Origin of the sequence: Streptomyces sp. NBC_00028 (assembly GCF_045041065.1) — a bacterium.
Classification (GTDB): Bacteria; Actinomycetota; Actinomycetes; order Streptomycetales; family Streptomycetaceae; genus Streptomyces.
Map to the genome: position 1 here is coordinate 7,606,764 of NZ_CP108293.1, position 228,673 is coordinate 7,835,436.

210 protein-coding genes, 3 rRNA genes, 2 pseudogenes and 1 riboswitch (2 of these 216 only partly in view) are annotated in these 228,673 nt (G+C 70.9%); of the genes and pseudogenes, 121 read left to right on the forward strand and 94 right to left on the reverse strand.

Annotated features, from left to right (window positions below; all coding sequences use genetic code 11):
- The 8 genes from OG885_RS34270 to OG885_RS34305 all read left to right on the forward strand — a co-directional run.
- Positions 1-876: the 3' portion of a polysaccharide lyase family 1 protein gene (locus OG885_RS34270; RefSeq protein ID WP_405738101.1), read on the forward strand. It extends 450 nt beyond the left edge of the window; only the last 876 of its 1,326 coding nucleotides appear in the window; its start codon lies beyond the left edge, outside the window; it ends in the stop codon at positions 874-876.
- A gap of 160 nt (positions 877-1,036) precedes the next feature.
- A complete protein-coding gene (locus OG885_RS34275) occupies positions 1,037-2,164 on the forward strand; it encodes a pectinesterase family protein (protein ID WP_405738102.1) in 1,128 nt (375 codons plus the stop codon).
- A 1-nt stretch (position 2,165) separates the two neighbouring features.
- Complete coding sequence (locus OG885_RS34280) at positions 2,166-3,194, forward strand: pectinesterase family protein (protein WP_405738103.1); 1,029 nt, start codon at positions 2,166-2,168, stop codon at positions 3,192-3,194.
- The gene (locus tag OG885_RS34285) at positions 3,187-4,431 is read left to right on the forward strand and encodes a polysaccharide lyase family 1 protein (RefSeq protein WP_405738104.1); all 1,245 of its coding nucleotides are present in this window, start codon (positions 3,187-3,189) and stop codon (positions 4,429-4,431) included. The genes OG885_RS34280 and OG885_RS34285 overlap by 8 nt, the downstream gene beginning before the upstream one ends.
- Positions 4,418-5,467, forward strand: coding sequence for a dienelactone hydrolase family protein (locus OG885_RS34290; RefSeq protein WP_405738105.1), 1,050 nt, complete (start codon positions 4,418-4,420; stop codon positions 5,465-5,467). Before OG885_RS34285 ends, OG885_RS34290 begins: the two co-directional genes overlap by 14 nt.
- Before the next feature lie 71 nt (positions 5,468-5,538).
- The gene (locus tag OG885_RS34295; protein WP_405738106.1) at positions 5,539-6,651 is read left to right on the forward strand and encodes a right-handed parallel beta-helix repeat-containing protein; all 1,113 of its coding nucleotides are present in this window, start codon (positions 5,539-5,541) and stop codon (positions 6,649-6,651) included.
- A gap of 108 nt (positions 6,652-6,759) precedes the next feature.
- Positions 6,760-7,557 (forward strand): HAD family acid phosphatase, encoded by a 798-nt coding sequence (locus OG885_RS34300; protein WP_405738107.1) that lies wholly within the window; start codon positions 6,760-6,762, stop codon positions 7,555-7,557.
- 129 nt (positions 7,558-7,686) lie between these two features.
- Positions 7,687-8,841 carry a right-handed parallel beta-helix repeat-containing protein gene (locus tag OG885_RS34305; protein WP_405738108.1) on the forward strand — a complete coding sequence of 385 codons (1,155 nt, stop codon included), beginning with the start codon at positions 7,687-7,689 and terminating at the stop codon, positions 8,839-8,841.
- Between the two features lie 97 nt (positions 8,842-8,938).
- Here OG885_RS34305 and OG885_RS34310 read toward each other — a convergent pair whose 3' ends face one another.
- The 4 genes from OG885_RS34310 to OG885_RS34325 all read right to left on the reverse strand — a co-directional run bounded on the left by OG885_RS34310 (position 8,939) and on the right by OG885_RS34325 (position 13,013).
- Positions 8,939-10,621: a rhamnogalacturonan lyase B N-terminal domain-containing protein gene (locus OG885_RS34310; RefSeq protein WP_405738110.1), complete on the reverse strand. Its 1,683-nt coding sequence runs from the start codon at positions 10,619-10,621 to the stop codon at positions 8,939-8,941.
- A gap of 31 nt (positions 10,622-10,652) precedes the next feature.
- A complete protein-coding gene (locus tag OG885_RS34315; protein ID WP_405738111.1) occupies positions 10,653-11,483 on the reverse strand; it encodes a pectate lyase in 831 nt (276 codons plus the stop codon).
- Between the two features lie 106 nt (positions 11,484-11,589).
- Complete coding sequence (locus OG885_RS34320; RefSeq protein ID WP_405738113.1) at positions 11,590-12,450, reverse strand: hypothetical protein; 861 nt, start codon at positions 12,448-12,450, stop codon at positions 11,590-11,592.
- Positions 12,447-13,013, reverse strand: coding sequence for a SigE family RNA polymerase sigma factor (locus OG885_RS34325; protein ID WP_405743003.1), 567 nt, complete (start codon positions 13,011-13,013; stop codon positions 12,447-12,449). The genes OG885_RS34320 and OG885_RS34325 overlap by 4 nt, the downstream gene beginning before the upstream one ends.
- Positions 13,014-13,297: 284 nt before the next feature.
- Here OG885_RS34325 and OG885_RS34330 point away from each other — a divergent pair, with 284 nt between their 5' ends.
- Complete coding sequence (locus OG885_RS34330) at positions 13,298-14,695, forward strand: NCS2 family permease (protein ID WP_405738115.1); 1,398 nt, start codon at positions 13,298-13,300, stop codon at positions 14,693-14,695.
- 67 nt (positions 14,696-14,762) lie between these two features.
- Here the strand turns inward: OG885_RS34330 and OG885_RS34335 are convergent, their stop codons facing one another.
- From OG885_RS34335 to OG885_RS34345, 3 genes are all read right to left on the reverse strand, one after another.
- Positions 14,763-16,211, reverse strand: coding sequence for a peptidoglycan D,D-transpeptidase FtsI family protein (locus tag OG885_RS34335; RefSeq protein ID WP_405738117.1), 1,449 nt, complete (start codon positions 16,209-16,211; stop codon positions 14,763-14,765).
- Positions 16,212-16,306: 95 nt separating this feature from the next.
- Positions 16,307-16,777, reverse strand: coding sequence for a GNAT family N-acetyltransferase (locus OG885_RS34340; protein ID WP_405738119.1), 471 nt, complete (start codon positions 16,775-16,777; stop codon positions 16,307-16,309).
- Between the two features lie 21 nt (positions 16,778-16,798).
- On the reverse strand, positions 16,799-17,572 hold the full coding sequence (locus OG885_RS34345; protein ID WP_030956770.1) for an IclR family transcriptional regulator: 774 nt from the start codon (positions 17,570-17,572) through the stop codon (positions 16,799-16,801).
- Positions 17,573-17,705: 133 nt separating this feature from the next.
- Here OG885_RS34345 and OG885_RS34350 point away from each other — a divergent pair, with 133 nt between their 5' ends.
- Together OG885_RS34350 and OG885_RS34355 are read left to right on the forward strand one after the other, a co-directional pair.
- The gene (locus OG885_RS34350) at positions 17,706-19,235 is read left to right on the forward strand and encodes an aldehyde dehydrogenase (NADP(+)) (protein ID WP_405738121.1); all 1,530 of its coding nucleotides are present in this window, start codon (positions 17,706-17,708) and stop codon (positions 19,233-19,235) included.
- Between the two features lie 105 nt (positions 19,236-19,340).
- Positions 19,341-19,949 carry a DUF1349 domain-containing protein gene (locus OG885_RS34355; protein ID WP_405738123.1) on the forward strand — a complete coding sequence of 203 codons (609 nt, stop codon included), beginning with the start codon at positions 19,341-19,343 and terminating at the stop codon, positions 19,947-19,949.
- On the opposite strand, the gene OG885_RS34360 is transcribed toward OG885_RS34355, so the two are convergent.
- Positions 19,915-21,288, reverse strand: a complete 1,374-nt coding sequence (locus OG885_RS34360) for an MFS transporter (protein ID WP_405738125.1) — start codon at positions 21,286-21,288, stop codon at positions 19,915-19,917. The genes OG885_RS34355 and OG885_RS34360 overlap by 35 nt on opposite strands.
- A 70-nt stretch (positions 21,289-21,358) precedes the next feature.
- Here OG885_RS34360 and OG885_RS34365 point away from each other — a divergent pair, with 70 nt between their 5' ends.
- The 3 genes from OG885_RS34365 to OG885_RS34375 all read left to right on the forward strand — a co-directional run bounded on the left by OG885_RS34365 (position 21,359) and on the right by OG885_RS34375 (position 24,391).
- The gene (locus OG885_RS34365) at positions 21,359-22,336 is read left to right on the forward strand and encodes a GlxA family transcriptional regulator (protein ID WP_405738127.1); all 978 of its coding nucleotides are present in this window, start codon (positions 21,359-21,361) and stop codon (positions 22,334-22,336) included.
- Positions 22,337-22,509: 173 nt separating this feature from the next.
- On the forward strand, positions 22,510-23,235 hold the full coding sequence (locus OG885_RS34370) for a DsbA family oxidoreductase (RefSeq protein ID WP_329340623.1): 726 nt from the start codon (positions 22,510-22,512) through the stop codon (positions 23,233-23,235).
- 97 nt (positions 23,236-23,332) lie between these two features.
- On the forward strand, positions 23,333-24,391 hold the full coding sequence (locus OG885_RS34375; protein ID WP_405738130.1) for an aminotransferase class V-fold PLP-dependent enzyme: 1,059 nt from the start codon (positions 23,333-23,335) through the stop codon (positions 24,389-24,391).
- A 43-nt stretch (positions 24,392-24,434) separates the two neighbouring features.
- On the opposite strand, the gene OG885_RS34380 is transcribed toward OG885_RS34375, so the two are convergent.
- Positions 24,435-24,926 carry a MarR family winged helix-turn-helix transcriptional regulator gene (locus tag OG885_RS34380; RefSeq protein WP_405738132.1) on the reverse strand — a complete coding sequence of 164 codons (492 nt, stop codon included), beginning with the start codon at positions 24,924-24,926 and terminating at the stop codon, positions 24,435-24,437.
- 204 nt (positions 24,927-25,130) lie between these two features.
- Here OG885_RS34380 and OG885_RS34385 point away from each other — a divergent pair, with 204 nt between their 5' ends.
- Positions 25,131-26,204, forward strand: a complete 1,074-nt coding sequence (locus OG885_RS34385; RefSeq protein WP_405738134.1) for an alkene reductase — start codon at positions 25,131-25,133, stop codon at positions 26,202-26,204.
- Here OG885_RS34385 and thpD read toward each other — a convergent pair.
- The 6 genes from thpD to OG885_RS34415 all read right to left on the reverse strand — a co-directional run bounded on the left by thpD (position 26,188) and on the right by OG885_RS34415 (position 31,506).
- Positions 26,188-27,075, reverse strand: coding sequence for an ectoine hydroxylase (gene thpD / locus OG885_RS34390; protein WP_405738136.1), 888 nt, complete (start codon positions 27,073-27,075; stop codon positions 26,188-26,190). The two genes, OG885_RS34385 and thpD, sit on opposite strands and share 17 nt — an antisense overlap.
- A 5-nt stretch (positions 27,076-27,080) precedes the next feature.
- Positions 27,081-27,479, reverse strand: coding sequence for an ectoine synthase (locus OG885_RS34395; protein WP_059197275.1), 399 nt, complete (start codon positions 27,477-27,479; stop codon positions 27,081-27,083).
- 71 nt (positions 27,480-27,550) lie between these two features.
- On the reverse strand, positions 27,551-28,822 hold the full coding sequence (ectB, locus tag OG885_RS34400; RefSeq protein WP_399958792.1) for a diaminobutyrate--2-oxoglutarate transaminase: 1,272 nt from the start codon (positions 28,820-28,822) through the stop codon (positions 27,551-27,553).
- Between the two features lie 118 nt (positions 28,823-28,940).
- Positions 28,941-29,471, reverse strand: coding sequence for a diaminobutyrate acetyltransferase (ectA, locus tag OG885_RS34405; RefSeq protein WP_405738139.1), 531 nt, complete (start codon positions 29,469-29,471; stop codon positions 28,941-28,943).
- Between the two features lie 306 nt (positions 29,472-29,777).
- The gene (locus OG885_RS34410) at positions 29,778-30,308 is read right to left on the reverse strand and encodes a DinB family protein (RefSeq protein ID WP_405738141.1); all 531 of its coding nucleotides are present in this window, start codon (positions 30,306-30,308) and stop codon (positions 29,778-29,780) included.
- A gap of 97 nt (positions 30,309-30,405) precedes the next feature.
- Positions 30,406-31,506, reverse strand: coding sequence for a pyridoxal-phosphate-dependent aminotransferase family protein (locus OG885_RS34415; protein WP_405743005.1), 1,101 nt, complete (start codon positions 31,504-31,506; stop codon positions 30,406-30,408).
- Between the two features lie 175 nt (positions 31,507-31,681).
- Between OG885_RS34415 and OG885_RS34420 the strand changes: the two genes are divergently transcribed.
- The 6 genes from OG885_RS34420 (at position 31,682) to OG885_RS34445 (ending at position 37,778) form a co-directional block, all read left to right on the forward strand.
- Positions 31,682-32,545 carry a transporter substrate-binding domain-containing protein gene (locus OG885_RS34420; RefSeq protein WP_405738143.1) on the forward strand — a complete coding sequence of 288 codons (864 nt, stop codon included), beginning with the start codon at positions 31,682-31,684 and terminating at the stop codon, positions 32,543-32,545.
- A gap of 4 nt (positions 32,546-32,549) precedes the next feature.
- Positions 32,550-33,383 carry an amino acid ABC transporter permease gene (locus tag OG885_RS34425; protein WP_329340635.1) on the forward strand — a complete coding sequence of 278 codons (834 nt, stop codon included), beginning with the start codon at positions 32,550-32,552 and terminating at the stop codon, positions 33,381-33,383.
- Positions 33,380-34,177 carry an amino acid ABC transporter ATP-binding protein gene (locus tag OG885_RS34430; protein WP_405738145.1) on the forward strand — a complete coding sequence of 266 codons (798 nt, stop codon included), beginning with the start codon at positions 33,380-33,382 and terminating at the stop codon, positions 34,175-34,177. Before OG885_RS34425 ends, OG885_RS34430 begins: the two co-directional genes overlap by 4 nt.
- A 104-nt stretch (positions 34,178-34,281) precedes the next feature.
- On the forward strand, positions 34,282-35,373 hold the full coding sequence (locus tag OG885_RS34435) for an amidohydrolase family protein (RefSeq protein WP_405738148.1): 1,092 nt from the start codon (positions 34,282-34,284) through the stop codon (positions 35,371-35,373).
- Positions 35,374-35,627: 254 nt separating this feature from the next.
- Positions 35,628-36,536: an SCO1860 family LAETG-anchored protein gene (locus OG885_RS34440; protein ID WP_405738151.1), complete on the forward strand. Its 909-nt coding sequence runs from the start codon at positions 35,628-35,630 to the stop codon at positions 36,534-36,536.
- Positions 36,537-36,701: 165 nt separating this feature from the next.
- Positions 36,702-37,778, forward strand: coding sequence for a LacI family DNA-binding transcriptional regulator (locus OG885_RS34445; protein ID WP_405738154.1), 1,077 nt, complete (start codon positions 36,702-36,704; stop codon positions 37,776-37,778).
- A 32-nt stretch (positions 37,779-37,810) separates the two neighbouring features.
- Here OG885_RS34445 and cobC read toward each other — a convergent pair whose 3' ends face one another.
- The 6 genes from cobC to cobM are packed head-to-tail and all read right to left on the reverse strand — an operon-like array spanning position 37,811 to position 44,140.
- The gene (gene cobC, locus OG885_RS34450; RefSeq protein ID WP_405738157.1) at positions 37,811-38,887 is read right to left on the reverse strand and encodes an Rv2231c family pyridoxal phosphate-dependent protein CobC; all 1,077 of its coding nucleotides are present in this window, start codon (positions 38,885-38,887) and stop codon (positions 37,811-37,813) included.
- Positions 38,877-39,809: a sirohydrochlorin chelatase gene (locus OG885_RS34455; RefSeq protein ID WP_405738160.1), complete on the reverse strand. Its 933-nt coding sequence runs from the start codon at positions 39,807-39,809 to the stop codon at positions 38,877-38,879. Before OG885_RS34455 ends, cobC begins: the two co-directional genes overlap by 11 nt.
- Complete coding sequence (locus OG885_RS34460) at positions 39,806-40,393, reverse strand: precorrin-8X methylmutase (protein ID WP_405738162.1); 588 nt, start codon at positions 40,391-40,393, stop codon at positions 39,806-39,808. The genes OG885_RS34455 and OG885_RS34460 overlap by 4 nt, the downstream gene beginning before the upstream one ends.
- On the reverse strand, positions 40,390-42,093 hold the full coding sequence (gene cobJ, locus OG885_RS34465) for a precorrin-3B C(17)-methyltransferase (RefSeq protein ID WP_405738165.1): 1,704 nt from the start codon (positions 42,091-42,093) through the stop codon (positions 40,390-40,392). Before cobJ ends, OG885_RS34460 begins: the two co-directional genes overlap by 4 nt.
- Positions 42,090-43,325, reverse strand: coding sequence for a precorrin-6y C5,15-methyltransferase (decarboxylating) subunit CbiE (gene cbiE / locus OG885_RS34470; protein WP_405738168.1), 1,236 nt, complete (start codon positions 43,323-43,325; stop codon positions 42,090-42,092). The genes cobJ and cbiE overlap by 4 nt, the downstream gene beginning before the upstream one ends.
- Positions 43,322-44,140, reverse strand: coding sequence for a precorrin-4 C(11)-methyltransferase (gene cobM, locus OG885_RS34475; protein WP_405738171.1), 819 nt, complete (start codon positions 44,138-44,140; stop codon positions 43,322-43,324). The genes cbiE and cobM overlap by 4 nt, the downstream gene beginning before the upstream one ends.
- 98 nt (positions 44,141-44,238) lie before the next feature.
- Between cobM and OG885_RS34480 the strand changes: the two genes are divergently transcribed.
- Complete coding sequence (locus OG885_RS34480) at positions 44,239-44,967, forward strand: ZIP family metal transporter (RefSeq protein ID WP_399958760.1); 729 nt, start codon at positions 44,239-44,241, stop codon at positions 44,965-44,967.
- Positions 44,968-44,984: 17 nt separating this feature from the next.
- Here OG885_RS34480 and cobI read toward each other — a convergent pair whose 3' ends face one another.
- The 10 genes from cobI to OG885_RS34530 all read right to left on the reverse strand — a co-directional run bounded on the left by cobI (position 44,985) and on the right by OG885_RS34530 (position 58,593).
- Positions 44,985-45,731, reverse strand: coding sequence for a precorrin-2 C(20)-methyltransferase (gene cobI / locus OG885_RS34485; protein ID WP_405738174.1), 747 nt, complete (start codon positions 45,729-45,731; stop codon positions 44,985-44,987).
- On the reverse strand, positions 45,716-47,101 hold the full coding sequence (locus OG885_RS34490) for a cobyrinate a,c-diamide synthase (RefSeq protein WP_405738177.1): 1,386 nt from the start codon (positions 47,099-47,101) through the stop codon (positions 45,716-45,718). Before OG885_RS34490 ends, cobI begins: the two co-directional genes overlap by 16 nt.
- A complete protein-coding gene (gene cobO, locus OG885_RS34495; protein WP_399958754.1) occupies positions 47,101-47,700 on the reverse strand; it encodes a cob(I)yrinic acid a,c-diamide adenosyltransferase in 600 nt (199 codons plus the stop codon). The genes OG885_RS34490 and cobO overlap by 1 nt, the downstream gene beginning before the upstream one ends.
- Positions 47,700-49,691, reverse strand: coding sequence for a putative cobaltochelatase (locus tag OG885_RS34500; protein ID WP_405738182.1), 1,992 nt, complete (start codon positions 49,689-49,691; stop codon positions 47,700-47,702). Before OG885_RS34500 ends, cobO begins: the two co-directional genes overlap by 1 nt.
- On the reverse strand, positions 49,688-53,344 hold the full coding sequence (gene cobN, locus OG885_RS34505) for a cobaltochelatase subunit CobN (RefSeq protein ID WP_405738185.1): 3,657 nt from the start codon (positions 53,342-53,344) through the stop codon (positions 49,688-49,690). Before cobN ends, OG885_RS34500 begins: the two co-directional genes overlap by 4 nt.
- Positions 53,341-54,849 (reverse strand): cobyric acid synthase, encoded by a 1,509-nt coding sequence (locus OG885_RS34510; RefSeq protein WP_405738188.1) that lies wholly within the window; start codon positions 54,847-54,849, stop codon positions 53,341-53,343. The genes cobN and OG885_RS34510 overlap by 4 nt, the downstream gene beginning before the upstream one ends.
- The gene (locus tag OG885_RS34515; RefSeq protein WP_405738191.1) at positions 54,846-55,793 is read right to left on the reverse strand and encodes a cobalamin biosynthesis protein; all 948 of its coding nucleotides are present in this window, start codon (positions 55,791-55,793) and stop codon (positions 54,846-54,848) included. The genes OG885_RS34510 and OG885_RS34515 overlap by 4 nt, the downstream gene beginning before the upstream one ends.
- 100 nt (positions 55,794-55,893) lie before the next feature.
- Positions 55,894-56,035, reverse strand: a riboswitch (cobalamin riboswitch).
- A gap of 157 nt (positions 56,036-56,192) precedes the next feature.
- Complete coding sequence (locus tag OG885_RS34520) at positions 56,193-56,414, reverse strand: hypothetical protein (RefSeq protein WP_405738194.1); 222 nt, start codon at positions 56,412-56,414, stop codon at positions 56,193-56,195.
- 22 nt (positions 56,415-56,436) lie between these two features.
- The gene (locus tag OG885_RS34525; protein ID WP_405738197.1) at positions 56,437-57,690 is read right to left on the reverse strand and encodes an anion permease; all 1,254 of its coding nucleotides are present in this window, start codon (positions 57,688-57,690) and stop codon (positions 56,437-56,439) included.
- A 153-nt stretch (positions 57,691-57,843) separates the two neighbouring features.
- Positions 57,844-58,593 carry a lysozyme gene (locus tag OG885_RS34530; RefSeq protein WP_405738200.1) on the reverse strand — a complete coding sequence of 250 codons (750 nt, stop codon included), beginning with the start codon at positions 58,591-58,593 and terminating at the stop codon, positions 57,844-57,846.
- Positions 58,594-58,792: 199 nt separating this feature from the next.
- On the opposite strand from OG885_RS34530, the gene OG885_RS34535 reads away from it, so the two are divergent.
- The 3 genes from OG885_RS34535 (at position 58,793) to OG885_RS34545 (ending at position 62,317) form a co-directional block, all read left to right on the forward strand.
- Positions 58,793-59,524: a class II aldolase/adducin family protein gene (locus OG885_RS34535; RefSeq protein ID WP_405738203.1), complete on the forward strand. Its 732-nt coding sequence runs from the start codon at positions 58,793-58,795 to the stop codon at positions 59,522-59,524.
- Between the two features lie 94 nt (positions 59,525-59,618).
- Positions 59,619-60,746, forward strand: a complete 1,128-nt coding sequence (locus OG885_RS34540; RefSeq protein ID WP_405738206.1) for an alpha/beta hydrolase — start codon at positions 59,619-59,621, stop codon at positions 60,744-60,746.
- Between the two features lie 158 nt (positions 60,747-60,904).
- The gene (locus tag OG885_RS34545; RefSeq protein WP_405738209.1) at positions 60,905-62,317 is read left to right on the forward strand and encodes a hypothetical protein; all 1,413 of its coding nucleotides are present in this window, start codon (positions 60,905-60,907) and stop codon (positions 62,315-62,317) included.
- A gap of 13 nt (positions 62,318-62,330) precedes the next feature.
- Here the strand turns inward: OG885_RS34545 and OG885_RS34550 are convergent, their stop codons facing one another.
- Both OG885_RS34550 and OG885_RS34555 read right to left on the reverse strand, forming a co-directional pair.
- Entirely contained in the window at positions 62,331-62,744 is a 414-nt protein-coding gene (locus OG885_RS34550; RefSeq protein WP_405738212.1) for a VOC family protein, read from the reverse strand.
- 117 nt (positions 62,745-62,861) lie between these two features.
- Positions 62,862-63,755: a neutral zinc metallopeptidase gene (locus OG885_RS34555; protein ID WP_405738215.1), complete on the reverse strand. Its 894-nt coding sequence runs from the start codon at positions 63,753-63,755 to the stop codon at positions 62,862-62,864.
- Between the two features lie 189 nt (positions 63,756-63,944).
- Here OG885_RS34555 and OG885_RS34560 point away from each other — a divergent pair, with 189 nt between their 5' ends.
- From OG885_RS34560 to OG885_RS34570, 3 genes are all read left to right on the forward strand, one after another.
- Positions 63,945-65,543, forward strand: coding sequence for an ABC-F family ATP-binding cassette domain-containing protein (locus OG885_RS34560; RefSeq protein ID WP_405738218.1), 1,599 nt, complete (start codon positions 63,945-63,947; stop codon positions 65,541-65,543).
- A 335-nt stretch (positions 65,544-65,878) separates the two neighbouring features.
- A complete protein-coding gene (locus OG885_RS34565; protein WP_004002281.1) occupies positions 65,879-66,100 on the forward strand; it encodes a helix-turn-helix domain-containing protein in 222 nt (73 codons plus the stop codon).
- A 128-nt stretch (positions 66,101-66,228) separates the two neighbouring features.
- The gene (locus tag OG885_RS34570; protein ID WP_405738221.1) at positions 66,229-67,023 is read left to right on the forward strand and encodes an enoyl-CoA hydratase/isomerase family protein; all 795 of its coding nucleotides are present in this window, start codon (positions 66,229-66,231) and stop codon (positions 67,021-67,023) included.
- Positions 67,024-67,222: 199 nt separating this feature from the next.
- Here OG885_RS34570 and OG885_RS34575 read toward each other — a convergent pair whose 3' ends face one another.
- Entirely contained in the window at positions 67,223-67,924 is a 702-nt protein-coding gene (locus tag OG885_RS34575) for a nucleopolyhedrovirus P10 family protein (RefSeq protein ID WP_405738224.1), read from the reverse strand.
- Between the two features lie 87 nt (positions 67,925-68,011).
- Between OG885_RS34575 and OG885_RS34580 the strand changes: the two genes are divergently transcribed.
- From OG885_RS34580 to amaP, 5 genes are read left to right on the forward strand one after another with little or no spacing between them, the layout of a single operon-like run.
- The gene (locus tag OG885_RS34580) at positions 68,012-68,476 is read left to right on the forward strand and encodes an Asp23/Gls24 family envelope stress response protein (RefSeq protein ID WP_405738227.1); all 465 of its coding nucleotides are present in this window, start codon (positions 68,012-68,014) and stop codon (positions 68,474-68,476) included.
- A gap of 31 nt (positions 68,477-68,507) precedes the next feature.
- Positions 68,508-68,699, forward strand: a complete 192-nt coding sequence (locus OG885_RS34585) for a hypothetical protein (RefSeq protein ID WP_405738230.1) — start codon at positions 68,508-68,510, stop codon at positions 68,697-68,699.
- A gap of 5 nt (positions 68,700-68,704) precedes the next feature.
- Positions 68,705-69,088 (forward strand): hypothetical protein, encoded by a 384-nt coding sequence (locus tag OG885_RS34590; RefSeq protein ID WP_405738233.1) that lies wholly within the window; start codon positions 68,705-68,707, stop codon positions 69,086-69,088.
- Positions 69,085-69,732: a DUF6286 domain-containing protein gene (locus OG885_RS34595; protein ID WP_405738236.1), complete on the forward strand. Its 648-nt coding sequence runs from the start codon at positions 69,085-69,087 to the stop codon at positions 69,730-69,732. Before OG885_RS34590 ends, OG885_RS34595 begins: the two co-directional genes overlap by 4 nt.
- 5 nt (positions 69,733-69,737) lie before the next feature.
- Positions 69,738-70,316, forward strand: coding sequence for an alkaline shock response membrane anchor protein AmaP (gene amaP, locus OG885_RS34600; RefSeq protein ID WP_405738239.1), 579 nt, complete (start codon positions 69,738-69,740; stop codon positions 70,314-70,316).
- 7 nt (positions 70,317-70,323) lie between these two features.
- Here the strand turns inward: amaP and OG885_RS34605 are convergent, their stop codons facing one another.
- The 7 genes from OG885_RS34605 to OG885_RS34635 all read right to left on the reverse strand — a co-directional run bounded on the left by OG885_RS34605 (position 70,324) and on the right by OG885_RS34635 (position 78,652).
- On the reverse strand, positions 70,324-71,079 hold the full coding sequence (locus OG885_RS34605; RefSeq protein WP_405738242.1) for an SDR family oxidoreductase: 756 nt from the start codon (positions 71,077-71,079) through the stop codon (positions 70,324-70,326).
- Between the two features lie 5 nt (positions 71,080-71,084).
- Entirely contained in the window at positions 71,085-72,872 is a 1,788-nt protein-coding gene (locus OG885_RS34610) for a glycoside hydrolase family 15 protein (RefSeq protein ID WP_405738245.1), read from the reverse strand.
- Between the two features lie 74 nt (positions 72,873-72,946).
- Positions 72,947-73,750 carry an SURF1 family protein gene (locus tag OG885_RS34615; protein ID WP_405738248.1) on the reverse strand — a complete coding sequence of 268 codons (804 nt, stop codon included), beginning with the start codon at positions 73,748-73,750 and terminating at the stop codon, positions 72,947-72,949.
- 69 nt (positions 73,751-73,819) lie between these two features.
- Positions 73,820-74,053 (reverse strand): hypothetical protein, encoded by a 234-nt coding sequence (locus OG885_RS34620; protein WP_079083468.1) that lies wholly within the window; start codon positions 74,051-74,053, stop codon positions 73,820-73,822.
- A gap of 102 nt (positions 74,054-74,155) precedes the next feature.
- The gene (locus OG885_RS34625; protein WP_405738251.1) at positions 74,156-75,166 is read right to left on the reverse strand and encodes a DEDDh family exonuclease; all 1,011 of its coding nucleotides are present in this window, start codon (positions 75,164-75,166) and stop codon (positions 74,156-74,158) included.
- 105 nt (positions 75,167-75,271) lie between these two features.
- Positions 75,272-77,881, reverse strand: coding sequence for an MXAN_6230/SCO0854 family RING domain-containing protein (locus OG885_RS34630; protein WP_405738254.1), 2,610 nt, complete (start codon positions 77,879-77,881; stop codon positions 75,272-75,274).
- A 156-nt stretch (positions 77,882-78,037) separates the two neighbouring features.
- A complete protein-coding gene (locus OG885_RS34635) occupies positions 78,038-78,652 on the reverse strand; it encodes a TetR/AcrR family transcriptional regulator (protein WP_405738257.1) in 615 nt (204 codons plus the stop codon).
- A 105-nt stretch (positions 78,653-78,757) separates the two neighbouring features.
- Here OG885_RS34635 and OG885_RS34640 point away from each other — a divergent pair, with 105 nt between their 5' ends.
- The 8 genes from OG885_RS34640 (at position 78,758) to OG885_RS34675 (ending at position 86,487) form a co-directional block, all read left to right on the forward strand.
- On the forward strand, positions 78,758-79,555 hold the full coding sequence (locus tag OG885_RS34640) for an acetoacetate decarboxylase family protein (protein ID WP_405738260.1): 798 nt from the start codon (positions 78,758-78,760) through the stop codon (positions 79,553-79,555).
- Positions 79,555-80,439: an SDR family NAD(P)-dependent oxidoreductase gene (locus OG885_RS34645; RefSeq protein ID WP_405738263.1), complete on the forward strand. Its 885-nt coding sequence runs from the start codon at positions 79,555-79,557 to the stop codon at positions 80,437-80,439. Before OG885_RS34640 ends, OG885_RS34645 begins: the two co-directional genes overlap by 1 nt.
- 14 nt (positions 80,440-80,453) lie before the next feature.
- Complete coding sequence (locus tag OG885_RS34650) at positions 80,454-81,737, forward strand: amidohydrolase family protein (protein WP_405738266.1); 1,284 nt, start codon at positions 80,454-80,456, stop codon at positions 81,735-81,737.
- Complete coding sequence (locus OG885_RS34655) at positions 81,734-82,960, forward strand: amidohydrolase family protein (RefSeq protein ID WP_405738268.1); 1,227 nt, start codon at positions 81,734-81,736, stop codon at positions 82,958-82,960. The genes OG885_RS34650 and OG885_RS34655 overlap by 4 nt, the downstream gene beginning before the upstream one ends.
- Positions 82,961-83,048: 88 nt before the next feature.
- A complete protein-coding gene (locus OG885_RS34660; protein ID WP_405738271.1) occupies positions 83,049-83,759 on the forward strand; it encodes a VIT family protein in 711 nt (236 codons plus the stop codon).
- A 113-nt stretch (positions 83,760-83,872) separates the two neighbouring features.
- Complete coding sequence (locus tag OG885_RS34665; RefSeq protein WP_399958681.1) at positions 83,873-84,739, forward strand: sterol desaturase family protein; 867 nt, start codon at positions 83,873-83,875, stop codon at positions 84,737-84,739.
- A complete protein-coding gene (locus tag OG885_RS34670; RefSeq protein ID WP_405738275.1) occupies positions 84,688-85,407 on the forward strand; it encodes a lysoplasmalogenase in 720 nt (239 codons plus the stop codon). The genes OG885_RS34665 and OG885_RS34670 overlap by 52 nt, the downstream gene beginning before the upstream one ends.
- Positions 85,408-85,443: 36 nt before the next feature.
- Entirely contained in the window at positions 85,444-86,487 is a 1,044-nt protein-coding gene (locus OG885_RS34675) for a zinc-dependent alcohol dehydrogenase family protein (protein WP_405738278.1), read from the forward strand.
- 17 nt (positions 86,488-86,504) lie between these two features.
- Here the strand turns inward: OG885_RS34675 and OG885_RS34680 are convergent, their stop codons facing one another.
- From OG885_RS34680 to OG885_RS34700, 5 genes are all read right to left on the reverse strand, one after another.
- Positions 86,505-87,515 carry a CopD family protein gene (locus OG885_RS34680; protein WP_405738281.1) on the reverse strand — a complete coding sequence of 337 codons (1,011 nt, stop codon included), beginning with the start codon at positions 87,513-87,515 and terminating at the stop codon, positions 86,505-86,507.
- A gap of 100 nt (positions 87,516-87,615) precedes the next feature.
- Positions 87,616-88,920, reverse strand: coding sequence for a CoA transferase (locus OG885_RS34685; protein ID WP_405738283.1), 1,305 nt, complete (start codon positions 88,918-88,920; stop codon positions 87,616-87,618).
- Complete coding sequence (locus OG885_RS34690) at positions 88,902-89,420, reverse strand: hypothetical protein (protein WP_405738286.1); 519 nt, start codon at positions 89,418-89,420, stop codon at positions 88,902-88,904. The genes OG885_RS34685 and OG885_RS34690 overlap by 19 nt, the downstream gene beginning before the upstream one ends.
- Before the next feature lie 75 nt (positions 89,421-89,495).
- Positions 89,496-91,007, reverse strand: a complete 1,512-nt coding sequence (locus OG885_RS34695) for a S8 family peptidase (RefSeq protein WP_405738289.1) — start codon at positions 91,005-91,007, stop codon at positions 89,496-89,498.
- Positions 91,008-91,105: 98 nt separating this feature from the next.
- Positions 91,106-92,635 (reverse strand): S8 family peptidase, encoded by a 1,530-nt coding sequence (locus tag OG885_RS34700; protein ID WP_405738293.1) that lies wholly within the window; start codon positions 92,633-92,635, stop codon positions 91,106-91,108.
- 327 nt (positions 92,636-92,962) lie between these two features.
- Between OG885_RS34700 and OG885_RS34705 the strand changes: the two genes are divergently transcribed.
- The 3 genes from OG885_RS34705 to moaA all read left to right on the forward strand — a co-directional run bounded on the left by OG885_RS34705 (position 92,963) and on the right by moaA (position 96,270).
- Positions 92,963-93,319, forward strand: a complete 357-nt coding sequence (locus tag OG885_RS34705) for a DUF485 domain-containing protein (protein WP_399958665.1) — start codon at positions 92,963-92,965, stop codon at positions 93,317-93,319.
- Positions 93,316-94,941, forward strand: a complete 1,626-nt coding sequence (locus OG885_RS34710; RefSeq protein ID WP_405738296.1) for a cation acetate symporter — start codon at positions 93,316-93,318, stop codon at positions 94,939-94,941. The genes OG885_RS34705 and OG885_RS34710 overlap by 4 nt, the downstream gene beginning before the upstream one ends.
- Before the next feature lie 339 nt (positions 94,942-95,280).
- Positions 95,281-96,270, forward strand: a complete 990-nt coding sequence (gene moaA, locus OG885_RS34715; protein WP_405738299.1) for a GTP 3',8-cyclase MoaA — start codon at positions 95,281-95,283, stop codon at positions 96,268-96,270.
- A gap of 22 nt (positions 96,271-96,292) precedes the next feature.
- On the opposite strand, the gene OG885_RS34720 is transcribed toward moaA, so the two are convergent.
- Together OG885_RS34720 and OG885_RS34725 are read right to left on the reverse strand one after the other, a co-directional pair.
- Complete coding sequence (locus OG885_RS34720) at positions 96,293-96,514, reverse strand: hypothetical protein (protein ID WP_329340726.1); 222 nt, start codon at positions 96,512-96,514, stop codon at positions 96,293-96,295.
- Positions 96,515-96,759: 245 nt separating this feature from the next.
- Positions 96,760-97,158 carry a DUF3099 domain-containing protein gene (locus tag OG885_RS34725; protein WP_405738302.1) on the reverse strand — a complete coding sequence of 133 codons (399 nt, stop codon included), beginning with the start codon at positions 97,156-97,158 and terminating at the stop codon, positions 96,760-96,762.
- Positions 97,159-97,370: 212 nt separating this feature from the next.
- Between OG885_RS34725 and OG885_RS34730 the strand changes: the two genes are divergently transcribed.
- A complete protein-coding gene (locus OG885_RS34730; protein WP_329340729.1) occupies positions 97,371-97,649 on the forward strand; it encodes a GlsB/YeaQ/YmgE family stress response membrane protein in 279 nt (92 codons plus the stop codon).
- An 86-nt stretch (positions 97,650-97,735) separates the two neighbouring features.
- On the opposite strand, the gene tyrS is transcribed toward OG885_RS34730, so the two are convergent.
- From tyrS to OG885_RS34745, 3 genes are read right to left on the reverse strand one after another with little or no spacing between them, the layout of a single operon-like run.
- Complete coding sequence (gene tyrS / locus OG885_RS34735; protein WP_405738305.1) at positions 97,736-99,004, reverse strand: tyrosine--tRNA ligase; 1,269 nt, start codon at positions 99,002-99,004, stop codon at positions 97,736-97,738.
- A gap of 56 nt (positions 99,005-99,060) precedes the next feature.
- Positions 99,061-100,455: a metallopeptidase TldD-related protein gene (locus tag OG885_RS34740; protein ID WP_405738308.1), complete on the reverse strand. Its 1,395-nt coding sequence runs from the start codon at positions 100,453-100,455 to the stop codon at positions 99,061-99,063.
- Positions 100,452-101,975: a TldD/PmbA family protein gene (locus OG885_RS34745; RefSeq protein ID WP_405738311.1), complete on the reverse strand. Its 1,524-nt coding sequence runs from the start codon at positions 101,973-101,975 to the stop codon at positions 100,452-100,454. Before OG885_RS34745 ends, OG885_RS34740 begins: the two co-directional genes overlap by 4 nt.
- Before the next feature lie 241 nt (positions 101,976-102,216).
- Between OG885_RS34745 and fabG the strand changes: the two genes are divergently transcribed.
- The 3 genes from fabG (at position 102,217) to OG885_RS34760 (ending at position 104,186) form a co-directional block, all read left to right on the forward strand.
- Complete coding sequence (fabG, locus tag OG885_RS34750) at positions 102,217-102,921, forward strand: 3-oxoacyl-[acyl-carrier-protein] reductase (protein WP_399958652.1); 705 nt, start codon at positions 102,217-102,219, stop codon at positions 102,919-102,921.
- A 5-nt stretch (positions 102,922-102,926) separates the two neighbouring features.
- A complete protein-coding gene (gene fabI / locus OG885_RS34755; protein WP_405738315.1) occupies positions 102,927-103,703 on the forward strand; it encodes an enoyl-ACP reductase FabI in 777 nt (258 codons plus the stop codon).
- A gap of 147 nt (positions 103,704-103,850) precedes the next feature.
- Positions 103,851-104,186 (forward strand): hypothetical protein, encoded by a 336-nt coding sequence (locus OG885_RS34760; protein WP_405738318.1) that lies wholly within the window; start codon positions 103,851-103,853, stop codon positions 104,184-104,186.
- A 3-nt stretch (positions 104,187-104,189) separates the two neighbouring features.
- Here OG885_RS34760 and OG885_RS34765 read toward each other — a convergent pair whose 3' ends face one another.
- The gene (locus tag OG885_RS34765; protein WP_405738321.1) at positions 104,190-104,879 is read right to left on the reverse strand and encodes a FadR/GntR family transcriptional regulator; all 690 of its coding nucleotides are present in this window, start codon (positions 104,877-104,879) and stop codon (positions 104,190-104,192) included.
- Positions 104,880-104,949: 70 nt separating this feature from the next.
- On the opposite strand from OG885_RS34765, the gene OG885_RS34770 reads away from it, so the two are divergent.
- The 4 genes from OG885_RS34770 (at position 104,950) to OG885_RS34785 (ending at position 107,492) form a co-directional block, all read left to right on the forward strand.
- Entirely contained in the window at positions 104,950-106,299 is a 1,350-nt protein-coding gene (locus OG885_RS34770) for a CynX/NimT family MFS transporter (RefSeq protein ID WP_405738324.1), read from the forward strand.
- A gap of 48 nt (positions 106,300-106,347) precedes the next feature.
- Positions 106,348-106,464 (forward strand): SGM_5486 family transporter-associated protein, encoded by a 117-nt coding sequence (locus OG885_RS34775; protein ID WP_097262240.1) that lies wholly within the window; start codon positions 106,348-106,350, stop codon positions 106,462-106,464.
- Between the two features lie 180 nt (positions 106,465-106,644).
- A complete protein-coding gene (locus OG885_RS34780) occupies positions 106,645-106,851 on the forward strand; it encodes a hypothetical protein (protein WP_399958642.1) in 207 nt (68 codons plus the stop codon).
- Between the two features lie 122 nt (positions 106,852-106,973).
- The gene (locus OG885_RS34785) at positions 106,974-107,492 is read left to right on the forward strand and encodes a SixA phosphatase family protein (RefSeq protein WP_405738327.1); all 519 of its coding nucleotides are present in this window, start codon (positions 106,974-106,976) and stop codon (positions 107,490-107,492) included.
- A 90-nt stretch (positions 107,493-107,582) separates the two neighbouring features.
- On the opposite strand, the gene serB is transcribed toward OG885_RS34785, so the two are convergent.
- Together serB and OG885_RS34795 are read right to left on the reverse strand one after the other, a co-directional pair.
- Entirely contained in the window at positions 107,583-108,794 is a 1,212-nt protein-coding gene (gene serB / locus OG885_RS34790) for a phosphoserine phosphatase SerB (protein ID WP_405738330.1), read from the reverse strand.
- A gap of 1,678 nt (positions 108,795-110,472) precedes the next feature.
- Positions 110,473-112,032: pseudogene (locus OG885_RS34795) on the reverse strand (streptophobe family protein); the annotation flags it as partial.
- Between the two features lie 237 nt (positions 112,033-112,269).
- On the opposite strand from OG885_RS34795, the gene OG885_RS34800 reads away from it, so the two are divergent.
- On the forward strand, positions 112,270-114,792 hold the full coding sequence (locus OG885_RS34800) for an FHA domain-containing protein (RefSeq protein ID WP_405743007.1): 2,523 nt from the start codon (positions 112,270-112,272) through the stop codon (positions 114,790-114,792).
- Between the two features lie 108 nt (positions 114,793-114,900).
- Here OG885_RS34800 and OG885_RS34805 read toward each other — a convergent pair whose 3' ends face one another.
- The 3 genes from OG885_RS34805 to OG885_RS34815 form a co-directional block, all read right to left on the reverse strand.
- Positions 114,901-115,653: a transglycosylase SLT domain-containing protein gene (locus OG885_RS34805; protein ID WP_405738333.1), complete on the reverse strand. Its 753-nt coding sequence runs from the start codon at positions 115,651-115,653 to the stop codon at positions 114,901-114,903.
- Between the two features lie 278 nt (positions 115,654-115,931).
- Positions 115,932-117,026: an S-adenosylmethionine:tRNA ribosyltransferase-isomerase gene (locus OG885_RS34810; protein ID WP_405738335.1), complete on the reverse strand. Its 1,095-nt coding sequence runs from the start codon at positions 117,024-117,026 to the stop codon at positions 115,932-115,934.
- A complete protein-coding gene (locus tag OG885_RS34815; protein ID WP_405738337.1) occupies positions 117,023-117,721 on the reverse strand; it encodes an SDR family NAD(P)-dependent oxidoreductase in 699 nt (232 codons plus the stop codon). Before OG885_RS34815 ends, OG885_RS34810 begins: the two co-directional genes overlap by 4 nt.
- A gap of 210 nt (positions 117,722-117,931) precedes the next feature.
- On the opposite strand from OG885_RS34815, the gene OG885_RS34820 reads away from it, so the two are divergent.
- From OG885_RS34820 to OG885_RS34835, 4 genes are all read left to right on the forward strand, one after another.
- Positions 117,932-119,110, forward strand: coding sequence for a GAF domain-containing sensor histidine kinase (locus OG885_RS34820; RefSeq protein ID WP_405738340.1), 1,179 nt, complete (start codon positions 117,932-117,934; stop codon positions 119,108-119,110).
- Positions 119,103-119,744: a response regulator gene (locus tag OG885_RS34825; protein ID WP_399958630.1), complete on the forward strand. Its 642-nt coding sequence runs from the start codon at positions 119,103-119,105 to the stop codon at positions 119,742-119,744. The genes OG885_RS34820 and OG885_RS34825 overlap by 8 nt, the downstream gene beginning before the upstream one ends.
- A 158-nt stretch (positions 119,745-119,902) precedes the next feature.
- Positions 119,903-120,145: a chaplin ChpE gene (chpE, locus tag OG885_RS34830; protein WP_059197195.1), complete on the forward strand. Its 243-nt coding sequence runs from the start codon at positions 119,903-119,905 to the stop codon at positions 120,143-120,145.
- Between the two features lie 187 nt (positions 120,146-120,332).
- Positions 120,333-120,572 carry a chaplin family protein gene (locus OG885_RS34835; RefSeq protein WP_399958628.1) on the forward strand — a complete coding sequence of 80 codons (240 nt, stop codon included), beginning with the start codon at positions 120,333-120,335 and terminating at the stop codon, positions 120,570-120,572.
- 189 nt (positions 120,573-120,761) lie between these two features.
- On the opposite strand, the gene OG885_RS34840 is transcribed toward OG885_RS34835, so the two are convergent.
- Positions 120,762-121,550, reverse strand: coding sequence for a hypothetical protein (locus OG885_RS34840; RefSeq protein WP_405738345.1), 789 nt, complete (start codon positions 121,548-121,550; stop codon positions 120,762-120,764).
- Positions 121,551-121,692: 142 nt separating this feature from the next.
- On the opposite strand from OG885_RS34840, the gene OG885_RS34845 reads away from it, so the two are divergent.
- The 3 genes from OG885_RS34845 (at position 121,693) to OG885_RS34855 (ending at position 124,057) form a co-directional block, all read left to right on the forward strand.
- Entirely contained in the window at positions 121,693-122,490 is a 798-nt protein-coding gene (locus tag OG885_RS34845; RefSeq protein ID WP_399958623.1) for an ABC transporter ATP-binding protein, read from the forward strand.
- A 49-nt stretch (positions 122,491-122,539) separates the two neighbouring features.
- The gene (locus OG885_RS34850; protein WP_405738348.1) at positions 122,540-122,974 is read left to right on the forward strand and encodes an NfeD family protein; all 435 of its coding nucleotides are present in this window, start codon (positions 122,540-122,542) and stop codon (positions 122,972-122,974) included.
- A 132-nt stretch (positions 122,975-123,106) separates the two neighbouring features.
- On the forward strand, positions 123,107-124,057 hold the full coding sequence (locus OG885_RS34855; RefSeq protein WP_405738351.1) for an SPFH domain-containing protein: 951 nt from the start codon (positions 123,107-123,109) through the stop codon (positions 124,055-124,057).
- Between the two features lie 94 nt (positions 124,058-124,151).
- Here the strand turns inward: OG885_RS34855 and OG885_RS34860 are convergent, their stop codons facing one another.
- The 3 genes from OG885_RS34860 to OG885_RS34870 all read right to left on the reverse strand — a co-directional run bounded on the left by OG885_RS34860 (position 124,152) and on the right by OG885_RS34870 (position 126,182).
- A complete protein-coding gene (locus OG885_RS34860) occupies positions 124,152-124,658 on the reverse strand; it encodes an HNH endonuclease (RefSeq protein WP_405738354.1) in 507 nt (168 codons plus the stop codon).
- A gap of 157 nt (positions 124,659-124,815) precedes the next feature.
- The gene (locus OG885_RS34865) at positions 124,816-125,355 is read right to left on the reverse strand and encodes a YbhB/YbcL family Raf kinase inhibitor-like protein (protein WP_405738357.1); all 540 of its coding nucleotides are present in this window, start codon (positions 125,353-125,355) and stop codon (positions 124,816-124,818) included.
- A 44-nt stretch (positions 125,356-125,399) separates the two neighbouring features.
- Positions 125,400-126,182 carry a sporulation protein gene (locus OG885_RS34870; protein ID WP_399958610.1) on the reverse strand — a complete coding sequence of 261 codons (783 nt, stop codon included), beginning with the start codon at positions 126,180-126,182 and terminating at the stop codon, positions 125,400-125,402.
- Between the two features lie 165 nt (positions 126,183-126,347).
- Here OG885_RS34870 and OG885_RS34875 point away from each other — a divergent pair, with 165 nt between their 5' ends.
- From OG885_RS34875 to OG885_RS34900, 6 genes are all read left to right on the forward strand, one after another.
- Positions 126,348-126,989, forward strand: a complete 642-nt coding sequence (locus tag OG885_RS34875) for a DNA-3-methyladenine glycosylase (protein ID WP_405738361.1) — start codon at positions 126,348-126,350, stop codon at positions 126,987-126,989.
- A gap of 532 nt (positions 126,990-127,521) precedes the next feature.
- Positions 127,522-129,047, forward strand: a 16S ribosomal RNA gene (locus tag OG885_RS34880).
- Positions 129,048-129,358: 311 nt separating this feature from the next.
- Positions 129,359-132,478 (forward strand): 23S ribosomal RNA (locus OG885_RS34885).
- Positions 132,479-132,591: 113 nt separating this feature from the next.
- Positions 132,592-132,708 (forward strand): 5S ribosomal RNA (rrf, locus tag OG885_RS34890).
- Together the 16S, 23S and 5S rRNA genes form the textbook arrangement of a ribosomal RNA operon.
- A 67-nt stretch (positions 132,709-132,775) precedes the next feature.
- Positions 132,776-134,146 (forward strand): hypothetical protein, encoded by a 1,371-nt coding sequence (locus tag OG885_RS34895; RefSeq protein WP_405743204.1) that lies wholly within the window; start codon positions 132,776-132,778, stop codon positions 134,144-134,146.
- Positions 134,083-134,874 (forward strand): tetratricopeptide repeat protein, encoded by a 792-nt coding sequence (locus OG885_RS34900; protein WP_405743009.1) that lies wholly within the window; start codon positions 134,083-134,085, stop codon positions 134,872-134,874. Before OG885_RS34895 ends, OG885_RS34900 begins: the two co-directional genes overlap by 64 nt.
- A gap of 66 nt (positions 134,875-134,940) precedes the next feature.
- On the opposite strand, the gene OG885_RS34905 is transcribed toward OG885_RS34900, so the two are convergent.
- Positions 134,941-136,233, reverse strand: a complete 1,293-nt coding sequence (locus tag OG885_RS34905) for a DUF1015 domain-containing protein (RefSeq protein ID WP_405738364.1) — start codon at positions 136,231-136,233, stop codon at positions 134,941-134,943.
- A gap of 72 nt (positions 136,234-136,305) precedes the next feature.
- Between OG885_RS34905 and OG885_RS34910 the strand changes: the two genes are divergently transcribed.
- The 4 genes from OG885_RS34910 (at position 136,306) to OG885_RS34925 (ending at position 140,383) form a co-directional block, all read left to right on the forward strand.
- The gene (locus tag OG885_RS34910; RefSeq protein ID WP_405738366.1) at positions 136,306-137,334 is read left to right on the forward strand and encodes an HAD hydrolase-like protein; all 1,029 of its coding nucleotides are present in this window, start codon (positions 136,306-136,308) and stop codon (positions 137,332-137,334) included.
- A gap of 69 nt (positions 137,335-137,403) precedes the next feature.
- Positions 137,404-138,447: a FecCD family ABC transporter permease gene (locus tag OG885_RS34915; protein WP_405738369.1), complete on the forward strand. Its 1,044-nt coding sequence runs from the start codon at positions 137,404-137,406 to the stop codon at positions 138,445-138,447.
- Entirely contained in the window at positions 138,444-139,508 is a 1,065-nt protein-coding gene (locus OG885_RS34920) for a FecCD family ABC transporter permease (RefSeq protein ID WP_405738371.1), read from the forward strand. Before OG885_RS34915 ends, OG885_RS34920 begins: the two co-directional genes overlap by 4 nt.
- Positions 139,505-140,383, forward strand: a complete 879-nt coding sequence (locus tag OG885_RS34925) for an ABC transporter ATP-binding protein (RefSeq protein WP_405738374.1) — start codon at positions 139,505-139,507, stop codon at positions 140,381-140,383. The genes OG885_RS34920 and OG885_RS34925 overlap by 4 nt, the downstream gene beginning before the upstream one ends.
- On the opposite strand, the gene OG885_RS34930 is transcribed toward OG885_RS34925, so the two are convergent.
- Complete coding sequence (locus OG885_RS34930) at positions 140,367-140,714, reverse strand: SCP2 sterol-binding domain-containing protein (RefSeq protein WP_399957364.1); 348 nt, start codon at positions 140,712-140,714, stop codon at positions 140,367-140,369. The two genes, OG885_RS34925 and OG885_RS34930, sit on opposite strands and share 17 nt — an antisense overlap.
- Positions 140,715-140,756: 42 nt before the next feature.
- Between OG885_RS34930 and OG885_RS34935 the strand changes: the two genes are divergently transcribed.
- From OG885_RS34935 to OG885_RS34955, 5 genes are all read left to right on the forward strand, one after another.
- Entirely contained in the window at positions 140,757-141,026 is a 270-nt protein-coding gene (locus OG885_RS34935; protein WP_405738378.1) for a hypothetical protein, read from the forward strand.
- A gap of 7 nt (positions 141,027-141,033) precedes the next feature.
- Positions 141,034-141,849, forward strand: coding sequence for a TlyA family RNA methyltransferase (locus tag OG885_RS34940; RefSeq protein ID WP_405738381.1), 816 nt, complete (start codon positions 141,034-141,036; stop codon positions 141,847-141,849).
- The gene (locus OG885_RS34945) at positions 141,846-142,751 is read left to right on the forward strand and encodes an NAD kinase (RefSeq protein ID WP_079312609.1); all 906 of its coding nucleotides are present in this window, start codon (positions 141,846-141,848) and stop codon (positions 142,749-142,751) included. Before OG885_RS34940 ends, OG885_RS34945 begins: the two co-directional genes overlap by 4 nt.
- Positions 142,752-142,904: 153 nt before the next feature.
- On the forward strand, positions 142,905-144,626 hold the full coding sequence (gene recN, locus OG885_RS34950; protein ID WP_405743011.1) for a DNA repair protein RecN: 1,722 nt from the start codon (positions 142,905-142,907) through the stop codon (positions 144,624-144,626).
- 261 nt (positions 144,627-144,887) lie between these two features.
- Positions 144,888-146,024 (forward strand): glycosyltransferase family 4 protein, encoded by a 1,137-nt coding sequence (locus OG885_RS34955; RefSeq protein WP_405738384.1) that lies wholly within the window; start codon positions 144,888-144,890, stop codon positions 146,022-146,024.
- Between the two features lie 220 nt (positions 146,025-146,244).
- Here the strand turns inward: OG885_RS34955 and OG885_RS34960 are convergent, their stop codons facing one another.
- The 5 genes from OG885_RS34960 to OG885_RS34980 form a co-directional block, all read right to left on the reverse strand.
- Positions 146,245-147,876, reverse strand: coding sequence for a PucR family transcriptional regulator (locus tag OG885_RS34960; protein ID WP_405738387.1), 1,632 nt, complete (start codon positions 147,874-147,876; stop codon positions 146,245-146,247).
- A 46-nt stretch (positions 147,877-147,922) separates the two neighbouring features.
- On the reverse strand, positions 147,923-149,305 hold the full coding sequence (locus tag OG885_RS34965) for an FAD-binding protein (protein ID WP_405738390.1): 1,383 nt from the start codon (positions 149,303-149,305) through the stop codon (positions 147,923-147,925).
- Between the two features lie 101 nt (positions 149,306-149,406).
- Positions 149,407-150,552, reverse strand: a complete 1,146-nt coding sequence (locus tag OG885_RS34970; RefSeq protein ID WP_405738393.1) for an ArgE/DapE family deacylase — start codon at positions 150,550-150,552, stop codon at positions 149,407-149,409.
- Positions 150,553-150,633: 81 nt separating this feature from the next.
- Positions 150,634-151,245, reverse strand: coding sequence for a LysE family translocator (locus tag OG885_RS34975; RefSeq protein WP_405738396.1), 612 nt, complete (start codon positions 151,243-151,245; stop codon positions 150,634-150,636).
- Positions 151,239-152,300: a pyridoxal-phosphate dependent enzyme gene (locus OG885_RS34980; RefSeq protein WP_405738398.1), complete on the reverse strand. Its 1,062-nt coding sequence runs from the start codon at positions 152,298-152,300 to the stop codon at positions 151,239-151,241. Before OG885_RS34980 ends, OG885_RS34975 begins: the two co-directional genes overlap by 7 nt.
- A gap of 95 nt (positions 152,301-152,395) precedes the next feature.
- On the opposite strand from OG885_RS34980, the gene OG885_RS34985 reads away from it, so the two are divergent.
- Positions 152,396-153,274, forward strand: a complete 879-nt coding sequence (locus tag OG885_RS34985) for a LysR family transcriptional regulator (protein WP_405738401.1) — start codon at positions 152,396-152,398, stop codon at positions 153,272-153,274.
- Positions 153,275-153,280: 6 nt separating this feature from the next.
- Here OG885_RS34985 and OG885_RS34990 read toward each other — a convergent pair whose 3' ends face one another.
- Positions 153,281-155,083, reverse strand: a complete 1,803-nt coding sequence (locus OG885_RS34990; RefSeq protein ID WP_399958551.1) for a glycoside hydrolase family 15 protein — start codon at positions 155,081-155,083, stop codon at positions 153,281-153,283.
- A gap of 510 nt (positions 155,084-155,593) precedes the next feature.
- On the opposite strand from OG885_RS34990, the gene OG885_RS34995 reads away from it, so the two are divergent.
- The 11 genes from OG885_RS34995 (at position 155,594) to OG885_RS35045 (ending at position 167,240) form a co-directional block, all read left to right on the forward strand.
- Positions 155,594-157,282 carry a CTP synthase gene (locus OG885_RS34995; RefSeq protein ID WP_405738404.1) on the forward strand — a complete coding sequence of 563 codons (1,689 nt, stop codon included), beginning with the start codon at positions 155,594-155,596 and terminating at the stop codon, positions 157,280-157,282.
- Positions 157,283-157,368: 86 nt separating this feature from the next.
- A complete protein-coding gene (locus tag OG885_RS35000) occupies positions 157,369-157,995 on the forward strand; it encodes an NUDIX domain-containing protein (RefSeq protein WP_405738407.1) in 627 nt (208 codons plus the stop codon).
- Between the two features lie 149 nt (positions 157,996-158,144).
- A complete protein-coding gene (locus tag OG885_RS35005; protein ID WP_405738410.1) occupies positions 158,145-160,208 on the forward strand; it encodes a tetratricopeptide repeat protein in 2,064 nt (687 codons plus the stop codon).
- Between the two features lie 144 nt (positions 160,209-160,352).
- Entirely contained in the window at positions 160,353-161,468 is a 1,116-nt protein-coding gene (ald, locus tag OG885_RS35010) for an alanine dehydrogenase (RefSeq protein WP_405743014.1), read from the forward strand.
- Between the two features lie 412 nt (positions 161,469-161,880).
- Complete coding sequence (locus OG885_RS35015) at positions 161,881-163,017, forward strand: ParA family protein (protein ID WP_405738413.1); 1,137 nt, start codon at positions 161,881-161,883, stop codon at positions 163,015-163,017.
- The gene (locus OG885_RS35020) at positions 163,002-163,568 is read left to right on the forward strand and encodes a hypothetical protein (protein ID WP_405738416.1); all 567 of its coding nucleotides are present in this window, start codon (positions 163,002-163,004) and stop codon (positions 163,566-163,568) included. The genes OG885_RS35015 and OG885_RS35020 overlap by 16 nt, the downstream gene beginning before the upstream one ends.
- A gap of 18 nt (positions 163,569-163,586) precedes the next feature.
- Positions 163,587-164,549, forward strand: coding sequence for a segregation and condensation protein A (locus OG885_RS35025; protein WP_405738419.1), 963 nt, complete (start codon positions 163,587-163,589; stop codon positions 164,547-164,549).
- Positions 164,546-165,196 (forward strand): SMC-Scp complex subunit ScpB, encoded by a 651-nt coding sequence (gene scpB, locus OG885_RS35030; RefSeq protein WP_405738422.1) that lies wholly within the window; start codon positions 164,546-164,548, stop codon positions 165,194-165,196. The genes OG885_RS35025 and scpB overlap by 4 nt, the downstream gene beginning before the upstream one ends.
- 11 nt (positions 165,197-165,207) lie before the next feature.
- A complete protein-coding gene (locus OG885_RS35035) occupies positions 165,208-166,338 on the forward strand; it encodes a pseudouridine synthase (protein WP_405738425.1) in 1,131 nt (376 codons plus the stop codon).
- A gap of 108 nt (positions 166,339-166,446) precedes the next feature.
- Positions 166,447-166,698, forward strand: a complete 252-nt coding sequence (locus OG885_RS35040; protein ID WP_405738428.1) for a hypothetical protein — start codon at positions 166,447-166,449, stop codon at positions 166,696-166,698.
- Positions 166,695-167,240, forward strand: coding sequence for a TIGR03086 family metal-binding protein (locus OG885_RS35045; protein WP_405738431.1), 546 nt, complete (start codon positions 166,695-166,697; stop codon positions 167,238-167,240). Before OG885_RS35040 ends, OG885_RS35045 begins: the two co-directional genes overlap by 4 nt.
- A gap of 14 nt (positions 167,241-167,254) precedes the next feature.
- Here the strand turns inward: OG885_RS35045 and OG885_RS35050 are convergent, their stop codons facing one another.
- Positions 167,255-168,148 carry a DUF72 domain-containing protein gene (locus tag OG885_RS35050; RefSeq protein ID WP_405738434.1) on the reverse strand — a complete coding sequence of 298 codons (894 nt, stop codon included), beginning with the start codon at positions 168,146-168,148 and terminating at the stop codon, positions 167,255-167,257.
- A 102-nt stretch (positions 168,149-168,250) separates the two neighbouring features.
- On the opposite strand from OG885_RS35050, the gene OG885_RS35055 reads away from it, so the two are divergent.
- Positions 168,251-168,970 (forward strand): NUDIX hydrolase, encoded by a 720-nt coding sequence (locus OG885_RS35055; protein WP_405738436.1) that lies wholly within the window; start codon positions 168,251-168,253, stop codon positions 168,968-168,970.
- Positions 168,967-169,986, forward strand: coding sequence for an ADP-ribosylglycohydrolase family protein (locus OG885_RS35060; protein ID WP_405738439.1), 1,020 nt, complete (start codon positions 168,967-168,969; stop codon positions 169,984-169,986). The genes OG885_RS35055 and OG885_RS35060 overlap by 4 nt, the downstream gene beginning before the upstream one ends.
- Before the next feature lie 35 nt (positions 169,987-170,021).
- Here OG885_RS35060 and OG885_RS35065 read toward each other — a convergent pair whose 3' ends face one another.
- The 3 genes from OG885_RS35065 to OG885_RS35075 are packed head-to-tail and all read right to left on the reverse strand — an operon-like array spanning position 170,022 to position 171,702.
- The gene (locus tag OG885_RS35065) at positions 170,022-170,435 is read right to left on the reverse strand and encodes a Rieske (2Fe-2S) protein (RefSeq protein ID WP_399957424.1); all 414 of its coding nucleotides are present in this window, start codon (positions 170,433-170,435) and stop codon (positions 170,022-170,024) included.
- Positions 170,432-171,019: a DUF6529 family protein gene (locus tag OG885_RS35070; RefSeq protein ID WP_405738443.1), complete on the reverse strand. Its 588-nt coding sequence runs from the start codon at positions 171,017-171,019 to the stop codon at positions 170,432-170,434. The genes OG885_RS35065 and OG885_RS35070 overlap by 4 nt, the downstream gene beginning before the upstream one ends.
- Before the next feature lie 26 nt (positions 171,020-171,045).
- Positions 171,046-171,702: a hypothetical protein gene (locus OG885_RS35075; protein WP_405738446.1), complete on the reverse strand. Its 657-nt coding sequence runs from the start codon at positions 171,700-171,702 to the stop codon at positions 171,046-171,048.
- A gap of 152 nt (positions 171,703-171,854) precedes the next feature.
- Between OG885_RS35075 and OG885_RS35080 the strand changes: the two genes are divergently transcribed.
- The 6 genes from OG885_RS35080 to der all read left to right on the forward strand — a co-directional run bounded on the left by OG885_RS35080 (position 171,855) and on the right by der (position 176,806).
- On the forward strand, positions 171,855-172,259 hold the full coding sequence (locus OG885_RS35080) for a YidB family protein (RefSeq protein WP_405738449.1): 405 nt from the start codon (positions 171,855-171,857) through the stop codon (positions 172,257-172,259).
- A gap of 100 nt (positions 172,260-172,359) precedes the next feature.
- On the forward strand, positions 172,360-172,728 hold the full coding sequence (aroH, locus tag OG885_RS35085; RefSeq protein WP_329340830.1) for a chorismate mutase: 369 nt from the start codon (positions 172,360-172,362) through the stop codon (positions 172,726-172,728).
- Positions 172,725-173,810 carry a prephenate dehydrogenase gene (locus OG885_RS35090; protein ID WP_329340832.1) on the forward strand — a complete coding sequence of 362 codons (1,086 nt, stop codon included), beginning with the start codon at positions 172,725-172,727 and terminating at the stop codon, positions 173,808-173,810. Before aroH ends, OG885_RS35090 begins: the two co-directional genes overlap by 4 nt.
- A gap of 110 nt (positions 173,811-173,920) precedes the next feature.
- The gene (gene cmk, locus OG885_RS35095) at positions 173,921-174,607 is read left to right on the forward strand and encodes a (d)CMP kinase (RefSeq protein WP_399957441.1); all 687 of its coding nucleotides are present in this window, start codon (positions 173,921-173,923) and stop codon (positions 174,605-174,607) included.
- Positions 174,565-175,248, forward strand: coding sequence for a lysophospholipid acyltransferase family protein (locus OG885_RS35100; protein WP_405738454.1), 684 nt, complete (start codon positions 174,565-174,567; stop codon positions 175,246-175,248). The genes cmk and OG885_RS35100 overlap by 43 nt, the downstream gene beginning before the upstream one ends.
- Before the next feature lie 79 nt (positions 175,249-175,327).
- Positions 175,328-176,806: a ribosome biogenesis GTPase Der gene (gene der / locus OG885_RS35105; protein ID WP_405738457.1), complete on the forward strand. Its 1,479-nt coding sequence runs from the start codon at positions 175,328-175,330 to the stop codon at positions 176,804-176,806.
- A 56-nt stretch (positions 176,807-176,862) separates the two neighbouring features.
- Here der and OG885_RS35110 read toward each other — a convergent pair whose 3' ends face one another.
- Positions 176,863-177,258 carry a hypothetical protein gene (locus OG885_RS35110; RefSeq protein ID WP_399957449.1) on the reverse strand — a complete coding sequence of 132 codons (396 nt, stop codon included), beginning with the start codon at positions 177,256-177,258 and terminating at the stop codon, positions 176,863-176,865.
- Positions 177,259-177,323: 65 nt separating this feature from the next.
- Positions 177,324-178,106 (reverse strand): hypothetical protein, encoded by a 783-nt coding sequence (locus OG885_RS35115; protein ID WP_399957452.1) that lies wholly within the window; start codon positions 178,104-178,106, stop codon positions 177,324-177,326.
- 308 nt (positions 178,107-178,414) lie between these two features.
- Here OG885_RS35115 and OG885_RS35120 point away from each other — a divergent pair, with 308 nt between their 5' ends.
- Positions 178,415-179,053: a transglycosylase family protein gene (locus tag OG885_RS35120; RefSeq protein ID WP_405738460.1), complete on the forward strand. Its 639-nt coding sequence runs from the start codon at positions 178,415-178,417 to the stop codon at positions 179,051-179,053.
- On the opposite strand, the gene OG885_RS35125 is transcribed toward OG885_RS35120, so the two are convergent.
- The 3 genes from OG885_RS35125 to OG885_RS35135 are packed head-to-tail and all read right to left on the reverse strand — an operon-like array spanning position 178,944 to position 182,917.
- The gene (locus OG885_RS35125) at positions 178,944-179,678 is read right to left on the reverse strand and encodes an ABC transporter ATP-binding protein (protein WP_405738463.1); all 735 of its coding nucleotides are present in this window, start codon (positions 179,676-179,678) and stop codon (positions 178,944-178,946) included. The genes OG885_RS35120 and OG885_RS35125 overlap by 110 nt on opposite strands.
- On the reverse strand, positions 179,675-182,437 hold the full coding sequence (locus OG885_RS35130; protein ID WP_405738466.1) for an ABC transporter permease subunit: 2,763 nt from the start codon (positions 182,435-182,437) through the stop codon (positions 179,675-179,677). The genes OG885_RS35125 and OG885_RS35130 overlap by 4 nt, the downstream gene beginning before the upstream one ends.
- Before the next feature lie 12 nt (positions 182,438-182,449).
- On the reverse strand, positions 182,450-182,917 hold the full coding sequence (locus OG885_RS35135) for a hypothetical protein (protein ID WP_405738469.1): 468 nt from the start codon (positions 182,915-182,917) through the stop codon (positions 182,450-182,452).
- A gap of 123 nt (positions 182,918-183,040) precedes the next feature.
- Between OG885_RS35135 and OG885_RS35140 the strand changes: the two genes are divergently transcribed.
- The 4 genes from OG885_RS35140 (at position 183,041) to OG885_RS35155 (ending at position 186,394) form a co-directional block, all read left to right on the forward strand.
- On the forward strand, positions 183,041-183,592 hold the full coding sequence (locus tag OG885_RS35140; RefSeq protein ID WP_405738472.1) for a hypothetical protein: 552 nt from the start codon (positions 183,041-183,043) through the stop codon (positions 183,590-183,592).
- Positions 183,561-184,859, forward strand: a complete 1,299-nt coding sequence (locus OG885_RS35145; RefSeq protein WP_405738475.1) for an ABC transporter substrate-binding protein — start codon at positions 183,561-183,563, stop codon at positions 184,857-184,859. The genes OG885_RS35140 and OG885_RS35145 overlap by 32 nt, the downstream gene beginning before the upstream one ends.
- A 79-nt stretch (positions 184,860-184,938) precedes the next feature.
- Positions 184,939-185,295 carry a hypothetical protein gene (locus OG885_RS35150; protein ID WP_405738478.1) on the forward strand — a complete coding sequence of 119 codons (357 nt, stop codon included), beginning with the start codon at positions 184,939-184,941 and terminating at the stop codon, positions 185,293-185,295.
- Positions 185,296-185,353: 58 nt separating this feature from the next.
- Positions 185,354-186,394, forward strand: coding sequence for a helix-turn-helix transcriptional regulator (locus OG885_RS35155; RefSeq protein WP_405738481.1), 1,041 nt, complete (start codon positions 185,354-185,356; stop codon positions 186,392-186,394).
- A gap of 43 nt (positions 186,395-186,437) precedes the next feature.
- On the opposite strand, the pseudogene ctaD reads toward OG885_RS35155, so the two are convergent.
- A pseudogene (ctaD, locus tag OG885_RS35160) lies at positions 186,438-188,009 on the reverse strand (cytochrome c oxidase subunit I); the annotation flags it as partial.
- Positions 188,010-188,371: 362 nt separating this feature from the next.
- Here ctaD and OG885_RS35165 point away from each other — a divergent pair.
- Positions 188,372-188,587, forward strand: coding sequence for an I78 family peptidase inhibitor (locus OG885_RS35165; RefSeq protein ID WP_307032708.1), 216 nt, complete (start codon positions 188,372-188,374; stop codon positions 188,585-188,587).
- Between the two features lie 87 nt (positions 188,588-188,674).
- Here OG885_RS35165 and OG885_RS35170 read toward each other — a convergent pair whose 3' ends face one another.
- Both OG885_RS35170 and OG885_RS35175 read right to left on the reverse strand, forming a co-directional pair.
- Positions 188,675-189,670: a phosphatase PAP2 family protein gene (locus tag OG885_RS35170; protein ID WP_399957475.1), complete on the reverse strand. Its 996-nt coding sequence runs from the start codon at positions 189,668-189,670 to the stop codon at positions 188,675-188,677.
- Positions 189,671-189,908: 238 nt separating this feature from the next.
- Positions 189,909-191,126, reverse strand: a complete 1,218-nt coding sequence (locus OG885_RS35175) for a mannosyltransferase family protein (protein ID WP_405738484.1) — start codon at positions 191,124-191,126, stop codon at positions 189,909-189,911.
- A 260-nt stretch (positions 191,127-191,386) separates the two neighbouring features.
- Between OG885_RS35175 and OG885_RS35180 the strand changes: the two genes are divergently transcribed.
- On the forward strand, positions 191,387-192,988 hold the full coding sequence (locus OG885_RS35180; RefSeq protein ID WP_405738487.1) for an MFS transporter: 1,602 nt from the start codon (positions 191,387-191,389) through the stop codon (positions 192,986-192,988).
- 143 nt (positions 192,989-193,131) lie between these two features.
- Positions 193,132-194,322, forward strand: a complete 1,191-nt coding sequence (locus tag OG885_RS35185) for an acyl-CoA dehydrogenase family protein (RefSeq protein ID WP_405738489.1) — start codon at positions 193,132-193,134, stop codon at positions 194,320-194,322.
- Positions 194,323-194,358: 36 nt separating this feature from the next.
- Here the strand turns inward: OG885_RS35185 and OG885_RS35190 are convergent, their stop codons facing one another.
- Positions 194,359-194,799: a cell division protein SepF gene (locus tag OG885_RS35190; RefSeq protein WP_289918448.1), complete on the reverse strand. Its 441-nt coding sequence runs from the start codon at positions 194,797-194,799 to the stop codon at positions 194,359-194,361.
- 300 nt (positions 194,800-195,099) lie between these two features.
- On the opposite strand from OG885_RS35190, the gene OG885_RS35195 reads away from it, so the two are divergent.
- Entirely contained in the window at positions 195,100-196,275 is a 1,176-nt protein-coding gene (locus OG885_RS35195) for a DUF5685 family protein (RefSeq protein ID WP_405738493.1), read from the forward strand.
- A 4-nt stretch (positions 196,276-196,279) separates the two neighbouring features.
- Here OG885_RS35195 and OG885_RS35200 read toward each other — a convergent pair whose 3' ends face one another.
- On the reverse strand, positions 196,280-197,224 hold the full coding sequence (locus tag OG885_RS35200) for an ABC transporter substrate-binding protein (protein WP_405738496.1): 945 nt from the start codon (positions 197,222-197,224) through the stop codon (positions 196,280-196,282).
- 379 nt (positions 197,225-197,603) lie between these two features.
- Between OG885_RS35200 and OG885_RS35205 the strand changes: the two genes are divergently transcribed.
- From OG885_RS35205 to OG885_RS35245, 9 genes are all read left to right on the forward strand, one after another.
- Positions 197,604-198,461 carry an amino acid ABC transporter permease gene (locus OG885_RS35205; RefSeq protein ID WP_405738499.1) on the forward strand — a complete coding sequence of 286 codons (858 nt, stop codon included), beginning with the start codon at positions 197,604-197,606 and terminating at the stop codon, positions 198,459-198,461.
- Positions 198,458-200,233 carry an FAD/NAD(P)-binding protein gene (locus OG885_RS35210; protein WP_405738502.1) on the forward strand — a complete coding sequence of 592 codons (1,776 nt, stop codon included), beginning with the start codon at positions 198,458-198,460 and terminating at the stop codon, positions 200,231-200,233. The genes OG885_RS35205 and OG885_RS35210 overlap by 4 nt, the downstream gene beginning before the upstream one ends.
- 70 nt (positions 200,234-200,303) lie before the next feature.
- Positions 200,304-201,065, forward strand: a complete 762-nt coding sequence (locus tag OG885_RS35215) for an amino acid ABC transporter ATP-binding protein (RefSeq protein ID WP_405738504.1) — start codon at positions 200,304-200,306, stop codon at positions 201,063-201,065.
- Positions 201,065-202,120 (forward strand): LLM class flavin-dependent oxidoreductase, encoded by a 1,056-nt coding sequence (locus OG885_RS35220; protein ID WP_405738507.1) that lies wholly within the window; start codon positions 201,065-201,067, stop codon positions 202,118-202,120. The genes OG885_RS35215 and OG885_RS35220 overlap by 1 nt, the downstream gene beginning before the upstream one ends.
- Positions 202,117-203,409 carry an NtaA/DmoA family FMN-dependent monooxygenase gene (locus tag OG885_RS35225; protein WP_405738510.1) on the forward strand — a complete coding sequence of 431 codons (1,293 nt, stop codon included), beginning with the start codon at positions 202,117-202,119 and terminating at the stop codon, positions 203,407-203,409. Before OG885_RS35220 ends, OG885_RS35225 begins: the two co-directional genes overlap by 4 nt.
- A 5-nt stretch (positions 203,410-203,414) precedes the next feature.
- Entirely contained in the window at positions 203,415-204,182 is a 768-nt protein-coding gene (locus OG885_RS35230) for a DUF1684 domain-containing protein (RefSeq protein WP_405738513.1), read from the forward strand.
- A gap of 210 nt (positions 204,183-204,392) precedes the next feature.
- Positions 204,393-205,295 carry a S1 family peptidase gene (locus tag OG885_RS35235; RefSeq protein WP_399957509.1) on the forward strand — a complete coding sequence of 301 codons (903 nt, stop codon included), beginning with the start codon at positions 204,393-204,395 and terminating at the stop codon, positions 205,293-205,295.
- A 154-nt stretch (positions 205,296-205,449) separates the two neighbouring features.
- Entirely contained in the window at positions 205,450-206,307 is an 858-nt protein-coding gene (locus tag OG885_RS35240) for a slipin family protein (RefSeq protein ID WP_405743016.1), read from the forward strand.
- Between the two features lie 233 nt (positions 206,308-206,540).
- Positions 206,541-207,623: a S1 family peptidase gene (locus OG885_RS35245; protein ID WP_405738516.1), complete on the forward strand. Its 1,083-nt coding sequence runs from the start codon at positions 206,541-206,543 to the stop codon at positions 207,621-207,623.
- 115 nt (positions 207,624-207,738) lie between these two features.
- Here the strand turns inward: OG885_RS35245 and OG885_RS35250 are convergent, their stop codons facing one another.
- Positions 207,739-208,788, reverse strand: coding sequence for a DUF3533 domain-containing protein (locus OG885_RS35250; RefSeq protein WP_405738519.1), 1,050 nt, complete (start codon positions 208,786-208,788; stop codon positions 207,739-207,741).
- A 133-nt stretch (positions 208,789-208,921) separates the two neighbouring features.
- Between OG885_RS35250 and OG885_RS35255 the strand changes: the two genes are divergently transcribed.
- Entirely contained in the window at positions 208,922-212,344 is a 3,423-nt protein-coding gene (locus OG885_RS35255; protein WP_405738522.1) for a DNA polymerase III subunit alpha, read from the forward strand.
- On the forward strand, positions 212,341-213,309 hold the full coding sequence (locus tag OG885_RS35260; protein WP_405738525.1) for a DNA polymerase thumb domain-containing protein: 969 nt from the start codon (positions 212,341-212,343) through the stop codon (positions 213,307-213,309). Before OG885_RS35255 ends, OG885_RS35260 begins: the two co-directional genes overlap by 4 nt.
- A gap of 18 nt (positions 213,310-213,327) precedes the next feature.
- On the opposite strand, the gene OG885_RS35265 is transcribed toward OG885_RS35260, so the two are convergent.
- Positions 213,328-213,702 (reverse strand): cupin domain-containing protein, encoded by a 375-nt coding sequence (locus OG885_RS35265; protein WP_399957522.1) that lies wholly within the window; start codon positions 213,700-213,702, stop codon positions 213,328-213,330.
- A 112-nt stretch (positions 213,703-213,814) separates the two neighbouring features.
- Here OG885_RS35265 and OG885_RS35270 point away from each other — a divergent pair, with 112 nt between their 5' ends.
- Together OG885_RS35270 and OG885_RS35275 are read left to right on the forward strand one after the other, a co-directional pair.
- Entirely contained in the window at positions 213,815-214,258 is a 444-nt protein-coding gene (locus OG885_RS35270) for a MarR family winged helix-turn-helix transcriptional regulator (protein WP_399957524.1), read from the forward strand.
- Positions 214,259-214,430: 172 nt separating this feature from the next.
- Positions 214,431-215,291, forward strand: coding sequence for an esterase/lipase family protein (locus tag OG885_RS35275; RefSeq protein ID WP_405738530.1), 861 nt, complete (start codon positions 214,431-214,433; stop codon positions 215,289-215,291).
- Positions 215,292-215,343: 52 nt separating this feature from the next.
- Here the strand turns inward: OG885_RS35275 and OG885_RS35280 are convergent, their stop codons facing one another.
- Complete coding sequence (locus tag OG885_RS35280) at positions 215,344-216,345, reverse strand: lytic polysaccharide monooxygenase (RefSeq protein ID WP_405738532.1); 1,002 nt, start codon at positions 216,343-216,345, stop codon at positions 215,344-215,346.
- Positions 216,346-216,485: 140 nt separating this feature from the next.
- Here OG885_RS35280 and OG885_RS35285 point away from each other — a divergent pair, with 140 nt between their 5' ends.
- Positions 216,486-216,947, forward strand: coding sequence for a GNAT family N-acetyltransferase (locus OG885_RS35285; protein WP_405738535.1), 462 nt, complete (start codon positions 216,486-216,488; stop codon positions 216,945-216,947).
- Positions 216,948-216,955: 8 nt separating this feature from the next.
- Here the strand turns inward: OG885_RS35285 and OG885_RS35290 are convergent, their stop codons facing one another.
- Positions 216,956-217,090, reverse strand: coding sequence for a hypothetical protein (locus tag OG885_RS35290; protein ID WP_020139373.1), 135 nt, complete (start codon positions 217,088-217,090; stop codon positions 216,956-216,958).
- Between the two features lie 173 nt (positions 217,091-217,263).
- Between OG885_RS35290 and OG885_RS35295 the strand changes: the two genes are divergently transcribed.
- Positions 217,264-217,887, forward strand: a complete 624-nt coding sequence (locus OG885_RS35295) for a class I SAM-dependent methyltransferase (RefSeq protein ID WP_405738538.1) — start codon at positions 217,264-217,266, stop codon at positions 217,885-217,887.
- Between the two features lie 22 nt (positions 217,888-217,909).
- On the opposite strand, the gene OG885_RS35300 is transcribed toward OG885_RS35295, so the two are convergent.
- Entirely contained in the window at positions 217,910-218,413 is a 504-nt protein-coding gene (locus OG885_RS35300; protein ID WP_405738541.1) for a DUF402 domain-containing protein, read from the reverse strand.
- Complete coding sequence (locus OG885_RS35305) at positions 218,394-219,323, reverse strand: GNAT family N-acetyltransferase (protein WP_405738544.1); 930 nt, start codon at positions 219,321-219,323, stop codon at positions 218,394-218,396. The genes OG885_RS35300 and OG885_RS35305 overlap by 20 nt, the downstream gene beginning before the upstream one ends.
- Positions 219,324-219,418: 95 nt before the next feature.
- Here OG885_RS35305 and OG885_RS35310 point away from each other — a divergent pair, with 95 nt between their 5' ends.
- Positions 219,419-219,790: a GntR family transcriptional regulator gene (locus OG885_RS35310; protein ID WP_405738547.1), complete on the forward strand. Its 372-nt coding sequence runs from the start codon at positions 219,419-219,421 to the stop codon at positions 219,788-219,790.
- Between the two features lie 80 nt (positions 219,791-219,870).
- On the opposite strand, the gene OG885_RS35315 is transcribed toward OG885_RS35310, so the two are convergent.
- Both OG885_RS35315 and OG885_RS35320 read right to left on the reverse strand, forming a co-directional pair.
- Positions 219,871-220,593: a DUF72 domain-containing protein gene (locus OG885_RS35315; RefSeq protein ID WP_405738550.1), complete on the reverse strand. Its 723-nt coding sequence runs from the start codon at positions 220,591-220,593 to the stop codon at positions 219,871-219,873.
- A 16-nt stretch (positions 220,594-220,609) separates the two neighbouring features.
- Entirely contained in the window at positions 220,610-221,704 is a 1,095-nt protein-coding gene (locus OG885_RS35320) for a DUF5925 domain-containing protein (RefSeq protein WP_405738553.1), read from the reverse strand.
- Positions 221,705-221,862: 158 nt separating this feature from the next.
- Here OG885_RS35320 and OG885_RS35325 point away from each other — a divergent pair, with 158 nt between their 5' ends.
- A complete protein-coding gene (locus OG885_RS35325) occupies positions 221,863-223,284 on the forward strand; it encodes a GH39 family glycosyl hydrolase (RefSeq protein ID WP_405738556.1) in 1,422 nt (473 codons plus the stop codon).
- A gap of 30 nt (positions 223,285-223,314) precedes the next feature.
- Here the strand turns inward: OG885_RS35325 and OG885_RS35330 are convergent, their stop codons facing one another.
- The 3 genes in view from OG885_RS35330 to OG885_RS35340 are tightly spaced (each overlapping or abutting the next) and all read right to left on the reverse strand, a layout consistent with a single transcriptional unit that may run on beyond the window.
- The gene (locus OG885_RS35330; protein ID WP_405738559.1) at positions 223,315-227,148 is read right to left on the reverse strand and encodes a lipopolysaccharide biosynthesis protein; all 3,834 of its coding nucleotides are present in this window, start codon (positions 227,146-227,148) and stop codon (positions 223,315-223,317) included.
- A complete protein-coding gene (locus tag OG885_RS35335; protein WP_405738562.1) occupies positions 227,141-227,932 on the reverse strand; it encodes a polysaccharide deacetylase family protein in 792 nt (263 codons plus the stop codon). Before OG885_RS35335 ends, OG885_RS35330 begins: the two co-directional genes overlap by 8 nt.
- A protein-coding gene (locus OG885_RS35340; RefSeq protein ID WP_405738565.1) for a glycosyltransferase crosses the window boundary here: on the reverse strand, positions 227,929-228,673 show its 3' portion. The gene runs 242 nt beyond the window's last position; 745 of the gene's 987 nt are visible here — the last part of the coding sequence; its start codon lies off the right edge, out of view; it ends in the stop codon at positions 227,929-227,931. Before OG885_RS35340 ends, OG885_RS35335 begins: the two co-directional genes overlap by 4 nt.

The window sequence follows — 228,673 nt, forward strand, 5'->3', positions numbered from 1 at the left end:
GCCAACCAGAACAAGGTCATCAAGGCCGCCGTCCCCGCCAACACCACCATCGTCGGCATCGGCAAGCACGCCGGCTTCAAGGGCGCCAGCCTCCAGATCACCGGCGTCGACAACGTCATCGTCCGCAACCTGACCTTCGAGAGCCCGATCGACTGCTTCCCGCAGTGGGACCCGACCGACGGCGACAAGGGCAACTGGAACTCCGAGTACGACACCGCCGTCGTCTACGGCTCCACCCATGTGTGGATCGACCACAACACCTTCACCGACGGCTCCCACCCCGACAGCGCCGCGCCCACCTATTTCGGCATGCTCTACCAGCAGCACGACGGTGAGCTGGACATCGTCAAGGGCGCCGACTACGTCACCGCCTCCTGGAACGTCTTCGCCGACCACGACAAGACGATCCTCATCGGCAACAGCGACAACGCCGCCACCACGGCGATCGACCGGGGCCACCTGAAGGTGACGTTCCACCACAATCTGTTCTCGAACCTGGTCGAGCGCGCGCCGCGCGTCCGCTTCGGGCAGGTCGACTCGTACAACAACCACTTCGTGGCGAGCGACGACTACGCCTACAGCTTCGGCATCGGCAAGGAGTCCCAGCTCGTCGCCGAGCACAACGCGTTCACGCTGCCGGAGGGGGTCAGCGCGGCCAAGGTGCTCAAGCGATGGAACGTCTCGCCGCTGACCGCCGCCGACAACACCGTGAACGGCGCGGTCACCGACCTGATCGCCGTCCACAACGCGCAGATCCCGGCCGAGACCCTGGAGTCCGGCGCCGGCTGGACGCCCACCCTGCGCACCAAGGTCGACCCGGTCAAGGCGGTCCCGGCGATCGTCGACCACCGCGCCGGCGCCGGCAACGCCTGCTGAACGCCCGCCCGGCGCACGGGTGTCGGCAACACCTGCTGACGCCCGCCGCCTGAACGGCCGGGGCGGACCGCATCGTGCTCACATCCCGAGTGCGTCCGCCCCGGCACCCCCCACGCGAGGAACCCCCCCCTGCTGAGCCGCACTTCCAAGGAGCACCCGCATGTCCTCGCCCCACGTTCAACTCCCCCTGTCCAGAAGGGGTTTCCTGCTGGCGAGCACCGGCGCGGCCGCCGCCCTCGCCGTCGCTCCCACCCCCGCCCTCGCGGGCCCCCGGCCCTTCGGCCGCTTCGGCTCCCCGGCCAGGCGCCTGACCCCGAACACGCTCTACGTCGACACCCAGGGCCGTGGCGACCACACCACCGTCCAGGCCGCCGTCAACGCCACCACCGGCAGCGGCTGGACCCTGGTCATCGCACCGGGCACCTACCGGGAGACCGTCAGCCTCGACGCCACGCGAACCGAGGCCACCTGGATCGGCGCCTCGGAGGACCCGCGGGACGTCGTCATCGTCTACGACAACGCGGCCGGCACCCCGAAGCCCGACGGCTCGGGAACGTACGGCACCACCGGCTCGGCCACCACCACCCTGCGCGCCGACGGCTTCACCGCCCGCTGGATCACCTTCGCCAACGACTGGCTGCGCGCCGACCACCCTGGCATCAGCGGCACCCAGGCCGTCGCCCTCAAGGTCATGGGCGACCGCTCCGCCTTCCACCACTGCCGCTTCCTCGGCCACCAGGACACCCTGTACGCCGACTCCCTCGCCCTGACCGTCTTCGCCCGCCAGTACTTCTCCCACTGCTACGCCGAGGGCGACGTCGACTTCGTCTTCGGCCGGGCCACGGCGGTCTACGAGCACTGCCACTTCCGCACCCTGGACCGCACCGACCTGACCGCGGCCCCGTACGGCTTCGTCTTCGCGCCCTCCACGGCCGGCGCCAACCCCCTCGGCTACCTGGTCTCCCGCGGCCGGATCAGCAGCGAGGCCCCCGACACCGCGTACAAGCTGGCCCGCCCCTGGGTGCCGAGCTCCGACACCACCGCCCGGCCGAGTCTCGTCGTGCGGAACACATGGATGGGCGCCGGCATCGACGCGGTCGCGCCCTACACCAACATGTCCAACTCCTACCCGTGGCAGAACCAGCGCTTCGCCGAGTACCGCAACCTCGGCCCCGGCGCCGAGATCACCGTCCCCGAGAACCGGCCCCAACTCAGCGACGAACAGGCCGAGTCGGCGACCCGTGAGGCATACCTCGGTGACTGGCGGCCGTGGAAGGAGGAGTGCTGACATGCGCCGACGCACCTTGCTGGCGGGAATGACGGCGGGCCTTCTGGCCGTCGGCCCCACCGACGCCTTCGCGGGCGTCGGCCGCCGAGTGCTGCACGTCCGCCCCGGCGACTCCGTCCAGGCCGCCGTGGACGCGGTGGACGGACCCGGCTGGACGATCGTCGTGCACCCGGGGACGTACCGCGAGGTCGTCAACGTGCCCGCCGACAAGGCCGAGTTGACGATCCGCGGCGCCTCCTGCGACCCACGCGACGCCGTCATCGTCTTCGACCACGCCAACGGGACGCCAAAGCCGGACGGTTCGGGCACGTACGGCACGGCCGGCTCGGCCACCTTCACCTCCGCCGCCCCGGGCCTTGTGGTCCGCGACCTCACCCTCGCCAACGACTGGCTGCGCGCCGACCACCCCGAGATCACCGGCACCCAGGCGGTGGCGGCGTACACCTACGGCGACCGCACCCACTTCGAGAACGTCCGGCTCCTCGCCCACCAGGACACCCTCTTCGTCGAGACGACGGCGCTGACCTCCTTCGACCGGCAGTACTTCCATCACTGCCACATCGAAGGGGACGTCGACTTCGTCTTCGGCCGGGCCACCGCCGTCTTCGAGGACTGCCACTTCCACACCCTGCAACGGGACGTCGCCTTCACCCCCAAGGGCATGGTCTTCGCCCCCTCCACCGCCCGCGCCAACCCCCACGGCATCCTCGCGCTCCGCTCCCGCATCACCTCCGGGGCCGAGGACGCGGCCTACAAGCTGGCCCGGCCCTGGGTCCCCTCGTACGAGACGACCGCCTGGCCGTCCCTCGTCGTCCGGGACACCCGCATCGGGCCCGGCATCGACCCCGTCACCCCCTACACCAACATGCGCGAGCAGTACCCCTGGCAGACCATGCGCTTCGGGGAGTACAGGAACTCAGGCCCGGGCGCGGTGATCACGGTCCCGGAGAACCGGCCGCAACTGACCGACGAAGAGGCCGTGTTGCACACCAAGGCCGCCTACCTCGGCGACTGGCGTCCCCGTGCGTAGGCTGTCGGCCGCCCTCCTCGCCGGGGCGTGCCTGCTGCTCGGCGCGCCTCAGGCCCACGCCACCGATGCCGACCGCACCCCCGTGGGCTGGGGCGCCGGCACCACCGGCGGGGCGGGCGGCACCACCTGGACCGTGCACACCCGCGCCGAGCTGAAGGACGCCCTCGCGGCCACCGGCCCGAAGGTGATCCGGGTCGTCGGCACGATCAACGGCCATGAGACGGACGACGGTTCGCTGCTCGGCGAGCAGGACTACGCCCCCGGCTACGACCTCGCCAAGTACATGTCCTGCTTCGGCGAGGACGGCTCCACCTGGTCCGACACCCGCCACGACTACTGCAAGCAGCAACGGCAGTTGCGGCAGACCGGCTCCAACAAGGAGAAGGCACAGATCCAGCTGACCGTCCCGAGCGACACCACGCTCGTCGGCGTCGGCGAGAACGCCCGACTTCTGGGCGTGTTCCTCACCGTCAACACCGGCACGAACATCGTCGTCCGGAACCTCAGACTCGAAGCACCCGTCGACCACTTCACCAGCTGGTCGCCGGACGACGGCGCCCAGGGCAACTGGAACGCCCGCTTCGACGCGATGACCGTCATCACCGGCAAGAACATCTGGGTCGACCACTGCACCTTCACCGACGGTCGCTTCCCGGACCGCGAGGCCCCGGTCGGCTTCCACGGCGAGCACGTCCAACGGCACGACGGACTGCTCGACATCGAGGACGGCTCCGATTACATCACCGTCTCCGACAGCCGCTTCGAGGACCACGACAAGGCGCTCCTCATCGGCTCCGGCGACAGCCGCGGCGACCGCGACCGAGGGCACCTCAAGATCACCTTCGCCCGGAACCTGTTCAGCGACATCGTGCAGCGCGGACCGCGCGTCCGCTTCGGACAGGTGCACGTCCTCAACAACGTGTACGTGTCCCGGAACCGGACCCCGCTCTACGCCCTCGGCGCCGGCGTGGAGTCCGCGATCTACTCCGAGCGCAACGTCTTCCGGTACGACGCGACCCTCGCCGCCTACGGAGGCACGCACTTCCACGACACGGGTTCGTGGGTCGACGGCCGCCCGGCCGGGCTCGACGAGGTCGCCGCGGGCCTCGGGCTCACGGACGACGTCGGCTGGGATCCGGCGGACGCTTACGCGTACCGAGCCCTCAAGTCGGCCGCCGCCGTGGAGCGTTACGTCCTCACCCACGCCGGCGCCGGGAGGCCCCATGGCCACGCCTGACAGCCTCTACGAGGACCTGAAGAAGGACCTCGACTTCCCCCTGGCCTGGGGGACTTCACCGATCCACGACTTCCGGGAGTGGCGGCGGACGGCCCGCGCGATGGTCGAGGAGCACCTCGTCGTGGAGCGGCAGGACGAGACGCCGTACGCACCCGAGTACAGCGACCGTGCCCAAACCGACGCCTACACTCAGGAGTTGGTCACCCTCTCCCTCACCCGCCACGAACGGGTCCGCGGCGCCCTGCTCACCCCGCACGGTCCCGGGCCCTTCCCGGCGGTGCTCCTCTTCCACGACCACGGGGCCAGGTTCGACATCGGCAAGGAGAAGCTCGTCCGGCCCTGGTACGACGACACCCGGCTCGCCGCCGCGCAGACCTGGGCGGACAAGTACTTCAGCGGACGCTTCGTGGGCGACGAACTGGCCCGGCGCGGCCACACGGTCCTCTGCCTCGACGCGCCGGGCTGGGGCGACCGCGGCCCGATCACCTACGACCAACAGCAGGCCCTGGCCAGCAACTTCTACCACCTCGGCTCCTCCCTCGCCGGGCTCATGGCCCGCGAGGACGCCCGTGCCGCCGGCTTTCTGGCGGGCCTGAACCGGGGGCGCGGGGTCGCGGCCCTCGGCTTCTCCATGGGCGCCTTCCGCGCCTGGCAGACCGCCGCGCTCACCGACGCCGTCTCCGCGACGGCCGCCGTCTGCTGGATGACCGGCCTGAAGGAAATGATGGTGCCCGGCAACAACACGCTGCGCGGGCAGTCGTCGTACTACATGCTCCACCCCGGGCTCGCCCGGCACCTGGACATCCCCGACGTGGCGAGCATCGGCGCCCCCAAGCCGATGTACTTCCTCGACGGCGAGCAGGATCCACTGTTCCCCGCCGAGGGCGTCCGGACCGCCTACGCCAAGCTGCGCGCCGTCTGGACCTCCCGTCACGCCGGGGAGCGGCTCCGTACCGAGACCTGGCCGGGGCTCGGCCATGTCTTCACGGAGCCGATGCAGGACGAGGTCTTCCACTGGCTCGACTCCGTCCTGTGAACCAGCGGGAGAACCCCTCCCGCCAGAGAGAGAACCCTTCCCCCACCGCACGACGAAAGGACCCGCACTCCATGTCTCGTCGTACCGCTCTCCTCGCGACGGCCGCCCTCGCCCTCGGCTCCGGCATCGCCGTCCTCCCCACCCAGGCCCAGGCGGCCACCGTGGTCGTCAGCAACTCGACCGACCTGTCCAACGCCATCAAGAACGCCACCGCCGGCACCGTCATCCAGGTCCGCGGCGGCACCTACTACCCGACGGCGACCCTCCAGTCCACCGCCAACGGCACCTCCTCCTCGCCGGTCCAGCTCACCGCGTACGGCAGCGAGACCGTGAAGATCGACGGCTCCTCCCTCCCCGACGGGGACTGGATCTTCAAGCTGACCGCGGACTACTGGAACGTCTCCAACATCACCTTCCAGAACTCCCCGGACAGCGCGGTGGTCTGCCAGTCCTGCACCGGGACCAACTGGAACAACATCAAGACCATCAACGGCGGCGACTCCGGGTTCACGCTCACCGGCGACGGGACCGTGAACAACACCGTCAAGAACATCGACTCCTACGGCAACTACGACGCCGCGGGCCACGGGGAGAACGCCGACGGCGTCGCCGTGAAGTTCGGCTCCGGCACCGGCAACCTGATCACCGGCGCCCGTCTCTACAACAACAGCGACGACGGCATCGACTTCTGGTCCTTCTCCTCGCCCGTCACCATCGAGCACACCTGGTCCTTCGGCAACGGCGTCAACCGCTGGTCCGACTCGGCGTTCGCGGGTGACGGCAACGGCTACAAGCTGGGCGGCGACGGCGAGGTCGTGGCCCACGTCGTCAACAACTCGGCCGCCTGGGGCAACGCCGGCAACGGCTTCACCGAGAACTCCAACACCGGCGCGATCGTCATCAACCGCACCACTGCCTACGCCAACAGCAAGTGGGGCTACTACTTCGCCACCAGCTCCGCGAAGCTGGGCAAGAACCTCGCCGTGAGCAACGGCGGCGGCTCGGTCAGCAAGGGCTCGTCGGTCACCTCGGCCGGCAACAACTGGGACTCCGGGATCTCGACCCCGTCCTTCGTCTCCACGGACGCGTCGAGCACGTACAACGCCCGTAGTTCGAGCGGCACCCTGCCCGCGACGACGTTCCTGACGACGGGCTCGTCGACCATCGGCGCCACGATGAACTGACCACTTGTCGACACACCGGGGCGCTTGACCCGTTTTTTGCCTGTGCAGGAGGTATCGATCAGGCAACGGGTCTCGCGCCCTCCCGGGTGACGCGCGTAGAACTCTGTCATGCATAAGCCACTGCGTATCGCGGCCATCGCCGCCGCGTGTGCCGTCGCCGGCGCCGGCCTCTACGGTGTCGGCGCGGCCACCGCCGGTCAGTCGACGGCGAACAGCACCCACGAGCCCTACAACATCGGGCTCCTGGTCAAGGACATCGACACCTACTACGGCACCACGCTCGACGCGGGCGGTGTCTACCAGGCGTCCCTGGACAGCCCGTACGCCAAGGACCTCGCGGCCATCGACAAGGCCGCCCGGAAGTACATCGACCAGGCGGCCCGCAAGGCCCACCACAAGGGCGAGAAGCCCGCGGTCGTCTTCGACATCGACGACACGCTGCTGCTCAGCCTCGACTACGAGAGGCGCTACAACTACACGTACAACTCGACCACTTGGGCCGACTACGTGAACAAGGCCGACCGGCCGGGTGTCTTCGGCAGCGCCGAGCTGGTCCAGTACGCCGAGTCCAAGGGCGTCGAGGTCTTCTACAACTCCGGTCTGTCCGAGGCGCAGCGCACCGCCGCCGTCGACAACCTGAAGAAGGTCGGCGCCGATGTGAACCTCGACGCCGACCACATGTTCCTCAAGGACAAGGCGAACCCGCCGGCCTACCTGAGCGCCTGCGCCACGCCGGGCACCTGGACCTGCACGACCGTGCAGTACAAGGGCGGCACGCGCCGGCACATCGAGGACGACCTCGGGTACGAGATCATCGCCAACTTCGGCGACCAGTACTCGGACCTGGACGGCGGCTACGCCGACCGCACCTACAAGCTGCCGAACCCGACGTACTTCGTCAGCTAGCAGCCGGTTGAGCGCCGCGGTGATGAACCGGTGAGCGAAAGTTTCGCTTGTTTTCGCCGCGGCGCGGCAACCTCCTGGGGCACGGTGACGACTGCTGGGCGTACGAACCCCCTAGGAAAGGAACGCCCCGTGCGTCAGAGCACCGGACGCCACCGCAGGACCCGCACCCTCTCGATCGCCGCGGCCGTCGCCGTCGCCGCGGGAGCGGGCGGCGTGTACCTCGGGCTGTCGAACGGGGGCGCCGAGGCCGCCTCGACGACGGTCACCGTCTCCAGCACCGCACAGCTGGAGTCGGCGGTGAAGAGCGCGACCGCGGGGACCGTCATCCAGGTCCGCGCCGGTACGTACTACCCGACGGCCACTCTGAAGTCGACGGCGAACGGCACCAGTTCGGCGCGGATCACGCTCCAGGCGTACGGCGGCGAGAAGGTGAAGATCGACGGTTCCAAGCTGCCCGCCGGGTCCTGGCTGGCCGGGATCTACGGCGACTACTGGACCGTCGCCGACCTCACCTTCCAGAAGTCCCCGGCCCAGGGCTTCGTCGCCACCTCGTCCGTGGGCGGCGTCTTCAAGAACCTCGTCACCGCCAACAACGGCGACTCCGGGTTCACCCTGCGCGGCGACGGCACGACGAACAACCTCGTGCAGAACCTGGACAGTTACGGCAACTACGACCCGGCGGGCCACGGCCAGAACGCGGACGGCATCGCGATCAAGTTCGGCTCGGGGACGGGCAACAAGGTCACCGGCGCCCGTCTCTACAACAACTCGGATGACGGGCTCGACCTCTGGCAGTTCTCCTCACCCGTCACCATCGAGCACTCGTGGGCCTTCGGCAACGGCAAGAACCGCTGGAACGACTCGGCCTTCGAGGGCAACGGCAACGGGTACAAGCTGGGCGGCGGGGGCGTCACGGTCGCGCATGTCGTCAACAACAACGCGGCCTGGGACAACACGCTGAACGGGTTCACCGAGAACTCCAACCCCGGCGCGATCGTCCTGAACCGCAACACCGCGTACGCCAACGCGGAGGCGGGCTTCTACTTCGCCACCGGCAAGGCGCGCTTGGCCCGCAACCTCGCGGTGGGCAACAAGGGCGGTCTGTCGAAGCTGAGCTCGTCCACCGTCTCCGCCGCGAACAACTGGGACAGCGGTGTCTCGACGCCCTCCTTCAGGACGACGGACGCGACAACCGTGTACAGCGCACGTAAGTCGGACGGCTCGCTTCCGGCCACCACCTTCCTCACCACCGGCTCCACCACCATCGGTTCGACGATGAACTGAACGCGCAGAGAAAAGAATCGCCCCGCCTGTCGTCACAGGCGGGGCGTTTCCTTGCCGGCCGAGGGGGGCTCTGCCGGCGCTGCTGACCGAGGGGGGCTCAGGTCAGCAGGTCTATGCAGTCGAACGACGTACCGGCGCTGAGAAACGCCGTGCCGCCCGACCCGCTCACTATGGTGAGCTTCAGGACGTTGTACTGATGCGGATCCGTTTTCCACGCACTGGATGGGACGTTGTAAGCGAACGAATGGTTGTTCCCCCGGTACGAACCCGTGGTGAGAGAGCGCGTCGAGGGCTGAGCGGGAGCCGTGGGGATGGCCGAGACCCAGTCGTTGACGGCGATGCGCGGACGGCCGTTGGAGAAGGCGTCCGTCACTCCCACCCGCAGTGTGTGCGCGGCCGCCGCCTGTGCCTTGGTCAGCTTGAAGTAGACCAGCACGCCGTCGTTGACGTCCTTCCACAGGTACGCCGGGAAGGACGCCGCCTCGCCGCCGGAGCCGATCGTGACATTGCCGGTCCACTTCGCCGCGCGGGCGTCGGACGGATGCGCGTACGTCATCAGCTTGGCGTTCTTGAACTCGCCGGGTGTGCCGTCCCAGTCGCCGAGCCGCCAGATCGCCTTCGCGGTGGACGGGTCGCCGGTGATGGTCAGGCTGTGCAGGGACGTCGTACCGCCCGCCGTGACCTTCACCGTCGCGGTGTGCACGGCGAGTTCGCCCTTGTAGACGGTCAAGGTGTAGGTCCCCGGCAGCATCCCCTTGCAGGAGAACGCGCCCGTGCCGGACGCCGCCTTCGCCCAGTACTGGGCATCCGCGTTGGCGAAGCCCACCGTGTACGGGTATGTGGCGTCCATGTTCTTCAGGCCGACGCCCGCCACCTTGCCGCGGCCGGACGCGCCGACCCAGCCGGTGATGCCGAGGCCGTCCACCCAGGAGGTGTCCAGCTTCCCGGCGGACAGAACCGGCGAGGGCGTGCCGCCGTCCGTGAAGGCCAGCACGAACGGGCCCTGGAGACCAAAGCGTTCGGGCTCCGTCTGCGCCTGGTTGTAGTGCAGGATCTCGTAGAGCCCGGCGCCCTTGTCGTTGGAGTGGCGCAGCAGCGAGCGGTAGAAGGGGCCGCCCGAGGCCTTCTCGTGGTCGGAGCGGACGATCCAGAGACCGACCGAGCCGGTGGTGAAGCCGATGTGGTCGTAGTCGATGACGCGCTTGCCCGAGTAGTGCTTGGAGTGGGTCGTGCCGTCCGCGCGCTTCCAGACGTCACCCGCCTCGATGACCTGGTCGGAGGCCTCGATCCAGCTGTCCGAACCCTCGTTGGGGAAGATCCCCGGCTTGAGGCGGACGAGATAGCGGGTCGCCGTGAAGGAGGCGTCCTTCTTGTCCGTCCACAGATAGACGTTGTTCTGGCCGCTGCGGGCCGCGTACCACTGGGTGATCGCCCCGTGCACGACCTTCACGAGGATCGTCGCGCCGGACTGCCTGATCGTGACCGTGGACGCGCCGAGGCCGGACTCGACATGCGAGTGCTTGCCGCCGTAGCCCTCGTACTCCCTGCCCCGGTAGACGAGGGACGTGAGGTCACCCGTCGACCTGGACACCTTGAAGACCAGCGAGGCCCCGGTGTCGACGACGTAGTTCGTGCCGTCGTCCCGGTAGCCGAAGGTCGCGGCGGACGCGGACGACAGGAGTCCGCTGCCGCCCGCGACGGCGGCGCCGGTGGCGGCGACGCCGATCGCGGAGGCCCCGAGCACCCGGCGGCGCGTGAGGGGTTTCCTGTGGGTGCTCAAGGGGCCGGCTCCGTCATGCTTGAAGGTTCACTCACTCGTACGAAAGGTCAGAGGAGGTGAACTTGCAGTTGGTTCCGTCCGGACCCGAACCGATTTCCGTCGGTTCCGCGCCCGTGTTGTTGCCCTTGAAGCGGGTGCACGTCTTGATCTTCTTGCTGCTGTCGCCGTGGATCCGGATCTTGCGCAGCGCGGCCGTGTCGCCGTAGTTGGAGTTGATGCCGACGATCGACTTGCCGGGCGCCGTGACGTCCACGTCGTTGATGATGATCGTGCGCTTGTACTGCGTCTTGCAGTTGCCGCAGGAGCGCACCAGCTTGCCGAAGTTCTCCACCTGGAACTTGGAGACGACCAGCTTTCCGGCGCCGTTGAACTGAAGGACCTTGTCGGAGGCGTTCTTCGCGCCGCCGCCGTAGACCGTGTACACGGCCGAGGAGGACTTGCCCTTGAAGCTCGCCGCGTCCTCGCCGACGTCCAGCCACCACACGTTCTGCAGGGTGCAACTGCCCAGGCAGTGCACGCCGTCCGCGGCCGGGGTGCCGATGATGACGTTCTTCAGGGTGGCGCCGTCCGCCAGCTCGAAGATCGGGCCCTGGTCCTCGTCCTGGCTGTCGCTGCCCAGGTCGCCGGAGCCGTAGTACTTCACGTACTTGCCGTCCAGGGTCCCGGACACCTCGATCGTGGAGGACACGGCCTTGCTGCCGGTGGCCGTCGGCCAGGAGGAGGCGGCGCCGGCGGTGGACAGCATCGTCGTCGTGACGATCGCCGCACCGGTGAGGGTGAGGGCGGACGCCCCGGCGATCACCGCCCGCCGCTTGGTCATCCGGCGGCGGTGGCGGACGCGCTGTTCGGCTCGTGCAGTCATGCCCATTCCTTGCGTGGGAGAGGATCCTTGCGTCTCCTGGTCGCCACGGGTGGGGAAAGGGTTGCCGCGCCCGCAAAACTTCTTCACGAACCTCGGGAGGGGGCGGCTACGAGTCGCCCTCGTCGGACGCGTCGTCGTCGCTGTGGGACGCGAAGTCGCCCTTCACGGCGAGCTGTTCGCCGCCCGCCGTCCCGGTCGCCGTGTAGCTGTCGTCGGCCGCGTCCCGACCACCGCGCTCATGGTCGTACTGCCCCGCGAACACCCACTCGCCCTTGGCGACCTTGCGGCCCTCCTTGAGCGTCCAGGTGTAGAAGAGGAAGCCGTCCTTCTCCTCGGTGGTGAGGGTGAAGTCGTCCTCCGGCAGCGAGCGCCAGGCGCCCGCCGAGGTCACCCCGCCGGTCTGTGCGATCTTCAACTGCACGGTGAGCGCGGTCAGTTCCTCGGACGTCTTCAGCGTGATGTTGCTCTGCGCCCAGAAGTCGTTGCTGTGCGGGTCCACCGAACCGTCCGACCACAGCGGGCCGTCCTCCTCGCCGGAGGCGGTGACCGGCGGCTGCGCGGTGGCGGTCGCGGAGGGCGCCTTCGAGGTGGGGGTGGTGCGCGGCTTCTCGGTCTTCGGCGTCTCGTCCGGCTCCGGTGCCGAGGGATGGATCGGCGCCCGGCTGGTCGCGTCCGGCGACGGCTCGGGTGTCGCCGTGGTGGCGACGGTCTGCTGCGGGGAGTCGTCCTTCACGGCCGACGCGACCGCGTAACCGCCGATACCGAGCACACACGCGACCGCCGCTGTGGCGGACACCACCCGCACCCAGCCGAACACCGGCGGCCGGGTGGCCCGGTGGTCGGGGCGGCCCTGCTCGGCCATGCCGCGCTCGATCCGCGCCAGGATGCGCGCCCGGTCGGGCTCGTGCTGCCCGGCCGCCTCGTGCAACTGGGCGCGCAGCTCGTCGTGCACGTCCTGCTGCCTCATCGGTTCCGTCCTACGGTCTCGCCGCCGCGCGCCATCGCCACGTGCACCTTCTGGGGAACGCCCTGGGAGCCGAGCAAACGCTGGAGCTCGGCCATCCCCTTGGACGTCTGGGACTTAACCGTACCCACGGAAACACCGAGGGCGAGAGCGGTGTCCTTTTCCGACAGGTCGAACGCGTGCCGGAGCACCACACACGCCCGTTTGCGGAACGGCAGCCGACGCAGCGCGCCCTGGACGTCCACGACCCCCGCTATGTCCGGGTTCTCTATCTTCTCCTCGCGCTGCGACCAGAACAGCGCGATCCGCCGGCGCTCCCGCACCGCGCTGCGGATGCGCGTCCGGGCCAGATTGGCGACGACACCACGGGCGTACGCCACGGGATGGTCGGCGGCGCGCACCCGGTCCCAGCGGTGCCACAGTGCGAGCAGCGCGTCCGCCGCGAGGTCGTCGGCGGCGTCCGGCTCACCCGTCAACAGGTGTGCGAGGCGCGACAGTTCGGCATAGTGGCGCTCGAAGAAGGCATGGAACTCCACGGAGGCGGCGTCGTCGACGACAGTGCCCACGGACGTCCTCTCTGTGCGTGTCATGTGAATGACATGTGATCATCCGGCGGCGGCCCGGATGAGATCGGGAAGCGTAGCAGTGATCGAACGCTCAGCTCGTACGGGGCTTCGAACGCAGTCTGACGGGTCGACGCCGATTCCGTAACACGTTGAAAACCTGAAACGGGTTCAACACGGGAACAATCCAGCCAGCATCCGCGCACCGATCATTCAGGCAACAAGGAGCACAGCCATGTCCGAGACGAAGAGACCGGCCGACCGCCCCACCACAGGCGGCGAACGGTGTGGACCGGTACTTCAGGATCTCCGAACGAGGGTCCACCTTCGGCCGGGAGATACGCGGCGGATTCGCCACGTTCTTCACGATGGCCTACATCCTTGTCCTGAACCCCATCATCCTGGGCAGTGCGAAGGACAAGTTCGGCCACCAGCTCGACGCCGTCCAACTCACCACCGCCACCGCCCTGGTGGCCGCGGTGATGACGATCATCATGGGCGTCGGCGGCAATCTGCCCCTCGCCCTCGCCGCCGGCCTCGGCCTCAACGCGGTCGTCGCCTTCCAGATCGCCCCGCTGATGAGCTGGGACGACGCGATGGGCCTGGTCGTCCTGGAGGGCCTGCTCATCTGCGTGTTGGTGGTGACCGGTCTGCGAGAGGCGGTGATGCACGCGATCCCGCAGCCGCTCAAGCAGGCGATCAGCGTCGGCATCGGTCTCTTCATCGCGTTCATCGGCTTCGTCGACGCCGGTTTCGTCAGCCGTATCCCGGACGCCGCGAACACCACGGTCCCGGTGCAGTTGGGCGGTACCGGCTCACTCGCCGGATGGCCGATTCTCGTCTTCTGTCTCGGTGTCCTGCTGACCATCGGACTCCTCGCCCGCAAGGTGAAGGGCGCGATCCTCATCAGCATCGTGGCGATGACGATCCTCGCGATGATCATCAACTCGGCCGCCGACGTGAAGAGTTGGGGGCTCACCAGCCCCGCCTGGCCCGACAAGCTGGTCGACACCCCCGACTTCGGGCTGCTGGGTCACTTCAGCCTGTTCGGCGCGTTCGACGCGGCGGGCGTCGGCATCATCACCGTCGTCCTGCTGATCTTCACCCTCGTGCTGTCCGACTTCTTCGACACCATGGGCACGGTCGTCGGCATCAGCGCGGAGGCGGGGCTGCTGGACGAGGAGGGCAAGGTGCCCAACCTGGGCCGCGTGCTCCTCATCGACGGGGCGGCGGCGGTCGCGGGCGGTGCGGCGTCCTCCTCCTCCGCGACCTCCTACATCGAGTCGGCGGCGGGCGTCGGCGAAGGCTCACGTACGGGCTTCTCGAACCTGGTCACTGGTGGCCTGTTCGGCCTTGCCCTCTTCCTGACGCCGCTGCTGACGATCGTGCCGCTCCAGGCGGCGGCGCCGGCGCTGGTGGCGGTCGGGTTCCTGATGATGACGCAGGTCAAGAACATCGACTGGGACAAGTACGACATCGCGATCCCGGCGTTCCTGACGATCGCGGTGATGCCGTTCACGTACTCGATCACCAACGGTATCGGCGCCGGGTTCCTGGCGTATGTGGTCATCAAGGTGGTGCTGGGGAAGGCGAAGGAGATCCACTGGCTGCTGTGGGGGGTTTCGGCGCTGTTCCTGATCTACTTCGCCATTGAGCCTATTGAGCAGGTTCTCGGCGCCAAGTGACGGGCGCTGCGCGACCAGTGCGGGTTCGTCGTGGCTGGTCGCGCAGTTCCCCGCGCCCCTGGCGGTGCTACTGCACCGCGGCTTTCATCATCGCCCTGGCCACCGGGGCCGCCAGGCCGTTGCCGCTGACCTCTGACCTGGCCGCATTGGACTGCTCCACCAGCACCGCCACCGCGACCTCCTTGTCCCCGTTCTTGGCGTACGACGTGAACCAGGCGTACGGCGTCTCGCTGTTGTTCTCGCCGTGCTGGGCCGTGCCCGTCTTGCCGCCCACCGTCACACCGTCGATCTGCGCGTTCGTACCCGTGCCGTCCTCGACGACCGTCTGCATCGCCGACTGGAGCTGCTCGGCGGTGTCGGAGCTGACGACCTGGGTCGTGCTCGCCTCGTCGTCGTAGTCCTTGAGGGTGTCACCGCCGCTGTTGGTGATCGTGGACACCATGTGCGGGCTGACCATCTCGCCGCCGTTGGCGATGGCCGCGGAGACCATGGCCATCTGGAGCGGGGTCGCGGTGACGTCGAACTGGCCGATGCCGGTGAGGGCCGTGGACGAGTCGTTCATGTCCGAGGGGTACACGCTGGTGTAGGCGCGGACCGGAACGTCCTGCTCCTTGTCGTTGAAGCCGAACTTCTCGGCCATCGCCCGCAGCTTGTCCTGGCCGAGGTTGTACGCCATCTTCGCGAAGACGTTGTTGCAGGAGTACCGCAGCGCGGTGCGGATCGAGGCGTTCTCGCACGGGGCGGACTTGTTCTCGTTCTCCAGCGGGGTCACCGTGCCCGGCAGGGTGTACGGGTCCGGGCTGTCGGTCCTCTCGTCCACCGACGAGTACAGACCGTCCTCCAGTGCCGCCGCGGCGACGACCAGCTTGAACGTCGAACCCGGCGCCACCGGCTGCCGCAGCGCGCGGTTGGTCAGCGGTTTGTCGGAATCCTTGTTGAGCTTCTTCCAGGCCGACCCGGCGGTGTTGGCGTCGGTCAGCGAGGACGGGTCGTACGACGGGGTGGACACGACCGCGAGGATCTTGCCGGTCTTCGGGTCGATCGCGACCGCCGCGCCCTTCTTGTCGCCGAGCGCGTCATAGGCGGCCTTCTGCACGTCCGGGTCGATCGTGGTGACCACGTTGCCCGGCTCGGCCCGCTGGTTGGTGACCGTGTCCATGACGCCCTTGAGCCGGCTGTCCGAGCCGTTGAGGAGGTCCTGGTAGATGCCTTCCAGCTGGGTCGGCGCATACGCCTGCGAGGCATAGCCCGTCACCGCCGCGTACAGCTCGCCGTCCTTGTACGTGCGCTTGTACTCGAGGTCGCTCCCTGTCGTCTTCGCGGAACCGGTGATCGACTCACCGGCCACGATGATGTTCCCCAGCGGAGACGAGTACGTCTCGATCACGTTCCGCCGGTTGTCGCTGTCGTCCGCCAGCGCCTGGCCCTCGTAGTACTGCACCCAGGTCGCCCGCACCAGCAGAGCGAACACCAGCAGCAGCGCGAAGACCGACGCGCGCCTGATCGTCTTGTTCATCCCGCACTGGTAGACGAGCGGCCCGGAGTGAATCGTTCCCTTGCGTCCGTTTTTCTCATCGGACGTTCATGTGCGACGGTGCGGCCACGGCGGTGTCAGGCGTCCAGCCTCAGCACGACCTCGTCGATCTCCTCGCCGCGGGCATGGGCGTAGCCCCGGTCATGGGCCGACAGCCGGAACCCGCACTTCTCCAGCACCCGCCGGGAACCGGCGTTGTCCGCCGCCGCGCGGGCGTAGAGCGGGCGCTCGGTGATCTCGGCGAGCAGCGCCCCGAGGGCCGCCGTGGCGATCCCGCGCCCCCAGTAGGCGCGGTCGACCCAGTAGGTGACCTCTCGCTCGCCCGGCTCCCCGTACACCGCCGCGCTGCCCACCACGTCGCCGTCGACCAGGATCGTCCGGTTGTCGGCGTCGGAGGCGAGCACCCGTTTCCAGTGCTCGTCGAACGCGGCACGGTCGGCCGGGTCCTTGGGGACGAAGGCGGCCATGTGCAGGGACTCGGGATCGTTCATCTGCCGGAAGAAGACCGGCAGATCACTGTCGTGGACCTCTCGGAGCGCGATCTGCATGCCCCAAAGCTTAGGGGCGCCTCAGAGCCTACGGGTGGCCAGTGTCAGCCGGTCCCGCGCGTCGAACAACGCGTCCTTCACCATCTGCTCGTGGGCGGGCGTCAGCCGCGCCACCGGCACCGAGCAGCTGATCGCGTCCCGCGCGGGCGTCCGGTAGGGGATCGCCACGCCGAAGCAGCGCAGCCCCAGCGTGTTCTCCTCGCGGTCCACGGCGAAGCCCTGCTCCCGCACCTGGTGGAGCTCCTCGATGAGCTTCTCCCGGTCGGTGATCGTGTTCTCGGTCAGCGCCGGGAGCGTCTCCGGGAGCATCTTGCGGACCTGTTCGTCCGAGTACGTGCTCAGCAGCGCCTTGCCCAACGACGTCGAGTGCGCCGGGAGCCGGCGGCCGACCCGGGTGAAGGGCCGCAGATAGTGCTGGGACTGGCGCGTCGCCAGATAGACGACGTTCGTACCGTCGAGCCGCGCCAGGTGGATGGTCTCGGTCGTGTCGTCCGACAGCCGGTCCAGCGTGGGCCGCGCCGCGGCCACCACCTCGTCGCCGTCGATGTAGGAGGTGCCGACCAGCAGGGCCCGCACCCCGATGCCGTACCGCGTGCCCGTGGCGTCGGTCTCCACCCAGCCGAGCTCGACCAGGGTGCGCAGCAGCATGTAGAGGCTGGACTTCGGATATCCGACGGCCTCCTGGACCGCCGCGAGGGAGTGCATACCGGGGCGCCCGGCGAAGTATTCGAGCAGTTCAACCGTCCGTACGGCGGACTTGACCTGCGCGCCGCCCCCCGTCTCGCCAGCCGACATCGCCCTTGACCCCTTCGTTCGACGGGAAATAGTCTCCAACAGCATATTCACCATCAGAGACAGCGTTCAGTATATCGAACGACCCTGGTGGGTGACCCAGTACTGCGGCATTACATGTGTGGAGGGACCCGCGGTGGCAGCAGCACCAGTCTGGAGTGTCGACCCCCGAACCGGGAAGCAGCGTGAACAGGTTGCGGTGGAGGCCACAGCCCAGGAGGTCGACGCCGCCGTCCGTGCCGCGCACGACGCCCGGGCCTCCCTGGCCGACCGCACCGTCCGCGCCGCGTTCCTGCGCACCGCGGCCGACAAGCTGGAGGCGGCCAAGGACCAGCTCGTCGAGGCCGCCGACGCGGAGACCGCGCTCGGCCCGGTCCGCCTCACCGGCGAACTCGCCCGCACCTGCTACCAGCTGCGGGCCTTCGCGGGCATCGTCGACGAGGGCGCCTTCCTCGACGTCGTGATCAACCACCCCGACGACACCGCCACCCCGCCGATCCCGGACCTGCGCCGTTACAAGGTGCCGCTCGGCGTCGTCGCCGTCTACTCGGCCTCCAACTTCCCCTTCGCCTTCTCGGTCGCCGGCGGCGACACCGCGAGCGCGCTGGGCGCCGGCTGCCCTGTCGTCGTCAAGGCCCACCCCGACCACCCCGGCCTGTCCGAGCTGGTCGCGGCCGTGCTGCGATCCGCCGCCGCCGAGCACGGCATCCCGGCGGGCGTCGTCGGCCTCGTCCACGGCTTCGAGGCGGGCGTCGAGCTCGTCAAGCACCCCCTGGTCGCGGCGGCCGGTTTCACCGGCTCCATCCGCGGTGGCCGCGCGCTGTTCGACGCGGCGGCGGCCCGCCCGGTCCCGATCCCCTTCCACGGCGAGCTGGGCTCCCTGAACCCCGTCGTCATCACCGAGGCCGCCGCCGCCGAGCGCGCGGAGGCCATCGGCACCGGCCTCGCCGGTTCGATGACGCTGGGGGTCGGCCAGTTCTGCGTCAAGCCGGGCCTCGTCCTGGTGCCGGCCGGCGCCGCGGGCGACGGCCTGGTCAAGTCCCTCACGGACGCCGTCAGCGACACCGCCTCCGGTGTCCTGCTCGACCACCGGATGCGGGACAACTTCATCGCGGGCGTCGCCGAGCGCGTCGAGCTGCCCGACGTCGAGTCCCCGGTGACACCGGGCGCGGGCGGCGAGCACACGGTCAGCGCGGGCTTCCTCACGGTCGCCGCGGAGAAGCTGGCGCAGGAGGGCGCGTACGACCTGCTCCTTGAGGAGTGCTTCGGTCCGGTGACCGTCGTCGCCCGTTACGAGGACGACGCGCAGGCCCACGCGGTGCTGTCACGGCTGCCGGGCAACCTCACGGCGACGGTTCATCTGTCGGCCGAGGAGGCCGCCGGTGAGGGGCGGGGCGCGGAGATCCTCGCGGAGCTGACGCCGCTGGCCGGGCGTGTGCTGGTCAATGGCTGGCCGACGGGTGTCGCCGTGGCGGCGGCCCAGCATCACGGTGGGCCCTACCCGGCCACGACGTCGACGTCCACCTCGGTGGGCGGCACGGCTATCGAGCGGTGGATGCGGCCCGTCGCGTATCAGGGGGCGCCGGAGGCGTTGCTGCCGAAGGAACTTCGGGACGACAATCCGCTGGGGCTTCCTCGTAGGTTCAACGGGCGCTTGGAGCGGTAGTCGCCGTAGGGGTGCGGGTGCGTTGCGGGGTGCCGGTACGTTGTGGCTGGTCGCGCAGTTCCCCGCGCCCCTAGGTGTCTCCACTCGCCCTGAGAGAATTTGGTCATGGACATCGAACTTCCCGAACTGCCCTTCTCCCTCCGTACTTACGGGCCCGACGGGCACTGGTCGTACGAAGACGGTGTGCTCAGCGGGTGGGCCGGGCCCCGGCAGGATCGGTTCGTGCCTCCCACCGCCGAAGGGCTCGACCCCGCCTCCGACGCGCCCCGTCTTCTCGGGGCGCCCGAAGGGGACTTCCAGCTGATAGCGCGGGTCACCGTCGGTTTCGCCGGGGCCTTCGACGCGGGAGTGCTGTACGTCCATGTCGGGGACCGGGCCTGGGCCAAGCTGTGCCTGGAGTACTCCCCGGACGTGCCCACCGTCTGCACGGTGGTCACCCGGGGACACTCGGACGACGCCAACTCCTTCACTGTGGAGGGCAGTTCGGTCTGGCTCAGAGTGAGCCGCACCGGGCGGGCGTTCGCCTTCCACGCGTCCCGCGACGGCAAGCACTGGACCTTCGTCCGGCTCTTCACCCTGGGCGGGGAGAAGGAGACCGGCGCCGCCCTGGTCGGCTTCATGACGCAGTCGCCGATGGGGGAGGGGTGCGTGGTGACGTACGACCACCTGGAGTTCCGCCCTAACTGGATGCAGGACCTGCGAGACGGAAGCTGACCAGCCAGGTCACCGCGAACAGGGCCGCGCTGATGGCCAGGCTCAGCCGCATCCCGGCGACGAAGCCCCCGGCCACCAGCGCCCCGAACACCGCGATGCCCAGCCCTCCGGCGACCTGCCGGGCCGCGTTGAGGACGCCCGCCGCGAGGCCCGCCCGCTCGGCCGGCACCGCCTCCATCATCAGGGTGGTGAGCGGCGGCACCGTCAGCGCGCAGCCGAGGGCGAGCGGCACGAGCAGCGCCGCCACCAGGGCCGGGGGTGTGGTCTCGTCGACGTACAGGAGCAGCAGCAGCCCGACGAGCGCGAGGCCCTGGCCGACCAGCATGGGCAGCCGTGCCCCGTACCGGCCGGCCAGCTTGCCCGACAGCAGGTTCGTCGCGCCGATCAGCGCGGACATCGGCAGGAACATCAGCCCGGCGTAGAGCGCGGAACGCCCCTGGACCTGCTGGAAGAAGAGCGAGAAGACGAAGACGGAACCGTAGAACGCCACGCTGCACGCCGCCCCCACCGCGACCGCCACGGAGACGGTGAGATTGCGGAACAGGCCGAACGGGACGACGGGATGGGGATGTCGCAGCTCGATCCGGGCGAAGGCCACCGCCGCCGCGATCGCAACTCCCCAGGCCACCCACCCCATTGACCCGCCCTCGATCACGGCGAACGTCAGCGAGGCCAGCGTCACCGCCGCCGCCACCTGACCCGGCAGATCCAGCGGCGCCGGACGACGCGGTGAGCGCGGGGCGCGCACCAGCAGCGCCAACGCCACCGCTCCCAGCGGCAGGTTGACGAAGAAGATGCCTCGCCAGTCCCAGGCGGCCGTCAACGCGCCGCCGGCGACCGGGCCCAGGGCCACCGCGACGGACCCGCCCGCGGCCCAGACGGCCACCGCACGGGCGCGCCGGGCGGGATCGTCGTACGCCTGCCGCACGAGAGCCAGCGACGCGGGCAGGACGACGGCCGCGGCCACCCCCTGGACCACCCGCGCGCCGATCAGCGCGGGGAGGGTGGGGGCGAGACCGCAGGCCGCCGAGGCGAGGGTGAAGACGGTGATGCCGATGCCGTACGCCCGGCTGGCCCCGGCCCGGTCGGCGAAGGCGCCGGTGGAGAGCATCAGCGCGGCGAACGCGAGGGTGTAGGCGTCCACCACCCATTGCAGACCGGACATGCCGCCACCGAGCACGGAACCGATCGAGGGGAGAGCCACGTTGACCACGGACGCGTCGAGGGTGATCAGCGCGAAGCCGAGCAGGGCGGCGGCGAGGGTGAGGGCGGGAGAGGGTTTCAACTCAGCCGAATCTTTGGTCAGTTGATGATCCATGAGCGTCTCGTCCGTTGGCATGTCCTCATGCTGCGGATCTTCGGGGAAGTACAGTAGTGGCCTGAATGCCATGCACCCGGAGGTTCTGGCCATGTCGCGGCAACGGGGACCGCACCGCATCGCCGTCGTCGCGCCGTCGCCGGTCTCGATGTTCAACCTTGCCATTCCGGAGCTGCTGTTCGCGAAGGTGGAGATCGACGGGACACCCGGCTACGAGGTGACCGTCTGCACCCCGGACCCCGGCCCGGTAGCCACCATGGGCGGGCTCGAACTGCAGGTGAGCCGGGGCCTCGAAGCCGTCCGCGCCGCCGACACGGTGCTGCTCGCCGGCACGGGGGAGCGTTACGCGCCGGACCCCCGCACGGTCGCCGCCGTACGCGAGGCGGCCGACGCCGGCAAACGGGTCACCTCCATCTGCAGCGGCGCCTTCGTGCTGGCCGAGGCGGGACTGCTGGACGGCCGCAGCGCGACGACGTACTGGCAGCTGGCGGACGAACTGAGGGACCGCTATCCGGCGCTCGACCTCAAGGGCGACGTCCTGTACGTCGAGGACGGCCAGATCCTCACCTCCTCCGGCTACGCGGCCGGCATCGACATGTGTCTGCACATGATCCGCACGGACTACGGGGCGGCCACCGCCAACGAGGTCGCCCGCCTGGCCCTGGTGGCCCCGGTCAGGCCGGGCGGTCAGACCCAGTTCACCCACACACCGCTGCCGCCCGAGCGGGGCACGGCCTGCGCCGACACCCGGGGCTGGGCCATGCGCAACCTCGACAAGCCCCTCACCCTCACCGACCTCGCCCGCCACGCCGGCGTCAGCGTCCGCACCCTGACCCGCCGCTTCCACGCGGAGAGCGGTGTCAGCCCGCTCCAGTGGCTGCTCCACCAGCGCGTGGAGCGAGCCAAGGAACTCCTGGAGACCACCGCCCTCCCCATGGACCAGGTGGCCAGATCCGCCGGCCTCGGCACAGCGGACTCCCTCCGCACCCACCTGGTCCGCCGCACCGGCCTCACCCCGACGGCCTACCGGACCCAGTTCAGCCGCGTCGGAGCGCGAAACGCCGCCTGACCGAGTGCCGCGCGCGGTACGCCGGGCGACTGCGGGCGCGTCGTGGCCGGTCGCGCAGTTCCCGGCGCCCCTGAGGGCGTCACCCGCAGCCGCGTTCGAACGTGCGGGGAATGAACCCAGCTGCTTGAACGTTCACTCACCATCCCCGTCGACCTGGAGAGAGAGCCGAGAACATGCGCGTCGAGATCTGGAGCGATATCGCCTGCCCCTGGTGCTACGTGGGCAAGGCCCGCTTCGAGAAGGCGCTGGAGGCCTTCCCGCACCGTGACGGCGTCGAGGTGGTGCACCGTTCCTTCGAGCTGGACCCCGGCCGCGCCAAGGGCGACGTCCAGCCCGTGATCAAGATGCTCACCAAGAAGTACGGCATGAGCGAGGCCCAGGCCCAGGCCGGCGAGGAGAACCTCGGCGCCCAGGCCGCCGCCGAGGGCCTCGCGTACCGCACCCGTGACCGCGACCACGGCAACACCTTCGACATGCACCGTCTGCTCCACCTCGCCAAGGAACAGGGCAGGCAGAACGAGCTGATCCAGGCCTTCTACCAGGCGAACTTCGCCGAGGAGCGCTCCGTCTTCAGCGAGGGCGACGAGCGCCTCGTGGAGCTGGCCGTCGCCGCCGGCCTCGACGCCGACGACGTCCGCAAGGTCCTCGCCGACCCCACCGCCTACGCCGACGACGTCCGCGCCGACGAGCGCGAGGCCGCCGAGCTCGGCGCGAACGGCGTGCCCTTCTTCGTGCTGGACCGCAAGTACGGCGTCTCCGGCGCCCAGCCCGCCGAGGTCTTCGCGCAGGCTCTGACCCAGGCCTGGGGCGAACGCTCCCCGCTCCAGCTCATCGACCAGAGCGGCCAGGGCGACGCGGAGGCCTGCGGCCCCGACGGCTGCGCGGTACCGCAGCGGTAGAGAACCCCAGCTCGGGGCCCATCTATAAGCATCACTTAGCGAAACCACGTAAAAATCGGCAATGGACGGGGAGTTCCCGGAAGCCCACAGTGGTTCCATGGACACCTTCGAGAGCCTCGTCCGTGCCGAGTTCGCCCCGAAGAACACCTACCTCAACACCGCGAGCACCGGCCTGCTCCCGGCCCGCGCCGTGGCCGCGATGCGCACCGCCGTGGAGTCGTCCGCCGCCGGTGACCCGACCGACATGTTCGGGGACGTCGAGGCGAGCCGCGCCGCCTACGCCCGCCTCGTCGGCGTGCCCGACAGCCGGGTCGCGGCCGGTGCCTCGGTCGCCGTCTACAGCGGCCTGATCGCCGCGTCCCTCCCCGCGGGCGCCGAAGTCCTCACGGCCGAGGGCGACTTCAGCTCCCTGGTGAACCCCTTCCACGTCCGCGCCGACCTCAAGGTCCGCAGCGTCCCGCTGGAGCGGATCGCCGAGTCCGTCCGCCCCGGCACCGCCCTGGTCGCGGTGAGCGCCGCCCAGTCCGCCGACGGACGGATCGCCGACCTCCCGGCGATCCGTGAGGCCGCGCGGACGCACGGGGCGCGCACCTACGTCGACGCCTCCCAGGCCGCCGGCTGGCTGGCCCTGGACGCGAACGCGTACGACTACTCCGCCTGCGTCGGTTTCAAGTGGCTCGTCTGCCCGCGGGGTGTGGCGTTCCTGGTCGTCCCGGAGGACCTCGGCGGGCTCCCCCCGCTGTTCGCCGGCTGGGTGGCGGGGCAGCGCCCCTGGGACGCGTGTTACGGCCCGATCGACGAACTCGCCCACTCCGCACGGCGGTTCGACGAGAGCCCGGCCCTCTTCTCCTACGCGGCGGCCCGCCACTCCCTCGAACTCCTGGCGGAACTCGGCGTGGACGCCATCAGGGTCCATGACCTCGCCCTCGCCGACCGCTTCCGCACCGGCCTGGCCGCGCTCGGCCACACCCCCGTGCCGTCCCCGGGCGCCCCGACCGTCTCGGTGCCCGGACTCGGCCACCGCCAGGGTGAGTTGAGCGCGGCCGGGATCGAGGTCTCCGACCGCGCGGGCAACCTGCGGGCCGCCTTCCATCTCTACAACACGACCGAGGACGTCGACCGCCTGCTGGACGCCCTGTCCACGCTGCCCTCCTGAACGGGCGGGGCAGCTCTCCTGGCGGTAGGCGCCGCCGGCCCGGTCAGTCCTCGGTGCCCTTGCCGCAGAGGTTGTTCTCGACCTTCACCAGCAGGTCGAGGAGCTGGCCGCGCTCGGCCGGTGTGAGGCCGGTGAGGGTGTTCTCCTCCAGGACGCCCCAGGCCTTCTCGACCTCGGTGAGCAGAGGGGCGCTGGCGTCGGTGGCCTCGACGAGGACCGCACGGCGGTCCGCCGGGTCGGGCAGGCGCCGGACGTGGCCCGCCTGCTCCAGGCGCTGGAGCATCTTCGTGACCGTGGACGGGTCGAGGTCGAGAAGTCTGATCAGCTCCGACTGCCGGGCCGGCCCGCGCTCCCACAGGTGCATCATCACCAGCTCCTGACCGGCGTGCAGCCCCAGCCCGCGCAGCAGCTTCCCCGCGGCCTTGCGGTGCAGCCGCGCGGCGCGTGAGAGCGCGTGGCTGACCGGCCCGCCGTGGGCCGCCGAGGGCAGCTCGGTACACGCGGGGCGGGTCTCCGCCTCCTTGGTGGCCTCCATGGGGCTCCCCGTTCTCGCCGTTCTCGCAGGTTCCTGCCTGGAAGGATACGCGCCCGCGGAATTTGCTTGGCCGACCAAGGAATGGGCTAGGGTGACTCCCGGTTGAATTACTTGGCCGACCACATAAACCGGCACGCAAACCGGCACACAAACCGGCCGCGCGCATCACCTGCCCGTATCGCGCCCGTCGTCTCAGGAGCCCCCATGACCACCGCCTTCGACCCCGTCGACCTCGCCGGCACCCCGCTCGCCAACCGCATCGCGATGGCGCCGATGACCCGTAGCCGGGCCGGCGTCGGCGGCCTGCCGACCGAGCTCACCGCCGAGTACTACGCCCAGCGCGCCTCCGCCGGGCTGATCGTCACCGAGGGCATCCAGCCCTCCCTCGTCGGCCAGGGCTACCCCGACACCCCGGGCCTGCACAGCGCCGAGCAGGTCGCCGCCTGGCGTACGGTGACCGATGCCGTACACGCCGCCGGCGGCCGGATCTTCGCCCAGCTCATGCACACCGGCCGGATCGGCCACCCGGTGCTGCTGCCCGACGGACTGACCCCGGTCGGCGCCTCGCCGGTGGCCGCCGACGGACAGGTCTTCACCCACGAGGGCCCGAAGGAGTACGTCGTCCCGCGCGAGCTGACCGGGGACGAGATCCGCGCCACCGTCGACGACTTCGTCACCGCCGCCCGCAACGCGATCGAGGCCGGCTTCGACGGCGTCGAACTGCACGGCGCCAACGGCTACTTGATCCACCAGTTCCTGGCACCCGGCTCCAACCACCGCACCGACCAATGGGGCGGCTCCGTCGAGAACCGCATCCGCCTCGCCGTCGAGATCGCCCGGGCCGTCACCGCCGCGATCGGCGCCGACCGCACCGGCCTGCGGCTGTCGCCCGGCAACCCCCTCAACGACATCCACGAGCCCGACCCGGAGCCGACGTACACCGCGCTCGTCGCCGCGTTGGAGCCGCTGGACCTGGCGTATCTGCACATCATGGAGGTCGGTGAGATCCGCGACCTGACCCTCGCCCTGCGCAAGCTGTTCGGCGGCGTCCTCGTCCTCAGCCCCGCCTCCGAGGGCCCGACGGGGCCGGACGCCCTCACCCTGGTCGAGGAGGGCGTGGCCGACCTCGTCGCCTACGGCCAGCTGTTCCTCGCCAACCCTGACCTGCCGTCGCGCCTGCGCACGGGCGGACCCTTCAACGCCCCCGACCGTACGACGTTCTACGGCGGGGGCGCGAAGGGCTACACGGACTACCCGGTACTCAGCGGACGGGAGTGAAGTCCCGCGCCCCAATGAACTCCGGGCGCCTGACGGGGGCCGCGAATGGCTCCACGGCCGCGTTTTCCACGCTGTTGAACACGATGAAGACGTTGCTGCGCGGGAACGGCGTGATGTTGTCGCCGGACCCGTGCATGCAGTTGCAGTCGAACCAGGTCGCCGAACCGGCCTTGCCGGTGAACAGCTTGATGCCGTACTCCCCGGCCATCGCCGTCAGCGCTTCGTCCGACGGCGTGCCCGCGTCCTGCATCTGCAGCGACTTCTTGTAGTTGTCCGTCGGCGTGGCCCCCGCGCACCCGAGGAAGGTCCGGTGCGAGCCGGGCATGATCATGAGCCCGCCGTTGGTGTCGTGGTTCTCGGTCAGCGCGATCGAGACGGACACCGTCCGCATGTTCGGCAGCCCGTCCTCGGCGTGCCAGGTCTCGAAGTCCGAGTGCCAGTAGAAGCCGCTGGCCCCGAAGCCCGGCTTGACGTTGATCCGGGACTGGTGGACGTACACGTCCGAGCCGAGGATCTGCCGGGCCCGCCCGACGACCCGCTCGTCCCGCACCAGCGCCGCGAACACCTCGCTGATCCGGTGCACCTCGAAGACCGAGCGGATCTCCTTGGTCTTCGGCTCGACGATGGAGCGCTCGTCCGCGCGGATCGCCGGGTCGGTGACGAGCCGCTCCAACTCCCGGTGGTAGACGGCCACTTCATCTGCGGAGATGAGTTCGTCGAGGGCGAGGAAGCCGTCCCGCTCGTACGACTGGAGGTCGAGGGAGGAGATCGGGCCGGGGGTGTCCGGGGAACCCCAGACGACGGGGTCCTGGCGCGGGACGGTGACCTCGGCGGCGCCTCGGCTCGGGTACAGATCGGTGATGGTGGTCATCGGGCTCAGCCCTCCTCGGTCAGCAACGGATAGACACCGTTCTCGTCGTGGTCCTCCCGTCCGGTCACGGGCGGGTTGAACACACAGATGCAGCGGAAGTCCTCCTTGATCCGCATCGTGTGCCGCTCGTGCCCGTCGAGGAGGTACATGGTCCCGGGCGTGATCGTGTACGTCCGCCCGGTCTCGTCGTCGGTCAGCTCTGCCTCACCCTCGACGCAGACGACCGCCTCGATGTGGTTCGCGTACCACATCGACGTCTCCGTACCCGCGTACAGGATCGTCTCGTGCAGCGAGAAGCCGACCCTCTCCTTGGCGAGGACGATGCGTTTGCTCTCCCAGGTCCCCGACGCGGACCTCACGTGCCGGTCGGTGCCTTCGATGTCCTTGAACGAACGGACGATCACGGTGCTGCGATGCCTCCTAGATTGGCGTTTCTTCTTCGGTCCGACGGTCCGACGGTCCGACGGTCTCCCCGTCAGACGGTCTCCCGTACGGCGCGGGCGAGGACGCTGAGTCCCTCGTCCAGCTCGTCGGGGCTGATCGTGAGCGCGGGAAGCAGTTTCACGACCTCGCTCTCGGGGCCCGACGTCTCGATGAGCAGCCCGAGTTCGAAGGCCCGCCGGGCGATCCGCCCGGCCCGGCCCTTCTCGTGGAACTCCAGGCCCCACACCAGCCCGCGCCCGCGGTACTCCTTCACATCGGCGAGGTTCTCCTCCGTGATCGCGATGAGCCCCTGCTCGATCTGCTCGCCGCGCGCACGGGTCTGCTTCTCCATCGCCGAGCCGTCGGCCCAGTACATCTCCAGGGCCGCGGTCGCGGTGACGAAGGCCGGGTTGTTGCCGCGGAAGGTGCCGTTGTGCTCGCCCGGTTCCCAGACGTCCAGCTCGGGCTTGAACAGGCACAGTGACATCGGCAGGCCGTACCCGCTGATGGACTTGGAGACGGTGACGATGTCGGGCGTGATGCCGGCCTCCTCGAAGGAGAAGAAGGCACCGGTGCGTCCGCATCCCATCTGGATGTCGTCGACGATGAGCAGCATGTCCTGCCGCTCGCACAACTCCTTGAGGGCGCGCAGCCATTCGGGCCGGGCGACGTTGATGCCGCCCTCGCCCTGCACGGTCTCCACGATCACGGCGGCGGGCTTGTTGAGCCCGGAGCCCTGGTCCTCCAGGAGCCGCTCGAACCACAGGAAGTCGGGGACGGTCCCGTCGAAGTAGTTGTCGAACGGCATGGGCGTGCCGTGCACCAGCGGTACGCCGGCCCCGGCCCGCTTGAAGGCGTTGCCGGTGACGGCGAGGGAGCCGAGCGACATGCCGTGGAAGGCGTTGGTGAACGACACGATCGCCTCGCGCCCCTTCACCTTCCGGGCCAGCTTGAGCGCGGACTCGACGGCGTTGGTGCCGGTCGGGCCCGGGAACATGACCTTGTACGGCAGATCGCGCGGGCGCAGCACCAGGTCCTGGAAGGTCTGCAGGAACGCGCGCTTGGCGGTGGTCGACATGTCGAGCCCGTGCGTGACGCCGTCCCGCTCCAGGTAGTCGATCAACGCCCGTTTCAGGACCGGGTTGTTGTGCCCGTAGTTCAGCGAACCGGCCCCGGCGAAGAAGTCCAGGTACTCGTGGCCGTCCTCGTCGTACATACGGCTGCCGTGCGCGCGGTCGAAGACGGTGGGCCAGCCGCGGCAGTAGCTGCGCACCTCGGACTCGAGGGTCTCGAAGACGCTGAGGTCGGGCTGGGTGATGGTCACGACGAATCGCTCCTCGTTAGGCGTGGGGGGAGTACGGGGGAGGGAGTACGGGGGTCGTCGACGGCCGGTCGGGGAGAGAGGGGACCGGCGCGGTCGGGGGTGAGGGGAACCGGCGCGGTCAGGGGGAGAGGGGACCGATGCGGTACAGGACTTCGGGGTCGTGCGGGCCGTCGGGGAACAGGCGCGTCGGGAAGAGCACCTCGCGCTCCAGGGAGGCGTCGTGCCGCTCCGCGAAGGCGCCGAACAGCCGCTCCGAGGCGGTGTTGCCGGGGGTGATGGTGGTCTCGACGCTCGTCACGCCGTACTCGCCACCGACCCGAGCGACGAGCCCGTCCAGCAACGCGGCGGCGATGCCGCGCCCGCGGTAGGCGTCGTCCACGGCCACCTGCCAGACGAGCAGGGTGCGCGGGCGGTCGGGTCGCACATAACCGGTGACGAACCCGACCGGTTCCCCGCGCCCGTCCCGGGCGACGGCCGAGGTGGCGGCGAAGTCGCGACACCACAGCAGATAACTGTAGGACGAGTTCAGGTCGAGGGCCTTCGAGTCCCTCGCTATCCGCCACAATGCGGCACCGTCCGTCACGGACGGGCGGTCGATTTTCAGGTCGTTCTGCGGGTGGGCTTGCAGGTCTGCTGGTGAGGCAGTCATGCGGATTGAATTTACCGAGGGAAATTAAAAAATGCATGGCCGGGTGGGGTTACATGATGGACCCTGTTGTGTTATCGCGCGGGCGCGGGCGGCTGCGCGAGAAGTGCGAGGTATGGTCCTTTATGTCCGGCACAAAAGGAGCAAAAGGGCCGTGATGTGTAACGCGTCACACCCATGTAACCCCCACGAGATCTTCCCGAATCACCCCGCTCGGCGTTCGCGAAATCTTTGCGTTTAGGCCGGAGAAAAGCGGGCAGAAGAAAACGGGAAGCTGTGCTGATAAAGAATTCCAGAATTACCGGAGAATTAGGCGCCGGTAACTCCGTCGATTCCCTCCCGCAAGAGGTCCGCATGTCCGTTGTGTCGGGCGTATTCCTCGATCATGTGGATCAGCACCCACCGCAGACTGACGTCCGTCCCGGTGAAAGGAGCGTCCACCATCCGCCCGGTGTCGTCGAGGGACCAGCCGACGTACAGCCCCCGCCCGCGCTCGACCTCGCGGCGCCAGATGGCGAGCGCGTCCTGGAGCGTGCGCGCGGGATCGAGGACGTATCCGCTTGGGTCACCGTCGAACACGGGCGGCAGGTCCAGGCCGCCGATCACCCGCTGGAACCAGTTCCGCTCGACCTCGGCGAGGTGCTGCACCAGGCCGAGCAGGGTGAGGGCGGAGGGCTCGACGGAGGCGGCCCGTGCCTGCGCGTCGTCGAGCCCCGCGCACTTGAGCGCGAGCGTGGCCCGGTGGAACTCCAACCAGCTCTCCAGCATGGGGAGTTCGGGACCGGTCAGAAGCGGGACCGGGCGACCGTCGGGGAGGGTGTGGGGCGTGTCGGTGGTCATGCGGGGAGCATGGCACGCACGTCTGACATCCAGGCCCGCCCGGAGTTCGCGGGCGAGCCCTTCGCAGGTGAGCCCTTCGCGGGGCCGGGTCGCCCCTCTACCGCCACTCACCCTCCACCGCCCGCAACGCCCCCTCCACGTCCACGTCCAGCCCCCGCTCCGCCAGCGCGGCACCCAGCGCCGCCAGACTCGCCCGCACCGCTCCCGGCGTCGCGTCCACCCCGTAGTGGTTGACCCGGATCATCTCCTTGGCCAGCGCACCCCCACCCGCGACCAGCGGCAACGCCGGATCCGAGGCCAGCGCCCGAGCCACCAGCTCGGATGCCACCACCCCGGCGGGCGCCCGCAGCGTCGTCGCGACCGGCGCCGCGTCCCGGGCCTCGTACACGTACGGCTCAAGCCCTCCGCCGAGCGCCACGGCACCCGCCCGAGTCGCCGCGGCGGCCGAGGCGTGCCGAGCCATCACCGCGTCGAGGCCGACCTCCTCGATCCGCTCGACGCATGCCTCGAGGGCCAGCATCTCCAGCTGCGCCGGGGCGTGGAGCAGCGCACGCCGGCCACCGTCGACCCACCGCTCCTTCCAGTCGAGCAGCGAGAGGTACGAGCGGCGCGGCGCCCGCGGGTTCGCCGCCATCCGCGCCCACGCCCGCTCGCTCACCGACACCGCCGACACACCGGCCGGCCCGCCCATCGCCTTCTGCGCCCCGATCACGCACAGGTCGACCCCCCAGGCGTCCGGCAGCACCGGCTCCGCGCCGATCGACGCCACCGCGTCCAGGTAGAACAGCGCGCCGTGTTCCCGTACGACCTCGCCGATCTCCGCGACCGGGTTGGTGTTCCCGGTCGCCGCCTCCGCGTGCACCAGCGACACGAAGTCGATCGACGGGTGGGCCGCGAAGGCCTCCCGGATCTGCTCCGCCGTGACGGCGCTGTGGAAGGGCACGGCGAGGTCGATGACCGTCGCCCCGCAGTCCCGCAGCCAGTCCCCGAAGGTCTGCCCGTAAGGGCCGGTGATGACGTTCAGCGCGACGGTCCCCGGCCCCGCCGTCCCCCGGATGGCCCCCTCCAGTGGCAGCAGTGCCTCGCCCTGCATGATCACGACGTCCTGCTCGGTGCTCAGCAGCCGTGCCACACGGTCCTCGATCGACGCGAAGTGCGCGGCGCTCAGCGGGGCCAGGTCAAGGAACGGGTGCGTCACGACGGTGCTCTCTTCGCTCACTGGGGTAGACGTGATCGAGGGTAACCGCCCCACGGCCAGCGCCGCCGACCGGTGCTTCTCAGGCTGAACGGCCTCGCGACCATCGCTTTGGTTTGAGAGGCTCAAACGTTTCCTTATAATCGGAACCCACAGTTCCCCCACAGGAGGCTCCCCCGTGAAGACGATCCTCGGGCGCCGGACCCGCACCCTGGCCGCCACCACCGCGACGGCCGGGCTGCTGCTCGTGGCCGGCTGCTCCTCGGACGACGACGGCGGCAGCGGCACCAAGACCGCCGCCGGTGGCGTCGAGCTCGTCAAGGCGGGCCAGCTCACCACCTGCACCCATCTGCCCTACCCGCCCTTCCAGTCGGAGATCGACGGCAAGGTGCAGGGCTTCGACGTCTCGCTGATCGACCTGGTCGCCAAGAACCTCGGCGTGAAGCAGGAGATCCTCGACACCCCCTTCGAGAACTTCAAGACGGGCGCCTTCCTCAACTCCGGCGAGTGCGACGTCGCCGCGGCCGGCATGACCATCACCGAGGAGCGCAAGAAGAACGTCGACTTCTCCGACCCCTACTTCGACGCCACCCAGGCCCTGCTCGTCGACAAGGACAGCGGGATCACCTCCCTCGCCGACGCCAAGGCCAAGAAGGTCAAGCTCGGCGCCCAGGCGCAGACCACCGGCGAGGACTACGCCAAGAGCCAGGGCTTCGACCCGGTCTCCTTCGAGTCCTCCGACGCCGTCCTCAACGGTCTGCGCTCCGGCCAGGTCAAGGCCGTCGTCATCGACTACCCGGTCGTCCAGGGCTGGTTGAAGGACAAGGCCAACTCCGACGCGTTCTCGGTGGCCGAACAGATCAACACCGGTGAGCAGTACGGCTTCACGGTGAAGAAGGGCAACACCAAGCTCCTCGCCGCCATCAACAAGGCCCTCGCCGACGCCAAGGCCGACGGCACCTACAAGAAGCTGTACGAGAAGTGGATCGGCCCGTACGACGCCTCCGCGGCCTCCGCCTCTCCGTCCGCGTCGGCATCCTGACCCCATGGCCGATACCGACGTACAACTCCAGCCGAAGAAGAAGGGCCTGACCCGGCGTCAGAAGCGCGGTCTGTCGCGCGGCGCGCAGTACGTCCTGTTCGTCGGCGCCGTGATCGCCTTCGCGGTGTCGGCGGACTGGGGCCGGCTCAAGAACCAGTTCGCCCAGTGGGACATCGCGAAGGAGATGTTCCCGGACGTCATCACGCTGGCGCTCAAGAACACCGTGCTCTACACGCTGTCCGGCTTCGCCTTCGGACTCGTGCTCGGCATGGTCATCGCGCTGATGCGGCTGTCGTCGGTGGGACCGTACCGCTGGTTCGCCGGCGTCTACATCGAGATCTTCCGCGGGCTGCCCGCGCTGCTCATCTTCATCTTCATCGGCGTGGCCGTGCCGCTCGCCTTCCCGGGGACCGAGATCCCCGGCGGCACCTACGGCAAGGTCGCCCTCGCGCTCGGTCTGGTCGCCGCGGCCTACATGGCGGAGACGATCCGCGCCGGCATCCAGGCGGTGCCCAAGGGACAGATGGAGGCGGCCCGTTCGCTGGGCTTCTCACCGGCCCGCGCGATGGTCTCGATCGTCATCCCGCAGGCGTTCCGCATCATCCTGCCGCCGCTCACCAACGAACTCGTCCTGCTCTTCAAGGACTCCTCGCTGGTGCTGTTCCTCGGCGTCACCCTGGAGGAGCGCGAACTGTCCAAGTACGGCCGCGATCTGGCCAGCCAGACCGCCAACTCCACGCCGATCCTCGTCGCCGGCCTCTGCTATCTGCTGGTGACGATCCCGCTCGGCTTCGTCGTCCGCCGTATGGAGGCCAAGGCCCAGGAGGCGGTCAAGTGACCACCACTGCAGAGATCCAGGTCCAGGGCCTGCACAAGTCGTTCGGCGACAACGAGGTCCTCAAGGGCATCGACCTGGAGATCGGACGCGGCGAGGTCGTCTGTGTGATCGGCCCCTCCGGCTCCGGCAAGTCCACGCTGCTGCGCTGTGTGAACCTCCTCGAAGAACCCAGCAAGGGCCGGGTCTTCGTCGGCGGCACCGAACTCACCGACCCGGACGTCGACATCGACGCCGTACGCCGCCGGATCGGCATGGTCTTCCAGCAGTTCAACCTCTTCCCGCACCTCACCGTGACCGAGAACCTCACGCTCCCGCAGCGCCGGGTCCTCAGGCGGGGCAAGGCGGAGGCGGCGAAGGTGGCCGCCGAGAACCTGGAACGGGTCGGCCTGTCCGAGAAGGCCGGCGCCTACCCGGCCTCCCTCTCCGGCGGCCAGCAGCAGCGCGTCGCCATTGCCCGCTCGCTGTCCATGGGCCCCGAGGTGATGCTCTTCGACGAGCCGACCTCCGCACTCGACCCCGAACTCGTCGGCGACGTCCTCGCGGTGATGCGGATGCTCGCCACCGAGGGCATGACGATGATGGTCGTCACCCACGAGATGACCTTCGCCCGCGAGGTCGCCGACCGGGTCGTCTTCATGGACGGCGGAGTGATCGTCGAGGACGGCACCCCCGCCCAGGTCATCGGCAACCCCGCCCACGAACGCACCCGCCACTTCCTCTCCCGCCTCCTGGACCCGGCGATGGCCGACGTGGAGGAGGAGACGTCCGACCAGGTGGGCGACGAGAGCGAGTAGGAGCGAAGGGGGCGTGGGCCCGCCAGGGCCCCGCTGTCGGGGCCTTCGAGGGGGTGCCGCCCTGGGGGCCGTGACCCGCTGACGCTCCTACTAAGGTGCGAAGCATGAGCGAGCGCGCGGTGTTGCACGTCAAGGGGCGGATCCTGGTCGGGCCCGAGGAGGTCCGGGAAGAACTGTGGGTCGTCGGTGGACGGATCTCCTACGACCGTCCCGTCGGCGCCCGTGACATCCGTACCGTCGCCGGCTGGGCCCTGCCGGGACTGGTCGACGCGCACTGCCATGTCGGCCTCGGACCGCACGGGCCGGTCACGGAGGACGTCGCCGAGAAGCAGGCGCTGGCCGACCGGGAGGCCGGCACGCTTCTCGTCCGCGACGCCGGTTCGCCCTCCGACACCCGCTGGATCGACGACCGCGAAGACCTGCCGAAGATCATCCGGGCCGGACGGCACATCGCCCGCCCCCGCCGCTACATCCGCGGTTACGCCCACGAGATCGAGCCGGCCGACCTGGCCGCGTACGTCGCCCAGGAGGCCCGGCGCGGCGACGGCTGGGTCAAGCTGGTCGGCGACTGGATCGACCGAGAGGTCGGCGACCTGGCACCGCTGTGGCCGAGGGACGCGCTGGAGTCGGCCATCGCCGAGGCCCACCGCCTCGGCGCCCGCGTCACCGCCCACTGCTTCTCCGCGGACTCCCTCCCGGACCTGGTCGGCGCGGGCATCGACTGCGTGGAGCACGCCACCGGGCTGACCGAGGAGCTGATCCCGCTCTTCGCCGAGCACGGCGTGGCCATCGTCCCGACCCTGGTCAACATCGCGACCTTCCCGCAGCTCGCGGCGGGCGGCGAGAGCAAGTTCCCGCAGTGGTCGGCCCACATCAGGCGGCTGCACGAGCGGCGCTACGACACCGTGCGCTCCGCCTACGACGCGGGCATCCCGGTGTACGTCGGCACCGACGCCGGCGGCACCCTGCCGCACGGCCTGGTCGCGGCCGAGGTCGCGGAACTGGTCACCGCGGGCATCCCGCCGGTCGAGGCCCTCGCGGCGACGACCTGGAAGGCCCGCGCCTGGCTCGGCCGCCCCGGCCTTGAGGAGGGCGCCGCGGCCGACCTCGTGGTGTACGCGTCCGATCCGCGCGCCGACGTACGGGTGCTGGCGGACCCCCAGCGGGTCGTCCTCAACGGACGGGTCGCCGCCTAGCCCACGTTGACACAGCGTGACCATCCATCGACCTGGCTCGTTCTGCACTCCCGCGCACGCGCCGTCCCGTCAACGGGCGCGCTCGTACAGAAGGGGGTGCGGGGGTGACTTCGAGGAACACTCGTGCCGCCAGATTCGAAAAAGTTCACGGAAGCACCACGTTGGGGTGAAGTCCCGTCGGACTGCTGACTGTTCACTCTCAGTGCGTAATTCTTGCCGGGTCCCGAGCAAGTCTCCTCTGAGGGGTCCCCACCTTGAACGGCAAGAACTTCCGTATGCCCGCACGCCGTCTCGCGACCGTCGCGACGGCCACCGCCCTGGCCGCAGGTCCCGCGGTCCTGGCCGGCGCGGGCTCCGCACACGCCACCGGCGACGAAGGCCGCGCGAGCGCCGTCGTGCTGCGCACCGGGCTCGACGTGTCCCTGCTCAACAAGACCGTGAACGTCCCGCTCGCGGTCTCCCTGAACGAAGTACAGGCACCACGGAGCGCCGAGAAGACCGCGCTGACCGCCGAGTTGAACGGCGTGAACAACGGCCAGCCCTTCAGCGTGCTGAACGCCGAGGTGGCGTCGGCGAAGGCGAACGTCACCGCGACCAAGGCCGAGGCCTCGACCGACCTGGCCCATGCCAAGCTCCACGTCCCGGGCCTGCCCCTGCTCTCCGTCATCGAGCTCGGCGCGGTCAAGTCCGAGGCGGTCTGCGAGGCCGGGAAGGCACCGGTCGCCACGTCCAACGTGCTGGGCGATGTCACCGTCCTCGGCAAGAAGGTCACGCTGACCGCCGGCGGCCCGACCGAGGTGAAGGTCCCGGGAGTCGGAGAGGTCCGCCTCGACCTGTCCAAGCGCGAGACCACCTCCCGCACGGCCGCCGCCACCGCCCTCGAACTCACCGTGTCCGTCAACCCGTTGAAGCTCAACGTGGCCGACGTCGAGGGCACCTTGACCCTGGCGAAGGCCACCTGCGAGTCCCCGGCAGCACCGGCGGCCTCCGCGGCGCCTTCCGAGACCCCGGCCGGTGACGTCAAGCCCCAAGGCGCCCCCGCCGAGGCCGGGCTGGCGGAGACCGGCGGCAACTCCGTGACTCCGTACCTCGCGGGCGGAGCGATCGCCCTGCTCGTCGCGGGCGGAGGAGCGGTCGCCGTGGCCCGACGCGGCAGGAACTGACCTCGCGCTGACCCACCACCCGCCCGATTCGACGCCCACGGCGGCACTCTCAGGGCCCCTGCACGAGCGGCGGGCCCCGAGGGGGCGACAGAATGGCCGAGGAGTTCGCCAAGGGCTGTGCGGCCGACGCGTCACGGGCCGCCGGTGGGACAGGAGACGCGGGGGATGGGCAACGACATGACAGGCAAGGGGCGGGTCACCATCCGCGAGGTCGCCGAGCGGGCGGGCGTGTCCACGGCGACCGCGTCGCGCGCACTGACCGGCAACCACCCCGTCCCGCCCACAACCCGGGCCCGCGTCCTGCGCGCCGCCCGCGACCTCGACTACGTCGCCAACGCGCACGCGCGCGCCCTGGTGGGCGGCGGCCGCAAGATGGCCGCGGTCGTCGTCCGCCAGGTCACCAGCCCCTTCTACGCCCAGGTCGCCGAGGGCGTCGAGGCCGAGGCCGCCGACCGGGGCTGGCTGTGCGTCGTCGGCGCGACCGGCGGGGACCCGCAGCGTGAGATGGAGTTCGTGCAGCTCATGCGGGAGGAGGGGGCCCGGCTGGTGATCCTGGTCGGCGGGGTCGTCGAGGACGACGCGTACCGCTCGCGTGTGGCGCACTACGCGCAGGCCCTGGACTCGACCGGCGCGCGGCTCGTGCTGTGCGGGCGGCCCGCCCCCGATCCCGGGATCCCGGCGCTGGTGGTCGAGTTCGACAACGAGGCCGGGGCGCGCGCTATCACCGGGCATCTGCTGTCGGCGGGCCATCGGCGGATCGTATTCCTGGGAGGCCTGCCGGGGAACACGGCCCTGGACGCCCGGGTCGCCGGGTACCGGGCCGCCCTCGCGGATCACCGGGTGCCGGCCGCCGACGCCCGGGTGGTCGACTGCGGCCTCGGGCGGGCGGCCGGGCTCCGGGCCATGGCCCGACTCCTCAAGGAGACCCGGGAGTTCACGGCCGTGGTCGCCGGGGACGACATGGTCGCCGCGGGCGCCCTGCGCGCCATCGCCGACGCGGGGCTGCGGGTGCCCGAGGACGTCTCCGTCGTCGGCTACAACGACATCCCGCTGGCCGAGGACTTCAACCCGCCGCTCACGACCGTGCGTACGCCCGCCGAGGAGCTGGGGCGGGCGGCGGTACGGATCGCGCTGCGGGACCCCGACGAGGCCGCGGGCAGCCACCACCTGCTGGGCACGCACATCGTCGTGCGCCGCAGCGTCGCCCCACCTCCGGCCGACGCGGGACACGCCCCCGTATGACCGCGCCCCTGGCTCCCGGTACTCGCCGCCGGTCAGTGCTCTGACAGGACCATCGCCTGGTCCAGCGCCTGGAGGAACGAGTTGACCGTCGTCCGGTCCCGCACCGCGAGCCGCAGCCACTCCTCGTCCAGGCCCGGGAACGTGTCCCCGCGCCGCACCGCGAAACCGAGGTCGCGCAGATGCCGGCGTACGGCGGCGGCCCGGGGCAGGCGGACGAGGACGAAGGGGCCCTCGGCCGGTTCGACGAGCGCCAGCCCGTCCGGGGCGAACTCCCGCAGGCCGGCCACGAGATGGGCCCGGTCGGCGGCGATGCGATGGGCCGCGTGCGCCGCCTCGGCCAGCGCCTGCGGTGCCACGCAGGCCCGCGCCGCCGCGAGCGCCGGGGTGGACACCGGCCACAGCGGCTGGGCCCGCTCCAGCTCCTCGACGGTCTCCGGGGCGGCCAGGACGTAACCGATGCGCAGTCCGGCCAGACCCCAGGTCTTGGTCAGGCTGCGCAGGACGACGAGCCCGGGGACGTCCGTCCGGCCCGCCAGCGCCTCCCGCTCGCCCGGCACCGCGTCCATGAACGCCTCGTCCACGACCAAGGTCCGCCCGGGGCGGGCGAGTCGCGCGATCGTGTCCGCCGGGTGCAGGACCGACGTCGGGTTCGTCGGGTTGCCGATCACCACCAGGTCCGCGTCCTCGGGGACCGCCGCCGGGTCGAGCCGGAAGCCGTCCTCCTCGCGCAGCAGCAGCCGGTCGACGGTGTGCCCCGCGTCCCGCAGCGCCGCCTCCGGCTCCGTGAACTGCGGGTGCACCACCAGGGGGTGGCGGGTCTCCAGGGCGCGGGCGAGCAGCACGAACGCCTCGGCCGCGCCGGCGGTGAGCAGCACCCGCTCCGCGGGCAGCCCGTGCCGGGCCGCGACCGCCGCCCGCGCCTCCCGGCCGTCCGGATAGGCGGCGAGGCCGGTCAACGACTCCGCGATCCGCTCCCGCAGCCACCTCGGGGGCGTGTCCGCGCGGACGTTCACGGCGAGGTCGGTCAGCCGCGCCCCGTCGTCACGGACCTCCGCGTCACCGTGGTGCCGCAGATCATGGCTGCCGGTGCCGTGTCTGTCAGTGCGCATGGGAGGGGGAGCCGTGGTGGTGGTGTCCGTGGCCGTGGTGATGGTGGCCGTCGTCGTCGGGGTGGAAGTGCGGCTGCTGCGGCAGGCCCACCTTGTCCTCGAAACCGGGCAGCGCGATGCGGTACACGCACGAGTCGCAGTTCATCCGCAGATCACCCTTGATCGCCTCCTCGTACCGCTCCATCACCAGGTCGAGCAGCTCCGGCTCCGGCCCGATGACATCGGCGGAGCGCACCTCGATCTCCGGGTGCGCGGCCGCCCAGCCCTCGGTCTGCTGCCGGACGCGGTCCGGGAGAATACCGGTGAACAGGAAATAGGGCAGCACGACGATCCGCCGTGCGCCCAGTCTCACGCACCGGTCGAGGCCGCTCGGCACGTCCGGCGCCGCCAGCGACACGAACGCCGTCTCGACCCCCGCGTATCCGCGCCCCTCCCACAGCAGCCGCGCCGCCTTGTGGACCTCGGCGTTGGCGTCCGGGTCGGTGGAGCCGCGCCCGACGAGCAGCACGGTGACGTCGGCGAGGTCGCCGGGCGCGCGCCCCTCGGTGCCGAGCGCCTCCTCCAGTCGCCGCTCCAGGACGTTCAGCAGCGACGGGTGCGGACCCAGCGGACGGCCGTAGGTGTACGAGATCCCCGGGTGCCGTTCCTTCTCGCGGGCCAGCGCCGCCGGGATGTCGCCCTTGGCGTGACCGGCGGAGACCAGCATCAGCGGCACGGCGGCGAACCGTCGTACGCCCTTCTCCACCAGCTCGGTGACGGCCTCGCCCAGCGGCGGCGGGGACAGTTCGATGAAGCCTCCCGCGACGGTCAGTTCGGGGTGGCGACGCCCCAACTCCCGCACGAAGTCACGGAACGCCTCGGCCCCGGCCTCGTCCCGGGTGCCGTGGCCGGCGATGAGCAGAGCGGGCTGGGGGGTGGTCACGATTTCTCCTCGGTGGAAACGGGGTGGTACAGCAGGGCGTTGAGCGCGGCCGAGGCGACGGCCGACCCGCCCTTCTCGGACACGTTGCTCACGGCGGGCAGCCCGCTCTCGCGCAACGCGGCCTTGGACTCGACCGCGCCGACGAAGCCGACGGGCAGACCGATGACGAGCGCCGGGGCGGCGTCCAGGGTGAGCAACTCCTCCAGCGCGGTCGGCGCGTTGCCGATCACCCAGAGGGCGCCGGGACCGACCTGCTCGTAGGCGAGCCGGATCGCGTGCGCTGAGCGGGTCAGCCCCGGCCCGGCCACGGCGTCGCGGAGCCGGCAGACCGTCTCGCGCCGGGTGATGCCGGCCGCGACCATCTCCACGTCCACGACGACCGGCGCCCCGCCGTGCAGGGCGGCATGAGCCTTCTCCAGCTCGCCCTCGTCCAGGACCAGGTCGTCGGCGTACTCCAGGTCGGCGGCCGAGTGGATGACCCGCTCGACCACCGCACGGGTCAGCGGCGGGAAGTGCGAGGTGTCCAGGCGGGCCCGCAGCCGCCGGTAGGACTCCTCCTCGATGGGGTGGATCACGCGATTCACTTGGCGTCCTCCAGAGAGCTGCCCTGCCAGCGGTAGCCGCGCGGTGTCACCATGCGCCCCGCGATGTCACGGGTCGCCGTGTTGCCGACGGTCACGACCGTCATCATGTCGACCGTCGCCGGGTCCAGGGACCCCAGTGTCGTGAGCCGACTGGACTCGTCCGGCCGCGACGCGTTCCGTACGACACCGACCGGCGTCGTCGGCTCCCGGTGCTCGGCGAGGATCGCCAGCGCCTTGGGCAGCTGCCAGTCGCGGCCCCGGGAACGCGGGTTGTAGAAGGTGACCACGATGTCCGCCTCGGCCGCCGCGCGCACGCGTCGCTCGATGACCTCCCAGGGAGTGTGCAGGTCGGAGAGGCTGATGGACACGTGGTCGTGGCCGAGGGGCGCGCCGAGCATCGCGGCGGCGGCAAGAGCGGCGGTCACACCGGGGACGCCGATCACCTCGATGTCGTCGGACGCCCCGGCCAACGCGGGGGAGGCCATGGCGTACACGCCCGCGTCCCCGCTGCCGATCAACGCGACGGCCTGCCCCTTCCGGGCCTCCGCCACAGCGGTCCGTGCCCGCTCCTCCTCGGCCCCGAGCCCCGACTCCAGGATCACGGTGCCGGGCCGCAGCAGGTCACGGATCTGGTCGACGTACTGGTCGAGGCCGACGAGCACGGAGGCACGCCGCAACTCCGCCTTGGCGCGGGGTGTGAGCAGGTCCCGTGCGCCCGGGCCGAGCCCGACCACCGCGAGCCGGCCGCGCGCGGGACGCCGTACGACGGCGCAGGTCGCCATCGCGGGCAGACCGTCCGCACGCGTGGACTTCCGCTTGGGTACGAGGAGTTCGCCACCGTTCGCCAGCGCGGCGGCCTCGGCGACGGACGGGGTGCCGACGGCGGCGAGGGGCGCGTCGGAGGGGTTGGGGACCTCGACGGCCTTGAGTTCCTCGGCGGAGTAGGTGACCAGGGGGACGTTGAGCTCACGAGCCGCCCCGACGATGCCCGGCTCCCCGGACTTGGCGTCGACGGTGGCGAGTTCGGCGACACAGAGACGGGACAGCCCCGCGTCGCGCAGGGCACTCTCGATCAACTCCAGCACCTCCTCGGCAGGCGCACCCTTCGAGGCGCCGACTCCGACGACGAGGGACGGCGGCCGCAGGACGACCTCGCGCTCGGCGGCGGCCACGAGCCGGTCGGTGACGCGGACGGCGTAGGCACCGTCCTCGGTGACCTTCAGCGCGGGCAGCGGCCACGCCAACTCCGCCTTCAGGGCGACCGGTTCACCGTCGAGGAGCGCCCGCGACACGGCGGCCACATCGCCCTCGACGGGGAGGCCGAGCGTGTCGAGGCCCGGCAGGCCCACCGCGTCCGTCGCCGTCGTGATCACGGGCTCCGAGCCCAGCAACTCCCCGACCTCGCGGGCGAGTTCATTGGCGCCGCCGCCGTGCCCGCCGACCAGCGACACGGCGAACCGGCCGCCCTCGTCGACACACACCACACCCGGGTCGGACGTCTTGTCGCCGAGCATCGGCGCGACCAGCCGCACCACGGCACCCGTGGCGAGGAAGCACACCAGCTGCTCGCACTCCGCGAACGCGGCCCGTACGGCGTCGCCGACGGGACCCTCGTACACGCGCGTCCGCTCCGGCCACGCCGCGGCCAGCCGGTCGCGCGCAGCCGCGCCCGCCGCGGTGGCGGAAATGAGGCCGATCACAGGGCAACTCCCTCATGAGAACCGGGGGTTCGAAACCCCCACAACAGAAAAACAGGGTTGGTGGCCGCGAGCCGGGTCACGTCTCCCGGCAGCGGTGCCAGCCGCGACGACTGCAACAGCACCCCGTCGCAGGAGAGCCCGGCGCCGGTGAGCGCCTCGCGCACGGCCGGCACCCGGTCGAGCGCCGCCATCGCCACGACGACCGTCCGCCGGGCGCGCCGCGCGCACGCGGTGACGATCGCGGGCAGCTCACGTCCGCCGCCGCCGATGAACACGGCGTCGGGGTCGTCGAGATCGGACAGCACCGTCGGCGCGGCCCCGTGCACGGCCCGTACGTCGACCCCGTGGGCCGCCGCGTTGGCGCGGACCCGCTCGACGCCGTCCCGGGTCTTCTCGACGGCGGTGACGGCCGCGCCGAACCGCGCGCACTCCACGGCGACGGAACCGGAGCCCGCGCCGATGTCCCAGACCTGGTCACCGAGCCGGGGACCGAGCCGGGCCAGCGCGAGCGCCCGTACCTCGAACTTGGTGATCATCGAGTCGCGGTGGGTGAACTCGTCCTCGTCCAGCGCCCATCGGGCGGGCCCGGCACCCGGCTCGGCGACCGTCCGGGCGGCGGCGCCCAGCACCCGCGTCCCGTCCAGGCACAGCACCACGCTCACCGACGCCCCCCAGTCACGGGCGGCGGCCTCGGCGGGTGTCACCCGCTCGACGCGCTCCTCGGCGGAGCCCAGCGCGGAGGCGACGACCAGGACCCGGGCGTCGGCCCGCAGCGCGGCCCCCAGCTCGGCGGGCCCGGCCCCCGGCCCGGTCAGCACGGCGACCTTGGGCCGCGCCCGGCACACGTTGACGGCCGTCCGCAGCTCCCGCCCGTGCGCGCTGACGACGACCGCGTCGTCCCACGTCAGCCCGAGCCGCGCGAAGGCGGCGGCGACGGACGAGACCCCGGGCCGTACGTCCAACCGCTCGGACCCGAACCGCTCGGCCAGCGCCCGCACGATCCCGAAGAACCCGGGATCACCGGAGGCGAGGACGACGACCCGCTGCTGCTTGTCCAGATGCCGCTCGATGATGTCGAGGGCGGGCGCGAGCGCCCCGAGGACGACCTGCTCGGCATCCTCGGGCACCGGCGCGGACGTCAGATGACGCCGGCCGCCCACCACCAGCCGGGCCCCGGCCAGCACGTCGGCGGGAACCGGCGCCCCCGTCCCCGTACCGAAGACCGTGATCACGTACTCGCACCCCGCGCGCGCAGGGCCCGGCGGGCCTCCGGGTCGGCCTTGCGGTAGCCGTGGAAGTGGCCGGGGTGGTACAGGTGCGAGCGGGTGCCCTCGGCGTCGAGCGCGGGCCCGACCAGGAAGAGCGTGTGCTTCCAGAGCTTGTGCTCCTTGACCGTCTCCTCCAGCGTCTCGATCGTGCACCGCACGACGAGCTCCTCGGGCCAGGTCGCCTGGTAGGCGACGACGACCGGGGTGGACGTCGGATAGCCGCCCTCCAGCAGCTCCCGCACCAGCTGCCCGCTCCGCGCGGCCGACAGGAAGATCGCCATGGTGGTGCCGTGCTTGGCGAACTCCCGCACCTCCTCGCCCGGCGGCATCGGCGTCTTGCCGCCACCGAGCCGGGTGAGCACCACGGACTGCGCGACCTCGGGGATGGTCAGCTCGCGCTGCGCGAGCGCGGCGACCGCGGAGAAGGCGGAGACTCCGGGCACCACCTCGGTGGCGATACCGATCTCGGCACACCGGTCGAGCTGCTCCTGCGTACCGCCCCAGAGGGCCGGGTCGCCGGAGTGGATCCGCGCGACCCGCAGCCCTTCGGCGACGGCCCGCTCGTAGACGGCGACGACGTCCTCCAGCGACATCGTCGCCGAGTCGAGGATCTCCGCGCCCTCACGGGCGTGCTCCAGGACCTCGGCCTGGACCAGGCTGGCCGCCCAGATCACGACGTCGGCCTCGGCGATGGCACGCGCGGCACGGAACGTCAGCAGGTCGGCGGCGCCGGGTCCGGCACCGACGAAGGTCACCTTGCCGGTGGGGGCGTCAGCCATGGGTTCGGGTCCTCTCGTACGAAGAATCACTGGGGGAGCGGGTGGTGTTGGTGGTGCCGGATGTGCGCGAACGGGCCTTCATCGGATACGAAGGGGCCATGGCGGTGTTCGTCGCGCTCGGCGCGTTCCTGATGACACTGGCCGGCGGCTGGACGGCACAGCGGGTGACCGACCGCCGTCACCTGGTCCTTGGCCTGGCCGGCGGTCTGATGCTGGGCGTGGTCGGCCTGGATCTGCTGCCGGAGGCGCTGGAGGCGGCGGGCACCGAGGTCTTCGGCGTACCGGCCGCGCTGCTGCTGTTCGTGGCCGGCTTTCTGCTGGCCCATCTGGTGGAACGGCTCCTGGCCGCCCGCCAGGCCGCGCACGGCGGGGAGGAGCACGGCGGCCGGGTCCCCGAGGTGGGCCTGACGGCCGCCGCGGCGATGGTCGGCCACAGCGCCATGGACGGCGTGGCGATCGGCGCGGCCTTCCAGGTGGGCGGCGGCATGGGCACGGCCGTGGCCCTCGCGGTGATCGCCCATGACTTCGCGGACGGCTTCAACACGTACACGATCACGAGCCTGTACGGGAACGCCCGCCGCCGGGCGCTGGCGATGCTGGCGGCGGACGCGGCGGCACCGGTCGTGGGCGCCGCGTCGACCCTCTTCTTCACCATCCCGGAGAAGCTGCTCGGCGCGTATCTCGGCTTCTTCGGCGGCGCGCTCCTGTATCTGGCGGCGGCCGAGATCCTCCCCGAGGCCCACCACGAACACCCCGCCCGCTCGACCCTGCTGTGCACGGTCGCGGGGGTGGCGTTCATCTGGCTGGTGGTGGGCATCGCCGACTGACGCCCCGAGGGGCGAGGTCACAGCTTGCCGCCCCGCCCGCCGTCACGCCGGGCGGGCGCGATGAGCGTGGAGAGATAGGGAAGCGGGGCGCCGTCCAGGTCGGCGGCGGGCCGCACGGACTCCTCCGGCAGCCCGAGCGCCGACCCCCATACGGCGTCGTCGATCCGCCCGGTCTCCCGCAGCGCCTCGGCGACCTCCTCGGCCTGCCGCCCGAACTTGTACGCCACGACCGTCCCCGGCCCGGCCAGGGCGTCCTTGAGCGCCTGGGCACCGGCGGTGACGGGCACGAGCGTGAGCGGCTCGGTGCCCTCGGTCAGGACCGCCCCGGAACGGGCGGCGAGATCCTGCATGGCGGTGATACCGGGCACGGTCTCCACGACGGTCCCCGGCACGGTCTCGGCGATGGTCTGCGCGAGATAGGTGAAGGTGGAGTAGACGTTCGGATCACCGATGGTGGCGAAGGCGACGGTGCCGTGCTCACCGAGCAACCGGGCAACCCGCTCCCCGGCGGCGTCCCACGCGGCCTCCCGCCGCCCCCGGTCGGTCCGCTCGTTCAGCGCGAACACCACCCGGACGACCTTCTCCTCGGGCACGTAGTGCAGCACGGTGGCCTCGGCCCGCCCGCGCTCACCCGTGTCCATGACGGGCACCACGACCACGTCGGCGGCACGCAACGCGTTGACGCCCTTGACGGTCACCAGCTCCGGATCACCGGGACCGACCCCGACTCCGATCAACCTGTTGCTGCTCATGACGTCCGGCACCTCTCCACGAACCGACGGGCCACACCGGGCTCGGACGCCCAGTGCGTGTGCAGATAACTCGCGTGCACACCTTGTTGTACGAAACCTTCGAGGCGCCGCGCAGGGGCGCGCACCCCCCACGCGGGAGCCGTCCCCGCGCCGGGCTCCACGACGGTCCGATGAAACTCGTGCCCCCGCATCCGCGTCCCGGCGACGGCCAGCGAACTGTCCTCGACGGCCACCGCGTCCCGATACCCGAGCGTGAGGCGCTCGCTCATCCGCGCGGAGGCGTCGAGCACCCCGCACATGGGAAGCCCGTCGAGCTCACGACAGAGGTAGAGCAGCCCGGCACACTCGGCGGCGACGGGAGCGCCGCCGAGGGCGAGCTCGCTGACGGCCTTGCGCAGCGGCTCGTTGGCGGACAGCTCACTGGCATACACCTCGGGGAACCCACCCCCGATGACCAACCCGCGGGTGCCGGGGGGCAGTTCCTCGTCGCGCAGGGGATCGAAGGTGACGACGTCGGCTCCGGCGGCGGCCAGCAACTCCGCATGCTCGGCATAGGAGAAGGTGAACGCGGGCCCACCGGCAACGGCGACGACGGCCGTGCCTCGCTTCTCAGCCGACCGAGTCGGGTGGTGGGTGGGCGAGGCGGGGGTCCAGGGGGCGGAGCCCCCTGGTACGGCACCAGCAGCGCGCGCAAGCGCCTCCAACGCGGCCAGATCGCACCCGTCAGCAACCTGCGCCCCCATAGCCGCCACAGCCTCAAGCGCCGCCCCCCGCCGCTCGGCGACCGGCACCAACCCCAGATGCCGAGAAGGTGTATCCACCTGCGCCACCCGCCGCAGCACCCCGAGCACCGGCACCCCGGCCGAGTCCAACGCCTCCCGCAGCAGCTCCTCATGCCGGTCGGACGCGACCTTGTTGAGGATCACGCCCCCGACCCGCACCTCCGGATCCCACGAGGCGAACCCGTGCACCAGCGCCGCCACCGACCGCGACTGCGACGACGCGTCGACAACAAGGACCACCGGCGCCCGCAACAGCTTCGCGACATGCGCGGTGGACGCCAGTTCACCTTCCCCCGCGGCCCCGTCGTACATCCCCATCACACCCTCGACGACGGCGATGTCACATCCCCGTGCCCCGTGCGCGAACAACGGCCCGATCAACTCCGGCCCGCACAGGTACGCGTCGAGGTTCCGCCCCACCCGCCCGGTGGCGAGCGAGTGATACCCGGGGTCGATGTAGTCCGGCCCGACCTTGTGCGGAGACACGGCGAGCCCCCGCGCGGCGAACGCGGCCATCAACCCCGTGGCGACGGTGGTCTTCCCGCTGCCCGACGAGGGCGCGGCGATGACCAGCCGGGGGACGGAGACGGAGGAGGACATCACCACTCGATACCCCGCTGCCCCTTCTGCCCGGCGTCCATCGGATGCTTGACCTTGGACATGTCGGTCACGAGATCGGCGAAGTCGACCAGCTTCTCGGGGGCGTTGCGCCCGGTGATGACGACGTGCTGGGTCCCCGGCCGGTCCCGCAGCACGGCGATGACCTCATCGGTGTCGATCCACCCCCAGTGCAGGGGATAGGCGAACTCGTCGAGCACGTACAGCTGGTACGTCTCGGCGGCGAGGTCCCGCTTGACCTGCTCCCAGCCCTCGCGGGCCTTCTCCTCGTTGTCCATCTGGGCGTCCCGCTGCACCCAGGACCAGCCCTCGCCCATCTTGTGCCAGTCGACGGACCCGCCCTCGCCGGACGCCCCGAGCACCCGCAGCGCGTTCTCCTCGCCGACCTTCCACTTCGCCGACTTGACGAACTGGAACACCCCGATGGGCCACCCCTGGTTCCAGGCCCGCAGGGCAAGCCCGAAGGCAGCGGTCGACTTGCCCTTACCCACCCCCGTATGCACGACCACCAAAGGCCGATTACGACGCTGACGAGTGGTCAGCCCGTCGTCCGGCACCACACTCGGCTGTCCCTGAGGCATTAAGCGGCCCTCCTCTGTACGTCCTTGACCAGCCCGGCGATGGAGTCCGCCCGCAACTCGTCGAGCGTCACCGCCGTACCCCCCAACTCACCGGCGAGCTGCCCGGCGAGCCCCAGCCGCACCGGCCCGGACTCGCAGTCGACGACGACGGAGGCGACCCCGTCGGCGGCGAACAGCCGGGCCGCCCGCTGAGACAGCGCGACCGGCTCGGGCCCACCCGTGGCCCGCCCGTCCGTCACCACGACGACCAGCGCCCGACGCGCGGGATCCCGCAACCGCTCGACCCGCAGCACCTCGTGCGCCTTCAGCAGCCCGGCGGCGAGCGGCGTACGGCCACCCGTGGGCAGCGACTCCAGCCGAGCGGCCGCGGCATCGACGGACGACGTGGGCGGCAACGCCACCTCACCCGCCGTCCCCCGGAACGTCACCAGGCCCACCTTGTCCCGCCGCTGATACGCGTCGAGCAGCAGCGACAGCACGGCACCCTTCACGGCACCCATCCGCTGCCGAGCGGCCATGGACCCGGAGGCGTCCACCACGAAAAGCACCAGGTTGCCCTCGCGCCCCTCCCGCGTCGCCTGCCGCAGATCGTCCCGGCGCAGCACAAGCCCGGGACCGGACCGCCCCCGCGCCCGCTGATGCGGGGCGGCGGCCTGCACGGTCGCGGCGAGATGCAGCTTGGTCAGCGCACCCCGAGGGCGGCGCGCCCCCGTGGTCCGCCCGTGCTCGGTCCGCGCCCGCGAACGCCGCCCGGCGGCACCGTCCCCGAGCCCCGGCACGCTGAGCACCTTGGTACGGAACGGCTCGGAGGCCCGTACGGGGGACTGCTCGCCGCCACCGGCACCGCCGGCCTGCGGCTCCCCGTCCTCCCCGGCCTCGGGCCGCGCCCCGTCCCCGGAGCCACCCTGGGACCCGTCGTCCGGCGTCGGCTGCCCGCCGCCCCCGCCGGGCCCGTCCGGATCGGGATCCTCGTCACCGTCTCCGCTGAACTCCTCCAGCGTCTGGTCGAGCTTGTCCTCGTCAAGTCCCGGCGCGTCAAAGGGATTACGCCGACGCCGGTGCGGCAGCGCGAGCAGCGCGGCCTGCCGTACGTCCTCCGCGAGCACCTCGGTCCGCCCGGCCCACGCGGCCAGCGCGGTGGCCGTCCGCGCCATGACGATGTCGGCTCGCATGCCGTCCACCTCGAAGGCGGCACAGGTCGCCGCGATCTGCCGCAGCGCCCCGTCCCCGAGCCGCACCGACGGCAGCAACTCCCGTGCCGCCACGACACGTTGCCGCACGGCGGCCTCCTCGTCGGCCCACCGGGCCGCGAAACCCGCCGGATCGTCGTCGTACGCCAGCCGCCGCCGGACCACCTCCACCCGCTGGTCGGGCTCGCGCGAGGCGGCCACCTCGACGGTCAGCCCGAACCGGTCGAGCAACTGCGGCCGCAGCTCACCCTCTTCGGGGTTCATGGTCCCGACGAGCAGGAACTTCGAGGCGTGCCGCACGGACACGCCCTCGCGTTCCACGTACGAGGCGCCCATGGCGGCCGCGTCGAGGAGCAGGTCGACCAAGTGGTCGTGCAGCAGGTTCACTTCGTCGACGTAGAGGATCCCGCGATGCGCGTCGGCGAGCAGCCCCGGCTCGAAGGCCTTCACGCCCTCCGCGAGCGCCCGCTCGATGTCGAGCGCACCGACCAGCCGGTCCTCGGAGGCGCCGACGGGGAGCTCGACCATGCGGGAGGGGCGCGAGATGCCCGGTCCTGGCTCGTGCGGGCCGTCCGGGCAGGCCGGACCGGGCTGCGCGGGGTCGCAGGAGAAACGGCAGCCGGATACGACCGGCACCGCCGGCAGCAGCGCCGAAAGGGCCCGCACCGCCGTGGACTTGGCCGTGCCCTTCTCACCGCGCACCAGCACACCGCCGACCGCCGGTGACACGGCGTTCAGCAGCAGCGCGAGCCGCAGATCGTCCTGGCCGACGACGGCCGTGAAGGGGAAGGGGGTGGTCACTGGTCGTCGCCCTCCAGGTCGCCTTCGAGCTCAAGGTAGGTGGCGCGCAGCCGCTCCAGCGTCTCCGCGTCCGGCTCCGCCCAGAGGCCGCGGTCCGCCGCCTCCAGAAGCCGTTCGGTGATGCCGCGCAGCGCCCACGGGTTGGACTGCTTCATGAAGTCCCGGTTCTCCGGGTCGAAGACGTACTCCGCGCTGAGCTTCTCGTACATCCAGTCGTCGACCACGCCCGCCGTGGCGTCGTAGCCGAAGAGGTAGTCGACGGTCGCCGCCATCTCGAAGGCACCCTTGTAGCCGTGCCGGCGCATGGCCGCCATCCAGCGGGGGTTGACGACACGCGCCCGGAACACGCGGTGCGTCTCCTCGCCCAGCGTGCGGGTCCTCACCTGGTCGGGGGTCGCCGAATCGCCTACGTACGCCTCGGGGTTGGCGCCCGTCAGATGGCGGACCATGGCGACCATGCCACCGTGGTACTGGAAGTAGTCGTCCGCGTCCACGAGGTCGTGCTCACGGGTGTCGACGTTCTTCGCGGCCACGTTGATGCGCCGGAACGCCATCTCCATGTCCCCGCGCGCCGCCCGCCCGTCCAGCCCGCGCCCGTAGGCGTAGCCGCCCCACACCGCGTACACCTCGGCGAGGTCGGCGTCGGAGCGCCAGTTGCGGGCGTCGATCAGCGGCAGCAGACCGGCGCCGTACGCGCCCGGCTTGGAGCCGAAGATACGGGCCGTCGCGCGCCGCCGGTCCCCGTGCTCGGCGGTGTCCTCGTCGGCGTGGGCCTTCACGAAGTTGCGCTCGGCGGGCTCGTCCAGCTCGGCCACCTTGCGCACCGCGTCGTCGATCAGACCGACGACGTGCGGGAACGCGTCCCGGAAGAACCCGGAGATGCGGACGGTGACGTCGATGCGCGGACGGCCCAGCTCCGCCAGGCCGATGATGTCGAAACCGGTGACCCGGCGCGAGGCCTCGTCCCACACCGGGCGGCAGCCCAGCAGCGCCAGGATCTCGGCGATGTCGTCGCCCTGGGTGCGCATCGCGGACGTACCCCACACCGTCAGGCCGACGGACTTCGGGTACTCGCCGGTGTCGGCCAGGTACCGCTGGACCAGCGAGTCGGCGAGCGACTGCCCGACCTCCCAACTCAGCCTGGACGGAATGGCCTTGGGGTCGACCGAGTAGAAGTTCCGGCCGGTCGGCAGGACGTTGACCAGCCCGCGCGTCGGCGAACCGGACGGGCCGGCCGGGACGTAACCACCGTCGAGCGCCTTGAGGATGTGGTCGATCTCGTCGGTGGTGCGGGCGAGCCGCGGCACCACCTCGGTGCAGGCGAACTCCAACACGGCGACGCCGTCCGGGAGTTCGACCCCCAGCACACCCCGCAGCACGGCCGGGACCACCGCCACGTCCCAGTCGCGCGCCTCCATGCCCTCCGCGACCCGCCGGCACAGCTGCTCCAGCAGGTCGATCGCGTCGGCGGCGCTGCGGGCCGGGCCCTCGACCAGTTCCGTCAGCTCGACCGGCACCTTCACCGGGGCGCCGGGCTCGGCGAGCAATTCCTTCTCCACCAGCCCGAAATGGGCCGCGAAGCAGGCCCTGAGGCCCGGCAACGCGTTGGCCTGGCCGCCCCACACCTGTGAGGCGCGCAGCACGGCGAGCACGAGGTTGACCCGCGCTTCGTCGACCGGCCCGCCACCGAGGATGTGCAGCCCGTCGCGGATCTGCACGTCCTTGATCTCGCACAGATAGCCGTCGATGTGCATGACGAACTCGTCGAAGTCGTCGTCGTCCGGCTGGTCCTCGACATGCAGGTCGTGGTGGAGCTCGGCCGCCTTGACCAGCGTCCAGATCTGCGCCCGCACGGCCGGCGCCTTCGTCGGGTCCAGGTCGGAGACGAGCGCGTACTCGTCGAGGAGCTGCTCCAGCTTGGCGAGGTCGCCGTAGGTGTCGGCCCGCGCCATCGGCGGTACGAGGTGGTCGACGACGGTGGCGTGTCCGCGCCGCTTGGCCTGGGTGCCCTCGCCGGGGTCGTTGACGATGAAGGGGTAGATCAGCGGGAGTTCACCGAGCACGGCGTCCGGCGCGCACCCGCCGCTGAGCCCGAGTCCCTTGCCGGGCAGCCACTCCATCGTGCCGTGCTTGCCCATGTGGACGATCGCGTCGGCGCCGAAGCTGTTCTCCAGCCAGCGGTACGCGGCCATGTAGTGGTGCGACGGCGGCATGTCGGGGTCGTGGTAGATCGCGATCGGGTTCTCCCCGAAGCCGCGCGGCGGCTGGATCATCACGACGACGTTCCCGAACTGGAGGGAGGCGAGCACGATGTCGTCCCCGTCGACGTAGAGGCTGCCCGGCGGCTCGCCCCACGCCTCCAGCATGCCGTCCCGCAACTCCGGGTCCAGCTTGTCGAACCAGGCCCGGTAATCGGCCAGCGGCACCCGCGCGGGCGCGGCGGCCAGCTGCTCCTCGGTGAGCCACTCGACGTCGTGGCCACCGGCGTTGATCAGCCGGTGGATCAACTCGTCGCCGCCGGACGGGTATTCGGTGAGCGAGTACCCGGCCGCCTTGAGCGCGTCCAGCACCCGCACCGCCGAGGCGGGCGTGTCGAGACCGACCGCGTTGCCGACCCGCGAGTGCTTGGTCGGGTACGCGGTGAAGACGAGCGCGAGCTTCTTCTCCGCGTTCGGCTTGTACCCCAACCGGGCGTGCCGTACGGCGATCCCGGCGACGCGCGCGGCCCGCTCGGGGTCGGCGACATAGACGGGGACGTCGTCCGGGCCCTGCTCCTTGAAGGAGAACGGGACGGTGACGAGCCGCCCGTCGAACTCGGGGATCGCGACCTGCATCGCCGCGTCCATGGGGGAGAGCGCGGCGTCGGACGCCTCCCACGCCGCCCTGGACGACGTGAGGCAAAGTCCTTGCAGCACCGGCACATCGAGGTCGGCCAGCGCCCCGATGTCCCAGGCCTCCTCGTCGCCGCCCGCCGACGCCTGCGAGGCGTGCGCGCCACCGGCGGCGAGGACGGTGGCGACGAGCGCGTCCGTCCTGCCGAGGATCTCGTACAGCCCGGCGTCGGCACCGCGCAGCGAACCGCAGTACACGGGAAGGGCGTTGGCGCCGCGCGCCTCGACGGCATCGCACAGGGTGTCGACGAAGCCGGTGTTGCCGCTGAGCTCATGGGCCCGGTAGAAGAGCACACCGACGGTCGGCCGGCCCTCGATGAAGGCACGGTCGCCATGGACGCCGTACTCCGGCATCTTCTGCGGTTCCAGGAACCCCTCACCGGTCAGCAGCACGGTGTCGGACAGGAACCGGGCCAGCTCGGTGAGGTTGGCGGGGCCACCCTCGACGAGGTACTTCAGCGCCTCCGCGACCACACCGGCCGGCACGGACGACTCGGCCATCAACTCGGCGTCGGGCACGGCCTCACCGCCAAGGAGCACGGTCGGCACACCGGACGCCCTAAGCGCGGCCAGCCCGTCCTCCCAGGCACGCTTGCCACCGAGCAGCCGTACGACGGCGACGTCGGAGCCCTGGATCAGCCCCGGCAGCTCCGCGGCCACGTCCACGCGGGTCGGGTTGCCTATCCGGTAGTCGGCACCGGAGGCGGCCCGGGCCGCCAACAGGTCCGTGTCGGCGGTCGACAACAACAACACAGTGCTCATGCGGGCGCTCCCGGTGGAATGAAAGGCAGTCCTTGCGGCGCGCCCGACTCGATGAGCCGCCAGAGCGCGTCCGTGTCCGCGTGCTGTTCGATCAGGTCGCCGAGCCGGTCGAGCTGCTCCTCGCGCAGCGCGGCGAACGAGGTGTCGGGCGCCGGCACGAACCGGCGGCCCGCGGCGGCCGCCACCTCGCGCAGGAACGCCCGCCGGAAGCCGTCCGACTCCAGCGAGCCGTGCCAGTGGGTGCCCCAGGTCTGACCGACCCGGCAGCCGTCCAGGAAGGGTTCTCCCGAGGTCACGGAGGCGACCCCGTGATGGATCTCGTATCCCGTGACCCGTTCCCCGAGTGCCTCCCCCTCCGGCCGGGTAAGGATCTTCTCGTGGGCGAACCGAACCCTTAGGGGCAGCACCCCGAGCCCTTCGACCTGCCCCTGCCGGCTCTCGACCTCGTCCTCGATGTGCTCGCCGAGAACCTGGAAGCCGCCGCAGATCCCGAGGATCGGACGCCCTTCCGCGGCCCGTGCGACGAGGGCGCCGGCCAGCCCGCGCTCATGCAGCCACTCCAGTGCCCGCACCGTCCCGCGCGTCCCCGGGACGATGACGAGATCGGCGTCGGCGAGCTCCTCCGGCCGGTCCACGAACCGCACGACGACACCCGGTTCGGCGGCGAGCGCGTCCACGTCCGTGAAGTTGGACATCAGGGGGACCGCGCAGACGGCGACCCGCAGCACGTCCTCCCCGACGGGCGGGGCGGTGTTCGACTCCCGGACGGTCCCTCTGAGGGAAACCCGCAGACCGTCTTCCTCATCGATACCGAGGCCGTGCCGGAAGGGCAGGACGCCGTACGTATGCCGCCCGGTGAGCCCGTGGAGCATGTCGAGCCCCGGCTCGAGAAGCGACACATCCCCCCGGAACTTGTTGACGAGGAACCCGGCGACGAGCGCCTGATCCTCGGGGGACAGCAGGGCGACGGTCCCGAAGAAGGAGGCGAACACGCCCCCGCGGTCGATGTCCCCGACCACCAGCACCGGAAGACCGGCATTGCGGGCGATCCCCATGTTGACGATGTCGGTCCGCCGCAGATTGATCTCCGCCGGACTGCCGGCCCCCTCACAGATCACCGCGTCATACGTGCCCCGCAGTTCGGCGAGACAGTCGAGCACGGTCCCGAGCAGCTTCTGCTGCCGCCCCCCGTGATAGCCGCGCGCGCTCATCTCGCCGACGGGCTTCCCCATCAGCACGACCTGGCTACTCTGCTCGCCACCGGGCTTGAGCAGCACGGGATTCATCAGCGCGGTCGGCTCGACCCGACAGGCCTGGGCCTGCATGGCCTGAGCCCGCCCGATCTCCGCACCCTCCCGCGTCACGAACGAATTGAGGGACATGTTCTGCGCCTTGAAGGGCGCGACCTTGACCCCCTGCCGCACCAGCCACCGGCAGATCCCGGCGGTGACGACACTCTTGCCGGCGTCGGAGGTGGTCCCGGCGACGAGCAGCCCCCCGCTCATGACGTACGTCCCTTCTTCGTGGCCAGGGCCCGCGCGGCGACACCGACGCCGAGCGCGAGCACCCCGACCCGCCGCGAAAGCCGTACGGCGCGCTCGATGTCCCGCGTGGCGACGGCCCGCCCGGACTGATTGAGGACGGGCCGGTGCTCGATCCGCCCCGCGTACGACAAGGTCCCCCCGAGCCGCACCCCGAGGGCTCCCGCGAACGAGGCCTCGACGGGCCCGGCGTTGGGGCTCGGATGCTTGGCGGCGTCGGCACGCCACACTCGTACGGCCCCCCGGGGATCACTTCCGGCGACGGCGGCGAGTACAGCGGTGAGGCGCGCCCCCGGCCATCCGGCGAGGTCGTCGAGCCTGGCGGATGCCCATCCGTAGCGCCGGTACCGCTCGGACTTGTGCCCGACCATGGCGTCGAGGGTGTTGACGGCCCGGAACCCGAGCAGACCGGGCACTCCGCCGAACGCCCCCCAGACCAGGGCGCCGACCACGGCGTCGGAGGTGTTCTCGGCGACGGACTCGACGACGGCCCGGGCGATCCCGTCGGCGTCGAGGGCCTGCGGATCCCGCCCGCACAGGTGCGGCAGCCGGGCGCGAGCCCCCTCGACGTCCCCCGCCTCCAGAGCCCGCCCGATGACCCGGGCCTCGCGTGCGAGCGACGTTCCGCCCACCACGGCCCAGGTGGCGGCTCCGGTCAGCGCGACGGACGCGCTGCGGGAGGGACGTACGACTCTCCGGGCGAGGGCGCCCAGTCCCACGGCGCCCCCGACGCACACGGCGGTGTGCAGCGCGCCCCACCCACGATGGTCCCGCCACAGAGCCTTCTCCACGGCACCGGCGGCCCGCCCGAACACGGCGACCGGATGCCCCCGGTGTGGATCACCGAGCAGCAGATCTGCGACGAGTCCGGCGGCGGCGCCGTACGCGAAGACGCGATCGGCACGCATGCGCTCAGCCGGCCGTGGGGTCGGGCAGCGACCTGGTGGCGTACCTCAAACGGCAGGCGAGCATGGCGATATGTCCTCACTCAGGGTGTCCACGCCCTGGTTCGACGAGACCGACGGTGGGAGTTCCTGGCTCCCGGGGCTACCTACCCCGGTGACAGTGGCGGGACCGCGCCGGATTCACACCGGTCTTCCTCCCTGGCCGCCGTACTTGGCTCCGGCAGTCCACCACGGGCCCGGAAGGGCCGTCAACTCGCTGTTGACCTGCGGGAGCGGAGTGTGCAGAACCCCACATCGGCGGGCCCGCGGACGGGGTTCGCGAGGCCCGGAACGCGAGAGCGCCCTGTCCGGAATCCCCCCTTCAGGGGCCCGGAACAGGGCGCGGAATCGTCGTGGTGAGGCTCAGGCGACGATCAGATAGATGCCGTAGCCCACCGCCGCCGCACAGGCGGCGAAGCAGGCGTACGCGCCGGTCACGGCGAGGGACGCCGAGCCGCCCGCGGCCGAGGCCCGCTCCTGGCGGGAGAGACCCATGATGCCGAGGGTGAAGAGGGCCACGAGGGCCACGGTGACGACGAGGCTGACGCCGAAGACGGAGCCCAGTGCTTGCCAGTCGATCTTCATGTTGCTTGGTTTCCTTCGTCGCTCAGACCGCGGCGGCCGGCGGGGCCGCCGGTTCCGTGGAGGCCGTGGCCGCTGCCGGTGCGGGGATCGTGGCGGTCAGGACGTCCGCGACGGTGCCCGCCGGAGGCGGGGTGACCGCGGCGATCGCCGTCGTGACCACGCCGGCCGGCTCGTCGGCGGTGTCGTTGACGTTCGACGCGTCCACGACCTCGCGGCGCGAGATCTTCCAGATGGCCGCGCTGGAGGCGATCAGGAAGACCAGGACGACGCCCGTGCCCCAGTCGCCGAGGTCGGTCACCGACTCCGCCAGCGCGCCCACCAGGGCGGCCGCCGGGAGCGTGAGGCCCCAGGCCACGAACATCCGCGTCGCCGTCGACCAGCGGACGACGCCGCCCTTGCGGCCGATGCCCGCGCCCATCACCGAACCGGAGACGGAGTGCGTGGTGGAGAGGGAGAAACCGAGGTGCGAGGAGGCCAGGATGACCGTCGCCGCGCTGGTCTGGGCGGCGAAGCCCTGCTGCGGCTGGAGGTCGGTCAGACCCTTGCCCATCGTGCGGATGATGCGCCAGCCGCCGAGGTAGGTACCGAGCGCGATGGCCAGGCCCGCGGAGAGGATGACCCAGGTGGGCGGGTCGGAGTCGGGCGCGACGGCGCCGCCGGCGACGAGGGCGAGGGTGATGATGCCCATCGTCTTCTGCGCGTCGTTCGTGCCGTGGGCGAGGGAGACCAGGCCGGCCGAGGCGATCTGGCCGGTGCGGAAGCCCTTGGCGGCGGCCTTGCCGTCCGCCTTCTTGCCGAGGGAGTAGGAGAGGCGGGTGGCCAGCATGGCGGCGAGGCCCGCGACGATGGGCGCCGCGATCGCCGGGATCAGGACCTTGGTGACCAGGACGTCACCGTGGACCGCGCCCATGCCCGCCGAAGCGATGGTGGCGCCGATCAGACCGCCCATGAGGGCGTGCGAGGAGCTGGAGGGGAGTCCGACCAGCCAGGTCAGCAGGTTCCAGAGGATCGCGCCGACCAGTGCGGCGAAGATGACCTCGGGACGGATGCCGCTCTCGTCGACGAGACCCTTGGAGATCGTGTTGGCGACCTCCACGGAGAGAAAGGCGCCCACAAGGTTGAGCACGGCGGACATGGCCACCGCGACCTTGGGCTTGAGCGCACCGGTCGAGATGGTCGTGGCCATCGCGTTGGCGGTGTCGTGAAAACCGTTCGTGAAATCGAACGCAAGTGCGGTTACCACCACAATCGCGAGGATCAGCGAGAAGTTTTCCATTTACCCAGGCAATCGTTCGAGCGTCATTGGCACGTTGAACGTAGGTAACCAGGGTGAACGGAAGATGAACTGAGGCGGGCCACACGGTGTCTGGAACCGAGGGTTTTCCCTCCGATGCCGACGGGACCCCCGTGCGGCCCGTGCGCCGCACGGTCACGAGCCCCGGGCGAACTTCCTCAGCTGGGCCGCCGAGCCGTTGAAGAGATTCTGATCACCCGGCAGAGCGCCGCTGTTGTCGTACTGCCAGATCGTCCAGTAGGACCATCCGTTGGGCAGCGAACCGGCGTCCGCCGCGTCGTAGCGGGCCACCCACAGCGCGTGGTTCCGGGCGAAGGCGCCGCTGCCCCCGGTGCACACGTTCCACCAGTGGGCGGTCGTGTAGATCACCGGACGCCGCCCGGTGAGCCGCTTGACCTCGTTGCTGAAGGACTTGATCCAGCTGACCATCGCGGCCTTCTTCAGGCCGTAGCACCGGTGCTTGCCGTCGTACGGGTTGTATTCGATGTCGAGCGCCGGCGGCAGCGTCCAGCCGTCCGCGCTCCAGCCTCCGCCGTTGTTCACGAAGTACCGCGCCTGCGCCTTGCCCGACGACTGGTCCGGCAGCGCGAAATGGTAGGCCCCGCGGATCAGGCCCGCCTCGCGCGAGCCGGTGTACTGCTGGCCGAAGTACGGGTTGCGGTACGTCCCGCCCTCGGTCGCCTTGACGTAGACGAACCGGGCGCCGTCGTTCTTCGCGCCCGGCCAGTCGACGTTCTTCTGATGGGACGAGACGTCGTGCCCCTTGGGCTTGCCCGCCGCCGCAGCCGGGAACTCGGCCAGCGCGGTCCCCGACAGGGCGAGCGCGGCCACGGAGGCCGCCAGCAGGCGGGCGCGGTGACGGGACGGTTTGCGATCACGAGCCATATTTCCCCCCGGAATGGCGACGTGCACGACAAATCAGGCAGTGAGGCTACTGGAAGATCCCGCAACGTTCGGTGATGTCTGGCCAAGCTGGGCAAGAGGGTGATGTATCCGTATATGCGCACTTCCGGACGCCGTGCCTCCGCCCTTAAAGTGCCCCGGCCAGGCGGTGCGCCGAAGCCACGACTGGCAGGATCGCGGCATGGCTGAGCAGCGGCAGGAGCAGCGGGACGGGCGGGACGTCCGGGAGGACGCGCGGACGGCGGGCACACCGCGGGGGCGTGATGTGCGCGAGGAGGAGGTCCTCGCCTGGGAGCGTCTCGTCGACGCCGCCCGTCGCACCGTCGCCGACGGGCTCGTCGTCGGCACCTCGGGCAACGTCTCCGTCCGCGTCGGCGACACGGTGCTGGTCACGCCGTCGGGAGTGCCGTACGACCGGCTGACCCCGGACGACATCACCGGCGTCGACCTCGACGGCCGGCAGGTCCTCGGCAGCCTGGTCCCGACCAGCGAACTGCCCATGCATCTCGCCGTCTACCGCTCGACCGACGCCCGCGCCGTCGTCCACACCCACGCCGTCCACGCGACAGCCGTCTCGATGCTCGTACCGGAGCTTCCCGCGGTCCACTACATGTCCGGCGCCCTCGGCGGCGCCGTCCGGGTTGCCCCGTATGCGACCTACGGCACCGAGGAGTTGGCCGAGAACATGCTCCGCGCCCTCGCCGACCGCACCGCCTGCCTCCTCCGCAACCACGGCACGATCACCTACGGCGACACCCTCGACCAGGCCTACGACCGGACCGCCCAACTGGAGTGGATGTGCCGCCTGTGGCTGACGGCATCCTCGGTCCCGGGCCTCACCCCGGCCCTCCTGTCGAAGGAACAGGTGGCCGAGGCGGGGGAGAAGCTGCGGGGGTACGGGCAGCGGGGGTGACATTGGTGCCGCCCTCCTCCTCTCCGGACGCCCCGCGTCACCCTCATTCGCCCTTCCACTGGCCTCCACCCCTGTCCACCCGGACACTGGACGGGTGCGTACTGTCAAAGCGACGGCCGCCGCCGTCACCGTGGCCCTGGCCGCCGGAGCCGCGAGCGTCGCCGCCGGGCGGCTCGCCAGCGACGCCGCTCTGAAGGCACCCCCGGGCCGGCCGCTGGCCGGCGAACCCCGGCTCACCGTGCATGCCACGGCGGCCGGACAGATCGCCCTGACCCGGGACCTGGCCGCCCTGCGGCCCGGCACCTACGGCCTCGCCGGCGACGGCAGCCACGCGGTCGTCGGCCCCGTCCTCGGCACCGCGTCCCACTCCGCCGACACCGTCGTACGCCGCCTCGAACGCGTCACACACGGCACCCTGGAACCCGGCGACAAGGTCTGGCTCACCCCCAACCTCCACGTCGGCGACCCCCGCTCCGCCCTCGGCCTCGACCACACCGACGTCCAGATCCCCGGCGAACTCGGCACCCTGCCCGCGTGGTTCGTGCCCGGCGTCCGGGACACCTGGGTCATCACCGTCCACGGTCTCGGCGCCACCCGCGAACTCTCCATGAACGTCATGGAGTTCCTCGCCGGCCGGCGCTTCCCCGTGCTCGCCCTCGGCTACCGCGGCGACCTCGGCGCGCCCCGGCAGCCCGACGGCCTCAACCACCTCGGCGAGACCGAGTGGCGCGACCTGGACGCCGCGATCCGCCACGCCGTACGCCACGGCGCCCGCAACGTCGTCCTGCACGGCTGGTCCACCGGCGCCACCATGGCCCTGCGCGCCGCCGCCCACTCCGGGGTCCGCGAGCGGATCAAGGGTCTGATCCTGGACTCCCCGGTGCTCAGCTGGGAGACCACCCTGCGCGCCCTCGCCTCGGCCCGCCGCACCCCCGGCGCCCTGCTGCCCCTCGCCGTCCGCGCCGCACAGGGCCGCACCGGTCTGCACGGCGACAACCTCGCCGAAGCCGTCGACCCCGAGCTGCTCAAGGTGCCCACCCTGATCCTGCACGGCCCCGACGACACCGTCGCGCCCTGGACCCTCTCCCGCCGCCTCGCCGCCGCCCGCCCCCACCTCGTCGCCCTCCACACCGTCCCGCACGCTCCCCACGGAGCCATGTGGAACGCCGACCCCGAGGGCTACGAAGAGGCGCTCCGCCGCTTTCTGACCCCCCTGATGTAACGGCGCCGGCCGACGGCGGCGAGGGTTCCGTTTAAGGCCGTACCACTGGCCTGATCCAGGCGCCCGACCCCCTGCCGCGACCCGTGCGTTGGCCATCCCCGTAGCCCGCCGTTACATTCCGTTTGGGTTTTCGGACCGTCAACCGGAAGACTGCACCCGTGACGTCCCGTATCCCGCGCGACTCCAGGCTTCGACTCGTCCGCACGCGACCCCTGGCCGCCGCCCCCCGAGCGATGAACCAGCGGCGCTCGCGCCGCCCCGCACCCCGCCCCCCGGAGGGCACCCCGGCACAGGCCGAGTTGGCCAGAATGGCTCGCTCCGGCCTCGCCGGCGCGGCCCGCGTCGCCCACTGGGCCGACGCCGCCCTCGGCCCCGGCAGTGACGGCGGGCAGCACGACGGCAAGGCCACCCTCTCCGACGCCAGCGCCGAACGGGCCGCCGCCCACCTCGGCCTGACCGCCGCTCAGGTCCGCGCCGACTGGGACACCGCCCGCCTCGCCGGCCTCGTCGAGGTGCACGGCGACAGCGCCCGCCCCGGCTGGCGGCTGCGCGCCTGGGACCGCGACGACAGCGCCGTGCTCCGCGGCTGGGTCGCCCTCTTCGACGCCTGGTCGCTGGCCCACCCCGAACCGGCGGACCACGAACCCGCCGCCGTCGCCGAGGTCGTCTCGGCCATGCCCCAGGTGCTCTCCTTCCTCCAGCTCTCCGCCGGCCCCGTGCCCGTGGAACAGCTCCTGGACCTCCTGGAGCAGCGCGTCACCGAACTGCGCACCGAACGCTGCGAGATCCCCTACGGTCCCCAGCCCGACCCGGCCGGCCAGGCCCAGGCACAGGCGCGGACCGAGGACGCCCCCCTCGAACCCCTCCTCGACTGGGCCCTGTACGCGCTCGCCTCCGTCGGCGCCCTCACCTACGGCGACGGCCAGGCCACGCTGACCCCGCTCGGCAGCTGGGCGGTGTGGGTCAAGCTGGAGCAGATCTGCGTCGCCGCGCAGAGCCCCGCCGGCAACATCGAGGTCGTCGCCGAGGAGATGCTCCGCGGCTGCTCCCAGCTGCGCCCCAACGCCGCCCGCGCCGAGTACCGGGCCTGGCTCGCCGCCCGCCCCGTCGGCAGCGCCGTCACCGAACTCATCGACGCCGCCCGCGGCGAGGACGCCCTGCTGCGCGGCCTCGCCTTCGAGGCGCTCCGGGTCGTCGGCGCCCCTGCCGAGCCCGACGTCCGCGCCGTCGCCGACGAGCCGACGCTGCGGCCGTACGCACTGCTCTGGCTCGCCGAGCACGACGGCCACGACCCGGAGGACGCCCACGAGGTCCTCACCCGGGAGGAGGCCACCTGGCTGTGGGTCGACACCGCGGCCGCCGTCGCCGACCACGGCGAGGCCCCGCTGCTGGTGCGGCACCTGGAGTCCGCGGTGCAGCCGACGGTCCCCATGCTCCTCGACGAGGTGCGTGCCGTCGGCCACCCCCGCACCGTGCAGGTCCTGGTCGCCCTCGCCGCCGCGCATCCCGACCCCGCCCTGGCCAAGGCGGTCCGCAGGGCGGCCTTCCAGGTGCACACGGGCCGCAGCTAGGAGGGGAGGGCGGCTAGCCGCCCATCTCCGGCGTGTACGTCCCGAAGCTCCAGACGTTGCCCTCGACGTCCCGGGCCATGTAGTCCCGCGCTCCGTAGTCCTGGTCCGTCGGGGGCATCAGGATCTCCGCGCCCTGCTCCACGGCGTGCCGGTGGTGTGCGTCCACGTCGTCCACGGCGACGTACACCCCGGTGGTGCCCGCGTCCTTCATCGCCGCGTCGAAGACGCCGCCGCGGCCCTTGGAGCCGACCATCACCGCGCCGTTGCCCTGCACCAGCTCGGCATGCAGCACCGAGCCGTCCTCACCCTCGTACACCGACAGCTCGCTGAAACCGAACGCCTCCGTCAGCTGCCGGATCGCCGCCTTGGCGTCCGTGTACAGCAGCGTCGGGTAGATGCTGGGCCGCCCACCGCTCGTGCCTGCCATGCCGATCACTCCCTCGTGATCCGGAACCACCCGGAAATCGATGATCTCGACGTGCGGCCCAGTCTTCCAGCGACCACTGACAATCACCCCTGACCAGCGAAAACCCCGGCACACCGGTCAGCTGAAGGTGTTGCACCTCGCCATGTCGCCGCTCTCGTACCCCGTCCGGAACCACTGCTGGCGCTGCTGCGCCGACCCGTGCGTCCACGACTCGGGCGTCACCCGTCCCTGGAACCGCTCCTGGATCCGGTCGTCGCCGACGGCCGCCGCCGCGTCCAGACCGTCGGTGATGTCGGCCGTGGTGAGGCTCGTGATGAGGGGGCGCCCGGTCGACTCGTCGTTCGTCGTGGTCGCGTGGTGCGCCCACACCCCGGCGTAGCAGTCCGCCTGGAGCTCGACCCTGACCGCGTTGCTGTCGGCGCCCGTGCGTCCGTCCTGGGACCGGCTCAGCGTGCCCATCAGGTCCTGCACATGGTGCCCGTACTCGTGCGCGACGACGTAGGCCTGCGCGAAGGCGCCGCCGCTCGCGCCGAACTTCGACCGCAGCTCGTCGAAGAAGCCGAGGTCCAGATAGACCTTGCGGTCGCCGGGGCAGTAGAACGGCCCGACCGCGGAGGTCGCCGACCCGCACGCGGTGCCGACCCGCTGACTGAAGAAGACGGTGGGGGAGCGGGTGTAGGAGCCGCTGCGCCGCGCGAACTCCTGGTCCCAGTAGTCCTGCACGCTGTTGACCACCGCCACCATGCGGCAGTCGTCCCGGGTGTTGGCGTCCTGCCCGGTACGGCAGCTCTGCTGCACCTGCGCGAGGCCGGACGCCGTCGCCGCGGGCTGGTCGGCGCCGCTGTCGGAGAGGCCCAGATGGTCGGGGCCGACGCCGAAAAAGAGCCCCAGCAACAGGGCGATCAGTCCGGCGATGCCGCCGCCGACGGTCGCCCTGCCCCCGGGGACGCGGCTGCCGCGCACGTCCTGGACCTCGGAGGTGTCCAACTTGGCGTCGTCGTCGAACTGCATGCCGTCATCGTGATCCACGGTTCCGGCACCCGCACCCGGAGCAGGCCTCGGCTCTCGAACACCCGCACCCAGAAAAAGTGCTTGCACGCCCCCGTTAGACTTGGCCCATGGCCATTCTCCTCGCGCATTAGACGGCGGGAACGTCCTCAGCCGCCCACAACCGTCAAACACACGCCCTGGAGTCTGTCCGTGATCTCCGCCACCGGTATCGAGCTGCGCGCCGGCGCCCGAGTCCTCATCGAGTCCGCCACCTTCCGTGTCGCCAAGGGCGACCGCATCGGCCTGGTCGGCCGCAACGGCGCCGGGAAGACCACCCTCACCAAGTGCCTGGCCGGTGAGGGCACCCCCGCCGGCGGCCAGATCACCCGCTCCGGTGAGGTCGGCTATCTCCCGCAGGACCCCCGCACCGGCGACCTCGACGTGCTCGCCCGCGACCGGATCCTCTCCGCGCGCGGCCTCGACGTACTGATCCGCAAGATGCGCGAGAACGAACAGCGGATCGCCAACGGCAGCGGCGCCACCCGCGAGAAGGCCCTCAGGCAGTACGAGCGCCAGGAGACCGAGTTCCTCACCAAGGGCGGGTACGCGGCCGAGGCCGAGGCCGCCACCATCGCCGCCGCGCTGAACCTGCCCGACCGGGTGCTCGGCCAGCCGCTGCACACCCTCTCCGGTGGTCAGCGCCGCCGTATCGAGCTGGCCCGGATCCTGTTCTCGGACGCGGACACCCTGCTCCTCGACGAGCCCACGAACCACCTCGACGCCGACTCGATCGTCTGGCTGCGCGACTACCTCAAGACCTACCGCGGCGGCTTCATCGTGATCTCCCACGACGTCGACCTGGTCGAGACGGTCGTGAACAAGGTCTTCTACCTGGACGCCAACCGCGCCCAGATCGACGTCTACAACATGGGCTGGAAGCTCTACCAGCAGCAGCGCGAGGCGGACGAGAAGCGCCGCAAGCGCGAGCGGCAGAACGCCGAGAAGAAGGCCGCGGCCCTGCACTCGCAGGCCGACAAGATGCGCGCCAAGGCCACCAAGACGGTCGCCGCGCAGAACATGGCCAAGCGCGCCGACCGGCTGCTCGCCGGGCTGGACGCGGTGCGGGTCTCCGACAAGGTCGCCAAGCTCCGCTTCCCGGAGCCCGCGCCCTGCGGCAAGACCCCGTTGACGGCCGAGGGGCTGTCGAAGTCGTACGGCTCGCTGGAGATCTTCACCGACGTCGACCTGGCCATCGACAAGGGGTCGAGGGTCGTCATCCTCGGTCTCAACGGCGCCGGCAAGACGACCCTGCTGCGGCTCCTCGCCGGTGCCGAGCAGCCGGACACCGGAGCCGTCGTGCCCGGCCACGGCCTCAAGATCGGCTACTACGCCCAGGAGCACGAGACGCTCGACCCCGAGCGCTCGGTCCTGGAGAACATGCGCTCCTCCGCCCCCGACCTGGACCTGGTCGAGGTCCGCAAGGTGCTGGGCTCCTTCCTGTTCTCCGGCGACGACGTCGACAAGCCCGCCGGTGTCCTCTCCGGCGGCGAGAAGACCCGTCTGGCCCTCGCCACCCTCGTCGTCTCCTCCGCCAACGTCCTGCTGCTCGACGAGCCCACCAACAACCTCGACCCGGCCAGCCGCGAGGAGATCCTCGGCGCGCTGCGCACCTACAAGGGCGCCGTCGTCCTGGTCACCCACGACGAGGGCGCGGTCGAGGCGCTCCAGCCGGAGCGGATCATTCTGCTGCCGGACGGAGTCGAGGACCTGTGGGGCGCCGACTACGCCGATCTGGTCGCCCTCGCTTGATCGAATGCTTGATCCACGGCGTATGGATCATTCGGCTTACCGGTGATCCATCATCTGTGTGAGATCTCCTCGTACCGAGGTGTGTCCTACATCCACTTCGCGGCCGATCCCTTTGTCGACAAGGGGTCGGCCGTCGTACGTCTCTGACCTGCCAATTCACAAATGAACCCGTTCGGCGGTACGAACGTGCCGCTGTGGAATCCCGTATTCCGTATGTGGGGACGCGCTCCTGTCGTCACAACCTTGTCTTACGGACCTTGCCGAATGGGTGGCCAGGAAGCTCTGGAGGGGTGATCATGAGGGGACCAGAGCGCACTTCCCATGAGGAGGCACGGGTGGCCGAGACTCTGAAGAAGGGCAGCCGGGTAACCGGCGCCGCGCGCGACAAGCTCGCGGCAGACCTGAAGAAGAAGTACGACTCCGGTGCGAGCATCCGGGCGCTGGCCGAGGAGACCGGCCGCTCGTATGGCTTCGTACACCGGATGCTCAGCGAGTCCGGCGTCACGCTCCGTGGGCGTGGCGGCGCGACCCGGGGCAAGAAGGCCGCGTCGTCCTGATTCCGGGCGGCCCCTCGGCTTCGATGGTGGCCACCCGGTCGGTTCCCTGATCGGCCGGGTGGTTACTGTGCAGTCACTTAGTCGTGCCGTGTGGCGCGGCGGATGACCGCACTCATCGGAGGCGCCCCATGGGCCAGGAACTCGTTCCCCTGCTCGACAAGGACGGCGTACGGCTCACCGTCGAGGACACCCTCGCCACGGTGACGCTGACCAACCCCGCCAAGCTCAACGCGCAGAGCCCCGCTCTGTGGCGGACGCTCGCCGAGGCGGGTCGGCTGGTTCCGGGCTCCGTCCGGGTCGTCGTGCTGCGCGGTGAGGGCAAGTCCTTCTCCGCGGGGCTCGACCGGCAGATGTTCACGCCTGAGGGGATCGAGGGCGAGCCGTCGTTCATCGACCTCGCCCGCAGTGGTGACGGCGAACTCGACGCTGCCATCGCGGAGTTCCAGGAGGGCTTCACCTGGTGGCGGCGGAGCGACGTCGTGTCCATCGCCGCCGTCCAGGGGCATGCCATCGGGGCGGGCTTCCAGCTCGCCCTCGCCTGCGACCTTCGCGTCGTCGCCGACGACGTGCAGTTCGCCATGCGCGAGACCGGTCTCGGTCTCGTCCCCGACCTCACGGGCACGCATCCGCTCGTCTCGCTGGTCGGCTATGCCCGGGCGCTGGAGATCTGCGCCACCGGGCGCTTCGTGCTGGCCGAGGAGGCGGTGAACACCGGCCTCGCCAACATCGCCGTCCCCCGCGACCAGCTCGACGACGCCGTACGCGACCTCGCCGGCGCCCTGCTGGCCGCGCCGCGCGACGCCGTCATCGAGACCAAGGCGCTGCTCCGCGGCGCCCAGGACCGCACCTACGACGACCAGCGCGCCGCCGAGCGCGCCGCCCAGGCACGCCGACTGCGCGACCTGGCCGGCATCGGCGAGTAACTGTCACCCGGCCGGGTGAACAGGACCCCCACCGTCACCCGATCGGGTGAACAGCACCGCCACCGCCGGATGCCCGAGGTGACCAGCGGCGCCGATATCACTCGACCGAGGTAACCAGCGCCGACGGCTTCACTCGACCGAGGTAACCAGCACCGTCGGCTTCATTCGACCGAGGTGACCGGCACCAGCACCACCCTCGTCATCCGACCCACGTGACCAGCACCGCCACCGTCGGATGACCGGGGAGCGTCCTCCCCACCCGCTCACGGACCGCCAGGGCCACCTCCAGTGCCCGGTGGTCCGCGTCGACCGCCACCTCCACCCGGACATGGCGCCGCGGCAGGGCCGAGTCGTCCTCGCCCTGCCGCTCCTCGTCCTGCACCGCCCGCCCCAGCACGGCGGTCAGCCCCACCACACCGGGCACCGCGAGGGCGGCGACCGCCGCGGGATCGTCGGCCGGTGCGGCCAACAGCGGCTCCGGCTGTCGTACCGCGGCGGCCTCCGGCTCCTCGTCCAGCAGCGCCGTCACCTTCAGATCGACCTCGGCCACCGTCAGGCCCAGCAGCTCCGTGGCCGCGGTCGCGAGGCCGGACCGCAGCCGGGCCGCCGTCATCGGCAGCGGCTCCCGCGCGGTCGCCGCGAACCGCGCCGAGATCCGTAGGGGCCCCGGCGGCAGACCGCTCGGCGGCGGCGGTACGACGGGCTCCTGCCCCGACTCCGGCTCGGCGAGCGCGATCCGCAGCGCCTCCAGCCGTACGCCGCGCAGCTCCCGTACCGCACGCCGCAGTACCGCCTCGGCCGCTTCCTCCGCGATCCACGCGCCGTCGCGCGCGCCTCCCAGCGGCAGCAGTCTGCCGAGGGCCAGGTGATGACGTACGGACTGTGTCCAGCGGTCGGTCATTGCTCCAGCCTGCCGCATCTCCGGGGCGCGCGGACGCAACCCCACTTACGGTGGTTCAAGGAGGACTACCGAAAGGGATGTACGGCGATGACTGAGCAGACGCAGACTCCCGACGTGGAGACCGCCCCGCAGTCGCGCAAGACCGTCAAGCGTGGCGGCGGCGACCCGGCGACCCGGGGACGGACCACCATCGCCGACGGAGTCGTGGAGAAGATCGCCGGGCTGGCCGCCCGGGACGTCCTCGGTGTGCACGCCATGGGCAGCGGGCTCTCCCGCACCTTCGGCGCCGTCCGCGACCGGGTGCCCGGCGGCTCGAAGTCCGTGACCCGAGGCGTCAAGGCCGAGGTCGGCGAGGTGCAGACCGCGCTCGACCTGGAGATCGTCGTCGACTACGGCGTGTCGATCTCCGATGTGGCGCACGCCGTGCGGGAGAACGTCATCGCGGCGGTGGAGCGCATGACCGGCCTGGAGGTCGTCGAGGTCAACATCGCGGTGAGCGACGTGAAACTGCCGGATGAAGAGGACGAGGAGCCGGAGCCCCGGATCCAGTGAAGGCTTTCCGGGCGGCTGAAGGGAGTACGGCATGAGCATGGCCGTGGTCGGCATGATCGCCGGCATGGCGCTGGGCTTCGCCGGGTACTTCGGCGGATTCGGGGCCTTTCTGCTGGTGGCGGCCCTGGGCGCGATCGGGTTCGTCGTCGGCCGCTTCACGGAGGGGGACCTGGAGATCGGCGACTTCTTCCGCACCCGCAACGACCGCCGCGACCGGCGGTGACGTAGGTGACCGCCGAGGCCACCGAGGCCGGTGAGCTCCGCGGACCCCTGACCGTCGTGGCGCCCGGCGAGCGCGGCGCGACCCGGATCGCCGACCGGGTCGTGGCGAAGATCGCCTCGCAGGCGGCCCGTGAGGTCATCGGGGAGATCCCGGACGAGGCCGGACCCCCGCACGCCACCGTCGTGGTCCACCACGACGTCGCCCGCGTCCGGGTCCATCTCGAACTCGGCTACCCCACCGACATCGGCGCCCGTTGCGCGCGCGTGCGTCGGCATGTGGTCGAGCGGGTACGCGCGTTGGTGGGAATGGAGGTGTCGGAGGTCGCGGTCCAGGTCGAGCGACTGCATCTGACCCCGGCGCACGGCGCGGCACAGGGGAGGACGCGATGAGCGAGCTCCAGGGCTCCGAGGGCACGACCCAGCGACTGCCGGTTCTGGAGAAGCCGACCGAACCGGACCACGCACCACCACCGGTCCTCGAAGGCGAGGGCGGCACCCGCCGCTTCTGGTCGCCCCGGCGCATCCCCGCGGGCGTCGTCGCGGTGCTGCTCCTCGCCGTCGCCGGACTCTTCCTCTACGACATCGCGGCCGTCCGCGCCGAGCAGCCGGCCATGCGCTGGCGCCGCGAACTGGCGGCGCAGCTCGCCGAGCGGCCCGTGGACGACACCTGGGTCCTGGTCGGCGCCGGCGTCGCGGCGGCCCTCGGCCTCTGGCTGATCGTCCTCGCCGCCACCCCCGGTCTGCGCGGCATCCTGCCCATGCGGCGGGTCCACGCCGACGTACGGGCGGGGCTGCACCGGGAGGCCGCCGCCCTGGTCCTGCGCGACCGCGCCGTCGAGGTCGCCGGGGTGCAGTCGGTCCGGGTCCGGCTGTCCCGCGCCAAGGCCGACGTCAGCGCGGTCTCGCACTTCCGTGAACTGGACGACGTACGCGCCGATCTGGACGCCGTGCTCGGCGACGCGATCGGGGGGCTGGGCCTGGCCCGGCCGCCCGCGCTGTCGGTGCATGTGCGGCGGCCCGGGAAGAAGGGGTGAGGGCCGTGCTCAAGGTCGTCAACCGGGTGCTGCTGGGCGTGATCGGGCTGGTGCTCGTCGTCGTGGGCGGGTCGGTGCTGGCCGTGGGGCTGGGCGCGAACCCGCCCTCCTGGTGGATCCACGACAGCCGGCACGACGTCCTCCTCGACGACGCCGAGCGCACCCGCTGGGAGGACCACGGCTGGTGGTGGCCGACCGTCCTCGCCGTACTGGCCGTCCTCGTCCTGCTCACCCTCTGGTGGCTGGTCGCGAACCTGCGTCGCCACCGCCTCACCGAGGTCCTGGTGGACACCGGAGACGGCGAGGGCGCCCTGCTGCGCGGCCGGGCGCTGGAAGGCGTACTGGCCACCGAGGCGACGGAGTTGGAGGGCGTCTCCCACGCCCACGTCCGACTGACGGGCAAGCGCAACGCCCCGGAGACCCGCGTACGGCTCCAGCTGGAACCGCACGTGGACCCCGGGGCCGCGTTGAGCCACCTCACGTCGGAAGCCCTCACCCACGCCCGCAACTCGGCAGGGCTCGAGTCCCTGCCGACGGAGGTCCGCATGAGGGCGGTCAAGCACAAGGCGGAAAGGGTCAGTTGAGGCTCTGTCAGAACCCGTGCCGCATACCCCCATCGACAGGAACCATGATCCCGGTCAAGTAGGAAGCGGCGGGCGACAACAGGAACGCCGCCGTACGTCCGAACTCCTCCGGCGTCCCGTACCGCCGCAACGGAATCCGAGCCTCATTGGCGGCCCGCGTGGCCTCCGGGTCGGCGGACAACCCGTCGAGCTCGCGCACGCGATCCGTGTCGATACGCGACGGCAGCAGGCCCACGACACGGATCCCGCGCGGTCCCAGCTCGTCCGCCAGCGACTTCGCGAACCCGGCGAGCCCCGGCCGCAGCCCGTTGGAGATGGTCAGCCCCGGGATCGGTTCGTGCACCGAGCCCGACAGCACGAACCCGATCACACCCCCGGCCTCCAGCTCGGCCGCCGCCGCCCGCGCGAGCCGTACCGCTCCGAGGAACACCGATTCGAACGCGCTGGTCCACTGCTCGTCCGTGTTGTCCGCGACGAACCCCGGCGCGGGGCCGCCCACGCTGATCAGGATGCCGTCGAAGCCGCCGAAGTGCTCCCGCGCGGCGGCGATCAGCCGGTCCGCGGCCTCCGGGTCGGCGTTGTCGACGGCCACCCCGACGGCGTTCGGCCCCAGCTCGGCCGCCGCGTCGGCGACCCGCTTCTCGTCCCGCCCGGTCAGTACCACCTTCGCCCCGTCGGCGACCAGCTCGCGCGCGGACGCGTTGCCGAGGCCGCGCGTGGCCCCGGTGACGACGTACACCCGGTCCTTCAGTCCAAGATCCATGACCCCTATCCTGCCTTCTCGTCCCCGAACAGGGCGAGGGCGGTGTTCACCAGTCCGATGTGGCTGAACGCCTGCGGGAAGTTGCCGAGGTGGCACTCGTGCACCGGGTCGTACTCCTCGGACAGCAGCCCCACGTCGTTGGCCAGCGCCACAAGGCGCTCGAACAGCTCACGGGCCTCCTTCGTACGGCCCGTCATGTGCAGGGCGTCCGCGAGCCAGAACGAGCACACCAGGAACGTGCCCTCGTCGCCCGGCAGCCCGTCCACCGTCGTGCCGTCGGTGCTGTAGCGGCGCAGGAAACCGCCGTGGCCCAGCTCCTCGCGGATCGCGTCGACGGTGCCGATCACGCGCGGATCGTCGGGCGGCAGGAAGCCGACGCGGGGGATGAGGAGCAGGGAGGCGTCGAGCTCGCGGGAGCCGTAGGACTGGGTGAAGGTGTTGCGCTCGGCGTCGAAGCCCTTCTCGCACACCTCGCGATGCACCTCGTCGCGCATCGCGCGCCAGGCCTCCAGGTCGCCGTCGAGCTCGGGGTTGTCCTCCACGGCGCGCACCGCGCGGTCGACGGCCACCCACACCATCACCTTGGAGTGCACGAACTGCCGGCGCCCGCCGCGCACCTCCCACAACCCCTCGTCGGGCTGCCGCCACGCCTCGCGCAGGAACTCCACCAGCGCGCACTGGATGGACCAGATGTGCGGCTTGGGGGACAGGCCCGAACTCCGGGCCAGCGACAGGGAGTCCATGACCTCGCCGTACACGTCCAGCTGGAGCTGGTTCACGGCCTCGTTGCCGATCCGCACCGGCCGGGAGTCGTGAAAACCGGTCAGCCACGGCAGTTCGAACTCGGGCAGCCGCCGCTCACCCGCGAGGCCGTACATGATCTGAAGGTCCGCCGGATCGCCCGCGACCGCCCGCAGCAGCCAGTCACGCCAGGCCTCGGCCTCCTCGTGGTAGCCCGCCGAGAGCAGCGCGCCGAGGGTGAGCGTGGAGTCGCGCAGCCAGCAGTACCGGTAGTCCCAGTTGCGTACGCCGCCCAGCTCCTCCGGCAGCGAGGTGGTGGCCGCGGCGACGATGCCGCCGGTAGGGACGTAGGTGAGGGCCTTGAGGGTGATCAGGGAGCGCAGGACGACGTCCTTGTACGGGCCGTCGTAGCGGCAGCGGTCCGACCATGCCTGCCAGTCCTCGACGCTGGTGGCGAGGGCGTCGAACGGGTCGGTCTCCGGCGGGCGCGGCTCGTGCGAGGGGTGCCAGGTGAGCACGAACGCGACCTTCTCGCCCTCCTTGACGGTGAACTCCGAGTGCGTGCCGAAGTCCTCGCCCCAGGTGCGCACCTCGGGTTCGCTGCGCAACCACGCCGAGTCGGGTCCGGCGACGGCCACCCGATGCCCGTCCGTCCTGCGCACCCACGGCATGATCGAGCCGTAGTCGAAGCGCAGGCGGAGCGTGCTGCGCACGGTGACCTCGCCGCTCAGGCCCTCGATGACCCGTACGAGGTCGGGGGCGCGGTCGCGTTGGGGCATCAGGTCGGTGACGCGCACCGAGCCGGTGTCGGTCTCCCAGTCGGTGTCCAGGACGAGGGTCCCGGGCCGGTAGGCGCGGCGGGTGCAGTCGCCTGGGGCGTCGCGTGGTGCGATGCGCCAGTGGCCGTTGCTCTCGTCGCCGAGCAGCCTGGCGAAGCAGGCGGCCGAGTCGAAGCGGGGCAGGCACAGCCAGTCGACACTGCCGTCCTTGCCGACCAGGGCCGCGGTCTGTTCGTCGCCGATGAGGGCGTAATCCTCGATACGGGGGTGCACGGGATGCGGGTTCCCGGACGTGCGGCGGGGCAATCCCGGGGTGGAGCCGCCCGAGTGATTTCGGCCGGCGGGCCTCAGACCGCGGCCGGTTCCGTCTCCGACTCCGCGCCCGACTCGTTCTCCGCCTTCTCCCGGCGGTCCCGCGTCTCACGCCGTACCAGCACGACCCAGCCGATCGGCACGCCCGCGGCGAACAGCCACCACTGGAAGGCGTACGCGTAGTTCAGCGCGGCGTTCTCCATGCCGGGCTTGCTGCCCATCAGCTCCGGGGTGTCGCCCTTGGGCTCGGGCGCGGTCTGGGCGACATAGCCGCCGAGGACCTCGGCGCCGAGCCGCTTCGCCTCCTGCGCGCTGTTGATCAGCATGATCTGGCGGTCGGGCAGGCCCTTGAGGTCCTTGATGCCGCTCGCCTCGGTCGTCTCGTCGGGCATCAGACGGCCGGTGACGGTGGTCTCGCCCCGCGCGGGAGCGGGGATCTTCGGGAAGGCGGTCTGGCTCGGGCCGTCCGCGGGGATCCAGCCCCGGTTGACCAGCAGCACCTTGCCGTCGTTCAGGACGAACGGGGTCAGGACGTGGTAGCCGACCTCGTCGTCGGAGTTGGTGCGGCGGCGGACGACCACCTCGTGGGCGGTGTCGAAGTGACCCTTGGCGGTCACCGAGTGGTACCGCTCCTTGCTGGTCACGGTGTGTCCCGGGGACGTCAGCGACTCCACGGGCACCGGCTTCGCGTCCAGCGCGTCGGAGACCAGCTGGTTGCGGGCGGTGCGCTCGTCGTAGCGGTGCATCTGCCAGATGCCCAGCCTGATCATCGTGGGGATGAGAAGGAGGGAGACCAGCGTGAGGATCACCCACTGCCGGGACAACAGGAAGCGGTACACCCCACGACGGTACAACTCGGGCCGCGGGGTGTACGCACAGGGGTCGGTCGGATGCGGTCGACCCGGTGGTCAGACCCGGTCGACGATGCCCACCTTCCCCTCCGCGCGGGCGCAGTGCGCACCGCAGAACCAGTGGCCCTCGACCTCCACGCCCTGGCCGATGATCTGGACGCGGCAGTGCTCGCAGATCGGGGCCATGCGGTGGATCGCGCAGGAGAAGCAGTCGAAGACATGGACCGCGCCCTGGGCGTGCACCTCGAAGGTCATGCCGTAGTTGTTGCCGCAAACTTCACAAGTCGCCATGCGCCACAGGGTGAGCCGTCCACCCGGCGCGGGCGAGCGGGCGGCGGGCGAGTCGCGACGCAATCACCCGTCCGTACGGTCATGGCGCATGGTCCTACGGGGTCATCCTTCCGACGCCGGTGCCACGTTGCCCAGGAGTTGTCCGAACGCCGCCTCGTCCACGACCGGGGTGCCGTACTGCCGGGCCTTGACCACCTTCGACGTGCCCGAGTCGGGGTCGTTGGTGACGAGGAGGCTGGTCAGACGGGAGATGCTCGTGGCGATGTGGAGCCCCGCCTCGATCGCGCGGTCCTCCAGCAGGTCGCGCTCGGTCGAGGTGTCCCCGGAGAACGCGATGCGCATGCCCTGCTTGAGTGGTTTGCCCTCTTCGTAGCGACCTGGGTTGGGATAGGGGCATGCGGGCCTTTTGCGGGCCGGGCGCCAACTGGTCGGCCGATAGCTGCTGTAGCCCCCATACCCACCGCCACCGCCGGCGCTGCCCTGCTGCCGGGGCACCGCGCGGTCCGTCCACTCGGTCAGCGGCCGGCACTCGTGCAGCGGCAGCCGGATGCTCTGCGAGGCCGCGGCCCTGAGGCTCGGCCGGAACGCCTCCGCGAGCACGCGCGCGTCGTCCAGCGCGTGGTGCGCCCGTTGCTGGACGACGCCGAAGTGGGCGGCCAGCGACTCCAGCTTGTGGTTGGGCAGCGGCAGGGCGAGCTCCTTGGACAGCGCGATGGTGCACAGCCGCTGCCGCACCGGCGCCTCGCGCTCCGCGCGCGCGTACTCCCGGGCGATCATCTGCCAGTCGAAGACCGCGTTGTGCGCGACGAGGACCCGGCCCTCGAGCCTGGTCGAGAACTCCTCGGCGATGTCCTGGAACAGGGGCGCGCCCTCCAGCACGTCACTCGTCAGACCGTGGATCCACACCGGGCCCGGGTCGCGCTCCGGGTTGACCAGCGTGTACCAGTGGTCCTCGACCTCGCCGCGCTCGTCCAGCCGGTAGACGGCGGCGGAGATTATCCGGTCGTCGCGGGCCAGTCCGGTGGTCTCCACGTCAACGACCGCGTATCCCTTCGGATACGCGGCCGGCCACTGGGTGGGGGAGGACGCTTCGGCGGTACGGTCTTCGAGCATGGTCCCTGAGGATACGGGCCCCCACTGACAGTCCCGCGCGCACCCGCCCGCAACCCTGCTCCGGCGCGGGGTACTTCACCGCCTCACGCTCCGGGGCCCGGCGGCTCAGCCCAGCGCCGCCACCAGATCCCCCGCCGCCAGGGCTTCCAGGCCGCAGCCGTCGACCGGGCCGGGCAGCAGCCGGTACGCCGAACCGGTGGCGCCCGCCGGTGCCACGCCCCCGTGGACGAGGGCCAGGAAGACGTGCCGGTGTGACGCGACTTCACCCGCGAGGGCGTCGGCCGCCTCGGCGGGTTGCCGCTTCCAGGGAGGCGTCTCCAGGGCGCGCACCCGCGCGGCGAACGCGGTGTCGGGCTCCCCCTCCTGCCGCCGGTAGTGCCACAACTCGTCCACGGCGCGCGGATGCGGCGCGCGCCGTATCACCACCACCTCGTCGCCCCGCGCGGTCGCCCGCCAGACCGCCAGGTCCCACAGCGTCGTACGGCCCGAGGCGAAGTACTGGTGCAGGTCCTGGGCGACCCGGCCGAGGTCGGCGCCGTGCCGGTACAGGCTGTGGAAGCCCTCGTCGGCGGGGAGGTGCAGGTCGGTCCAGAGGAACGTACGGCGGTCGAGGTCGACCAGCATCGGGACGTGGATGCGCGAGTCGCCCACCAGGTCGTATCGCTGACGCACCGTCCGGGGGTCGTACGCCGCCTTTCGGTCCTCCTCGGCGGCGGACGGCAGCGCCATGAACCCGGCGAAGGCGTCCAGGAGCTCCTCGAACGCGACGTCGTTGAAGCTGAAGACGACCGGCAGCGCGAACCGCACGCCGTGCTCCGTGAGCGCCGCCAGATCGAGGTCCACGTACTCGGTCGCCCCGTCCGGCGCGGGCGCCGACACCAGGTCGCCGGAGTGCACGGCCGAACGGCCCTCGTGGACGAGGCTCGTGTAGTCGCACAGGCCCGTGAAGTTCCACTCGGCGTCGTACAGGGCCACCGACAGGTCGAGGTCCACGCGCTTCTTCGCGGGCTCCGTCCAGTGCAAAAACAGCCGCAACACCTCGCCCTCGGGCAGCGGCTGCGTGCTGCCGCGCGGGACGGTGACGAGGGCCTTGCTGGCGGCGGTCTCGGCGGCGGGCACCGCGAGTCCGGTGAGCGCCGAGTCGAGCACGGCCAGGTCGAGGCGCGGCTCGTCATGCAGGGCCAGGCGGCGCAGCGCCTCGGCCTCCAGCAGGGCGCACACCGCGTCCGTCACCTTCGCCGACAGGGGTACGCGCGTGTCGTCGATCGTGAACGAGTGGGTCACCTGGCCGCGCGGGAAGAACACCCGCCGTCCGCCCGGGAGATGACGGATCCGCATCCGCCCGAGTGTGGCGAGCAGCGGCCCGGGGCCGGCCTGGGGCAGGACCCGGCGCAGGGTGTCCCCGAACTCGTCCGGCAGTACGTCGAGTTCGCGCAGCCGCAGCAAATGGTCGAGGCGGCGCAGCAGCTCGCCGGGGCGCTGGGCGAGCAGGTCGAGAGCGGCGTGGAAGTCCCTGTCCCGCAGCGCCTGTTCGACACGTGCCGTCCAGGTGGCGGGCTTGACGCGGGTCCCGTCGACCCGGACCGCCTCCGGATGGTCCGCGGCCGTCCGCAGGAGCGCCTCGCCGAGTGTGCCCTCGGTCGCGGAGAGGTCGGTCGCGCGCAGAACGGCGAAGGCGAGCGCGGCCTTGGGGTGGCGGGCGTGCTGTTCGTAGGGGTGCAGGATCTCGGCGGCGCGCTTCCAGGTGTCCGGGTGGCGCAGTACGTCCTCGACCAGTGAGGGCGTCGCCAGCCCGTCGAGCACTCCGAGCAGCCGGCGGCGGAGCCCGCGCGGGAGGGAGCGCAGACGGCGGGGCTCCAGCAGGTCGGCGGTGCCGCCGGACCACACGCACAGCAGCCGCAGCACGTCCGTGGCGGTCGTCAGGTGCCGGTCGAGCAGTTCGGTCGCCGCCACGCGCGTGTGCCGGTCGAGCAGCAGGGTGCCGAGGGCCAGCGCCTTGGTCTGGCGCACGGGGATGTCCTCGGGGAACCAGTCCAGGTCGGCCGGCGCGTGGGCCAGCAGGATCTTCACGTCGTCCCGGTCCTGCGGCGGCAGCGGGGTCCGGCGGGCCAGCAGCCGCAGCAGGGCCCGCACGGCGTCCGCCTTCGGGTCCTTGCCGAGGGCGAGCAACTTCAGGGGGCCGACGGCGACTTCGCGCGCCTCTCGCGGATGTTCGGGCTTCAGGAAGGGGTCGGTGGGGTCGATCCGGCGGTGACAGATCGGGCAGCCCGCGTAGTCCGCGCCGTCCCAGCACTCCCGGCACACCAGATGCGCGCAGGGCGACACGGGGTGCACGCTGCCGACCGTGGCGCACAGTACGCACGGCTGCCGGGGCCACTGGAGCAGCAGGGTGAAGACCCGGTCGACGAAGAGCTGGAAGGTGTCGTCGGGCACCGAGGCCGGGAAGCTGCGGAACAGCGGCATATGGGTGCGGTCGGCGCCGAGTTCGGCGTCGATGTGCCGGACGAGCTGCTTGCCCGCGTCCGCGAGCCCGGCCGGTCCCAGCCAGGCGAGGGCCGCGTGCAGTTCCGCCGTCGGCGCGTATCCCCGGTCCAGCAGCTCGGCTTCGAGCGCGACGAGCCCTGGCGCCGTCGACGGGTCGCCCGGGCGTGGCCCGGCCTGGTCGACGTAGACGGTACGAAGGCGGCGGAGCAGCACGGACGACAGTACGGACAAGCGGAAGCCCCCTGGGGGAAACGGAGAGAAGTCTCAGAGGCGGGGACGGAGAGTGGGCGCGCTGTCGTTGTCGTAGAAAAGAGAGAAGGAAGCACGCGGCGGAGCCGTCCCCGCGATCACGACTGTAGGAGGGCGGTGTTCGAGGGCGCCACCCATTTAATGTCGAGCGGCTTCCTTGTCGTCGAGCAGCGACTGCACGAGCGCCCGCACGGACGTCACGAACAGCCTCTCCTCGTCGACGGGGCGGGCGAAGGCGCGGGCGAGCGCCGGGTCGTCGTAGGGGTCCGCCGCGGGCTGCTGCGCAGGCGCCCGTTCACGGTTGCGTTCCACGAGGACGAAGCCCACGACCTGGAACTGCACCGCCCGCACCGCCTCGGCCGCGCGGGCGCCGCGCAGTCCGGCCGCGTGCACCTCGCGCACCAGGGCCTGCTGGGCGGGCAGGAACATCCGCTCGGTCAGGCCGCGTTCGTGGACCATCGCGACGAGGTGCGGGTGGGCGCGCAGCCGTCGGCGCAGGATGCGGGCCACGGAGACGGCCCGCTCGGCCGGGGTGCGCCCCACGGGCCTGATCTCGCCGAGCTCGGCCACGGTCCGCCGTACGAGCGCGTCCAGCAGGGACTCCCGGTTGCCGACGTGCCAGTAGATGGAGGTGACGGCGGTGCCCAGTTCGGCGGCGAGCTTGCGCATCGTCAGTGCCTCGGGGCCGTGCTGCTTCACCAGGCCGGCGGCGGTGTCCAGGACTTCGTCACGGGTGAGCGACGCTCTCGCCATTGCTGCTCCCAAGTCCGGTCCGTGCACGCGTATTTACCCCGAGCGAGGCCTGCTGTAACTGTGTTACACGTGACTGACGGCCCATCAGAAGAAGGGCGGTACGGCATGGCACGCGTACGGTACGGCGCGCGGACCGAGGCGGAGATCGCCGCCGCGCGCACCGCGGGCGCGCGGCTCCCCGACATCTGGTCCACCGGGGTGGTGGCCGTCTGGGAGACCGACCCGGACGCGGTCGCGGCGGTCCTGCCGCCGCCCCTGAAGCCCACGGGCCGGCCGCTGGCCCGGGTCGCCATCAGCAAGGTCGACCTGCCCGGATACCCGCTCGGGGCGGGCTCGTTCGCGGTCGCCGCGGCCCATGACGGCGTCGACGGCTGGTACCCCCTGGTCATGCCGATGACCCATGAACGGGCCCTGATCGGCGGCCGTGAGGTGTTCGGCGAGCCGAAGAAGCTCGGCGAGGTCGCCGTCGAGCGTGAGGGCCGGGACATACGCGCCCGCCTGGCCCGGCACGGCATCGCCTTCGTGGAGGTGCGCGGCACGGTCGCCGGGGAGCTGCCGCCGCCGGAGCCGGCCCAGAAGACCGACTTCTACTTCAAGTTCCTTCCCGCGGTGGACGGTTCCGGCTTCGACGGCGACCCGGTCCTCGTGCACTGCCTGCGCAACGAGAAGGTGCGCCGCCTTCAGCGGATCACCGGCGAGGTCGTGCTGCGCGAGTCGAGGTACGACCCGGTGGCCGACCTGCCGGTGCGCCGGCTGCTGGAGATCACCCTCGGCGAGAAGACCAGCGACCAGCGCGGCAAGGTCGTCGAACGGGTCGACGCGCGGGCGCTGCTGCCGTACGTCCATCAGCGCTACGACGATCCGGCGCAGGTGCTGGACGGGCCCCCGGAAGGGAGTGCCTGATGGACCTGCTTCCCGGTCAAGTGGCCGTCGTCACCGGTGCCGCGAGCGGCGTCGGCCTCGCGATGGCCCGCCGGTTCGCCGCGGAGGGCCTCAAGGTCGTCCTCGCCGACGTCGAGCGACCGGCGCTGGACGCGGCCGTCGCGGCGCTCCGCGCGGGCGGCGCTGACGCGCACGCGCGCGTGGTCGACGTCGGCGAGCGCGAACAGGTCCTGGAACTGGCGGACTTCGCCTACGAGACGTACGGCGCCGTCCATGTCCTGTGCAACAACGCCGGGGTCGGTTCCGGCGCCGAGGGCCGTATGTGGGAGCACGAGCCGAACGACTGGAAGTGGGCGTTCTCCGTCAATGTGTGGGGCGTCTTCCACGGCGTCCAGGCGTTCGTCCCCCACATGATCAAGTCGGGTCAACCCGGTCATGTGGTCAATACATCCTCCGGTGACGGAGGTATCGCCCCGCTCCCCACCGCCTCCGTCTACGCCGTCACCAAGGCGGCCGTCGTGACGATGACCGAGTCCCTGTACGCCCATCTGAAGGCCGAGCACGCGCGCGTGGGCGCCTCCGTCCTCTTCCCGGGCCCCCACATGCTCCGCACCGGCCTGTGGGAGTCCCACCGCAACCGCCCCGAGCGGTACGCCAAGGAGCGGCCCCGCAGGACGCCGTACCGCAGCCTCGACCAGTGGGAGACCGCGATGAGGCAGGCGGGCCGGGAGGTGCGCTTCACGCCAGTCGAGGAGGTGGCCGCGACCGTCGTGGACGGCATCCGCACGGACCGTTTCTGGATGCTGCCGGCGAGCGAGCACAGCGACGCGCAGATACGCGCGCGTGCCCAGTCGATGCTGGACCGCGCGAACCCGTCGTACCTGGAGAACTTCGTCCTGGACTGACCGAGGGGGTCGACGTGACCGACCAGGCGCCCTATCTGATCATCTCCTCCGACTGCCACGCCGGGCTGCCCACCGAGGAGTACCGGCCCTATCTGGACGCCCGTTTCCACCGGGACTTCGACGACTTCCTCGCCGGGCGCGAGCGGCGCCGGGCGGAGATGACCCGGCTCGGCATCCGCAACGAGGCCTTCGCGACCAAGTGGTTCCAGGACCACGAGGAGGGCCTGCGCGGAGGCTGGGACACCGCGCAGCGGCTCAAGGAGCTGGACGGCGACGGGGTGGCCGCCGAGGTCGTCTTCCCGGACGCCGACGCCGTGGACAGCCAGACGGCCGCGCCCTTCGGGGTGGGCCTCGGGCTCTCCGGCGACCACGACCCGGAGCTGGGCATGGCGGGCGCGCAGGCGCACAACCGCTGGCTGGCGGAGTTCGTGTCCGAGAACCCCGAACGGCACTGCGGGGTCGCCCTGTTGCCGATCACGGCCGAGGTGCCGAAGGTGGTCGCCGAGGTGTACCGGGCCAAGGAGTCCGGGCTCGGCGCGCTGATGATCCCCGCCCTGTGGGGCGACAAGGAGCCGTACCACGACCGGCGTTACGACCCCGTGTGGGCGGCGGCGGCCGAGTGCGCGATGCCGGTGACCACCCACTCTGGATCGGCGCCACGGCAGGAGTACGGCGACCATCTGGGCATCTTCGTCAGCGAGGTGACCTGGTGGCCCGCCCGGCCCCTGTGGTTCCTCCTGTGGTCCGGCGTCTTCGAACGCCACCCCGGGCTCAGGTTCGGGGTCGCCGAGTCGGGCTGCTGGTGGCTGCCGAACCTGCTGTGGTTCATGGACCGCCTCTACCTCGGCGCGCACGGCGGCAAGAAGCTCTCCCCGTTCCAGGAGCTGAAGCGCCCGCCGCACGAGTACCTCGACCGCCAGGTCTTCGTCTGCGCCACCAACACCAAGCGCCGCGAACTCGCCCAGCGCTACGAGATCGGCGTCGACAACATCCTCTGGGGCAGCGACTTCCCGCACCCCGAGGGCACCTGGCCCGACACGCGCGCGTGGCTGAAGCGCACCTTCCACGACATGCCGGTCGCCGAGACCCGTCGCATGCTGGGCCTCGCCGCGGCCGACGTCTTCGGCTTCGACGTCGAGAAGCTGACCCCGCTCGCCCGCCGTATCGGCCCCACCCCCGCCGACCTCGGCCAGAGCACCGACCAGACGGCCGTGGAGGCGTCCTGGGCGCGCTCGCGCGAGGTGGGCCGGCACTGGCTGACCGACCACGACTTCCCTGTGCTGGGGGCCTCCTCATGACCGACCGCTACACGGTGATCTCGGCCGACTGCCACGCGGGCGCCGACCTGCTCGACTACCGGCCCTATCTGGAGAAGCGGTACCACGACGAGTTCGACGTCTGGGCGGCGACGTACGTCAACCCGTACGAGGACCTGGTCGCCGACACCGCCGACAAGAACTGGAACTCCGAGCGGCGGCTCGCGGAGCTGGAGGCGGACGGGATCGTCGCCGAGGTGCTCTTCCCGAACACCATCCCGCCGTTCTTCCCGTCCAGCTCCCTCATGGCTCCCGCGCCCACCACGGAGGACTTCGAGCGGCGTTGGGCCGGACTGCGCGCCCACAACCGCTGGATGGCCGACTTCTGCGCCGCCGCGCCGGGCCGCCGCGCGGGCGTCTTCCAGATCCTCCTCAACGACGTCGAGGAAGCCGTCAAGGAGGTCCGGTGGGCCGCTGAGGCGGGCCTCAAGGGCGGCCTGATGCTGCCGGGCACCCCGCCGGGCTCCGGACTGCCCGAGCTGTACTCGTCGGCGTACGACCCGCTCTGGGCGGTCTGCGCGGAGCTGGGCGTGCCCGTCAACCACCACGCGGGGTCGGCGTCCCCGCCGCTCGGCGACGAACCGGCCGCCCGCGCGGTGTTCATGGTCGAGACGACCTGGTTCTCGCACCGGGCGCTGTGGCACCTGGTCTTCGGCGGCGCGTTCCGCCGCCACCGGGAGCTGAAGCTGGTCCTGACCGAACAGGGCTCGGGCTGGATCCCGGGCGTGCTGGAGATGCTGGACTACTACCACGGGCGCCTGATCGCGGCGGCGACGAAGGCCACCACCGCCGAGTCCAAGTTCGGCGCGGGACTCGCCGCCCGCATGGGCGAGGCGCCGTCACAGGTCTGGCGCGACAACTGCTTCGTCGGCGCCAGCTTCATGCGCCCGCACGAGGTGCCGCTGCGGGACCGGATCGGCGTCGACAAGATCATGTGGGGCAGCGACTACCCGCACGACGAGGGGACGTACCCGTACACGCGCGAGGGCCTGCGGTACGCCTACGCGCGCGTGCCCCGCGACGAGGTCGCGGCGATGGTCGGCGGTAACGCGGCGCGCGTGTACGGCTTCGACCTCGACCTCCTCGACCCGATCGCGGCGAAGGTGGGGCCGACGGTGAAGGAGATCGCCGAGCCGCTGGACGAACCACCGGCGGACGCGACGAGCCCGCTCTTCGCGAAGGGGGCCTCGGTACGGGTGTGGTGAGCGTCGAGGCGGCGCCGGGAAGCGTCGAGGCGGCTGCGGGGAGCGTCGGTCCGGTGCTGCCGCCGTCCGAGGTGCCATCCTCCGGTCTGTGACCGAACCCACGCATGACGAGACCCACGGCGGCGCCCTGGGAGCGCGGCTCAACTGGCTGCGGGCCGCGGTCCTGGGCGCCAACGACGGCATCGTGTCCACAGCCGGCCTCGTCGTCGGCGTCGCCGGCGCCACCGACGACCGCTCGGCCCTGCTGACGGCGGGCCTGGCCGGACTGCTCGCCGGGTCGATGTCCATGGCGGCGGGGGAGTACGTGTCCGTCTCCACCCAGCGGGACTCGGAGAAGGCGGCCCTGGCGGTCGAGAAGCGGGAACTGCGCGAGCGCCCGGAGGCCGAGCTGGAGGAGCTCACCGGGTTGCTGGAGGAACGCGGACTGTCCCGGGGCGTGGCCCGGGAGGCGGCCGAACAGCTCACCGCGCGGGACGCGCTGCGCGCCCACGCGCGCGTGGAGCTCGGTATCGACCCCGACCAGCTGACCAACCCCTGGCACGCCGCGTGGGCGAGCTTCCTGGCGTTCACGGTGGGCGCGCTGCTCCCGCTGCTGGCGATGGTCCTGCCGCCCGCCGACTGGCGCCTCGCGGTCACCGTGGTCTCCGTCCTCGCCGCCCTCGTCCTCACCGGCTGGAGCAGCGCCCGCCTCGGCGCGGCCGACCCGGGCCGGGCGATGCTGCGGAACGTGGCCGGGGGCGCGCTGGCCATGGGGGTCACCTACGCGGCGGGGGCGCTGCTCGGGGCGGCCGGAGTCTGAAGACGCCCGTGCAGCCTTTGGCGGAGATCACCAACAAGTAAGCGCGTACCCTCGGTAATACTTGTGAGTAACAACGTCTAGCCGCGGCCGACCAGCGGTTCTACGGTGCCCCCATGCCGAACCTGCCCGATGCCGTGCTGTGGTCGATACCCGCCTTCGTGCTGCTCACCGTGGTCGAGATGATCAGCGTCCGGATCCACCCCGACGACGACGCCGCCGGATACGAGACGAAGGACGCCGCGACCAGTGTCGGCATGGGCCTGGGGAGCCTCGTCTTCGACTTCCTGTGGAAGATCCCCATCGTCGCGATCTACACGGCGATCTACGAACTCACGCCGCTCCGCGTCCCCGTGCTGTGGTGGACCGTCCCACTGATGCTGCTCGCGCAGGACTTCTTCTACTACTGGTCGCACCGCGGCCACCACGTCATCCGCATCCTGTGGGCCTGCCACGTCGTCCACCACTCCAGCGAGAAGTTCAACCTCACCACGGCCCTGCGCCAGCCCTGGACCTCGCTGACGGTCTGGCCGTTCTACGTGCCGCTGATCGCCGCAGGAGTGCACCCGGCCGCGCTCGCGTTCTGCTCCTCGGCGAACCTCGTCTACCAGTTCTGGATCCACACCGAGCGCATCGACAAGCTGCCCCGGTGGTTCGAGTTCGTCTTCAACACGCCCTCCCACCACCGCGTCCACCACGCCTCCCAGGGCGGCTACCTGGACCGCAACTTCGGCGGCATCCTCATCGTCTGGGACCGGCTCTTCGGCTCGTTCGTCGCCGAGACCGACCGGCCCGTCTACGGGTTGACCAAGAACATCAACACGTTCAACCCGATCAAGGTCGCCACCCACGAGTACATGTCGATCGCCAAGGACATCAAGGCGGCCCGAGGCTGGCGCAACCGCGTGGGGCATGTCCTGCGGGGGCCAGGATGGCAGCCGGCGCCCGCGGCGGAACCGGCCGAGGAGACCGTGGCCGCGTGAGACGTCCGCTCATCGGGGCCCTCGCCCTCACGACCGCCGTGGACCTCTGCTCCCTGGCCGCCGACTGGGACCCCGGGCACCTCGTCGCCAAGCCCCTGCTGATGCCCCTCCTGGCCGTGTACGCGGCCGTGTGCGGCGCGCCCCGCCTCCTGATCGCCGCCCTGCTCTTCGGCTGGGGCGGCGACACCCTGCTCCTCCTGGACGCCGAACCCGCCTTCCTCGCGGGGATGGCCTCCTTCGCGGCCGGGCACGTCTGCTACATCGTCCTGTTCCTGAAGTACGGCACGGACCGAGCGACCGTACGCGCGCGGGGCGGCTTCCTCGCCGTCGTCTACACCGTCTTCCTGGCCGGCACCGTCCAGTCCCTGTGGCCCGACCTGCCGGCCGACCTGCGGATCCCCGTCGCCGGCTACAGCGTCCTGCTCACCGTCATGGCATACCTGGCCGCCGCCCGCATGAGCCGTCTCGCCGGCATCGGCGGTGTGCTGTTCGTGCTCTCCGACACGCTCATCGCGAGCGGACTCGCCGACTGGGACCAGCTGCCGCGCCCCGACCTCTGGATCATGGCCACCTATGTCGCCGCGGAGTCCCTCCTGGTCACCGGCACACTCGGCGAGCGACGGCTACCGGGGGCGGCGTACGGTGAGGTGCGCTCGACCACCCCCTGAGCGCGGGTACCACCAGAGACGAGAAGGATCCTCGCCATGCGCGCCACCACCATCCACGCCCCCTTCGACATGCGCGTGGAGGACGTGCCCGACCCGGTCGTGCAGCTGCCGACCGACGCCGTGGTCCGCGTACTGCGCGCCTGCATCTGCGGCAGCGACCTGTGGGCCTACCGCGGGCAGGCGACCCGGCAGCCGGGACAGCGGATCGGGCACGAGTTCCTCGGCCTCGTCGAGGAGACGGGCTCCGAGGTGGCCACCGTACGGCGCGGAGACCTGGTCGTCGCGCCCTTCATGTGGTCCGACGGCGTCTGCGACTACTGCCGCGAGGGCCTGAACACCTCCTGCGAGCACGGCGGCTTCTGGGGCTCCGTCGGCTACGACGGCGGCCAGGGCGAGGCCGTGCGCGTGCCCTTCGCCGACGGCACCCTCGTCCAGCTGCCCAAGGAGGCGGCCTCCGACGACCACCTGCTCTCCGCCCTGCTGACCCTCTCCGACGTCATGGGCACCGGCCACCACGCCGCCCTCGGCGCCGGCGCCCGCGCGGGCGCCACGGTCGCCGTCGTCGGTGACGGGGCCGTCGGCCTGTGCGCGGTCCTCGCCGCCAGGCGACTGGGCGCCGAGCGGATCATCGCCCTGGGCCGCCACGAGGCCCGCACCGACATCGCGCGCCGCTTCGGCGCCACCGACGTCGTCGCCGAGCGGGGCGACGCGGCCGTCGAGGCCGTCCGTGAACTCACCGGCGGCCAGGGCGCCCACGCCGTCGTCGAGGCCGTCGGCACCGAGCAGTCCATGCGCACGGCGGTCGGCATCGCGCGCGACGGCGGCACCGTCGGCTGGGTCGGCGTCCCGCACGGCAGCGGCACGGGCCTCGACCTCGGCGTCATGTTCGACCGGAACATCGGGCTGCGCGGCGGCGTCGCGCCGGTCCGCGCGTACATCCCCGAGCTGCTGCCCGACATCCTGGACGGCAGCATCGACCCGTCGCCCGTCTTCGACCTGACCGTCGACATGGAGGGCGTACCCGCCGGCTACCAGGCCATGGACGAGCGCACGGCGCTGAAGGTCCTGGTCACAGGCTGAGCCTCACGCTTCGCGCTTCACCAGCGGATCGGCAACGGCAGCGCCGTCAGCAGCGCCGACACCACGACCACCACGCCCAGTACGGCGATCTCCGCACGCGCGGGGGAGCAGGCGGTCAGCGGGTCGGGCGCCCGGCGCAGCCGGAGCCGCGCCGACAGGGCGAGCCCGGCGACCGCGGCCACCAGCAGCACCTTGGCGAACAGCACGCGCCCGTACGCGGTCGTCGTCAGCTGGTCGAGGACCGTCTCCGGCGGCATCCGGCGCAGTGTGCTCCACACGCCGGTCGCGGTGATCGCGGCCAGCAGCACGGCGGCCACGCGCGCGTAGAGGCCCAGCAGGGCCGAGCCGGCCTCCGAGGCGCCGCATCTCCGGAGCGTCCGCAGGGTGTACAGCAGCCCGCCCACCCACAGCGCGGCGCAGGTCAGATGGACGAGCGTCAGCCCCGACCCGACCAGCGGTTCGTGCTCGGTCGGGGGATGGGCCCGTAGCGCCTCCGCCACCACGATCGCGGCCAGCGGCCAGACCTGGGAGGCCGGGCGGGCCGAGCGGGCGCACAGACCGGCCACGAGGAACGCGTTCACCTCGACCAGGGCGAGCTTGCCGTCCCGGGAGGCGTACAGGCCGCCGACGTCGATCTGCGCCAGGCTGTGCGGCACGAGGTTCCCGGTCGCCACGACCGAGGCCAGCCCCAGCGCGGCGACGAACCCGGCGCCCGCGGCGTACACGGCCCAACTGCGCGGCAGGACCGGGGGAGCGCCGGGCACCGCGCGGGCCAGCCGCCGCACGAGCAGCTCGCCCACCGGCACGCACAGCGCCGCCACCAGCACCGACCGCAGCAGCGCGATGCCACCGTCACCGGGAGCCGCGGCCTCCCCGGTGCCGTGCAGCGCGGCGGACGGGCCGAGCAGCGGTATCAGGGCGCCGAGCGCCACCAGGACGAGGACGATGACGGCACGACCGGGGCCGAGCCGACGCGGCAGTGGCGCGTCGGCGTCGGTCGCCCGGGTGCCGGGTCTTATCAAGGTCACCTCAGGATCTTCACCAGCTGTCACAGAACAGGGCAAGTCAAGGAAAACAACTGGCGTTACGCCATTCCGCCCACGAGTACGTTTTCCGGCCGACCGCCGCTCACTCCCAGCGCGCGGAATCGACGCCCCAGGGGCCGGGCGGCCGAGCCCAGTCGACCGGCCCGCCCACGAAGGACACCGGCGACCGGGCGTACCGCAACCGCCCGATCCCGCTGTCGGTCTCGGCGAGCCAGGCGTCCGGGCCGTCGTAGGCAGCGTGCGTGACCTGCCCGGCCGCGCCGAACCTCCCGATCCCTCCGGCTGACCCGTCCGGGACCCCCTCCAGCAGCCACTGCGCCGTCCGGGCGAGCGCCAGTCGCACGCACCGGCTGCCGCCGTCATCCGACTGCTCGCGCACCGCCCGCAGCACCTCCGCCGCCAGCAGATACCCCGTCCCGTGGTCCAGCGCCTGCGCAGGCAGCGCGCCGGGCTGCTCCATCGACCCCTCGACCACCGCGATCCCGGTCGCCACCTGCACCAGGCTGTCGAAGCCCCGCCGCTCGCTCCACGGCCCGTACGCGCCCCACGCCGACAGCTGCGCCACGACGATCCCCGGCCGCCGCTCCGCCAGCGCCCGCGGGGACAGCCCGAACCGGTCCAGGGCGCCCGGCCGGTACCCGGTGACGACCACGTCGGCCGTCGCGAGCAGCTCCTCGAAGGCATCCCGGTCGGCCGCCAGGTCCAGCGTCGCGGACCGCTTCCCGAAGCCGGTGTCGGCGTGCTGGTCCGGGAGTTCGGGGACGTGCGGCGGATCGATCCGCAGTACGTCGGCGCCGAGCAGGGCGAGCGTGCGGGTCGCGACCGGGCCCGCGATGACCCGGGTCAGATCCAGGACCCGCAGCCCGGCGGCGGGCAGCAGGGGGGCGCCGGCGATCGGCGCGAGCACGCGCGCGGGGGCACAGTCGAGACGCTCGCGCTCGATGAGAGGCCGCTCGGCCAGCTCCACCGCCTGCTCGTGCGCCGCCCACTCCTCGGGCGTCCGCAACGCGACGGCGAGGCCACCGGCCGCGTACACGGCCTCCTCGACCTCCAGGGACGACCGCTCCGCGAACGCCGCCTCCAGGGAGTCGGTCGGCCCCATGACCCTGAGCAGCCGCTCCCGGTGGTGGGGGTAGTTGGCGTGGGTGCGCACCCATCCGTCGGCGGTCCGCCAGAACCTGGAAAGGGGCGCGAAGTTGACCGGCGCCCGACCATTGATCAACAGATGCCGTTCACTCGTGAACGCGGTGGCGACGGCCCCGTCGTCCACCCGCACGCCGGGCACCTCGGCGAGGCCGGCCCGCAGCGTCGCCAACTCGGCGGCGGCCTGCGCACACGCACCGACACAGGCACGCGCCAACTCGCGTACTACGAGGCGGCGGACCACCAAAGACGCACCTCCTTGCGCACGTCGGTGGGCCGCAGCTCCCAGCCCTGGGCGAGGGCGACGTGGGCGACGTAGGCGCCGCCGACGCCGCGGTAGTCGCGCATCGGTATCTCGCACTCCACCACGCGCCGGAACTTCTTGGGATCGCGCGGGTTCGCGGCCTTCGCGGTCCATTCGCCGACCACCTTCTCGACGCGGGCCCTGTAGTACGCGGTGTCGCCCTCGTGCCGCAGCTCGGGCCAGGTCACGCCCCAGGAGGGCAGGCGCATGCGGGCGATGGCGCGGTCCAGCATCTTGAAGAGGCCGTTCTCGTACGAGGTGCTCAGCACGACGATCACCTCCGTCACCAGGCCCACGGCGATGGTCACGAGAATGACCGCCAGCCAGAACACCCAGAGCACCGGCAGGAACAGAACGGTCGCGATGAAGCGCGTCCTCAACAGCCCTTTGGGGCGTACCGGTTCTGCTGTCCACGTGGCGGGATCTTCGTACACATCCATGGCCGTAGATCATCCCCCACGCGCGAAGGGGCCGGGGACCCGGTCCCCGACCCCTCCACACACGCGCGCGTGCCGTTACTTGGTGACCGCGTCCAGGGCGTCAGCCGTGCCCCAGCCGTAGAAGCCGTTGTAGTTCTTCGACCCCTCGCACACGGCGTCGACCTTGCCGTCGCCGTCGATGTCGTACGGGTCGGTGCACGGCGTGGCGTCGGCCTCCGCGTACAGCAGGGCCTTCACCAGGGCCGGGGAGGCCTTGGGGTGCGTCGACTTGATGAGCGCGGCCACGCCCGCGACATGCGGGGAGGCCATCGACGTACCGGCCATGTAGCCCCAGCCGCCGCCCGGCAGCGTGCCCAGGATCAGGCCGCTGGTGGCCGGCGGGGCCGGGGTCTGGAAGCGGGTCGAGTCGCCGCCGGGAGCGGCGATGTCGATGACGCCCAGACCGTGGTTGGAGAAGGACGACTTGATGCCCTTCGCCCCGGTCGCCGCGACCGTCACGACACCCGGCAGCTGGGTCGGGATGTCGTAGCACTCGGAGGGGTCGATGACCCGGTCCGAGGGGGTCCCGTCGTTGGGGGAGACCGGGTCGGTGATCTCGTCGGCCGCGAGGTCGTAGTTCTCGTTGCCGGCCGCCGCGACGTTGACCGTGCCCTTCTTCTCCGCATAGCGCGAGGCCCGGGACACGGCGTCGACGAGCGCCTTCTGGTCCGGGTCGTTCTTGCAGTTGAAGTACCACGGGTCGGTGTAATAGCTGTTGTTCGTGACGTCGACACCGTGCTCGGCCGCCCACACGAAGCCGCAGACCACGGCCTCCGTGTAGAAGTAGCCGGCCGTCGTGGACACCTTGATGCCGGACACCTTCACGCCGGGCGCGACACCCGTCATGCCGACGCCGTTCTTGGCGGCCGCTATCTCACCGGCGACATGCGTGCCGTGCGGGCTCTCGCCCGTGGTCGGCCGCCACGCCCCGTCGGTCGTGTCGGGCTTGCCCGTCACGCAGTTGACCGACGCGGCCCGGTCGAAGTTCGGCGCGATGTCCGGGTGGGTGTCGTCGACGCCGGTGTCGATCACGGCGACGGTCACCTTGCTGCTGCCGAGCGACTTCTCGTGCGCCTTGTCCGCCTTGATGGCGGGCAGGTCCCACTGCAAGGGCTCCAGCGGGTCCTGACCCTCGGCGGCCTCCACGTTCGCGAGGTCGTCGGCGTCGATCACCTTGGGGGTGCCCACGTCGGTCGTCGACTGGGCGGGCAGCGGCGCGTTGCGCGTGTTGCCGGCCGACTGCACACCGCGCACGGTGCGCACGATCTTCGCGAAGTCGGGGTTCGCCGAGTGGACGACGACCACGCCTATCTGGTCGTACGACGTCACAATGGTGCCGCCGGCCTCGGCTATCGCCTTCTTCACGTGCTTCGAAAGCCCGTGCCCGGGGCTGACGTTGACGACATAGCTGAGCGCGGTGGCCTCGGCGGCCGGGGCTTCCTCCGCCGCCGACGCCGAGACGTTCGGCAGGAACGCGAGGGCCGTCGCCATGGCCATCCCGACGGGGACGGCCATCGTGCGGCGGAAGCGCGGGTGAGGCGCTGTCATTCTGGATCTCCAGTTCGTTCGCGGTACGAGCGTTGCCAGCGGTACGAGTGGTACGAGCGGTACGAGCGGACCGTGCGGGTCTTTAGCGAGGACGAGGGCTACTTGACCGCGCGGAGCGCGTTCACGATGCCGAAGCCGTAGAACCCGTTGACCCGCTTGCCGCCCACGCAGGTCGCGTCCTGCGTGCCGTCGCCGTCCTGGTCGTAGGAGGCGGGGCAGCCCGGGTTGTCGGCCTGCGCCTTCATCAGCGCCTGGAGCTGCGCCGGAGTCGCCCACGGATGTGTCGACTTCAGCAGCGCGGCGACGCCCGCGGCGTGCGGGGACGCCATCGAGGTGCCCTGGAGGAAGCCGTACGAGTTGTTCGGCATCGTCGACAGGATGCGGCCGTTCTTCGACGGGGTGTCCGGGATCTGGTAGAGCCGGTCGCCGCCCGGGGCCGCGATGTCGATGACGCCGTCACCGTACGAGGAGTAGTACGACTTGAGGTTGTTCACGCCCGTCGCGCTGACCGTGACGACACCCGGCAGCATGGTCGGCACGTCGAAGCACTCGTGCGGGTCGACGGTGCGGGTGACCGGGGTGGAGTCGTCGGGGCTGCTGTCGTCGACGAGGGCGTCCGAGTCGAGGTCGTCGTTGGAGTTGCCCGCGGACGCCAGGTTGAGCGTGCCCTTGTGTTGCGCGTACAGGGACGCCCTGTTGACCGAATCAACGATGGCCCGCTGATCGGGATCGTCCACACAGTTGTACAGCCATGGATCAACGTAGTAGCTGTTGTTCGTGATCTCCACGCCGTGGTCGGCGGCGAACACGAACGCGCAGACGACGCTCTCCGGGTAGAAGAGACCGTTGCTCGGGTCGGTCACGTTGATGGCCGCGACCTTCACACCCGGCGCGACACCGGCGACACCGATGCCGTTGCGGGCGGCGGCGATCTCACCGGCCACGTGGGTGCCGTGGTAGTCCTCCGCGGTGTACGGCCGCCAGGCGCCCTCGGTGGTGTTCGGGACACCGCCGTCGCAGTTGGCGGACTGGGAGGCGGAGAAGTTCGGCGCGATGTCCGGGTGGGTGTCGTCCACACCGGTGTCGATGACGGCGACCGTCACCTTCCTGCTGCCCGGGTTGATCTGCGCGGCCTTGTCGGCGCCGATCGCGCGCAGGTCCCACTGGTCGGCCTCGAGGGGCTCGCTCGCCGCGTCGGCGGCCGAGGCCTGCTCGACCTTCTGGGCTTGCTCCTTCGTGAGCAGCTGCGCCGCGCCCTCGTCCGTCGTCCCGGCCGGGGTCAGCGGCGAGGTACGGGTCGCGCCCGCCGACTGCACGCCGCGCACCTTGCGTATCTGGGCGCCGAAGTCGGGGTTGGCCGAGTGGACGACGATCACACCGATCTTGTCGTACGTGATGACGACGGTGCCGCCGGCCGCGGCGACGGCCTTCTTGACGGACGCGATCGTGTGACGGTCCACCTTGGTGTTGACGACGTACGACAGATTCGGCGCGTCCGCTGACTGCGCTTTGGACTCCGCGAAAGGGGCGGCCGACGCGGCCGCCGGCAGGAAGCCGAGCGAGGCGGTCAGCGAGAGCACGACAGGTACGGCGAGAGCGAGCCGACGTCTGGAACGCAGACGGGACATGGGGTCTCCACATCATCCGGAAACGAAACCGCCCGAGACACAGGTGGTGCTCGGGCAGGTACATGACGGGCGGTGCAGGCCTGAAGCTATCTCCCGAAGTCGCTGGCCAGCAATGACCTTCCCCCGATGACTTCAAGAAGAAGCAAACCCAGTTGAACCGGTCCTCGCGTGCCGCCGTGACCTTGGGCAGGGAGCGCGAGCACGATCGAGCCCCCTGACGAACCGCGAGGAACAGAGCCGCCCATGTCCGTCGTACCGAACCCGTCCCCCACCCCCGATCAGCCCCCGTCCGCCGTGGCAACAGCGCCCGCAACGCGAGGAGACTCCGTGGCTACCGACGCACCGCCCCCCTCGACAGAGCAACACCAACTCCCCAGCACCGAGGAGTTCACCGAGGTGCAGCAGAGCGCGGAGTTCGGTGAACTGCGCCGCTCCTACCGCAACTTCGCCTTCCCGCTGACCGTCGCCTTCATCGCCTGGTACCTGCTGTACGTCCTGCTGTCGAACTACGCCGGCGACTTCATGGGCACCAAGCTCTTCGGCAACATCAACGTCGCCTTCGTGTTCGGCATCGCCCAGTTCCTCACCACGTTCCTCATCGCCTGGTGGTACTCGCGGCACGCCGCCGCGAAGCTCGACCCCAAGGCCGAGGCGATCAAGTCCCGGATGGAGGGCGGCGCATGAGCATCGCGCAGCAGAGTGTCCTGGCGGCCGGCGAGGCCAGCGAGCACCGGCCGCTGATCATCAGCCTGTTCGCCGTCTTCGTCGTCGCGACCCTCGTCATCACCATCTGGGCCGGCCGCCAGACCAAGGACGCCGCCGACTTCTACGCCGGCGGCCGCCAGTTCAGCGCCTTCCAGAACGGCCTCGCGGTCTCCGGCGACTACATGTCGGCCGCGTCCTTCCTCGGCATCGCCGGCGCCATCGCCCTGTTCGGCTACGACGGCTTCCTGTACTCCATCGGCTTCCTGGTCGCCTGGCTGGTCGCCCTGCTCCTGGTCGCCGAGCCGCTGCGCAACTCCGGCCGCTACACCATGGGCGACGTCCTCGCGTACCGCATGCGTCAGCGCCCGGTCCGTACCGCGGCCGGCACCTCCACGATCGTCGTCTCGATCTTCTACCTGCTGGCGCAGATGGCCGGCGCGGGCGTCCTCGTCTCGCTGCTGCTCGGCATCACCTCCGACGCCGGCAAGGTCGCCATCGTCGCCCTCGTCGGCGTCCTGATGATCGTCTACGTCTCCATCGGCGGCATGAAGGGCACCACCTGGGTCCAGATGGTCAAGGCGGTGCTGCTCATCACCGGCACCATCCTGATCACCTTCCTGGTGCTGCTGAAGTTCAACTTCAACATCTCCGACCTGCTGGGCACGGCCGCGGAGAACAGCGGCAAGGGCTCCGCCTTCCTGGAGCCCGGCCTCCAGTACGGCGCCACCGGCACCTCCAAGCTGGACTTCATCTCGCTCGGCATCGCCCTGGTCCTCGGCACCGCGGGCCTGCCGCACATCCTGATCCGCTTCTACACGGTGCCCAACGCCAAGGCCGCCCGTAAGTCCGTGAACTGGGCCATCGGCATCATCGGCGGCTTCTACCTGATGACGATCGCGCTCGGCTTCGGCGCCGCCGCGCTGATCGACCAGAAGGAGATCACCGACTCCAACCCGTCCGGCAACACCGCCGCACCCCTGCTCGCCCTGCACCTCGGCGGCGTCGACTCGGCGTGGGGCGCGATCCTGCTGGCGACGATCTCGGCGGTGGCCTTCGCGACGATCCTCGCGGTGGTCGCCGGTCTGACCCTGGCCTCGTCGTCCTCCTTCGCGCACGACATCTACGCCAACGTCATCCGCAAGGGCCAGGCGTCCGGCAAGGAGGAGGTCCGCGCGGCCCGCTGGGCGACCGTCTTCATCGGCGCCGTCGCGATCGGCCTGGGCGCCCTCGCCCGCGACCTCAACGTGGCCGGCCTGGTCGCGCTGGCCTTCGCGGTCGCCGCGTCCGCGAACCTGCCGACCATCCTCTACAGCCTCTTCTGGAAGCGGTTCACCACCCAGGGCGCCCTCTGGTCGATCTACGGCGGCCTGATCGTCGCCGTCGGCCTGGTGCTGTTCTCCCCGGTGGTCTCCGGCGACCCGAAGGCGATGTTCCCCGACGTCGACTTCGCCTACTTCCCGCTGAAGAACCCGGGCATCATCTCCATCCCGTTCGGCTTCCTCATGGGCTGGCTCGGCACCATGGTCTCCAAGGAGGAGCCCGACGCCGGCAAGTACGCGGAGCTGGAGGTCCGGTCCCTGACCGGCACCGGCGCGCACTAGGGCCCGTCCGGCGGATCAAGTCGCAGGAAAGCCGCGGCGCTTCATCGACGCGGGTGAACGGGGTCTGGTGCGTTGGACTGCAAGGCGGAGGAGGGCGGCGACGCGGAGCGTCGGCAACCGACGACAACGCCGCAGGCCGACGTGCCAGACCCCGCGTCTGCGGCATGGTCCGCCGGACAGGCCCTGGTCCCCTGGACGATCCACTGAGCGGCCGCGTCGTAGGGACCTACGACGCGGCCGTGTCTTACCTCGTGGGATCGGGACCTGTCGATGTCGGTGCCGTCACGTAGGCTCGCAGGTGACGGAAGACGAGTGCTTGCAACGAGGGAGGGGGCCCACGTGCTCATCGACACCTACGGCCGGCAGGCCACCGACCTGCGTGTGTCGCTGACCGACCGGTGCAATCTGCGCTGTACGTACTGCATGCCCGAGGAGGGCCTGCAGTGGCTGGCCAAGCCCGACCTCCTCACCGACGACGAGATCGTCCGGCTGATCGACATCGCCGTCACCTCCCTCGGCATCGAGGAGGTCCGCTTCACCGGCGGCGAGCCCCTGCTGCGCCCCGGCCTGGTCGGCATCGTCGAGCGCGTGGCAGCCCTGGAGCCCCGCCCCCAGATGTCGCTGACCACCAACGGCATCGGCCTCAAGCGCACCGCGACGGCCCTCAAGGCCGCGGGCCTGGACCGGGTCAACGTCTCCCTCGACACGCTGCGCCCGGACGTCTTCAAGACCCTGACCCGCCGGGACCGCCACAAGGACGTCATCGAGGGCCTGTACGCCGCCCGGGAGGCGGGCCTGACCCCGGTGAAGGTCAACTCGGTCCTGATGCCCGGTCTCAACGAGGACGAGGCCCCCGACCTCCTGGCCTGGGCGGTCGAGCACGACTACGAACTCCGCTTCATCGAGCAGATGCCGCTGGACGCCCAGCACGGCTGGAAGCGCGACGGCATGATCACCGCGGGCGACATCCTCACTTCCCTGCGCACCCGCTTCGAGCTGACGGAAGAGGGCTCGGAGAAGCGCGGCTCGGCCCCGGCGGAGCGCTGGATCGTCGACGGCGGCCCGCATGTGGTGGGCGTCATCGCCTCCGTCACCCGCCCGTTCTGCGCGGCCTGCGACCGCACCCGCCTGACCGCCGACGGCCAGGTCCGCACCTGCCTGTTCGCCCGCGAGGAGACGGACCTGCGCGCGGCCCTGCGCTCGGGCGCCCCGGACGAGGAGATAGCGCGGATCTGGCGCGAGGCGATGTGGGGCAAGAAGGCGGGCGCGGGCCTGGACGACCCGACGTTCGTACAGCCCGACCGACCGATGTCGGCGATCGGCGGCTAGGTCCGGACAGGCCCTGGGCGCCCTAGGCGCCTTCGGGGGCTTCCCACTCCTTCAGAAGGACCACGTCCTTCAAGAACCCCCGCACCCCGAGGAACTGGGACAGATGCTCCCGATGCTCCTCGCACGCCAGCCAGGTCTTCCTGCGTTCCGGCGTGTGCAGCTTCGGGTTGTTCCACGCGAGCACCCACACCGCGTCGACCCGGCAGCCCTTCGCCGAACAGATCGGCGCGGTCTCTTCACTCACTGGTCCGTCTCACGCTGTGTTGTCTCACGCTGTGCCGTCTCACAAAGTGCGCTGAACAAGGCGACGCCGAGCAGCCACGGGGGGAGCTGCCCGGCGTCGGTCTGTCGCTCCGACGGGGGATGCGGAGCGCGTAGGAAGTATGTCACGGGTAACCCGTCGCCCGGCACTGGAACAACATGATTGATCTGAGCTTTTCTTGAGGTCCGTCCGGAGGTGACGTCCGGTTGCGACCCCTCCGCCTAGCGTCACTTCCGCTCGTGAGGCTCGCTCCGCACACCCTGTGCCGGGCCGTCCGCGGCGTCCTCCGGGAAGGATTCCGCGAAGGGCTCCTGAGCCCGCGGCGGAGAGATCATCGGCCGAACCGGAGTGGCCACGAACGTCGACGGAAGCCCCGGCGCGTTCTCCCGGCCGGCGTTCGCGATCACCACCGCGACATAGGGGAGCAGCACTCCCAGCACCAGCGCGACGATCGCGACGTGCCGTTCGACGTTCCAGAGTGTGGCCGCGAGGATCACCGACAGCGTGCGCACCGACATGGAGATCACATACCGGCGCTGCCGACCGCGTACGTCTTCCTGAAGGCCCGTACGGGCTCCGGTGATCCGGAACACCTGAGCGCCGCCGCCCGCATGCTGCTTCCGCATCAGATTCCACCATTCGCCCGCATCGGACTCGCCCGGCCCGTTCCCACATGTCTTACGTTACGCCGCACCTCCGCCGCCTACGAGACCGGGGCATCTCCTGACAGGGCGGCCGCACTGCGCCTTCGCACGTACGGCCGACTCGACATGCGTCGTAGGGCACATGGGCCGACACTGGCCGTAATGCTCACGTAGAGCCGTACGAGGAGGCAGCCATGGGCTGGTTGTGGGCGATCATCGTGGGATTCGTGCTGGGCCTGATCGCGAAGGCGATCATCCCGGGCAAGCAGCACAGTCCGCTCTGGCTGACGACCATCTTCGGCATGCTGGGCGCCATCGTCGGCAACGCGATCGCGCGGTGGGCCGGCGTCGACGCCACCTCCGGCATCGACTGGACCCGCCACGCGTTCCAGCTGATCGCGGCGATCATCATCGTGGGCGTCGGCGACATGCTGTACATGGCGACGCTGGGCAAGCGCAAACAGCGGGCATGAGAGAAGCGCCCTGAAGGGGCGCGGGGAACTGCGCGATCAGCCACGACGAAAGCCGCGGCCCGCAGACCCCCGCGCCCCTACGGCATTCACGCCTTGGTGACCTCGACAGCGGCAAGGTTCTTCTTCCCACGCCGCAGCACCAGCCACCGCCCGTGCAGCAGGTCCTCCTTGGCCGGGACGGAGTCCTCCGCCGGGACCTTGACGTTGTTCACGTAGGCCCCACCCTCCTTCACGGTGCGCCGCGCCGCCGACTTGCTGGCCACAAGACCCACCTCGGCGAACAGATCGACGACGGGACCGAGCTCGCCGACCTGGACATGCGGCACCTCGGACAGGGCCGCCGCCAGCGTCCTCTCGTCGAGCTCCGCCAGTTCGCCCTGGCCGAAGAGGGCCTTGGACGCGGCGATCACGGCCGCCGTCTGATCGGCGCCGTGCACCAGCGTCGTCAGCTCCTCGGCCAGCGCGCGCTGGGCGGCACGGGCCTGGGGCCGCTCCTCGGTCTGCTTCTCCAGTTCTTCGAGTTCCTCACGGGACCTGAAGGACAGGATGCGCAGGTATGTCGAGATGTCCCGGTCGTCCACGTTCAACCAGAACTGGTAAAACGCGTACGGCGTCGTCATCTCGGGGTCGAGCCAGATGGCGCCGCCCTCGGTCTTGCCGAACTTGGTGCCGTCCGCCTTCACCATCAGCGGCGTCGCCAGACAGTGCGCCTCCGCGTCGGGCTCCAGCCGGTGGATCAGGTCCAGACCCGCCGTGAGGTTGCCCCACTGGTCGCTGCCGCCCTGCTGGAGCGTGCAGCCGTAGCGTCGGTACAGCTCCAGGAAGTCCATGCCCTGGAGCAGCTGGTAGCTGAACTCCGTGTAGCTGATGCCCTCCTGGGACTCCAGTCGGCGGGCGACGGAGTCCTTGGTGAGCATCTTGTTGACGCGGAAGTGCTTGCCGATGTCCCGCAGGAACTCGATGGCCGACATCCCGGCCGTCCAGTCCAGGTTGTTGACCATCACCGCGGCGTTGTCGCCCTCGAAGTCCAGGAAGGGCTCGATCTGCGAGCGCAGCCGGGTCACCCAGTTCGCGACCGTCTCCGGGTCGTTCAGCGTCCGCTCCGCCGTGGGGCGCGGGTCGCCGATCTGACCGGTGGCGCCGCCCACCAGGGCCAGCGGGCGCAGCCCTGCCTGCTGGAGCCGACGCATGGTGAGGACCTGCACCAGGTGACCGACGTGGAGGCTGGCGGCGGTCGGGTCGAAGCCGCAATAGAACGTGACCGGACCGTCCGCGAGCGCCTTGCGCAAAGCGTCCTCGTCAGTGGACAGGGCCCACAGCCCACGCCACTTCAGCTCGTCGACGATGTCCGTCACGGTTCTCGCGTCTCCTTGATGATCTTCAGGCAGCCGGGTGACTACCGGCTACGAGGTTATACGCCCCGACTGACAGAGCTCATATTGAAGTCCGGCACCCGCAGGGCCGGCATCGCAGCCCTAGTGAACCAGTCGCTCCACTCCCTCGGCAGCGTCTTTTCGGTGCGCCCGGCCTCGGTGGCCCGGCCCAGCAGATCCACCGGCGACTCGTTGAACCGGAAGTTGTTGACCTCGCCGGTCACCTCCCCGTTCTCGACGAGATAGACGCCGTCGCGGGTCAGACCCGTCAGCAACAGGGTCGCCGGGTCCACCTCGCGGATGTACCAGAGGCAGGTCAGCAGCAGCCCGCGCGTGGTGTTGGCGACCATCTCCTCCAGGGAGCGGTCCTCACCGCCGTCGAGGATCAGGTTGTCGATGCCCGGTGCCACCGGCAGCCCGGTCAGCCCGGCGCTGTGCCGGCTGGTGAGCAGACTGCTCAGCTCGCCCTCGCGCATCCACTCGGTGGACGTCAGCGGCAGCCCGTTGTCGAACACCGACGAGTCGCCGCCGGAGGAGTGCGCGAGCACGAACGGCGCGGACTCCAGGCCCGGCTCGTTCGGGTCGCTGCGCAGCGTGAGAGGCAGCTCGGTGAGCCGGTCGCCGAGACGGGTGCCGCCACCGGGCTTGGAGAACACCGTCCGGCCCTCGGCCGCGTCCCGGCCCGACGCCGACCACATCTGGTAAATGAGCAGGTCCGCCACGGCGGTCGGCGGCAGCAGCGTCTCGTACCGCCCGGCGGGCAGGTCGTGCTTGCGCTCCGCCCAGCCCAGGCGTACGGCGAGTTCGGCGTCCAGCGCGGCCGGGTCGACGTCCTTGAAGTCCCGGGTGGAGCGGCCCGCCCACGCCGAGCGCGTACGGTCCGGGGACTTGGCGTTCAGCTCAAGGGTGCCGTTGGGCTGGTCGTGCCGCAGCCGCAGACCGGTGGACGTACCGAGATAGCTGGAGACCAGCTCGTGGTTGGCGAAGCCGTACAGCTCACGGCCGCCCGCACGCGCGCGTGCGAAGGACTCGCCGAGCGCCGGAGCGAAGTCCGCGAAGACGGCGGAGGACGTCTCGGCGGGTGCGTCCGTGAAGTCGGGGGACGCGGGGACGTCCCTGACCAGCGGCTGCGCGTCCTCGGCGGGCGCGGCCCCGCGCGCGGCGGCCTCGGCGGCCCGCACCAGGGGCTCCAGCTCGTCCACGGTGACGGCGGCCCGGGAGACGACGCCCGAGGCGGTGCCCTCCTTGCCGTCGACGGTCGCGATGACGGTGAGCGTGCGCCCGCGCGTGACGCCGTTGGTGGTGAGCGCGTTGCCGGCCCAGCGCAGGTTCGCCGTGGACTGCTCGTCCGCGATGACGACACAGCCGTCGGCGCGCGACAGCTCCAGGGCACGCTCGACGATCTCGTGCGGCTTGTTGCTGCGGGCGCTCATCGACCGGCCTCCTGCGTGGTGTTGAGAATGTTGACGCCCTTGAAGAGGGCCGACGGGCAGCCGTGCGACACCGCGGCCACCTGGCCCGGCTGGGCCTTGCCGCAGTTGAAGGCGCCCCCGAGGACATAGGTCTGCGGACCGCCGACGGCGGCCATGGAGCCCCAGAAGTCGGTGGTGGTCGCCTGGTAGGCCACGTCCCGCAGCTGGCCGGTGATCCGGCCGTTCTCGATCCTGAAGAAGCGCTGGCCGGTGAACTGGAAGTTGTAGCGCTGCATGTCGATGGACCAGGAGCGGTCGCCGACGACATAGATGCCGCGGTCGACCCCGCCGATCAGGTCCTCGGTCGACATCCCGGCCGGGTCGGGCCGCAGGGACACGTTGGCCATGCGCTGGACGGGCACATGACCGGGGGAGTCGGCGAACGCGCACCCGTTGGAGCGCTCGAAGCCGGTCAGCTTCGCGATCCGCCGGTCCAGCTGGTAGCCGACGAGCGTGCCGTCCTTCACCAGGTCCCAGGACTGGCCGGCGACGCCCTCGTCGTCGTAGCCGATGGTCGCCAGGCCGTGCTCGGCGGTGCGGTCACCCGTGACGTTCATCAGATCGGAGCCGTAGCGCAACTTGCCGAGCTGGTCGAAGGTGGCGAAGGAGGTGCCGGCGTAAGCGGCCTCGTAGCCGAGGGCGCGGTCCAGCTCGGTGGCGTGGCCGATGGACTCATGGATGGTCAGCCACAGGTTGGACGGGTCGACGACGAGGTCGTACACCCCGGACTCGACACTCGGTGCCCGCATCTTCTCCGCGAGCAGCTCCGGGATCTGGTCGAGCTCCGACTCCCAGTCCCAGCCGGTGCCCGTCAGGTACTCCCAGCCGCGGCCGACCGGCGGCGCGATGGTGCGCATCGAGTCGAACTCGCCGCTCGACTCGTCGACCGAGACGGCGGTCAACGCCGGATGCAGCCGCACCCGCTGCTGCGTGGTCACGGTCCCGGCGGTGTCGGCGTAGAACTTGTTCTCATGGACGGTGAGCAGCGAGGCGTCGACATGGTTGACGCCGTTCGCCCCCAGCAGCCGCGCGCTCCACTCCGCGAGCAGCCCCGCCTTCTCCTCGTCGGGCACGGTGAACGGATCGATCTCGTACGACGAGATCCACGTCTTCTCGGCGTGCACCGGCTCGTCGGCCAGCTCCACCCGCTCCTCGGAGCCGGCCGCCTTGATCACCTGGGCGGACAGCTTCGCCATCGCCACGGCCTGCGAGGCCACCCGGGCCGCCGCGTCCATGCTCAGATCCACGCCGGACGCGAATCCCCAGGTCCCACCGTGCACGACCCGCACCGCGTACCCGAGGTCGGTGGTGTCCGACGACCCGGCGGGCTTGGCGTCCCGCAGCCGCCAGGACGCGCTGCGCACCCGCTCGAACCGGAAGTCCGCGTGCTCGGCACCGAGCGCACGCGCGCGTGCCAGCGCGGCGTCGGCGAGGGCGCGTAGCGGAAGCGCTGTGAAGGCTTCGTCGATGGTATGAGGCACCGAGGTATCTCCCTGCTGTCGTGACCTGTGGACCCCGATCATGTCGCGTGGGCGGGTCCAGGGACCATACGTTTCCGTCCGCACCGCGCGTCCTTCTGTAGAGACCCGACAGCGAGTCCCCTTCGCCACTGTCGGTGCCCGATTGTCCGCCGGACGTCGGGGACCGATAGGTTTTCGAGGAAGCCGCCTGTCATCCAGGTGTTCGGGCGGGTATTCATACCGCTATCGAAAGGGTGATCCGTTGAGCCGCTCGGTTCTCGTCACCGGAGGCAACCGGGGCATCGGCCTCGCCATCGCCCGCGCTTTCGCCGACGCCGGCGACAAGGTCGCGATCACGTACCGCTCGGGTGAGCCACCGGCCGGCTTCCTGGCCGTCAAGTGCGACATCACCGACACCGAGCAGGTGGAGCAGGCCTACAAGGAGATCGAGGCCGAGCACGGTCCCGTCGAGGTCCTGGTCGCCAACGCCGGCATCACCAAGGACACGCTCCTGATGCGGATGTCCGAGGAGGACTTCACGTCCGTCCTCGACACCAACCTCACCGGCACCTTCCGCGTCGTCAAGCGCGCCAACCGCGGCATGCTGCGCGCCAAGAAGGGCCGCGTCGTCCTGATCTCGTCGGTCGTCGGACTGTACGGCGGGCCCGGCCAGGCCAACTACTCGGCCTCCAAGGCCGCCCTGGTCGGCTTCGCGCGCTCGCTCGCGCGTGAGCTCGGCTCGCGCAACATCACGTTCAACGTCGTCGCCCCCGGTTTCGTCGACACCGACATGACCAAGGTGCTCACCGACGAGCAGCGCGCGAACATCGTGCAGGCCGTGCCGCTCGGCCGCTACGCGCAGCCGGAGGAAGTCGCCGCGACGGTGCGGTTCCTCGCCTCCGACGACGCCTCGTACATCACTGGAGCCGTCATCCCGGTTGACGGCGGACTGGGAATGGGTCACTGAACACCATGGCTGGAATCCTCGAGGGCAAGAAGATCCTCATCACCGGTGTGCTGATGGAGTCCTCCATCGCCTTCCACACCGCCAAGCTGGCCCAGGAGCAGGGCGCGGAGATCATCCTCACCGCGTGGCCGCGGCCGACCCTCACCGAGCGCATCGCGAAGAAGCTCCCCCAGCCGGAGAAGGTCAAGGTCCTGGAGCTCGACGTCTCCAACGACGAGCACCTCGCCCGCCTGGAGGGCCAGGTCCGTGAGCACCTGGGCGACAGGCTCGACGGTGTCGTGCACTCCATCGGCTTCGCCCCGCAGGACGCCCTCGGCGGCAACTTCCTGAACACGCCCTTCGAGTCCGTGGCCACCGCCATGCATGTCTCCGCCTTCTCCCTGAAGTCGCTGACCATGGCGCTGCTGCCGCTGATGACCGAGGGCGGCTCCGTCGTCGGCCTCACCTTCGACGCGCAGTTCGCGTGGCCGCAGTACGACTGGATGGGCCCGGCCAAGGCCGCCCTGGAGGCCACCAACCGCTACATGGCCCGTGACCTGGGCAAGCACGACATCCGCTGCAACCTGATCTCGGCGGGTCCGATCGGTTCCATGGCCGCGAAGTCCATCCCGGGCTTCGCCGAGCTGGCGGCGGTGTGGGACAGCCGCTCCCCGCTGGAGTGGAAGCTGGAGGACCCGGAGCCGGCCGGCAAGGGCGTCGTCGCCCTGCTGAGCGACTGGTTCCCGAAGACCACCGGCGAGATCGTCCACGTCGACGGCGGTCTGCACGCCATCGGCGCCTGACACTCCCACGGTGAGGGCCCGCGTTCCCCGGAACGCGGGCCCTCACCCGTTCGGCCCATCCGGCCGGGCGGGGGAGCGGCACAACTGGGCACTCTGGATTACGCGTTCACCGCTTCCCTCCCCAGCACGGCCGAGGAGGTCCCCCTTGTGCGCCTGTCCCGCAGCCTGGCCCCGATAGCCGTCGCAGCCGTTCTGCTGATGTCCCTGCCGCACGAAGCGTCGCCCCACGCGCGCGAGGACACGGCACCGGACCTGTTCGGCGCCGCGTGCTACAGCAAGGTCATCGGTTCCCGGGTGACCGCCTACTGCCACAACCCCTACCCCGACGTCGACCACGTCCGGCTGCACATCGAGTGCGACCGCTGGTGGGACGTGGACAGCGACGGCGCCCCCGTGGAGGCCGGGCCCGCGCAGACCGTACGGCTCGACGGCCGCTGCTGGAAGGAAGTCCGCTCGGTGTGGGTCAGCCACCACAAGCGGTGACGGTCAGTCGTCGGCGGCGCTGAACAGCCCAGGCCGGCACTGGAAGGGATAGCTCGCCGCCTGCGCCGCGGCGGCCTCGGCGTCGCCCGCGCGGATCGCGTCCACCAGCCCCGAGTGGTCCAGATGCGTCTCCGGCGTCATCTCCTCGCCGACGTCGTCGCGCAGCCAGTCCCGCAGCACCTCGCCGAGGTCCGCGTACATCGCCGTCATCACGTCGTTGCGCGACGCGGACACCACCGCGAGGTGGAAGGTCGCGTCCGCCATGACGAAGGCCTCCTTGTCGCGTGCCTCCCAGGCCTCCTCACGGCGCACGAGGAGCGCGTCGAGCTGCTTGAGGTCCCTCTCGGTACGCCGCTGGGCCGCCAGCTTCGCCGCGGCCGACTCCAGCGTGGAGCGCAGCTCGGCGATGTGCCGGGGATCGGCGTCGGCGAACCTGCGGTGCATCACACCGGCCAGCTCGCTGGTCGCCACGACGTAGGTGCCGGAGCCCTGGCGGATGTCCAGCAGGCCGTTGTGCGCGAGCGCGCGGACGGCCTCCCGGACCGTGTTGCGGGCCACCCCGAGCTGCTCGACCAGTTCCGGCTCCGTCGGGATGCGTGCCCCGACCGGCCACTCACCGGAGGTGATCTGCTGCCGCAGCGCGGCGATGACCTGCTCGGACAGCGCCGAGCGACGGGGGTGGCTCAGAGGCATGGCACACCTTCGCACGGGACGGGCGCCCGAAGGCGGCCGGGGGATGGACAACCAATCATCCCATGATTCTATGATGGGTGTCATGGCAAGCGAGGAAACCCGTACGACCACGTCCCGGCACATACGGAGCTCAGCGGCGAGCCCCGTGGCGAGCGAGTCCCCAAAACCGGCCACGCGCGCGTGGACGAGCCGGCTGCTCGTGCTCGGCATCGTGCTGGCCGCCGTCAACCTCCGCCCCGCCATCACCAGCCTCGGCGCCCTCCTGGAGGAGGTCCGCGACGGACTCGGCATGAGCGGCAGCGTCGCCGGGCTCCTCACCTCCGTGCCCCCGCTCTGCTTCGCCGTCTTCGGCGTCATGGCCCCGCGCCTCGCCCGCCGCTTCGGCTCGGGCGCGGTGGTGTGCGCGGGCATGGCCGCCATCACCGCGGGCCTGCTGATCCGGCCGTACGTGGGCGGTACCGCCGGGTTCCTGGCCGCCAGCGCCCTCGCGCTCATGGGCATCGCCGTCAGCAACGTCCTGATGCCGGTCATCGTCAAGCGCTGGTTCCCCGACCGGGTCGGCTCCATGACCGGCCTGTACTCGATGGCCCTCGCCCTCGGCACCTCGGTGGCCGCCGCGGCCACCGTGCCGGTCACCGACCTGCTGGGCGGCAGCTGGCAGACCGGACTCGCGGTGTGGGCCGTGCCGGCCGCCGTCGCCGTACTGCCGTGGCTCGCGTTCGTACGGCAGCGGGACGGCGTACGACAGGATGAAGGCGTACGACAGGAAGGCGGCGGACGGCCCGAGGGCGCGGCCTCCGCCGGGCAGGCGTCCGCGCGCGGGGAGCAGCCCGCGCTGCGGATCACTCGCAGCCGCACCGCCTGGGCGCTCGCCGTCTTCTTCGGGCTCCAGGCCACCGCCGCCTACATCACCATGGGCTGGATGCCGCAGATCTTCCGGGACGCGGGCGTGCCCGCGAGCACCGCGGGACTGCTGCTGGCCGTCACCATGGTGATGGGCGTCCCGCTCGCCTTCGTCATCCCGCGCGTGGCCACCCGGCTGCCGCACCAGGGCCCGATCGTGCTCGTCCTCGGCCTCTGCGGCCTCGTCGGCTACGCGGGCCTCTACCTCGCGCCGGCCGCTGGGGCCTGGGCGTGGGCGCTGCTCCTCGGCGTCTCCAACTGTGCCTTCCCGCTCGCCCTCACCATGGTCGGGATGCGCGCCAGGACAGGCGCGGGCGTCGCCCAGCTGTCCGCCTTCGCGCAGAGCACCGGCTACCTCATCTCCATCCCCGGGCCGCTCCTCGTGGGCGTGCTCTACCAGCACAGCGGCGGCTGGGGGCTGCCGATCGCCCTCATGACCGGCCTGATGGTCCCGCAGATGGTCGTCGGTGTTCTCGCCGGACGCAACCGCACGGTCGAGGACGAGGCGGCCCACTGACCCCACCCCCACGGGGCCGGTGCCGGAGGGGGGTGCGAGACTTGCCGTATGCCAGTGCTCGACCCGAATCCGCAGAACGGCCAGAAGAAGATGCTGCTCGTCTTCGGCTCGTTCCTCGCCATCTTCGTGATCATCGCCGTCATCGCCACGATCGCCTCGCCGTGAGCCGCTGAGTCCCTTGCTCCAGGGGCGGGGGTGGGGTTATCCCCCCGTCCCCTAGGGGGCGGGTCTCAGGGTCAACTGGGTGGATCACCGGATGGGTTGGGGGCCGCCGGATCCGTACCTTCGAGCTGTGGCCGCGACCGAGCGGACCACCGGTCCACTCGGAGAGACGCGGAGGCACCCATGTCGGCCCCAACGCACACCCCGCCCCACCCGGCGACCCGGGGGCGCGCCGACATCCGGCTGCCCTGGTGGGCCCTCGCCCTGCCGACACTCGCCTTCATCACCCTGCTCGCGCTGATACTCAACCCCTCCGACGCGCAGGCCGCCGCGGGCGACCCGGCGATCACCCACCTCGTCGAGCGCATCCAGCAGCTGGCGGGCCGCTGAGCAGCCCGGTGGCACTGATTTCCGGGCCCGGTCGGGCCGGTCCACGGTGATCGGTGCGCAGCCCTGAAGCCGCATGTCAACTCCCTGCGCCCCATGGCCTGTTTCATGCGAAGCTGGGTTCCATGAGCGTCGCAGAACCCCGCAGGATTGTCCTTTTCCGGCATGCGAAAGCCGACTGGCCACAGGTGTCCGACCATGAGCGACCGCTCGCGGACCGGGGCCGCATGGACGCGGCCGTGGCAGGGCGGAAGCTGGCCGACACCGACATCACCTTCGATCTGGCCCTGTGCTCCACCGCGATCCGGACCCGCGAGACGTGGAAGCTCGCGGTGCACGAACTCGCGCACCGGCCGAAAACCGTCTATGAGGAGCGGGTCTACGAAGCCTCTCCCGGCGAGCTCATCGCTGTGCTCAACGAGACCCCGGACGACGCGCAGAATGTCATTCTCGTCGGGCACAACCCCGGTGTGCAGGGTCTCGCCGAGATCCTGGCGGGCTCGGCCGAGGGCGACGCCCGCGAGCGGATGAGCCGCCGCGGCTTCCCGGCCGCCGCCTTCGCGGTCCTGTCCTTCACCGGCGCCTGGAAGAGCCTGGAGCCGGGCGGGGCCACCCTCCTCGACTACTGGGCACCCTCCGAATGATCCCCACCGAGGCCTGACGGGCCTCACCGGCCCGACGGCAGGGGCCCGGCACCTCCACGGTGCCGGGCCCTGTCGATTCCTCTGACGGGCTCAGTGCAGCTCGTCGTGCGTGTCCGCCGCCTCGACCTCTTCGCGGGTCACGCCCAGCAGATAGAGGACGGTGTCCAGGAACGGCACGTTCACCGCGGTGTGCGCGGCCTCCCGCACCACCGGCTTGGCGTTGAAGGCGACGCCGAGACCGGCCGCGTTCAGCATGTCCAGGTCGTTGGCACCGTCACCGATCGCCACGGTCTGCGACAGCGGCACCCCTGCCTCGGCGGCGAACCGCCGCAGCAGCCGCGCCTTGCCGGCCCGGTCCACGATCTCGCCGGTGACCCGCCCGGTCAGCTTGCCGTCGACGATCTCCAGGGTGTTGGCCTGGGCGAAGTCCAGCCCCAGCCGCTCCTTCAGATCGTCGGTGACCTGGGTGAAACCGCCGGAGACGACGCCCACTTGATAGCCGAGGCGCTTGAGGGTGCGGATCAGAGTGCGCGCGCCGGGCGTCAGGCGCACCTCGCTGCGCACCTTCTCGACCACGGACGCGTCCAGCCCCTCCAGCAGGGCCACACGCGCGTGCAGCGACTGCTCGAAGTCCAGCTCCCCGCGCATCGCGGCCGCCGTCACCTCGGCGACCTTGTCCTCGCAGCCGGCGTGCGCCGCGAAGAGCTCGATGACCTCGTCCTGGATGAGCGTGGAGTCCACGTCCATGACGACGAGACGCTGAGCACGCCGGTGCAGCCCGGCCGCGACGACGGCGACGTCGATGCCGAGCGCCGCGGCATCGGTCACCAGGGCGGTGCGCAGCGGCTCGGTCTCGACCCCGGACACCGCGAACTCCACGGCGGTCACCGGGTACTTGGCGAGCCGGAAGATACGGTCGATGTTGCCGCCGGCCTTGGTGATCCGGGCGGCGATCGCGGAGGTCGCCTCCGCGGTGAGCGGATGTCCGAGCACGGTGACCAGGGAACGGCCGAGGCCGCGGGGCCGGTTGTCACCGAGGCCGGAGATGATCTCCGCCTGCATCTTCACCGACTCCGCCCAGCTGTGGACGGTCGACCGCAGTTCACCCTCGAGCCCGCGCGGCGGCTCGGTCACGAGCGCGCACAGCACCATCCGGCCACGGGTGACGACCTGCTCGATGTCGACGACGTCGACGGAGTAGGCGGCGAGGGTGTCGAAGAGACCGGCCGTGATGCCCGGCGTGTCCTTGCCGAAGATCTTGACGAGAAGAGTGGGTACGTCGGAGGTCTGCGAAGCGCTCATGGTGTACCCACCGTATCCGGCACGCAGTGCCTTGCGCCCCTGAGGTCCGCCTGGCGGACAGGGAACACTCCGTGTCGGGCAGATGGAGTGGATCTTAAGCGCGGCGTACCGCCTTCGTTCACCTCCGTCCCTTGGGCCTGCCGGGCGGGGGTGGCGGCGGGGGCGGCGGAGGTGGAGGCGGCGGCCCCTCGTCCGGGCCGGACGCCTTCCGGCCACCGGGGCGCGCCCCACGTGACCCGCGAGGCGGCGGCTCGACGGGACGGAGCATGGTGGGCGCGCCGTACATGTCGTCGCCGGTCGGGGGCGGCTCGTCGGGGGACTCGCCAGGCAGGTCATCGGGCGGCTCACCGTCACGGCCACCCGGCCTGTCATACCCCGCTCCCGGCCACCGGGCCCCTTCGGTCGGCTGAGCCTGCCGGCCCGGCCGCCAGGGCTCTTCCGCGGAGGACGGCGACTGCCCCCGCGAGGCCTCTCCGGGCGGTCGGCCGCGGCCCCACCCAGCCGATGAGCCGTACGCCGACCGCGCGTCTCCAGGAGGAGCGTCCGAGACCCCGGCCCCCGGCCCGTCGTCCGGCCGCGCGTCCTCCGGCTCGCGCAACTCCTCCGGCACACGCAGATACGGATTGGTCGCAGGATTCGGCGGCCGATACGGCGACCCCGGCACGTACGGCCCAGCCTCCCCGGAACCCCCACCAGGCCCACCACCCGAGGCTCCACCCCGCCCCGCACCAGAGACCGACGACCCGCCACGCCCCGCCCCGGAGGCCGGGGCTCCACCTTGCGCGGCGCCGGAAGCGGGGGCCCCGCCATGCCCTGCGCCGGAGGCCGGGGCTCCACCTTGCGCGGCGCCGGAAGCGGGGGCCCCGCCATGCCCCGCGCCGGAGGCCGGGGCTCCGCTCTGCGCGGCATCAGGAGCGGAGGCCCCGCCATGTCCCGCCCCAGAGGCCAGGGCTCCACCACGCCCCGCTCCTGAAGCCGAAGGCCCGCCCTGCCCGGCCCTCGAAGACCCACCTTGACCCGCATAGGGCGAAGCGCCAGCGCCACCCGCATAGGGCCCAGCCCCGGCGCCACCGGCATGGCGCCCAGCCCCGGCGCCACCGGCATGGCGCCCAGCCCCGCCGTCACCGGCGTACGGATCGCCAACGGCGCCACCGGCGTACGGGTCGGCCCCGTGCCCGCCGACATATCGGCCGGCCCCGCCCGCATCGGGCCATGACGTGCCGTCGCCGTCGCCGCGGTCTCCGACACCCGCACTCGAAGCCCCCGCCCCGCTCGCCCCCGACACCGAACCCGACTCCGACTCCGACCGCGACCCCGAACCCGACCCCGACCCCATGCCACCACCCGCATAGGACCCTGCCCCACCCGCATAGGGCCTCGCCCCTGCCCCGCCTGCGTACGGCCCTGCCCCCGCCCCGTCCTCATACGCCCCCGCCCCGCCCGGATAAGGCGCAGCCCCGGACCGCCCCGGATACTGCCCGGCCCCGGGCCGCCCCGGATAGGGGCCAGCCCCGCCCGGATACGGCGCCGCAGCCCCGGACCGCCCCGGATACTGCCCGGCCCCAGGCTGCCCCGGATAGGGCGCAGCAGCCCCTGACATCCCCGTGTAAGGCCCTGGCCCACCCCCCGGAACCCCCGAACCTCCCACCCCTCCGCCCACCCCAGGCACCCCGGCGGGGCCCGCGCCGCCCCTCGCCGCGTCACCCAGTGCCAGCGCAGCCGCCCGCTGCCCCGCCGCCCCCGTCGCCCGGGCCAGCAACGCGCCGGCGGCGCCCGCCCCCGCACCCCACAGGGCGCCGAGGAGGAGGGCCATGCCCAGGTGGCCGTGGAGTTCGATGCCGGCGCCGAACGCGTCGAAGCCCAGCACTGACAGCGAGGCGTTCACGGACACCTCCGTCAGCCAGGCGAGCAGCGGCAGCGCCAACGCCGTGGCCAGCCCGAGCCGCAGCGCACAGCGCCCGGCGAAGCCGAGGGCGCCTGGATCCCGTACGTATGAGGCACTCGCACCCGCCGCCCCACCGGGCACTGCTCCTCGTACGAGACCGACACCCCCGGCACCTGCACCCGCACCCGCACCCGCGTCCGCCCACCGCGACGTCTCCGGGGCTCCCACCCCCTCGGTCACCACACCCACCGGCGTCCGCACCGCCGTCAGGACCCCGGCCAGCAGCATCATCACGGCCGCCGCGACGGCCAACAGCCATACCCGGCCGTCGAGTTCGGCGAGGCGGGAGAGGGAGACGGACTCGTCGCGTTCGGAGCTGAGCAGGTCGTCCAGGGGGGCGGGAAGGAAGTGGGCCAGGGGGCCCGTCGCGCGGCCGTCCCACGGGACGAAGAGGCCGATCGGGATGCCGAGCCAGGTGCCGTTGGGGGCGCCCAGGAGCGCCGCGCCGGCGATCCGCTTCGGGTGGTCGTCGCCGATCGCCGCGTACGCCCCCGCCGCGAGCCCCGCCGCGACCGCGACCAGCAGCACGGTGACCAGGGCCGACACCGCCGGGCGGACCACCCGGTGCACGGCCTCCAGGCCGCGGGGGAGCGGGGTACGGCGGGATGCCAGCAGGGCGATGAGGAGGATGCCCGCGGACCAGCCCAGTCCGCCCAGCAGCGTCGGCACCGTGTCCACCGTGAAGCCGACCGCCGCCTTCGCGTCGACGAGGTCGCCGAGCTGGTCCGGCAGCAGTCCGCCGATGTCCCCGACGTCACCGAGCCCGGGGATCTTCAGGCCGCCGCCGCCCCCGGCGCCGGGCAGTTTGTCGAGGCCGAGCGCGCCGCCGTCGATCGTGATGACATCGTGTCCCGCCCAGGCCAGCCCGCCCAGCGTGGCGACGAAGAGGGCGACCACCGTGCCCGCGCGGGCGAGGAGTTCGGCCGGGGCGATCACAACTCCCGCCGCCCGCAGGGACCGTAGGAAGAACCAGGACAAAAGGAGCGCGCCGACGAGGCTCACGCCCAGTGGCGTGATCTCTATGGCTGTCGCTGCCTCCGCGCCGGTGAGCCCGAACGCGGACACGTCTCCGGACGGGGTCACCGAACCACCCGCCCCAAGGGCCACCACCGCCGCGGTCATCGGCCCCAGCGAGGCCGTCGCGTCCGCGCCCAGCAGATGCAGCCCGAGCGCCGCGACGCCCGCCATACCGATCAACGCCCAGCTCACGGCGACGATCGCGGTCAGCAGGATGTCGCCCCACGGCAGCTTCGCGCCGTACTTCGTGGTCTCGGAGTTCGTGGACACACTCATGGCAGACCCCCCGATCCGCGGCGCGGCGATCGCCGCGCTTGTCCCCCTCGCGTGGATTACCACTCTCCGGGTCGGTTTCAACCCCGTCAACGGAACCGGTCGATGCGTACGTACGTGGTCTTCACAAGGCCCGACTTTCGGTCAGGGGGCCGAGCCTGAAATAGTTCCCGACGATGTTCGACATCCCTAGACTCCCTGTGTTGGGGGTAAATCGGGGGACTACTCATGGGGCATGGAGTGCCGGAACTCGTACTGGAATTGAACGGACGTACCTGGACGCTCGACCCGTCCAGGTCCTACACCCTCGGACGCGATCCGCAGGGTGACATCGTGCTCGACGACGCCAGGGTGTCCTGGCGGCACGCCACGATCAGCTGGAGCGGCCGCAGTTGGGTCATCGAGGACCACGGCTCGACCAACGGCACCTTCGTGCAGGGCCAGCGGATCCACCAGCTGGAGATCGGTCCCGGCGCGGCGGTGAACCTGGGCAACGCGACCGACGGACCGCGCGTGAGCGTCTCCGGCGCCGCGGCGGCCGTCACACCGCAGCCCCAGCAGCAGCCGTACGCGGCACAGAGCGCCAACCCGGGCTGGGCACAGCAGGCGCCGCCACAGCAGGCACCCGCGCAGCAGGCACCGCAGGCCGGCTGGCAGCAGCCGCAGCAGCCCGCCGCGAACATTCCGCCGCAGCAGGGCGGCCCCGGCGTCGGCGCGGGGGCGCCGCCGGTCTACGGCGACCGCAGCCCGACCACGTTCCACCAGTTCTCGATCGGCCGCGTGATGCGCATCGGTCGTGCCCTGGAGAACGAGCTGGTCGTCTCCGACCTCCAGGTCTCCCGGCTGCACGCCGAGTTCCGCTCGACGCCCGACGGCCGTATGGAGATCCGCGACCTCGGCTCGCACAACGGCACGTACGTCAACGGCCAGCCGATCACCAAGGGCGGCTCGCAGCTGCTGGGACCGGCCGACATCGTCGGTGTCGGTCACTCGACGTTCCGGATCGTCGGCGACCGGCTCGAGGAGTTCGTCGACACCGGTGAGGTCTCCTTCTCGGCCCGCCATCTGACCGTCACGGTCGACGGCGGCAAGCAGATCCTCAAGGACGTCTCCTTCGGCGTCCCGGAGAAGTCGCTGATCGCGGTCATCGGACCGTCCGGTTCCGGCAAGTCGACGCTGCTCAAGGCGCTGACGGGCTACCGCCCCGCCAACCAGGGCGACGTCCTCTACGACAACCGGAACCTCTACAAGCAGTTCGCCGAGCTGCGTCAGCGCATCGGTCTGGTCCCGCAGGACGACATCCTGCACAAGGAGCTGACCGTCAAGAAGGCCCTCAAGTACGCGGCCAAGCTCCGTTTCCCCGCCGACACCACCGGCGCCGAGCGCGAGGCCCGGATCGACGAGGTGCTGCGCGAGCTGAAGCTGGACATCCACAAGGAGAAGAAGGTCACCTCCCTCTCCGGCGGCCAGCGCAAGCGTGTCTCGGTAGCCCTGGAGCTCCTCACCAAGCCGTCGCTGATCTTCCTGGACGAGCCCACCTCGGGCCTCGACCCGGGCATGGACCGCGACGTCATGCAACTGCTGCGCGGCCTCGCCGACGACGGCCGCACGGTCCTCGTGGTCACCCACTCGGTGGCCGAGCTGGCGATCTGCGACAAGCTCCTGGTGATGGCCCCCGGCGGTTCGGTCGCCTACTTCGGCCCGCCCGAGGAGGCGCTGAACTTCTTCGGCTACGACACCTGGGCCGACGTCTTCTCCGCCTTCGAGAACTACCGCGACTACGACTGGGCGGGACGCTGGAAGGGCTCCCAGCACTACCAGATGTACGCCGCGGACATCGACGCGATCGCGCCGCAGTCCGTACAGATGCCGCCCATGCAGGCGATGAAGCCGCCGAAGCCACAGGGCTGGATGTCGCAGTTCGGCACGCTGGTGCGCCGCTATGTCTCGGTGATCGCCTCCGACAAGGGTTTCCTGGCCCTGTCGATCATCCTGCCGCTCGTCCTCGGCTCGGTGAGCCTGCTCATCGACTCCGGCAAGGACCTGCTGGTCAACACGGAGATCAACCCGAACACCGGAAAGCCCGTCGCCAACGGCACGGCCCTGACGGTGCTGCTGATCCTCGCGGTGGGCGCCTGCTTCGCCGGCGCCGCCAACTCCGTCCGTGAGCTGATCAAGGAACGGGTCATCTACGAGCGCGAGCGCGCCACCGGCCTGTCCCGCTCGGCGTACCTGATGTCCAAGGTCTTCGTGCTGGGCCTGGTCACCATGCTCCAGGGCCTGCTGGTCGGCATCATCGGCTTCTCCAGCCGCACCATCCCGGACAAGGGCCTGATCCTCGGCAGCCAGATCCTGCTGGAACTGTGCATTCCGATCATGGCGCTGGGCTTCACCGCGATGATGTTCGGCCTGATCATCTCGGCCCTGGTGAAGACCGCCGAGAAGACCATGCCGCTGCTGGTGATGTTCGCGATCGTCCAGGTCGTCTTCACCGGCTGTCTGTTCCCGCTGGCCAACTCGGTCGGCGTCAACCAGCTGTCGTACCTGATGCCGTCGCGCTGGGCGGTCGCCGCCGCGGGTGCCACGCTCGACTTCAACAAGATCAGCCCGCCCGCCAAGGGCGACAGCGACGACCCGCTGTGGGCCCACTCCGTCGGCGCCTGGAGCATGGACATGATCGCCCTGATCGTTCTCGGCGTGATCTGCGGCTTCCTCGTGGCCCGCTTCCTGCGCCGCCACGAGCCGGAGGTCATGCGCAAGTAGTTCGCACGCGTACGACGCCGAAGGGCGGCACCCCGTCAGTTGGGTGCCGCCCTTCGGCGTGCTCGAACGATGCGGTGACGCTGCGGTGTACGAGAGGTCCGCGCGGCCTCAGTACGCGCTGTTCACGTTGTCGATCGAGCCGTACTTGTCGGCCGCGTAGTTGGCGCTGGCGACGATGTTGGCGACCGGGTCGTACTGGCTGAAGGCCGTGCCGGAGACGTGGTACGCGTCGAACGTCGGCTTGATGATCTGCAGCAGGCCGATCGACGGGGTGCCGTTGATCGCGTTGACGTCCCAGTTGTTGATCGCGTTCGGGTTGCCCGAGGACTCCCGGATGATGTTGCGGTACAGACCGTTGTACGTACCCGGGATGCCCTTGTCGTCCATGATGTCGAGGGCGTGCTTGATCCAGCCGTCGAGGTTGTTGGCGTAGGTCTTGGTGGTGGCCTTGACCGCGGCGCGCTTGGCGGAGCGGCTCGCGGCCTCCTTGGCCTTGCGCTCCTGCGCGGCCTTCTGGGCGGCCTTCTGCTCGGCCTTCTTCTTGGCCGCGGCCTCGGCGGCCGCCTGCTTCTTCGCGGCGGCCTCGACGGCGGCCTTCTTCGCGGCGGCGGCCTCGGCGGCCTGCGCCTGGAGGCTCGTGGCGGCGAGCTGCTCGCTGACGCCGGACTGCAGGCCCTTCAGCTGCTCGGAGCTGTAGGCCACCTTGGCTGAGGCAGCGGCCTCGCTCGTGGTGGTGTCCGCGTTGCTGGGGACCGCGGAGAACGCGAGGGCGGCGGCGCCGAGCGTGGCGACACCGGCGATCGCGACCTTGTGGCGCTTCGTCAGCGCGCGGCCATGGCCACGGGTGGAGTTCTGCGACATGCGGATGGACCTCTTCGAATAGCGCGGAGTCGCTCTGCGTCTTGCGGCACAAACGCCGCGGGCGGAACCCGCGGCGCTGAGCGACGGCAGCCATTCTTAGCGGCCGCAAAAATGAGAGGCAAAGGTGTGACGTACGATCCTGGATAGTGGATCAGGGAAGGGCAAAACGGGACAGACAGGAACGTCTGTCCCGCTCACCCGGGACCTGTTTATCTCCTATTGACCTTCGTACGTGATGTGCGCCCTATGCGCGGGCTCACACCGGCCGCGTGGCGGCCTCACCGGTAGTTGCTGAAGCAATGCTCTGCGTAAGGGGCCGGGTCTCCGTCGGTAAGGAGGAGATGGACGTCCCCGAACTCGTGCCACAGGTACCGCCCACGCACCGCCTCCTCGTACCCCCGATCCACGGCGGCCCCTCCGGCCACCGCCCGCAGCATCAGCAGATGCGAGGCCTCCGGCTCGTGCAGCCCGGTCAGCAGCCCGTCCACGACCCGCACCCCGCCCTCAGGGGTCACCACCAGGTCGGTCCACCCCTCACGCGCGCGTACGACCCCGTCGGCGCCGACCGCCGACTCCACGGCCCGCACCGCCGTGGTCCCGACGGCGACGACCCGCCCGTGCGCCGCCCGCACCGCGTTGATCAGCCGCGCCGACGCCTCCGGCACCGCGAACCGCTCCGGATACGGCGGCTCCTGCACCTCCGCCGACGCCACCCCCGTGTGCAGCGTGATCGGCGCGAACTGCACACCCCGGCTCACCAGCTCCGCCACGAGCCGCGCGGTGAAGGGCCGCGCCGCACTCGGCATCTCCGCACTCCCGACCCCACCGGGCTGCGGCAACGCGAACACCGTCTGATACGCGGACAGCGGCTGGTCGCGCTCCGTGTAGGAGTAACGGATCGGCCGCCCGAACTCCCGCAGCAGCCCGGGCACACCTGCCCCAGGGTGGGCTCGCGCCCACCACAGTCGCTCGCTCTGCCCGCTCAGCGGCTCCTCCAGCGTCAGTCGCACGCCCCCGGGCAACCGCACCTCCGTACCCGCGGGCCCACCCGCACGCGCGCGTGTGGTGCCGCGCCCGTCGGGGTCCCGCAGCTCGACCGCCCACCGGCCGTCGTCCCCGCGCGTGGAGAAGTGCACCGCCACGCGCACGTGCCCGATCCGGCCGTCCACGGCTGCCGCCAGCGTCGGCGACGTGTTCACGACCAGGAGATCCCCGGCCCGCAGCAGACACGGCAGTTCCGTGAACGCGTGATGCGAGACCTCCGTACCGCGCGACACGAGCAGTCGTACGGCGTCCCGGTCCAGGCCGGGACCACGCTGCTCGGCCGGCACCCGGGCCGACAGCTCCTCCGGGACGCGCAGCGTCAGCGTCACCGCGCCTCCAGCAACGCGGCGGCCGTGTACCGACCGCTCGCCGGACGCCGGTCGAGCAGGTGCATGAAGGCCGGGGCGATGTCCGCCGGCGTGGGTGTCCCCGACAGGTCCTCGTCGGGCTCGGCCGCGGCCAGCATGGCGGTGCGCATGCCACCCGGATCGACCCACCAGACCCGCAGCCCAGGCTCCTCGACGGCCAGCACCGCCGACAGCTGGTCCAGGGCCGCCTTCGTCGCCCCGTACGCCCCCCAGGTCCGGTACGCCTCCGCGCCCGCGTCCGAGCTCACGTTCACCACCGCACCCGAGGGCGCCGCCCGCAGCTCGGGCAGCGCTTCCTGGAGCAGCCCCAGCGGCGCCACCACGTTGGTCTCCAGGGCCGCGCGGAAGCCGCCCAGCGAGTGATCGCCGAGCGGGACCAGCGGTTCGGCACCCAACACCCCGGCGTTGTTCACCAGCAGATCGAGACCGCCCAGCTCACGCGCCGCGGCCACCAGCCCGGCCCGATGCCCGGCATCCGTGACGTCCCCCGGCAACGCCGTCACGCGCGTGCCGTGCGTCGCGACTCCCGCCGCCGTCTTGTGCAGCGTCTCGGCGTTCCTGGCGTCGAGCACCAGATCCCAGCCGCGCGCGGCCAGCGCCTCCGCGAGCGCCCGCCCCAGTCCCCTGGAAGCCCCCGTGATGATCGCTACCGGCATGACATGTCCCCTCGTCGTCACTTCAAGTGCCTTCGACGCCCTCAACGTAGGAACAGGGCGGCCCCGACCGCGTCGGACGCGGGTCGCGACCGGGCGGGGTCCTTCGCCCTAAGCCCCCGGTCCGGGCCCTTCGCCCTAGGCCCAGCGCCCTAGGCGGCCGCCGCCACAGGGCGGATACGGACTGTCACACCCCGCCGGTACCGTGAGGGCATGAGTCAAGGCCCCAGGTCCGGTCTGGCCGCGGTGAGCGCCGCGCTGCTGGCCATGAGCAGGCATCTAGAGGTGCGCGACGTCCTCAAGACGATCGTCGCCTCGGCCCGCGAGCTGCTCGACGCGCAGTACGCCGCCCTCGGCGTCCCCGACGACCACGGAGGCTTCGCCCAGTTCGTCGTCGACGGCGTCAGCGACCAGCAGTGGAAGGCCATCGGCCCGCTCCCCAGGCAGCACGGCATCCTCGCCGCGATGCTCCAGGAGGCCAAGGTCGAGCGCCTCGCCGACGTGCGCAAGGACCCCCGCTTCGAGGGCTGGCCGTCCGCCCACCCCGACATGTCCGACTTCCTGGGCCTGCCGATCCGCGACGGCGACGAGGTCATCGGTGCCCTCTTCCTCGCCAACAAGCTGCGTCCTGTGGGGGGAAACCCCCCACACCCCCCGTGCCCCGAGCCGGACGGCAGCTGCGGCTTCACCGCCGAGGACGAGGAACTGCTCTCCATCCTCGCCCAGCACGCGGCCATCGCCCTCACCAACGCCCGCCTGTACGAGCGCAGCCGCGAACTGACCATCGCCGAGGAACGCTCCCGGCTCGCGCACGAGCTGCACGACGCGGTCGCCCAGAAGCTGTTCTCCCTGCGCCTGACCGCCCAGGCCGCCGCCGCGCTGGTCGACCGCGACCCCTCCCGCGCCAAGGGCGAGCTGCAGCAGGTCGCCGTACTCGCCGCCGAGGCCGCCGACGAACTGCGCGCCGCCGTCGTCGAACTGCGCCCCGCCGCCCTCGACGAGGACGGCCTCGTCGCCACCCTCCGCACCCAGATCCAGGTCCTCGACCGCGCCCACACGGCGCGCGTGACCTTCGACAGCTGCGGAGTGCGCGCCCTGCCCGCCGCCCAGGAGGAGGCCCTCCTGCGCGTCGCCCAGGAGGCCCTGCACAACGCCCTGCGGCACTCCGGAGCCGACCACGTCGACGTGACCCTGGCCCGCCGCGGCAGCGGAGCCCTCCTGAGCGTCACCGACGACGGCAGCGGCTTCGACCCGAAGACCACCCGCCGCGCGGGACGCCACCTCGGCCTCGTCTCCATGCGGGACCGGGCGAGCGGGGTCGGCGGCGTGCTGACCGTGGAATCGGCGCCCGGCAAGGGCACCACGATCGAGATGGAGGTCCCTGGTGGCTGACGCAATCAAGGTGCTGCTCGTCGACGACCACCAGGTGGTCCGCCGCGGACTGCGCACCTTCCTCGAAGTACAGGACGACATAGAGGTCGTGGGCGAGGCCTCGGACGGCGCCGAGGGCGTCGCCCGCGCCGAGGAACTCAAGCCGGACGTCGTCCTCATGGACGTCAAGATGCCGGGCATGGACGGCGTCGAGGCCCTGCGCAAGCTCCGCGAACTGAACAACCCCGCGCGCGTGCTCATCGTCACCAGCTTCACCGAGCAGCGCACGGTGATCCCGGCCCTGCGCGCCGGAGCCGCCGGATACGTCTACAAGGACGTCGACCCCGACGCCCTCGCCGGCGCCATCCGCTCCGTCCACGCCGGCCACATCCTCCTCCAGCCCGAGGTCGCCGGCGCCCTGCTCTCGCAGGAGGAGGCCAACTCAGGGCAGGGCAGAGCGGGCTCGCTCACGGAACGGGAGCGCGAGGTGCTCGGCCTGATCGCCGACGGCCGCTCCAACCGCGAGATCGCCCGCGCCCTTGTCCTCTCCGAGAAGACGGTCAAGACCCACGTCTCGAACATCCTGATGAAACTCGACCTGGCGGACCGCACCCAGGCCGCTCTGTGGGCAGTACGTCACGGAGTGGCCGGTTAAATCCATCCAGTGGACGGCAATACGGAGGGTTCCGCTCCGGAGTGAGATTCATACCGTCGTGGGAATGTCACCCGGACGGCGCATCCTTCATCGATCTCCACCGTTCTCCAGTGCGTGCCGCGGCGACTGCCGCGGCGATCGCTAGGGAGGGCTCAGAAGTGAAGAACCTGAAGAAGGCAGCGGCCGTGACGATGGTGGCCGGCGGACTGATCGCCGCCGGTGCCGGGATGGCCTCCGCCACCGACGCGCACGCCGACGGCAAGGCCGTGGGTTCGCCGGGCGTCGCCTCGGGCAACCTCGTCCAGGCCCCGATCCACATCCCGGTCAACGCGGTCGGCAACAGCGTGAACGTCGTGGGCATCCTCAACCCCGCGTTCGGCAACCTCGGCGTGAACCACTGACCTCCGCCCAGGGGCGACAGTGACTTCCGGCCTCCCGGGCGCTCCCGGGAGGCCGGTCCGTTTGTAGGGCCAATGATCCGAACGGGCAGTTGCCGTCGGGCTCCCGTACCGTTCGCGCTCACCTCCGCGTTGACCAGGCACGACCCGCGGCCGGGTCGGATACGCAAACGCAGGAGGAACGCTTCTCATGAACATCGCCAAGAAGGCTGCCGTGGCCCTCACCGTCGCCGGTATCGCCACGGGTGCCGCCGCCGGTGCCGCTGTCGCCGACGCGGGTGCCGACGGCGCGGCCGTGAAGTCGCCGGGCGTCGGCTCGGGCAACCTGGTCCAGGTCCCCGTCCACGTCCCCGTCAACGTCGTAGGCAACACGGTCAACGGCATCGCCGGCCTGAACCCCGCGTTCGGCAACAACGGCGTGAACGACTGACGTCGGGTCCGAGCCGGTGGGCCTCTCAAGTCAAGGGCGACTTGAGGGGCCTTCGGTCTGTGCGACGTGGGGTTCTCCGGCTGCGGGTGAGTGGGGGCTGGTCGCGCAGTTCCCCGCGCCCCTTAGGTGCGTAGAGCCTGCGCCCCTTAGGTACGTAGAGCCTGCGCCGGCTCCGGCAGTGGCCCCCGCCTACCGCACCCCGCGCTCCCGCTCCTCCACATACGCGTTGTACGCCGCGACCTGAGCACGCCGGGCAGTGCGTTCCACCGGCCGAAGCGCCTCCGCACGCGCCCCCATCTCGCCGGCCGTCACCGCACCCCCATGCCCGTTCGCGTACGCCACGGAGATCAGCAACCCCACCCGCTGCGCCAGCTCCAGCACCCGCACCGCCCGCGGCGGATACCCCGGCGCCAACACCTCCCGCCCCCGCTCGGCCCGCGCCCGATACGCGTCGATCGCCGCCTCCGCCACCGGCCCCGACCCGGCCACGTCCAGCCGCGTCAACACCTCCGTCGCCTCCCGAAGGGCCTCCGCCAGCTCCCGCTCGGCCTCGCCGAGGGAGGGCACATCGGCGGGCGGCGCCTCCCGTACGGGCAGCACATGCCATACGACCTCGACATGCACATCACCCTCGGGCCCGGCCTCGTACACCTCCGGCACCAACCCGAGCGCGGCCCCGTGACAGATCACCGCCTCCTCGGCCTCCAACGCCCGCGCGTTGAACTCCGGTGGCCCGCTCAGCCCCAGCGGATGCCCCGGCGCCGGCAGCGCCACCCGCAACCCGGTCACCCCGAGCGCCCGCAACCGCCCCAGCGCGAGCGTCAGCCCGACCGGGCCCGACTCACCCGGCAGGCCCTCCACCCGATGCACCGCGTCGTCCCCGACAGCGGCGAGCACCGCGTCGTCAGGCGACACAAGTCCGGCCAAAAGGGCGTTTCCCCAAGCGGCGAGGCGTCCAGAGCGTGATTCCGAGAGCATGCCTCCACCCTAAGGACCGGACCGATGGAATGGGCCGCCCGACCGGTGGCGTAGATTTCCTTGAAGGCTGCGCCCGAAAATGCGCGCACGCGACAGCCGAGACGCCGAGACCGGTCACACTGCAAGGGGAGACAACGCGCTCATGAGCGATGTTCTGGAGCTTCAGGACGTATCCGTGGTCCGTGAGGGCCGGGCTCTGGTGGACCAGGTCTCCTGGTCGGTCAAGGAGGGCGAGCGCTGGGTCATCCTCGGCCCCAACGGCGCCGGCAAGACCACCCTTCTGAACGTCGCGTCCAGCTACCTCTACCCCAGCCAGGGCACCGCCACCATCCTCGGCGAGACCCTCGGCAGGCCCGGCACCGACGTCTTCGAACTGCGCCCCCGCATCGGCGTCGCCGGCATCGCCATGGCCGACAAGCTCCCCAAGCGCCAGACCGTCCTGCAGACCGTGCTGACCGCCGCCTACGGCATGACGGCCGGCTGGCAGGAGGAGTACGACGAGATCGACGAGCAGCGTGCCCGCGCCTTCCTCGACCGCCTCGGCATGAGCGACTACCTGGACCGCAAGTTCGGCACCCTCTCCGAGGGCGAGCGCAAGCGCACCCTCATCGCCCGCGCGCTGATGACCGACCCCGAGCTGCTCCTCCTCGACGAGCCCGCCGCCGGCCTCGACCTCGGCGGCCGCGAGGACCTCGTACGCCGACTCGGCCGGCTCGCCCGCGACCCGATCGCCCCCTCGATGCTGATGGTCACCCACCACGTCGAGGAGATCGCCCCCGGCTTCACCCACGTCCTGATGATCCGTCAGGGCAAGGTCCTGGCCGCGGGGCCGCTGGAGCTCGAACTCACCTCCCGCAACCTCTCGCTCTGCTTCGGCCTCCCGCTCGTCGTCGAGCAGGTCGGCGAGCGCTGGACGGCGCAGGGCCTGCCGATGGCCTGACGCGCCTCGCGCCCTGTCCGCGCAGGACCCGCGGTCCTACCATGACCATGTGAACGACATCGACGCATGGGTGTGGTGGCTCGTCGGCGCGGCCGCGCTCGGAATCCCTCTCGTGGTGACGGCGATGCCGGAGTTCGGCATGCTCGCGGTGGGCGCCGTCGCCGGCGCGATCCTCGCGGGCCTGGGCTTCGGCGTCGTCGTGCAGGTGCTCGCCTTCGTCATCGTCTCGGTCGCCCTCATCGCCGTCGTACGGCCCATCGCGGCCCGGCACAGCGCACAACGGCCCCAACTGGTCTCCGGGGTCGAGGCGTTGAAGGGGAAACAGGCCGTCGTACTGGAACGCGTCGACGGCACCGGCGGCGGCCGGATCAAGCTGGCCGGAGAGGTCTGGTCGGCCCGCGCCCTCGACGTCGACCGCGCCTACGAAGTAGGACAGGAAGTGGACGTCGTGGAGATCGAGGGAGCGACCGCGATCGTCATCTGACCTCGTACGACTCAACTGAACCGAACAGACCACGAGTTGCTCGACGGTCTGTCAGACTCGACCAGCAAGATCTTCAACAACCATAAGATCTTCCGAAAGCGCCGAGGCGAAGAAGGGTACGGGGAAGCGACGATGGAACCGGTCATCATCGTCTTGATCATCCTGGTGGTGTTGGTCTTCATCGCCCTGATCAAGACCATCCAAGTCATCCCACAGGCCAGCGCCGCCATCGTCGAGCGCTTCGGCCGCTACACGCGGACACTCAACGCGGGCCTCAACATCGTCGTCCCGTTCATAGACACCATCCGCAACCGCATCGACCTGCGGGAACAGGTCGTCCCGTTCCCGCCCCAGCCGGTGATCACCCAGGACAACCTGGTCGTGAACATCGACACGGTCATCTACTACCAGGTGACGGACGCGCGGGCCGCGACCTACGAGGTCGCCAGCTACATCCAGGCGATCGAGCAGCTGACGGTCACCACCCTCCGCAACATCATCGGTGGCATGGACCTGGAGCGGACCCTGACCTCCCGCGAGGAGATCAACGCGGCCCTGCGCGGCGTCCTCGACGAGGCGACGGGCAAGTGGGGCATCCGCGTAAACCGCGTGGAGCTCAAGGCAATTGAGCCACCCACCTCCATCCAGGACTCGATGGAGAAGCAGATGCGCGCCGACCGCGACAAGCGCGCCGCGATCCTCACGGCGGAAGGCACGCGCCAGGCGGCCATCCTCACCGCCGAGGGCGAGAAGCAGTCCCAGATCCTGCGCGCCGAGGGTGAGGCCAAGGCCGCGGCCCTGCGCGCGGAAGGCGAGGCCCAGGCCGTTCGTACGGTCTTCGAGGCGATCCACGCGGGCGACCCCGACCAGAAGCTGCTGAGCTACCAGTACCTCCAGATGCTCCCCAAGATCGCCGAAGGCGACGCCAACAAGCTCTGGATCGTCCCCAGCGAAATCGGCGACGCCCTCAAGGGCCTGTCCGGCGCGATGGGCAACTTCGGCCCCCTGGGCGGCGGTTCAGGAGGCGGCGGCAACCAGGGCAACGGCGGATCGGAACGCAGGGAAAAGCCGCCGATCGATTAGTCGGCAGCGGCCCCCGCGCCCCAAGGGGCGCGGGGAACTGCGCGAACAGCCACAACAAACCCGCAGCCGCCAACGAACCGAACCCGGCAGACGATTAGGCTGCGACCAACGCCAACCACTCAGGCAGCGCCTGAAAGTCATCGGCCCCCAGCGACAGCAGCATCGCATCGGCCGGCGTCGGCTCGAACGGCTGCCTGAGCAACGGCATCCCCGCCTGCTCCGGAGTCCGGTCGGCCTTACGGTGATTGTCCTCCGCGCACGAGGCCACCGTGTTCAGCCACGAGTCCTGGCCACCCTGCGCCCGCGGCACCACGTGGTCCACCGTCGTCGCCCTGCGCCCGCAGTACGCGCACCGGTGCCGGTCCCTGACCAGCACACCCCGCCTCGACCACGGAGCTTGTCTTCGGAACGGCACCCTCACGTACCTGCACAGCCGGATCACCCGGGGCGCCGGTATGTCGACCGCGGCTCCGCGCATACGCAGTTCGGGGTGGGACTGCTCGACGACGGCCTTGTCCTGCAGCACCAGAACGACGGCTCGGTTCAACGTCACCGTCGAAAGCGGCTCGAAGCTCGCGTTCAGTACCAGCGTGTCCCGCATGACCAGCCCACCTCCTGCGCTCACCCGCCCACCTCCATGGCGGGCTGGGATCAACTCTGGCCGGGCACGCCGAGATGGACAACGAAATAAAAAGTGCCCGCCCCTGATCACTTCCAAGACCGGGGACGGGCAAACGTTCCGTGAACGCTCGGATCGTTCAGCTCTGTTCGGGGTTCTCGTACTCACCGATCAGCTGGGCGCGGGCGATCGTGTGGAACCGCAGATTGAAGCCCACGACGGCGGGAGAGGCGTCGGCATCCGGACCGAGCTTCTCCTGGTCCACCGCGTACACCGTGAAGACGTACCGGTGCGGCCCGTCGCCGGGCGGCGGCGCGGCACCACCGAAGTCCTTGCTGCCGTAGTCGTTGCGCGCCTGTACGGCACCCTCCGGCAGGCCCTCGAACTTCCCGCTGCCCGCACCCACCGGCAGCTCGGTCACCGAGACGGGGATGTCGAACACGACCCAGTGCCAGAACCCGCTGCCCGTAGGGGCGTCGGGGTCGTAGCAGGTCACGGCGAAACTCTTGGTCCCGTCCGGGAAACCCTCCCACCGCAGCTGCGGTGAGGTGTTGCCGGCCGCGTAGACCTGAGCGTCCTTGAGCGTCGCCCCTTCCTCGATGTCCTCGCTCGTCACCGTGAACGACGGGACGGGCGGGTGGAAGTCATGGGGGAGAGGCCGCCGCTTGAGCTCGGTCACCTCGGTACCTCCTGATCGATTGCCGGAAATCAGCAATCCCGAGCCTAGAACCAGTTGCGCTTGCTGCCGACCTCGGACAGCCACTGGTTGAGGTAAGCCGCCCAGTCGGTGCCCTGGTAGTCGTTGAGCCCCACCTGGAAGGAACGGAAGGTGTCACTGCCCTCGCTGAACAGCCCCGGCTTCTTGTCCATCTCCAGGACGACGTCCATGGCGCTCTGATCGGCCACGAAGCTCAGCTCGACCTGGTTCAGCCCCCGGTACTGCTGCGGCGGGAAGAACTCGATCTCCTGGTAGAACGGCAGCTTCTGCCGGGTGCCCCGGATGTGCCCGCGCTCCATGTCCGCGTTCTTGAAGCGGAAGCCCAGCTGGATGAAGGCGTCCAGCAGGGCCTTCTGCGCCGGCAGCGGATGCACGTTGATCGGGTCCAGGTCACCGGAGTCCACGGCGCGCGCGATCGCCAGCTCGGTGGTCACGCCGATGTTCATCCCGCGCAGTGCCTGACCGTCGATCATCGTGATCGGCGTCTCCCACGGGATCTCCAGCCCGAACGGCACCGCGTGCACCGCACCGGCCTGCAGCTCGAAGGCACCACCGAGCCGCACCTTGGTGAACTCGATGTTCTGCTTGTACTCCTCGTCGCCGCTCTCGACCTCGACCTTGGCCTGGAGGCCGACGGACAACCCCTCGATCTCCTGGTTGACAGACCCGCCCTGGATCCGCACCTCGCCCTGGACGACACCACCCGGCACGACGTTGACCTCGGTCAGCACCGTCTCGACCGAAGCACCGCCGGCACCCAGGCTCGCGAGCAGCTTCTTGAACGCCATGACTCTCCCTCTTACGTCGTCCTGCTGTATGTGCGGGTAACGCGTGGACCCTTGATCCATACAAACGCCATCCGGCCGTGGCCGGTTCCGCGCCCTCACCCTTGCAAGGCGAACGCCCCCTGACCACCCCGTCGCGACCACCCGTCTGCACTACCCTCGGACGGCATGATCGCGACCCCCGACCGTACGCCTCTGCCCCGAGAGTTCTTCGACCGCCCCGTACTGGAGGTCGCCCCCGACCTTCTGGGCCGCATCCTCGTACGCACCACCCCCGACGGTCCGATCGCACTCCGCCTCACGGAGGTCGAGGCGTACGACGGCCAGAGCGACCCCGGCTCCCACGCCTATCGCGGCCGCACGGCCCGCAACGGCGTGATGTTCGGTCCGCCCGGGCATGTGTACGTCTACTTCACTTACGGCATGTGGTTCTGCATGAACCTCGTGTGCGGGCCGGACGGCCGGGCGAGCGCGGTCCTGCTCCGCGCCGGCGAGGTCATCGAGGGGGCGGAGCTCGCACGTAAACGTCGACTCTCGGCCCGAAATGACAAGGAACTGGCCAAAGGACCCGCCCGTCTGGCCACGGCCCTCGGTGTGGACCGGTCGCTCGACGGCACGGACGCGTGCACCTCCGCCGAGACACCCCTGAGGGTCCAGACCGGCACCCCGGTCCCCTCCGACCAGGTACGCAACGGTCCACGCACCGGAGTCTCGGGCGAGGGGGGCGTCCACCCGTGGCGCTTCTGGATCGCCAACGACCCCACGGTGAGCCCTTATCGGGCTCATACGCCGAGGCGTCGTTCAAGTTGACGCGCCGTTGCGCGGTGCGTAGTGTAGCCCGAGCCGCTTGAACCGGGTACGGCGATCGCCTGCAGCCGGAAGCGGCCAAACCACTACCTACGACATCCTCTGAGCGAGGGTGAATTCGGCGTGCTCGCATGCTCGAATTCGAACTCTCGGAACTCGATTATGAGTTAGCGAGAGGATCGGCTAACGTAGTGAATGTCGAAAGGCCGACAGGCGAAAGCCAGAAGCCTTCGGCAAATCCCGCCGACAGGGAATCAGACGCCGAAAGGATCTGATAGAGTCGGAAACGCAAGACCGAAGGGAAAAGCCCGGAGGAAAGCCTGAGAGAGTCTCTCGGGTGAGTACAAAGGAAGCGTCCGTTCCTTGAGAACTCAACAGCGTGCCAAAAATCAACGCCAGATTAGTTGATACCCCGTCTCCAGCCATTCGGTTGGGGCGAGGTTCCTTTGAAATAACACAGCGAGGACGCTGTGAACCACCGGATTATTCCTCCGGTGGTTCCGCTCTCGTGTGTCGACCGGATTACCGGTAAACATTCACGGAGAGTTTGATCCTGGCTCAGGACGAACGCTGGCGGCGTGCTTAACACATGCAAGTCGAACGATGAACCACTTCGGTGGGGATTAGTGGCGAACGGGTGAGTAACACGTGGGCAATCTGCCCTTCACTCTGGGACAAGCCCTGGAAACGGGGTCTAATACCGGATACCACTACCGCAGGCATCTGTGGTGGTTGAAAGCTCCGGCGGTGAAGGATGAGCCCGCGGCCTATCAGCTTGTTGGTGAGGTAATGGCTCACCAAGGCGACGACGGGTAGCCGGCCTGAGAGGGCGACCGGCCACACTGGGACTGAGACACGGCCCAGACTCCTACGGGAGGCAGCAGTGGGGAATATTGCACAATGGGCGAAAGCCTGATGCAGCGACGCCGCGTGAGGGATGACGGCCTTCGGGTTGTAAACCTCTTTCAGCAGGGAAGAAGCGAAAGTGACGGTACCTGCAGAAGAAGCGCCGGCTAACTACGTGCCAGCAGCCGCGGTAATACGTAGGGCGCAAGCGTTGTCCGGAATTATTGGGCGTAAAGAGCTCGTAGGCGGCTTGTCACGTCGGGTGTGAAAGCCCGGGGCTTAACCCCGGGTCTGCATTCGATACGGGCTAGCTAGAGTGTGGTAGGGGAGATCGGAATTCCTGGTGTAGCGGTGAAATGCGCAGATATCAGGAGGAACACCGGTGGCGAAGGCGGATCTCTGGGCCATTACTGACGCTGAGGAGCGAAAGCGTGGGGAGCGAACAGGATTAGATACCCTGGTAGTCCACGCCGTAAACGGTGGGAACTAGGTGTTGGCGACATTCCACGTCGTCGGTGCCGCAGCTAACGCATTAAGTTCCCCGCCTGGGGAGTACGGCCGCAAGGCTAAAACTCAAAGGAATTGACGGGGGCCCGCACAAGCAGCGGAGCATGTGGCTTAATTCGACGCAACGCGAAGAACCTTACCAAGGCTTGACATACACCGGAAAGCATTAGAGATAGTGCCCCCCTTGTGGTCGGTGTACAGGTGGTGCATGGCTGTCGTCAGCTCGTGTCGTGAGATGTTGGGTTAAGTCCCGCAACGAGCGCAACCCTTGTCCTGTGTTGCCAGCATGCCCTTCGGGGTGATGGGGACTCACAGGAGACCGCCGGGGTCAACTCGGAGGAAGGTGGGGACGACGTCAAGTCATCATGCCCCTTATGTCTTGGGCTGCACACGTGCTACAATGGCAGGTACAATGAGCTGCGAAACCGTGAGGTGGAGCGAATCTCAAAAAGCCTGTCTCAGTTCGGATTGGGGTCTGCAACTCGACCCCATGAAGTCGGAGTTGCTAGTAATCGCAGATCAGCATTGCTGCGGTGAATACGTTCCCGGGCCTTGTACACACCGCCCGTCACGTCACGAAAGTCGGTAACACCCGAAGCCGGTGGCCCAACCCCTTGTGGGAGGGAGCTGTCGAAGGTGGGACCAGCGATTGGGACGAAGTCGTAACAAGGTAGCCGTACCGGAAGGTGCGGCTGGATCACCTCCTTTCTAAGGAGCACTTCTAACCGGGCTTGCTCGGTCAGAGGCCAGTACATCGGCGAATGTTCGATGCTGGTTGCTCATGGGTGGAACGTTGATTATTCGGCCGGGTTCACGGGTCGGAGGCTGCGAGTACTGCTCTTAGGAGCGTGGAAAGCATGATCTCCGGACGGGACCGGGCCGGGCACGCTGTTGGGTGTCTGAAGTAACGGCCGCAAGGTTGTGCTTCGATGCCGGCCCCAGTGAACTCCAGCCTTTGGTTGGGGGTGATGGGTGGCTGGTCGTTGTTTGAGAACTGCACAGTGGACGCGAGCATCTGTGGCCAAGTTTTTAAGGGCGCACGGTGGATGCCTTGGCACCAGGAACCGATGAAGGACGTGGGAGGCCACGATAGTCCCCGGGGAGTCGTCAACCAGGCTTTGATCCGGGGGTTTCCGAATGGGGAAACCCGGCAGTCGTCATGGGCTGTCACCCATACCTGAACACATAGGGTATGTGGAGGGAACGCGGGGAAGTGAAACATCTCAGTACCCGCAGGAAGAGAAAACAACCGTGATTCCGGGAGTAGTGGCGAGCGAAACCGGATGAGGCCAAACCGTATGCGTGTGAGACCCGGCAGGGGTTGCGCATGCGGGGTTGTGGGATCTCTCTTTCACAGTCTGCCGGCTGTGAGACGAGTCAGAAACCGTTGATGTAGGCGAAGGACATGCGAAAGGTCCGGCGTAGAGGGTAAGACCCCCGTAGTCGAAACGTCAGCGGCTCGTTTGAGAGACACCCAAGTAGCACGGGGCCCGAGAAATCCCGTGTGAATCTGGCGGGACCACCCGCTAAGCCTAAATATTCCCTGGTGACCGATAGCGGATAGTACCGTGAGGGAATGGTGAAAAGTACCGCGGGAGCGGAGTGAAATAGTACCTGAAACCGTGTGCCTACAAGCCGTGGGAGCGTCGGATATGTGCTTGCACATATCTCGTGACTGCGTGCCTTTTGAAGAATGAGCCTGCGAGTTTGCGGTGTGTTGCGAGGTTAACCCGTGTGGGGAAGCCGTAGCGAAAGCGAGTCCGAATAGGGCGGTGGAGTAGCACGCTCAAGACCCGAAGCGGAGTGATCTAGCCATGGGCAGGTTGAAGCGGAGGTAAGACTTCGTGGAGGACCGAACCCACCAGGGTTGAAAACCTGGGGGATGACCTGTGGTTAGGGGTGAAAGGCCAATCAAACTCCGTGATAGCTGGTTCTCCCCGAAATGCATTTAGGTGCAGCGTCGTGTGTTTCTTGCCGGAGGTAGAGCACTGGATAGGCGATGGGCCCTACCGGGTTACTGACCTTAGCCAAACTCCGAATGCCGGTAAGTGAGAGCGCGGCAGTGAGACTGTGGGGGATAAGCTCCATGGTCGAGAGGGAAACAGCCCAGAGCATCGACTAAGGCCCCTAAGCGTACGCTAAGTGGGAAAGGATGTGGAGTCGCACAGACAACCAGGAGGTTGGCTTAGAAGCAGCCACCCTTGAAAGAGTGCGTAATAGCTCACTGGTCTAGTGATTCCGCGCCGACAATGTAGCGGGGCTCAAGCGTACCGCCGAAGTCGTGTCATTCATACAATAGGGCCAACGCCTGTATGGATGGGTAGGGGAGCGTCGTGTGCCGGGTGAAGCTGCGCCGGAAGGCAGTGGTGGACGGTTCACGAGTGAGAATGCAGGCATGAGTAGCGATTCACACGTGAGAAACGTGTGCGCCGATTGACTAAGGGTTCCTGGGTCAAGCTGATCTGCCCAGGGTAAGTCGGGACCTAAGGCGAGGCCGACAGGCGTAGTCGATGGATAACCGGTTGATATTCCGGTACCCGCTGTGAAGCGTCAAACATCGAACCAGGCGATGCTAAGGCCGTGAAGCCGCCCCGGAGCCTTCGGGCAAAGGGGAGTGGTGGAGCCGCCGGACCAGACTTGCAGTAGGTGAGTGATGGGGTGACGCAGGAAGGTAGTCCATCCCGGGCGGTGGTTGTCCCGGGGTAAGGGTGTAGGACGCAAGGTAGGCAAATCCGCCTTGCACATAGTCTGAGACCTGATGCCGAGCCGATTGTGGTGAAGTGGATGATCCTATGCTGTCGAGAAAAGCCTCTAGCGAGTTTCATGGCGGCCCGTACCCTAAACCGACTCAGGTGGTCAGGTAGAGAATACCGAGGCGTTCGGGTGAACTATGGTTAAGGAACTCGGCAAAATGCCCCCGTAACTTCGGGAGAAGGGGGCCATCACTGGTGATTGGATTTACTCCATGAGCTGGGGGTGGCCGCAGAGACCAGCGAGAAGCGACTGTTTACTAAAAACACAGGTCCGTGCGAAGCCGTAAGGCGATGTATACGGACTGACGCCTGCCCGGTGCTGGAACGTTAAGGGGACCGGTTAGTGCGCTTTCGGGCGTGCGAAGCTGAGAACTTAAGCGCCAGTAAACGGCGGTGGTAACTATAACCATCCTAAGGTAGCGAAATTCCTTGTCGGGTAAGTTCCGACCTGCACGAATGGCGTAACGACTTCTCGACTGTCTCAACCATAGGCCCGGTGAAATTGCACTACGAGTAAAGATGCTCGTTTCGCGCAGCAGGACGGAAAGACCCCGGGACCTTTACTACAGTTTGATATTGGTGTTCGGTTCGGCTTGTGTAGGATAGCTGGGAGACTTTGAAGCTCATACGCCAGTATGGGTGGAGTCGTCGTTGAAATACCAGTCTGGTCGTGCTGGATGTCTAACCTGGGTCCGTGATCCGGATCAGGGACAGTGTCTGATGGGTAGTTTAACTGGGGCGGTTGCCTCCTAAAGAGTAACGGAGGCGCCCAAAGGTTCCCTCAGCCTGGTTGGCAATCAGGTGTTGAGTGTAAGTGCACAAGGGAGCTTGACTGTGAGACCGACGGGTCGAGCAGGGACGAAAGTCGGGACTAGTGATCCGGCGGTGGCTTGTGGAAGCGCCGTCGCTCAACGGATAAAAGGTACCCCGGGGATAACAGGCTGATCTTCCCCAAGAGTCCATATCGACGGGATGGTTTGGCACCTCGATGTCGGCTCGTCGCATCCTGGGGCTGGAGTCGGTCCCAAGGGTTGGGCTGTTCGCCCATTAAAGCGGTACGCGAGCTGGGTTTAGAACGTCGTGAGACAGTTCGGTCCCTATCCGCTGCGCGCGCAGGAATATTGAGAAGGGCTGTCCCTAGTACGAGAGGACCGGGACGGACGAACCTCTGGTGTGCCAGTTGTTCTGCCAAGGGCATGGCTGGTTGGCTACGTTCGGGAGGGATAACCGCTGAAAGCATCTAAGCGGGAAGCCTGCTTCGAGATGAGTATTCCCACCCACTTGATGGGGTAAGGCTCCCAGTAGACGACTGGGTTGATAGGCCGGATCTGGAAGCCCAGTAATGGGTGGAGGTGACCGGTACTAATAGGCCGAGGGCTTGTCCTCAGTTGCTCGCGTCCACTGTGTTAGTTCTGAGGCAACGACCGTTGCCGGTTTTTTGAGCAGAACGCATCACTAATAACTACAGAGTGTGCTTGTTCGCTCGAAACCATTAGGGTTTCGGTGGTCATAGCGTGAGGGAAACGCCCGGTTACATTCCGAACCCGGAAGCTAAGCCTTACAGCGCCGATGGTACTGCAGGGGGGACCCTGTGGGAGAGTAGGACGCCGCCGAACAATCTTTGGAAGGACCCCTGGTCCCAGCGTTCAGCTGGGACCAGGGGTCCTTTTGTTTTTACAATGCTTGCAGTACCGAGACAGGAGTCACCCATGTCCACCAACTCTCCCGACGATCGACCGGAGCGCGACCAGCGGCGACGGGACAGTGGTGACCGCGGCGATCGCGGTGACCGTGGCGGATACCGCGGTGGCGACCGGGGTGACCGCGGTGACCGTGGCGGCTTCCGGCGTGACGACAGCCGCGGTGGCGACAGCCGCGGTGGCGGCTACCCCCGACGCGACGACAGCCGGGGCGACAACCGGGGCGGCGGCTACGGCCGGCGTGACGACCGGGGCGATCGTGGCGGGGACCGCGGAGGCTTCCGGCGTGACGACAACCGTGGCGGAGACAGCCGCGGTGGCGGCTACCCCCGACGCGACGACCGGCGCGACGACCGACGTGACGACCGACGTGACGGCGACCGCGGGCCTCGCCCGGCCTTCCGACGTGACGACCGTCCGAGCGGGCCGCGCCGTGACGACCGTGACCGCGGCTTCCGCCGTGACGGTGACCGCCCTGCCTTCCAGCGGGACGACCGAGACCGCGGCCAGCGTCGTGACGACGACCGTGGGCCGCGTCCGGCCCCCCGTCGGGACGACAACCGGGGCGGTGGCTACGGCCGGCGTGATGACCGGGGCGATCGTGGCGGGGACCGCGGAGGTTTCCGGCGCGATGACAACCGCGGTGGCGACAACCGCGGTGGCGGCTACCCCCGACGCGACGACCGGCGCGACGACCGACGTGACAACGACCGGGGTGGCTTCCGCAGGGACGACCGCGACCGCGGCGGGTTCCGCAATGACGACCGTGACCGTGGTTTCCGGCGTGACGACCGGGGCGATCGTGGCGGGGACCGCGGAGGTTTCCGGCGCGACGACAACCGCGGCGGCGGATACGAGCGCCGCGACGACCGGCGGGATGACCGCCGTGGCGACGACCGTGGGCCGCGTCCGGCGTTCCGTCGGGACGACAATCGTGGCGATGACCGCGGTTCGCGCCCTGCCTTCCGTAGGGACGACAACCGTGGCGACGACCGTGGGCCGCGTCCGGCGTTCCGTCGGGACGACAACCGTGGCGGCGACAACCGCGGTGGCGGCTACCCCCGACGCGACGACAGCCGGGGTGACCGGCGCGACGACCGTGGGGGCTTCCGTGGCAGGGACGACCGAGGTGGACCTCGGCGGGATGACCGCGGTGGCCGCCCCAGCGGGTTCCGTGGACGTGACGACCGGCGTGACGACAGTCGGGGCGGCTACGGCCGCGGGGACGACCGGCGTGGCGGCGGCCGTTTCCGGGACGACCGGGACCGGGACCGTGAGCCGATCAAGCGGCTGCCGATCCCCGAGGACGTCACGGGCGACGAGATCGACGGCGACGTACGCCAGGAGCTGCTGAGCCTGCCGAAGACGCTCGCGGAGGACGTGGCCAAGAACCTGGTCATGGTCGCCCGGCTCATCGACGAGGACCCCGAGCGCGCGTACGCGTACTCCAAGATCGCGCTGCGCCTCGCGTCGCGCGTGGCTGCCGTACGTGAGGCGGCCGGGTTCGCGGCGTACGCCAACCAGAAGTACTCCGAGGCGTTGGCCGAGTTCCGGGCCGCGCGGCGGATGACCGGCAGCGCGGAGCTGTGGCCCGTCATGGCCGACTGTGAGCGCGGGCTCGGGCGGCCGGAGAAGGCGCTGGACATGGCCGGGGCGCCCGAGGTGAACAAGCTGGACAAGGCCGGGCAGGTCGAGATGCGGCTCGTCGCGGCCGGTGCCCGGCGTGACATGGGACAGCTGGACGCGGCCATCGTGACGCTGCAGAGCCCCGAACTGGCCGCCAACTCGGTGCAGCCGTGGACCGCGCGCCTGCGGTACGCCTACGCCGACGCGCTGCTCGCCGCCGGCCGTGAGGACGAGGCGCGGGAGTGGTTCGCCAAGGCCGTCGAGTCCGACAAGGACGGCAGCACGGACGCCTCGGACCGGCTCGCCGAGTTGGACGGTGTCGAGTTCGTCGACGCCATCGACGAGAACGAGCACGAGAGCGGGAACGAAGGCGACAGCGAGGTCCGGAGCGGCGGGGGCGTCGAGGTCGTCGAGGCCGAGGACGACGAGGACGACGAGGACGACGACAAGGACTGACGTCCATGAGTGAAAGGGCGGGACCCCGGCACCGGGGTCCCGCCCTTTCACGTGTTCTTCGCGTGTTCAGAGCTCCAGCGCGCGCAGGACCAGGCCCGACGCCGGCTTCGGGCCGAAGGACGTCGACTTGCGGGGCATCGTGACGCCCTGGCGGGCCAGGTCGCGGACGACCTCCTCGCGGACCGGGTGCAGAAGGACGGCCGTACCGCCGTCGCGTTCCGCCTTGCGGACGGTGGCGGCCGTGTCGTGGATGTAGGCGATGCGGGTGGGGTCGTCCTCGGGGATGTGCCAGACGTGGGCGAGGAGCGTGGCGTGCAGGACCGTCGCGTCCAGGGTGCGCCAGGCCGCGGGACGGTCGACGGGGATCGTACGGGCGAGGAGGCCCGGGTCCGGGCGGTCCAGGAGGTGGAAGGCGCCGTCGCCGGCGAGGAGGAAGGCGTTGCCCGCGCAGGCGGCGTCGGCCAGCACATCGAGTGCCTGGGAAAGAGGGACGTCGAGGCGTCGTACGCGGAACAGGCCGTCGAGCGAGGCCAGGGCGTCCGCCACCGGCAGGCCGTGCAGGAGGCGGTGGATGGCGCGGACGCGGAGCGGATAGCGGGCCGTGTCGACCAGGAGGACGAGGCCGTAGTCCCAGGGGCTGGGGGAGGGGTTCTCCGCGCGGAGGCGGCGGTATGTCGCCCAGCGGTGGTGGCCGTCGGCGATGAGGGCCTGGTGGTGGGCGAGGTCGGACTGGATGCGGGCCAGGTCCGCGGGGTCGGTGACGGACCACAGGCGGTGGCTGTAGCCGTCCTCGGTGGTGGTGGAGAGAAGCGGTTCCTGCTCGGCCGTACGTTCGACCACGGCGGTGGTGCCGGCGGTGGTGTCGTTGCCGCGGTAGGTCAAGAGCAGGGGCTCCAGGTTCGCGGAGGTGGCGCGCATCAGGGCCGCGCGGTCGGCGACGACGTGCGGCATGACGTCCTCGTGGGGCAGGACCACCTGGTCCGCGGGGTCCGAGACGCGCAGGGCGCCGATGATGCCGCGTTGCAGCAGGCCGGCGCCGTCGCGCTGCTCGTACACGTACAGGCCCGGCACCGGGTCGGCGGCGAGGACGCCGTCGGCGAGCCAGCGGCGCAGGGTCGCGGCGGCCTGTTCGTTCCGGGCGGCGGGGGTGGTCGCCTGCGGGAGGATCAGGCGGACGATGTTGTGCGGGTCGTTGGACTGCAGGTGGTAGAGGCCGTCGGGGCGTACGACGACGTCGTACGGCGGGGACGTCACGGCGGCCAGACTGCCGACCCGGTCGGGGTCGTAGCGAAGGCCTCGGAACGGGGTGAGTTCCAGGCCCCGGCGCGCCATTGCTTCCGAGTGACCTGCGGTGTTCATCCCGGCATCGTACGTGTGTCAGTGGCGTGCGAGATGATCGGGGGAAAGCCGTCGAGCGAGGAGCGATGTGGAATGAGCCAGAGCGTCAGGACGAGGCCCGAGGGCAGTGGCCAGGCCCTGAGCGAGGCGTACGACACCGCGCTGCTCGACCTCGACGGTGTGGTGTACGCGGGTGGGAACGCGATCGTGTACGCGGTCGAGTCGCTGGCCACCGCTCGGGCGGGTGGGATGCACCTCGCCTATGTCACCAACAACGCGCTGCGGACGCCCGACACCGTGGCGGAGCATCTGACCGAGTTGGGGATACCGACCGGGGCCGATGACGTGATCACGTCCGCCCAGGCCGTCGCGCGGCTGATCAGCGAGCAGGTGCCGGAAGGTTCGCGCGTCCTCGTGATCGGCGGGGAGGGGCTGCGGGTCGCCTTGCGGGAGCGGGGGCTCGTGCCGGTGGAGTCGGCGGACGACGATCCGGCGGCCGTGGTGCAGGGATTCGGTGGGCCCGATCTGCCGTGGGGGCGGTTCGCGGAGGCTTCGTATGCCGTCGCGCGCGGGGTGCCGTGGTTCGCGTCCAACACCGATCTGACGATTCCGAGCGGGCGGGGCATCGCGCCGGGCAACGGGGCCGCGGTGGAGGTCGTGCGGATCGCGACCGGGGCCGAGCCGCAGGTGGCGGGGAAGCCGTTGCCGCCGATGCACCGGGAGACGATCCTGCGGACCGGTGCCGTACGGCCGCTGGTGGTGGGGGACCGGCTTGACACGGACATCGAGGGGGCGTTCAACGGAGAGGTCGACTCGCTGCTCGTACTGACCGGTGTGACGGACGGGGCGCAGCTGCTGGCCGCGCCGCCGCAGCACCGGCCGACCTATGTCGACGCGGATCTGCGGGGGTTGCTGACCGGGCAGCCGGAGGTCGTCGAGGCGGACGGTGGCTTCCGGTGCGGGGGGTGGATCGCCACGGCCGCGGGCGAGCGGCTGGAACTGGCCGGTGACGGGGAGGCGTTGGACGGACTGCGCGCGTTGTGTGCGGCGGCCTGGACGGCGGCGGGCGACGGGGCGTGCGAGCTGGACGGGTGGAAGGCGCTGGCGCGGCTGGGGTTGTAGCCCGGGGTCTCCTTGTGAACCCGGGCAGCGGGATCGTGGCTGGATCGGAGGGTAGGCTAACCTAACTGCGTGTTGGTCGACAGTCCTCCCGAACAGCGCGCGGAAACCGCCCCCGCGCCCCCAACCCGCCGGGCGATACGTGTCCTTGGGTTGCTCGTGTCCGTCGTGATCCTGGTGCTCGTCGCGTTGGCGAGCATCGCGATCGGGGCGAAAGAGCTGTCCCTGGGGCAGGTGTGGCACGGCCTGTTCGAGGAGTCCGGGACCTACGGCGACGTCGTGGTGACCGAGCGGCTGTGGCGGACCCTGCTCGGCCTGCTGGCCGGGGCCGCGCTCGGGCTGGCCGGGGCGGTCCTCCAGGCGCTCACCCGTAATCCGTTGGCCGACCCGGGGCTGCTCGGGATCAACGCGGGTGCGTCCGCGGCGGTCGTCACCGCCATGACGTACTTCGGGGTCACGAGCCTGAGCGGGTACGTGTGGTTCGCGTTCTTCGGCGCGGCCGCGGTCGGGGCGCTGGTCTGGTTCCTCGGGGGCAGTCGGGGGGCGACGCCGGTGCGGCTGGCGCTCGCCGGTACGGCGATCAGCGCCGCGCTCTACGGCTACCTCCAGGCCGTGATGATCACGGACGAGGCGGCGCTCGGCAAGATGCGCTTCTGGACCGTGGGCTCGCTGACCTCGGCGAGCGAGTCGACGATCCTTCAGGTGCTGCCGTTCCTCGCGGGCGGCACGCTCCTCGCTCTGGCGCTCGCCCGGCCGCTGAACGCCATGGAGATGGGCGACGACACGGCACGCGCCCTCGGCGCCAACCTCAACCGGACGCGGGCGCTGTCGATGCTCGCCGCCGTCGTGCTGTGCGGGGCGGCGACCGCGGCCTGCGGGCCGATCGTGTTCGTCGGCCTGATGGTCCCGCATGTCGTGCGCTCGTTCACCGGTCCCGACCTGCGCTGGATCCTGCCGTACGCGGCGATCCTGTCGCCCGTGCTGCTGCTCGGCGCCGATGTCATCGGCCGGGTGGTCGCCCGGCCCGCGGAGCTTCAGGTCGGCATCGTGACCGCGATCATCGGTGGCCCGGTCTTCATCTTTCTCGTACGACGGCGGAGGACGGCACAGCTGTGAAGACCAACCGTGCCGAGCGCTCCCCCCGCGCAAACCGTGCCGTCAGGACGCCCGGCGGACTGTCGTTCCGGCTCGACGTCCGGGCCTTCGTCGTCGTACTCCTCCTGCTGGCCGCCGCGCTCGCGGCGAGCGTCGTGCTGATCGGCACCGGCGACTTCCCGATCTCGGCCGGGGACGTGCTCAGGACGCTGATGGGCGACGGGAACGCGGGGCAGGAGTTCATCGTCAACGAGCTGCGGCTGCCGCGCGTGCTGGTCGGGCTGCTGGTCGGGGCCTCGCTCGGACTCGGCGGGGCGCTGTTCCAGGCCGTGTCGCGCAACCCGCTGGGCAGTCCGGACATCCTCGGGCTCGGGCAGGGGGCGACGGCCGGGGCGCTCACCGTGATCGTGCTGTTCTCCGGGAGCGCGGGCGAGGTCACCGTCGGCGCGCTGGTCGGCGGCCTCGGTGCCGGACTCGCCATCTATCTGCTCGCCTGGAAACAGGGGGTGCACGGATACCGGCTCGTTCTGGTCGGTATCGGGGTGTCCGCGATCCTCACGGCCGTCAACGGCTATCTGCTGACCAAGTCCACCATCACCGAGGCCGCCCAGGCCGTCGTCTGGATGACCGGCTCGCTCAGCGGGCGGGACTGGGAGCAGGTGTGGCCGCTGCTGTGGCTGTGCGCCGTGCTGGTCCCGCTGGTCCTCGGCAACGCGCGGGCGCTCAGGATGATGGAGATGGGCGACGACGTGTCCCACGCCCTCGGCGTGCGCGTCGAGCGCACCCGGGCGCTGCTGATGGTGGCCGCCGTGCTGCTCACCGCGACCGCGACCGCCGCCGCGGGCCCCGTCAGCTTCGTGGCGCTCACCGCGCCGCAGCTCGCCCGCCGGCTGACCCGCTCGCCCGGCCCGAACCTGCTGCCGTCGCTCTGCATGGGCGCGGCCCTGCTGGTCACGGCCGACTGGCTCTCGCAGAAGGTCTTCGGCGCCGACCAGATGCCGGTGGGCGTGGTCACCGGTGTGCTCGGCGGCGTGTACCTGCTGTGGCTGCTGGTCACCGAGCGGAAGGCGGGCCGGATATGAGCGCCGCCGGCCGCGCCGACCGCACCCTGAACAACCGAAGGAGCACCGTGAACCGCCTCTCCGCCGACGACGTCACCCTCGCCTACGACCAGCGCGTCATCGCCGAACAGCTGTCGGTGGAGATCCCCGACAACTCCTTCACGGTGATCGTCGGCCCGAACGCGTGCGGCAAGTCGACGCTGCTGCGGGCGCTGTCGCGGATGCTGAAGCCGAGTCAGGGCCGGGTGCTGCTCGACGGGCAGGTCATCCAGTCGATGCCCGCGAAGAAGGTCGCGCGGACGCTGGGGCTGCTGCCGCAGTCGTCGATCGCGCCGGACGGGATCACCGTCGGCGACCTGGTCGGGCGCGGCCGGTACCCGCACCAGGGGCTGCTGCGCCAGTGGTCGACCGAGGACGAGCGGGTGGTCCAGGAGTCGATGGCACAGACCGGCGTCGCCGAGCTCGCCGACCGGTACGTGGACGAGCTGTCCGGCGGTCAGCGCCAGCGCGTGTGGATCGCGATGGCGCTCGCCCAGCAGACGCCGCTGCTGCTCCTCGACGAGCCGACGACCTACCTGGACATCCAGCACCAGATCGACGTCCTGGACCTGTGCGCCGAGCTGCACGAGGAGCAGGGGCGCACGCTGGTGGCCGTGCTGCACGACCTCAACCACGCCGCGCGCTACGCCACCCACCTGATCGCCCTCAAGGGCGGCAGTGTCATCGCCGAGGGCGCGCCGAACGACATCGTCACGGCCGAGCTGGTCGAGGAGGTCTTCGGGCTGCGCTGTCAGGTGATCGACGACCCGGAGACGGGGACGCCGCTGGTGGTGCCGGCGGCGCGCAAGGCACGCGCGCGGGACGAGGCGCGGGTGGCGGTCAAAGAAGCTTCCTGAGCTGGAACAGGTCGCGCAGGCCGGCCTCCAGCTTCACCCGCCCCGAGCCCCAGGCCTTCGCGAAGTTCAGCTCGCCGTCCACCAGGGCGATCAGGTCGTCGCCGGTCATGGTCAGCCTGATCTGGGCCTTCTCCTTCGGCGGGCCCTGGAGCGTGTCGTGCACGACGATCCGGCCGCCGGTCATCCTGCCGACGAACGTGACGTCCAGGTCGGTGATCCGGCAGCTCACCGAGCGGTCCAGGGCCGCCGCTGTCGCGGCGTCCCCCTCGGCGCGCTGCATGGTGTCCGAGAGCTTTTCGAGTGCGGCGCGGCACTCCTCGATCGTGGCCATCGCGATCGACGGTACAGCAGCCCTTCGGGGTAGCGTCGGGGCATGAGTGACGCAGCCCCGGAGACGGACACCCTCCAGGAGCCGGAGCACGACCCCGCCGCCCCGGCCCCCCTGAACGTCCCCCGCACGCCCACCGGCAACCCCGAGGTCGACGCCCAGCTGGAGCGGCTGGCCGATGCCGACCACCTCGCCACGGACGGACACGTCGAGGTGTACGAGGATGTACACCGGGGGCTGCGTGACGCGCTGACCGCGCTCGACGCCCGGCCGGGGCCTCCGGCGCCCTCATCGTCGTACGAACACAGGAGCTGAACCGAACGTGGCAGGAGTCGCACGTCTTCGTCTCGACGCGGAGCTGGTCCGGCGCAAGCTCGCGCGCTCGCGCGAGCACGCCAGCCAGCTGATCGCGGCCGGACGGGTCACCGTCGGCAGGACCGTCGCGACCAAGCCCGCCACACAGGTGGAGAAGGCGGCCGCGATCGTGGTTCAGGACGACGACGGCGATCCCGACTACGTGTCCAGGGGCGGGCACAAGCTCGCGGGCGCGCTGGCGGTGTTCGGGCCGGGGGGGCTCGTCGTCGAGGGGCGGCGGGCACTGGACGCCGGGGCGTCGACCGGCGGGTTCACCGATGTGCTGCTGCGGAACGGGGCCGCGCATGTCGTCGCTGTGGACGTCGGGTACGGGCAACTCGCGTGGACTCTGCAGAGCGATGAACGCGTCACCGTCAAGGACCGTACGAACGTACGCGAGTTGACGCTTGAAGCGATCGATGGGGAACCTGTGGATCTTGTCGTGGGGGATCTGTCCTTCATCCCGCTCGGGCTGGTGCTGCCGGCCCTGGCGCGGTGTGTGAAGCCGGACGCCGACCTGGTGATGATGGTCAAGCCGCAGTTCGAGGTGGGGAAGGAACGGCTGGGCAGTGGGGGAGTCGTACGGAGCACGCAGCTGCGGGCGGAGGCCGTGCGGGGAGTGGCCGAGAAGGCATGGGAACTGGGGCTCGGGGTGAACGGGGTCACGGCCAGTCCGTTGCCCGGACCCTCGGGCAATGTCGAATACTTTCTGTGGCTGCGTGCCGGGGCGCCCGCCCTGGATCCGGCCGACGTTGACCGTGCAGTGGCGGAGGGGCCTCGTTGACACAGAACCGAGCTCGTACTGTTTTCCTGCTCGCCCACACCGGCCGGCCTGCGGCGATCCGCAGCGCCGAGCTGGTCGTGAAGGGGCTGCTGCGCGAGGGCATCGGCGTACGGGTACTGGAGTACGAGGCCGCCGACCTGCCGCTTCCGGAGGAAGTGGAGCTGGTCAAGGAGGCGACTCCGCAATGCCTCGACGGGTGTGAGCTGCTGATCGTGCTGGGCGGCGACGGGACGCTGCTGCGCGGCGCCGAGTTCGCCCGGGCGTCCGGGGTGCCGATGCTGGGCGTCAACCTCGGGCGGGTGGGCTTCCTCGCCGAGGCCGAGCGGGACGACCTCGACAAGGTCGTCGACCGGGTGGTCACGAAGTCGTACGAGGTCGAGGAGCGGATGACCGTTGATGTGGTGGTCCACAGCAACGGGGACATCGTGCACACCGACTGGGCGCTGAACGAGGCGGCGGTGCAGAAGGCCGGCGCCGAGAAGCTGCTTGAGGTGGTCCTGGAGATCGACGGGCGGCCGGTGACCGGGTTCGGGTGCGACGGCATTGTGCTGTCCACGCCGACCGGGTCCACCGCTTATGCGTTTTCCGCTGGTGGGCCTGTGGTGTGGCCCGAGGTCGAGGCGTTGTTGATGGTGCCGATCAGTGCGCACGCGCTGTTCGCGAAGCCGTTGGTGACCTCGCCGGATTCCGTGCTGGCTGTGGAGGTTCTGCCGCACATTCCGCCGGGGGTGTTGTGGTGTGACGGGCGGCGGACGGTGGAGTTGCCGCCGGGGGCGCGGGTCGAGGTGCGGCGGGGGGCTGTGCCGGTGCGGCTTGCTCGGCTGCACCATGCGTCGTTTACCGACCGGCTGGTGGCGAAGTTCGCGTTGCCTGTTTCTGGGTGGCGGGGGGCTCCGCACTAGAGTCCGGGGGCCGAATGATCGTTGGCGGGTGCGGGTTCGCGGGGGCTGGTCGCGCAGTTCCCCGCGCCCCTGGGCATCTCCACTCGCCCGGGTGACAGGGCGCCTCGCACTCTCGCGCCCTTACCTCGTAAGGTCTTCACCGTGCTGGAAGAGATGCGGATACGGTCGCTCGGAGTCATCGACGATGCCGTCGTCGAGCTGTCGCCCGGGTTCACGGCTGTCACCGGTGAGACGGGTGCGGGCAAGACCATGGTGGTCACCAGCCTGGGGCTGCTGCTCGGTGGGCGGGCGGACCCGGCGCTCGTGCGGATCGGGGCCGAGAAGGCGGTCGTGGAGGGGCGGATCGCGCTGCCCACGGGCTCCTCGGCCGTGCTGCGGGCCGAGGAGGCGGGTGCCGAGCTCGACGACGGGGCGCTGTTGATCAGCCGTACCGTTTCCGCCGAAGGGCGGTCCCGGGCGCACCTGGGCGGGCGGAGCGTGCCGGTCGGTGTCCTCGCGGAGCTCGCCGACGAGCTGGTCGCCGTGCACGGGCAGACCGATCAGCAGGGCCTGCTGAAGCTGTCGCGGCAGCGGCAGGCGCTGGACCGGTACGCCGGGGACGCCGTCGCCGTGCCGCTCGCCAAGTACGGCGAGGCCTACCGGCGGCTGCGGGCCGTCGCCGTCGAGCTCGACGAGATCACCACACGCGCGCGTGAGCGGGCCCAGGAAGCCGACATGCTGCGCTACGGGCTCGACGAGATCGCCGGTGTCGAGCCGCGCGCGGGTGAGGACGCCGAGCTGGCCGAGGAGGCCGAGCGGCTCGGGCACGCCGAGGCGCTGTCGTCCGCCGCCACGGCCGCACACGCGGCCCTCGCCGGGAACCCCGAGGACCCCGAGGGCATCGACGCCGCGACGCTGGTGGCGGGGTCCCAGCGGGCCCTGGACGCCGTACGGTCCTACGACCCCGCCCTCGCCGCGCTCGCCGACCGGATCGGGGAGATCGGGATCCTGCTGGGGGACGTGGCCGGGGAGCTGGCGGGGTACGCCGACGATCTCGAAGCCGATCCCCTGCGGCTGGCGGCCGTCGAGGAGCGGCGGGCCGCGCTCACGGCACTGACACGGAAGTACGGCGAGGACGTCGCCGCCGTGCTGACCTGGGCCGAGCAGAGTGCCGCGCGGCTGACCGAGCTGGACGGGGACGACGAGCGGATCGGGGAGCTCACCGACGAGCGGGACGCGTTGCGGGCGGAACTGGGTGGGCTGGCGCAGGCGTTGACCGACGCACGGGCGGAGGCGGCCTCGCGGTTCGCCGCTGCCGTGACCGCCGAGCTGGCCTCGCTGGCCATGCCGCACGCGCGGGTCTCCTTCGACATCCGGCAGACCGAGGACGCGGAGGGCGTGGAGGTCGGCGGCCGGACTGTCGCGTACGGCCCTTCCGGTGTCGACGAGGTCGAGCTGCTGCTCGCCCCGCACCCCGGTGCTCCGCCGCGGCCCATCGCCAAGGGGGCCTCCGGTGGTGAGCTCTCGCGCGTGATGCTCGCCGTGGAGGTCGTCTTCGCGGGGACGGATCCGGTGCCGACCTATCTCTTCGACGAGGTCGACGCCGGTGTCGGTGGCAAGGCGGCGGTCGAGATCGGGCGGCGGCTCGCGAAGCTGGCCAAGTCCGCGCAGGTCGTGGTCGTCACCCATCTGCCGCAGGTCGCGGCCTTCGCCGACCGGCAGCTGCTGGTCGAGAAGACCAACGACGGGTCCGTCACGCGCTCCGGGGTGAAGGTGCTCGAAGGGGAGGAGCGGGTACGGGAGTTGTCCCGGATGCTGGCGGGCCAGGAGGACTCGGAGACGGCTCGGGCTCATGCGGAGGAGTTGTTGGCGGCGGCGAAGGGGGACGGCGGGTAGGCGTTACCGCCGCTCCGCGGACCTTGGGACGAGGCGGCCGCCGGCGGTGCCGGAGTACGGGCTTTTCTCACCCGTGTGAGTGACCCTCCCCACCTCCACCCCGAACCCGCACACTCCCGGCGTTCCCGGAACACCCGTGCGTACTGGCATCCTTGGGCCAGCACGCAGTACGCGTAGGAAGCGCGCGGTACACCCCTCCGCTCGACAGCTTCTGTACGTTTCCTCGTGACCGCCCGACGCCGAACCAGGAGCCCCGGCCACGTGAGCCACGTGAGCAGCCACTCACCGCACGGTCAGTCACCGCTGCGCACCGTGCAGGTGCTCGGCGGCGGCAACGCCGGCAGCAGCGCGCATGTGCGCTCGCTGACGTCCGGGCTCGTCGCGAGGGGCGTGAAGGTCACCGTGTGCGCCCCCGTCGAGGCGGATCGCCTCTACGACTTCACGGGCGCCGGTGCCGACCATGTGCACGTGCCGAGAAGCAGTGACCCGGGCTCCGTGTCCGCGCTGCGAGCGGCCTGCTCCGACGCCGATCTCGTCCACGCGCACGGACTGCACGCTTCGTTCAGGGCCGTCCTCGCGCTGAGCGGGCGGAGTACTCCGCTCGTCGTGACCTGGCACGACCGGGCGCACGCGGAGGGCGCGCGGGCCCATCTCGTGCGGCTGCTGGAGCGGCGGGTCGTGAAGGCCGCGTCCGTGGTGCTGGGCGCGACCTCGGCCCTCGTCGACCGGGCCCGCACCACCGGTGCCCGGGACGCGCGGCTCGCCGCCGTCGCCCTGCCCGGCGCTCGCGGGGCCGTGCGGCTGGAGGACCCCGACCGGCCGCGGCCCAAGGTGCGGGCCGAACTCGGTGCCACCGGGCGGCCGTTGCTGATGGCCGTCGGCTCGCTCGACCGGCATCGCGGCTACGACACCCTGCTGGACGCCTCGCGCGCGTGGCGGGTGCTCGATCCGATGCCGCTCGTCGTGATCGCCGGGGAGGGGGCGCTGCGGGGCGAGTTGCAGCGCCGGATCGAGGACGAGGAGCTGCCCGTCCGGCTGATCGGCCGACGCGACGACATCGCCGAGCTGCTCGCCGCCGCGGATCTCGCCCTGGTGTGCAGCAGTTGGGAATCGCGCTCCCTCCTCGCCCAGGAGGCCCTCCACGCGCGCGTGCCGCTCGTCGCGACGGGCGTCGGCGGCATGCCCGAACTCGTGGGCGACGCCGCCGAACTCGTGCCGTACGGGGATGTCCAGGCGCTCGCGGACGCCGTCGTGCGGCTGCTCGGTGACCCGGCGCGGTGCGAGGAGCTGCGGGAGAAGGGCGTACGGCAGGCCGCGACGTGGCCGACGGAGGACGAGACCGTCGCCCAAGTGCTCAGTGTGTACGACGAGTTGACCCAGCCGCGCCCGCTGGTCTAGGGCCTGTCCGGCGGATCATGCCGCAGACGCGGGGTCTGGCACGTCGGCCTGCGGCGTTGTCGTCGGTTGACGACTCCCCCACTCTCGGCTGCGCTCGAGCGGGAGGGGCCCCCATCGCGTCGCCGCCCTCCTCCGCCTTGCAGTCCACCGCACCAGACCCCGCTCACCTGCGTTGATGAGGCGCCGCGGCTTTCCTGCGACTTGATCCGCCGGACAGGCCCTAGGGGACGTGCCTGCGGGCTCGCAGTGCCAGGCTCAACGCCAGCACCGTCTGCGGGTCGTCGAGGTCGGTGCCCAGCAACTCGCCGATGCGGGCGAGGCGGTTGTAGAGGGTCTGGCGGTTGAGGTGGAGCTCGCGTGCCGTCTCCGCCTTGCGGCCCGCGTGGGCGAGGTAGGTCTCCAGGGTCGGCAGCAGGGGTGGCTTGGAGCGGGCGTCGTGGTCCCGTACCGGGCCGATCGCGCGGTCGACGAAGGCCGCCAGGTCGGGATGGTCGCGCAGCCGCCACAGCAGCAGGTCGATGTCGAGGCGACGGGCGTCGTACCAGGGGCGGTCCGACAGGCCCTGCGCCGCCGTCGCCGTCTCCGCCGCGTGCCGCAGCCCCGCCGAGGCCGCCGCCCAGCCGCCCGCCACGCCGACCACGACGACCGGTGGCTGGGCTCCGGGCCGCTGCATCCCGGCCCGCTCCACCCCCGCCCGCAGCGCCGCGGCGACCCGGTCCGCGACCGCCGACCGCTCCGACTCCGAACGCAGGCCCAGCAGGACCAGGACACGGCCCTCGACGGGTCGTACGCCCAGCAGCACCGGAACGCCCACCGAGGCCAGCTCCTCCGACACCGCCCGGGCCAGCACCGCCCAGCCGCCCCCGGGGGAGAGGGTGTCGCCGAGCCGCATCACCACCGGCAGCAGTGGGCTGGCGCCCGGCTTGAAGCCCAGCACGCGCGCCTGCGCGGGCGCGTCCTCCGCGGTGATCCGGCCCTCGGCGAGGTCGGTCAGGAAGTCGCCGCGGCCCCGCGCGGCCAGCTCCTCCTCCTGGCGGGCCTGCATCAGGACGACGGCGAGGATGCCCGCCGCCCGCTCGGCCGCCATCCGGTGCACGGGAACGAGCGGGGCCCGGACGGGGAGGAGGACGAGGCGCGCCCGTACCGAACCCGTCCCCGGACCGCCACCGGGCACGTCCACCAGTACGGACCCGGCCGGCGGAGCGTCCTTGTGCTGGCCGCGCAGCCCCTCCCAGACCTGGAGCGGGTCCGCGCCCTCGGGCCCGGCCCCGGCCGCGTACAGCAGCTGGCCGTCGGTCGTCTCCAGGAAGACGGGGTTGTCGCTGAAGTCGGCCAGGATGCCCAGTACCTGGGGTACCCCGCCGCCGCCCAGCAGGGCCTCGGTACAGCGGCGGTGCACTTCCTCGGCGCGCTGGAGGAGGGCGTAGTGGCCGTTGACGATCTCGGTGTGGATCTCCTCCGTGACCGTCACGAACGGCACCTCGCGATGGAGTTGGACGAGGGGGAGGCCGGTAGTGCGGGCCGTGTCGACGAGGGCGGCGGGCAGCCGGGTGAAGCGGGGGCCGAGTTCGATGACGAGGGCCGCGATGCCGCGCTCGGCGAGCGTGCGGACGAACGCGCGCTGCTCGGCCGGACGCGTGCCGAGACCGTAGCCGGTGGTCAGCAGGAGTTCGCCGCCCTTCAGCAGGGACGCGATGTTGGGCACCTCGCCCGCGTGCACCCAGCGCACGGACCGTTGCAGTCGGTCGGCGCCCGCGAGGATCTCGGGCAGGCCGCTGCGCAGGCCGGGCAGCTCCAGTGCCCGCTGAACGGTGATGCCGGCGGCGCCCTGGCGGTCGAATCTGCTGTCCATGAGCCGGACGCTACCCGCGCTCGGGCTTCGACGACATCTCCGCCGATCATGCCGGTCTGATGTTGTGGTTGAAGCGGAAGACGTTGTCCGGGTCGTACCGCCGCTTCAGCGCCGCCAGCCGGGCGGTGTTCTCGGCGCCGACCCCGGCCACGACCCGCTCGTCGCCCTCGTCGCCGATGAAGTTGAGGTAGACCGCGCCGGTGCTCCACGGGCGGGCGTCCGCGCGGACGTCCTTCACCCACTGGATCACCCGCTCGTCGTCCGCGGGGTCCTCCCACATCGCGAAGGGATGTACGGCCCATGGCGCGTCCCGGTACGGAACCGGGTACTCACGCGGCCCGTCGGCGATCGCCCCGCCCTGCGGGAACAGGACATGGATGGTGCCGGTCGGCACCGGCATGGACGCCGCCCGGGCGCAGTAGGCGTCCAGGAACGCGTCCGGCGCCTCCCGCAGATACTCGGCCGACCAGTAGTTCCGCATCCCCGGCGGATCGTCGAGCATGCACTGGACGTCCGCGTACGGCATCGGCCCGACGATCTCCGTCTCGTGCGGCAGCGCCAGCAGGGGTTCGGCGACCTTGCGCATGTCCGCCTCGGACCCGGCGTACGTCAGCAGCGCACCGCACAGCAGCGTGCCGACCAGGTGCGGCGGCACGAACTCCTCTGGTGGGGCGGTGAGATAGATGACACCGCCGCTCGCCTCGTCCGGGCCCGTGGCGATGATGTCGCGGTAGGTGCGGACGACCTCGGGGCCGAACTCCGGGAGGTACAGCAGGAACGCCATGGCGAACTCGGGCAGCTCGTGCAGCTTCAGGGTGAGCGCGGTCGCGACGCCGAAGTTGCCGCCGCCTCCGTGCAGGCCCCAGAACAGCTCCGGGTTGTCGTCGGCGCTCGCGTGCACCTGACGGCCGTCGGCGGTGACCAGGTCGACGCCGAGGAGGTTGTCGACGGCGAGTCCGCACCAGCGGTCCAGCCAGCCGGTGCCGCCCCCGAGGACGAACCCGCCGACGCCGGTGGTGGAGGCCCGGCCGCCGGTGGTGGCGAGACCGTGCGGCTGACAGGTCCGGTCCAGGTCGCTCATCGTGGCGCCGCCCGCGATCCGCACCGCCTGTGCGGCGGGATCGACGGTGACCTCCCGCATATGGCGCAGGTCGACGACCAGACCGCCGTCGTTCAGCGCCATCCCCGCCACACTGTGTCCGCCGCCGCGCACCGCGATCGGCAGGTCCAGGTCACGGCCGAAGCGCACGGCCCGTACGACGTCGGCCTCGTCCACGCACTGGGCGATCACCGCCGGACGCCGGTCGATCATGGCGTTGAAGACGGTACGGGCCTCGTCGTAGCCCGAGTCCCCCGGGGCGAACACGTCGCCGACCAGTTGCTCGCGGAGCGCGGTGAGTGCCGCGCCCGCCTTCGATGGGGAGGCCATGGGGCGCCCCCTTCCGTGCAGGGGCAGATGTGTACAGCGTAGACGCGGTGGAGCCGGTGGTCCTGTCAGAGGGTGGGACGTTCCTGAATGGTCAGAAACGTTCAGGAACAGAATTCGGTGAGGGTGGCGGTGAGGATCTCGGTCAGTCGGTCCAGCGAGGCCAGGTCGACGTACTCGGTGGCCGCGTGGGCGCCCTCGCCGTCGACGCCGAAGAGCAGACAGGGGATGCCGGCCCGGTCCAGCAGCGCGCAGTCGGTCCAGAAGGGCTCGGCGCGGATCACGGGAGGCCGGCCGAGGGCCCGCTCGGCATGCCGGGTGAGCGTGCGCACGACGACGGCCTCGGGGTCCGCCTCGAACGGCTCGCGGTGCAGACCGCGCGTGAGGCGGGGGCGGAAGTCGGGGACGGTGGCGGCGAGGTGGTCGAGGACGGCGGCCAGTTCGCGCTCGACGCCGTCCGCGCTCTCCCCGGGGACCGTACGGCGCTCCAGGGTGATCCGGCAGCGCGCCGGGTAGGTGGACGGCTCCTCACCGCCCCGGACGACGGAGGCGTGCACGGTGCCGGTGCCGAGCAGCGGATGGGCCGGACCGTCGGCCAGACGCCGGCCCCACTCCTCCAGGGCGACCAGGAAGTGCCCGGCCTTGGCGATGGCGTCGATGCCCAGATCGGGCCGCGAGCCGTGCGCCGCCCGCCCCTCGATCTCCACGTCGAACCAGACGAACCCCTTGTGCGCGAGGGTGACTTCGAGGTGGCTCGGCTCGGTGACGATCGCCGCGTCGGCCGTGAAGGACTCCAGCACCTCCTCGGTGCCCAGACTGCCGTGCTCCTCGTCGGCGACACAGGCGACGAGCACATCGCCGCGCAGTGGCCCCGCGGCGACGGCCCGGGCGGCGGCGGTCATCATGGCCGCGATGCCGCCCTTCATGTCGAAGGTCCCGCGGCCGTACATCCGCCCCTCGGCCACCCGCGGTTCGAGCGGATCGCCCGCGTAGCCGGCGAGGCCGACGGTGTCGAGGTGTCCGTTGAGCATCAGCGAGCGCCCGCCGCCGGTGCCGCGCGCGACGGCCACGAGCGAGGGCCGACCGGGACGCCGCTCCAGCCGGTGCACCTCGAAGCCCCGAGCGGCCAGCCACCCGCCGCAGTAGTCGGCGACGGCGGCCTCCCCGGCGCCACCGGGCACCAGGTCCGGGTTGACGGAGTCGATGGCGATGAGCCGGGCCAGGAGAAGGGCGGGGGCCGACGCGGTCATGAGGATTCCTTTCAGCAGTGGCTACGGCTCAGGAGTGGTTGCGGCTCAGGAGTGGTCGCGGCTCAGGAGTGGTTACGGCGATCAGCCCGCCGACGTCGCCACCACGACCCCGAAGCCGATCAGCACGACCCCCGTGGCCCACGTGAGTACTCCGCGCACCCGGGGCCGCTGGAGCACGGGCCCGGCCTTGGCCAGCAGCAGGACGTATCCGCCGAGCCAGGTCAGGGTGAGCGCGGTGTGCAGGAGGACGAGGAGCGCCATGGACCAGGCCGCGGGCAGCTGGGGCGGGGCCAGGGTGGGCAGCAGCCCGGTGTAGAAGACGGCGATCTTCGGATTGAGGAGGTTGGCGACCAGGCCGGTCCGCCATGGCCTGCCTGAATCGGTACCGGCGTCCGGGACGGTGAGGGTCTGCCGGTGCCGCCACAGCGTCTGCGACCCCAGGAACACCAGGTATCCGGCGCCCAGGAGCTTGACGCCCAGATACGCCCCCGGCGAGGCGGCGAGGACCGTCGCGAGCCCGGCCGCGGTCAGCGCGCCCCAGGTCAGCAGCCCGGTGGCGATCCCGCCGGCCGTCCGCAGCGCGTCCCCCGGTCCGGCCGCCAGCGCCCGCCGTGTCACCACCGCCATGTCGGGGCCGGGTACGACGGTCAGCAGGCCCAGGACAGCCGCGGCGGCCGCCCAGTGGGTCAGCACGCGGGGGTGCCCTCGGTGCTCAGCAGCACGACCACGGAGTCCGGGCCGAGCCCAAGGGCGGTACGGCGTTCCTCCGCACCCGCACCGGTGAGCAGTGCGCGTAGCCCGGCGAGGGAGGCCGCCCCGCACGGTCCCGAGGAGACACCGAGGCCGGCGAGGTCATCGGCCGCGCGCAGACTCGCCGCGTCCGGGACGGCGACGGCGGCGTCGAGTCCGCCGTACAGGTAGGGCCAGGCGAGGCTGGACGGCGTACCGCAGTTCAGTCCGGCCATGACGGTGTCGCCGGTCGGGACGCTCACGGGCGTGCCCGCGGTGAGGCTCGCCAGGACGCAGGCCGCGGTCTCCGGCTCCACCGCGAGCAGCGCCGGGGCCTGCCCGGACGGCCGGCTGCGGTAGTGGGTGACGACGGCCTGGGCGAGCGAGCCCACGCCCACGGGGACGCAGACGAGATCGGGCCCGACCCCCGCCAGTTGCTCGTCGATCTCGGCGCAGAGCGTGGCGTAGCCCTCGACGATCCAGCCCGGGATCTCCTCGTAGCCGGGCCAGGCGGTGTCCTGCACCAGGATCGAACCGGGCCGGTCGGCCGCCTCGGCAGCGCGCCGTACGGCCTCGTCGTACGGGCCCGTGACCTCCGAGACCCGCGCCCCCTCGGCGGCGATGGCCGCCACCGCCCGCGCGGGCACACCCCGCGGTACGAAGACGTGGGCGTCCTGGCCGACGAGCCGGGCGGCCCGGGCCACCGCGCGGCCATGGTTGCCGTCGGTGGCCGTCACCAGGGTGACGGGAGCCGGCTCCCGCTCGGCGAGGGCGCGATGGACCGCCCAGAACGCGCCCAGCGCCTTGAACGCGGGCAGGCCCAGGCGGTGTGACTCGTCCTTGACGAGAACCCTGCCGACCGCCAACTCGGCCGCGAGTGAGGGGAGTTCGGTCAGAGGTGTTGGTGCGTAGTCGGGGAGTGCGGCGTGGAAGGCGCGCACCCCGGCGGGCGCGGGCGCACATCGCCAGGTGCGTGCGCCGGGGCGCGTGAGCCAGAGCGGAGAAGGGTTCGTGGACACCGGATCAGCGTGCGCGGCCCGCCTACGATCGGTCCAGCGAATCTTTCCGACCTATAGTCGTCGGAAAATCCGATGACTCAGGGCCGGGGCCGCCGATGTTCGACCTCCACCGCCTCCGTCTGCTGCGTGAGCTCAAGCACCGTGGCACCCTCGCGGCCGTCGCCGCCGCCCTCTCGTACGCCCCCTCCTCGGTCTCCCAGCAGCTCTCCCAGCTGGAGGCGGAGGTCGGGGTGCCGCTGCTCGAACCGGTGGGGCGGCGGGTGCGGCTCACCGAGCAGGCCGAGATCCTCGTCGCCCACACCGAGGCGGTCCTCGCGCGGCTGGAGCGCGCGGAGGCGGACATCGCGGCCTCCGTGAGCGCGGGCGAGCTGACCGGCACGCTGCGGCTGGCCTCGTTCCAGACGGCGGCGCTGGCCCTGCTCCCGGCCGCGCTGAACCTGCTGCGGGACCGGCACCCCGGGCTGCGCGTCCAGGTCCGGCAGCTGGAGCCGGAGGTGGCGCTGCCCGCCCTCCAGGCCCGCGACTTCGACCTGGTCGTGGCCGAGGAGTACCCGGGCGACCCCGGCCCCCGGCCCGCCGAGCTGGAACAGGAGGACCTGCTCGACGACCCCCTGTGCCTCGCGCTGCCCCGCCCGGACGCGTCGCTGAGCTCGCTCGCCGATCACCCGTGGGTGCTGGAACCCGAGGGCACGCCCGCCCGGCAGTGGGCCCTGCGCGAGTGCCGGGCGGCTGGCTTCGAGCCCGACGTGCGGTTCGAGACCACCGACCTGCTGCTTCATCTGCGGCTCGTGGAGCAGGGACACGCGGCGGCGTTCCTGCCGGACCTCGTCTGGTGGGGGCAGCCGCCGAGCGTTCCGCTGCGGCGGCTGGGGCGCGCGCGGCGCGTCTTCACCGTCGTACGCCGTGGCCGGGGCACGCACCCGGCGATCGTGGCGTGCCGCGAGGCCCTGAGACAGGCCGCGGCACGCCCATGACGGGAGTCAGCCCCCGTACGCCCCCGACGCCGTCAGGCGCAGGGCCGTGTCGATCAGCGGGACGTGGCTGAAGGCCTGCGGGAAGTTGCCGACCTGGCGCTTCAGATGCGGGTCCCACTCCTCGGCGAGCAGCCCGAGGTCGTTGCGCAGGGCGAGGAGCTTCTCGAACAGCTTGCGAGCCTCGTCCACGCGGCCGATCATCGCGAGGTCGTCCGCCATCCAGAACGAGCAGGCCAGGAAGGCGCCCTCGTCGCCGGGCAGCCCGTCGACACCCTCGCTGTCGCCCTCGGTCGGGTAGCGCAGGATGAAGCCGTCCGGCGTGGACAGCTCGCGCTGGATCGCCTCGATGGTGCCGATGACCCGCTTGTCGTCCGGCGGCAGGAAGCCCATCTGCGGGATGAGGAGCAGAGAGGCGTCCAGCTCCCGCGAGCCGTAGGACTGGGTGAAGGTGTTGCGCTCCTTGTCGTAGCCCTTCTCGCACACGTCCCGGTGGATGTCGTCGCGCAGCTCGCGCCAGCGCTCCAGCGGGCCGTCCGCGTCACCGGACTCGATGAGCTTGATGGTGCGGTCCACCGCCACCCAGGCCATGACCTTCGAGTGCACGAAGTGGCGGCGCGGGCCGCGCACCTCCCAGATGCCCTCGTCCGGCTCGTCCCAGTGGTCCTCCAGGTAGCGGATGAGCTTGAGCTGGAGCAGGGACGCGTAGTCGTTGCGCGCCAGCCCGGTCATGTGGGCGAGGTGCAGGGCCTCGGTGACCTCGCCGTACACGTCCAGCTGGAGCTGGTGGGCCGCGCCGTTGCCGACCCGGACCGGGGCGGAGTTCTCGTAGCCCGGCAGCCAGTCCAGCTCGGCCTCGCCCAGCTCCCGCTCACCCGCGATGCCGTACATGATCTGCAGGTTCTCGGGGTCGCCGGCGACCGCCCGCAGCAGCCACTCGCGCCAGGCGCGGGCCTCCTCGCGGTAGCCGGTGCGCAGCAGTGAGGACAGGGTGATGGCCGCGTCACGCAGCCAGGTGTAGCGGTAGTCCCAGTTGCGGACGCCGCCGATGTCCTCGGGCAGCGAGGTCGTCGGCGCGGCGACGATGCCGCCGGTCGGGGCGTACGTCAGGGCCTTCAGCGTGATCAGGGAGCGGACGACGGCCTCGCGGTAGGGGCCGTGGTACGTACAGTGCTCGACCCACTCGCGCCAGAACTCCTCGGTGAGCTCCAGGGACTGCTCCGGCTCGGGCAGCGGCGGCGCGTCCTTGTGCGAGGGCTGCCACGAGATGGTGAACGCGATCCGGTCACCCGGGGCGACCGTGAAGTCCGAGTACGTGGTCAGCGACTTGCCGTAGGTCTCGCAGTCGGTGTCGAACCACACCGAGTCGGGGCCCGCGACGGCGACCGTGCGCCCCTCGTGCTTGTGCACCCACGGCACGACCCGCCCGTACGAGAAACGCATCCTGAGGGCCGAGCGCATCGGGACGCGGCCCGAGACGCCCTCCACGATCCGGATCAGCTGCGGCGCGCCGTCACGCGGTGGCATGAAGTCGGTGATCCGGACCGTGCCGCGTGGGGTGTCCCACTCGGACTCCAGGATCAGCGAGTCGCCGCGGTAGGTGCGCCGGGCCGCGGTGGGTGGCTCCGCGTCGGCGGCATGCGCGGGCCCCAGGCGCCAGAAGCCGTGCTCCTCGGTGCCCAGCAGGCCGGCGAAGATGGCATGCGAGTCGAAGCGGGGCAGGCACAGCCAGTCCACCGTGCCGTCCCGGCAGACCAGGGCTGCGGTCTGCATGTCTCCGATGAGTGCGTAGTCTTCGATGCGCCCGGCCACGTGCAACTCCAGTCGAACGGCCACGTCACCCCCTGGGAAAAAGGGGGCTGTCGCTAGTGCGGTCAAGGGGTCGTTGTTATGCGTCGTTGAGCGATGAAGCAAAGCAGCCGCTGTGCCGCTGGGCAAAACGACGATCTCTTCTCAACGAACTGACGAGCTCACGTTGTTCCGGGGCTTACGGGCGGGGGGTGGTGCCGTGTTGCCGGCCGGGCTCGGCAGCGAATGTCCGAGCAGGATACGACGCACGTAGATGATCTGTGTGCCGCTCCGGGCAACGCGGGTGGGCCGAACGGGTGAGCAGTCGGTGAGAAACCCGTGACGGGTGTGAGTCCGTGTCGGTGCGTGCGCGGAGCGTGGCCGGAAGCCATCGCCCCGAGGCGCTGATACCCTGGTAGCCCGTGGACCGGTGGTGGACAAAACCCCCGACCGCAGCGACGGCGACGCCGGGAATCTCCGGTCACAGCGCCGCACCGCACTCCAGATCGCGACCACGGGAGCCCCCTCTTGGCCATGCCGACGCCCTCCTTTCGTTCGAGCACAGCTACGACGACCAAGCACATCTTCGTCACCGGGGGTGTCGCCTCCTCTCTGGGCAAGGGCCTGACGGCCTCCAGCCTGGGGATGCTGCTCAAGGCCCGGGGCCTGCGCGTCGTCATGCAGAAGCTCGACCCGTACCTCAACGTCGACCCGGGCACGATGAACCCCTTCCAGCACGGAGAGGTCTTCGTCACCAACGACGGCGCCGAGACCGACCTGGACATCGGACACTACGAGCGTTTCCTCGACCGTGACTTGGACGGCAGTGCCAACGTCACTACAGGCCAGGTCTACTCGACGGTGATCGCCAAGGAGCGGCGCGGCGAGTACCTCGGTGACACCGTGCAGGTCATCCCGCACATCACCAACGAGATCAAGCACCGCATCCGGCGGATGGCGACCGACGAGGTCGACGTCGTCATCACCGAGGTCGGCGGCACCGTCGGCGACATCGAGTCCCTGCCGTTCCTGGAGACGGTCCGCCAGGTCCGCCACGAGGTCGGCCGTGACAACGTCTTCGTCGTCCACATCTCCCTCCTGCCGTACATCGGCCCGTCGGGAGAGCTGAAGACGAAGCCGACCCAGCACTCGGTTGCGGCGCTGCGCAACATCGGTATCCAGCCGGACGCCATCGTGCTGCGCTGCGACCGCGAGGTCCCGACCGCCATCAAGCGCAAGATCTCGCTGATGTGCGACGTCGACGAGGCCGCCGTGGTCGCCTGCCCCGACGCCCGCTCGATCTACGACATCCCGAAGACCGTGCACGGCGAGGGTCTGGACGCCTACGTCGTCCGCAAGCTGGACCTGCCGTTCCGCGACGTGGACTGGACGACCTGGGACGACCTGCTCGACCGCGTCCACAACCCCGACCATGAGATCACCCTCGCCCTGGTCGGCAAGTACATCGACCTGCCCGACGCCTACCTCTCGGTCACCGAGGCGCTGCGCGCGGGCGGCTTCGCCAACAAGGCCCGCGTGAAGATCAAGTGGGTCACGTCCGACGACTGCAAGACCCCGGCCGGTGCCGCGGCGCAGCTCGGTGACGTGGACGGCATCTGCATCCCGGGCGGCTTCGGTGACCGCGGTGTGCTCGGCAAGGTCGGCGCGATCAAGTACGCCCGCGAGAACAGGATCCCGCTGCTCGGCCTCTGCCTGGGCCTGCAGTGCATCGTGATCGAGGCCGCGCGGAACCTGGCCGACATCCCGGACGCCAACTCCACCGAGTTCGACTCGGCGACCTCGCACCCGGTCATCTCCACGATGGCCGAGCAGCTCGACATCGTCGCCGGCGAGGGCGACATGGGCGGCACCATGCGGCTCGGCATGTACCCGGCCAAGCTGGCCGAGGGCTCGATCGTGCGCGAGGTGTACGACGGCAAGGAGTACGTCGAGGAGCGCCACCGCCACCGCTACGAGGTGAACAACGCCTACCGCGCGGAGCTGGAGAAGCAGGCGGGCATCCTGTTCTCCGGCACCTCCCCGGACGGCAAGCTCGTCGAGTACGTCGAGTACCCGCGCGACGTCCACCCCTACCTGGTCGCCACGCAGGCGCACCCGGAGCTGCGCTCGCGCCCGACCCGCCCGCACCCGCTGTTCGCCGGCCTGGTGAAGGCGTCGGTCGAGCGTCAGCAGGCTGAGGGCGTGCGGAAGACCTCGAAGTAACACAACAGTTGTACGGTGGCCGGGGCGTTCGCACTCAACAGGCGGGCGCCCCGGCTTCTCTTTGAGCACGTGCGGAAGGACTGGGCATGACGATCAAGGACACCCCCGAGGAGTGGGAGATCCGGGCGACGGAGACCCCCTTCGTGGGCAACAAGACCTCCGTGCGCACCGACGACGTGGTCATGCCCGACGGCAAGGTCGTCCGCCGTGACTACCAGGTCCACCCCGGCTCGGTCGGCGTCCTCGCCCTGGACGACGACGGCCGGGTGCTGCTGATCAAGCAGTACCGCCACCCGGTGCGCCAGAAGCTGTGGGAGATCCCGGCCGGACTGCTCGACGTGCCCGGCGAGAACCCGCTGCACGCCGCCCAGCGCGAGCTGTACGAGGAGGCGCACGTCAAGGCCGAGGACTGGCGGGTGCTGGCCGACGTCTACACCACGGCCGGCGGCTGCGACGAGGCCGTGCGGATCTTCCTGGCCCGCGATCTGTCGGAGGCCGAGGGCGAGCGCTTCGAGGTGGAGCACGAGGAGATCGACCTGGAGTACGCGCGCGTGCCCCTCGACGAGCTCGTACGGGGCGTGCTCGCGGGCGAGCTGCACAACAACTGCCTGGTCGTGGGCGTGCTTTCGCTCGTCGCCGCGCAGAACGGCGACGGCCTCGACGCGCTGCGCCCCGCCGACGCCCCCTGGCCCGCGCGTCCCTTCGAGTCCTGAACACTCCTGGTGTGACCATCGGTTGATCCGATCGGGCGACCTGTCCGCCGCGCTCCACCAGGAACGTTGCAGAGGGTGAACTACGCTCTGTAAATGCCCGTTCGGAGTCCCGACGGGCTTGCGCGTGCGGTGGGACGGGAGTGTGGCCCGTGACGGATCAGGCGGTGGACACGAGCGGCGTTCAGCTGTCGGCCGAGGGTCAATTCCTGGGCCGGACCAGAGAGTTGAAGGAGCTCCGCGCCGACATCGAGCGGGCGGGCCTCGACACCCTCTCCGGCAAGAAGGCTCCCCGCGCGCGCGTGCTGCTCATCGCGGGCCGACCCGGCTCGGGCCGCTCCGCGCTCGCCGAGGAGCTCGTCCAGCAGGTCGCGGACCGTTACGACGACGGGGTCCTCAGGGCACGTCTCAGCGAGCCCGACGGCACCCCCGTCCCCGTCGAGCGCACCGCCCGTGAACTGCTCGCCGCCCTGGACCGCCCGACCCCGGCAGGCGCCGCCGAGGACGACCTCACCGCGGCGCTGCGCGAGGCACTCGCCGACCGCGGCGCACTGCTTCTGCTCGACGACGCGGTCACCGCCGACCAGGTCGACGCCCTCCTCCCGGACACCCCGGAGTGCCTGGTCGTCGCCGTGTCCGACGGCCCGCTCACCGGTATCTCCGACGTCCGCCCCTGCACGCTCGGCGGCCTCGACACCAAGTCCGCCCTGGAGCTGCTGACCCGGTACACCGGCTCGGTCCGTATCACCGTCGACCCGCGCGCCGCCGAGGGCCTCGTCGAGGAGTGCCAGGCCCACCCCGCGGCCCTGACGATGGCCGGCGGCTGGCTCGCCGCCCGGCCGAAAGCCGCCGTCGCCGACCTCGCCAAGCATCTGCACGCCGAGGGCGACGAGGGGACGCCGCTGAGCCGGGTCTTCCGTCTCGCCTACGGCTCCCTGCCCAGCCCCGCCGCCCGGATACTGCGCCTGCTCTCCCTCGCCCCGGCCGGCCTGGTCGACCCGCACACCGCCTCCGCCCTCGCCGGCTGCTCGGTGGGCGGCGCCCGCACCACCCTGGACGACTTCGTCGCCCTCGGCCTGCTGCACTCCGTGGAGTCCCCGCTGCCGCAGTACGAGGTGCCAGCCTGTCTGCACCCCCTGCTGAAGTCCCTCGCCGAGACCCAGGACCGTCCCGCCGAGCTCCAGCTGGCCCGTGCCCGGATGCTGGAGCGCACGGTACGGCTGCTCCAGTCCTGCCGCGCCATCACCGAGACGGACAACCCCGAGGCCCGCGAGAAGCTCCAGGGCATGCCCCGCTCCCTGCGCTTCCCCAGCCCCAGGGCGGCCGAGGACTGGCTGCGCGTCCGCAGGCCCGCCCTGCTGGCCTCGGCGCGGCTCGCCGTCGCCGACGGGGAGCTCGACACCCTCGCCAGACGGCTGATGTCCCAGCTGGTCAGGGCGATGGTCGCGCACTTCGGCACCCAGGCCGCGGCCCCCGACCTGTACGGCCTGCACCGGCTCGTCCTCGATGTGGCCGAGCGCCGGAAGCTGCCCCGGGAGCAGGCGGCGGCGCTGCTGAACCTGGGCGACCTGGACGCCCAGACCGGGCGCACGGCCGACGCGCTCACCCGCTATCGGGCCGCGCTGGACGCCGGACGCGCGGCAAACGATCCGTATGCGACCGGCCGCGCGATGGAATCCGTAGGTGGTGCGCATCTGGAGCTCGGGGACTACGACCGGGCCGCCGACTGGTTCGGCCGCGCCCTCGCCCAGCGCCTGGCCCGCGACGAGCGCGCGGACGCCGCCCGGCTGTACGGCCGGATCGCCGCCGCCCACACCTATGCGGCCCGGTACGGCGAGGCGCTGCGGAGCTGGCGGGCCGCGGTCGCCGGGTACCGCAAGGAGGGCGATGTGGCCGCCCACGCACGGGCGTTGAGCGAGCTGGCGCGGGTCCAGGAGTACGCCGGGCGGCCCGAGGAATCGCTGCGCACCTGCCAGGAGGCCGTCGAGTGGGCGCGGCGCGCGGAGGACGTACGACTGCAGGCCGCGTTGCAGCTGAGGCTCGCCGACACCCTCGACCACCTGGGCGATCCGGCCGCCGCGACGCTGCACCGGGGGGCCGCCGAGCGGCTGCTGGGGGAGGAGTTTTCGGAGCCTGAAGCGGAACCGGAGCGGCCCGATCCTTCGAAACAAGACGCTGATGCCTGCGAAATCCGTAGTACACCAGCAGAAGATTGATGCAATGAAAGGCTAGACAGCGGGAACACCTTCATTAGACTGGCTCTGCCGCACCTTCTCCTGCGGTGTCTCCCGGTGTGCTCGTGCATGCCCGGGTATGTGTTCTATTGCCCCACATCCACTGAGCCAAGGACCGTGATCCACGTGAAGGTCGGCATCCCCCGCGAGGTCAAGAACAACGAGTTCCGGGTGGCCATCACCCCGTCCGGCGTGCACGAGCTGGTGCGCCACGGCCACCAGGTCGTCATCGAGCAGGGCGCCGGTGTCGGCTCGTCGATCCCGGACGAGGAGTACGTCGCCGCCGGCGCGCAGATCCTCGGCACCGCCGACGAGGTGTGGGCCACCGCCGACCTGCTGCTGAAGGTCAAGGAGCCCATCGCCGAGGAGTACCACCGGCTCCGCAAGGACCAGACGCTCTTCACCTACCTGCACCTGGCCGCCTCCAAGGAGTGCACCGACGCGCTCATCGAGTCCGGCACCACCGCCATCGCCTACGAGACGGTCGAGCTGCCCTCGCGCGCCCTTCCGCTGCTCGCCCCGATGTCCGAGGTCGCGGGCCGCCTCGCCCCGCAGGTCGGCGCCTACCACCTGATGCGCTCGGTCGGCGGCCGCGGTGTGCTCCCCGGCGGCGTCCCCGGCACCCAGCCCGCGCGTGCCGTCGTCATCGGCGGTGGCGTCTCCGGCTGGAACGCCACGCAGATCGCCGTCGGCATGGGCTTCCACGTCACGCTGCTGGACCGCGACATCAACAAGCTCCGCGAGGCCGACAAGGTCTTCGGCACCAAGGTCCGGGCGATCATGTCCAACTCCTTCGAGCTGGAGAAGGCCGTCCTCGACGCCGACCTCGTCATCGGCGCGGTGCTCATCCCGGGCGCCAAGGCCCCGAAGCTGGTCACCAACGAGCTCGTGGCCCGGATGAAGCCGGGAAGTGTCCTTGTCGACATCGCGATCGACCAGGGCGGCTGCTTCGAGGACTCCCACCCGACGACCCACGCCGAGCCGACCTTCCAGGTCCACAACTCGGTCTTCTACTGCGTCGCCAACATGCCGGGCGCGGTGCCCAACACCTCCACCTACGCGCTCACCAACGCGACGCTGCCCTACATCGTGGAGCTCGCCAACCGCGGCTGGGTGGAGGCGCTGCGCCGTGACCCCGCGCTCGCCAAGGGCCTCAACACCCATGACGGCAAGGTCGTTTACCGCGAGGTCGCCGAGGCGCACGGTCTGGAGCACATCGAGCTGGAGACGCTGCTCGGCTGAGCCCCTGACCTCGCCGAACAGCTAAGTCACCTTTTCGTAAAGGCGATACGTCAACATGGCGTGTCAACGACGCGCACCCGGCCGGACCTTGCCCGACAAGGTCCGGCCGGATGTGTGTATGGTCACTTTGCGACTCTCGGTCAACTCGCCTCGAACGTAACCCTTTGGTCGATTCGCACACCCGTGAAACCTGCCGTGCGACGGCCGTACGCCCTTGACAGAGGGATGTTTCATTGCCGACACATCGGGCCGGGTCCGGCGGATTGTGTTGCTGCGGACGCCCGACACGCCATAGAGTCGCCGACTGTCGGCATGGTGCCACGCTGACCTGTCTAGAAGTTTCCTGGTCACCAAGGAGGTAAGACGACTTGTGAATGAGTCGACATTTTCTCCCGGGGGTGGTCAACCAGGAGTGCCGGTACGGGACCAGGGTCCCGCGGGGTTCGAGGCTGTCGGCTCCGTCGCGGTGCGCACCTTCGCAGCCCACCGGAGTCACCAGCAGACCCGCGTGACTCTGTCAGCACACCAGAGCATGGATGGCCATCACGTGAACGCCATGGCCGGCGACGGAAGTGGCGCGCCCCACAGCCAGTTCGCCGACTACGACGAACTGCCCGAGGGGCACTTCTACGACCCCGACGCCGAGTACGAGCCCGACCCCGAGTACGCGGCCACGCTCGCTCCCGACGCTGCCCGTCAGCGCCGTGAGCGCATCGGCCCGACCGGTCGCCCGCTGCCGTACTTCCCGATCCCGGGTCCGCTGACGGACCACGGGCCCGCGAAGATCATCGCGATGTGCAACCAGAAGGGCGGCGTCGGCAAGACCACGTCGACCATCAACCTGGGTGCCGCCCTCGCGGAGTACGGACGCCGGGTACTGCTCGTGGACTTCGACCCGCAGGGCGCGCTGTCGGTGGGTCTCGGTGTCAACCCGATGGAGCTCGACCTCACCGTCTACAACCTGCTCATGGAGCGGGGCATGGCGGCCGACGAGGTCCTGCTGAAGACCGCGGTCCCCAACATGGACCTGCTGCCGAGCAATATCGACTTGTCGGCGGCGGAGGTCCAGCTGGTCTCCGAGGTCGCGCGCGAGTCGACGCTCCAGCGCGCCCTGAAGCCGCTCATGGCCGACTACGACTACATCGTGATCGACTGTCAGCCTTCACTGGGCCTGCTCACCGTCAACGCCCTGACGGCCGCCCACAAGGTGATAGTGCCACTGGAGTGTGAGTTCTTCGCGCTGCGTGGTGTCGCCCTGCTGACGGAGACCATCGAGAAGGTCCAGGAGCGGCTCAACCCCGACCTGGAGCTCGACGGCATCCTCGCCACGATGTACGACTCCCGCACGGTCCACAGCCGCGAGGTCCTGGCCCGGGTGGTCGAGGCGTTCGACGATCACGTCTACCACACGGTCATCGGACGCACGGTCCGCTTCCCGGAGACCACGGTCGCCGGTGAGCCGATCACCACGTACGCCTCCAACTCCGTCGGCGCCGCCGCCTACCGCCAGCTCGCCAGGGAGGTGCTCGCCCGGTGTCACGCCGAGTGAGTCTGCCGGGGGCCGACGAACTCTTCCGTACGACAGGGGGAATGGCGCTCCAGCCGTCCACTCCACGACGGGGGGCCAACGGCGACGCCCGGGTGCCCGCGCCGGCCGGAGAGAGCGACGGGGCCGCGGCCGCGTCGTCCGAGGACGCGCCGCATTCGGTGCCCGTACAGGGCGGCGACGGCGACGGGGCGGAGCATGTCGCGACGGAGCCCGCCGCGGCCGGTGAGTCCCGCAGCCGGGACGCGACGGCCGAGCGCTCCGGGCGACGTCAGGACGCGCAGGAAGGTTCTGCCGCGCCGCGCAAGCAGCGCGGCGGGCGGGCGCCCTCGCGTCGCCCCAGCGGCCGGGAGCGACACGACGAGAAGATCACCGTGTACGTCTCCGCCGAGGAGCTCATGGACCTGGAGCACGCGCGTCTGGTGCTCCGCGGCGAGCACGGCCTGGCCGTCGACCGCGGACGCATCGTCCGCGAGGCGGTCGCCGTGGTGCTGGCCGACCTGGAGTCCCGCGGGGACGCGAGCATCCTCGTACGACGGTTGCGCGGGCGGTAGCGGTAGCCTGCGGAGGCCATGACCTCGAACGACGCTCCCGTCCCCGCCTCCGGCGCCGCAGCCGGCCGTCGGCGCGTGCTGGGGCGGGGGCCGGGGGCGCCCGAGGCACCTGAGGCGCCTGAGCCCGTCGTGGTGGAAGAGCCGGTCGCGGAAGAACCCGCGGAAGAACCCGACGACGGCGTCTTCAAGGTCCGGCTCGCCAACTTCGAGGGGCCCTTCGACCTGCTCCTCCAGCTGATCTCCAAGCACAAGCTGGACGTCACCGAGGTCGCCCTGTCCAAGGTCACCGACGAGTTCATGGCGCACATCCGGGCGATGGGCCCGGACTGGGACCTGGACCAGACGACCGAGTTCCTCGTGGTGGCCGCCACCCTGCTCGATCTCAAGGCCGCCCGGCTGCTGCCCGCCGCCGAGGTCGAGGACGAGGCCGACCTCGCGCTCCTGGAAGCCCGTGACCTGCTGTTCGCGCGGCTGCTCCAGTACCGCGCGTACAAACAGATCGCGGACATCTTCAACCGGCGCCTCGACGACGAGGCCCGCCGCTACCCCCGTACCGTCGGCCTGGAACCGCACCACGCGGAGCTGTTGCCCGAGGTCGTCATCAGCATCGGCCCGGAGGGGTTCGCCAAGCTCGCCGTGAAGGCGATGCAGCCCAGGCCCAAGCCGCAGGTGTACGTCGACCACATCCACGCGCCGCTGGTCAGCGTGCAGGAGCAGGCCGGGATCGTCGTCGCCCGGCTGAAGGAGCTCGGCGAGGCCAGCTTCGGGGCGCTCGTCGAGGACACCGACGACACCCTCACCGTCGTAGCGCGATTCCTGGCGCTGCTGGAGCTGTACCGGGAGAAGGCCGTCGCGCTGGACCAGGAGACGGCCCTCGGGGATCTCATCGTGCGGTGGACCGGCGGCGAGGGGGACGGGACGCCGAGGGTCACCGACGAGTTCGACCGACCGCCCGAGCCGCCCAAGGAGGACAAGGCGTGAGCGAGGAGACCACTGACGTCCCGGCAGGGCAGCGCACCGTCGCCGACCTCGATCTCAAGCCAGCGCTTGAGGCCGTCCTCATGGTCGTGGACGAGCCCGCGACCGAGGAGCATCTGGCGAAGATCCTCCAGCGGCCCAAGCGGCAGATCGCGGACGCGTTGCGGGAGCTGGCCGACGAGTACACCGTCCAGGGGCGCGGCTTCGAACTGCGGCTGATCGCCGGGGGCTGGCGTTTCTACTCCCGGCCCGAGTTCGCGGCGGCCGTGGAGGGCTTCGTCCTGGACGGCCAGCAGGCCCGGCTCACCCAGGCGGCCCTTGAGACGCTCGCGGTCGTCGCCTACCGCCAGCCGGTCAGCCGCAGCAGGGTTTCCGCGGTGCGCGGAGTGAACTGTGACGGGGTCATGCGGACCCTCCTTCAGCGGGGTCTGGTCCAGGAGACGGGCACGGAACCCGAAACAGGTGCGATCCTGTACACGACGACGAACTACTTCCTGGAGCGAATGGGCCTGCGCGGCCTGGACGAGCTCCCGGAGCTCGCGCCCTTCCTCCCCGAGGCGGAGGCGATCGAGGCCGAGACCCTGGAAGGGGTTCCGTCGTTCGATCCGGACGCTCCTGACGCGCCGGACGGCCACGACGCAGACGACTAGACGGAAATGTGATGCGAAGCAGCAGCGGCAGGAACAGCAGCGGAAACAACGGCGGGAGCCGTGGTGGCAACAGCGGCGGCCGCGGCGGCAGCAGCGGCGGGAGCGGCGGTGGCCGCGGTAACCACCGCGGTGCCGGGAACTCCCGTGACGACAAGCAGGGCGGCCGGCCGAAGAAGCCCCGTCCCGAGGAGCGCCAGTACGACGTGGGCCCCGGCGCCTCTCCGCAGGGTCCGAAGTCGGGGCGCGGCGCCTCGGCGCGCGGTGGCGCCAAGGGTGGACCCAAGCAGGGTGGCACCGGGCGCGGCCGCTGGGTGCCGGCGACCTCCCGTGAGTACGAGGCGCGTGCCGAGGAGCGCAACCGGGAGCGGTACGCGAACAAGAAGGACGTGAAGCTGCCCAAGACCTTCCCGGGCGCCGAGCAGGAGGGCGAGCGGCTCCAGAAGATCCTCGCGCGCGCGGGCTACGGCTCCCGGCGGGCCTGCGAGGAGCTCATCGAGCAGGCACGGGTCGAGGTCAACGGCGAGATCGTCCTGGAGCAGGGCAAGCGGGTCGACCCGGAGAAGGACGAGGTCAAGGTCGACGGCCTGACCGTCGCGACCCAGTCGTACCAGTTCTTCTCGCTGAACAAGCCCGCCGGTGTCGTCTCCACCATGGAGGACAACGAGGGCCGCCAGTGCCTCGGCGACTACGTCACTAACCGGGAGACCCGGCTCTTCCACGTCGGGCGGCTCGACACCGAGACCGAGGGCGTCATCCTGCTCACCAACCACGGCGAGCTGGCGCACCGGCTGACCCACCCCAAGTACGGCGTGAAGAAGGTCTACCTCGCGCACATCGTGGGCCCGATCCCGCGTGACCTGGGCAAGCGGCTCAAGGACGGCATCCAGCTGGAGGACGGGTACGCGAAGGCGGACCACTTCCGGGTCGTCGAGCAGACCGGCAAGAACTACCTCGTCGAGGTCACCCTCCACGAGGGCCGCAAGCACATCGTGCGCCGGATGCTGGCCGAGGCCGGCTTCCCGGTCGACAAGCTGGTGCGCGTGGCCTTCGGCCCGATCACCCTGGGCGACCAGAAGTCGGGCTGGCTGCGGCGGCTGTCCAACACCGAGGTCGGCATGCTGATGCAGGAAGTCGACCTGTAGGGCACGGGCGCCCAGTACGACGGCCGGTTCCGGATATCTCTCCGGGGCCGGCCGATTCGTTTCCGCGCTTTCGCCGGTCTGTACCCCACACGGGCGAAGGGAGCGGACATGACCACGACGGCGGACCGCGAGGAACGGGTACGGACGGCGGACTCGGCGGACTCGGCGGGCGGGGCCGAGAATCCCCACAGCATGCGTCAGTCGGCCCTGGAGAGCCGTAGGCGGCCTCCGCTGCCCCCGGGGCCCCGGATCCCGTCGTGGGCGCCTGGGGAGCCGCTGAGGGACCCCGCGGTGGGCGCCCCGACACGTGGACGGCCACCGCACGCGCCCTGCTTCGGTCTGCCGGAGGTGCTGTCGTGAACGCCGGGGAGCTGCTGGAGCGTGCGCTCGCCTACGCGCTGGGGAGCGTCGCCGAGGCCGGGAGCGCGGGCCTCGGCCGGATCACTCCGTGCGCCGAGTGGGACCTGGGGGAGCTGCTCGACCATCTCGACGACTCCCTGGACGCGTTGTACGAGGGGCTGACCGGCGGACGCATCGGGCTGCTGCCGCACACCGACCGGGTCTGCGGGTTCCGCACCCGCGCGCGTGCGGTGCTCGGCGCCTGGGCGGCCGGACCGGGCGACGAGGTACTGGTCGGTGAACGGCCGCTGGACGTGCGGGTGATGGGCGCGGTCGGCGCCGTCGAGATCGCCGTGCACGGCTGGGACGTCGCCCAGGCGTGCGGCAGGTCCCGCCCTCTCCCGGCCGCCCTCGCGGCCGAGTTGCTGCCGATCGCGCGATGCGTGGTCGCGTTGGAGGACCGGGGGGTGCGGTTCGCCGAGCCGGTGGTGGTGGGTTCCTGCGCACCGGCCGAGGTTCGGCTGCTGGCCTTTCTGGGGCGCCGGGATTCCCTGCCGGGGTGATCCCGGCTCGGGGGTCACCGTGTGCTGCGCGAGCCGGGTGAGACCGGGGTGGGGGTCGGGGCGGCGTTGGTCAGCAGGCGTTTCATTGTTTCGGCGGCGTGGACGGCGGCGGTGCCGCAGCAGTTGTTGAACAGTACGTGGAGTTGGTCGACCCGCCCGGCCAGTGAACGCAACCGGGGCAGCCACTCGGCGAGTTCGGCCTCCCGGTACGCGTACCGGAACCGGTCCTCCTTGCTCCCGGCGCCCCATGAGGCGCTGCGTCCGTGGAAGCGGACGACGGACAGCCGCGGCGAGGTGACGGGAGCGACGGGCGGGATCGAGGAGGGGAGGGTCTGCGTCATGTCGACGGCCACGGCCGTCATGCCGTACCGGGCGAGCAGCGCGGCGGTCACGTCCGCCCACTCCCTGCGCCACCAGCCGGGATGCCGGAACTCCACGGAGACCGGCCACCCGGCGGTCCGCTCGGCGCACTCCCGCAGAAACGCCCCCGCCCACCGCCCGGGCCGGAACCACGGCGGGAACTGGAACAGCACACCGCCGAGCCGCCCGGCATCCCGCAGCGGCTCGATCCCCTCGGCGAAGCGCGCCCACACCGCGTCGAGCACCGCGGGGTCCCCGGGGTCGGCGGGCAGCCCGTCCGGCATCACGGAACTCCGGGTCGGATGACCGGTGAGCAGCGAGAACGCCTTCACGTCGAAGACGAAGCCGGGCGGGGTCCGCTCGGCCCACAAGGCGCTCGTGCGGGCGTCGGGCAGCGCGTAGTACGCCGAGTCGACCTCGACGACAGGGAACTGCCCGGCGTAGTGCCGCAGCCGTCCCTCGGCGTCCCGCCGCCCCGGCGGATACCAGCCGCTGCCGGTCAACGCCCGGTCCGTCCACGAACACGTGCCCACGAGGATCTCGCCCATGCGGTTGCGGTTACCCGGGTTGCGCGAACCCATTTACCCGGGTTGTGCGAACCCGCCCCACCTCTTTATAGTCGTACTGACTATTAAGAGAGGGGGGTGGTTGTGGCCGACTACGACAAGCACGCCTACGAACCCTTCGCCGTCACCGTCGACCTCGCCGTCCTCACCCTGCGCGAGGGAGCCCTGCACGCCCTGCTCGTCGAGCGCGGACAGGAGCCGTACGCCGGCCACTGGGCGCTGCCCGGCGGCTTCGTGCTGCCGGACGAGTCGGTCGAGACGGCCGCCCGGCGGGAACTCGCCGAGGAGACCGGCCTGTTCGACGTCTCCGGGCTGCACCTGGAGCAACTGCGGACCTACAGCGAGCCCGGCCGTGACCCCCGGATGCGGGTCGTCTCCGTCGCCTTCGCCGCGCTGCTGCCCGACGCGCCCGAACCGCACGGCGGCAGCGACGCGGCCGACGCCCGCTGGGTGCCGTACGACCGGGCCCGGCCGCTCGCCTTCGACCACGACCGGATCCTGGCCGACGCCCATGAACGGGTCGGCGCCAAGCTGGAGTACAGCCGTCTCGCCACCGCCTTCTGCCCGGCCGAGTTCACCCTCGGCGAGCTCCAGCAGGTCTACGAGACCGTGTGGGGCACGACCCTCGACCGGCCCAACTTCCGCCGCAAGGTGCTCGCCACGCCCGGCTTCGTCGAACAGGTCCCCGGCGCCGCGAAGTTGACCGGCGGACGCGGCAAACCGGCGGCGCTCTACCGCGCGGGACCCGCCACCGCCCTGCACCCGCCCCTCCTCCGACCGTCCCGGGAAGGACGCCCCACATGACCGCCACCACCGTCAGGAAGCGCGCCGCGACCGGCACGCTGATCGGGCTCGCCCTCGGGGACGCGCTCGGATTCCCGACCGAGTTCAACGACGTCCCGTCGATCCTCGCCAAGTGCGGGCCGTGGCGGGAGATGCGGCTGCCGGAGCGGGCGCTCGTGTCCGACGACACCCAGATGACGCTGGCTCTCGGGCGCGGGTTGCGGACGGCCATGGACCGTGGGCTGCTCGGGCCGCTGCGGCTGGAGCGGCCGCTGCGCGAGGAGTTCGTGGACTGGTACCAGTCGCCGGAGAACAACCGGGCGCCGGGGCGCACGTGTCTGACCGCCTGCAATCTGCTGAAGGACGAGCGTCGTCTCTGGCAGGACGCCAGCCAGATCGGATCCAAGGGCTGCGGCGCCAACATGCGCGTCGCGCCCATCGGGCTCGCCCCGGGCCTCAGTGACGAACAGCGGTCCGGCGCCGCCCAGTTGCAGTCCGCGCTCACGCACGGGCACCCGACGGCCCTCGCCGCGTCCGACCTCACCGCGCACGCCGTACGGCTGCTCGCACAAGGAGCCGAGCCGACCGGCCTGGTCGGGCTGCTGCGGTCGTACGCCATCGAGAACCGCACCCGCTACCACGAGCGTTGGCTCGGTGATCTGTGGACGCGGAGCCAGGACCCCTCGGCCGAGCACTTCATCGCGCGCGGCTGGGACGAGTGCCTGGAGATCCTGGACCGGCTGCGGGACGCCGTCCGTACCGTCTCGCCGGAGACCGATCCGTGCCTCGCCACCGGCGAGGGATGGATCGCCGAAGAGGCCCTGGCGACCGGGCTGTTGTGCTTCCTGCTCTTCGTCGACGAGCCGGTGACGGCCCTGCGCAGGGCCGCCTGCACGTCCGGTGACTCCGACTCGATCGCCTGTCTGACGGGCGCGTTCGCCGGGGCGTACCACGGGGTCGACGCCTGGCCCGTCGAGTGGGCGGACCGAATCGAGTACCAGAGCGAGCTGGCGACCCTCGGCGCGCTCTGGGACTAGGTGAGCGGACTGGGTGAGTGGACTGGGCGAGCGGACTAAGCCAGCTGGATCGAGTCGCCGTCGACCGTGATCTTCTTCTCGGCCAGGGGCTGGGTGGCCGGCGGGTGGGCCACCGAGCCGTCCTTGATGCTGAACTTGCTGCCGTGGCAGTTGCAGTTGATGGTGCCGCCCGAGACGCTGGCCACCGGGCACTGCTGATGGGTGCAGATGTTGGTGAAGGCCTTGAACTCGCCCTTCTCCGGCTGGGTGACGACGACCTTCTCGTCCTTGAAGATCTTGCCGCCGCCGACCGGGATGTCGCTGGTCCTCGCCAACTCCGTTCCGGCGGTCGCCTCGACGGTGTCGGAGCCGGAGTCGTTGTTGTCGCCGTACTCGCTGCACCCGACGGTGAACGCCGCCGCGCCCGTCGCGAGAAGCACCGAACGCCGCGTCGGGCCTTGCATCGTCATGTCGTCACTCCGAACGTACGGAAGAACCAGAGGGCGGAGGTCAGCCAGATGATCGTGAGCGCGGCGAACACGAGTCCGCCGACGATCGGCAGCAGCCAGCCCGGGAGTCGCTCCGAGCGGAGCAGCAGCATCTTGGCACTGAATGCGCCGAAGAAGAAGCAACCCAGGAGGGAGTGCCAGAAAACGCGCGTTTCGTATGTCTGGTAGCCGAAGGCGTAGAGACAGTGCACCGCGACCGGCACCGCCACCAGGAAGGCCGCGCGGCCCGACCAGCGGTGCAGGGTCGAGGACCAGCTCGGGCCCGGCAGCCTGCCGTACATCATCAGTGCCGACGTGAACTGCACCAGCGCGAAGAAGATCGCGACCGTGGCCAGCCAGGACTTCACGGCGCCCGTGCTGCTGAAGCCGGCGAGGTTGAAGGCGGTGCCCGCCGGGTCGTGCGTCTTGCCGTACACCCCGAGGCCGACCGCCACCGCCGCGGCCACCAGGGCCGGGATCAGATAGCGGGCCGGGCTCGGCGGCCGTTCGGCGGGCGGCGGCGGGGGCGGGAATCCCTGGGTGGCGGCGTTCGGGTCGACGGTCATGGCGGCTCCCTTGTACGGACTGGAGTTCAGGGCGTGACAGGGCGGGCCGTGAGCTGCCGGCCGTCCACCGTCACCGCGCCCGTCTCCGGGTCGATCTCGGGGGCGGGGGAGGGCTTGCCGTTCCTGTCGAGGATGCCGACCTGGGTGCCGTCCTTCAGGACGATCCAGCCGCCGTCGAACTTCGCGTCGCGCACCGTGGCCGTCGCCCGGTACAGACCGGACGGCTTGATCGCCTTGTCCGCGGTGAACGCGTAGTGCCCGCCGCCGATGTCGACGGTGCCGCTGATCCGCTTGCCCGCCTTGAGCGTGCCGTTCAGCTCGGCGCCGCCCTTGCCGGTGAGCTTCATGGTGCCGTCGTCCTCGACGTCACCCTTGAGCCACGACTCCTTGTCCCGGCCGTCGCAGAAGTACGCGATCGCCCGGCCGTCCCGCAGGGAGACGGCGACCGCGGAGGAGTCGTCGTCCGTACGGCCCGCGTAGTCGGCGTTGGGGATCGGCGACTTCGAGGGCGAGGGAGACGGGGACGGGGGCTTCGTCGTGGGCGGCGGTGACGCCTTGGGGCTCGGTGACTCCGTCACCGACGCCGATGTCTTCTTCTCGCCTGTCGTCGCGTTGAGCGACAGCATGAACAGGCCTAGCAGCAGACCCGCGAGAAGGGTGAGCAGCGGTCCGGAACGCTTCATGAAGGGGCCTCCCCCGAGGCGAGCTTCCTGCCATGAGAGCGGAGACGGGGCTCCGAGTCCAGGGGCGCATCGGTGTGTTTTCTCCCCGAGTAGCGGAGCTGTGACATTCGGGTGACATTGTCAGGGTCCGTACTCCCGAAAGGCTTTTGATCATGGCGGGAAACGATCTCGGTGGTCTCCTGGGCAGCCTGCTCGGCTCGGGCAGCGGTTCCGGCGGGGGCAACATCCTGGGCGCGCTGCTCTCCGCCCTCGGCAAGCAGGGCGGCAACGGCGACAACCCGCTGGGCGGGCTGCTCGACACCCTCGCCAAGTCGGGTCTCGCCGAGCAGAAGGAGTCCTGGCTCGGCAGCGGCGAGAACCAGTCGGTCACCGGTGCGCAGATCCAGCAGGCGCTGCCCGACGACACCCTTCAGGAGGTCGCCAAGGAGGCGGGCGTCTCCCCGGACCAGGCCGCCGACGCGCTCGCCCAGGAGCTGCCGCGGGCCGTCGACAGGATGACCCCGAACGGCGAGGTGCCGGCGTCCCTGGAGGAGCTCATCAAGCAGCAGTCCGTGTGAACGGCCCGGGTGTCTCAGGGGGCGGGCGCCCCGCACCCGCCCCCCGCGGGCTGACTAGGCTGGATGTACCAAGAGCCGTACATCAGCAAGGAGCATCGCCGTGGCGGTACGAGCGGTCCGGGGCGCCGTCCAGCTAGAGCGGGACGAGGCCGGTCACATGGACGAGCAGGTCGGAGCGCTGCTCACCGCCGTTCTGGAGCGGAACGACCTGACCGCCGACGACCTGATCAGCATCTGGTTCACGGCCACGCCTGACCTGCACAGCGACTTCCCGGCCGCCGCGGCCCGCAAGCTCGGCAGCGGCTTCGCCGACGTACCGCTGATCTGCGCCCAGGAGCTCGACATCGAGGGCGCCATGCCGCGCGTCGTGCGGATCCTCGCGCACATAGAGTCCGACCGGCCCCGCGCCGAGATCAACCACGTCTACCTCGGTGCCGCCGCCGCTCTGCGCAAGGACATCGCCCAGTGAGAACCGCACTCGTCATCGGCACCGGTCTCATCGGCACCTCCGCAGCGCTGGCGCTCGTGAGCCGGGGCGTCACCGTCCACCTCGCCGACCACGACCCCGAGCAGGCCCGTACCGCCGCCGCGCTCGGCGCCGGCACCGACGAGGCGCCCGAGGGGCCCGTCGACCTCGCGATCGTCGCCGCCCCGCCCGCCCACGTGGCCGGCGTGCTCGCCGACGCCATGCGCCGGGAGGTGGCCCGGGGCTACATCGACGTGGCCAGCGTCAAGGGCGGCCCGCGCCGCGAGCTGGAGGCCCTCGGCCTCGACCTCTCGTCGTACATCGGTACGCACCCCATGTCCGGGCGGGAGAAGTCCGGCCCGCTGGCCGCCTCCGGCGACCTCTTCGAGGGCCGCCCCTGGGTGCTGACGCCGACCCGGGACACCGACACCGAGGTGCTGAACCTCGCCCTGGAGCTGGTCTCGCACTGCCGTGCGGTGCCGGTGGTCATGGACGCCGACGCCCACGACCGCGCGGTGGCGCTGGTCTCCCACATGCCGCACCTCGTCTCCAACATGGTCGCCGCACGGCTGGAGAACGCCGAGGAGTCCGCCGTACGGCTGTGCGGGCAGGGCATCCGTGACGTGACCCGGATCGCCGCCTCCGAGCCCCTGATGTGGGTGGACATCCTCTCCGCGAACCCCGGGCCGGTCGCCGACCTGCTCTCCGACGTCGCCGCCGACCTGGAGGAGACGGTGCAGGCCCTGCGCGGGCTGCAGTCCTCGGACGAGGCCGAGCGCGGCAAGGGCGCGGTCGGCATCCAGGACATCCTGCGGCGTGGGAAGGCCGGCCAGGTCCGGGTACCCGGCAAGCACGGGTCGGCGCCGCGGTCGTACGAGATCGTGGCCGTCCTCATCGACGACCAGCCCGGTCAGCTGGCCCGCATCTTCGCGGACGCCGGACGGGCCGGGGTCAACGTCGAGGACGTCCGCATCGAGCACGCGACCGGACAGCAGGCCGGTCTGGTGCAGCTGATGGTGGAGCCGCAGGCCGCGCCCGTACTGACCGCGGCGCTGCGGGAGCGGGGCTGGTCCATCCGGCAGTGAGCGCCCCGGCCCTCCGCCCGTAAGGAGGCCGCCGACGAGCCAGTACCCTTGTGCGGGGCCCTCGCGCGCCCCGCACACCCCACCACACCGCACCAGGAAGGTGTCCCCCCGTGGAAAACGGCGCCGCCCAGCCCGTGATCGTCGCCATCGACGGTCCCTCCGGCACCGGCAAGTCGAGCACGTCGAAGGCCGTTGCCGCGCAGCTCGGTCTGAGCTACCTGGACACCGGCGCCCAGTACCGGGCGATCACGTGGTGGATGGTGACCAACGGGATCGACATCGAGGACCCGACCGCGATCGCCGCCGTGGCGGGCAAGGCGGAGATCGTCTCCGGCGACGACCCGGCCGACCCGACGATCACCGTCGACGGCACCGACGTCGCCGCCGCGATCCGCACCCAGGAGGTCACCTCCAAGGTCAGCGCGGTCAGCGCGGTGCCCGAGGTGCGGGCCCGGATCACCGAGCTCCAGCGCTCGATCGCCGCCGGCGCGGAGAAGGGCATCGTCGTCGAGGGCCGGGACATCGGTACGACCGTGCTGCCCGACGCCGACCTCAAGATCTTCCTCACAGCCTCGCCGGAGGCGCGTGCCGCCCGGCGCAGCGGTGAGCTCAAGGGCGCCGACGTCAACGCCACCCGCGAGGCCCTGATCAAGCGGGACGCGGCCGACTCCTCCCGTAAGACCTCGCCGCTCGCCAAGGCGGACGACGCGGTCGAGGTGGACACCACCGAGCTCACGCTCGCGCAGGTCATCGAGTGTGTCGTCACCCTCGTCGAGGAGAAGCGGGCCGGGAAGTGACCGCACCCTCCCTGCGGGGCGCCGAGGTCGGGCGGCGCATCGGCGTCGGCCTGATGTACGGGCTGTGGAAGCCGCGCGTGCTCGGCGCCTGGAAGGTACCCGCGGCCGGGCCGGTGATCTTCGCCGTCAACCACTCCCACAACATCGACGGCCCGATGGTCATGGGCGTCGCGCCCCGGCCGACGCACTTCCTGATCAAGAAGGAAGCGTTCATCGGGCCGCTCGACCCGTTCCTGCTCGGCATCGGCCAGGTGAAGGTCGACCGCTCGGGCGCCGACCGCGGGGCGATCACCCAGGCCCTGGACGTGCTCTCCGCCGGCGGTGTCCTCGGCATCTTCCCGGAGGGCACCCGCGGTGAGGGCGACTTCGCCGCGCTGCGCGCCGGGCTCGCGTACTTCGCGGTCCGCAGCGGCGCCCCGATCGTCCCGGTCGCCGTACTGGGAAGTTCCGACAGGCGCGGACGGTTGATAAAGGGGCTGCCCCCGCTGCGCAGCCGCATCGACGTGGTCTTCGGTGACCCGTTCGAGGCGGGCGACGGCTCCGGGCGGCGCACCCGCAAGGCGCTCGACGAAGCGACCGAACGCATCCAGAAGCAGCTCACCGCGCACCTGGAAAACGCCAGGCGCCTGACCGGGCGCTAGGCGACACTAAGTAGTGGATCAATCCGGAGAAACCGGCCGGTCCACCGATCACCACGATGAACGACGAGGTACGGACTTCATGAACGACCACATCGACTCCGAGGGCTCTTTCGCAGAGCACGACCACGGAGCGCTTGGCGATGCCGAGTACGCGGAGTTCATGGAGCTCGCCGCGGAAGAGGGCTTCGATCTCGAGGACGTCGAGGGCGCGATCGAGGAGGCCGGCCACGGGCCGCTGCCCGTGCTCGCCGTCGTCGGCCGGCCGAACGTCGGCAAGTCGACGCTCGTGAACCGCATCATCGGCCGTCGCGAGGCGGTCGTCGAGGACAAGCCCGGTGTGACCCGCGACCGGGTCACCTACGAGGCCGAGTGGGCCGGCCGCCGCTTCAAGGTCGTCGACACCGGCGGCTGGGAGCAGGACGTCCTCGGCATCGACGCCTCCGTCGCCGCCCAGGCCGAGTACGCGATCGAGGCGGCCGACGCCGTCGTCTTCGTCGTCGACGCCAAGGTGGGTGCCACGGACACCGACGAGGCGGTCGTACGACTGCTGCGCAAGGCCGGCAAGCCGGTGGTGCTCGCCGCCAACAAGGTCGACGGCCAGAGCGGCGAGTCCGACGCCGCCTACCTGTGGGCCCTCGGCCTCGGCGAGCCGCACCCCATCTCCGCGCTGCACGGCCGCGGCACCGGCGACATGCTGGACGCCGTCCTGGAGGCCCTGCCGGAGGCCCCCGAGCAGACCTTCGGCACCGCCGTCGGCGGCCCCCGCCGCATCGCCCTCATCGGCCGCCCGAACGTCGGCAAGTCCTCGCTGCTGAACAAGGTGGCCAACGAGGAGCGTGTCGTCGTCAACGAACTCGCGGGCACCACCCGTGACCCGGTCGACGAGCTGATCGAACTCGGCGGCGTCACCTGGAAGTTCGTCGACACCGCCGGTATCCGCAAGCGCGTCCACCTCCAGCAGGGCGCCGACTACTACGCCTCGCTGCGTACCGCGGCCGCCGTCGAGAAGGCCGAGGTGGCGGTCATCCTGATCGACGCCTCCGAGAACATCTCCGTCCAGGACCAGCGCATCGTCACCATGGCGGTCGACGCGGGCCGCGCCATCGTCCTCGCCTACAACAAGTGGGACACCCTCGACGAGGAGCGCCGCTACTACCTGGAGCGGGAGATCGAGACCGAGCTCGGCCAGGTCGCCTGGGCGCCCCGGGTCAATGTCTCCGCGCGCACCGGCCGGCACATGGAGAAGCTGGTCCCGGCGATCGAGACGGCGCTGGCGGGCTGGGAGACGCGCGTCCCCACCGGCCGCCTCAACGCCTTCCTCGGTGAGCTGGTCGCCGCCCACCCGCACCCGATCCGCGGCGGCAAGCAGCCCCGCATCCTCTTCGGCACCCAGGCCGGCACCAAGCCCCCGCGGTTCGTGCTCTTCGCCTCCGGCTTCATCGAGGCGGGCTACCGCCGCTTCATCGAGCGCCGGCTGCGCGAGGAGTTCGGCTTCGAGGGCACCCCGATCCACATCTCCGTGCGGGTGCGCGAGAAGCGCGGCAACAAGAAGAAGTAGACGTACGGCACACGGAAGGGCGGCCCCCGTTGCGGGGGCCGCCCTTCCGTGCTTCCTCAGAGGCCGCGGCGGGGGCCCGGCGGCAGGGCCGGCACATGCTGCACCATCGTGCCGTGCTGCCCGACCTGCCCGACGCGCTGCCACTGCGACTGCTGCTGGCCCACGCGGGCGCTGTGCGCGCCCGCGCTGTAGGCGCTGTACGAGCTGCTGAACGACCCCGGCCGGTGCCCGCCGTACGACTCCGCGCCCTGGGCGAGGTTCCCGAAGGCAACGAAGTCCAGCTCGTCCTCGCCGCTGCGGTCACCCGGCAGCGTCCGGAACGACTTGACGTACTCGGCGTAGAGCGCGTCGTAGATCGGCGTGGCCGAGGGACCGCCGAGCGGGTCCGGAGTCGACCGCGACGAGGGGATCGACTGGAAGGACGGGCGGCGGGGAACTTCGTATGCGTGCACGTATGTCCAAACGACCGCAGTCTTCAGGGGATGCGGGCGCGTTCAGGTGCACAGGGGCGTCGGGGTCACGTCCCCGCGAGCGGCAGCGCCGAGGCGACCAACTTGCCGTTGGCCGCGGCCTTGTCGATGGCGTCCCGCAGCAGGTCCTCCCGCGGCTGACGGCCGATCGAGCCCACCGGCGCCGCGAACATCAGTACCTGCTGGTGCTTGTTGGCGGCGGCCCGCCAGCCCTCGGTGACCTGAAGGGGCTGATGCGCCTGCCACCAGGCCACCGGCTGACCGCCGTTGGCAGAGGGCTGGAGCACCGCGTGCAGCTGACCCATGGCCAGCAGCACCGACCAGCCATGCAACACCGGCGGCACCTCGGACAGTTCGGTGACCGGCATGAACCCCTGCTCGATCAGGAGCGGCAGGAAGTCGTCGCCGACGCCGGTCGCGCCCGGGCGCACGATCGGCCCCGTCGGCTCGACCACGAGCGCCGGGTGCAACTCCCCGGCGATCAGCACCAGTCCGCTGGTGACGCCGAGCACCGCCTGCTCGGGGACGACCTTGTCGGGGTCCAGGTCGACGGTGTCGCCGGTGATGGACCTGACCGCTCCCTGGAGCTGCTCCTCGGTGACCTGGACGACCTGCGAGGGCAGACAGGTGGCGTGGGCGAAGGCGAGGACGGCGGTCTCGTCACCGATGAACAGGACGGTGCTGGTGCGCTCCGCTTCGGAGTCGCCGGGGGTGCGGCAGGACGTGCAGTCGTAACTGCCGGGGGCGTTGTCTCCGGCGAGCAGCCGGTCGGCCTCTTCGTCGCCGATCTCGGCGCGAACTTCGTCGCTGACGTCGAGCAAGCGCGGCACGGGTGACTCCCTCAGGAAGCGGTGCCCGGGTGGGTCCCGGGCTCATGAAGAAGACAACGGGCGATCTGTGGCGGGAGTCACGCTTCAGAGCGAACGGAATCGAACCATGCGGCGCAACGGGCCACCACGGGGTGTGGAATCGGGCATTTATGGTCAAGTCTGTGTAAATCCAAGGATGTTGGTTGGTCGATACCTGGGGTGGCGGCGCGCTGGGGCCCTGTCCGGCCGGTCCGCCGACCGAGTGGGGCCCGCGCCCGTGCCGGTCGTGTATCGACGGGGGCGCCGGACGCCCTGCTTAGCGTGGGCCGATGTACCGCACGCCGCTCAAGCTGCTCCTCGCCGTCTGCCTGCTCGCCGGGGCGGCCCCCGCCCTCGCACACGCGGCCCCGCCGCCCCCGTCCCCGGGCCCGTCCTCCACGACGGTGCCGTACGACTGCGCCCGCGACGGCTGGCCCTGGAGCTGTGTCGCGGAGTGCGAGAGCAGCGGACGCTGGACCGCGAACACCGGCAACGGCTTCTACGGCGGGCTCCAGTTCTGGCAGCCCACCTGGGAGGAGTTCGGCGGGCTGAAGTACGCCCCGCGCGCGGACCTCGCCACCCGGGCGCAGCAGATCGCCGTCGCCCAGGAGGTGCTGGCCGTGCAGGGCTGGGAGGCCTGGCCGGTCTGTTCCCGGCGGTACGGCCTCCAGGGCCGGATGCACACGGTGAAGGCCGGCGACACCCTCTCGGGGCTCGCCCGCAAGTACGGCGTCCAGGGCGGATGGCGGGCGCTGTACCAGGCCAACAAGGACATCGTCGGGTGCTGTCCGGACCGGCTGAACGTGGGGACGCTGCTGGTCATTCCGAAGAGCGCCAAGGGCGCGAAGGGAACGAAGGGTTCGCGCCGGGCCGCGGTGGTGTTCGGCGCGCCTCTCGACCCTGTGTCCGCTCGGCCGCCTCTCCGCTGAACACGACCTCGCCCCGGCGCAGTTCGTGCACGAGGACGGGGGAGGCGGCCGTCGCTCGGTCGCGCAGGGCTGATGGCAGGCGTTGTTCCGCTACGACCACGCACGCGTCGAGCCCGGCCAGCAGGGCGTACGTGCGGGCGGCGACCGTGGGGGACATGCCCTGTGTCGGCTCGTCGACGAGCAGGACGCACGCGCGGGTCAGCAGGGCGCGGGCGAGGGCGAGCATGCGCTGCTCGCCGCCGGAGAGGGTGCCGGCCCGACGGGGGAGCAGGGCCTCCAGTCGGGGGTACGCGTCGAGGGCCGGGGTGGTGGCGGGCGCGGCCAGTTCGAGGTTCTCGCGGACGGTGAGGGAGCCGAACACCGCGCGGCTCTCGGGGACCAGGTGGAGGCCGCGGCGGGCGCGTTCGTGGGCGGGGACGCGGGTGATGTCGGCGCCGTCCCAGACGACGGCGCCGCCCGAGAGCGGGACCGTTCCGGCGAGGGCGCGCAGGACGCTCGTACGGCCGGAGCCGTTGCGGCCCAGCAGGACGGTGAGGCCGGGGGCCGGGGCGGCGAGGGTGACGCCGTGGAGGGCCTCCAGGGGGCCGTAGCGCACGCGTGCGTGGCGCAGGGCGAGGGTCGTCATGCCGGGGTCTCCTGGGTGCCGAGGGTGTCGAGCACGTGCTCGGGCGGGCCGGAGGCGATGATGCGGCCCGCGGCCATGACATGGACGACGTCGGCGAGGTCGGCCACCAGGTCGAGGTCGTGCTCGACGACGAGCAGGGCGGTGCCGTCGGCGGCGAGTGCCTTCAGGACGCGGGCCAGCGCGGCCACTTCGGCGGTGTCGAGGCCTGCGGCGGGTTCGTCGAGGAGGAGGACGTGGGGGTTGCCGGCCAGGGCACGGGCGAGTTCCACGCGGCGGAGGGTGCCGGTGGGGAGTCCTGCGGCGGGGAGGTCGCGGAGAGGGCCGTCCAGGGCGAGGAGCCTCAGGGCGTGGTGGGTGGCGGCTTCCGGGTCGGGGGCGTGGGTCTGTTCGGCGCCCACGCGGACGTTCTCGGCGACGGTGAGGGAGGGGAAGACGGCGAATCGCTGGAACGTGCGGGCGATGCCGAGGCGGGTGCGGGCGTGGGCGGGGAGGCGGGTGATGTCCTGGTCGGCGTAGCGGACCTGGCCGTGGGTGGGGTGGTGGGTGCCGGCGAGGCAGTTGAAGAGGGTGGTCTTGCCGGCGCCGTTGGGGCCGATGACGGCGGTGACGCGGCCGGGGTGGACGGTGAGATCGATGCCGTCGAGGGCGGTGAAGGTGTCGTAGCGGGCTGTGAGGCGGTGGGTGGTGAGCACGCGGCCTGCGGCCGCGTGGTGTTTCCCACCCGCACCGCCCGTGCGACTTTCATGGTCGGGTGCGGGTGGCCCTTGCGGGGGTTGAGCGCCGTCGGCGGCTGCGGCTGTGCTGTGGTTGTTGGTCGCGCCGCGCGTGCGGGTTTCGTGGTCGGGTGCGGGTGGCTCTTGTGGGGGTTGAGCGCCGTCGGCGGCTGCGGCTGTTGTTTGGTGTTCTCGGGTTCTCAGGCGTCTCCGTACCTCCACCCCGGTCGGCGTCAGCCTCACCGCCCTCCGCGCCCGCAGCCGCCCCGCCCCCGTCAGCAGGGCCTCGTACGGTCCGCCGGGGAAGCGGCCCACCAGGACTGCCAGCACCCCGATCAGGGCCGCCGCCACCCCGCCCCGCGCCCCCGCGTCCAGGCCCACCAGCAGGGCCGCCGCGGTCAGGGCGCCCAGGGTGCTGTCGGCGCCCAGGACCATGACCGCGGCGAACCAGAGCAGGCCGCGGACGGGGTCGAAGGCGCCGGGGTCGAAGGCGCGTACGCCCATGCCGAGCAGGCCGCCGCCCAGGGCCGCCAACGCCGCGCCCGCGACGAACGCCAGGAGCTTCAGGGACGGGACCCGGACGCCCGCCGCCGACGCGCCCGCCTCGTGGTCCCTCATCGCCGCCAGGGCCCGGCCCGTACGGCCCGCGCGGAGCAGCCGGGTCGCCCACAGGGCCGCCGCCAGCAGCGCCAACTCCAGGACGTAGTAGGCGCGGTCGCCCTCGAAGCCCGCCGGGCGGTCCAGGGACAGGCCCGCCGTGGCGTACGGCTGCGCGAAGACGAACCGGCTCACCCCCACGCCCACCGCGAAGGTCGCCAGCGCCAGGGCCAGGCCACGGCGGGTGATCGCCGGCCAGCCGGTCAGGAGGCCCAGAGGGGCGACCAGGAGGACCGCCAGGGCGAGGGCGGGGAGCTCGGGGAGTTGCGGCACGCCCGGAAAGCGGCCCGCCGCCAGCAGCGCCGTGAACAGGGCGCCGAGGCCCGCGTACGCCGCCTGACCGAGCGAGATCTGGCCGCCCCTGCCCGTGACCACCACCAGCGACAGCAGCACCACCCCCAGCGCCGGCACCTGCACCGACGTATGGAGGTCCGAGCCCGCGAAACCGAGGGGGAGGAGGAACAGCACCACCGCCACGATCCACGCGCCCGGCGGTGTTGGCACGCGCGCGGTGGCCGTGCGCGGGAGGGCGTCCCGGGTGCCGACGCCCGGGAGGACCAGGGCGGCGAGCAGCAGGGCCACCACGAAGAGGTTCGCGCCGACCGCCTGGAGCAGCGGCTCGGCCCAGCCGGGCGGGTGCAGACGGGTCAGCTGACTCTGACCCACCCCGATCGCCAGCGCCACCAGCACCGCCACCGGCAGGCTGCGCATGCGGGCCGCCACCGCGACGGCCACCACCTCCATGACCAGCAGCGGGAGGCCGTACGGGTCCAGGCGCACGTACGGCGCCAGCAGCACGCCCGTCAGGCCCGCCGTGAACGACCCGAACGCCCAGCCCGCCGCGGCCACCCGGTCCGCGTCGATCCCGCCGAGCACGGCCAGTTGGCGGTCGTCCACGACCGCGCGCAGCTCACGACCGAAGCGCGTCCAGCGGATCATCGCGCCCACGCCCGCCGCGAGGACCAATACGACCGCCAACTGCCCCCAGGGGTCCGACGACACCAGCTCCGGCGCGTCGTCCCGCGCTCCCTGGCCCCACAGCAGCGCGGCCCCGCCCACCAGCAGCACGAACACCCCGATCGAGGCGACGAGGGTCTGCGCCGGGTCGCCCCCGAGGACGGACAGGGGCCGGAAGACCCAGCGTTCCAGGGCTACTCCGAGGACCGGCGCCAGCAGCAACAGCGTCGCCGCCGCTCCCGCCCACAGGGGCCAGCCCCACTCGACCACGCACTGCCGCAGCGCGTACGCGCACACCATGGCGATCGCCCCGTGCGCGAAGTTGAGGACGCCCGTCGCGCGGTACGTCACGATCAGGCCGATCCCGGTCAGCGCGGCGGCGCTGCCGACCGAGAGCCCGGCGAGCGTGAGGTCGTAGGTGAGGGACGACATCGGCGCGGGGTCTCAGTCGGTCTCTTCGGCGGGCTCGCAGATGGGGCAGGCGCCCAGCTCACCACTGGCCACCAGCTTCCTGTCCACCGGCACGGCCTCCACCTTCCCGGCCACCAGCGGACAGTCCGCGCGGTGCCAGAGCGTGCCGCCCGGCACCATCAGCAGATCCCCGCTGATGGCGAGGGGAGCCGTGGCCGGCTCCGCGGGACTCTCCGGCTCGGCGGCCACCAGGAGGCCGTACAGCTCCGCCACGCGCGCGGCGGCGAGCGTGTCCCGGCCGTGCGCCAGCAGGACCGCGCCCGCGACGATCAGCGCGGCGCCGGGGACCGTGCAGGAGGCCAGATACGGCAGCTGGCGTTCGGCGAACCGCTCGCCGGAGACGCCGTACCAGCCGAGGACGCACAGCACCGCGCCCGCGGCGAGCGCGGCCCAGCCGGCCCACTGGACGGGGTGCACGGTCCGCAGTCGGGCTGTCCGCATCTCTGGCTCCCACATGTCGCGTGCCTGTCCATGTCAGCCAATCTTTTGCACTATGCACTCTGGAAGCTGACCCTGAAAGCACCGGGCGCACATGGCCCGGACCGACACCCGGTGGTGAGCCAGATGGTTCTCGGGAGCGACCGCACATGGGGGAACGGCAGCCGAGGGCTGGTGGCGGCGGTGTTCGTCCTCGCCGCGTCCCTCACGGCGTGCAGCGACGACAGCGGCGGTGGCGGCGACAGCCCGCCGCCCAGCCCGGTCCCGGAGACGACGACGAGCGCGCCCGCCAGTCCGTCCGCGAGCGGGCCGGCCGACGAGGCGGCGGCCGAGAAGGAGGTCAAGGAGAACTGGCAGAAGTTCTTCGACCCCAAGACCTCCACGAAGGAGAAGCAGGCAGTCCTGGAGAACGGCGACAACATGGGTCCCGTCCTGGCGGCCTTCAGCGGCGACGACCGGGGCGGACAGGTGAAGGCCGAGGTCACCAAGGTGGAGTTCACCGCGCCGACCGACGCGACCGTGACGTACACCCTGCTCCTGAACGGCGCGACCGCCCTGCCGGACGCCTCCGGGACGGCCGTGGAACAGGACGGCACCTGGAAGGTGTCTGTCACGACCCTGTGCGCCCTGGTCCAGCTGAGCGGGAATGCGACGGCGTCGGCCCTGCCGGGCTGCTGAGGCCGCGGCCGTGGTGCTGCTGCTCGCCCTGACGACGGCGTGCGGCAGCAGGCTCCCGGAGAGCGACTTCGAGCACCGCGGACGGACCACGCCGACACAGGACACCGCCCCGATCCGTGTCGGCATCGTCACCAGCGCCACCAGCCCGGTCGGCGGCGACGCCTTCACCGGGCCCCGCGACGGCGCCAAGGCGTACTTCGACCGTCTCAACACGCGCGGGGGCGTCGACGGCCGCCCGGTCGAGGTGCGGGAGTGCGACGACGGCGGCAGCGGCGTCGGCAACAACACCTGTGTGCACCGGCTGATCGACGAGGAGAACGTGGTGGCCCTGGTCGCCACCACCTCCCTCGACTACGCGGGCGCCTCCCGCGTCTCCCACGCGCGCGTGCCCGACATCGGCGGCCAGCCCATCGGCAACGCGTACGACACCTGGCCGCACCTGTACGGCATCTACGGCAGCCTCGCGCCCCGCGACGGCACCACCGGCTGGGACGGACGGCAGTACGGCGGCACCGAGGTCTACCGGTACTTCAAGCGCGAACAAGGGGCCCGTACGGCCGCCGTCGTCTCGTACAACCAGGCCGCGTCCGCCGCCTACGCCCGGCTCGTCGTCCAGGGGCTGAAGGCCGAGGGATACGACGTCGTGACCGAGCAGGTCGACTTCGCGCTGCCCAACTTCCGTGCCGTCGCCGCCGATCTCAAGGACCGGGGCGTCGACCTCGTGTTCGACGCGATCGACGCGCACGGCAACGCCCAGCTGTGCAAGGCCATGGACGACGTGGGTGCCCGGGTCATCGCCAAGGTCACCAACGTGCAGAACTGGACCTCCGCCGTCCCCGACGAGTACAAGGACTCCCCGCGCTGCCGCAACGCCCTGTGGGCCACCGGGTCCAGCCGGAACCACGAGGACACGGGCGAGGCGGCGGTACGGGAGTTCCGGGACGCCACCAAGGGCCTCGAAACGCACTCCCAGTGGCAGCTGGAGGGGTGGGCGGCCGCCATGTGGTTCACGGACGCGGCCACCGCGTGTGCGAAGGCGGGGAGCGGTGTCACGCGCGCGTGCGTCGACGGGTTCATGAACCGCGGCGAGGACTACACCGCCGACGGGCTGCTGCTCCCGGTCCGGTTCGAACGGCTGGCCGAGCCGCCGAAGACCCGCCGGACCTGTCTGTCCGTGGCCCGCTGGCAGGACGGGAAGGGGTGGGTCTCGCAGGGCGACATGAACGACACCTGCTTCGAGGTGCCCCAGCTTTCCTATCGCCAGTAAGGAAACCGGCCGGCAAGGCAACCAAAGGGCAAAGTCGCGGGTCTCACCAGGAAGCAGAGCCAGGAAGGATCCGTACCGCATGACAACGTTGGCCCGGCCGACGGCACCCCTGCGTGCCGACTGCATCGCCGACTCCGCGGGCGGGCTGACCTTCGACGTCACCGTGGACGGGGAGGGCGGCGCCGCCCATCTCGTGCTGCGCCGGCGTGACGGGCACGAGGAGGTGTTCCTGCCGCTGACCCCGGCCGCCGACGGCCGGCTGCGCGCGGCCCTGCCGAGCAGCGTCGGCCTCCCCGACGGCTGCTGGGACGCCTACGCGCGCGTGGACGACGGCGAGCGGCGGCTGATGCCCGGCCTGATGGACCTGCGGGCCGCCGACGGCCGGGTCCCGTACGAGACCCGGCACGGCAACCTCAGTCTGCGCTGCGGGAAGTAGCGGAAGCGGAGGGCATTGCGGACCGTCGCTGTCCGCGAGCGCTGGCAGACTCGGCCCCATGTTGGAGACCTCGGCACGACTTCTGCGCCTGCTCTCGCTCCTCCAGGCCCACCGCGACTGGTCCGGCGCCGATCTCGCCGACCGCCTCGGCGTCACCCCGCGTACCGTGCGCCGGGACGTGGACCGGCTGCGTGAGCTGGGCTACCCCGTCAACGCCAGCCCCGGCACGGGCGGCGGCTACCAGCTGGGCGCGGGCGCCGAGCTGCCGCCGCTGCTGCTGGACGACGACGAGGCCGTCGCCGTGGCCGTCGGTCTGCGCACGGCCGCCGGGCAGGGCATCGAGAGCATCGGCGAGACGTCGGTACGGGCCCTCGCCAAGCTGGAACAGGTCCTGCCGAACCGGCTGCGCCGCCGCGTGGGCGCCCTGAACGCCTTCACCGTGCCGATGCTGCGCGGCCCGCAGCCCGGTGCCGTCGACCCGGCCGTGCTGACCGAGCTGGCCCATCTCTGCCGGGACGCGGAGCGGCTGCGCTTCGAGTACAGCGACCACGGAGGCACCTCGACCCGTCGTACCGTCGAACCGCACCGCCTGGTCTGCACCGAGCGCCGCTGGTACCTGGTCGCCTGGGACCTCGACCGCGACGACTGGCGGACCTTCCGCGTCGACCGCGTCACGCCCAGGCCCCCGCACGGGCCCCGCTTCACCCCGCGCACCCCGCCCGCCGAGGACCTCGCCGCGTATGTCTCCCGGGGCGTCTCCACGCGCGCGTACGCCGCCCATGCCGTCGTCCGGCTGCTGGTGCCCCTCGCGGAGGCCGCCGAGCGGATCTCACCGAGCGCCGGACAGCTGGAGGCGGACGGACCCGACGCCTGCGTCCTGCGCACCGGGGCCGCGAGCCTCGACGTGATGGTCATTCACGTGATGATGACGGGCTTCGAGTTCGAGGTGCTGGAGCCCGCCGAGCTGACGGAGGCGATCAGGACGGCTCACGGCCGGCTTGCTCGCTCTCTGGCTCGGGCTGGGGAGCGAGCGCCGCGTACTGCGGATGGTGCAGATCGAACGCCGGGGACTCGGAGCGGATCCGCGGCAGCGTCGTGAAGTTGTGCCGAGGCGGCGGGCAGGACGTCGCCCACTCCAGCGAACGGCCGTAGCCCCAGGGGTCGTCGGTCTCGACCTTCTCGCCGTACTTGGCGGTCTTCCAGACGTTGTAGAGGAACGGCAGCGTCGAGATGCCGAGCAGGAACGCGCCGATCGTCGAGACGGTGTTGAGGGCGGTGAACCCGTCGGCGGCGAGATAGTCGGCGTACCGGCGCGGCATGCCCTCCGCGCCCAGCCAGTGCTGCACCAGGAACGTGGTGTGGAAGCCCACGAACAGCGTCCAGAACTGGATCTTCCCGAGCCGTTCGTCGAGCATCTTGCCGGTGAACTTGGGCCACCAGAAGTAAAAGCCGCCGAAGATCGCGAAGACGACCGTGCCGAACACGACGTAGTGGAAGTGCGCGACGACGAAGTACGAGTCGGAGACATGGAAGTCCAGCGGCGGGGACGCGAGGATCACCCCGGTCAGGCCGCCGAACAGGAACGTCACCAGGAAGCCGCACGACCACAGCATCGGGGTCTCGAAGGACAGCGAGCCCTTCAGCATGGTGCCGATCCAGTTGAAGAACTTCACGCCCGTCGGCACGGCGATGAGGAACGTCATGAACGAGAAGAACGGCAGCAGCACCGCGCCGGTGACGAACATGTGGTGCGCCCACACCACGATCGACAGACCGGTGATCGCCATCGTCGCGCCGATCAGCGTCAGATAGCCGAACAGCGGCTTGCGGCTGAAGACCGGCAGGATCTCCGTGATGATCCCGAAGAACGGCAGCGCGATGATGTAGACCTCGGGATGTCCGAAGAACCAGAACAGGTGCTGCCACAGCAGCGCCCCGCCGTTGGCCGACGCGAACACCTGCGAGCCGAACCGGCGATCCGCCTCCAGCACCAGCAGCGCGGCCGCGAGCACCGGGAACGCCATCAGGATCAGGATCGACGTGAACAGCGTGTTCCAGGTGAAGATCGGCATCCGGAACATCGTCATCCCGGGCGCGCGCATCCCGATGATCGTGGTGATGAAGTTGACCGCGCCGAGGATGGTGCCGAAGCCGGCCAGGGCGAGCCCCATGATCCACAGGTCGGGGCCGACGCCCGGCGAGCGTTCCATGCTGTTGAGCGGCGCGTAGGCGAACCAGCCGAAGGCGGCGGGCCCGGACGGCACCAGCAGCGAGCCCAGCACGATGAGCCCGCCGAACAGGAAGAACCAGTACGACAGCATGTTCAGCCGGGGGAACGCCACGTCCGGCGCGCCGATCTGCAACGGCATCAGCTCATTGGCGAAGCCCGCGAAGCTCGGCGTCGCGAACAGCAGCAGCATGATCGTGCCGTGCATGGTGAACAGCTGGTTGAACTGCTGGTTGTCGAGGATCTGCAAGCCCGGCCGGGCGAGTTCGGCGCGCATCAGCAGCGCCATGACCCCGCCGATCAGGAAGAACACGAACGACGTGATCAGGTAGAGATGACCGATCTTCTTGTGGTCCGTGGTGGTCAGCCAGTCGACGACGACCTTGCCGTGGTTCCTGGTCCGCACGGGTCGCTCCGCCGTGTGCACGGTCTGGGTGCCCATCGCTCGCTCGCCCCTTCGCTCGTCGCGTCCCGGGTCAGCCGTCATGATGCTCGCGTCGCCGCGCACCGCGACAGGGGGCGTGCGGGGGTTCTGTGCGGGAAGCGTGTTTTTCCTATGTGGTGTCAGCTTCCGTGGCGCTGTGCCGAATCGGAATGGAAAGGCCCCGGAGGCGCGCCCACCGGAACCTTTCCGCACCTTTCCGTCTCGTTATTCGGGGAGTGATCACGACACGCGGGAATTACGTTCGATTGCGCGCGGAAGGCGTAGGGAACCGCCCGTTCGTGTGACACCGGCCGAGGGAAACGACTGTCGGGATCCTGTGACAGAAGCGTGACCGGAGAGGGATCAGCTACCCACCGTGTCCTGTTCTCTGGCCCCGGCGCGCGCCCAGGCCCTAGCGTGGCCGTATGGCACCGATACCGAAACCGCCCGCCGAACCACACGACAATCCGGACGCCTATGTCGGCCTGGAACAGGCCCGGGCCGAGCGGCTCGCGCGCGAGAAGGGCTGGTCCACGGTCCGTTCGCTGCCGCCCGGAGCGATCATCACGATGGAGTACCGCAGCGGTCGGCTGAACTTCGAGGTGAAGGACGGGCGCGTGGCGCGGTCCTGGAAGGGCTGACACAGGGCGACGGCCCCCGCTCGGTGGAGCGGGGGCCGTCGCTGCGGGGTGGGTGTGTGCGTACCGTCCCCGCTGTCCGCCGGTGGCCTATCCGCCTGTCAGGGGGCGGGCCGCCGAGGTCGTGCCGCGGGCGACGCGGTCGGGATGGGGTGGCCGGCGCGGGCCGACCGGGGTGACCGGGGTGCGCTCCGAGCGGGCCGTGTGCGGGCCCGGCGCCAGATAGGCGGGCGCCCGGGTCGAGCGGGCCGCGGGCTCGCTCTGCGGAGCGGTGCGCGGCTTGAGCGGCACCGGGACCTCGACGGGCTTGACGGCCGTGGGGACGGCGCGGCGGGCCCGCCAGCGGTCGCGCAGGTCGAAGAGCGCGGTCTCGGTGCGGGTGATGAGGGGCTCGCACCAGGGCAGGGCCAGCAGGACCAGCAGGCCCGCGGTCCAGCCGAGCATGACGTCACTCAGCCAGTGCGTACCCAGGTAGACGGTGGCGAGGCCGACGCCGAGCGAGGTCACGGCGGAGACGGCGGACAGCCATCTGCGGGCTCTCGGGGTGGAGGCCAGATAGGCCAGGATGCCCCAGGTGACCACGGCGTTCGCGGTGTGGCCGCTGGGAAATATATCGCCGCCCAGACCCATCTCGTTCGCGCCGATGGTGGTCGCGTAGTGCGGACCGAGACGGCCCATGCCGAGCTTGGCGGCGCCCACGGTGAGGTTCAGCAGCAGCAGCGAGGCGCCCAGCGTGAGCATCGGGCGCAGCGTGTGCTGTCGCCAGGAGCGCCAGCCCAGCCAGGCCGCGACCATCACCGCGGTCGGGCCGCGCTGGCCGAGGACCACGTAGTAGTCGACGAACCAGTGGATCTCCTGCCACTGCTGGTACGGCCGGAAGAACATGACCTGCCAGTCCAGCCGGACCAGCCACGACGTGTCCACCACGAGCCACACGATCGCCAGGTAGAACAGCAGGGTTCCGGCGAGCAGCGCGACCCGGTGCCGGGACATCTTCGGCACGTCGAGGTGAGCCGGTCGTTCCGGCTCACGGTCCAGTCTGGCGAACACCCGGTCCAGACGGGTGAGGTTTCGTTCGGTACGCACCCAATCGACGTTACAGCGAGTGAGCTCTGTTCCCGGTCGAATCCACGGCTTTGTGATGACGATGTGATGTGGGATTCCTCTCAGGGGGAGGTTTATTTCCGAGGAATCCACAATCGGGTCGGGCTTGCCCCTTCAATTCCTTTGATCATTTCGGGGCGCGGTTTATTGCCGCTTATGAATTCGTTCACCGAATCATGGGGCGGAATTCTCCCGGCGCTCATCGGACGCCGCGAGTCGATCATGGCGGGCCCGAGCCGTTGAGCCAGAACGCCCCGTACACCGCCGACGCCAGGGCGACACCGGCCGCCAGCAGGGCCGACCTGGACGTCCGCAGCCGGGCCAGGGCCAGGGCGAGGGGCAGCAGCAGGGGGAAGGCGGGCAGCAGAAGGCGTGGTTTCGAGCCGAAGTAGCTCGACGCGCACAGGGCGAGGGCGGTGACGACACCGGCGTACACCAGAAGCGGCAGCGGCTGGCCCTGTCGCACACAGACGACGTACAGCCACACCACGAGCCCGACGCCGACGATCAGGCCGACGCCCGCGAGGGCCGAGGGGAACGAGGTGAACTTGTCGGCGACGAAGCGGGCGAAGGCGTAGCCGCCGTCGAAGCCGTTGCGCCAGCCCGCCTGGACGTCGAGATAGCCGAGCGGGCCCTTGCCGGTGCGGTGGCCGACCCACAGGACGTAGCCGGCGGCGCCGACGGGGGCGAGGAGCATGCCGAGGGCGCGACGCCAGGCCGGTGCGCCCCCTCCGGCCCCGTCGGCGGTGGCGAAGGGGGCGTGTTCCGGGTCCTGGGCGCCCTGCGCGCCGGCCGTGCTTCGGTTCCGCACGAACGAGGCAATACCGGTGACCCACACCGCCGCGACCACCGCGAGCCCCACCGGCCGGGTCAGGCCCGCCAGGGCCGCAAGGGTGCCCGCGGCCAGCCAGCGGCCGGTCAGGACGGCGTACAGCGACCAGGCGGCGAGTGCGGTGAACAGCGACTCGCTGTACGCCATCGACTGCACGATCCCGACCGGCAGCAGCGCCCAGACCAGCACGGCGCAGACCCCGGCCCGCCGCCCGTACACCTGGTCCGCCACCGCGAAGATCCCCCAGGCCGCGGCGAGCGAGGCGAGCAGGCTGACGGCGAAGCCGGCGTCGGCGTACGACAGGGGAGTCACCGCCGCCACGCCCCGCTCCAGCCAGGGCAGCAGCGGGAAGAAGGCCAGGTTCGAGTGCACGTCGCCGTTGGGGAGGCGGACCTCGTAGCCGTATCCCAGCTCGGCGACCCTCGTGTACCAGAGGGAGTCCCAGCGGGCCGTCAGCAGCGTGTACGCGCTCTTGTCGCGCGCCGCGCTCCACAGGGCCAGCGCGAGCAGCCCCAGGGCGCGGACGGCCGCGTACCCGAGGAGGGCCGGGGCCGCGCGGCGCAGGGCGTTGCCGGGCGGCGCCACGCGCGTCTCAAGATCGGTCACGGGCCTGATTATCGAACGCCCGGTGAACCGCGAGCGCCGCAGGGGCGTGTTCGCGGGGGAGGGGCAGTGGCGTACGCCACACGTGTTCTCCGCGGGGTCTGAGAGGTCCACCACTTGGCCGAGGCGCGAACTCGCGTACGCTGACGTGTCACTCGCCTTCGTTGCGCGGGCCGGAGACCACCGCTCCTCCGGCCGAGATCACGGGGAGTCCCCACCCCGTGTGCCCGCCGATCGCGAGGGAACATCTGGGAGGTACGTACATGTCCGGGACGACCACGGCCGCCGCAGCGCTGCGCCGTCGGGCGGCCGGGGCCGGTGCCAACCGCTGGGTCGTCCTCGTCGTCCTCTGTGTGAGCCTGCTCCTGGTCGCGGTCGACGCGACCGTGCTGCATGTGGCGGTCCCCGCCGTCACCGAGGACCTCAAGCCCGGCGCGATAGAGCTGCTCTGGATCGTCGACGTCTACCCCCTCGTCTGCGCCTCGCTGCTGATCCTCTTCGGCACGCTCGGCGACAGGGTCGGCCGCAGACGGGTCCTCCTGCTCGGGTACGCCCTCTTCGGCGTCGCCTCCGGTCTGGCCGCCCTCGCCGACAACGCACAGGTACTGATCTTCGCGCGGGCGCTGCTCGGTGTCGGCGGCGCGATGATCATGCCCGCGACGCTGTCGATCCTCCGCCAGGTCTTCCCCGACCGGCGCGAGCGGGCGCTCGCGATCGGCATCTGGAGCGCGGTGGCCGCGGTGGGCGCGGCGGTCGGCCCCCTGCTCGGCGGGTTCTTGCTGGAGCACTTCTGGTGGGGCTCGGTCTTCCTGGTCAACATCCCGCTGATGCTGGTCAGCCTGCCCGTCGGGCGGCTGCTGCTGCCCGAGTCGAAGGGCAGCGGCCAGGGCCCGTGGGACGTGGTCGGCGCGCTGATGGCGGCGGCCGGTCTGTTCGGGCTGGTGCTGGGCGTGAAGCGGCTCGGCGGCGGAGAGCTCGACGAGATCACCGCGGTGCCGCTGGTGCTGGGCGCCGTGCTGCTGGTTCTTTTCGTACGACGACAAAGGCGCCGTACGCATCCGCTGGTGGACCTGCGGATGTTCGCGCGGCCCGCCTTCTCCACCTCCGTCTGCTGCATTGTGCTGGCGATGCTCGCGCTGGTCGGCCTTGAGCTGATCGCGGCGCAGTATCTCCAACTGGTGCTGGGGCTCTCCCCGCTGGAGACGGGGCTGCGGCTGCTGCCGTTGACCGTGGCCGCGATGGCGTCCGGTCTTGCCGGGGCGCGGATGCTGCGGCGGTTCGGGCCGCGGCGGATGGTGTGCTTCGGGTTCTGTCTGACGGCTGTGGCGGTGCTGACGCTGCTCGCGATGGGCGGGGAGGACAACGCGCCGCTGCTGCTGTTCGGGTTCGTGCTGCTCGGGTTCGGACTGGAGACGACGCTCTTCGGGGCGTACGAGTCGATGCTCAGCGAGGCTCCGGTGGAGCAGGCGGGTGGAGCGGCGGCGATCGGGGAGACGTCGTACCAGCTGGGCGCGGGGATCGGGATCGCGCTGCTCGGCAGTGTGATGAACGCGGCGTATACGCCTGGACTGTCGTCCGTGCAGGGGGTGCCGGCGTCGGCATCCGCCGCGGCGGGGCATTCGCTGGGCGAGGCGTATGAGGTGGCGGGTCGGCTGGGTGGGTCTGCCGGTGAGGCCCTGCGTCAGACGGCTCGCGACTGTTTCGTGCACGGGCTCCATGTGACGTTGCTGGTGAGTGCGGGGTTGTTGCTGCTGGGGGCGGTGATGGCGTTGCGGTTGCCGCGGGTCATGCAGTGCGAGGCCGTTTCGGCTGAGGTAGAGGTGCCTGCGCCTCGGGACGTGATGGAGTCCCGCGTCTCCGCGTGAATCTCCCACCCGCGCACCGCCCGTGACTGTTGGCTGGAGGGTGGGCGTTTCCCGTGGGGGTTTCGCGTCGTTGGCGGCTGCGGGTAACGTCGAGCCCCAGCACTGATTAGCAGTGCTAGTTTTCCGTGTCGGAGGGTGTTGCCATGTCTGGGGCCTCGAAGCTGCCGCCGTTCGATCCCGCCGATCCACTCGGTATCGATGATCTGCTGGAGCCTGAGGATCTGGCCGTTCGCGACACCGTGCGGGCCTGGGCCGCGGACCGGGTGCTGCCCTATGTCGCGCAGTGGTACGAGAGCGGCGAGCTGCCCGGCATTCGCGAGCTCGCCCGGGAGCTCGGCGGGATCGGGGCGCTCGGGATGTCGCTCGACGGGTACGGATGCGCCGGGGCCTCCGCCGTGCAGTACGGGCTCGCCTGTCTGGAGCTGGAGGCCGCCGACTCGGGGATCCGCTCCCTCGTCTCCGTGCAGGGCTCCCTCGCCATGTACGCCATCCATCGGTTCGGGAGCGAGGAGCAGAAGCAGGCCTGGCTGCCGCGCATGGCCGCCGGCGAGGTAATCGGCTGCTTCGGGCTGACCGAGCCCGACCACGGGTCCGACCCCGCGTCCATGCGGACGCACGCGAAGCGGGACGGCTCGGACTGGGTGCTCAACGGGCGCAAGATGTGGATCACCAATGGCTCGGTGGCGGGCGTCGCCGTGGTGTGGGCGCAGACGGACGAGGGGGTGCGCGGGTTCGTCGTTCCTACCGACAGCCCTGGGTTCTCCGCGCCCGAGATCAAGCACAAGTGGTCACTGCGGGCGTCCGTCACCAGTGAGCTCGTCCTCGATGACGTACGGCTGCCCGCGGATGCCGTGCTGCCGGAGGTCGTCGGGCTCAAGGGGCCGCTGAGCTGTCTCTCGCACGCCCGGTACGGGATCGTGTGGGGCGCGATGGGGGCCGCGCGGAGTTGTCTGGAGACCGCTGTCGCCTACGCGAAGACGCGGGAGCAGTTCGGGCGGCCCATCGGCGGGTTCCAGCTGACCCAGGCCAAGCTCGCCGACATGGCGGTCGAACTGCACAAGGGGATTCTGCTCGCCCATCATCTGGGGCGGCGCATGGACGCCGGCCGCCTGCGTCCCGAGCAGGTCAGCTTCGGCAAGCTCAACAACGTACGTGAGGCCATCGAGATCTGCCGGACCTCGCGGACCATCCTGGGTGCCAACGGGATCTCCCTCGAATACCCCGTGATGCGGCACGCGACGAATCTGGAGTCGGTGCTGACGTACGAGGGGACCGTCGAGATGCACCAACTGGTACTGGGCAAGGCGCTCACCGGGCTGGATGCCTTCCGGTAAACCCTGCGCGGGGCAGGGCCGGTGAGCGGCCCTGCCTCAGCTCTGGTTGAAGAAACCGTCCGTGCGGTGCGCGGCCGGGTCGCCGTTCACGATCTCCGTGTTGGCGGGGGTCAGCAGGAAGACACGGGTCGAGACACGCTCGATCGAACCGCGCAGTCCGAAGATCAGGCCGGCCGCGAAGTCGACGACGCGCTTGGCGTCGGCGGCCTCCATCGCGGTCAGGTTCATGATGACGGGAACCCCGTCCCGGAAGAGCTCGCCGATGGCGCGCGCGTCCCGGAAGCTGTCCGGGGTGACCGTCCCGATGCGACGGCCCTTCTCCTCGGCCACGTCCGAGGCCACCTTGACCCGGGGGTCGGTGACCCAGGCATCCCCGGGCTCGGTCCCTTCGGAGTATCCGTCGTCGTCGTAGTAACGCTCGTCATCGTTGTCGTCAACGAGGCCCAGCCAGGCACTCGCCTTGCGCACCGATCCCATGGACGCCTCCTCTCACAGCGGTCTGTTTTGCTTTCCGCATCCCTATGGTCATCCATGATGCGGACGTCACGCCAAGTGGATAGACGCCGCGCGGGGGGTTTGTGACGGTACTGGTGCACAGCGAATCCGTACAGAGCCCGGGTGCCCCAAGGGTCGTTTCCCATACGGCTGCTGACTGTGAGTGAAATATGATTCTTCACGGCGTATGGGTGAGGTACGGGGCGTACGGGTGAACGAGCCGGCCGGTTCGAGTCGATACGATGCCGCCGCTCAACGTCGTACGAACCACGGGGGATCGTCTTGTTCGGAATCGTCAGGCCCTGCCGCCATCGGCTCGGTGAGAGTCTCAAGACCCAGTGGATGGCGCATTTGTGCGGGTTGTGCCTCGCGCTGCGCAAGGATCACGGGCAGTTCGCGCGAATCGTCACCAACTATGACGGGCTGCTCATATCGGTTCTGACGGAGGCTCAGGCCATCGTGGAAGGTGGCGGGAGGCGTACGGCGGGGCCCTGCCCGTTGCGTGGCATGCGGACCGCCTCCGTCGCCAACGGTGAGGGGGCGCGGCTCTCCGCCGCCGTCTCGCTGGTGCTCGCCTCGGCCAAGGTCCGCGACCATGTCGCCGACGGGGACGGGCTGCTGGCCCGCAAGCCGGTCGCGCTCGCGGCGCGCCGGGTGGCGGCCGGATGGGGCGCGGCCGGGGCGCGCAGTGGGTCCGCCGTCGGGTTCGACACCGCCGTACTCGTGGACGCCGTGGACCGGCAGCTCGGCATCGAGACGCTCGCCGGGCCCGGGACGCCGATCCTGACGGTCACCGAACCGACCGAGACCGCGACCGCCGCCGCCTTCGCGCACACGGCCGTTCTGGCCGGGCGGCCGGGCAACGCCGCACCGCTCGCCGAGGCCGGGCGGCTCTTCGGGCGGCTCGCGCATCTGCTGGACGCCGTCGAGGACAGGGAAACTGACGCCGCGTCGGGCGCCTGGAACCCGCTGACGGCCACCGGGACGTCCCTGACAGAGGCGCGACGGCTCGCCGACGACGCCGTGCACGGGATCCGGCTGGCGTTGCGGGAGGCCGAGTTCGGCGACGCGAAACTCGCGCATGTGCTGCTCGTGCATGAGCTGCGGGGGTCCGTGGACCGGGCCTTCGGTTCGTCCTCGTGCGGGCACGGGAGCGGTACGGCGGTCATGTCGTCGCCGTACGCGCCGCCCGGGCCCGGGGGCCCCGGAGTCCCGCCGCCCCCGGAGCCGCCCCGCCGGGACCGGCGTGGGCTGCTCGCGGGGTGTGCGGTGTGGATGGGGCTTGCCTGCACCTGCCAGATGTGCTGCGGGACCTTCGAGGACCCGTGGAGCCGGCAGCGGCGGGAAGGGCTGTGCAGCGGGTCCGACTGCGGGGACTGCTGCGACTGCTGCAGCTGCTGCGAGGGCTGCGGTAACTGTTGCGACGGCTGCGACTGCGGGTGCGACTGCGGCTGCTGAACCCTCAGTCCTTGAGCTCCGGCGGCGAGATCTCCGACTTGGTGATCGCCGAGCCCGAGGTCCCCCACTTCTTCAGGATCTTGGCGTACGTACCGTCCTCGATCAGCTTGTTCACCGCCGCCTGGAACGCCGGTGTCAGCTTCGTGTCCTTCTTGAAGGCGAAGCCGACGTCCAGGCGGTGGTACTCGTTGAGGAACTTGACGCCGCTCTGGTGGGCCACGGCGTAGCGCAGGCCGTTGATGGTGGACATCACCACATCGCTGCGACCCTGCTGGAGCGAGGACCAGATGGCGCCCTGCTCGTTGTAGGTCTGCACCTTGTACGCCTTGTCGCCGGAGTCCGCGCACAGGTGCTTGTTCTCCTCCAGCGTCGCCTCGAAGGTGGTGCCCGCGCCGGTCGCCACGTTCAGACCGCACAGCTGCTTGAGGTCGGTGACCTTGGTGAGCTTGCTGTCCTTGCGGGTGGCGAAGCCCTGGCCGTCGTTGATGTAGGTGACGAAGTCGATCGTCTTGCGGCGCTCGTCGGTCACGCCGAAGTTGCCGACGCCGAGGTCGTACTTGCCGCTGTCGAGGGCCGGGAGGATCGCTTCGAAGCTGGCCTGCTGGGTCTTGAGTTCGATGCCGAGCACCTTGGCGACGGCGTTCGCGAAGTCGACGTCCTGGCCCGCCAGGGTCTTGCCGTCGTCCAGGATCGAGGTGCCCGGAGGCTGGCCGGAGACGCTGACCGCGAGGGTGAGGCTGGTGGTGCCGGACGGCAGCAACTTGGCCGCCGCCTCGTCCTTCTTGATGGGGGAGACGACGTCCGTGGTGGGGATCCCGTCCGACTTCGCCGCGGCGTTCACGGCGTCTTCGTCGGTGCCTGAGCCGCAGGCGGTGAGGAGCAGCGTCGCCGCGGAGATCGCGACAAAGGGAGCGATAAGTCTATTTCGGGCGCGCGAAGGCGTACGCATGGCGGGACTGTCTCCTGTGAGCGAGGAAAGCGCTGACTGAGGGGAGGGCGCGTGTGAAGGCGAGGAAGGAGAAAGGCAGAAGGTGGAGCAGATGAATGCGCAAAAGGCGCCCCGGTCACCGGGGCGCGCAGGGGGTCAGCTCAACAGGAAGAGGACCACACGCGACCGAGGTCGATGTGGGAGCGCTTGACCAGCCACTGCTGTGGATGCATGGGCCAAGTGGAACAGGCATCCGGTTGTGCGTCAACTGACCTGAGACGTACGGCTCACAGTGTGGACAGCCTTGACAGTGTGGGGAAACCGCACCGTAGTCTCGAACGGCGGCCCTGCTGAGGGGCTCGGCCGTATGTGAAGGCGCCCGTCCACACGGAGCTTTCGCATGTCCTCCGACACCCTCGCCAAAGCCCCCGCCGCCCCGGACATACCCGAGGACGCGGATTCCCTGCGGATCGTCCCGCAGCGCCGTCCCGGTCAGTGGGCGGCCGCCGTCGCCGTACTGGTGCTGCTCGCTCTCGCCGTCAACTCGGTCCTGCGCAACGACGCGTTCCAGTGGGACGTCGTCGCCGAGTACTTCACCTCGCGGTCCGTGCTGCGCGGCCTGTGGCTCACCCTCTGGCTGACCGCCGTGGTCATGGTGCTCGGCTTCGCCCTCGGCACTCTGCTCGCCGCGGCCAGACTCTCCGCCAACCCGGTGCTGAGAAGCGTCAGTTGGGGGTACGTCTGGCTGTTCCGGTCCATCCCGATCCTGGTGCAGCTGCTGCTGTGGTTCAACATCGGGGCGCTGTACCCGCAGATCCTCGGCGTGAAGACCGTCGATCTGCTCGGGCCGATCACCGTCGCCGTCATCGGGCTCACCCTGCACGAGGCCGCGTACGCCGCCGAGGTCGTGCGCGGCGGCATCCTCTCCGTCGACCGGGGGCAGGTCGAGGCCGCGCAGGCGCTCGGGCTGAGCCGGTTGCGGCGCTGGCGGCGGATCGTGCTCCCGCAGGCGATGCGCTCCATCGTGCCGCCCGCCGGGAACATGCTGATCGGCACCCTCAAGGGCACCTCCATCGTCAGCGTCATCGCCGTGCAGGACCTGCTCTACTCGGTGCAGCTCGTCTACCACCGCACCTACGAGGTCATCCCGCTGCTGATGGTGGCCACCGTCTGGTACACCGTCGTCACCTCGGTGCTGAGCGTCGGCCAGTACTACGTCGAGCGCTACTACGCGCGCGGCTCGGAGGCGGCGCGATGAGCCGGGGCACACTGGTGATCGTCGGGGCCGGTCCGCGGGGGACCGGTCTGATCGAGCGGATCGCCGCCAACGCGCCCGAGCTGTACGCCGGTTCGGGCCTGTCCGACGAAGGCTTCGACATTCATCTGGTGGACCCGCACCCGCCGGGCGCCGGGCGCATCTGGCGGGCGGCCCAGTCGCCGCTGCTGTGGATGAACTCGCACGCCGAGGACGTCACCATGTTCACCGACGAGACGGTGACCATGGAGGGCCCCGTGCGCTCCGGGCCCACCCTGCACGAGTGGGCCGGCATCGACGGCTCCACCTTCGCCGACCGGCAGCTCCAGGGCTCCTATCTGCGCTGGGTGCACGAGCGGGCGGTGGCGGACCTGCCGGACGGCATCCGCGTCCACCACCACCCACGGCGTGCCCTGCGGATCAGCGGTCCCCGCGAGGGACGTCAGCAGGTGTGGCTGGAGGGCCGTCCGCGCCCGCTGCTCGCCGACCTGGTCGTGCTCTCCCTCGGCCATCTGGACGCCGAACTCGACGACGAACAGCGTGACTTGGCGGCCTACGCCGAGGAACACGGTCTTGTCCACCTCCCGCCCGACTTCACCGCCGACAGCGACCTGTCCGCGCTCGCGCCCGGCGAGCCGGTTCTCGTGCGGGGCTTCGGGCTGGCCTTCGTCGACCTGATGGTGCTGCTCACCGAGGGGCGCGGCGGACGCTATGAGGGGGACACCTATGTGCCCTCGGGACGGGAGCCGGTGCTGTACGTCGGCTCGCGGCGCGGAGTGCCGTACCACTCGAAGATCGGGTACGAGTGGACCGGCGACCGCCCGCCGCTGCCCCGCTTCTTCGGGCCGGCCGAGGTGGACGAACTGCTGGCGCGGCCCGGCGGGTTCGACTTCCGGCGGGACGTGTGGCCGCTGGTGGAGAAGGAGCTGGGGTTCGCCCACTACCACCGGCTCTTCGACGTCCACCCCGAACGGACCTCCGTCGCCTGGGCCGACTTCGAGGAGAAGTACGCGGCGGCCGACGGCGAGGCGGAGGTGCAGGCGCTGGTCGCGTCCGCCGTGCCCGATCCCGCCGACCGGCTGGACCTGACGGCGCTCGACCGGCCGCTGGAGGGGGTGCGGTACGGGTCGTACGAGGAGTTCCAGGAAGGACTTCGGGGGTATGTGGAGCGGGATCTGAGTCGACGTCATGACTCGTCGTACAGCCCTGACCTGGCGGTCTTCCTCGGGCTGCTCTCCGTCTACGGGCAGCTGATCCGGCTCGGTGGTGTCCCGCCCTGGTGGCACGGGTTCTTCAGCTATCTGGCCTCCGGGCCGCCCGGGCCACGGCTGCGACAGCTGCTGGCGCTGTCCCGGGCCGGCGTCCTGAAGTTCGTGGGCGCCGACATGAGCGTCACCGCCGGGGGCGGGGTGTTCCGGGCGTCGGGCGCGACCGTGCCGGGGGCCTTCATCGAGGCGCGGGCGCTGGTCGAGGCGCGGCTGCCGGAACCCACCGTCGGACGGGCCCGGGACACGCTGCTGCGGGCACTGCACGCCGACGGGGCCGCCGAGACGCCCGACGGGCTGCTCCGGGTCGACCCCGCCGACGGGCGGATCCTCGACCGGAACGGCCTGCCGCACCCCCGGCGCTTCGCCCTCGGCCCCTACACCGACGGCCGTACCCCCGGCGCCTTCACCCGGCCCCGCACCGGCGGGCCCGCGTTCCGGCAGAACGACGCGACCGCGCGGGCGGCGCTGCTGTTCCTGGGCGCACTGGCCGGACGGGCGGCGGCATGAGCACCCGGGCCCGCTGTACGGGCGGTCCGCCCCAGCCCCCCACCCCTACGTTCGCGAGGAACCCCCACCCATGACTGTCATGGTCGACATCAGGTCCGTCCACAAGAGCTTCGGCTCCCTGGAAGTGCTCAAGGGCATCGACCTCACCGTGCGCGCCGGCGAGGTCACCGTGATCCTCGGCCCGTCCGGCTCCGGCAAGTCGACGCTGCTGCGCACCATCAACCACCTGGAGAAGGTGGACGGCGGCGTGATCAGCGTGGACGGGGCCCTGATCGGCTACCGGCGCTCGGGCGACCGGCTGTACGAGCTGCCCGAGCGCGAGGTGCTGCGGCAGCGCACGCAAATCGGCTTCGTCTTCCAGAACTTCAACCTCTTTCCGCACCTCACCGTGCTGGACAACGTCATCGAGGCGCCGGTCTCCGCGCTGAAGCGCCCCCGCAAGGAGGCCGTCGAGAGCGCGCGCAAGCTGCTCGACCGGGTCGGGCTCGCCGAGAAGGCCGACGCCTACCCCCGGCAGCTGTCCGGCGGACAGCAGCAGCGGGTCGCCATCGCGCGGGCGCTGGCGCTGGAGCCGAAGCTGCTGCTGTTCGACGAGCCGACGTCCGCGCTCGACCCGGAGCTGGTCGGTGAGGTCCTCGACGTGATCAAGGACCTGGCCCATCAGGGCACGACGATGATCGTCGTCACGCACGAGATCGGATTCGCCCGGGAGGTCGCCGACACGGTGGTGTTCATGGACGACGGACGGATCGTCGAGCAGGGCCCACCGGGCGAGGTGCTGGACCATCCGCGGCACGACCGCACGCGGGCCTTTCTCTCGAAGGTGCTGTGATGCTGCATCTCTCCGCCGCCGTCGACCAGTCGTCCGTGTACGACGCCGCCTCCTACGTCGACCTGGCCCGCCTCGCCGAGCACGGCGTCCTCGACTTCGTGACGCTGGACGACACCTTCGCCCGCCCCGGGCCCGACGCCCTGTCCGTGCTGTCGCGGGTCGCCCCCGCCACCAGCCGCGTCGGCCTCGTGCCGACCGTCACCACCACACACACCGAGCCCTTCCATGTGCAGGCCGCCGTCGCCACCCTCGACTGGGTCAGCCGGGGCCGGGCGGGCTGGCGGCTCGATGTCTCCACCACCGAGGGCGAGGCCCGGCTCTTCGGCCGCCGGCACGCCGCCCCCGCCGAGGAGCTGTGGCGGGAGGCCGGCGAAGTGGCCGACGTGGCCGCGCGGTTGTGGGACAGCTGGGAGGACGACGCCGAGATCCGCGATGTGCCGACCGGCCGCTTCATCGACCGGGACAAGCTGCACCACGTCGACTTCGAGGGCTCGGGGTTCTCGGTCAGGGGCCCCTCCATCGTGCCCCGGCCGCCGCAGGGCCACCCCGTCCGGGTCGTCGACGCCACCGAGGGGCACGCCCGGCGCACCGCCGCCCGGTACGCCGACGTGGCGCTGGTGCGGGTGGCGAACGCCGCGCAGGCCGGTGCCGTACGCGACCAACTCCGCAAGGACGCAGGCCGGTTCGGCCGGAGCCCGGACGAGCTGCGGGTTCTGGTGAGCCTCCTCGCCGACCTCGGTGACGGGGAGCACGCGGCCGAGCCGGGCCATGGCGGAGGCGGCCCCCGGCAGACCGCGCAGGGCCCGCTGTACCGGGGCGGCCCCGTCGACCTCGCCGAGCTGATCGCCTCCTGGCACGCGGCCGGTGCCGTGGACGGCTTCCACCTCACGCCCGCCGCACCTCGCCGCGACCTGGAACGGCTGGTAAACGGCACGGTTCCGCTGCTCCAGCACCGGGGCCTGTTCCGCACCTTCTATCCGGGCAGCACGCTCCGGGAGCACCTGGGACTCGCGCGGCCCGCCAACCAGTACGCGAACGCGGGGGACGCGTCATGACGAAGCAGATCCATCTCGCCGCCCACTTCCCGGGCGTCAACAACACCACCGTGTGGGCCGATCCGCGGTCGAAGTCGCAGATCGCGTTCTCCTCCTTCGAGCATCTCGCCCGCACCGCCGAGCGCGGCCTGTTCGACTTCTTCTTCCTCGCGGAGGGGCTGCGGCTGCGCGAACACAAGGGCCGCGTCCACGACTTGGACGTGGTCGGGCGCCCGGAGTCGCTGACCGTGCTGAACGCGCTCGCCGCCGTCACCGAGCGGCTGGGGCTCGCCGCCACGGTCAACGCGACCTTCAACGAGCCGTACGACCTGGCCCGCCGCCTGGCCACCCTCGACCATCTCAGCGGGGGCCGGGCCGCCTGGAACGTCGTGACCTCCTCCGACGCCTTCACCGGCGAGAACTTCCGGCGCGGCGGCTTCCTCGACCGCGCCGACCGGTACACGCGGGCAGCCGAATTCGTCGCCACGGCGCGGGAGTTGTGGGACTCCTGGACGCCAGAGGGGGTGTCCCGGCCGTTCGCCCACCGGGGGCGGCACTTCGACATCGCGGGCGAGTTCACCGTGCCGCGCTCACCGCAGGGGCACCCGGTCGTCATCCAGGCCGGGGACTCCGACGAGGGGCGGGAGTTCGCGGCCGCCACCGCCGACGTGATCTTCACGAGGCAGAGTTCGCTGGAGGCCGGGAAGGCGTTCTACGCCGACGTGAAGAAGCGGCTCGCCAAGTACGGGCGCGCGCACGGCGACCTGAAGATCCTGCCCGGCGTCTCCGTCGTCCTCGGCGACACCGCCGCCGACGCGCGGGAGAAGGCCGCCGAGATCCGGCGCCAACAGACCTCCCCGCAGACCGCGTTGCTCACCCTGGAGCAGATCTGGGGCACCGACCTGTCCGCGTACGACCCCGACGGGCCGCTCCCCGACTTCGACCCCGTGCCGGAATCCGGCATCACCCAGGGGCGGACCCGGCGCGGCGACACGGTCGCGATCGCCGAGAAGTGGCGGGCGCTGGCCGAGGAGAAGGGGCTGTCGATCCGGGAGACCGTCATCGAGGCGGGCGGCCGGCAGTCCTTCGTCGGCACCCCGCAGGCGGTCGCCGCCGAACTCGACGCGTTCGTGCAGGCCGACGCCGCCGACGGCTTCATCCTCGTACCGCACCTCACCCCCGGCGGACTCGACGACTTCGTGGACCGGGTGGTGCCGCTGCTCCAGGAGCGCGGGGTCTTCCGCACGGAATACGAGGGCACCACCCTGCGCTCCCACCTCGGGCTCGCGGAACCGGCATGGAAAGGCTGATCAAGATGACAACGGACGCGTTCGACGCGTGGAAGCAGTGGCACGAGGACCGTGTCGAGTCGGTGTCCGCGCCTTACGGACCGCTCTCGCTCACCGGCACCCACTGGCTTGAGGATTATCCGGACGGCCGGCTCCCGGGCATCCCCGGGAGCTGGCGGATCGACGGCGACGCCGTGCTGCTCACGGCCGATGAGGCCGACGGGCTGACCCTGGACGGGCGGGCGCTGAGCGGTGAGACGCGGCTCGCCGCGGACGGGGGTCACCTCGCGCTGGGGGAGCGGCAGTTGGTGGTGCTGGTCCGCGAAGGGGTGTGGGGCGTACGGGACTTCGACCCCGCCTCCGAGGCGCGCCGCGCCTTCCGGGGTATCGAGGCCACGCCCTACGACCCGCGCTGGTCGGTGCCGGGGCGCTTCACTCCGTACGACGAACAGCGCACCGTGCGCGTGCCGAACGCCGACGGACGGGAGCGTGGGCTCGGGCTCGGCGGGGAGTTGGCGTTCACCCTCGACGGGCGGGAGCGGACGCTCCAGGTGACCGTCGAGGCGGACGGCTCGCTGTGGGCTGTTTTCGGCGATACGACGAGTGGGACGAGCAGCTTCCGCTTCCGGTTCCTGCGGCCCGCCGCACCGGACGCCGAGGGGCGGACGACGGTCGACTTCAACCGTGCGCTGCTGCCGCCGTGCGCCTTCGCCGACCACTTCATCTGCCCGTTCCCGCCGCCCGGCAACACCCTGGACACGGCCGTCGAGGCGGGGGAGCGGAACCTCGACTGAGAGATGGCCAACTCTTGGCCAGGTCATGGGTGGTTCAAAGGTTGACGGCCGAAAGGCGCCCTTGCGTCTACCGGTCGTTCGGCCGAATACTCCCCCTCAGCGCTTGTCAGGGGCACGGCGTGTTCGGAATCCGAACCTCAGGGCCCCTGGCTGCGCCTCACGGGCCCCGACCCCACGCGGGCCCCCGACCTCCCTGGGAGGGAACGAAAAGTGAGGATCAAGCGCACCACCCCCCGCAGCGGCATCACGAGACGGACCCGGCTGATCGCCGTATCCACCGGACTCGTGGCCGCCGCCGCGATCGCGATCCCCAACGCGAGCGCCTCGGACGTCTCCACGTTCAGCACCGCCCAGCTCAAGAGCGCCAACAACTCGGTGCTCAAGGCCGACATCCCGGGTACCGCCTGGGCGGTCGACAGCAAGACCAACCGGGTCGTCGTCACCGTCGACAGCACGGTCTCCAAGGCGGAGATCGCCAAGATCAAGCGGCAGGCCGGCGCCAACGCCGGTGCGCTGACGATCAAGAAGACCGCGGGCAAGTTCCAGAAGCTGATCTCCGGCGGCGACGCCATCTATGCGAGTAGCTGGCGCTGCTCGCTGGGCTTCAACGTCCAGGACAACAGCGGCAACTACTACTTCCTGACCGCCGGTCACTGCACCGACGGCGCGGGCACCTGGTGGTCGAACTCGTCCCACACGACCACGCTCGGCAGCACCGCGGGCTCCAGCTTCCCGACCAACGACTACGGCATCGTGCGCTACACGAACACCTCGGTCACCAAGTCGGGTGCCGTGGGCAGCCAGGACATCGCCAGTGCGGCCACGCCCTCCGTCGGCACCACGGTGTACCGCCGCGGCTCCACCACGGGCACGCACAGCGGCCGGGTCACCGCGCTGAACGCGACCGTCAACTACGGCAGCGGCGACATCGTCTACGGCATGATCCAGACCACGGTCTGCGCCGAGCCCGGCGACTCCGGCGGCCCGCTGTACGGCGGCAGCGTCGCCTACGGTCTGACCTCCGGCGGCAGCGGCAACTGCACCTCCGGCGGTACGACCTTCTTCCAGCCGGTCACCGAGGCGCTGAGCGCGTACGGAGTCCACGTCTACTAGACACCGGACCCCGGCCAGCAGTGTCACCCGGCGGTCACGAGCCCCCGTACGCGACTCGCGTGCGGGGGCTCCCCCTTGGTCGTACGGCGGCGTTACCTTCGTAGGGCAGGCAGTACTCCCTTGTGGACGCCCACGACGGACCCTGGGGGCCGTGATGGTCGAGGAGCTGGTGGCGGCCGGAGTGACGCTCGCGTCCGCCGGGGTGGTGTACACGATGGCCGCGGCGCGGGTCGTCAAGCAGTACGAACGGGGTGTGGTGTTCCGCCTCGGAAAGCTTCGGCCGGAAGTGCGCGGGCCGGGGTTCACCATGGTCGTCCCGGGGGTCGACAAGCTCCGTAAGGTCAACATGCAGATCGTGACCATGCCGGTGCCCGCGCAGGAGGGCATCACCCGGGACAACGTCACGGTGCGGGTCGACGCCGTCGTCTACTTCAAGGTGACCGCGCCGGCCGAGGCGATCGTGCGGGTCGAGGACTACCGGTTCGCCGTCTCGCAGATGGCGCAGACCTCGCTTCGGTCCATCATCGGCAAGAGCGAGCTGGACGATCTGCTCGCCGACCGCGAAAAGCTCAACCAGGGGCTGGAGTTGATGATCGACAGCCCGGCCGTGGAGTGGGGCGTGACGATCGACCGGGTCGAGATCAAGGACGTCTCCCTGCCCGAGACCATGAAGCGCTCCATGGCCCGGCAGGCCGAGGCCGACCGGGAGCGGCGGGCCCGGGTCATCAATGCCGACGCGGAGCTCCAGGCGTCGAAGAAGCTCGCCGAGGCCGCCAAGGAGATGTCCGAGCAGCCGGCCGCCCTCCAACTGCGGCTGCTCCAGACGGTGGTGGCGGTGGCGGCCGAGAAGAACTCCACGCTGGTGCTGCCGTTCCCGGTGGAGCTGCTGCGGTTCCTGGAGAAGGCGCAGCAGGGGCATGCCGTGGCGCCGCAACCGGTGCAGGAGCAACGGCCGTCCCCCGCGCCCCGTTTGGATCCAGGCCAAGAGGGGTCGAATTCCGGACAGGACTAGACCTCACGGGTTGGTGAGGGGTTACTCGCTCGTAGTGTTTGCAGTGTGAATTCCCCTGGTCTGACTGTTCGCGGTCAAGGTGAGGGGGGCGTGCAATCGCGTTCTACGCGCGTCCGGAAGTCAACCTTGTGCACCCCCTGTGGGGTTCGGAAGAGTAGGCGCTCGTCAACCAGCCTTCCGGCCCACGAGGTCCCCACAACCGACCGGGCCGACCCCCCACAGGAGGACGCGAGTTGAAGCACCGACGCATACCCAGGCGGCGGGCGATCGCGGCAGGTGCGGGCATCGCCGCACTGGTCGCCGCGGGAGTCACCTTCCAGACTGCGAACGCCAGCGAGCCCGCGAACAGCCCCGGGCCGAAGGTCCTTTCGGCTCTCGCGGCCGGAAACCTCGCCTCGACGCTCGACAAGGAGCTCGGCACCGACGCGGCGGGAACGTACTACGACGCGAAGAGCAAGGCCCTCGTCGTCAACGTCCTCGACGAGACCGCTGCCTCGCTCGTCGAGGAGGCCGGCGCGAAGGCCCGGGTCGTGGAGAACTCCCTCGCCGAGCTCAGAGGAGCCCGTACGACCCTCAAGGACGACGCGACCATCCCGGGCACGTCCTGGGCGACCGACCCGACCACCAACAAGGTGGTCGTCACCGCCGACCGCACGGTCTCCGACGCCGAGTGGGCCACGCTCACGAAGGTCGTCGACGGGCTCGGGGCGACGGCGGAACTCCAGCGCACGAAGGGGGAGTTCAAGCCCTTCATCGCCGGTGGCGACGCCATCACCGGCGGCAGCGGGCGGTGCTCGCTCGGGTTCAACGTGAGCAAGGGCGGCGAGCCGTACTTCCTGACGGCCGGGCACTGCACGGAGGCGATCACGACCTGGTCGGACTCCAGCGGGACGCAGATCGGCGCCAACGAGGTGTCCAGCTTCCCGGACAACGACTTCGGGCTGGTCAAGTACACGGCCGAGGTCGATCACCCGAGCGAGGTGGACCTCTACAACGGGTCCGCGCAGGCGATCACGGGCGCGGCTTCGGCGACGGTCGGGATGAAGGTCACGCGGAGCGGGTCGACCACGCAGGTTCATGACGGGACCGTCACGGGGTTGGACGCCACCGTCAACTACGGGAACGGGGACATCGTCAACGGGCTGATCCAGACCGATGTGTGCGCGGAGCCGGGGGACAGTGGTGGGTCGCTGTTCTCGGGGAGCAACGCGATCGGGCTGACGTCGGGGGGCAGTGGTGACTGCACCTCCGGTGGGGAGACGTTCTTCCAGCCGGTGACGGAGGCGTTGTCGGCCACGGGGACTTCCATCGGCTGACCGTGCGTTGTGGTGCGGGTGGTTTGTGTTTCCCACCCGCACCACCCGTACAACTTTCGTCGTCGGGTGCGGGTGGCCCCTGTGGGGGTCGCCCGCCGTCGGCGGCTGCGGGGGTTCACGGTGCCTGGGTCGGCAGGGGTTCGCTCTCGCGTCGTGCGCGGAACACCGACGCCCCCAGTGTGATCGCGATCCCGGCCGCCGCCCACGCCGACAGGACCAGCAGGGCGTCGGTCGTGTCGTTGCCCTTGAAGTACGCGATCGAACGGGCCGTCCAGGTGCCCGCGCCCGGCGGCAGTGCCGGGCCGATCGCCTTCCAGAACGGCGGCAGCATCGGCAGCGGGAAGGCGCCGCCCGCGCTCGGGTTGCCGGCGATCACCACGAGCAGGATCGCCAGGCCGATGCCGACCACCCCGAAGACGCCCTGGAGAGCGAGGGTCGCCGCTCCCACCGCGAAGGTGACCAGCGCGCCCAGCCCCCAGAGGGCCATGACGCTCCCCGGCAGCGCGTCCAGGATCGGCCCCACGATCACCGCGCCGCCGAGCCCGCCGACGATCGACACCAGCGCCATCACGACCAGCCGGATCACCGCGCGGCGCGGGTTGGCGGGCCGGGCGCCGGTACTGATCGCCAGGATCGAGGCGGTCAGATAGCCGCCGACGCACCAGCCGACCACGACATAGAACGACGAGAGGCCGTCGAAGTCGGTGGAGGAGGCCGGGGCCACGTCCACCGTCCGGATGCTCCGCTGCTGGGAGGCCTCCAGGGCGGTGAGGTACTTCTCCAGGGTGGTGGCGAGGGCGGTGCCGCCGCCGCTCGCGACCAGGAGCGTGTCCTTCACCCCGGTCGGGTCGATGATCAGCGCCCCGTCGATGTCCCGGTTCATGATCTGCTTCCGGGCCGTCGCCGCGTCGGCCACCGTGCGCGGGTCCAGGGGCGAACCGGGCAGCTGCTCCAGTCGGGTCACCGCCTGCTGGGCGGCGGCCTGTGGTGCCACCACACCGAAGGGCACGTCCTTCGGCTTCGGATCGTGCAGGGCCCCCACATAGGAGGCGATGAACAGCAGCTGGAGGGCGAGCACACCGAGGACGAGCAGCGTGGCCCGTGGCGTGACCGCGTCCTTCACCTCGGCGAGAAAACCGCCGTTCTGGGTGCTGTTCTGTGTCATGTCCCCACAGTCCGAGGTGGGAGGCGTTTCCGCAGGTGGGAGGCGGCCGAACGGTTGTCGTACACGGGTTCGATTTTTGGTCTATGGTGGGGGTGAGGCAGTTGGGAACTGATGTTCGAAAATGGAGGTGTGGGTGTCAGGGTTCACGCATCTGCACACCGTCTCCGGGTTCTCCCTGCGCTACGGCGCCTCCCACCCGGAGCGGCTCGCGGAGCGTGCCGCCGAGCGGGGCATGGACGCCCTCGCCCTCACCGACCGCGACACCCTCGCGGGCGCGGTCCGCTTCGCCAAGGCCTGCGCCAAGGAGGGGGTGCGGCCGCTGTTCGGCGCCGAACTGGCCGTCGAGGAGTACGAGCCGGTCCGACAGGAGCGGCGCCGTGCCCCCGTCCGCGGCGGCGCCTTCATCGACGAGTCGACACCCCGCGTCACCTTCCTCGCCCGGGACGGCGCCCGCGGCTGGGCCGACCTGTGCAGGCTGGTGACCACCGCCCACACCGCCGCCGACACCCCCCTGCTGCCCTGGGCCGAGAACCACGGCGACGGCCTGACCGTCCTGCTCGGCCCCGACTCCGACGTCGGCCGCGCCCTCGCCGCCGGACGCCCCGACCGGGCCGCCCGGCTCCTCGTCCCCTGGCGGGAGCGGTACGGCGACGCCCTGCGCCTGGAGGCCGTCTGGCACGGCCGCAAGGGAACCGGCCCCGGCTCCCTGCGGCTCGCCGCCCGCACCGTCGGCTTCGCCGCCGAGCAGCGCGTACGTCCCGTGCTCGGCAACGCCGTCCGGTACGCCGACCCCGGCCAGGGCCCGGTCGCCGACGTCCTGGACGCCGCCCGTCGGCTCGTCCCCGTGGGTGCCGGCAAGGAACTGGACTCCGGCGAGGCCTGGCTCAAGGACGCGTCCGCCATGCTGGCGGCGGCCGAGCGGATCGTGGAGGCCGCGGGCTTTAGGCGCGACACCGCGCACCGGCTCCTGGAGCAGACGCGGGCGACGGCCGCCGAGTGCCTGGTCGACCCCGAGGACGATCTCGGTATCGGCACCGTCCACTTCCCCGAGCCGCACCTCGTCGGCGCGGGCCGCCGCACCGCCCAGCGCACCCTCGCCTCCCGGGCGGCGGCCGGGATGGTGCGCAAGGGCTACGCCGGCCGGTACGCCTACTGGGAGCGGATGCACCAGGAGCTGGACATCATCGCCCACCACGGCTTCGCCTCCTACTTCCTGACGGTCGCTCAAGTGGTGGACGACGTACGGGAGATGGGCATCCGGGTGGCCGCGCGCGGCTCCGGTGCGGGGTCGCTGGTGAACCACCTCCTGGGCATCGCCCACGCCGACCCGGTCGAGCACGGGCTGCTGATGGAACGCTTCCTGTCCAAACGGCGGCTGGTGCTGCCCGACATCGACATCGACGTGGAGTCCGCGCGCCGCTTGGAGGTCTACCGGGCGATCATCGGCCGGTTCGGCACCGAGCGGGTGGCGACGGTCGCGATGCCGGAGACGTACCGGGTGCGGCACGCGGTCCGGGACGTGGGCGCGGCCCTGTCCATGGACCCCGCCGACATCGACCGCATCGCCAAGTCCTTCCCGCACATCCGGGCCCGCGACGCCCGTGCCGCGCTGGACGAGCTGCCCGAACTGCGGGCCCTGGCCGGGGAGCTTCAGCGGGAAGGGGAGAAGCACGGGCGGCTGTGGGAACTGGTCGAGGCCCTCGACGCCCTCCCGCGCGGTGTCGCCATGCACCCGTGCGGGGTGCTCCTGTCCGACGCCTCCCTGCTGAGCCGTACGCCGGTCATGCCGACCAGCGGCGAGGGCTTTCCCATGTCGCAGTTCGACAAGGACGACGTCGAGGACCTCGGGCTGCTCAAGCTCGACGTGCTCGGTGTGCGGATGCAGTCGGCGATGGCACACGCGGTCGCCGAGGTGGCGCGGGCGACGGGGGAGGAGGTCGACATCGACGCGATCGCTCCCGGCGACCCGGCGACGTACCAACTCATCCGGTCCGCCGAGACGTTGGGCTGCTTCCAGATCGAGTCGCCGGGTCAGCGGGACCTCGTGGGCAGGCTCCAGCCGGCCACCTTCCACGACCTCGTCGTCGACATCTCCCTCTTCCGGCCCGGCCCGGTCGCCGCCGACATGGTGCGGCCGTTCATCGAGGCGCGGCACGGGCGGGCGCCTGTCAGATACCCGCACCCGGATCTGGAGGAGCCGCTGAAGGGGACGTACGGGGTCGTCGTCTTCCACGAGCAGATCATCGACATCGTCGACATCATGACCGGCTGCGGACGCGGCGAGGCGGACCGGGCACGGCGCGGGCTGTCCGACCCGGAGTCGCAGGGGCGGATCAGGTTCTGGTTCGCCCAGCACGCGGCGGCCCGGGGCTATGACGCGGAAACGATTCAGCGGACCTGGGAGATCGTCGAGGCCTTCGGCTCGTACGGCTTCTGCAAGGCGCACGCCGTCGCCTTCGCCGTCCCCACCTACCAGTCGGCGTGGCTGAAGGCGCACCACCCGGCCGCCTTCTATGCCGGGCTGCTCACCCATGACCCCGGGATGTATCCGAAGCGGCTGCTGTTGGCGGACGCGCGGCGGCGCGGGGTGCCGATCCTGCCGTTGGACGTGAACCGGTCGGCGGTCGCCCACCGTATCGAACTGGTGTCTGATTCGGGGGTGTGGGGGCTGCGGTTGGCGCTCTCCGACGTGCACGGCATCAGTGAGGCCGAGGCGGCGCGGATCGCGGAGGGGCAGCCGTACGCCTCGCTGCTCGACTTCTGGGAGCGGGCGCGCCCGAGCAGACCGCTGGCCGGGCGGCTCGCACAGGTCGGGGCGTTGGACGCCTTCGGTGCCAACCGGCGTGATCTGCAACTGCACCTGACCGAGCTGCACCGGGGTGCCCGGGGCGGCGGCGGGGGTCAACTCCCGCTGGCCGGCGGGCGGAAGACCGCGTCCGCCGGGCTGCCCGACCTCTCCTCCGCCGAGAAGCTCAGCGCCGAGCTGGGTGTCCTGTCCATGGACGCCTCGCGCAACCTCATGGACGACCACCGGGAGTTCCTGGGCGAGCTGGGCGTGACCGACGCGCGCCGGCTGCGGGAGGCGCGGCACGGGGAGACCGTCCTCGTCGCCGGTGCCAAGGCGGCCACCCAGACGCCGCCGATCCGGTCCGGCAAGCGGGTCATCTTCTCCACCCTGGACGACGGCACCGGCCTGGTCGACCTCGCCTTCTTCGACGACTCCCACGACGCCTGCGCCCACACCGTCTTCCACTCCTGGCTGCTGCTGGTGCGCGGCACGGTGCAGCGGCGCGGCCCGCGCAGCCTCAGCGTGGTGGGCACCGCCGCCTGGAACCTCGCCGAACTCGTCGAACTCCGCGCCGAGCAGGGCCTGGACGCGGTGGCGGCCCGCCTGGCGGAGCCGGTGCCGGAAGCCGGCGGGGACTCCACCGGCGGCCGGCGCATCCATTTGCCGACGGGATACGAACTGCATCCGTGGGCCGATCTGCGACCCGCGGGTCAAGAGCCTTCACAGATACGGAAGTTGTGGCACCAGAGTCCGGGGAGTGCGGGATGACCATCCTCTGCGTACGTTTCCAGCTGCCGCCGGCGCACGAGGCGGCCCTGCCGGGGCTGCTCGGCCTGCTCGAGGACTTCACCCCCGTCGTGGAGGCGCTGCCACCGGACGGGGCGCTCGCCGATCTGCGGGGCGCCGAACGGTACTTCGGGCGCGACGCCGTCGAACTGGCCTCGGTCATCCGGGTCCGCGCCCTCGCCCACCACGGCGTCGACTGCGTGATCGGCGCCGGTCCCGGCCCGATGCTGGCCCGCATGGCGCTGCGGGACGCCCGGCCCGGGGTGACCCGTGCGGTGGCCGAGGGGGAGGTGGCCGACTTCCTCGCCGGGAAGCCGGTGGCCGCGCTCCCCGGCGTCGGCACGGCCACCGCCCGCACCCTGTGCGAGTACGGCCTCGACACCCTCGGCCGGGTCGCCGCCGCCCCCCTGTCCACCCTCCAGCGCCTGGTCGGCGCGAAGGCGGGCCGCGAACTGCACGAGAAGGCGGGTGGTGTCGACCGCGGCCGGGTCGTGCCGAACGGCGTCTCCCGCTCTCTGGCCACCGAACGGCCCTTCACCCGCGATGAGTTGGACCCCGACCGGCATCGCCGCGCCCTGCTCTCCGCCGCTGGTGAACTGGGCGCCCGGCTCCGCGCCGTCGACAAGGTCTGCGGCACGCTGACCCTCACCGTGCGCTACGCCGACCGCTCCTCCACGACCCGCACCCGCACCCTGAAGGAGCCCACCGCCCACTCGGCCGCGCTGACGAGGACGGCCTACGAGATGTACGAGGCGCTCGGCCTCCAGCGCGCCCGGGTCCGCGCCCTCGCCCTGCGCGCCGAGGCCCTCGGCCCCGCCGAACAGGCCTCCCATCAGCTCACCTTCGACCCGGTCGACGAGAAGCTCCGCCGTATCGAGGAGGTCGCGGACCGGGCGCGGGCCAAGTTCGGGCCGCACGCGGTGATGCCGGGGACGCTGGCGGCGTAACGCCCCTCGCGGAGGCGGTCAGTTGGCCCACGGCGGGGTGATGACCGAGCCGTCGGCCATCGTCGCCGACAGGCCGATGGACGTGGTGACCCAGGTGACGGCGGTGTCGTCGGTCGGGTTCTCCACGCTCAGCGTCGCGCCGGGGTTGACGATCACCGTGTCACCCGGGGTGACCCGGTGGGTGTCGCCGTCGAGGGTGATCAGGAGTTCGCCCGCGAGGAGATGGAGGATCTCCTCGCGGTTCACCGTGTGCGCGGGCGCCTTGGTCCCGGCCGGGATCTCACCGCGCCAGGCGCACAGCTCCTTGCTGCCGGTGAGGGGAGTGGCGTACGAGACGAAACGGGCGCCGTGGATCTCGTGGGTGACGGCTTCGGACGGGTGGATGACAGGCATGGGTGACCCCCGGAACTGGCTGGACGGATAGATGGTCAAGCAGCTTGACCATGCGCATGGCTCCTATGGTCAAGCTGCTTGACCATTTCGTCAAGGGTGTTTCAATGCACCCGTGCAGAACTCCGAAGCCCTCGCCCTGACCGCCGTCCTGCTCGCCGCCGCGGGTGATCTGACGCAGCGCATCAATGACGGTGTCGTCGCGCGTGGGTTCGACGCGCGGCCCGCCTACGGGTTCGCGTTCACCCGGCTCTCCGCCGGCGGCGCCACGGCCACCGAGCTCGCCGCACACCTCGGGGTGACCAAGCAGGCCGCCAGTCAGCTCGTCGACGACCTGGTGCGCAAGGGGTATGCGGAGCGGCGGGCGCATCCCGGGGACGCGCGGGCCCGGCTCGTCGTGCTGACCGAGCGGGGCTGGGCGTGCACGCGGGCCGCAGAGGAGGCCGCCGCGGACGCGGTCCGGCCGTGGGTCGAACTGCTCGGTGAGGGTGAAGTGCGGGCGTTGCGTGATCAATTGGCGCGCATCGCGCCCTATGGTCCGATCAGGCCCACCTGGTGATGGTTCCTCTGCAGTCCCGCTCGTCTCTGGCTAGCGCTGGAAGTTTTTACTGGCGCGTAACTTCACAACTGCACTACCCGTCCGTAACTTGACGAGTGAACAGCATCCTCGTGATCCGGATCACAGGGCGTAAGGCCATCGCAACTCCCTTGAGCCGCAAGGAGATCACCCGATGCTGCCCTGGAAACGACTGCTCAGACCCCTGACCGCGCTGCTGCTGACCGCTGCGGTCACCGTCGTCCCCGCCACCGCCGCCCACGCCGCCGACGCCCCCCACTCCGGCTGGAACGACTTCTCCTGCAAGCCCTCCACCACCCACCCCCGCCCCGTCGTCCTGGTGCACGGCACCCTCGGCAACTCCGTCGACAACTGGCTCGGCCTCGCGCCCTACCTGGAGAACCGCGACTACTGCGTCTACTCCCTCGACTACGGCCAACTCCCCGGCGTCCCCGTCTTCAACGGCCTCGGCCCCGTCGACAAGTCGGCCGAGCAGCTCTCCGCCTTCGTCGACAAGGTCCTCGCCGCGACCGGCGCCGCGAAGACCGACGTCGTCGGCCACTCGCAGGGCGGCATGATGCCCCGCTACTACCTCAGGTTCCTCGGCGGAGCCGCCAAGGTGAACGCCCTCGTCGGCATCGCCCCCAGCAACCACGGCACCACCCTCAACGGCCTCACCCACCTGCTGCCGTACTTCCCCGGCGCCGCCGACCTGCTGTCCGCCAACACCCCCGCCCTCGCCGACCAGGTCGCCGGCTCCCCCCTCCTCACCAAGCTCAACGAGGGCGGCGACACCGTCCCCGGCGTCACGTACACGGTCCTCGCCACCAAGTACGACGAGGTCGTCACCCCGTACCGGAGCCAGTTCCTCAGCGGCACCGGCGTCCGCAACGTCGTCCTCCAGGACCTGTGCCCGCTCGACCTCTCCGAGCACGTGGCGATCGGCCTGTTCAGCCTGATCGCCTTCCACGAGGTCGCCAACGCCCTCGACCCGGCCCACGCCACACCGACGACCTGCGCCTCGGTCCTCGGATAACACACCGGGGTCTGTCCGACCTGAGCCGCCGGACAGACCCCGCCCCCCGTGGCTAGCGCCTGCCGCTCACCGCGCGCCGCCGCACCGACCCGAAGAGGATCGCCGCGCCGGCCGCGAGGACGGCCGCGCCGCCCATCGCGACGTACGCCGTGCTGCTGTCGCCGCCCGTCTCGGCGAGATCCTGAGTGGCACCGGCCGCCTTCACATCGGTGACCGGGGTCGACTCCGGGGCCGTGGTCGGCTCGGCCGAGGTGGACGCGTCCTGGTCGCCGTGCCCGCCATGCTCGACCGTCGACTTGTCCGCGCCCTCCTCGATCTGCTCCTCGGACGGTGCGGAGGCGCTGGGAGCGGGCGACTCGGTGCTCCCCGAACCCGAACCCGAACCCGAACCCGAACCCGAACCGGCACCGCCGCTGTCGCCGCCGTACGTCACGTCCGAGCAGGAGTAGAACGCCTCCGGGCTGTCCGAGCGCTGCCAGACCGCGTACAGCAACTGGGCGCCGGAGCGCTCGGGGAGGGTGCCGGAGAACGTGTAGTAGCCGTTCGCCGCGACCGGGTCGGTGGCCGTCGCCACCGGGTGGGCCAGGTCCAGGTCGTCCCAGGCGAGCGGCTGCGTCGGGTCGTAGCCCTGCCGGGTGACGTACACCTTGAAGGTGCCCTTGTGCGGGGCCGTCACGCGGTACTTGAAGGTGTACGACCCGCTGCTCACGCTCGTGGCCGGCCAGTCGGCGCGGGCCAGGTCGAGGCCCTTGAACTCGTCGGCGTTCGCGCTGCACAGCTTGCCGTCCGGGATGAGGGCCTGGTGCTGTCCGTTCGCGTCGCCGATGCGGACGCCGTTCCAGTCGTAGAGCGCCTGGGTGCCTCCCGCCGCGACCGCGGCCTTGCAGGCGTCCGACTTCGGGCTCTCGGGGCCCTCCGCGTAGCACTGGGCGACCCGGCTCACCGGATCGCCGAGCGTGCCGTGCGCCGACGCGGGCGCCGCGGCGAGCGCGGTGAGGGCGAGCGGGGTCAGGCCGAGCGCGGCGACGATGGCGGCCGTGCGGCGTGCGGGCATGGCGGGACTCCTCGGAAGCGGTACTGACGGGTGCCGGATCCAAGAAACCGTGAAATCCCGCGCTTGTGGCGGTCGGGAACGATCTTTATGGCCCTCTTAAGGGACTGCTGAGACTGAGATCAGGTAGGTAGCGTGCGCGCATGACCAACGAGGAGATTCGGCTCGCCGGCCCGGCCGACGTGCCGCGCGTGAAGGCCGTGACCGACGCCGCCTACCACCACTACATCGAGCGCATCGGCGTGGTGCCGCAGCCCATGGAACGGGACCACGCGGCGGCCGTGGCGGCCGGGCAGGTGTTCGTCACGGGCGATCCCCTCACCGGCCTGGTGATCGGCCTCGTGGTCATCGAGGAGCGCGCGGACCATCTCTTCCTCGACAACATCGCCGTCCACCCCGACGCCCAGGGAACGGGCGTGGGAGGACGGCTGTTGCGGTTCGTGGACGCACACGCGCGTGCGCTGGGGCTCACCGAGGTGAGGCTCTACACGAACGCGCTGATGTGGGAGAACCAGAAGATCTATCCGAAGTACGGCTACGAGGTCGTGGAACGGAGGGTGGACGGGCCCTATGACCGCGTCCACTACCGCAAGCTGCTGGGCTGAGCCCGCCGTCAGCCGTCCGGCCACCAGGTGCGCGCGATGTCCTTTCGCACCTCCGGGCGTCCTGCGGGGCGCTCCTCGGCCTCCTCGCGGATCCGACGGGCGTCCGTCCTCTTCAGGGGCTTCTGCACGGTTGTACGGCGCATGGCTGCCTCCTTCAAGGCCTACCGAGTTCCGCGTTCTCACGGAGGTAGACCCTTTCGGGGAGAGTTACTCATCGACGGCGATCTGTCAGTGGCGGTCATCACGATTTCGACTGACTTTCGAGCCGGGTTCCAGGGCCGTCTGATTGTCAGTGGCGGGTGCCAGTCTGGTGACCATGACCGATCACAGTGGATTCGAAGCCGACGCGGGTGCGGATGGGTTGGATTGGAATGCGCAGGCCGCCTCCTTCGACGAGGAGCCGGACCACGGCCTGCGCGACCCTCGGGTGCGGGACGCCTGGGCCGAGCGGCTGCGCTCATGGCTGCCCGGCCGGTCCTGTGACGTACTCGACCTCGGCTGCGGCACCGGCAGCCTGTCACTCCTCGCGGCCGAACAGGGGCACCGCGTCACCGGCGTCGACAGCGCCCCGGCGATGGTGGACCTCGCCCGCGCGAAACTCGCCGGACGTGACGCCGCGTTCCTGGTCGGTGACGCGGCGGCACCGCCGGTGGGGGAGCAGCGCTTCGACGTCGTCCTCGTCCGGCACGTGCTGTGGGCGCTCCCCGACCCCGGCCGCGCCCTGCGCCAGTGGCGCGAGCTGCTGCGCCCAGGAGGCCGACTGGTCCTCGTCGAGGGCGTCTGGGGGACGGTCAGCCCGGTCGGCATACCCGCCGCCCGCCTCACCGCCCTCGTCGAACCGCTCGCCGGACAGCTGCGCGTGGAGCGGCTGTCCGACGATCCGGTGCTGTGGGGGAGGGCGGTGGAGGACGAGCGGTACGCGGTGGTGGCAGCTCTTTAGGTATGCCGTGGTGGCAGCTCCTTTAGGTCAGGAGCGCCGCGATGCCGCCGTCGGCCCAGGCGTGCACCTCCAACTCGTCGAGAGCCGTGACGGCGCGGGCCGCCGCCTCGGGGTCCCGCTCCGCCAGACCGCTCTCGGCGAACTCGTCCTCGTCCAGGCGCAGTACGTCGGTGCCGTCGGCGGAGCGCCACAGGTCGAGGTCGAGATCCTCCACGACCAGCTCGCCGCCGTCGAGCACGGCCGGGCGGGTCACGTCGCAGTACCAGCCCTTGAGCGTGCCGTCGCCGGCGCGGACCTCCTTCACCGCGTACCAGCGGTCCCGCCAGTAGTGCTCCGTGAACACGTCCCCGGGCTCGAAGCGGACGAAGCCGAAGTCGCGGACGCCCTCGCCCGCCCAGGGCGCGCGGACGGTGACATGGTTGCCGTCGTCCCGCAGCAGCTCGCTCCGGTAACGGATCTTCGTACGGCCGGCCTTGACCAGGACGACCTCCAACTCACCCGTCTGCTCAGCCGAGTTCACGGACATGCCGAACCTCCGTCGCCGCCGTGCGGTATCCGAACCACTGGTTGATCGCGATCATCGGGCCGTTGCCCGCGTCGTTGCCGGTCACGGCCTCCGTGAAGCCGGCCGCGCGGGCGCGGTGCAGGGAGTCGTTCTTGGCGAGCTTGGCCAGGCCCTTGCCGCGGTGGGCGCGGGCCGTGCCGGTCATGACGGTGCCGTAGCGGGTGCGTCCGTCGGTGCGGGCCAGGCTGAAGGCGGCGGGGTGGCCGTCGACGACGGCGACCGTGGTCAGCTCGTGGTTCACCAGCGGGTGGTGCCAGGTCTCCCGGAGCCAGGCCTCGTAATCCGTGAACGCGTTGTCGACATCGCTGGGTTCGTCCGCCACCGTGGCCGCGTCCAGCTCGAACAGCGGACGCGGATCGGCCTCGAAGTCGGTGCCCGTGCGCAGTTCGACGCCGGGCGGCGGGGTCGCCGGCGGGGGCAGTGTGCCGCCCGCGAGGTCCAGGTGGAGGAAGTGCGCGGAGCGGCTCGCGCGGTAGCCGCGGCGTTCGGCGAAGGCGCGGTTGGCCGGCTCGTCCAGCACCCACGTGTACAGCTTGCTCGCGCCGAGCGCGGCGAGATGCTCCTCGGCGGCGCTCACCAGCAGCGTGCCCGCGCCGCGGCCGGTCCGCTCCGGGTGCACGTACACGTTGACGTAGCCCTGGCCGGGCTCCGGGCTGTCGTACACGAGACCGACCTGGGCCGTGCCGATCACCTCGCCGTCCACCTCCGCGACGAGGGGGCGGTAGTGGGCGTCGGGATGCATGTGGGTGAGGTCGTAGGCGAGGGAGTCCGGGGAGTACAGCATGAACGGGAGGGCCAGGTCGCGTACCCGGACATAGGCCTCCAGGTCGGCTCGGGCGTCGGCGCGCAGCTGGCGCACGGTCACAGTCATGTGAGCGGACGCTACGGGGGAGGCGCGCCGGGCTGCCTCCCATTTTCCGGCGGGCTCCCGGCGGGGTGGCGGGCCGGTGCGGGAGAATCGGGGGCGTGACCTTGAAGATCGACATCGACGACAGCGCACCGCCGTACGAGCAGGTGCGGACGCAGATCTCCGAACAGGCGCGGTCGGGGGTGCTGCCGGTCGGGTACCGGCTGCCCACGGTGCGGGGACTGGCGGAGTCGCTGGGGCTCGCGGCCAACACCGTCGCCAAGGCGTACCGGGCGCTGGAGAGCGACGGGGTGATCGAGACGCGGGGGCGCAACGGCACGTTCGTGGCGGCGGCGGGAGCCGCGGCGGAACGGGAACTGGCGTCGGCGGCCCAGGCGTACGTCGAGCGGGCGCGGCGACTGGGAGCGGACCGGGAGACTGCGCTGGCCGCGGTGCGGGACGCGTTGCGGGCGGGATACGGGGAGGGCTGAGGGGGCTTCGGCACCGTCGGGACACGCCGTCACGGCTGAGCGCCGTCGCAGCTGAGCGCCGCTGCGGCGGAAAACGAGGATCACCGGACCAGGGTTTCGAAGGTCCGTGCGTTCTCCACCGCCGCCGCGTTCGGGTCGTTGTTGAAGTACGCGTACACGTCCTCCCTGGCCGACCAGGTGTCCTCGATCCGGGCCGCCCAGGTCTCCAGCGACCGCCTGCCGTAGCGCGGCCAGTCCTTCGCCCGGCCCTCGTGGAAGCGGACGTATCCCCAGTCCGTGGTGCGCCACAGTGGTGTGACCGGGTGGGCGCGGACGTCGGCCCAGCACAGGGCGGCGGAGCGGGACTCCAGGACCTCGCGGACCTCCGGCGTCCACCAGGACTCGTGCCGGGGTTCGACGGCCACCCGCGTCCCCGGGGGAAAACAGGCGAGGCAGGCGTCCAGGAGTGCCGCGTCGGCTTTCAGGGTCGGCGGGAGCTGGAGGAGGACCGGGCCCAGCCGGGCGCCCAGACCCTCGGCGTGGGTCATCAGACGGTGGACCGGCTCCTCGGGGTCCTTCAGCCGCTTGATGTGGGTGAGGTACCGGCTCGCCTTCACCGCGACCACGAAGTCCGTCGGCACCCGCTCCCGCCACGCCTCGAAGTTCTCCCGGGACGGCAGCCGGTAGAAGGCGTTGTTGATCTCGACCGTCGGGAAATGGGCGGCGTACTCCTCCAGCCAGAGCCGCGTCGGGCAGCCGGCCGGATAGAAGGCGCCGCGCCAGTCCTTGTACTGCCAGCCCGACGTACCGACGTACCGGGTCATACCTCCATGGAACCACTCACAGGTACAACCCCGCGTCCACCCCGTCCCGCGGCTCCGGCAGCGCGGTCGGGGACGTGCCCCGGCGCAACGCGTACAGCTCCGCGAGGGTGGAGCCCTCGCGGCCGACCCCCTCCTCCGTGCCCAGCCAGCCCACCGCCTCGCTGCGGGTCAGACGGCCCACCTCGATACGGGCCAGACAGCGGCCGGGGCGGACCACCGCCGGGTGGAGGCGCTCCAGGTCCTCGTTGGTCGTGACACCCACCAGGACGTTGCGCCCCTGGCCCAGCAGGCCGTCGGTGAGGTTCAGCAGCCGCGACAGCGCCTGGCCCGCGGTGTGCTTGGCCTCGCCGCGGATGAGTTCGTCGCAGTCCTCCAGGAGCAGCAGCCGCCAGCGGCCCTTGCCCGACGAGTCGTCCTCGCCGATCGCGATGTCCATCAGATAGCCGACGTCGGAGAAGAGCCGCTCGGGGTCGAGCACGCAGTCCACCTGGCACCACTCCCGCCACGAGCGGGCCAGCGTGCGCAGCGCCGAGGTCTTGCCGGTGCCCGGCGGGCCGTGCAGGAGGAGCAGCCTGCCCGCGATGTCCTCCGGGGTCGTCTTCATCAGCCGGGTCATCGCGTCCGCGACCGGCGCCGTGTAGTTGGCCCGGACCTCGTCCCAGGTGCCCGCGGAGATCTGCCGGGTGGTGCGGTGCGGGCCGCGCCGCGGGGAGACGTACCAGAAGCCCATCGTCACGTTCTCCGGCTGGGGTTCGGGCTCGTCGGCCGCGCCGTCCGTGGCCTCGCCGAGCACCTTCTCGGCCAGTTCGGCGCTGGTCGCCGTGACGGTGACGTCGGCGCCGCGGCTCCAGCGGGAGACCAGCAGGGTCCAGCCGTCGCCCTCCGCGAGCGTCGCGCTGCGGTCGTCGTCGCGGGCGATGCGCAACACCCGGGCGCCGTCCGGCAGCAGGGACGCCCCGGACCGGACACGGTCGATGTTGGCCGCGTGCGAGTACGGCTGCTCGCCCGTCGCGAAGCGGCCGAGGAACAGCGCGTCGACGACGTCGGACGGTGAGTCGCTGTCGTCGACGTTGAGCCGGATCGGCAGAGCGTCGTATGGGTTCGCAGACATGCCGCCATGATCCGACACGGGAACGCCGATCGCACCCGGTTTCCGTAGTGCGTCCGGAGTGTCGGATGGGACCTTTTGCGGCCGCTCCGTCCTGTTACAAGGCTGTGCATCTTCAAGACCTGCCCCAGGCGTGCTTCCCGCGTCTACTGTTGCCCTTGATGGGACGTCATGGGTGGAATTCGGGGGCACTGCGGTGGCGGCTCACCGCACTGCTCGGCGTGGGCGCGGCGGCTCTGGCGCTGGTCGTGACCCTCCTCAACACGCTGCCCGGCGACGGGGCGAGCACCGACGGCACCACGAGCAACGGCAGCAGGGCGCACGGCACCCCCACCAGCACACCGGACGCGAAGACCCCGGACGTCGGCTGGGGCTTCACCCACACCCAGTACAGCGCCGATGAGGGCAGCGCCACCGCCGTCGAGCGGGTCGAGGGGCGCCTCGCCGACGTCGGCGGGCTGCCGCAGAACCAGCACCTCATGGGCTGGGGCGCCGACAACCCCGAGCCGGTCGAGGGGCGTTACGACTTCGAGGACATGGACCGGCGCATCGACTTCGTCCGCGCCTCCGGCTCCACCCCGGTCGTCACCCTGTGCTGCGCCCCGGACTGGATGAAGGGCGGCGAGCCGGGCGTCGGCAATACCGACTGGAGCCAGTCCGCGCTGGAGACCGCCCCGGAGCCCGCGCACTTCAAGGACTTCGCCGCGCTCGCCGCGACCGTCGCCAAGCGCTATCCGGACGTCCGCCACTTCATCGTCTGGAACGAGTTCAAGGGCTTCTGGAACAACTCCGAGGCCCGCTGGGACTACGAGGGCTACACGAAGCTCTACAACCTCGTCTACCGGGCGCTGAAGAAGGTCAACCCGGACATCATGGTCGGCGGTCCGTATCTCGTGATGGACAGCGTCGATCCCCGCTCGGGGGACGCGTCCAAGACCTTCAAGGGGCCCTGGGGCGCCATGGACCAGCGGATCCTCGACGCCTTCGACTACTGGAACAGGAACAAGGCCGGCGCCGACTTCGTGGTCGTGGACGGCTCCAGCTACACCAACGACGACGAGCTGCTGCCCGACGAGTTCGCGGCGACCGACAAGTTCACCGCTGTCAGCCGGTGGGTGCGGCAGCAGACCGGGAACCTGCCGCTGTGGTGGGCCGAGTACTACGTCGAGCCCGCCGACGCCCAGGACGAGCGCGAGGGCTGGTCCGAGAACCGCAGGGTCGCCGTCCAGGCCGCCGGCATGATCGCCCTCGCCAAGGGCGGCACCACCTCCGCGCTCTACTGGAACCCGGAGAACGAGAAGGGCACCGACTGCGCGGGCTGTCTGTGGACGCCGACCAGCGGGAAGGACGGCGGGCAGAAGCTGCCCATGTTCGACCTGGTCAGCCGGTTCAGCAAGGCGTTCGCGCCGGGGACCGCCTACACGACGGTGTCCGTCGCCGCCGACGACGTCCCCAACGTCCGCGTCCTCGCCACGGACAAGACCGTCCTGGTGGTCAACACCCTGGACCGGCAGATCAGCGCGAAGATCGACGGGAAGACCTTCGACATGGCGGCGTACGAGGTCAAGTGGCTCACCCGGTAGGCCGGATGAGCCACGTGGCCGCGTAGGACCTCACTTCATCGTGAGGAACCGCTGCACCAGCGAAGCGAACAGCACCGCCAGCAGCGGCAGCGAGAACCAGAAGCTGCCCTGGAGCCAGCGCAGTTGCCGCACCCCCGGCCGCACCGCCACCCGGACCACCTCGCGCGCGGTCAGCAGCACGATCAGCGCCAGTGCCGCGAGGCCGCCCACCACCGACCACGGCGTCCAGGTCACCTGCGGCCCGATCGGACCCGGGTCCGCCTTCGCGACCTTGCCCGCGGGCTCCTTGGCCAGCGCGTACATGGTGACGTCCGCGTTGACGAAGACCTTCTTCAACTCCGCCCGCTTGTCCAGGTTCTCGATCAGCCGCGGCTGCCAGGACTTCGTGTAGCCGACGTCCATCTCCAGATACGTGACCTGACTCCGGTTGATCATCAGATACGAGTTCGGGCCCGCGTCCTTCAACGCCTTGACCAGGCTGGACACCAGCACCGGGTCGGTCGGCGCCAGCGTCGGCACATAGGAGACCTTCTCCATGTCCCGCGCGCCCCACGGCATCGCCGGTGTCACGTTGTCGACCGTGTCGTTGCTCAGCCACAGCAGCCTGACCGTCGGGTCGTCATGGGCGTACACGTACTCCATGGCGGCGACCTCGCCGGGCCGGATCCGCTCGAACGGCTCGTTGCCCCAACGGGCCACCAGGAAGCCGAACATGAGCAGCAGACCCGCCAGCACCGCGGCCATGGGCGCCAGACTCGCCCGGTCCTTGTCGCGTTCCTTGGCGGTGAGCCCGGTGCGCGGGAACAGGGCGAGCCCCATGAGCAGGGCGGCCCCCGGCAGCGCGAACATGAAGACCCGCAGGGCCATCTCACCGCCGTACGACTGCATGCCGAAGCCGAGGAACGGCACGAAGGTGAGGACGAGCAGGGAGCGCTCCCGGTAGTGGTGGTCGCGGCGGCGCCACCAGCCCCAGCAGGCGAAGGCCATCACACCGCCGGCGAGCAGCACCCGGGTGTAGAGGACGAGCTTGTGCGTGGAGCTGCCGCCCTCGATCCGGCCCGACACCGACGAGGACACGTTGCCGCCGACGCCGCCGACCCCGCCGAACAGGTCGTCGAAGTGCCCCGACCAGTACGGCTCGGCCATGAAGCCCACCCACACCGCCACCAGCACGGCGAACAGGATGGGCAGGCCGCGCAGTTCGGACTTGCCGATCAGGACCAGGGCCGCCAGCACGCCCAGCATCACGAACGGGGTGAGCTGGTGGGCCGGGACGCTCGCCGCGAACAGGCCGATGACCACCATGAGGAGGACGGCCCGCTGGCGCCTGTTGGTCGGCTCGACCTCCACCTCGCCGGGGCGCTTCTTCGTCCAGATCACGCGCGGGGCGCGGAAGTAGACGAGCAGGATCGCCGTGAACATCAGATAGAGGAGGTAGGTGAAGCCCTGCGGGGAGAAGTAGTCCTGGCCGACCCAGCCGGACAGCACGAACACCCACAGGCCGGTCCACTTGGCCTTCCAGCTCGCCCGCATCGAGCGCACCAGCAGGAACATCGGGGCCAGATAGAGCAGCTGGATGGCCAGCGGCCACCACCGGATGAGCTCGGTGAGGTCCGAGACCCCGCAGGCCTGGGCGACGAACGCGGCCGCCGCGAAGAAGCCCGGCCAGCTCCAGCGCGCGTCCAGGTCGGGCACGGCCGACCCGGTCCGGTCGATGTAGTCGAGGAAGCCGAGGTGCTGCCAGGCGGTCGCGAACCGGGGTTCGGTCTCTATCACCGCGGGCAGCGCGTGCAGCGACACCACGGTCGCGAGCAGCGCGATCAGCAGCAGCGCCTTGTGCTCGCGGTCCAGCCACAGCAGCGAGCCGAAGGACAGCACGAGCAGGACGGCGCCGACCAGGGTGGGCAGCGGCAGCACCGAGATCAGCCCGAGCCCGCCCATCTGATCCAGGTCGGTCTCGCCGAGCCGCAGCGCGGGCACCCAGTAGAGCAGGAGCGCGGCGGTCAGCAGACAGCCGAGGATCACACCGACCCGGGTGGGGTGGAGCCGGTCACGCCAGGAGAGTGCGGCCGGCTCATCAGGTTCCGGTTCCGGTCCCTCGTCGGGCCCGCGCAGGCCCGCCCCGAGCCGTACGGTGCCTTCCTCCCGTACCCCCGTCTCGTACGGCTCGAACGGCGCGTCCACCTCCGGCTCCGGTGTCTCCACCGGCCCGAGCGACGCCTCCGACCCCGGTTCCCGTGCCTCCACCGGCAGCCCCAGCTCGGGCAGTTTCTGCGCCCAGGTGGGCCGGTGCGGTTCCGGGCGGACGACGGGCATGCCGGTGGGCGGGGTGCCGGGACCCGGGCGGACGTCCGGGCGGCGTTCCAGGTGGTCGAAGTCGACGTGGATGCCGAGGGCGAGGGTGTCCTGGTCGAGCGCCCAGGCGGGCCCACGCCTGCGGGCGCCCGCCGGGGCGGGGGCCTCACGCGCGCCCAGATCGGCGAGGTCGCCGTCGGGCGCCGCGTCCTCGGGCACGGCGTCGCTGGGCGCGGCCCGGACGGTCTTGTACAGCTTCGGCGCGGCGATCGCCACGATCACCGCGAGGGAGGAGATCTCGGCGACGCCGGCACCGGTCAGCCCCATGCGGGGGAGGAGGAGCAGGGTCAGACCGAGCACCAGGGCGCACAACAGGCCCTGCAGCCAGGCGAGTCCTGCGGTGCGGCTCTGTGCGCGCAGGACCGCGAAGTACGTCTCCATGACGACCCGCAGCACCGCGCCGACCGCGAACCAGCGCAGCAGCGGGGTGGCCGCGTCGGCGTACCCCGAGCCGAAGACACCGAGGATCCAGGGCGCGCCGACGAACAGCACACCGGCCACCGGCAGCATGATCCGCGCCATCCGCCTAAGCGCCGCGCGGGTGTTGGAGGCGAGCCGGGTCGGGTCGTGCGAGCCCTCGACCGTCAGTGAGGCGCCCATGTTGATGGCGAGCAGGTTGCAGGTGCCGCCGATGGTGGTGGTGATGTAGAAGTACGCGTTGTCCTCGGAGCTGACCTGCGAGGCCACGATCACCGGGACGAGATAGACCACGGCCAGCGAGAACAGCGAGCCGGTGTAGTCGCCCGCGAGGAACCTGCCGACCTCCCTGAGCGTCGGCGGCCGGGCGTGGTCCTCGGTGGCCTTCACATGCCGGGGCACCAGCCGCCGGAACACCAGCCAGCCCAGTGGCACCACCGACACCGCGATCGCCGCGACCCACGACACGAAGACACCGGCCGTGGGGATGGCCACCGCGAACGCGACCAGCAGCCCCAACTTCACCGCCGAGAACACGGTGTTGCCGAACGGCACCCAGATCGCGCTGCGCAGCCCGGTCAGCACCCCGTCCTGGAGCGTGAGCAGATTCCAGGCGACGACGGCCGCGATGAAGCCGAGCCCGTTCACCGTCCCGTGCAGGAACCGGTACGAGGGCCCCCACGCGTCCAGCGTCAGCAGGAAGACCCCCGCGGCGAGCGCCACGAGCACCGAACTGCCCGCGTAGGTACGGAAGATGAGCCGCCCGGTGGCGCGGCCGGAGACCGGTATGAAGCGGGCCAGGGCGCCGGTCAGGGTCACCGCGGTCAGGCCCGCGAGGAACTTCATCGCGGCGATCGCGGCGGAGCCCTGGCCGACGGCGGACTCGGAGTAGTAGCGGGCCGCGGCCAGCCAGAAACCGAGGCCGAGCACGGCGGAGATGCCGGTGTTCAGCATCAGGGCGTAGGCGTTGCGGAACAGCTGGCTGCCGCCGGACGAGCGCCCCAACCCGGGCAGGCGCAGCCGGCGCCCCGACTGCTCGGGCGCCTCGGTCGCGGGCTCGGTCGTCTCGGTCGTGGTCGTCGTGTCAGACACGGGAACGGATGGCCTTCCGGCGGACCTGTCGTGCTCTTCGGACCATGGCGTATCCCTTGGTGAACGCGCGGTCCCGGGCGAAGGTGCGGGCGATGGCCCGGCCTTCGATCAAGCGCTGGAACTCCTCGGCGTCCGTGGCGCGGCGCACGGTGACCCGCAGCAGCGCGTACGGCCCCTGCCGGCGCCGCGCCAGTGCGTTGCCGACGGCGAGCGCCTGGGCGTACCCCGTCTCACGGACCTGCTCGCGGACCCGGCGGCTGGAGTAGCCGTAGGGGTAGGCGAACGAGACCGGGGCGGTGCCGAGTTCGTCGGTGACGATCTCCTTGCAGAGGATCAGTTCGCGGCGCAGGGTGTCGTCGTCGAGCTGGTCGAGCTGCGGGTGGGTGTGGCTGTGGCCGCCGATCTCCACGCCCTCGGCGGCGAGTTCACGCACCTGCGGCCAGTCCAGCATGGTGTCCAGCGCGTTGCCGTTGTCGTGCGGGCCGCGCAGCCACGCCGTCGACACGAACAGGGTGGCGGCGAAGCCGTGCTTGGCGAGCACCGGCAGCGCGTGCCGGTGGACGCCCTCGTAGCCGTCGTCGAAGGTGATCAGCACCGGACGCTCGGGCAGCGGGCGGCCGTCGCGCCAGTGCGCCGCGAGCTCGGCCGTGGTGACCGGCGTGTGCCCCAAGTCGGCGATGAGGCCCATCTGTCGGTCGAAGGCCTCCGGCGTCACCGACAGCTCGCGAGTGGCGTCCTTCGGCTCGGCCGCGACGGCGTGGTACATCAGAATCGGCACGGTCATCCGGGTTCCCCCTCGATCGGCGCCACCTGGAACGTGGCGCCCCCCTTGCGCGCCCGCACGCTCCCCACCACGTACCCACCGGCCGCCGTCAGCACCCCCGCGACGATCGCGCCCGCACGCCCCGCGCCCCCCGGCCGGGCCAGCACGGCGTCCCGCAGCCCGCGCGCCACCCCGGCGGGCAGCACCCGGGTGGCGTACCGGCGTTCGGACTCAAGTCCCTTGTCCGCGCCGACACTTCGGGCCACCAGTGCCTTCGACAGACCCTCGGCGTAGGCACGCGTGCGGAAGTACCCGAAGTGCTCACGCGCCTCGGGCACCCGGTGGTGGATCACCGCACGGTCGTCGATCAGGAGCACGGCGTCCGGTCTGGCCCGGGTGAGGCGGATGCACAGCTCCGTCTCCTCGCAGCCCAGCGGCCGTTTGTCACCGTCGCGCCCGATGCCGGTGGCGAATCCGCCGGCCGCGTCGAACGCCGTACGCCGGAACGAGGCGTTGCCGCCCAGGACGTTGCGCACCCGCACCAGACCCCGCGGCAGGCCCTTGTAGGTGCAGCCCACCACCCAGTCGAACTCCTCCGGGAACCACGCGGGACGGCGGCCCGACGCCCAGATCGGCAGCGTGCGCCCGCCGACGGCCATCACCTTCGGGTCGGCGTACCCGGCGGCGAAGTGGCGCAGCCAGTCGCGCTCGGCGACGGCGTCGTCGTCGAGGAAGGCGATCACCTCGCCGGACGAGGCGGCG

Excerpts from the sequence above, each read along its gene's own strand:
- OG885_RS34275 (WP_405738102.1), top strand. The coding sequence starts at position 1,037 with ATGTCCTCGCCCCACGTTCAACTCCCCCTGTCCAGAAGGGGTTTCCTG.
- OG885_RS34280 (WP_405738103.1), top strand. The coding sequence starts at position 2,166 with ATGCGCCGACGCACCTTGCTGGCGGGAATGACGGCGGGCCTTCTGGCC.
- OG885_RS34290 (WP_405738105.1), top strand. The coding sequence starts at position 4,418 with ATGGCCACGCCTGACAGCCTCTACGAGGACCTGAAGAAGGACCTCGAC.
- OG885_RS34295 (WP_405738106.1), top strand. The coding sequence starts at position 5,539 with ATGTCTCGTCGTACCGCTCTCCTCGCGACGGCCGCCCTCGCCCTCGGC.
- OG885_RS34300 (WP_405738107.1), top strand. The coding sequence starts at position 6,760 with ATGCATAAGCCACTGCGTATCGCGGCCATCGCCGCCGCGTGTGCCGTC.
- OG885_RS34315 (WP_405738111.1), bottom strand. The coding sequence starts at position 11,483 with ATGACTGCACGAGCCGAACAGCGCGTCCGCCACCGCCGCCGGATGACC.
- OG885_RS34320 (WP_405738113.1), bottom strand. The coding sequence starts at position 12,450 with ATGAGGCAGCAGGACGTGCACGACGAGCTGCGCGCCCAGTTGCACGAG.
- OG885_RS34335 (WP_405738117.1), bottom strand. The coding sequence starts at position 16,211 with ATGAACAAGACGATCAGGCGCGCGTCGGTCTTCGCGCTGCTGCTGGTG.
- OG885_RS34340 (WP_405738119.1), bottom strand. The coding sequence starts at position 16,777 with ATGCAGATCGCGCTCCGAGAGGTCCACGACAGTGATCTGCCGGTCTTC.
- OG885_RS34345 (WP_030956770.1), bottom strand. The coding sequence starts at position 17,572 with ATGTCGGCTGGCGAGACGGGGGGCGGCGCGCAGGTCAAGTCCGCCGTA.
- OG885_RS34355 (WP_405738123.1), top strand. The coding sequence starts at position 19,341 with ATGGACATCGAACTTCCCGAACTGCCCTTCTCCCTCCGTACTTACGGG.
- OG885_RS34360 (WP_405738125.1), bottom strand. The coding sequence starts at position 21,288 with ATGCCAACGGACGAGACGCTCATGGATCATCAACTGACCAAAGATTCG.
- OG885_RS34365 (WP_405738127.1), top strand. The coding sequence starts at position 21,359 with ATGTCGCGGCAACGGGGACCGCACCGCATCGCCGTCGTCGCGCCGTCG.
- OG885_RS34370 (WP_329340623.1), top strand. The coding sequence starts at position 22,510 with ATGCGCGTCGAGATCTGGAGCGATATCGCCTGCCCCTGGTGCTACGTG.
- OG885_RS34375 (WP_405738130.1), top strand. The coding sequence starts at position 23,333 with ATGGACACCTTCGAGAGCCTCGTCCGTGCCGAGTTCGCCCCGAAGAAC.
- OG885_RS34380 (WP_405738132.1), bottom strand. The coding sequence starts at position 24,926 with ATGGAGGCCACCAAGGAGGCGGAGACCCGCCCCGCGTGTACCGAGCTG.
- OG885_RS34385 (WP_405738134.1), top strand. The coding sequence starts at position 25,131 with ATGACCACCGCCTTCGACCCCGTCGACCTCGCCGGCACCCCGCTCGCC.
- thpD (WP_405738136.1), bottom strand. The coding sequence starts at position 27,075 with ATGACCACCATCACCGATCTGTACCCGAGCCGAGGCGCCGCCGAGGTC.
- ectA (WP_405738139.1), bottom strand. The coding sequence starts at position 29,471 with ATGACTGCCTCACCAGCAGACCTGCAAGCCCACCCGCAGAACGACCTG.
- OG885_RS34410 (WP_405738141.1), bottom strand. The coding sequence starts at position 30,308 with ATGACCACCGACACGCCCCACACCCTCCCCGACGGTCGCCCGGTCCCG.
- OG885_RS34425 (WP_329340635.1), top strand. The coding sequence starts at position 32,550 with ATGGCCGATACCGACGTACAACTCCAGCCGAAGAAGAAGGGCCTGACC.
- OG885_RS34435 (WP_405738148.1), top strand. The coding sequence starts at position 34,282 with ATGAGCGAGCGCGCGGTGTTGCACGTCAAGGGGCGGATCCTGGTCGGG.
- OG885_RS34445 (WP_405738154.1), top strand. The coding sequence starts at position 36,702 with ATGGGCAACGACATGACAGGCAAGGGGCGGGTCACCATCCGCGAGGTC.
- cobC (WP_405738157.1), bottom strand. The coding sequence starts at position 38,887 with ATGCGCACTGACAGACACGGCACCGGCAGCCATGATCTGCGGCACCAC.
- cobM (WP_405738171.1), bottom strand. The coding sequence starts at position 44,140 with ATGGCTGACGCCCCCACCGGCAAGGTGACCTTCGTCGGTGCCGGACCC.
- OG885_RS34480 (WP_399958760.1), top strand. The coding sequence starts at position 44,239 with ATGGCGGTGTTCGTCGCGCTCGGCGCGTTCCTGATGACACTGGCCGGC.
- OG885_RS34490 (WP_405738177.1), bottom strand. The coding sequence starts at position 47,101 with ATGTCCTCCTCCGTCTCCGTCCCCCGGCTGGTCATCGCCGCGCCCTCG.
- cobO (WP_399958754.1), bottom strand. The coding sequence starts at position 47,700 with ATGCCTCAGGGACAGCCGAGTGTGGTGCCGGACGACGGGCTGACCACT.
- cobN (WP_405738185.1), bottom strand. The coding sequence starts at position 53,344 with ATGAGCACTGTGTTGTTGTTGTCGACCGCCGACACGGACCTGTTGGCG.
- OG885_RS34510 (WP_405738188.1), bottom strand. The coding sequence starts at position 54,849 with ATGAGCGGGGGGCTGCTCGTCGCCGGGACCACCTCCGACGCCGGCAAG.
- OG885_RS34515 (WP_405738191.1), bottom strand. The coding sequence starts at position 55,793 with ATGCGTGCCGATCGCGTCTTCGCGTACGGCGCCGCCGCCGGACTCGTC.
- OG885_RS34520 (WP_405738194.1), bottom strand. The coding sequence starts at position 56,414 with ATGAAGATCGACTGGCAAGCACTGGGCTCCGTCTTCGGCGTCAGCCTC.
- OG885_RS34525 (WP_405738197.1), bottom strand. The coding sequence starts at position 57,690 with ATGGAAAACTTCTCGCTGATCCTCGCGATTGTGGTGGTAACCGCACTT.
- OG885_RS34530 (WP_405738200.1), bottom strand. The coding sequence starts at position 58,593 with ATGGCTCGTGATCGCAAACCGTCCCGTCACCGCGCCCGCCTGCTGGCG.
- OG885_RS34535 (WP_405738203.1), top strand. The coding sequence starts at position 58,793 with ATGGCTGAGCAGCGGCAGGAGCAGCGGGACGGGCGGGACGTCCGGGAG.
- OG885_RS34550 (WP_405738212.1), bottom strand. The coding sequence starts at position 62,744 with ATGGCAGGCACGAGCGGTGGGCGGCCCAGCATCTACCCGACGCTGCTG.
- OG885_RS34555 (WP_405738215.1), bottom strand. The coding sequence starts at position 63,755 with ATGCAGTTCGACGACGACGCCAAGTTGGACACCTCCGAGGTCCAGGAC.
- OG885_RS34570 (WP_405738221.1), top strand. The coding sequence starts at position 66,229 with ATGGGCCAGGAACTCGTTCCCCTGCTCGACAAGGACGGCGTACGGCTC.
- OG885_RS34575 (WP_405738224.1), bottom strand. The coding sequence starts at position 67,924 with ATGACCGACCGCTGGACACAGTCCGTACGTCATCACCTGGCCCTCGGC.
- OG885_RS34580 (WP_405738227.1), top strand. The coding sequence starts at position 68,012 with ATGACTGAGCAGACGCAGACTCCCGACGTGGAGACCGCCCCGCAGTCG.
- OG885_RS34585 (WP_405738230.1), top strand. The coding sequence starts at position 68,508 with ATGAGCATGGCCGTGGTCGGCATGATCGCCGGCATGGCGCTGGGCTTC.
- OG885_RS34595 (WP_405738236.1), top strand. The coding sequence starts at position 69,085 with ATGAGCGAGCTCCAGGGCTCCGAGGGCACGACCCAGCGACTGCCGGTT.
- OG885_RS34605 (WP_405738242.1), bottom strand. The coding sequence starts at position 71,079 with ATGGATCTTGGACTGAAGGACCGGGTGTACGTCGTCACCGGGGCCACG.
- OG885_RS34620 (WP_079083468.1), bottom strand. The coding sequence starts at position 74,053 with ATGGCGACTTGTGAAGTTTGCGGCAACAACTACGGCATGACCTTCGAG.
- OG885_RS34625 (WP_405738251.1), bottom strand. The coding sequence starts at position 75,166 with ATGCTCGAAGACCGTACCGCCGAAGCGTCCTCCCCCACCCAGTGGCCG.
- OG885_RS34635 (WP_405738257.1), bottom strand. The coding sequence starts at position 78,652 with ATGGCGAGAGCGTCGCTCACCCGTGACGAAGTCCTGGACACCGCCGCC.
- OG885_RS34640 (WP_405738260.1), top strand. The coding sequence starts at position 78,758 with ATGGCACGCGTACGGTACGGCGCGCGGACCGAGGCGGAGATCGCCGCC.
- OG885_RS34645 (WP_405738263.1), top strand. The coding sequence starts at position 79,555 with ATGGACCTGCTTCCCGGTCAAGTGGCCGTCGTCACCGGTGCCGCGAGC.
- OG885_RS34655 (WP_405738268.1), top strand. The coding sequence starts at position 81,734 with ATGACCGACCGCTACACGGTGATCTCGGCCGACTGCCACGCGGGCGCC.
- OG885_RS34665 (WP_399958681.1), top strand. The coding sequence starts at position 83,873 with ATGCCGAACCTGCCCGATGCCGTGCTGTGGTCGATACCCGCCTTCGTG.
- OG885_RS34670 (WP_405738275.1), top strand. The coding sequence starts at position 84,688 with ATGGCAGCCGGCGCCCGCGGCGGAACCGGCCGAGGAGACCGTGGCCGC.
- OG885_RS34675 (WP_405738278.1), top strand. The coding sequence starts at position 85,444 with ATGCGCGCCACCACCATCCACGCCCCCTTCGACATGCGCGTGGAGGAC.
- OG885_RS34690 (WP_405738286.1), bottom strand. The coding sequence starts at position 89,420 with ATGGATGTGTACGAAGATCCCGCCACGTGGACAGCAGAACCGGTACGC.
- OG885_RS34695 (WP_405738289.1), bottom strand. The coding sequence starts at position 91,007 with ATGACAGCGCCTCACCCGCGCTTCCGCCGCACGATGGCCGTCCCCGTC.
- OG885_RS34700 (WP_405738293.1), bottom strand. The coding sequence starts at position 92,635 with ATGTCCCGTCTGCGTTCCAGACGTCGGCTCGCTCTCGCCGTACCTGTC.
- OG885_RS34710 (WP_405738296.1), top strand. The coding sequence starts at position 93,316 with ATGAGCATCGCGCAGCAGAGTGTCCTGGCGGCCGGCGAGGCCAGCGAG.
- OG885_RS34725 (WP_405738302.1), bottom strand. The coding sequence starts at position 97,158 with ATGCGGAAGCAGCATGCGGGCGGCGGCGCTCAGGTGTTCCGGATCACC.
- OG885_RS34730 (WP_329340729.1), top strand. The coding sequence starts at position 97,371 with ATGGGCTGGTTGTGGGCGATCATCGTGGGATTCGTGCTGGGCCTGATC.
- OG885_RS34740 (WP_405738308.1), bottom strand. The coding sequence starts at position 100,455 with ATGAGCGCCCGCAGCAACAAGCCGCACGAGATCGTCGAGCGTGCCCTG.
- fabI (WP_405738315.1), top strand. The coding sequence starts at position 102,927 with ATGGCTGGAATCCTCGAGGGCAAGAAGATCCTCATCACCGGTGTGCTG.
- OG885_RS34765 (WP_405738321.1), bottom strand. The coding sequence starts at position 104,879 with ATGCCTCTGAGCCACCCCCGTCGCTCGGCGCTGTCCGAGCAGGTCATC.
- OG885_RS34770 (WP_405738324.1), top strand. The coding sequence starts at position 104,950 with ATGATGGGTGTCATGGCAAGCGAGGAAACCCGTACGACCACGTCCCGG.
- OG885_RS34775 (WP_097262240.1), top strand. The coding sequence starts at position 106,348 with ATGCCAGTGCTCGACCCGAATCCGCAGAACGGCCAGAAGAAGATGCTG.
- OG885_RS34780 (WP_399958642.1), top strand. The coding sequence starts at position 106,645 with ATGTCGGCCCCAACGCACACCCCGCCCCACCCGGCGACCCGGGGGCGC.
- OG885_RS34785 (WP_405738327.1), top strand. The coding sequence starts at position 106,974 with ATGAGCGTCGCAGAACCCCGCAGGATTGTCCTTTTCCGGCATGCGAAA.
- serB (WP_405738330.1), bottom strand. The coding sequence starts at position 108,794 with ATGAGCGCTTCGCAGACCTCCGACGTACCCACTCTTCTCGTCAAGATC.
- OG885_RS34805 (WP_405738333.1), bottom strand. The coding sequence starts at position 115,653 with ATGTCGCAGAACTCCACCCGTGGCCATGGCCGCGCGCTGACGAAGCGC.
- OG885_RS34815 (WP_405738337.1), bottom strand. The coding sequence starts at position 117,721 with ATGCCGGTAGCGATCATCACGGGGGCTTCCAGGGGACTGGGGCGGGCG.
- OG885_RS34820 (WP_405738340.1), top strand. The coding sequence starts at position 117,932 with ATGAGTCAAGGCCCCAGGTCCGGTCTGGCCGCGGTGAGCGCCGCGCTG.
- OG885_RS34835 (WP_399958628.1), top strand. The coding sequence starts at position 120,333 with ATGAACATCGCCAAGAAGGCTGCCGTGGCCCTCACCGTCGCCGGTATC.
- OG885_RS34840 (WP_405738345.1), bottom strand. The coding sequence starts at position 121,550 with ATGCTCTCGGAATCACGCTCTGGACGCCTCGCCGCTTGGGGAAACGCC.
- OG885_RS34845 (WP_399958623.1), top strand. The coding sequence starts at position 121,693 with ATGAGCGATGTTCTGGAGCTTCAGGACGTATCCGTGGTCCGTGAGGGC.
- OG885_RS34855 (WP_405738351.1), top strand. The coding sequence starts at position 123,107 with ATGGAACCGGTCATCATCGTCTTGATCATCCTGGTGGTGTTGGTCTTC.
- OG885_RS34860 (WP_405738354.1), bottom strand. The coding sequence starts at position 124,658 with ATGCGGGACACGCTGGTACTGAACGCGAGCTTCGAGCCGCTTTCGACG.
- OG885_RS34870 (WP_399958610.1), bottom strand. The coding sequence starts at position 126,182 with ATGGCGTTCAAGAAGCTGCTCGCGAGCCTGGGTGCCGGCGGTGCTTCG.
- OG885_RS34875 (WP_405738361.1), top strand. The coding sequence starts at position 126,348 with ATGATCGCGACCCCCGACCGTACGCCTCTGCCCCGAGAGTTCTTCGAC.
- OG885_RS34905 (WP_405738364.1), bottom strand. The coding sequence starts at position 136,233 with ATGAACACCGCAGGTCACTCGGAAGCAATGGCGCGCCGGGGCCTGGAA.
- OG885_RS34910 (WP_405738366.1), top strand. The coding sequence starts at position 136,306 with ATGAGCCAGAGCGTCAGGACGAGGCCCGAGGGCAGTGGCCAGGCCCTG.
- OG885_RS34925 (WP_405738374.1), top strand. The coding sequence starts at position 139,505 with ATGAGCGCCGCCGGCCGCGCCGACCGCACCCTGAACAACCGAAGGAGC.
- OG885_RS34930 (WP_399957364.1), bottom strand. The coding sequence starts at position 140,714 with ATGGCCACGATCGAGGAGTGCCGCGCCGCACTCGAAAAGCTCTCGGAC.
- OG885_RS34935 (WP_405738378.1), top strand. The coding sequence starts at position 140,757 with ATGAGTGACGCAGCCCCGGAGACGGACACCCTCCAGGAGCCGGAGCAC.
- recN (WP_405743011.1), top strand. The coding sequence starts at position 142,905 with ATGCGGATACGGTCGCTCGGAGTCATCGACGATGCCGTCGTCGAGCTG.
- OG885_RS34960 (WP_405738387.1), bottom strand. The coding sequence starts at position 147,876 with ATGGACAGCAGATTCGACCGCCAGGGCGCCGCCGGCATCACCGTTCAG.
- OG885_RS34965 (WP_405738390.1), bottom strand. The coding sequence starts at position 149,305 with ATGGCCTCCCCATCGAAGGCGGGCGCGGCACTCACCGCGCTCCGCGAG.
- OG885_RS34970 (WP_405738393.1), bottom strand. The coding sequence starts at position 150,552 with ATGACCGCGTCGGCCCCCGCCCTTCTCCTGGCCCGGCTCATCGCCATC.
- OG885_RS34985 (WP_405738401.1), top strand. The coding sequence starts at position 152,396 with ATGTTCGACCTCCACCGCCTCCGTCTGCTGCGTGAGCTCAAGCACCGT.
- OG885_RS34995 (WP_405738404.1), top strand. The coding sequence starts at position 155,594 with ATGCCGACGCCCTCCTTTCGTTCGAGCACAGCTACGACGACCAAGCAC.
- OG885_RS35000 (WP_405738407.1), top strand. The coding sequence starts at position 157,369 with ATGACGATCAAGGACACCCCCGAGGAGTGGGAGATCCGGGCGACGGAG.
- OG885_RS35025 (WP_405738419.1), top strand. The coding sequence starts at position 163,587 with ATGACCTCGAACGACGCTCCCGTCCCCGCCTCCGGCGCCGCAGCCGGC.
- OG885_RS35035 (WP_405738425.1), top strand. The coding sequence starts at position 165,208 with ATGCGAAGCAGCAGCGGCAGGAACAGCAGCGGAAACAACGGCGGGAGC.
- OG885_RS35040 (WP_405738428.1), top strand. The coding sequence starts at position 166,447 with ATGACCACGACGGCGGACCGCGAGGAACGGGTACGGACGGCGGACTCG.
- OG885_RS35050 (WP_405738434.1), bottom strand. The coding sequence starts at position 168,148 with ATGGGCGAGATCCTCGTGGGCACGTGTTCGTGGACGGACCGGGCGTTG.
- OG885_RS35060 (WP_405738439.1), top strand. The coding sequence starts at position 168,967 with ATGACCGCCACCACCGTCAGGAAGCGCGCCGCGACCGGCACGCTGATC.
- OG885_RS35065 (WP_399957424.1), bottom strand. The coding sequence starts at position 170,435 with ATGACGATGCAAGGCCCGACGCGGCGTTCGGTGCTTCTCGCGACGGGC.
- OG885_RS35070 (WP_405738443.1), bottom strand. The coding sequence starts at position 171,019 with ATGACCGTCGACCCGAACGCCGCCACCCAGGGATTCCCGCCCCCGCCG.
- OG885_RS35075 (WP_405738446.1), bottom strand. The coding sequence starts at position 171,702 with ATGAAGCGTTCCGGACCGCTGCTCACCCTTCTCGCGGGTCTGCTGCTA.
- OG885_RS35080 (WP_405738449.1), top strand. The coding sequence starts at position 171,855 with ATGGCGGGAAACGATCTCGGTGGTCTCCTGGGCAGCCTGCTCGGCTCG.
- der (WP_405738457.1), top strand. The coding sequence starts at position 175,328 with ATGAACGACCACATCGACTCCGAGGGCTCTTTCGCAGAGCACGACCAC.
- OG885_RS35120 (WP_405738460.1), top strand. The coding sequence starts at position 178,415 with ATGTACCGCACGCCGCTCAAGCTGCTCCTCGCCGTCTGCCTGCTCGCC.
- OG885_RS35125 (WP_405738463.1), bottom strand. The coding sequence starts at position 179,678 with ATGACGACCCTCGCCCTGCGCCACGCACGCGTGCGCTACGGCCCCCTG.
- OG885_RS35130 (WP_405738466.1), bottom strand. The coding sequence starts at position 182,437 with ATGTCGTCCCTCACCTACGACCTCACGCTCGCCGGGCTCTCGGTCGGC.
- OG885_RS35135 (WP_405738469.1), bottom strand. The coding sequence starts at position 182,917 with ATGCGGACAGCCCGACTGCGGACCGTGCACCCCGTCCAGTGGGCCGGC.
- OG885_RS35140 (WP_405738472.1), top strand. The coding sequence starts at position 183,041 with ATGGTTCTCGGGAGCGACCGCACATGGGGGAACGGCAGCCGAGGGCTG.
- OG885_RS35145 (WP_405738475.1), top strand. The coding sequence starts at position 183,561 with ATGCGACGGCGTCGGCCCTGCCGGGCTGCTGAGGCCGCGGCCGTGGTG.
- OG885_RS35150 (WP_405738478.1), top strand. The coding sequence starts at position 184,939 with ATGACAACGTTGGCCCGGCCGACGGCACCCCTGCGTGCCGACTGCATC.
- OG885_RS35155 (WP_405738481.1), top strand. The coding sequence starts at position 185,354 with ATGTTGGAGACCTCGGCACGACTTCTGCGCCTGCTCTCGCTCCTCCAG.
- OG885_RS35165 (WP_307032708.1), top strand. The coding sequence starts at position 188,372 with ATGGCACCGATACCGAAACCGCCCGCCGAACCACACGACAATCCGGAC.
- OG885_RS35180 (WP_405738487.1), top strand. The coding sequence starts at position 191,387 with ATGTCCGGGACGACCACGGCCGCCGCAGCGCTGCGCCGTCGGGCGGCC.
- OG885_RS35185 (WP_405738489.1), top strand. The coding sequence starts at position 193,132 with ATGTCTGGGGCCTCGAAGCTGCCGCCGTTCGATCCCGCCGATCCACTC.
- OG885_RS35190 (WP_289918448.1), bottom strand. The coding sequence starts at position 194,799 with ATGGGATCGGTGCGCAAGGCGAGTGCCTGGCTGGGCCTCGTTGACGAC.
- OG885_RS35200 (WP_405738496.1), bottom strand. The coding sequence starts at position 197,224 with ATGCGTACGCCTTCGCGCGCCCGAAATAGACTTATCGCTCCCTTTGTC.
- OG885_RS35205 (WP_405738499.1), top strand. The coding sequence starts at position 197,604 with ATGTCCTCCGACACCCTCGCCAAAGCCCCCGCCGCCCCGGACATACCC.
- OG885_RS35210 (WP_405738502.1), top strand. The coding sequence starts at position 198,458 with ATGAGCCGGGGCACACTGGTGATCGTCGGGGCCGGTCCGCGGGGGACC.
- OG885_RS35215 (WP_405738504.1), top strand. The coding sequence starts at position 200,304 with ATGACTGTCATGGTCGACATCAGGTCCGTCCACAAGAGCTTCGGCTCC.
- OG885_RS35220 (WP_405738507.1), top strand. The coding sequence starts at position 201,065 with ATGCTGCATCTCTCCGCCGCCGTCGACCAGTCGTCCGTGTACGACGCC.
- OG885_RS35225 (WP_405738510.1), top strand. The coding sequence starts at position 202,117 with ATGACGAAGCAGATCCATCTCGCCGCCCACTTCCCGGGCGTCAACAAC.
- OG885_RS35230 (WP_405738513.1), top strand. The coding sequence starts at position 203,415 with ATGACAACGGACGCGTTCGACGCGTGGAAGCAGTGGCACGAGGACCGT.
- OG885_RS35240 (WP_405743016.1), top strand. The coding sequence starts at position 205,450 with ATGGTCGAGGAGCTGGTGGCGGCCGGAGTGACGCTCGCGTCCGCCGGG.
- OG885_RS35250 (WP_405738519.1), bottom strand. The coding sequence starts at position 208,788 with ATGACACAGAACAGCACCCAGAACGGCGGTTTTCTCGCCGAGGTGAAG.
- OG885_RS35260 (WP_405738525.1), top strand. The coding sequence starts at position 212,341 with ATGACCATCCTCTGCGTACGTTTCCAGCTGCCGCCGGCGCACGAGGCG.
- OG885_RS35265 (WP_399957522.1), bottom strand. The coding sequence starts at position 213,702 with ATGCCTGTCATCCACCCGTCCGAAGCCGTCACCCACGAGATCCACGGC.
- OG885_RS35275 (WP_405738530.1), top strand. The coding sequence starts at position 214,431 with ATGCTGCCCTGGAAACGACTGCTCAGACCCCTGACCGCGCTGCTGCTG.
- OG885_RS35280 (WP_405738532.1), bottom strand. The coding sequence starts at position 216,345 with ATGCCCGCACGCCGCACGGCCGCCATCGTCGCCGCGCTCGGCCTGACC.
- OG885_RS35285 (WP_405738535.1), top strand. The coding sequence starts at position 216,486 with ATGACCAACGAGGAGATTCGGCTCGCCGGCCCGGCCGACGTGCCGCGC.
- OG885_RS35290 (WP_020139373.1), bottom strand. The coding sequence starts at position 217,090 with ATGCGCCGTACAACCGTGCAGAAGCCCCTGAAGAGGACGGACGCCCGT.
- OG885_RS35295 (WP_405738538.1), top strand. The coding sequence starts at position 217,264 with ATGACCGATCACAGTGGATTCGAAGCCGACGCGGGTGCGGATGGGTTG.
- OG885_RS35300 (WP_405738541.1), bottom strand. The coding sequence starts at position 218,413 with ATGTCCGTGAACTCGGCTGAGCAGACGGGTGAGTTGGAGGTCGTCCTG.
- OG885_RS35305 (WP_405738544.1), bottom strand. The coding sequence starts at position 219,323 with ATGACTGTGACCGTGCGCCAGCTGCGCGCCGACGCCCGAGCCGACCTG.
- OG885_RS35315 (WP_405738550.1), bottom strand. The coding sequence starts at position 220,593 with ATGACCCGGTACGTCGGTACGTCGGGCTGGCAGTACAAGGACTGGCGC.
- OG885_RS35320 (WP_405738553.1), bottom strand. The coding sequence starts at position 221,704 with ATGTCTGCGAACCCATACGACGCTCTGCCGATCCGGCTCAACGTCGAC.
- OG885_RS35325 (WP_405738556.1), top strand. The coding sequence starts at position 221,863 with ATGGGACGTCATGGGTGGAATTCGGGGGCACTGCGGTGGCGGCTCACC.
- OG885_RS35335 (WP_405738562.1), bottom strand. The coding sequence starts at position 227,932 with ATGACCGTGCCGATTCTGATGTACCACGCCGTCGCGGCCGAGCCGAAG.